Genomic DNA, 223,689 nt, shown 5'->3' on the forward strand with positions numbered 1-223,689 from the left:
GGCCTGCGCTATGGGCGGAAGTACTTCAGCCCCGGTCAGGTGTCGGCCGGCGCCGGAACCGATGCCCAGGACGGCAAGGCCTGGGTGCTGGGGCACGACGCCACGACGCTCGGGGGCAATTCGGGATCCTGCGTCATCCACTTCGGCGACCCGATGGCGGTGGTGGGGCTGCATTTCGCAGGCGACTGGATGCGGGCCAACCATGCGCACGCCATGGCCGTGCTGCGCGATGTGCTGGCCGGCGCCACCGGGCCCCGGTCTTCCTTCACCTGGGTCTGACCGCCTATGCCGGGCGCCGCTGCACAGCCGAAGCCCCTTGATCGCTCCGCGCACGCGGTGACCCGCGCGTCCCGGCCCGCAACATAGGGACGTCCGGAAAATCGCCAAGCTCCACAATGCCTGCGAAAACATGCTGAAAGGGAGGGTTCTGCAATGAGCGACGCCTTTTCCGTGAAACTTGATCACCAGCCCCGCCTCGCCGACGTCCAGCCGCTCGGCGGACAGCAAGCCTTACGGCTGATGGAAGCGGAGGCCACCCTGGAACGCGGTCCCCGCGTGACCAGGGCGCAGAGCTTCGAGGGGCGGCCGGGGTACAAGACGGACTTCCTCGGCAAGTTCGACGTTCCGCTGCCGGTGCCGCAGGGCGCACGGACACGGGACGTGCTGCCGGTGGAGGGGCGCAGCGACAACCGGTTGGAGTACCAGCACTTCTCCATCGTCATGTCGGCGTCGCGCCGCATGGCCATGTTCGTCGCGTGCAACATCGACGGCTCCACGTCGAAGAAGATCGACCGTGGCGACGACCAGTGGTCCTATGACGGCCGCATCCCGCTGGAGGCGCAGATCGGCGAGGAACTGTACGCCGGCAACGACCTCGACCGCGGGCACCTCGTGCGGCGCGAGGACCCGAACTGGGGAACCGAAAAGACGGCGGGGACCGCCAACGAGGACACCTTCCACTTCACCAACTGCTCACCGCAGATGGGCGCGTTCAACCAGCGGACCTGGCTGGGGCTGGAGAACTATATCCTGGAGAACACGCGGCGCTGGAATGACCGCGTGACGGTCTTTACCGGTCCGACCTTCCGCGATGACGACCCGACCTATCGCGGCGTGCGCATCCCGCTGTCCTACTGGAAGGTGGTGGCGTTCGTCCACGACGACGGTCGCCCGTCCGCCACCGCCTATGTGGTGGACCAGTCCAAGGAGCTGCGGACGCTGGAGGCGGCGTTCGGCCGCTACAAGACCTACCAGCGCAGCGTCCGCTCCATCGAGCAGGCGACCGGCCTGAGCTTCGGCACGCTCAGCCAATACGACGCCGTCTCCAACGAAGAGCGCGCCACCGGAACGCGCATCGAACTGGAAGTCCGGCAACTCGGCGCGATCCGCGTGTGACCACGCCCGAGGCCAGGTACCCCTTGAAGGAGGAAATCCCATGACCAACACGAATCATTGGTGCTTTGCCTGGATGCCCGAGCTGGCGACGTCGGGGAAGTCGAGGGGCGCGCTGCTGAAGGCGAACATGTGGAAACCGGGAGATGTCATCACTGTGTCGTTCCTTGATGGCGACCCGGACCTGCAGAAGCGGGTGCGCGACGTGGCGCGCGAATGGACGACCAGTAAGCGCGCCAACCTCACGCTCGATTTCCGGGAAGGCCCGGACATGATGATTCGCATTTCCTTCCGGTACCGCGGTTCCTGGTCCACGGTGGGGCGGGGATGCCTGCAGATCACCGACAAAACACAACCGACCATGAATTACGGATGGCTGAAGCCGGATTCGGACGACGTGGAGTTGCGGCGGGTCGTGCTTCACGAATTCGGCCACGCCCTGGGCATGATCCACGAGCATCAAAATCCGGACGGAGCCATCGACTGGGACCGGGAGGCGGTGCGAGCCGACCTCTCGGGGCCGCCCAACAACTGGGACGACGCGACCATCGAACGCAACATGTTCGAGGCTTTCAAGGAGGAAGAAGTCAACGCCACCAAGGTCGATCCGCATTCGATCATGATGTACGTCATCCCCACTCACTGGACCCGGAACGGCATTTCCGCCGGGCTCAACGACGATCTTTCCCCAATGGATGAGAAATTCATCCACGCTCAGTATCCCTTCTGACAGGGCGGTGCCATGACGGACACGGACTGGGCGCTGGTGGTCGGGCTCGGCAACTATCCCGCGCTGGGAGGATTGGATGGTCCCGAAAACGACGTGCAGGACTTCGCCGGCTGGCTGATCGACGGGGCGGGCGTCCCCGACTGCCGGATCCGGCGGGTGCTGTCGTCGCAGCACCCCCCCGCTCAATCCGCCGCCAACGCCAAGCCGGCCGAAGAGGAGATCATCCGGTTCTTCGACGAAATGGGCGACTTGGCCGAAGCCAACGAGGCAGCCGGCAAAGGCTTCAGAGTCGGCCGCCGGCTGTACCTGTACCTGAGCGGCCACGGCTTCGCCGCCGGCCTGGAGGATGCTGCGCTGCTGACCGCCAACGCGACCCAGTTCCGTGTGAACCATCACGTGCTGGGTCGCAGCTGGGCGGACTGGTTCTACAGGGCGGGAGTGTTCGATGAGGTGCTGCTGTTCATGGACTGCTGCCGGGAAGCCTATCGCAGGCCGCCGCTGAATCTGGCGACATTTCCGGAAATGAATGGGCCGGACGTGACCACGCGCGGGCGGCGCTTTTACGGGTTCGCCACCAAGTGGTCTCGCGCCGCCCGCGAGCGGATGATGCCGGATGGAAAGATCCATGGCGTCTTCACCACTGCGCTGCTCGAAGGGCTTAGGGGAGCCGCGGCGCACCCGCAGACGGGCGAAGTCACCGCGGCGACGCTGAAGAGCTACCTTTACAACAACATGCAGCATTTCCTGAGCGAGGGGGACCGGAAGGACCCCGATCTCGCCAAGGAACCCGATCTGTTCTTTTCGGGTTGCGATGATACGGCGTATGTGATCGTCAAGGTTCCGGTGCCCGACTTCCCGGTCCAGATCGCCGTGCGGGAGCCGTTGGTCGGGCAGCCGCTGCGGATCTTCGACAGCGCCTTGCAGGAGGTGGACAGCACCGCAGCGGCGGAAGCCCTCTGGAATGTCCGCCTCAAGCGCGGGAACTACATGATTCTCGGGCCGGGCGGCAGGGAAGCCATGTTCGAAGTGAGCGGCGTCACGCTAATGGCCGATGCGGGAGGACCCCATGTCCAAGTCTGACGGAACGGCCCTTCCTTCGTCCGAAGACGGCGGGCGGTGCGTGGAACTCCACGTGTCGGCCGAACCCGGGGCTGAGATCGTCGTGCTCGACGGCGCGCTGTTGCTGAGGGAGCACGCGGTGGGCGAGCTGCATACGAGCCTGCCACGCGGTATCTATAAGCTCAGGATCCTGACCGGCCGCACCGTCGAGGAGCAGTTCCTGGTTCTCGAAGACGAGCCGGTCGAGCGCTCCATCGCGCCCATGTCCATCGCGTCTCCGATACCCCTCCCGGAAACCCGACCGGAGGACGAGACGCACGCCCTGAAGGCCGCCCAGGAATGCCGCACGGTCCATGTCGCCGCCGGAACGGGGAGTTCGATCTTCCTGTTTGCCCGGGGCCGAAGCGAGGAGGAGGTGCGACGAGGAGCCACGACCCATCCGGCAGCGGGGCTCGAACTGCGCACAGTCGACGGCCACCCGGTCGCTGAGTTCGAGCAGCACGCCACGGTGGGTGACGAGGGGGGGCCGTGGGCAGCCTGCCGGGTCGAACTCGATCCTGGAATATTTCGGCTGAGGGTGAATTATCCCGATCATACGGCCATCGAGCAGGCCGTCGTCGCGCTTCGAGGATGGCAGACCCAGTTGTTCTTGCAGCAGCCCTGCCGCAGTGACGCGAACGATGCGTCGCACCTGTGCGACCCGTCGAAGGCTGCGGTCATCCTGGCGCGGGGCGGCGGCTTCGACCCGAGATCTCCGGTGCATCGCACCGTCGAGGTCGCCAGGGCGGCGCTTCGGGACCGGCGGCAGGTCTTGGGCGGCCAGCTTCGGAATATGCTGGAGGGCAAGTTCGAGGATCCCATGCTCGGCATCTTCGCCGGCCATCTGCTGCTGCGGGCAAGAGAGCGGGACGGAGAGTTGCTGAGAACTGTGGTGGGAAACCTGCGCGCCATCCTGGGGGAACCGCACCCCGACGTGGAGGCGCTGGCCCTGGCTATCGGGATGCCGAGCAAATACCGCTTCGACGCACCGCCGATGCTCGCCGCCAGTTGGGCGCTGGTCGTCCAGGCGTCGATCCGGAATCCGGACCTGGTGCCGTCCGACCGTCTGTCCGGCCGGATCGCGTCGCGCATCTTCGCCAGCTCCTTGTGGCTGCGGTGGGATGAAACGGATGAGGACGCCGAGGATCTGCTGAAGATCGCGCTGAGTTCCCTGATGCAGGGGGCTCGGCGGCAATGGCGCCACGCACAGGCGGAAGGCGTGCCGGCAGCGGCAGCCTTCCTGGGCGCGTCGGTCAACTTCCTGGGCATCACCGCATCCGCGGTGAAGGAAGCCGCTATCGAGAATTACGTGAAACGGCTCGGGATCCCTAGGGCACAGGTCGAGGCCCTGATCGAACAGGTGCGGAAGGAAATCCTGGATAGGAAAAAATGACCGGGCACCAACCGCTGTCTTTTGCGTTGTGTGGATGGGGGGACCGCACCCACGCGGCTCCCCCTGCGGTCGGTGGAGCGCCGTATGGCCACCTTTACTCCGAACGGAATTGTATGGTTTCATCGGCGTGCGTTCCAGGAGTCCGACCGGTGTTCGCTGAGGGTACTTGATGAGGGTCGCCATGACCGAGCATGACAACAACCTGCGGTCTTTTCTCGCCCTGCTTCCCAGGATTCTGGAGAGGCACCAGGGCGAGTTCGCCCTGATGCACGGCGGCGAAATCGTCGACTATTTCCGGGATGCTGGTACAGCCTATCAGCACGGCCTCCGCCTCTACGAGAGCGAGGGACGATTTTCGATTCAGAAGGTCATGAAGATGCCGGCCGACCTTGGGTACGCGTCCCATGTCTTGCTTGACCAGCACTTATAGCTCGTCCCAGCTGCCCAGCCTCTCCGTCGAAGTCGCCCGCCCACATCAGGCGCAGGGAGCGGCGTTTTTGGCGCTGATCGACACCGGTGCGAGCGTGACCTGCGTTTCGCCGCGCGTTGCCCGCATCCTTGGGCTGGTCAGTCAGGGGCACATGCAGGTCGTTCAGCTCGGCGCTCCCGCGACGGTGAACGCCTACATCGTAAATTTCTCAATTCTGTTTCCCGACGGCTTCCTCTTCAGCTGTCCCTTTCGGTACGTCCTCGAACTGGCGAGCCTGCATTCGCATGATGTGCTCATCGGGTGCGACGTGCTGTCCAGCGATCCCTCCATCCGCGTGACGTTCGACGGAAAGGGAAACTTCACGTTCTGCGTCTGATCCGGGCGTACGCAGGCCGGCACGGGCGAAGGAGGATCACGATGACCCACTGGATTCTCAAGGACGGGATCCTGCGTGCGGGCCGGTTCTCGGTGTCGTTCCGCAGGACGCTGCGGGTTCCGGACGACGGCCGCACTTACCCTTTGCCGCCCAATCTTGGCCCTTTGCCGCTATTCCCCATTGACCGACTGCGCGAAGGCGTTCCCGACGCTTGGCGGCAGGAGGGCGGCTTTCTGCTGCCGCTGCATCGGGCGGAAGCCATGTGGATCGCGCTTGGCGGCGCTTGGTGGAAGCCGAACGCTGTGAAGGTGGGGTTAGGCAGCATCGACGCGCTGACTGGGGAACCCTGGGACGCGCGACTCGGCCAAGCTCCGCAAAACTACTTGGTGGTGCCGGACCAGCCTTGGCTGGACGGCATCAATGTGGGTCAGGACCGCATCCGCCAGTTCATCGCCGTGCCGCTGGGCAGCGGCCTCTCCATCGAAGCGCAACTGGCGCCGGGCGATGAGCGGGGCGGGTTGCGGATCCTCGTCTACGAGCCGAAGCCACGGCTGTTTCCCGACCGACCGCCGACGGATGATCCGGGTGCACTCACCCAGGCGTCGCCGCAGGGCATGGCCGTGGGGGCCGGTGGATGGATACGCCAGCGCGTCTATCAGGACCGTTACGGCCTCCACTGTTGGGAGCCCGAGCCGGCAAGCCGGTTGAGCGTTCATCTTGTCGCCGCCGAACACTATGCAGCGTTGACGGGAGAGGTCGCCCTACCGATGCCCGTCTCGGCCAAAACCTATGCGGACCATGGACTGCCCTGGTTCGATCTTTATGACGAGGGTCGCGAGGGCGTAGCCGGCTCGGAGCAGCTGGCCTCCGTCGAAGGCGTCCGCAAACGGCAGCAAGAGCTGGACGGCGAACCGCCCGTCGACGAGGAGTCGCTGTCCTTAGCGCCCGGCACGATACGCCGCCTGCACCTTCACTGAGAAGCGCATCCGCTGTCGGCGTGCCAGCGTTGGTGCAGGAGCATCGTCAAGTTGTTGGGCGGGAGCCGAGGATTGGGCGAGCTTGACAGCGAACAGGACAGGTGCGGGCTATGCGGCTTGCTTGATGCCGCAGACGTCGTGCCACATCTCGACGGCGCGGGCCCACTCGGCACGGTAGTCGGTTGCGGGCCTCAGGTGGCGGGGCAGGAGGAAGAGGTTGTTGATCGGATCGTGAGTGGACAGGAAGCGCTGGGCGTGCCGGGCCGACTTGAACCGCTTCATCTGACGTTCCCATGACAGGAGTCTTACCATGCCAGAGCCATCCTCGCCTCACCAGAGTGTCTTGCCCGAGTCAATTAGAGCTTCTATTGCTGGCGCCGCTCTTATGGAGAAGGCAGCGGTCGACATTCTTTCCGGTGCCACTAGAAATGAGCGAGATCGGCTTCTAATGCTAAGTCTTTTGGGTCTCCTCATCGCAGCTGGGTATGATGGCGCGGCACCCAGCAAGATTACGCTTTTCGGGATCGATCTTTCTGTAAAAACTGGATGGATATTTCCATCTGGACTATGTTTTGTTATTGCTTATTTGGCAACAAGTTTTTCAATCATGCATTTTACTGATGGGCGCCGCTGGAAAGCGCTTCGATTGTTCCATGGTCAGCAATTATTAGAGGTAATATTTGCTATACGGCAAGCGTTTCTCGACAGCGAAGAGCGCACCTACGAATTAGCTGGACTTCTTGAGAAAATAAGGCCTGGTCCGAATGCTACATATGATGATGTGATGTCAACTCAAAAAGAGTGGAATGCCATATTTGAGAATCTAAAAGCCAATGATATCGAAAATGAGCGGCTGTCGCATCTTCTTAATAATGCCTGCGTACCAATATCATCTCTGGCAACAATTCAGAAGATTCAGTTGGCGGTCAATTTTGCCGCTCCCTTACTTTTGTCTGCTTTATCCGTAATTTCACTTGTAACATCTCTAATGATTCGGGGATAACTAGTGCTTGATACCTCTTTGATCCAGAAGCCGCTATTTTGAAAGAGATGAAATGCACCGTGACGACTGGGGTAACTGGGAACCTTGGCACCAGCTGAGCAGTCTTGATTGGACGCTGCCTGACCTGAAGTCTTCTGGGTCCTATATGATTGCCACGAACAGCCCGATCAGCAGGCTGAAGGGCAGCGATAAACACGGCATCCTCACCATCGGCAAAGCCAGCGTGTTGAAAACAAGGATCTGGACCTTTTGGTGCGGCATCATGAAGAATGCCGAGAGTTCGGCCATCATCGCGGGTCACATGGCCGGCGTGCGGTACCAGACCTATGGTTTGCGCGAGCAGTTCCCCCTCGCCATGCTGCACGTCAGTTGGATCGCCCTGCCCGACACCGATGCCGCGGCGGATGAGGAAGCGTCCCAAGTGGACGAATACATTCGACAGCATTTGGAACCGCCCCCGCTGAACTACTGCGTTCCGCGCGCCCGCAGCTTCCGCTAACGATCCAGAAAGCCCCCCTCCTCTTCGGAGCCCCACATGTCGCAGTCGCACACCAGGTTGCCCGCCGGCCGGCTCATCAAGGCCGAGTTTGAGTTCCGCCTTCCGGTGGACGCCACCCACGTGCAGATCGAGGAGTGGGTGCGCTTCGAGGCGCTGAAGGTCGGCACTTTGGCCGCCACGAACCCGCTCGTCCGTCACGAGCTGGAGGGCTTCACGGGGACCGTGCTGCTGACCGACACCGCGATGCAGGGCCGCGTCGAGGAGTTCGACCACAAGCCGGCGGAGGGTGGCGGGACCGAGTACAAGGTGCGCTACGTCCGCCCCCCCACCTGACTCTGAAATACGCCAGACCACCAGAAGCTTGACCATGCACGCGACTGACCTCGCCACCTCAGAGCTTCGCCCTGGCTCCGACGTCGCGCTGATCGAGAGCTTACCGATCGAGGATCTCACGCAGGCACGACGCGACAGCCAAGCCCTGTTTGCATTGCTTGGCCTTTGGACGGTGGATGCCTTCGGCCAAGTCAAGCGCATCGTCGGATTCCGCCGGCAGCGCGGGCGCAACGCCGGATGGGTTGTCGCCGTCGAGACCTCGAACCTTGCCGGCATGCTGGCCGTTGGTGATGTACGTTCCGCTGTTCTCGCGATGCTCACCGGCCGCGCCGATTGCGACATCGAGTGGTCCGAGTACGTGGTCTGGAAGATCGCGTATCGGCTGATGGAACAGGGGTTGGTGCTGTGCCAGCACCTCGCCGATGCCGTGTGCGTCGCCAGGGCACGGCGCTATTGGCACCATCCCTTCGAAATGTCGGGTTCGGGACCATTGTGGTGCCGCGCCGACCGGCAGGAGGCCCGGCTGCGACGTCTGATAACTCTCCGCCGCGCCATCCGTGCAGGCTTGCCCTCAAACGTCGTCGAGATGCTGCGGGAGTACCTGGAAGATCGTGCCCCGAGGCGTGGTGTCTGAGGGGGCGTAGGTGCTGTTCGGCGAGTTGAAGCCGCCGGTCTACTCCACTGCAATCGGCAGCGGGTCAGCGGTGTGAGGGTGGCACAGCTCGGTCAGGCTTTCCATGGTCATGTAGCGCCGGCACACCGCCCACTCGTCGTGTTGCTCCAGCAGCAAGGCGCCAACCAGCCTGCGAACCGCCCCCTCGCCAGGGAAGATACCAACGACGTTGGTGCGCCGCTTGATCTCGCCATTCAGGCGTTCCAGAGGGTTCGTGCTGTGCAGCTTGGTGCGCAGATCCTTCGGGTAGGCCATGTAGGCCAGCACGTCGAACTCCGCCTCGTCCATCAGCGCCGCCAGCTTGGAAAAGCGCGGCCGCAGGCTGTCGGCGACCCGGCGCCACTGCTCGTGCGCCGCCTCGGCGGTCTCCTGGGCAAAGGCGGTGCGGATGGTGGCGGCGACCATCGTCTGGTGCGCCTTGCCGACGCAGGCCAAGAGATTCCGCATGCAATGAACTCGACAGCGCTGGAGGGTCGCGCCCAGCACCTTGGAGGCGGCGGCCTTCAGCCCGAGATGCGCGTCGGCGATCATCAGCTTCACACCCCGCAGCCCCCGGCGGGTGAGCGAGCGCAGGAAGTCGCTCCAGAAGGTCTCCGCCTCCGACAGCCCAAGGCCGAGCCCCAGCACCTCGCGCCGGCCGTCGGTGTTGACGCCGATCGCCAGTATGGCGGCGAGCGAGACGATGCGGCCGTCCTGGCGCACCTTCACATACGTCGCGTCCAGCCACACGAACGGCCAGTCGCCCTCCAGCGGGCGGGTCAGGAAGGCGTGGACCCGCTCGTCGATCTTCTCGCACAGGCGGCTGACCTGGCTCTTGGAGATACCGGTCATGCCCATCGCCTTGACCAAGTCATCGACGTTGCGCGTGGAGATGCCCTGCACGTACGCCTCCTGGATCACGGCGATCAGCGCCTTCTCCGCTGTGCGCCGCGGCTCCAGGAAAGCCGGGAAGTAGGAGCCGCGTCGCAGCTTGGGGATGCGCAGATCGATGGCGCCGGCGCGGGTCTCCCAGGTTCGCTCGCGGTAGCCGTTGCGCTTGGTCAACCGCTCGTCCGAGCGCTCGCCGTAACCGGCGCCGGTCAACGCCTCGACCTCCAACTCCATCAGGCGCTGAGCGGCGAAGCCGACCATCTCGCGCAGGAAGTCGGCGTCGGCGCTCTTTCCAATCAGTTCGTGAAGAGCGATCCTGTCCCCGGTCATCGTGTCACTCCGTCTCGGTTGATGGCCGTCAAGCAACCTCAACTTAGCCGAAGAGCACGGTGGCCGCCCGCTCCCGGACGGCTGGCCCGCCTGCGCCAGCTATGGGGACCGCTCCGGCGGGCCAGCCTCACGTCTCAGACACCACTCGGCGGGACACGGCCGCATGTTGTTCCGCATGTTCTTGCGCCCCAGCCGGTCGCCGAAATGCCCAAACAGCACGCCGCCCAGAGGGCGGGCCAGGAAGCCGACTGCGAAGGAGCCGAACGAGAACAGCGTCCCGACCAGTTCATCGAAAACCGGAAAGAACAATTTGTTGAAGATGAGCGCCGAAGCGACCCCGTAGATGAGGAAATCGTAGAACTCGATCGCGGTGCCGATCGTGCTCGCCCAGATGGTTTTCCGTTGGCTCGACCCGTTGCCCAAGGAAGCCTCGCATGCGTTTGCCGTTGAATAGACGCCGGGTGGAGGGGCCATACGGCCGGCGGATGAACACGTCCGGTGCCTGCCGACCGTATCAGAGATGCCCGACCGCACGGATGACCGACGGCAACGCCGCGATGCGGTCGGCCCAGCCCAGCAGCCGGCCCAATCCGCCGGCCCCCTCGAGCAGCCCCCGGCGCATCCGCACAACCGGAAAGAGCGCCAGATCGGCGAGCGACAACTCGTCGGCCAGGAAGTCCCGGCCGGTGAGCCGCGTCTCGCATCCCCGCATGATGTTGAGCAGGCGCCCTTCCAGGAAGGCGGTGGTCGCAGGGGTGGCGTCCGGAACATCGCGTCCGACGTAGAGGAGGGCGGCGCTGGCCGGGTTGGCGTCGCTGACCGCCAGCATGAACCATTGCAGCGCCGCCAGCCGGCGGCGCGGATCCGGCGGGATCAGGCGCCCGGTCCGTTCCGCGACGTGCAGCATGATCGCTCCCGACTGAGACAGGACGATCGGCTCTCCGTCCGGTGGTCGATCATTACCGGCACCGCGCCCACCGGATTCAGGGCCAGGAATTCGGGGGTCCTGTGCTCGTTGCGCAGAAGGTCGAGCTTGTGCTTGCGGAAGGCCGATCCGCCTTCCTCAAGAGCGATCAAGGCTCGCAGGCTGTTGCCGGAATTGGCGGAATAGAGGTCGATCATGCGTCCTGCCCCACAAGTCCCAGGAAGGCGGCAGCCGGCGCCGGGGTCCCGGTACCGTCTCCGGGAGTGCCGCCGCGTTCGTCCATGATGCGGTCGAGACAGGCGTCGGCTTCCGCGAAGGCCTTGGACCGGCTCTTGGGCGATGGCAGGTAATGGTTGAAATAACGGGCGCCTTCGGTCAGCGGCCCCAGCACCCACAGGCGCGGCTGCGGCCGGCCGGCCCTGTCCAGGGGGTGGCTGTCGGGGTCGATGTCGATGCCGCTGGCAAGCCTGAGCTCACGACGCGGAAGACCTGGCGAGCCGGGGCCGTCAGTCACGCGACGGCGAGCATGTCCCGCGGGGCGGTCATCATCGACTTGATCAGGGGTGATCGACGCGATGATGGCGCTTCGCACGATGCTTGAGAAGAACACCCGTCGAGCGCCGTGCCGCCCTGGTCGAGGTGGTGCTCTCCAACGGTCGCGTGCTGCACATTGCCGAGGGCATCGCCCCCGCCACGTTGCGTCGGCTGGTCGGCGGGCACCGTCAACTTGTCGCAGATGGCGGTTCGGGAGGACGCGGATTGGCCACGGACGTCCTGGCTCGGGCGGTCACACGGCCAGCCGCGCGCTGGCGACCTCAGCCCAGATGGCAAAATAGCCTGGGTACGTGCACCACACTTGGTTGGGCTACTCAATGGCCAGATCACAAAGCATGTTCAGAGTTCAATCATTCACGCATTGAACATCATTAATCAGGCAGCATTACAGTGCGTATTAAGAATTTTAGCCGCAATCCCCGCCATAAATTGAGTGTAGTGCCATAACTCCTAATGAAGGGACGGATTAGTCAGTATGGAAGTCTTTCATCGACAATGCCCTTTGCATAATATGGGTATGTCTGGTCGCGTTCCGCGCATGATTATTACGTTAACATTCCCGTACGACCGCTTGCAATGACCGAGGCTCCTGGCGGCGTACCGGAGCCTCTCGAGACGTCCATCGCCTTGGGCGTGTTCGGCCTCGCCTCGGTTCCCATGGTTCCGGACGCGTTCGAAACGGTTGCCCTAATTCGCGGTGGTTAAGCGAACCCTCTGAAATCGAAAGTCATATCTTCATGAGACTGTGGGTACGCAAAATCGCAAGGAGAATGATCACGCTGCTCGCCGTGAGCGCTGTCGTTCTTCTTCTTGTGCGCGCCTATGACTCGCAACGTGGCCTGCCACTGGAGATTTGGCACACCTTCGTCCCGCAGGAACTGCACAGGAAGGATCTGGAGAGCAGCGGCTGGACCGAATACATGAAGACAGAGGCCGCCATCTTCGACAGTGTTCGGGCGGAAGTCACCCAGAAACTGCCCCCGGGAGAGCGTGTCCCGGTCAACCGGTATTTCGATGGAAGCCCGATCTACCCTGGGCAGTTCTCGCGGGACTGGAACCGTTCCTATGTGCTCGAACCCGACGGTCCGGTCAAAGGGGCGGTGCTGTTCCTTCACGGTCTGACCGATTCCCCTTACAGCCTTCGTCACATCGCCCGTCTTTATCAAGCGTACGGCTTCGTCGCCATCGCCATCCGGTTGCCCGGACACGGCACGGTTCCCGCGGGCCTGGCGGATATCGAGTGGGAGGATTGGTTGGCGGCCACCCGGTTGGCGGCGCGGGAAGCGCAGCGGCGCATCGCTCCGGACCAACCGTTTCACGTGGTCGGCTTCTCGAACGGTGGCGCGCTTGCGATGATGTACGCGCTCGACGCCCTCGACGACGCCCGGCTGAAGCGCCCCGACCGCATCGTTCTGATCTCGCCGATGGTCGGGATCACCGCATTCGCGCGCTTCGCCGGGCTGGCCGGCTTGCCCGCGATCTTCCCCCCATTCGCGAAAGCCGCCTGGCTCGGCGTGGTGCCGGAATTCAATCCCTTCAAGTACAACTCGTTTCCGGTCAATGGCGCGCGGCAGTCGCATCTGCTGACATCGGCTCTTCAGGGCCGGGTCGCGAACCTTGCGGGCCATGGCCGGCTGGACGGCCTTCCCCCGATCCTCACCTTCCAATCCGTGATGGATTTCACCGTCAGCACGCGCGCCATCCTGTCCGGGTTGTACGCCCACCTGCCGGCCAACGGCAGCGAACTCGTGCTGTTCGACGTGAACCGCAACACCAAGTTCGGTCCGCTCCTGAGTTCAGCGTCCGACACCATGCTGGCGCGTATCCTGCCCGATCCACCCCGCCGGTTCAGAACCACGATCATCACCAACGCCGATGCGGAGCGCCCCGATGTGGTCGCGCGCACGATGGAGGCCGGCACCGAGACGGAACAGGTGCAGGAATTGGGGCTGGTCTATCCCTTCGACGTCTATTCGCTCTCGCACGTCGCCCTTCCTTTTCCGACGACCGATTCCCTTTACGGCTTGCACCCCGATCCCACCGAGGATTTCGGCATCCATCTGGGCGCGGTGGCCGCACGGGGAGAGCGTGGAGCGCTGATCGTCAGCATGGATGCCCTGCTCCGCATGTCGTCCAACCCCTTCTTCCCCTACCTGCTGGGGCGGATCGAGGAAACCCTGGCCCATGAAGCGTCCGGGGAAACGTCCGGACACCCCTTGCCCAACGACCGGTCCCCCTGAACACCCTGGAAGGCGGTGAAGACATGGCCACCAAGAAGGTCGCGATCGCTTGCCAGGGCGGAGGAACGCACGCCGCGTTCACCTGGGGCGTCCTGAAAACCATCCTGACGACGAAGCAGCGCTGGGACGAGACCCCGCGGGACGGCGACACCTTCGACATCGTCGCGATCAGCGGCACATCGGCGGGTGCGCTGTGTGCGTTGGCGGCTTGGTACGGCCTCGCCCCGAACACCGCAGACACGGCGTGCGGCACCATCCCCAAGGCCGTCGAGCGCCTGGACTTCCTGTGGACGACCTTCGCCGCGACCACCCCGGCCGAGACCGCCCACAACCATCTGGTCGCCACCCTTCTGGGGTGGAAATCGCAGGGGCTGCCGCTGCCGGCGTCCAACCCCTATTCCGCCATCGGTCAACTTGGACTTGCCGGCCTCAACATGATGGGAGCCCGCTGGCAGTATCTTGGATTCCCGGAGTTGCTGAAGGACCTGTGTCCGCATTTCGACGCGATCGATTGGCCACGGGTGGCCGAAGCCGACATCCGGATTCTCGCCGGCGCCATCGAGGTGCTCAGCGGCAACTTCGAGGTGTTCGATTCCAACAAGACCCTCGAACAGATGGGCCTGCGGCCGGACGGCCGGGAGATCAACCAGTACGACATCACCCGCTGGCGCATGCGCCGGGCGATCTCGCTCGACGGCGTGGCGGCGTCGGGAACGCTTCCGGAGGTCATGCCCGCGCAGGTCATCCCCGGCATGGTGTTTCCGACCTGCGTGCCGGGCCGGACCGTTACCCGCAACGGCTATTATTGGGATGGCCTGTATTCGCGCAATCCGCCGGTGCGCGACCTTCTCGACGCCCGGGTGAAGGACGAGAAGCCGGACGAGGTCTGGATCGTGCGCATCAACCCCCAGGAGTTCCATCCCGCCTCCCCGAACATCGGCCTCGAGGACATCCGGGACCGGGAGAACGATCTGGCCGGCAACCTGTCGCTCAACCAGGAACTGGACGCCATCATGACGATCAACCAGTGGATCGAGCGGTACGGGAACGAGCGTCCGCCGCTGGACACCCACAAGATCGTCGCGGTCCGGACCATCAAGATGACCCGCGACACCGCCTGGGGCCTCAAGCACACCTCGAAGTTCAACCGCTGCCCGGACTACTTCGCGACGCTTCGCGAGGAAGGGCGAACCGTCACCGAAGGGTGGCTGGCGGACTGGCGAAGGCTCGGCAAGGACTTTCCCCGCTATCCCTACGACGCGCGCTACCCCGAGCCGGTCCCGCCGCCTTCGCACGGAGCCCCCTAAGCAGGCCCCCACGGAGCCACCGACATGATCGATCTCGCCTTCGTCCTCGTCGCGCTCGCGCTGCTCATCTTCCTGGCCTATCGCGGCATGACCCTGCTGATCGCGGCTCCCGCGGCCGCTCTGCTCGCCGCCCTGCTGACCGGCGGCCTGCCGATCCTCGGCGCCTACACCCAGATCTTCATGACCAACGCCGGCTCCTTCATCATCGCCTTCTTTCCCCTGTTCATGCTTGGGGCGATCTTCGGCAAGCTGATGGACGACACCGGGTCGGCGCGATCCCTCGCCCGGCTGGTCAGCGGCCGGCTGGGGCCGGACCGCGCGGTCGTGTCGGTGGTGCTGTGTTGCGCCGTCCTGACCTACGGCGGCGTTTCGGCCTTCGTCGTCGCCTTCGCGATCTACCCGGTGGCCGCCGCCCTGTTCCGCGACGCCGACATTCCGAAGCGGCTGATACCGGGCGCCCTGGCGCTGGGCGCCTTCACCTTCACCATGTCCGCCCTGCCGGGAACGCCGGCAATCCAGAACGCGATCCCGATGCCCTTCCTGGGCACCACGGCCTTCGCCGCGCCGGGTCTCGGGATCGTAACAGGGATCGTGATGTTCGTTTTGGGTGTCCTGTGGCTGGACCGCCGGGCCGCCACCGCGAAAGCCTCCGGCGAGGGGTACGGCGACCATGTCGACAGCACTCCGGTGCTGGACCGCGCGGCGCGCGAACGCGCGCAGTGCGAAGGGTTCGACATCGCCGAACTCTCCGCCGAACCCGCCCCGCAGGGACGCGCCGACACGGAGGGTTTGCCCCCCGCCGCGCTGGCCGTGCTGCCGATCGTCGTGGTCATCGCCAGCAACTTTCTGTTCGTCCAGGTCGTCGCCCCACGGATGGACACCACCTTCCTCGCCGAGCCGCGGTTCGGGGCAACGACCATCGAGGCCGTGCGCGGCGTGTGGGCGGTCATCGTGGCGCTGTTCCTCGCCATCCTTCTTCTCATCGCCGGCAACTGGAACCGCCTGGACGATCTGGGCACGAGCCTGGACAGGGGCGCCGACGCTTCGGTCCTGCCGATCTTCAGCACGGCGAGCCTCGTCGGTTTCGGCGCGGTGATCGCCGCCCTTCCGGTCTTCGGGACGATCAGCCAGGCCGTTCTGGCCATCGGCGGCGGCAACCCCCTGGTGTCTGTCGCGGCGTCGGTGGCGGTTCTGTCCGCGATGACCGGCTCGGCGTCCGGCGGCATGAGCATCGCGCTCGACGCGCTTGGGCCGACCTTCGTGGATATGGCGCAGGCGTCCGGCTTTTCGCTCGACGTGATGCACCGGGTGACGGCGGTCGCCTCGGGTGCACTCGACGCGCTGCCACACAACGGCGCCGTCATCACGCTGCTCACCGTCTGTAGGCTCAACCATCGCGACTCCTATGGCGACGTCTTCGTCGTCGCAGCCGCCATACCGATGCTCGCTCTGGTCGTCCTGATCGCCCTGGCCAGCCTGCTCAAACGCCTCGGATTCTAGGACACGCATCACATCGGGATTGCCGGACGCCGCAAGAATGGGGGAATCCGTGAACCACAATCGAGCCGAACGCACACGCTGCCGATGGGCTCTGCTCGCCGTCGCACCGTCGATCCTGCTCGCGGCATGCGGTTCCGGCGAGGAATCCGTCGTGGACCCGGTGCGCCCCGTGCGGGTGGTGACGGTCACCAAGCACGAGGGCGGCGAGACCCTGTCGTTGTCCGGCCAGATCCAGGCGCAGGACGAGGTCAGCCTCGCGTTCCGCATCGACGGGCGGATGATCGAGCGTCTGGTGAATGTCGGCGATCAGGTCGAAGCGGGGCAAGCCATCGCGCGCCTGGACCCCGAACCGGCACGCAACGCCCTGAGAATGGCGCAGGCGAACCTGAGCGCCGCCATGGGGCAGCAGACGCTGGCACGCAACGACTACGAACGGCAGGAAACCCTCCTGGGCCAGGGTTGGACCACCCGCGCCCGCTACGACACCGCGGCGCAGGCGCTGAAGGCCGCGGCGGCGCAGGTCGATTCGGCGCAGGCGCAGTTCGACACCGCGCAGGATCACCTGAGCTACACGGAGCTGGTGGCCGACGGTCCCGGCACGGTCACCGCCCGCGGCGCCGAACCCGGCGAGGTGGTGGCGGCCGGTCGCATGATCGTGCATCTGGCCCGCCGGGACGGGCGCGACGCCGTTTTCGACGTTCCGGCACCGGTGTTCCGGATTGCCCCCGCCAACACGGTCGTCACGGTGGCTCTGGCCTCCGACCCCGCGGTGCAGACCATGGGGCGCGTGCGCGAGGTGGCACCGCAGGCCGACCCGGTGACCCGCACCTTCACGGTCCGGGTCGGCCTTCAGGACCCTCCCGACACGATGCGCCTCGGCTCGACGGTCAACGGCTCGATCCAGACCGGCGGCGTGGGCGGTTTCGAGATTCCCGCAACGGCCCTGACGCAGGCGAACCGGCAGCCGGCGGTCTGGATCGTCGATCAGGCGACAAGCACCGTCGCGTTGCGCAACATCGACCTCGAACGCTACGACCTCGCCCGCGTCATCGTCGCGCGCGGCCTCGAAGCCGACGAGGTCGTGGTCACCGCAGGCGTGCAGGCGTTGCGCCCGGGGCAGAAGGTCCGCATGCTCGGGGCCGGGCCATGAGCGGCTTCAATCTCTCCGCCTGGGCGATCCGGAACCGCTCCCTGGTCCTCTTCCTGATGATCGGGGTCGTCCTGGCTGGAACCCTCGCGTTCCTGAAGCTCGGCCGGGCGGAGGACCCGGCCTTCACCATCCGCACCATGGTGGTGCAGGCGCAGTGGCCGGGCGCCACCTTGGACGAGACACTCCAGCAGGTGACCGAGCGGATCGAACGGACGCTGCAGGAGGTGCCGAACCTCGACACGCTGCGCAGCTACACGGTTCCCGGAACGACCGTGATCTTCGTCGATCTGGTCGGCAGCACCCAGGGCCGCGCGGTGAGCGACACCTGGTACGAGGTGCGCAAGAGGGTCGGCGACATGCGCCACACCCTTCCGCAGGGCGTCCTCGGCCCCGGCTTCAACGATGACTTCGGCGACACCTTCGGCATCATCTACGGCTTCACCGCCGACGGGTTCACGCACCGCGAACTGCGCGACGCCGTCGAAGACGTCCGTTCACGCCTGCTGCTGATCCCGGACGTCTCGAAGATCGAGCTTCTGGGCGAGCAGGACGAGCGCGTCTACGTGGATTTCTCGCTGGAGACGCTGGCCGGGCTGGGGGTCGAGCCCGGCGCCCTGATCGCCGCGCTGCAGGCGCAGAACGCGGTGCGCCCGGCCGGCGTGCTGCGCACCGGCAAGGAAGCGCTGTCCCTGCAGGTCTCGGGCGCCTTCGCGTCGGAGCAGGACATCCTCGACGTCAATTTCGTGGCCGGGGGGCGCATGCTGCGCCTGCGCGATCTGGCCGAGGTGCGACGCGATCTGGCCGATCCGCCCCAGCCGCTGTTCCGGGTGAACGGCGAGCCGGCGATCGGGCTCGCCATCGCGATGCGTCCGGGCGGCGACATCCTCGCCCTGGGCCGGAACGTCTCGGCGGCGATGGCGCGCATCGGCGCCGGCCTGCCGATGGGGATCGAAGCGCATCTGGTGGCCGATCAGGCGCGCACGGTCGACGAGGCGATCTCCGACTTCATCACGTCGCTGTGGCAGGCCGTCGTCATCGTGCTGATCGTCAGCTTCGTCGCACTCGGCCTGCGCGCGGGCGCCATCGTCGCGATCACGATTCCCTTGACGCTGGCCATCGTCTTCGCCGCGATGGATCTGCTCGGCATCGACCTCCAGCGCATCTCGCTGGGCGCGCTGATCATCGCGCTCGCCCTGCTGGTGGACGACGCCATGACCACCATCGACGCGATGACCCGGCGGCTTGCCGCCGGCGACCGGATGGAGGTCGCCGCCGTGTATCCCTACAAGGCCCTGGCCGTCGCGATGCTGTCCGGCACGCTGGTGACCATCGCGGGTTTCGTGCCGATCGGATTCGCGCAGAGTTCCGCCGGCGAATACACCTTCTCCATCTTCGCCGTCGTGGGCGTCGCGCTGATCGCGTCGTGGCTCGTCGCGACCGTCTTCGCGCCCGTCCTGGGCATGATGCTGCTGCGGCCGCCCAAGCCGGGGCGGGGCGGAGAGCCCGGCGTCGTGCTGCGGCTGTACCGCCGCGTTCTGGGCGCGGCGATCCAATTCCGCGGGCTGACGATCGCGACGACGCTCGGCCTGTTCGTCGCCGCGATCCTGGCGCTCGGTCTCGTTCCGCGGCAGTTCTTTCCACCGTCGGACCGGGTCGAGCTTCTGATCGATCTCCGCCTGCCGCAGAACGCCTCGATCCACGCCACGCGCGAGGCGGTCGAGCGGTTCGACGCGCTGCTGGCCAAGGAGACGGGGGTCGCGCGCTGGAGCAGCTATGCCGGACGCGGCGCGATCCGCTTCTACCTGCCGCTGAACGTCCAACTCGCCAACCCCTTCGTCGGCCAGACGGTGGTCGTGACCACGGACATCGCGGCACGCGAACGGCTGCAATCCCGCCTGGAATCCCTGCTGGCCGAAGAATTCCCGGACGCCGTCGCCCGCGTATACCCGCTGGAACTCGGGCCGCCCGTGGGGTGGCCGCTGCAGTACCGCGTCGTGGGGCCGGACCCGAGCGAGGTGCGCGAGATCGCGATGAAGCTCGCGCAGGTCGTCGCGACCTTTCCCGAGACGCGACGGATCAACTTCGACTGGATGGAAACCGCCCGCAAATTGCAGGTGCGGATCGACCAGGACGAAGCACGGCGCCTGGGCCTGAGTTCGGCCGCCGTCGCCACCATGCTGAACGCCGCCGTCTCGGGAAGCCCCGTCACGCCGATCCGCGACGGGATCTATCTGATCGACGTTCTGGCGCGGGATGCCCGCGGGCAGACCCTGTCGGTGGAAACGCTGCGCAGCCTGCCGGTGTCCCTGCCGAGCGGGCGGAGCGTTCCGCTGAACCAGCTGGCGTCCTTCGGCTACGCCCAGGATCTTCCGCTCGTCTGGCGGCGCGGGCGCCAGCCGACGCTGACGCTGCAGGCGGACGTGGCGCCCGGCGTCCCACCGGAATCGGCCATTGACGCCTTGGCGCCCCGGATCGCCGACCTGTCGGCCACCCTGCTGCCGGAATACCGCATCGAGGTCGGCGGAATCGCGGAGGAAAGCGCCAAAAGCCGCGCGTCGGTCTTCGCCGTCATCCCATTGATGCTGCTGCTCGTACTGACCGTTCTGATGGTCCAGCTCCGGAGCTTCCAGCGTCTGGCGATTGTGCTGAGCGTGGTGCCGCTCGGTCTGATCGGCGTCGTCCTGGCGCTGCTGGCCTCCGGTCAGCCGCTCGGCTTCGTCGCCATATTGGGGGTCCTCGCGCTCGTCGGCATGATCGCGAAGAACGCGGTGATCCTGATCGAGCAGATCGAGGCGGAGCGGGCCGCCGGACGAGCCGTCCCGGACGCCGTGGTCGAAGCCTGCGGTTCCCGGTTCCGCCCGATCATGCTGACCGCCGCCTCCACCGTGCTCGGCCTCATCCCCATTGCCTTCACCGTGTTCTGGGGTGCGATGGCCTTCGCGATCATGGGCGGCCTTCTCGTCGCGTCGCTGCTGACGCTCGTCTTCCTTCCGACGCTCTATGTGGCGTGGTTCAGCCGCCGCGAGACGGTGCGCAAGCCAGCTTCGGCTCGTCCATCGGCGGTGTGACCGCCCTGGGACATTCGGTCTTGAACGTGGGAGATGAGGATGCCGGTGGAGACGAAGAACGACGTCATCGACATCAGGCTCTGCCACCTGTCGCAATTGTTCGACAGCGTCGATCCGTCGCCGTTCCGCGAAGGCACTCTGACGTCGGGCGCCGAGGAGTATTTCCTGAGACGGGTGAAGGAACTGCCCGTCAATCAGCCGGTTCGCATCGTGATCCGTCTTCCGGCCGAGGAGATGACGCGGTGTCCGCCGTTCGATGTCGCCGCCGCGCTGACCGGCCATTTCGCGGCCTGTGCTGCCGGCGAGGCGAAAAGGAATCGCGAGTCGATCCGAACGTGGCGCCAAGCAGCCTTGATCGGCTTTGTCGTGCTGTCCATCTGCCTTTTTCTTGCTTGGCAGATCTCCAACAATTTTCCGGCTCGCCCGATGACCCGTATTTTACAAGAAAGTTTTGTTATCCTCGGCTGGGTATCGGTCTGGAAGCCCATCGAGACCTTTCTTTACGAGTTGCTGCCGCCGGGAAAGCGCCGTCGCCAGCACCTGTTGCTTCGTCTTTCGTCCGCCGAAGTCGTTGTAAGCTGGTCTCCGTTTCCCGGACAGAATTGCAGCTGAAGTAGGCCTGGTTCCGGTTCCTGTTATGCCGCGACACTGATCTGGTCCGATGTGCCCTGGTGGGTTTTGCCGAGGTTCTGGCGCTGGACGCCGGGGCGGGCGGTTGCCTTGATCGATCTGAGCCGCGCCGGATTTCTTGGAGGCCATTCGGCTTTAGTCACGCTGCCAAGGCGACGTCTCCGGTTTGAGCATAGCAGCGGGCTTCGGCCCCGGCGTGAGGAATGTTGCCGATGGGTTCGAGCAGGCGCTGGTGGTTGAACCAGTCCACCCATTCCAGGGTTGGCGAACTCGACGGCCTCCAGGGTGCGCCACGGCCGGCGGCGCCGGATCACCTCGGTCTTGCAGAGGCCGTTGATGGTCTCGGCCAAGGCGTTGTCGTAGGAATCGCCGACGCTGCCGACGGAGGGTTCTGTGTTGCGCCGAGCTGTCCGACGTCTTCGCGCCGCGGAAGTCACCGCCCCCTCAGCGTTCCGTCGCGGGGTCGGCGGCGAATTCCGCTGTGAACAGCGCGACCAGATGCTCGATCACCGCCCGGACCCGCGGTACGTCGCGCAGGTCCGGGTGCAGCACCAGCCACCCCTCGCGCTCCAGCGGTGGGGCGTCGCAGGGCACCGGCACCAGATCCGGCTCCCCCGCCGTCAGCCAGAAGGGCAGCAGCGCCACTCCGAACCCCGCCTTGGCCGCCGCGAGCTGGGTCTGCAGGCTGTTGGAGCGGAAGGCGATGCGGCGCCCGGCCATGTGGCGGGCCAGCCAGACCGCCTCCGGCAACTCGGCCAGCGCCTCGTCGTAGCCGATCACCGTGTCGGGCGCCCCGGCGGCGGCGAACAGGCCGTAGCCCATGGTGGCGAGCCGCCGCGCGATCAGGTCGCCACGCTGCGGCCGGGCAAGCCGGATGGCGATGTCGGCCTCCCGCCGCGCGAGGCTGAGCGAGCGGTTGTCCACCGTCACCTCCAGATCGATTCCCGGATGGCGGGCGCGGAACGGTCCCAGCCGCGGCATCAGGAAGCGGTCGGCCAGCGCCTGTGTGGTGGTCAGCCGGACGGTGCCGGTCAGCCCGGCCTCCCGCCCGCCCTGGCTCGACACCTGGCGCAGGATGGCCAGCGCCCGCTCGTCCATCCCGTCGGCCAGCGCGAAGACCGCCTCGCCGTCGGCGGCCAGGCTGTAACCGTCGGCCCGCCGATCCACGAGACTGCGGCCCAGCCCCTCCTCCAGCGCGGCGACCCGGCGCCCGACCGTCGCGTGGCTGATGCGCAGCGCGCGCGCCGCCGCCGACAGGCTGCCGGTGCGGGCCAGCTCCAGGAAGATGCGCAGATCGTCCCAATTCAGGGTGCCCATCTGCTTCGGGGTGCCTGTCTGTTTATGAACAGTCATTGCGCAAACCTATCGAATGTCGGGCCAAAAGCACACAGGGTACACTGCATCCCGACCCATCCCTTTTCCGGAGCCGCAACCGTCATGAGCGCCACGCCGAAGACCCTGCTTGCCCTCGCCGGAGCCCCCGCCACGCCGAGCCCCCTCGACTCCGCGGCGCTGGTGCTGATCGACGCCCAGCGCGAATACACCGAGGGCGCCCTTCCCCTGGTCGGGGTGGAGGCCGCGGTGGCCGAGGCCGCGCGCCTGCTGGAGCGGGCGCGCAAGGCCGGGACCCCGGTCTTCCACATCGTCCACCACGGCAAGCCCGGCGGTGCCCTGTTCAACCCGGAAGGCCCGCTGTCCGGCATCGTCGCCCCGCTGATCCCGCTGGACGGCGAGACGGTGGTGGTGAAGCACCTGCCCAACGCCTTCGCCGGGACGGAGCTGGATGCCCTGATCCGCGCCACCGGGCGCAAGGAGCTGATCGTCGCCGGTTTCCAGACCCACATGTGCGTCAGCAGCACGGTGCGCGCCGCCCTCGATCTCGGCTGGCGGACCACGGTCGTGGACGCGGCCAGCGCCACCCGAGACCTCCCCGACGGGGCCGGCGTCGTGATCCCGGCCGAGGCGCTGCACCGTGCCAACCTCGCCGCCCTGGCCGACCGCTTCGCCGTGGTCGTCAAGGACAGCCGCGCCTGGGGGTGAGGGCAGCGGGCGCGGGTCATGGCGGGTCCTGCCTCTGGGGCTCCTGCCACACGGCCCCCACCGCCGCCCGCAGGGCCTGAAGCGCCGGCTCCCCCTCCTTGTCCAGCGGCAGGATCAGATGGAGGTGGCTGCGCAGGGCCTCGCCGGGCCACAGCGCCACCTCCCCCGCCGCTGCCGCCGCCAGCGCCTGCTCCTCGCGCAGCAGGGCGAGGCCCAGCCCTTCGGTCACCAGCCCCTTCAGGGCGCTTTCCTGGTCGACCTTGATGATCGTGCCGGGGGCGACGCCGTTCCGGGCGAAGGCCCGCGCGGCGATCAGGTGGAAGCTGCAGCGCGGCGGCGTGCCGACCCAGGGCAGAGCGGCCAGATCGCCCCAGTCCGCCCCGGCCAGCCGGTCCCGCCAAGCCGCCGGCCCGACGACACGCAGCCGCACCGGCGCCACCGGCGCCACCGGCAGATGGCGCAGCGCCCGGTCGGGCCGCTCCTCCGGAACGAAGCCGGCGTCCAAGCGCCCGTCCTGCACCCGGTCCACCACGTCGGCGGACAGGTGGTGCGACACCCGCAGGCGCAGACGCGGATGGGACGCCAGCAGAGTGGACAGCAGCGTCCCCAGCCGCAACGCCGCCGGATCGCTGGCGATGCCCAGGGCGAGCGGCCCGGCGGCGTCGCCCTGCAGGCCGCGGGCGCGGTTGACCAGCGTCTTGGCGGCGTCGAGCGTGCGCTCCGCCTCCTCCAGCAGGATCAGCCCCGCGCGGGTCAACTGCATGCCCTTGGCCGTGCGCTCGAACAGCATGGTGCCAAGCTCCTCCTCCAGCAGCTTGATGTGGCCGCTGACCGCCGGCTGGCTGAGCAGCAGGATCTGCGCGCTTCGGGTCAGGCTGCCCTCGCGCGCCACGGTCGCGAAGGTCTTCAGATGGTGCAGGTCCATGAGCGCTCCGCCGTCCGGCTTGCCCTCTCCCGGCACGGCCGTCGGGACGCGCATTATACGACACTGTAAGTTCCATTGCACAAGATTCAGTCATTTCGCCGCGTTAATAATATTTTACATTTACCAGCAACAATCAATAAACCAAGCATACCAAGTATTTATGCAAACTTCTGGCATCGATTCATTTCCGTCATTGCTTGACAATGCATTCGTATGGATCGGCCAATCCATCAATTTCGGCGATATTGAGGCTCGGAATTATTTATTGGACAGGGATCGGGGCTTCGACTGAATTCTCCATCATATCACCGCGTAAATATATTCAAACAACATGCAGGATCGGCGCTTCACACGGACGCCTTCCCAGCGGAGGCCGCCACCACGAGCGAGTTCCCAATGTCAGACCCTGCCGGCCAACGCCCGCCAACCCAAAAATCCGCCGCCCGGACCGCCTCCGGGCCCCCGGCCATCCCGGAAACCCCGCTCGCCGACGCCCTGCTGGCGGCGGCCGGGACCACCCGGGCCTCGTTCCACGCGCTGCCGGTCAGCCGGCGCGGCTCCATCCGCGATTCGGCCCTCTCCGGCACTTACGACGCGCTGTTCGGGCGCGGCCTGTTCAGCGAGGCGACGATCACCGCCCCGCCTCTGGACAGCTTCTTCTTCCCGCACCGCTCGCTGGCCCGCGCGGAGGAGCTGGCGGCCCGCGCCTTCGGGGCGACGGGCACGCTGTTCGTCACCGCCGGGACGACGACCGCCAACCTGATCGCGCTGGAGGCCCTGATCGCTCGCCCCGACATCCGGGTGCTGGCCGACAAAGGCACCCACCAGTCGATCCATTTCGCCCTGTCCGATAAGCACGCGGCGGTGGACTACATCGAGCCGCGCGTCTTCTGCGAGCATTCCGAACGCGCCGCCCTGTCCCTGCCCGCGCTTCTGGAGCAGGCCGCGGCGGCGGAGCGCGCGGGCGCGCCCTACGAGCTTCTGGTGCTGAACGGCGAGTCCTACGACGGCGTCGTCTACGACATCCGGGCCATCCTCACCGCCCTGGCGGAGGCCAGTCCGTCGCTGACCACCGTCTTCGTGGACGAGGCGTGGGGCGCCTGGAGCTATTTCCACGAGACGACGCGCGACCGCACCGCGCTGCACGCCCGCGCCGCCGACCCGGCGCTGGAGCGCTTCACGGTCGTCGCCACCCACTCCGCCCACAAGTCGCTGAGCGCGCTGCGCCAGGGGTCGCTGATCCATTTCAGCGGCGATCCGGATCTGGCGGAACGGCTGCGGCTCGGCCGCTACCGCCATCACACCACCTCCCCCAGCTACCCGATCCTCGCCTCGCTCGACCTCGCCGGCGCCCAGATGGAACTGGAGGGGCGGGATCTGGTCGAACGTTCCCTGCGGCTTGCCCGGCGGGTGAGCGAGACGGTGGCCGGCGATCCGGCGCTGAGCGCCTTCTCGGTCAACGCCCCGGCGGTGCCGGACGCCTTCGCCGGCCACGCCGCGATCGACCCGGCCAAGCTGTCCCTGAGGGTTTCCGGCCTGCCCATCGACGCGCCGGAACTGCGGGAGCGGCTGTACAGCCGGCACGGCCTCTACGTGAACCGCTGCACCCGGACCTCGCTGCTGCTGAATCTGCACATCAGCATCGACGAGGAGGAGGTGGCGGCCCTGCTCGACGCCCTGCGCGCGATCCAGCGCGAGCTTTCCCCCGCCGGGGAGAAGCCCGAGGAGAAGCGGGTGTCGACCTCCTTCATCATCCCCTACCCGCCGGGCGTGCCGATCATCGTCCCCGGCGAGGAGATCGGCGGCGACACGCTGCGCCGGATCGAAGCGATCCGGTCCGCCGGCGCCCGCATCTACACCATTGAACACCGCCCACGCTGAGAGACGACCATGATTCCCCTGTCCCGAATCGAGGAAATCGCCGCATCGCGCGCCGATCTGGCGGCCATCGTCGCCGGCTCCGAAACCCTGAGCTGGCGGCAGTACGCCGACGCCGTGCGCGACGCGGCGGAAGGGCTGGCCGGCGCCGTCGCGCTGGACGAGCTGCGCACCGTCGCCTTCCTGTCGCACAACTGCGCGGAGCTGGTGGTCGCGGCCGCCGCCGCCACGCTGAAGACGACGCTGTGCGGGCTCGACTACTCCCTGCCGCAGTCCGCCCTGGCGGAACTGCTGGAGCGCATCGAGGCCGACCTGCTGATCGTCTCCTCCGGCTTCCTGGCCGACCGCGGCATCAACGTCCGCACACTGGCGGCGGGACGCGCCGTGGTCGATCTCGACAACCGGCTGCCCGGCGCCACGCCCTACGCCGCCTTCGCCGGGTTGGCCGCCGGGCGGCGCGCGCCGAACGCCCCGGCCCGGCCCTTCCGCGCCATCTCCTTCACCTCCGGCACCTCCGGCACGCCGAAGCCGGTGATCCGAACCGCCTCCTTCGACGCGCGGCGCTTCGCCTACTTCACGGCGCGCTACGGCTTCTCCTCGGCCGACCGGCACCTCGCCACCATCCCGCTCTACCACGCGGCGGGCGGCGGCTGGGCGCGGCTGTTCCTCCAGCTCGGCGCGACGCTGGTGCTGGCCCCGCCCGACGATCCTGTGGAAACCGCCGAGCTGATCCGCCGGGAATGGATCACCTCCAGCACCATGACCCCGCCCATCCTGTCGGGGGTGCTGCGCGAGGTCGCCCGCGGCCGGGCGCGCGTCACGCCCAACCAGCTCCGTTTCGTCCTGGTCGGCGGCAAGCATTTCCCCGCCCCGGCCAAGCAGGAGGCGCTGCAGGTGCTGGGGCCGGTGGTCTACGAGTATTACGGCACCACCGAGACCGGCGTGAACACCATCGCCGAGCCGGCGGACCTGCTGACCCACCCGGCCAGCGTCGGGCGCGTCTATGACGGCAACCGCATCCTGATCCTCGACCCGGAGCGCAAGCCGGTGCCGGCGGGCATCGTCGGGTCGGTCGCCATCGCCAGCTACATGAACATGGACACCTATCTCGGCGCCCCGGCCAACCGGGTGCAGATCGACGGGGAGCGCTACCTGATCACGTCGGAGGCCGGCTATCTCGACGAGGACGGGCGGCTCTACCTGCTCAACCGTTCACAGGGGGCGGACAGCGTGAACCTCTACGCGCTGGAGAACGCCATCCGCCACATCCGCGGGGTGGAGGACGTGGCGCTGCTGCGCCGGTCCGGGGCCGGGCCGGTGGCGGTGGACTGCGCGGTGGTGCTGAAGGCGTCCGCCGGGGCAACGGCGGCCGAAGAGGTGCGGACCCGCGCCGCCGAAGTCCTGCGGCGCGAGCGGATCGCCCTGGCGCGTTTCGAGCCGCTCGACCAGATTCCCTACAGCCCGTCCGGCAAGGTCCGCGCGGCGGCGCTGGAGGAGGCCATCGGCCGTGCCGGGGAGGAGGCCGCCAAGCCGGTGGCCGGCAAGCCCGCGGCGAAGGCGCGAACCGGCGGCACGGTGGACGGCGTGCTGCTGGGCATCGCGCTGCTGGCGCTGACCGCCATCTCATGGGGCGGCATGTTCCCGGTGGCCAAGGCGGCGTTGGCGAGCATCGACGGCTTCTACCTGACTCTGCTGCGCTACGGCTTCGCCTCGCTGATCCTGATCGGCATCCTGGTCCGGGTGGAGGGCTGGCGGGCGCTGGCGACGGAGGGCCACGGCGGCAAGCTGTTCTTCTACGGCTCCATGGGCTTCGCCGGTTTCAGCATCCTGGCCTTCGTCGGGCTGGCCCATTCCAAGGCGGAGCATGGTGCGATCATCATGGCGCTGATGCCGCTGATCACGGCGCTGCTGACCTGGGCCATCAAGGGGGTGCGCCCGAACCGGGTGACCTTCCTGTGCATCGCGGCGGCGCTGGCCGGGGTGGCGCTGGTGGTGACGCAGGGCAGCCTGTCGGCGCTGGACGGCGGCGCGCTGCTGTCCGATCTGCTGATCCTCGGCGGAGCGGCGAGCTGGGTCGTCTACACGCTGGGCGCGGCCTCCGTTCCGGGCTGGTCGCCGCTGCGCTACACGACGGTCAGCGCGGCGCTCGGAACCGTCACCATCGCTGCCGTGACAGCGCTGGCCACCGCGGCGAGGGTCGTCGCCGTGCCATCTCTGGAGACGGTTTGGTCGGTGCGGGCGGAGATCGCCTATCTGGTGCTGATCGCGGCGGTTCTGGCGGTCTTCTCCTGGAACATCGGCATCAAACTGCTGGGGCCGGTGAACGGGGTGCTGTTCATCAACCTCGTGCCGATCACCGCCTTCTCCATCGGGCTGGCCCAGGGGCGGGCGTTCGGGGACGTCGAGCTGGCCGGCGCCGGCCTGACCATCGGCGCGCTGATCGTCAACAACCTGAACAGCCGCGGTCTCTTCCGCTTCCGCCGGGCGGAACGGGCGGGTGGCAGCGGTGGCGCGCTGACGCCGGTTCCGGTCGGTGCGGGGAGTCGGTAGGTTCTTGCCCCCTCCCTGACCCTCCCCCGCTGACGCAGGGGAGGGGATTAATTTCCCTCTCCTGCGAAGCGGGGAGGGAAGGGCCCGCGGCGCAGTCGTGGGAAGGGTGGGGGCAACCACTCCACCCTTTTCGAACCGCTCACCCCGCCAGCAGACAGGCCACCCGATGCCCCTCCCCCACCCCACGCAACGCCGGCACCTCACGCTTGCAGTCCGGCCGAGCCGCCGGACAGCGCGGGTGGAAGGGGCAGCCGGCGGGCCGCTGCGCCAGGGACGGCGCCTCGCCGCGCACCGGCGCCACGCCATCCGGCAGGGCACGGCGGGAATCGGCCAGCAGGGCCTGGGTGTAGGGGTGGCACGGGCGCTCGAACAGGGCGTCCACCGGCCCCTCCTCGACCACGCGGCCGAGATACATGACGACCACCCGGTCGCAGATGTGGCCGACCACCGACAGGTCGTGGCTGATGAACAGGATCGCCAGACCGTCTTGGTCGCGCAGATCGAGAAACAGGTTGAGGATGCCGGCGCGCACCGACACGTCGAGCGCGGTCACCGGCTCGTCGCAGACCAGCAGGTCGGGCCCCACGGCGAGCGCGCGGGCGATGCCGATGCGCTGGCGCTGCCCGCCGCTGAAGCGGTGGGGATGGTGGTGGCGCAGCGCCGGGTCGAGGCCGACGCGCAGAAGCTGCGCCGCCACATGCTCGGCCAGCGCGGCGCGCGGCACCAGCCGGTGGTAGCGCACCGCCTCGCCGACGATCTCCTCGACGGTGAAGCGCGGGTTCAGGCTGGCGTGGGGGTTCTGGAAGACCATCTGCACGCGCAGCCTGGCGGCCCGCGCCTCGGCGGCGGGCCGTTCGGCGACGTCCTGCCCGTCGATCAGCACGCGGCCGGCGCTGGGCGGCAGGAGCCCGGCGGCGATCCGCGCCACCGTCGATTTCCCGCAGCCCGACTCCCCGACCAGCCCGACGAGTTCCCCCGCCGCACCGCCAGATCCACCCCGTCCACGGCGCGCAGGACGGCGCCCCGCCGCCCTGGAATGGGAAACAGCCGCGAGACGCCGCGCAGCTCGGCCAAGGGCGCGTTCATCGCGACCCCTCCGGACCGGGTTTCAGGCAACGCACACCGCCCAACCCGCCCGCCCGCCCCTGCCAGGGCGGGTCGGCGGCGCAGGCCGGCATGGCGGCGGCGCAGCGCGGTCGGAAGGCGCAGCCCGCCGGGCGTCCGGACAGCGTCGGCGGCAGGCCGGGGATCGGCGTCAGCCGGTTGCCCCGCGGCCCCCGCGGCAGGCTGGCGAGCAGCCCGGCGGTGTAGGGGTGCGCCGGGCGGGACAGCAGGTGCGCCGCCGGGGCCTGCTCGACGATGCGGCCCGCGTACATCACGGCGATTTCGTCCGAAAGCTGCTCGGCCACCGACAGGTCGTGGGTGATCCACAGCACCGCCGTCCGCCCTCCTTCCACAAGCCCACGGATCTCCCGCAGGATCTGCGCCTGGATGGTGGCGTCGAGCGCGGTGGTCGGCTCGTCGGCGAAGATCAGGTCCGGCTCGTGCAGCAGCGCGATGGCGATCGCCACCCGCTGGCGCAGCCCGCCGGACAGCTCGTGCGGGTGGGCGTCCAGCCGCTCCTCCGGCCCCGGCACGCCGACCCGGCCCAGCGCGTCGCGCCCCCGCCGCCGCGCCTCGGCCCGGCCGACGCGGGCATGGGCCAGCACGGTCTCGACGATCTGGGCGCCGATGGTCAGCACGGGATTCAGCGTCATCATCGGGTCCTGGAAGATCATGGCGATGCGGTTGCCGCGCAGGCGGCGCAGCTCCCGCTCCGGCAGGCCGGCCAGCTCCCGCCCGGCGAAGCGGATCGAGCCACCCGCCACCCGCGCCGGCGGGTCGAGCAGCCCCATGATGGAGAAGGCGGTGGCCGACTTGCCCGACCCGGACTCGCCGACCAGCCCCAGGATGCGCCCGCGGCCGAGGGAGAAACTCACCCCGTCCAGCACGTTCAGGGGCAAGTTCAGCGCGCCCGGACGCGCGGGAAGCTCGGTGCGCAGGCCGCGCACCTCCAGCAGCGGAAGGGTGGCGGTCATTGGCCGAGCCTTGGATTGAGGGCGTCGCGGAAGCGGTCGCCGGCGAGGTTGATCGCCGCCATCAGCAGCAGGAGCGCCACGCCGGGGTAGAGGCTGATCCAGGTCTCCCCGGACAGCACATACTGCCGCCCGTTGGCGATCAGCAGGCCGAGCGACGGCTCGGTCACCGGCACGCCGAGGCCGAGGAAGCTCAGTGTCGCCTCCAGCGCGATGGCGCGGGCGACCTGGGTCGTGGCGATCACCACCAGCGACGGCAGGCAGTTCGGCAGGACGTGGCGCAGCAGAATCCACCAGGAGGGCAGGACGAGTCCGCGCGCCGCCTCCACATACTCCGCCTTCAGCTCCACCAGCGCCGCCGACCGGGCGGCGCGGGCGTAATAGGCCCATTCGACCAGCACCAACGCCAGCAGCACGTTGCCGGTGCCGCGCCCGAGGAAGGCGATCACCATCAGCGCGATCAGGATGGAGGGGCAGGACAGTTGCAGATCGGCCAGCCGCATCAGCGCCGCGTCGACACGCCCGTTCGCCTGGGCGTTGGACTGGGCGGCGGCCAGCCCGACCAGCGTGCCGAGCGCGCCGGCAACCACCGCCGACCCGATGCCGACCAGCAGGCTCAGACGAAGCCCGAACAGGATGGCCGACAGCATGTCGCGCCCCTGGTCGTCGGTGCCCAGCCAGTAGGTGCCGACCAGCGCCCCCTCCGCCCCCGACGGCAGGCGCCCGTCGAGCAGGTCGAGCTGGGTCAGGTCGAAGGGATTCTGCGGCGCGATCCAGGGCGCCAGAACGGCGGCGGCCACCAGCAGCAGAACGACGGCGAGGCTGCCCAGCGCCACCCGCGAGGCGGCGAAGTCCCGCCACAGGACGCGCATGGGTGATAAGGACGGCGACGGGGAGGGTTCGGACACGGCAAGCGCCGAGGCGGGCGGCGGCCCATCTTCGGCGAGGCTGCTCATGCCGCACCTCCCGCCCCGGCGATGCCGACACGCGGGTCGAGCAGCCGGTAGAGGATGTCGGCCAGCAGGTTCACCGCGACGAACAGCAGGACCACCGCGACCAGATAGGCGACGATCACCGGGCGGTCGAGGACATGGATGCTCTCCACCATCATCCGTCACATGCCGGGCCAAGCGAAGATGCTCTGCGTCACCATGGAGAAGGCGACGGTGGAGCAGAATTCCAGCCCGATCACCGTGACGATGGGAATCAGGATGGAGCGCAGGATGTGCACCCCGACCACCCGCGACGGGGCCAGCCCGCGCGCGCGGGCGAAGCGGACGTAATTGAGATGCACCACCTCCCGCACCCCGGCGCGGGTCAGCCGCAGGATCAGCGCCAGCTTGAACAAGGCGAGGTTGGCGGCGGGCAGGATCAGATGGGCCAGCCCGTCGGCGGTCAGGAAGGACCAGCCCACCCCCAGCACCGCCACCGTCTCCCCCGCCCCGAGCTGGGCAGCCAGCCGAGCCGCACCGAGAAGCCGATCACCAGCATCAGCCCGACCCAGAAGCCGGGCAGGCTCAGCCCGACCACGCTGCCGCCATGATCAGCCGCGCCGCCGCCGCGCGCGGGCGCAGCCCGGCGTAGAGGCCGAGACCGATCCCCAGCCCCGCGGCCAGGATCAGGGCGGCCAGCGACAGCTCCAGCGTCGCCGGCAGCCGCTCGACGACCAGCGCCAGGGCCGGCTGGTTGTAGATGAAGCTGCGCCCCAGATCGCCCTGGAGCGCACGGCCCACGAACAGCAGATACTGCCGCCATAACGGCTGGTCCAAGCCGAAGGACGCGGCGATGCGCGCCCGCTCCGCCGCGTCGGCCTCGGGCGGGACCAGGATGTCCACCGGGTTGCCCGCGACATGAAGGCCGACGAAGACGAGCACCGTCATCGCCAGCACCACCAGGGCGGCCTGCGCCGACCGCCGCACCAGCCACCCCACCATCGTTCCGGTCACCAGATGCCTACACCGGAAGCGGCGGGTACAGGCCGGCCCAGGGCCGGGCGCGCTCGATCTGTGCGGCGAGCTGGAGCACCCGCCCGTCCTCGCCCAGCGGGGCGGCGATCTGCACGCCGACCGGAAGCCCTTCCGCGAGCGCGAAGGGCACGCTGGCCGCCGGGATGCCGGCGCTGTTGTAGACGGAGGTGAAGGCGCTGTAGCGGCGCAGCGTCTCGTAATAGCCGTCGAGGTCCGTGCTCTGCATGTCCACGGTTCCGATGGGCAGCGGCGGCGCGGCGAAGGTCGGGGTCAGCAACACGTCGTAACTCTGGAAGAAGCGCCCGAACAGGCGTGACAGGCCATGGATCGTCCAGATGGACCGCGCGAGGTCGGCGCCGCTGTAGCGGGCGGACTCCCCGGCCCACGGGCGGGTGATCGGTTCCAGCTCGTCCGGCTCGACGGGCCGCCCCAGCGCCTCTTCGCGGGCGCGCAGGACGTTGGCGATGTTGGAGGCGACGATGATGCGCGTCGCCCGCTTCAGAGCGGCGCCGTCCACGCCGGGGCTGGCCTCCTCCACCCGGTGTCCGAGCGATTCGAGCAGCGCCGCCGCGTCGGTGACCGCCTTGGCGGCGGCGGGATCGACGGCGCGCCCTTCATGGTCCACGGTTTGGAAAGCGATGCGCAGCGGCGCGGGATCGCGCTCCACGAGGTCGAGGTAGCGCCCGTCGAAGCGCGGCGCGGCGTAGGGATCGCCCGGCTCCGGCCCGTGGGTGGCGTCGAGCAGGGCGGCGCTGTCGCGCACCGAGCGGGTGATCGCGTGGTGCACCGACAGGCCGTTCCAGCCTTCCCCCAGGTCGGGGCCGAAGGGGTTGCGCCCGCGCGTCGGCTTCAGCCCGAAGGTGCCGGTGTTGGAGGACGGAATGCGGATGGAGCCGCCACCGTCGGTGGCGTGGGCCGCCGGGACGATGCCCGCCGCCACCGCCGCCGCCGCGCCGCCGGAGGAGCCGCCGACGCTGCGCTCCCGGTTCCACGGGTTGCGGGTGGGGCCGAACAAGGCCGGCGCCGTTTCGCAGGCCAGACCCAGCTCCGCCGTGTTGGTGAAGCCGAACAGCACCAGCCCGGCGGCGCGGTAGCGCGCGGTGACGGTGGAATCCTTGACCGCCCGGTGGTCGCGCCACAGGCGGCTGCCGTTGCTGGTGCGCCGCCCGAGCACCTGGATGTTCAGATCCTTCAGCAGGAAGGGGACGCCGGCCAGCGGCTCCTCCCCCGTCAGGCTCCGGGCCTGGGCGAAGGCTTCATCGGCGAACTGCTCGACGACGGCGTTGATGAGCGGGTTGACCGCCTCCAGCCGGGCCAGGGCGGACTCCAGCAACTCGACCGGGGACACCGCGCGGCGCCGGACGAGGGCGGCGAGGCCCACCGCGTCGTGGGCCTGATAGTCGGAAAACAGGGACATGGCGGGATTCCTCAGACCGGCTCGGCGAAGACGGCGTTGGTGTGGCCGAAGGCGTTGCCGGGAACGAAGCGCACGTAACCCTTGCGCCCCGCCCAGTTGAAGCGCGGGTAGAAGACCGGGATGACCCCCACGTCCTCCTCCAGCGCGGCCAGCGCGTCGCAGATGCGGGCGACCCGCCGTTCGGCGTCGAAGTCGCCGAGTGCCACCAGCAGCGGCGCGTCCAGCTTGGGGTTCGAATAGCGCTGGCGGTTGAAGGGACCGGCCCCGGTGTCCTGGTCCTTGGTCAGCACCACCTGCCGCAGCAGCTCCGCGCTGTTGGTGGTGGCGTAGGTGGTCAGGAACAGGGCGAACTCCCGGTTGGTGGCGCGGGAGAAGAAGGTGGCGATCGGCAGCGTCTCCACCTTGGTCTCCACACCGATGCGCGAGAAGCCCTGGGCGACGGCCTGAAGCACCGCGACGTCCCCGGTGAAGAAGCCGCTCGGCCCGTGGATGGTCAGCCCGAAGCCGTCGGGATAGCCGGCCTCCGCCAGCAGACGCTTGGCGCGGGCGACGTCCACGGCGATGGGCGCCCGGTTGGGCAGCCGGTCCGGAGCGGGCGGCGGGGCGAACTGGTCGGCGGGCGTGCCCTGGCCGAGCAGAAGCCGCTCCACGATGCCCTTGCGGTCGATGGCCAGCGACAGCGCCTGGCGCACCCGCACGTCCTTCAACGGGTTGCGGTCGAGCGGACGGCCGGCGCGGTCGGTGACGAAGGGCGCTTGGTCGCGGCTGGTGTCGGGGAACAGATAGGCGCTGGTGGCGCTGGCGACGCTGAAGATCTCCACCGCCTTGTCGGCGCTCAGATGGGCGACGTCCTGCACCGGCACGCCGTCGATCAGGTCGAGGTCGCCCGACAGCAGCCCGGCGACGCGCGCCCCGGCGTCGGGGATGAAGCGGGTGCGGATGCGGCTCCAGCCCGGCGTCCGGCCCCAATAGGCGGGGTTGGGTTCCAGCTCGATCTGCTGGCCGACGGTGAAGCCGGCGTAGCGGAAGGCCCCGGTGCCGACGGCCAGCTTGCCCGACGTGAAATCCGCTGTCTCGGCGCCCGCGTGGATCTTGCGCGACAGGATGTAGAGGTTCGTGAAGTCGCGGTCGAGGAAGGGGTTCGGCGTCTTGCTGCGGATGCGGAAAGTGCGGTCGTTGACCACCTCCACCGCCGCGACGTTTCGCACATAAGGCACGAAGGAGCCGGGGCTGTTCGGAACGTTGGGCACCCGCTCGATGGTGAAGGCGATGTCGTCCGGGGTCAGCGGCGTGCCGTCGTGGAAGCGGATTCCCGGACGCAGCTTGAACTCCCAGCTGGTCTCGTTCAACGCCCGCCAGGATTCGGCCAGCAGGGGGCGCAGCGTTCCCGTCGCGTCCTCCGTTACCAGCGGGTCGAAGATCTGCCGCAGCGTCTGGTTGTTGGTCGGCGACTGGTAGAAATGGGGGTCCAGCGAGTTCGGGGCCGAGATCGCCCCGATGGAGAGCGGGCAGGAGCCGGAGGAGGCCGCGGGGTTGCTCTGGCCGAAGGCGGCGGTACGGGTGAAGGCGGCGGCGGGCACCAGCCCGGCCATCGCACCCAGGAAGGTACGGCGATCCATGAGTCTCTCCACGGCAGGGGTGACGGGACCGCCGGCGGCGCCCAATCACCAATTTATTTCGCTAAATTATTTTTATTCATCCTATTCGCTTGTTGAGTTTGCGCAATCGTCCAAAATTGAACAGCGTTTGCGCTCCGATGAACATGCGCATGCAGGCGTCGGAGGCAGGAATCGCGGCGCGCCGGACAGGGCGGGCAGGCCCCGTTCCGACGCGCAACGTCCTTTCGCCGTCTCGCTCCCTGCCCGTCCTCACACCGGAACGATGTCGGCCCCGCTTTCGGTGAAGGCCAGCCGGTAGCCGCTCTTCGCGAGAATACCGGCGCCGAACAGGTCCCAGGTCGTGACGCCTCCGGCGCGGAACCGGCTGCGGAACTCTTCCTCCTTCGCCTCCTTCTCGCGCGAGACGCGGGCCACCTCGTCGAGATCGGCCAGCGGGATCACCACCACGCCGTCGTCGTCGCCGATGATCAGGTCGCCGGGCTCGACCCGGATTCCCCCCACCTCGACGGCCTGGGCGAGCGGGCCGAGCCGCGCCTTGTCGCCGCGCGACCGCAGGCTGACTCCGCGCGCGAACACCGCAAGGCCCAGCTTGCGCAGTTCCGCGGCGTCGCGGACGGCACCGTCGATCACCACGCCGCCCAGGCCGCGGGCGAGCGCCGCCGTGGCCATATTGTCGCCGAAGGACGCGCCGTCGATGAAGCCGCCGGCGGAATAGACGATCACGTCGCCGGGACGGGCGAAGGAGATGGCCGCATGGGCGGTCAGGTTGTCGCCCGGCTGCCCTTGCGCGGGAAAGGCCGGCCCCAGGATGCGGAAGCCGGGCCGCAGCGGCTTGATGACGGAATCGAGCGCGCCGCGCCGGCCCTGCGCCTCGTGCGCGGTGGCGGCGGTCACCCCCTGGAAGGCCGCGATCTGGGCCGGGGTGGGGCGGGGAAAGTCGAAGTCGGGTCGCTTGGTATCGGGTCGGTTGCTCATGCTCGGTCGGTCCCTCTCAATCACGGGCTTCGGTCGCGGTATCGCCGAAGGGGTCCAGTTGGAAAAAGGCGGGGTCCGGACGCGCCGCCCCGCTCTCGATGCGGCGCACGGCGTCGCGCACCCGCCGGTTGGCCCAGGCGTCGACGCCGGTTTCCTCAGCGCGGGCGAGGACCGGACCGTAGATCTCCTCCACCTCGGTCCGCCGGCCCTTGAGGATGTCCTGCCCCATGGAGGGGCGCTGCCCGGCGGCCTTGCCGGAGACGGCGGAGGCCGTCAGCGCGCTCTCCACCTCGGCCAGCGCCGCGCGGTCGCCTTCCGCCGCGCGGGCGAACAGGGCGGCGGGCGTGCCGCCGATCCCTTCGAGCCGCAAGCCCACCCGCTCGCCGATCAGCACCGCCTCCCCGGCGAGCCGGATGCCGAAGCGGCGCAGCAGCGGGTCGCGGTCCATCGCGTCGATCGACAAACCGGTTGCCGCGGACAGGCCGTTGCGCATGGCGTTGGCGGCCAGCTTCGACCAGCGCTCGCCGGTCAGGTTGCCGGTCACCGTCACGGAGTCCACCGTGGCAATGAGGTCGCGCAGCGCCTCGATCCGCGACGTCGTCCGCCCGTTGGGCTCGCCGATCCGGAAGACGGGAATGCCCGGACTGCCGCGGGACACCCGCCGCAGGATGCGCCCGGCGCCGTCGAGTTCGACCCCGATGCGCGCCGCGATCAGCCCGACGACGCGGTCCCCGCCGACGACCTCCGCAATCACCGGCTCGTTCAGGCCGTTCTGGGCCGAGACGACGAAGCCGCCGGGGGCCAGCCGGGGGCGGAGCAGCTCCGCCACCCGCCGGGTATCCCAGGATTTGACGGCGACGATGGCGACGTCGATGGGGCCGAGATCGGCCAGCCGGTCCTCCGGCAGGATCGGGACGCGCACGCTATCGTCCTCCTCCGGCCGCGCGCCGGTGATGGCGAGGCCGGAGCGGGCGACCGCCGCCACATGCTCCGCCCAGCCGTCGACCAGAGTCACGTCCTCCCCTTCGGCGAACAGGCGGGCGCCGATGTAGCCGCCGACCGCGCCGGCCCCCAGCACGGCGATGCGCGGGCGGAGCGGAGCGGTGGCCCCCGATCCTGCCGGACGGTCGGTCACGCCCCGCCCTCCAGCCAGAGGTTCTTCAGCGAGGAGAAGGCGGCGTCGGGCCGGTCCTCCAGCCCCCTGACCCGGCGGTTGTGCAGAGTGACGCGCTCCAGCTCGAACAGCGGGATGTTCGGCAGGTCGGTCATGGCGATGCGCTGCCAGGCGTGGAACGCCTCCGTCCGCTTGGCCGGATCGGATTCGCGCAGCGCCGTCTCGATCACCGCGTCCAGCTCGGGGTTGGAATACTGGGCGCCATTGGTGTTCGGCACGCCCGGCGCGATGGAGCTGGTGGCATAGAGCCGGTAGAGCCCCAGCGACGGGTCGATCATCGCCGAGAACTGCCCGGAGCGGGTGTCGTAGTCGTAGTTGGTGTAGACGCGCTTGTAATAGGTCGGCAGGTCGGCGGCCCGCAGCTTCAGGTCGATGCCGACCGCCTTCAGGTTCTGGCGCAGGAACTCCGCCGTGTTCTGCTGGGACTCGGTGTCGTTGGAATAGTCGTGCCACAGCGCGAAGCGGACGCCGTCGGCGCCGCGCCGGTAGCCCGCCTCGTCGAGCAGCCGCTCCGCCGCCACGGGGTCGAAGGGATAGCCGGCCACGTCCTTGGTGTAGGATTTCTGGTAATGCGGGATCGGGCCGGTCGCCGGGGTGCCGAAGCCGTACCACGCGGCCTCGATCAGCCCCTTGCGGTCGACGGCGTGGGCGATGGCGCGGCGGACCCGCACATCGCCGGCGATCTTGGATTTGACGTTGAACTCGAAGGTGAAGAAGGGCGACAGCCATTGATAGCCGGCGGTGGTCAGCGCCAGCTCCGGGTTGGCGCGCAGGCGGGCCGCGTCGGCCAGCGGGATCGGGTCGAAGGGGCCGTAGACCACCTCCCCGGTCTCGAAGGCCGCGGCGCGCGACGCCGCGTCGGGGATGATGCGGAAGATCAAGCGGTCCACATGGGGCTTGCCGGCGTCCCAGTAGGTGGGATTGCGCTCGAAGGCGATGTACTCGCCGCGCTTCCACTCCACGAAGCGGAAGGGACCGGTGCCGACCGGGTTGATGTTGCGCGGGTTGGTCCGGGGGTCGGTGTTCTCGTAGAGGTGGGCGGGAAGCACCTGCGATTCCGCGGCGGACAGCGCGTTCAGGATGATCGCCGACGGGCGGGACAGGCGCAGGACCGCCGTCGCGGCGTCCGGCGTCTCCACCGCCGTCACGTCGCCGAAGGTGGTGCGGCCGCGCGGGTGGTGCTTCTTCCACAGCTCCAGCACGCTGTAGGCCACGTCCCGGGAGGTGAAGGGCGTGCCGTCGTGCCAGGTGACGCCCTTGCGCAGGTGGAAGGTGATCGACAGCTTGTCGGGCGACACCTCGAACCGCTCCGCCAGGGCGGGGATCGGGTTCATCTGCGAATCGTAGCTCAGCAGCCCGTCGTAGATGTTGGGCGACACCACGTTGACGCTGAAGTGGTTGTTGACGGTGTTGGTGAGGATCGGGGGTTCCGGGTTGATGACCGCGATCAGCGTCCCCCCTTCACCGGCCCCGCCGCGGCCAAGGCGCGCCCCGCCCCGACGGCAAGGACGGAGGCCCCAAGGGTCAGGGCAAGGAAGGAACGGCGTTCGATGGGGATCACGGAAGTCTCCTCAGGGGACGAAGGGTGTTGGCTTCGGTCGGATTCGTTTCGGCCGGATTCGTTTCGGCCAATGGCGTCGGGGCCAGATGACAGGCGGGGGGGGCGGTGGGGGGCGTCGCGGGGGGGGGGCGCCGCGCGCCGGCGGCGCGGGAGGGGGGGGGGGCGGCGGGGGGGGAGGGCGCGGCCCGGGGGCGGGGGGAGGGGGCTGGGCGTTTCGCCCGCCAGGACGGTCCTGGTCGCGGCGCGTCCCGCGTCCGGATGGGCGGCGGGGGCCGCGGCCATCAGCGCGCGGGTGTAGGGATGGGCGGGCTCGTCCACCACGTCGGACCAGTCGCCGATCTCCACCACCCGGCCGAGATACATCACGGCCACCCGGTCGGCCATGTGGCGGACGACGCCGATGTCGTGGCCGATGAAGAGGTAGGCCAGCCCGTGCCGCTCCTGGAGATCGACCAGCAGGTTCAGCACCTGGGCCTGCAAGGACACGTCGAGCGCCGAGACCGGCTCGTCGAGGACGACGACATCGGGCCGGGGGGCGATGGCGCGGGCGATGGCCACGCGCTGCCTCTGCCCGCCCGAGAGCTGGTGCGGGAAGCGGTCGGCCAGCGCGCGGGCCAGCCCGACGTCGTCCATCAGCGCCGCCACCCGCCGCGCCCGCTCCGCCGCGTCGCGGACGGTGGAAAGCAGCGGTTCGGCGATGGCCCGCGCCACGGTGTAGCGGGGATCGAGCGAGGCGGCGGGGTCCTGGAAGACCATCTGGACCCTGGCGGTGAAGGGCGTCGCCGCCCTCCCCGTCAGCCGAGTCACGTCGGTCCCGTCGAGGAGGATGCGGCCCGACGCCGGGGCGGTCAGGCGCATCACCGCCCGCGCCAGCGTGGATTTCCCGCAGCCGGACTCCCCGACCAGCCCCAGCGTCTCGCCGCGCCGCAGGGTGAGGTCCACCCCGTCCACCGCGTGGACGGTACCGTTCCGCGTCCGGTGGGTGACTTGGAGCTTTTCGATGGTCAGCACGCGCCGCCTCCTTCCCCGCCGATCAGGCAAGGGGCCGAGGTGTCGGCGAGGCGCGGCCTGGGTTCCCCGCGCGTCCGGCGCCCCGGCCGCGCGGCCAGCAGGGCGCGGCCATAGGGGTGGCGGGGACCATCGAAGAAGTCGCGGACGCCACGGTCCTCCAGCAGGCGTCCGTCGCGCATCAGCAGGACGCGGTCCGCCGCTTCGGCCACCACGCCCAGGTCGTGGGTGATAAGCAGAAGCGCCATGCCAAGTTCGTCCTTCAGGCGGATGAGAAGCTGGAGGATCTGCGCCTGAATGGTGACGTCGAGCGCCGTCGTCGGCTCGTCGGCGACCAGCGCGACCGGCGACGCGGCGAGCGCCAGGGCGATCACCACCCGCTGGCGCATCCCGCCCGACAGGCGGTGCGGGTACTCGGAGAAGCGGCGCCCCGGTTCGGGGATGCGCACCAGATCGAGCAGCTCCAGCGCGCGGGCGGCGGCGGCGCGGGCGCCGGTCCGCCCGTCGGCGCGCACGGCCTCGACGATCTGGTCGCCGATGGCCAGGACGGGGTTGAGCGCCGCCTGCGGGTCCTGGAAGACCATCGACACCGCGGGATGCCCGGCCAGGCGCCGCTCGCGGGGCGTCCGGCCGAGGATGTCCGCGCCGGCCAGGGTCACGCGGCCGGTGATCCGCGCCTCCGGCGGGGCCAGCCCGGCGATGGTCAGGCCGGTCACCGTCTTGCCGCTGCCGCTCTCCCCGACCAGCGCGGTCACCTCGCCCGCCGTCACGGTGAAGGAAAGGCCGTCCACCGCCGCGGTGCCTGCGAAGGCGATCGACAGGTCGCGCACCGCGATCAGCGGTTCGCCCGCCAACGGTTCGATAACCGTCATCGCGCCGCCCCCCGCGGGTCGAGCCGCTCCGACAGGCCGTTGCCCAGCAGGGTGAAGGCCATCACCGTGGCGAAGATGGCGAGGCCGGGCAGCGCCATCAGGTACCACAGCGTGCGCAGCAGGGGCCGCGCGTTGCCGATCATCGCCCCCCAGGACACGAGGTTCGGGTCGCCGAGGCCGAGGAAGGCCAGCGCCGCCTCCACCAGCACGGCGTGGGCGACCACCGCGGCGATCATCGCCACCACCGGGGCGATGCCGTTGGGCAGCACATGGTTCAGCAGGATGTGGCCGTGGCCCAGCCCCATCGTCCGCGCCGCCAGCACCCAGTCGGCGTTCCGTATCCGCAGCACCTCCGCCCGCGTCAGCCGGGCGATCTCCGGCCAGGAGGTCAGGCCGATGGCGAGCATCACGCTGCCGATGGATGGCGCCAGCACGGCGACCAGCACCATCGACAGCAGGAAGGACGGCAGCGTCTGGACATAGTCGCACAGCCGCGACAGCAAATGGTCCGCCACCCCGCCGAAATAGCCCGCCACGGCGCCCAGCCCGACGCCGATCAGCGTCGCCACCGCGGCGGCCCCGACGCCGACCGCCAGCGACACCCGCGCCCCGAACAGGAGCTGCGCCGCCACATCCCGCCCGAGCTGGTCGGTGCCGAGCGGGAAGGCGCCGTCGGTCAGCGGCCACAGGCCGCGCGGCCCGACCATTGCCATGGGGTCGCCCGGCCGCAGCAGGCCGGCCGCAAGCGCCAGCAGGGCGAGCGAGGCCACGCAGAGCACCCCCAGCCGCAGCGTGGACGGTGTGGAAAAGGAGAAGCGTGCGCTCACGCCGTCACCTCGATGCGCGGGTCGAGGGCGGCGTAGGAGACGTCGACGAGGATGCCCATGACGATCACCAGAAGCGAATTGCAGAGGAAGAGGCTGAGCAGCAGGTTCACGTCGCGGTCGGCCACCGCCTCGAAGGCGAGGCGGCCCAGGCCGGGCCAGGAGAACACCGTCTCCACCACCACCGCCCCGCCCAGCATCGAGCCGAGCGTCAGGCCGCTCAGAGTCACCACGGGGAGCAGCGCGTTGCGCAGGATGTGCCGCAGGGTCACCCGTGTTTCGGAAATTCCCTTGGCCCGCGCGGTGCGCACGAAGTCCAGCCGGCTCGTCTCGATCACCGCGGCCCGCGTGACCCGCGCGTAGAGCGCGGCGTAGCCCAGCCCCAACGTGGCGGCGGGAAGCACGAGGTGGGCCGCGACGTCCACCGCGTGCGGCCAGCCGACGCCCGGCGCGCCCACCGTGGCGTAACCGCCGATGGGCAGCCAGCGCAGCTGGACGGCAAACAGCACGATCCCGACGAGCCCGATCCAGAAGGACGGCACCGCGAAGATCAGGGAAGACAGGACGGACACCGCCCGGTCGAAGCGGCCCCCCGGACGGCGCCCGGCCAGGACCCCCGCCGCCACGCCGACGGCCACCGCCGCCAGAACCGCCACGGTGACGAGCAGCGCCGTCGCCGGCAACCGCTCCAGCACGAGGTCGGCGATGGGCCGGTTGTAACGGAAGGAGAAGCCCAGATCGAACCGCAGGAGCTGGGACAGATAGGCCTGGAACTGGTCGAGGGCCGAGCGGTCCAGCCCGAACCGCGCGCGCAGGTCGGCCATCTGCTCCGCCGTGGCGATCCCGCTTTCACCGGCCATCACATCGACCAGATCGCCGGGGACCGCCTTCAGCAGCAGGAAGTTCACGACGATCATGACGATGACCATCGGCGCGGTCGCGAGCGTCCGCCGCACGGTGAAAGCGAATAACGTCATGGTTGCAGCTCTGGGGTGCTTTTGCACATTTTCATGATTGGAAAATCGGATGAACCGATCGTCTCTTGATTTGTAATTTACCTCTTGATTCCTACTATGTCTATAGGCAATAACCTCCTTCGGATGCAGGGCGGGCTTGTTGTTTCCTCGCCCGGAGAAAAACCACCGCCTTTTCAGAAAAAGTCCGACAGCGCCCGCTGGCGGTCGAAGTCACCTCATTGACTGCGCGTGGCCGTTCCTTCGACGGCGGCGCTTCATATCCTGGGAGTTCTCATGAAGATCGCGAGGGTTGAGAGCTTTTTCTTTAATCCTGGCCGCGCCAAGAATCTTCTTTTCGTTCGCATCGAAACGGAGAGCGGAATTTACGGCTGGGGCGAGGGGTATGTCACCGCGGGCAAGGAAAAGGTCGTCGCCGCCTATGTGGACGCCATCGCGCCGCATCTGATCGGGCGCGAAATCTGGAACATCCGCCAGCTCGCCCAGACCCTGCTCGACGATTTCTCGATCCGCCGGACCTCCGTCGATTTCCTGTGCGCGCTGAGCGCGGTCGAGATCGCGTCGTGGGACATCGTCGGCAAGCGCGCCGGCCTGCCGGTGCATAAGCTGCTGGGTGGCGCCGTCCGCGAGAAGATCCGGGTCTACGCCAACGGCTGGTGGTTCGGCGCGTCCTCCATCGACGACACCGCGAACCGCGCCGCGGCGGTGGTGGCGCAGGGCTACGACGCGCTCAAATGGGACCCGATCCCCGGCCCATGGCGCAACTACGTCGATCCAAAGGACCTCGACCACGCCGTGGAGAACGTCCGCGCGGTGCGCGAGGCGGTCGGCCCGAACGTGGAGCTGCTCATCGACGGCCACCGCCGCCTGTCGCCGAACAACGCGATCCGCCTGATCGAGCGACTGCGGGAATTCGACATCGCCTGGTACGAGGAGCCCTGCCCGCCGGAAAACCTCGACCTGACGGCGGAGGTGCGGCGCACGACCAACGTCCCCATCGTGTCGGGCGAGGCGCTCTACACCAAGGAGCAGTATCTGCCGCTGTTCGAGAAGCGCGCCGCCGACATCATCAACCCGGACATCAGCGCGGTCGGCGGCATCCTCGCCATGCTCGACATCGCCGCACTGGCGCAGCCGCACTCCATCGCGGTCAGCCCGCACAATTTCAACAGCCCCATCGTCGGTCTGGCCGCGACGGTCCACCTGTCGGCGCTGGTCACCAACTTTACCATCGCCGAGCTGTTCGTGAACCTCGTCGAGCCGACGTGGGAGCTGGCCCTGCAGGGGCTGACCATCGCCGACGGCTATGTCGACATCCCCGACACGCCGGGCCTGGGCGTGGACCTCGACGTCGAGGTGCTGCGCCGGCACCCCTATCAACCGCTGTCGGGCAAAGGGCTGCGCGACCACCGCGACGAGTTCCCCCGCCGCGGTCCCCCCTCCACCTTCAAAATCGCCGCGACCGCGTGACGCGGGCTTGGGAGCCATTCCGACATGACCAGCATCCGCACCGATTTTCCCCGCTCCACCCCCGAACAGGTCGCGGCCTTCGCGACGATCGGCGCCGCCACCGTCCATGAGGCGCTGGGCCGCCGCGGCGCCGTCGATTCGGCGATCAAGCCGATCTGGCCGGGCTTGCGCATCGTCGGGGCCGCCTTCCCGCTGAAGACCCAGCCGGGCGACAACCTGACCCTCCACGCCGCGATGAAGCTGGCCCGTCCGGGCGACGTGCTCGTGGTGGACGCCGGCGACTACCCCGAGCAGGGCTCGTTCGGCGACGTGATGGCGACCTCCGCCCAGTCGCTGGGGCTCGCCGGTCTGGTGACCAACGGCGGCGTCCGCGACGCCGCGGCGATCCGCGACATCGGCTTCCCGATCTTCTCTCGCGCCATCTCCATCAAGGGAACGGTGAAGGCGACGCTGGGGCCGATCGCCCAGCCTATCGTCGTGGGCGGCGTCACGGTCCATCCAGGCGACCTGATCGTCGGCGACGACGACGGGCTCGTCGTCGTTCCGCTGGCCGAGGTCGAGGCCGTCCTGGCGGCGTCGCGCGCCCGGCTGGAGAAGGAGGAGCGGCTGCGCGCCGAACTCCAGAGCGGCAAGACCACCTGGGACATCGGCAATTACGACGCGCTCCTGGCCCAGACCGGCCAGAGCCTGCAAGCGTGAACGGGAGGATCCGAGCGATGCCTGTAAAGAAGACGACGGCTGCCGCTCCCGCCGCCGAGAGCGTGTCCTGGCTGCGCCTGCCCGCGCCGCCGCAGGACGACCGCACCGACGCCCTGTTCGAGCATTCGGTGTCCGTCCGCGGCTACATCCGCAACACCCAGTCGGTGCTGGCGCACATTCCGGCGCTGGTCCTGGCGCAGGAAGCGCTCAGCCGGTCGGTGACCGTCGATTTCACGGACGGGCTGACGGGCCGCGAGCGCGAACTGATCGCGCTCGCCGTCAGCGTGCAGAACCGCTGCGAGCCCTGCGTCTGGGGGCACGCCGCCAAGCTGCGCGAGATCACCGGCCACCCCCGCTTCGTCGGGCTGGTCGAGGTGAACTACCGCCGCGCCGACCTGACGCCGCGCGAACGGGCCATCGTCGATTACGCAGTGCTGATCACCGAGCGGCCCTGGACCATCGAGCCGGCGGACCTCGGCGGTCTGCGCGCGGCGGGCCTGTCGGAGCGCGAGATTTTGGAGGCCGCGGCCATCGCCGCCTACTTCAACTTCTCCAACCGGGTGAACAGCGCGCTGGGCGTCCATCCCAATCCCGAACCGTTCGACGCCAACCGCTGACGAAAGACGAAGGACCGTCATGGCCCGCCCTCCGCTCTCCACACTCGACCGGCGCTCCTTCCTGACCGCCGCCCTGACCGCGACGGCTGCGGCCACCCTGGCCGGGGTCGCCGCCCCGGAGGCACGGGCCGCGGCGCCCGCCTCCTGGCCGACGCAGCCGGTGCGGCTGGTCGTTCCCTTCCCGCCCGGCGGCGGCACCGACCTGCTGGCCCGCGCGCTGGCCGACCGGCTGTCGAAGCTTCATCCGCAGCCCTTCGTGGTCGAGAACCGGCCCGGCGCCGGGGCGGCGGTCGGCACCGACTACGTCGCCAAGTCCACCGACGGCCACACCTTCCTGTTCGCCTCGTCGAACCATGTGACGGTGCCGGCGCTGTCCACGGCGGTGCGCTACGACATCTTCAAGGACTTCAAATCGGTGGTCCTGGTCGCCGATCAGGCCAGCGTGCTCGCCGTCGATCCGGAACTGCCCGGCAAGGATGCCGCGGAGGTCCTCGCCCACATCAAGGCCAACCCCGGCACGTACAATTACGGCACGGCGGGCATCGGGTCGGGCCAGCATCTCAGCACCGCCTTCCTCCAGCAGCTCACCGGAATCGACATCGTCCATGTGCCGCTGAAGGGCCAGGGGGAAATCATCTCGGAACTGCTGGGCAAGCGCATCCAGGCGGGATTCCTGGTGCTGTCCACGGCCCTGCCCTACTTCCGGTCCGGCCAGATCCGGCCCCTGGCCGTGGCGCTGCCGGAGCGCAGCCCCTTCGCGCCGGAGATCCCGACCTTCGGCGAAGCCGGGTTGAAGGACTTCGCCGCCCGCTCCTGGCTCGGCCTGCTGGCGCCGGCGGCGACGCCGACGGCGGTCGTGGACCGGCTGCACGCCGACATCGTGGGCTTCGCCAAGGACAAGGACTACGTCGCCATCACCGAAAAGGCGGGGATGGCCCTGGTCAACGAGGGCCCCGCAGCCTTCGACGCGGAGATCGCCGCCGGCTACGCGCAGTGGAAGCAGGTGATCCAGACCGCCGGCATCAAGCCGAGCTGAGGGGAACGATGACCGATCCGAAAATCGCCGGGGAGCTGGCCGCCTATTCCGACCGGCTGCTCGGCCTACTCGACCCCGCCATCGTCCGCCGCGTCGAGATCGACCGGCCCGACGCCGCGATCATCGAGCGCTATCTCGCCCTGCCCGACCTGACCTCCCAGGTCGCCGACATACTCGACGGGCTGGGCTACGACAGCGCGGTTCCCCGGCGGCGCCTGCCGCCGCTGGAGGGTGGGCGGCGCGTGGCGGGCCCCGCCGTCACGGCGAGGCAGATTCCGGCGGCGCGCGCGCCGGGCTTCGCCATCGCCTCCGGCCACCGGCCGAAGGGCGGCGGCATCGACCAGATCACCCTGACCCGGCGCGGCGACGTCTTCGTCATCGACGCCGGCGGGGTGGCCGAGGCGTCGAGCTTCGGCGGCATCCTGGCCACAGCGTCGGTCGTCGCCGGTCTGGCCGGCATCGTCGTCGACGGGGCGGTGCGCGACAGCGCCAGCATCAGGGCCGGCGGCCTCGCCGTCTGGTCGGCGGGCGTCACGCCGCGCACCGGCAAGCACCGGCTGGAGCTGGCGGAGTTCAACGGGCCGGTCACCATCGCCGGCATCCAGGTGCATCCCGGCGATCTGGTGCTGGGCGACGACGACGGGCTGATCTTCGTGCCCGCCGCGCTGATCCTGGAGGTCATCGAACGGGCGGAGGCGGCGGCCGGCCGGGAAAGCGCGCTGCTCGGCGCCTTGTCCTCCGGCGGATCGGCGCGCGACGCCGCGGCAATCCTGCACCCCAGCAAATGGTGAACGGCATGGCCAATCCCATCCCCCGCATCGGGATCATCGGCTTCGGCGAGGTCGGATCGAGCTTCGCACGGGGCCTGATCGCTGCCGGGGCGGGCGACATCATCGCCTACGACGCGCCGCCCGGCCCGACCGAGCGCCGCCTCGCCCTGCGCCGGGCCGACGAATTGAGGCTCGCCCTCGCCGTCGATCCGGCGGCTCTCGCCGACCGGGAGATTCTCATTTCCAGCGTGACGCAGGACGCGGCGGACAACGCCGCCGCCACCGTGGCGCCGCACGTCGCGGCGGACGCGATCTACGCCGACGTGAACTCATTGTCGCCGGAGGTGAAGGCCGCGGTCGGCGGGCGGCTGGACGCCGTTCCCGGACGCTTCGTCGACGTCGCGATCATGGGCGCGCCGGCGTCCGATCTGCACCGCGTGCCCCTGCTGGCCGCGGGGAGGCGGGCGGTGGAGCTTGCCGCGCGGCTGGCCCCCTTCGGGACCGGCATCCGCGTCGTCGGGCCGGAGCCGGGCCGGGCGGCGGCGGTGAAGATCCTGCGCAGCATCCTCACCAAGGGGTTGGAGACCCTGCTGGTCGAGGCGCTGACCGCCGCGCGGCGCCACGGGGTGGAGGCGGAGGTTCTGGGCGGCTTCCTGGAGCTGTTCGAGCGGCGTCCCGCGCTGGACTTCGTCGAATTCCTGGTGCGCTCCGACACCGTCCATTCCGGACGCCGCGCCCTGGAGGCCGCGCAGTCCGCCGACACCGTCGCCGCGGTCGGGCTGGAGCCGGCGATGAGCCGCGCGGTGGCGGCCCGCCTGTCGCAGCTCGCCGGGCTCGGCCTCAAGGAACGCCTGGGCGGGGTGCCACCCGCGACCCTGTCCGACGCGGTGACCCTGTTCGACGAGGCGCTCGGGCGCCGGCCTTCCACGGAGCGGTCGCATGGCATCGAACATCCGCAGAACTGAGGAACTGGCGTCCGGCCTCGCGCTGGCCGCCCTGGGCGCGGCGGCCGGCGCCTTCATCGTCGCCAGCTACCCGCTGGGCACGGCGCGCCAGCTCGGCCCGGGGGCGATGCCCGCCCTGGTGGCGCTGATCCTCGTCCTGCTGGGCGGCGTCATCGCCGTCCGGGGCCTGTGGGAGCGGAGCAACGGCGCGGGGATCGACCTGCGCGCCGCGTTGCGGCCCGCCGGGCTGATCCTGGGGGCCATCCTGCTGTTCGGCGGGCTTGTGGACGGGCTGGGCGTGGTTCCGGCCAGCGCCGTCGCGGTGATCGGCTCGGCTCTGGCCAGCCGCCGGACGCGCAAGCGGGAGATCGCCGCGCTGGCGGCGGTTCTCGCCGTCGCCGTGCCGGCCCTGTTCGTCGGGATTCTTGGCATGCCGCTGAAGATCTGGCCGACACTGTAAGAAAGAGGATCAACCGGCGTCATGATGGATTCGCTCGGGGGGATCGCGCACGGGCTGTCGATCGCGGCCTCTCCCGCCAACCTGCTGTACTGCTTCGCCGGGGCGCTGCTCGGCACCTTCGTCGGCGTCCTGCCGGGGGTGGGGCCGCTGCTGACCATCGCGCTCCTGCTGCCCTTCACCTTCTCGCTGGAGCCGACCGGCGCGCTGATCATGCTGGCCGGCATCTATTACGGCGCCCAGTATGGCGGCTCGACCACCTCGATCCTGCTCAACATGCCGGGAGAGACCTCGTCGGTGGTGACCTGCATCGACGGGCACGCCATGGCGCGCCAGGGGCGCGGCGGGCCGGCCCTGGCGGTGGCCGCCATCGGCTCCTTCGTCGCGGGCACGCTGTCGACCGGGATCGTCGCCTTCTTCGCGCCGGTCCTGGCCGGTGTCGCCATCCGCTTCGGTCCGGCCGACTATTTCTCGCTGATGGTCCTCGGGCTGGTCGGCGCCATCGTTCTGGCGCAGGGGTCCTTCGTCAAGGCGCTGGCGATGATCGTCCTCGGGCTGCTCTTCGGCCTCGTCGGAACCGACGTCAACAGCGGGGAGCAGCGCCTGACCTTCGGCATCCAGGCCCTGGCGGACGGCATCGGTTTCGTCCCGGTGGCGCTGGGCGTCTTCGGCATCGGCGAGATCATCCGCATCCTGATCGGGCAGGAGCGCGACGGCGGACGGGTCATCCCGCACGGCTCCCTGATGCCGAGCCGGCAGGACCTGTGCTCCTCCTCCGGCGCCATCGCGCGGGGATCGGTGATCGGGTCGGCGCTGGGGCTGCTGCCCGGCGGTGGCGCGGCGCTGGCCGCCTTCGCCTCCTACACCGTGGAAAAGAAGCTGGCGCGCGACCCCTCGCGCTTCGGGCGCGGCGCCATCGAAGGGGTGGCGGGTCCGGAATCGGCCAACAACGCGGCGGCGCAGACCTCCTTCATTCCCTTGCTCACCCTCGGGCTTCCGTCGAACGCGGTCATGGCGCTGATGATCGGCGCGCTGATGCTGCACGGCATCACTCCCGGCCCCCGCATCATGCAGGCCGAGCCGGACCTGTTCTGGGGCGTGGTCGCCAGCATGTGGATCGGCAACGCCATGCTGATCGTGCTGAACCTGCCGCTGGTCGGGCTGTGGGTGCGCCTGCTGCGCGTGCCCTACCGCTTCCTCTACCCCACCATCGTGCTAGTCAGCTGCATTGGCGTCTACGGCGTGTCGAACAGCGCCTTCGACCTCGTGACGACGGCCGCCTTCGGGCTCCTCGGCTGGGTCCTGCAGGCCCTGCGCTTCGAGCCGGCGCCGCTGCTCCTGGGCTTCGTGCTGGGACCGATGATGGAGGAGAATCTGCGGCGCGCCATGATCCTGTCGCGCGGCGATCCGACCGTTTTCCTGCGCGAGCCGATCAGCCTCGCGCTGCTGGTCCTGACCGGCGTTCTGCTGGCCGCCATCATCCTCCCCACCGTCCGCCGGAACCGCGAGCGCGTGTTCGCGGAATGACCGGCGGTCGGTGCGGGCGCAGCCCTGACGTCAGGGCTGCGGTGCCGAGCCGATGAAGGCCGAGGCGCGCTCGCCCCACCGCTCATGCGGGTAGTAGTCCCAGACGGCGTGGTGCTGGGTGGCCCAGTTGTCCCAGAAGACCAGGGAGTTGGGGCGCCAGTGGATGCGCGTCTGGAAGGCCAGGTTCTTTTCGATGTGGCGGAACAGCAGGCCCAGGATGGCGTCGCTCTCGCTGCGGGTGAGCTGGACGATGTGGCTGGTGAAGGCCTCGTTGACGAACAGGTACTTGCGCCCGGTCAGATGATGGCGCGCCACCACCGGGTGCTCGGTGGACGGGAAGGCCTGGCCCGGCTGCGGCGTGGCGCCGTAACCCGCCGTCCAGGCCTTGCCCCCGTCATGGACGGCGGTCAGGCCGTCGAGCAGCGCCTTGACCTTCTCCGACAGCGATTCGTAGGCCAGATACATGTTGGCGAAGGCGGTGTCGCCGCCGATCTCCGGCTGCCGGGTGACGCGCAGGAAGGAGCCCCAGATGGGTTCGGGATCGCAGGTCACGTCGGAATGCCACGCGTCGCCGGCGGTGTAGCGGGCTTCGGGTCCGGTGCGCCAGGCCAGGATCTCCGGATCGTGGTCGTTCGACGACAATTGCCGCGCGCCCCCCAGCACATGGCGGTGCAGCGTGCCGAAGTGGCGGGCGAAGCGCTTGTGGTCCTCCGCGGTGATCTTCTGGTCGCGGAACACCAGCACCAGATGGTCGGCGATGGCCTTGCGGATGTCGGCCAACTGCGCGTCGCTCAGCGGCCTGGACAGGTCCACGCCCTCGACCTCGGCCCCCAGGATGGGCGACAGCGGGCGCACCGCGATGCTGCCGTAGCTTGGGCGCTCGCGGCGGCTCCAGTCGGCGATGGCGGTCTTGTCGTGGAAATCGCGGTAGAAGCTCATGATGGTTCCCTCAAATTTCATAGGCGAACGGAAGCTCCGCCGCGGTGAAGAACTCGCGGTGGATTTCCTTGCGCAAAGCGATGAAGTCGGGGCTCGACCGGTCGCGCGGGCGCGGCAGCCGGACCGGGAGTCTCTTGCGGATGGTGCCGGGTCGCGACGACATGACCACCACCTCGTCGCCGAGGTAGACGGCCTCGTCGATGTCGTGGGTGACGAGGATCATGGTCGTGCGCTGCGCCTCCCAGATGCGCAGGATCTCCTGCTGCATCTGGATCCGGGTCAGGGCGTCCAGCGCGCCGAACGGCTCGTCCAGCAGCAGCACCCGCGGCTGGTTGACGAGCGCACGGGCGATGGCAACGCGCTGGGCCATGCCGCCGGAGAGTTGGTGCGGGTGGGCCTTGGCGAAGCCCTCCAGCCCGACCAGTTCCAGATGCTCCCGCACCCGCCGGGCGACCTCCTCCTTGGGCAGGTTCTTCAGCCCGAAGGCGATGTTCTGCTCGACCGTCAGCCAGGGCAGCAGGCGGTGCTCCTGGAAGATCACCCCACGGTCGAGGCCGGGACCGCCGATGGGCCGCCCGTCGATCGTGACGGACCCGTCATAGCTGGTCTCCAGACCGGCGATGATGCGCAGAAGCGTGCTCTTGCCGCAGCCGGAACTGCCGACGATGCTGACGAAGCTCCCGCCCGGAACGTCGAGCCGGATGTCGCTGAGCGCCTGGACCGTTTCGGTCCTGAGCGGGCCGGTCTTCAGCGTGAAGGTTTTGGACAGCGGGCCGATGCGCAGGCTGGCGGCGCGGTCGGCGGCCCGTTCAGCGGTCCGGTCGGCGCCCGCCATGCGGGCAGCGGTGGCAACCATGGCGGTCAGCTCCCCGAGAAAGTGGTTTTCCAGGTGATCAGGCGGCGTTCGGCGGCGCGCAGCACGACGTCGAGCAGCTTGCCCATGGCGCCGATGGTGATCATGCCCACCAGAACCTGATCGGTCTGGCTCATCTGCCGGGCGTCCATGATGAGGTAGCCGAGGCCCGACGAGGCGGCGATCAGTTCGGCGGCGACCACGCAGATCCAGGCCACCATCAGCCCGACGCGCAGGCCGGTCATGATGTTCGGCAGCGCGCCCGGCAGGACGACCTGGAGGATGAAGCGGCGGCGCGTCACCTCCAGCACGCGCGCCAGCTCGACATGGCGGTGGTCGGTCTGGCGGATGCCGTCGATGGTGTTGACGAGAACGGGAAAGATGGCGCCGAGGAAGATGATGTAGACCTTCCCCGCCTCGCCGATGCCGAACCACAGGATGGCCAGCGGAATCCAGGCGATGGGCGGGATCGGCTTGGTCAGCTGGATGATCAGGTCGGTCAGCCGGTCCAGCGTCCGCGACAGTCCGATCCCGATGCCCAGCGGCAGGCCGACCAGCGCGGCGATGGCGAACCCCTCCAGAACGCGCAGCAGGCTGATGCCCAGGTGGCGGAACAGGTCGCCGCTGGCCGCCAGATCGACGAAGGCCTTGCCCACCCTGGTCGGCGGCGGCAGCAGGATGGGGCGGATGTAGCCCAGCGCGAACGCCGCCTGCCACGCCGCCAGCAGCGCCACGGGAAGCGCCACATACAGCGCCGCCCGCCCCAGGACGCCCGGCAGGACGCCGGCCAGGGCGCCCAGGCGGGAGCGCGCGGCCCCCGCCGTCAGCCCGGCCCGCTGCGCGGAACGCGCATCGGAAGCCAGTCCGGCGCTCATTTCAGCCCCGCCTCGTCCGCCGGCTTGCGGTTGAAGAAGGCGTCCACGTCCACCGCGGTCTTGATCAGGCCGTGGGCGCGCATGAATTGTTCGGTCTTCTTGACCTCGGCCACGTCGTCGTCGTGGATGGCCGGGTCGTAGTTCATCCGCTGCAGAACCTGGACCAGCAGGTCGGGCGCCAGATTGACGTCGCTGCTGATGAGTTCGGCGGCCTCCTTGGGATTGGCGGTGATGAACTCAGAGGCGCGCTTGTACGCCGTCAACAGTGCCTTCGCCTCCTCGGGCCGGTTCTTGAGGAAGCCGTTGTCGGCGACGATCAGCAGCAGGCCCTTCTTGATGCCGGTGCCGTCGGCCAGGACGCGGACCGCCTTCTGCGATTCGAAGCGGGTCAGGATCGGCTCCCACACCGCTCCGGCGTCGATGGTGCCGGCGATGATGGCCGGCGGGATCTCCGCCACCGGCAGGTTGATCAGCTCGACGTCGTTGAGCGTCAGGCCGCCCTGCTCCAGCACCAGCGCCAGCAGATGGTGGGCGTAGGACCCCTTGGTCACCGCCACCTTCCTGCCCTTCAGCTCCTTGGGCGAGGCGATGGGGGAGTCGCCGCCGACGATGACCGCCAAGCTCTTCGGACCGTCCGAGGTCAGGGCGATGGCGCTGGTGTCCAGCCCCGCCGCCTTGCCGACCAACGCCGGGGTGTCGCCGACGAAGCCCACATCCTGCTGGCCGGCGGCGAAGGATTCGTTGATCGGCGGACCGGCGGGGAAGAGCGACCATTTGACGGCCGCGTTCGGCGCCACCTTGGCCAACTCCTCGTCCAGCCACTTCTTCTGCTTGGCGACGAACAGGGGCGCATAGAGGGGAAAGGGCTGCGCGGCGATGCGCAGATCGTCGGCAGCGGCGGAGGTGGTGGCGGTTCCGGCCAGCCCGAGGCCGATGGCGGCCGCGACGGCCAAGGCGACAAATCTGGAAACGGCCATGGTCGATACCTCGCTTCATGCTGGGATTTTTGAGATCGGAGGTATGGGATTCAGGGGCACTGGCTTGGCTGTGCGTTGCCGGTTCCCGGATCGGCCCATTTCCCTATTATGAATGTGGATGTTCGTATTTCATTTAACACCTTCGAATGTCAATACGCCCTCGCGTTATGGGGGATTGCAAAGTGTGATTTTTTACAAAAACGCGAAATCAGCGTCGACGATTGATCCAAATCAACGAACACGGCCTGATTTGCCTAGCTGATAAGTAGCCTTATTCGAGCGGGCACTCCGCTCCGCTGCCTTGGCCGAAGGACGATCCGATGACGACGAAGACCCCTCATGCCGACGGCTTCCGCCGCTTCACGCTGACGCCCTACAACCCCTTCATCGGCGCCGTGGTTGACGGGATCGACCTGGGGGAGACCACCGGCGAGGAGGTCCGTGCCGACCTGCGCCGGGCGCTGGCCGAGTATGGCGTGCTGTTCTTCCGCGGCCAGACGCTGAGCCCGGAGCAGCAGGTCGATGTGGCCCGGATCTTCGGCGATCCCGACAAGGCCAAGGCCTATTTCAAGCGCCACGACTCGAACCGGCTCGTCGAACTGATCGAGTTCACGCCGGGGCAGCCGGGGTACGGCACCGATCAATGGCACGCCGATATTACATTTTCCGCCAACCCGCCCACCGGCACGGTCCTGCACGCGCGCGACGTGCCGTCCGTCGGCGGCGACACCGCCTGGGCCAGCGGAACCTACGTCTACGACCGCCTCGACCCGGCCTTGCGCGCCTATCTGGAAACGCTGGAGGCGGTGCACAGCATCGAGCACAGCGGCTGGCCCGAGTGGTTCCGCACCCAGCCCAACGGGGAGGAGTTGTACCGTCAGGCCCGCGCCGAGCATCTGCCGGTGGTGCACAAGGTCGTCCAGACCCATCCGGTCACGGGCCGCAAGCTGGTCTATGTCAGCCCGAACTTCACCCTGCGCATCCGCGGCCTGTCGCGCCAGCAGAGCGACGCGCTGCTGACCTTCCTGTTCGGGCTGTTCGAGAAGCCCGAAGCCCAGGCGCGCTGGCGCTGGCGGAACGGCGACGTGGCGATCTGGGACAACCGCGCCACCGTCCATTACGCGGTGACCGACTACACCGAGTACCGTCTGCTCCACCGGGTCACCTTCGGCGAGGACAAGGCATTCTGAGCGTCGGTTCTGACGTCCCGGCAGGGAATCGGGGATTCTCTCCATCCCGGCCATATTTAACATTTTTTGTATGCTGTATATGGTAAAATAATACACATATGCTCGCTTGGGCTGTTGCTTATTTCCCTTCTTAATATGTAGAGTTTATTCACCGGCGGACGACCGCGCCGCCGGGTGAAGACGGGGGAGATAAGCCACCATGAAGCAGTTCCTGCCTTCCATCGCCCTGCTCGCGCTGGCCACCCTGGCGCCGGTCTCCGCCGAGGCCGCCGGCAAGGTCGTCGTGGCCTACCAGACCGACGCGCTGCCGTCGTCGGTGGCCATCGCGAACGGGGACTTCGCCAAGGCGACCGGCAGCGAGATCGATTTCCGCAAATTCAATTCGGGCGCCGACATTTTCGCCGCCATCGCGTCGGGCGACGTCCAGGTCGGTTATGTCGGCTCAAGCCCCTTCGCCGCCGCGGTCAGCCGCGGCCTGGATGTGAAGGCCTTCTATCTCGCCAGCGCCTCCGGCACCGATGAGGCGCTGGTGGTCCGCAACGGCTCCGGAATCGAGACGCCCGCCGACCTGAAGGGCAAGAAGCTGGCCGCCGCTCCGGTCTCGACCGACCATTACCAGCTCCTCGCCGTGCTGAAGCAGGAGAAGCTGAGCGAGCGCGACGCCCAGGTCTTCGCCATTCCGCAGCCCGACATCGTCGCGGCCTGGAACCGCGGCGACCTGGACGCCGCCTTCGTCTGGGACCCCGCGCTGACCGAACTGAAGAAGACCGGCAAGGTTCTGCTGACCTCCCGGCAGGTGGCCGACCGCGGCGCCCCGACCTTCACCGCCTGGGTCGCCACCGCCGCCTTCGCCAAGGAGAACCCGGCCTTCCTGAAGAGCTTCGCCGGGGTGGTGGAGCGCTACAGCGTCTCCTTCCGCGACGACAAGACCGCCTGGGGGCCGGAATCGCAGAACGCCAAAACGCTGGCCGGTCTTCTCGGCGGCACGCCGTCCGATCAGGCGGCGGCACTGAACAACCTGTCGCTAATCCCGGCGAAGCAGCAGGCCACCAAGGACTGGCTGGACGGCGGCGAGAGCAGCGGCACCGCCCGAATCCTGAAGGAAACAGCCGAATTCCTGAAGGAGCAGAAAAAGGTCTCCACCGTGCTGCCCAGCTACGGCGGCTTCGTCACGGCGGATTACGTCAAGGCGCTGCCCTGAAGCGCGGCCGGACGGGAGGCGCGCCATGCTCCGGGTGCAGAACGCCAGTGTGTTCTTTCCAGGCCGTGACGGCGGGACGATCCATGCGCTGGACCGCGCGTCGCTGGACATCGACGCCAACAGCATCGTCGTCGCGCTGGGCGCGTCGGGCTGCGGCAAGTCCACGCTGCTGAACGCCATCGCCGGCTTCCTTCCCCTGTCGGACGGCAGCATCACGCTGGACGGGCAGCCGGTGGAGCGCCCCGGCGCCGACCGCGGCGTGGTGTTCCAGAAGGACACGCTGCTGCCCTGGAAGAGCGTGCTGGACAATGTGGCGCTCGGCCTGGATTTCGCCGGCCTCCTCCTGCGGGAGCGGCGGGACCGTGCCGCGGAGCTGTTGCGCCTCGTCGGGCTGGAGGGCTTCGCCAAGGCCGCCCCGCACGAGCTGTCCGGCGGCATGCGCCAGCGCGTCGGCATCGCCCGCGCGCTGGCCACCGACCCGAAGATCCTGCTGATGGACGAGCCGTTCGGCGCGCTCGACAGCCTGACGCGGGAGCAGATGCAGGAGCTGCTGGTCGACGTCTGGGCGCGCACCGGCAAGCGCATCTTCTTCATCACCCACTCCATCGAGGAGGCGCTGTTCCTCGGCACGACGGTGGTGGTGATGTCGCCGCGCCCCGGCCGGATCGTCGCCCGCTTCGACCTTGATTTCGTCCGGCGCTTCGCCGCCGAGCGGGACGTGCGCGCCATCCTGTCCGACCCGGAGTTCGGGGATCTGCACAACCGCATCCGCGATCTCGTCCACCGTCCGCATCACGCGACGGTCCACCGCGGGGAGACGCTGCAATGACCGACGCCGCCCGCACCACCACGACTCCTCTGGCCGAGCCCGCCGCCCGGCCCAGGACCGTCGCCCTGCGGCCCTTCGGGCTGGACGGCGCGCGGACCGGTCCGATCAGCGCGGTCACCGGGTTTCTGCTCATCGCCCTGTGGTTCCTGGTGTCGCACCACCGGCTGGTGACGCCGCTGTTCCTGCCCGCGCCGGGGGAGGTGGCCGCCCAGTTCCTCGCCATCCTGGAGGACGGTTACGCCGGCGCCACGCTGGGGGAGCACGTGTCGGCCAGCCTGCTGCGCATTCTCGCCGCGGCGCTGATCGCGGCGTCGCTGGGCATCCCTCTGGGGCTGGCGATGGGGCTGAACCGCTGGGCCAAGGGCGTTCTCGACACGCCCATCGAGTTCTACTGGCCGCTGCCGCCGCTGGCCTATCTGCCGCTGATGATCATCTGGCTGGGCATCGGGGAGGTGTCGAAGATCGCCCTGCTCACCCTGGCGATGTTCGCCCCGATCTGCCTGTCGGCGCAGGCCGGCGTGCGGTCGCTGCCCATCGAGCGGGTGAACGCCGCGCTGTCGCTGGGGGCCACGCGCTGGCAGCTCTTCCGCGCCATCGTGCTGCCCAGCGCCCTGCCGGAGATCCTGACCGGCCTGCGCATCGCCATCGGCGTCGGCTGGAGCACGCTGGTCGCCGCGGAGCTGATCGCGGCGACGCGCGGCATCGGCTTCATGATCATGTCCGCCTCGCATTTCCTGGCCACCGACGTGGTGTTCGTCGGCATCGGCATCATCGCCGCCTGGGCCTTCGCCTTCTCCTACGGGATGCGCCTGCTGGAATCCTGGCTGGTGCCCTGGAAGGGCAAGACCTGACGCTTTCCCGAACCGGAGTGCTTTCGCCGTGTCGCGGCCCCCCAACATCCTGTTCATCATGGCCGACCAGATGGCGGCCCCCGCCCTGCCCTTCCACGGTCATCCGGTGGTCAAGACGCCGAACCTGTCGCGGCTGGCCGCGGACGGCGTGGTGTTCGACAACGCCTACTGCAACTACCCGCTCTGCGCGCCGTCGCGCTTCGCGCTGCTGTCGGGGCGGCTGCCCTCGGCCATCGGCGCCTTCGACAACGCGGCGGAGTTCGCCTCCTCCGTGCCGACCTTCGTGCATTACGCCCGCGCCGCCGGCTACCGCACCTGCCTGTCGGGCAAGATGCATTTCGTCGGCGTCGACCAGCTCCACGGCTTCGAGGAGCGGCTGACCACCGACATCTATCCCGCCGATTTCGGCTGGACGCCGGATTGGGGCAACGGGGCGCTGGCCTACGACTGGTCGCATCACATGGCGAGCGTGGTCGAGGCCGGCCCCTGCCACCGCAGCCTGCAGATCGACTTCGACGAGGAGACCGCCCATCAGGCGGTGCAGAAGATCTACGATTACGGCCGCACCGCAGACGAGGCGCCCTTCCTCCTGGCGGTGTCCTTCACGCACCCGCACGACCCCTTCAACTGCCTGCCGGAGCATTGGGATCTCTACGACCACGCGGCGATCGACCTGCCCTCGGTGCCGACCATCCCGCCAGAGCGGCTCGATCCGCACAGCCGGCGGCTCCACTACATGGACGGGCTGCACCGCTACGACCTGACGGAGGAGCGGGTGCGCACCGCCCGCCACGCCTATTACGGCTCCATCAGCTATGTGGACGAGCTGGTCGGACGCCTGCTGACCGCGCTGGAGCGGGCCGGACTGGCCGAAGACACCATCATCGTCTTCACCGGCGACCATGGCGAGATGCTGGGCGAGCGGGGCATGTGGTACAAGATGACCTTCTTCGAATGGTCGTCCCGCGTGCCGCTGCTGGTGCACGCTCCGGGACGCTGGGCGGCGCGCCGGGTGTCGGCCCCGGTGTCGCACGTCGATCTTTTCCCCACCATCCTCGACCTGCTCGACGGCCGAGCGCCGCTGCCGGTCGACCCGTTCGACGGCGAAAGCCTGCTGCCCCTGCTGGCCGGTTCGGCGCGCGGCGCCGGCCGCACCATCTTCGCGGAGTATCTGGGGGAAGGGACGCTGAACCCCGCCTTCATGGTGCGGCGCGGCCGCTACAAATACATCGCCTGCGACGGCGACCCGCCGCAGCTCTACGATCTGGAGGCCGACCCGAAGGAGCTGGTCAACCGCGCCGGCGCGCGCGATCTCGCCGCCATCGAGGCCGATCTGTCCGCATCGGTCACCCGGCGCTGGAACGCGCCGGCCCTGCGCCGGGCGGTGATCGAGAGCCAGAACCGGCGGCTGTTCGTCCACAAGGTGCTGCTGACCGGGCGGCCCACGCCCTGGGATTTCCAGCCCCACCGCAACGCCGCCACCTCCTACGTCCGCAATTTCGGGGTCGCCGAGGACACGCTGAAGGCGCTGGCTCGCCTGCCGGCGGTGGAGCCGGTGCCGCCCGACGCCTGATTCCTCCTCTCCCATCTTTGCCATCCGGGGAACCGCCATGCCCGACATGTCTCTGCCCAGCCTGTCCATCACCCCCGTCAGCCCGGCCATCGGCGCGCGGGTGGAGGGGTTGGACCTCACCCATCCGCTGAGCGACGCGGAGGCCGCCGCGCTGGAGCGCGCGCTGGTCACCCATCAGGTGCTGTTCTTCGAGAATCAACCCCTGACGCCCGCGGCCCAGCGCGCCTTCGCCGCCCGCTTCGGCAGCCTGCATGTCCATCCCGTCTATCCCAACGTGCCCGAGCAGCCGGAGATCATGGTGCTCGACACCGGGCCGCACAACGTGACGGACAACGATGTCTGGCACACCGACGTGACCTGCATCGAGACGCCGCCGGCCATCGTGGCGCTGGCGGGCAAGCGGATCCCGCCCAACGGCGGCGACACCGTGTGGGCCAGCAACATCGCCGCCTACAACGGCCTGTCGGAACCGCTGCGCCGCCTGCTCGACCCGCTGACCGCGCTGCACGACTTCACCAAATCCTTCCCCGAATGGCGGCACAACGCCGATCCGGAGACGCACGCCCGCTGGCGCGCGGCCCGCGACCGCCACCCGCCGGTGACCCACCCGGTGGTCCGCGTCCATCCGGTGAGCGGTACCAAGGCGCTGTTCGTGAACGAGAACTTCACCGCGCGCATCGTCGGGCTGAGCGACCGCGAGAGCGCGGCCATCCTCGACCTGCTGTTCGACCACATCAGCCGCCCGGAATTCACCGTGCGCTGGCGGTGGAAGGCCGACGACCTCGTGCTGTGGGACAACCGCTCCACCCAGCATTACGCGGTGAACGACTATCTGCCGCACAGCCGCCTGATGCACCGCGCCACCGTGCTGGGCGACCGGCCCGTCGGACCCTGAGCAAACCTCTCATAACAACATCAAATCCCTAGGGAGAATTCGACCGTGACGAGCCTGTTCCCGCGCCGCGCCGTGCTCGGCGCCCTGTTCGCCGCCGCCCTGTCCAGCCATCTGCCGGGCGCTGCCCGCGCCGCCGACAGGGTGACGGAGATCCGCCTCGACTACGCCTACTACAACCCGGTCAGCCTCGTGCTGAAGGAAAAGGGCTGGCTGGAGGAAGATCTGAAGAAGGACGGGATCGCCGTGCGCTGGGTGCTCAGCCTCGGTTCCAACAAGGCGTTGGAATTCCTGAACGCCGGCAGCCTGGATTTCGGCTCGACCGCCGGGGCGGCGGCGCTGATCGCGCGGATCAACGGCAATCCCATCAAATCGGTCTACGTCTATTCAAAGCCGGAATGGACCGCCCTGGTCACCGGCCCGAACAGCGCCATCACGAAGGTCGAGGACCTGAAGGGCAAGCGCGTCGCCGTCACCCGCGGCACCGACCCGCACATCTTCCTGGTCCGCACGCTCGCCCGGCACAAGCTGACCGACAAGGACATCAAGCTGGTCCTGCTGCAGCACCAGGACGGCCGCTTGGCGCTGGAGAAGGGCGATGTGGACGCCTGGGCGGGGCTCGACCCGCTGATGGCCCAGGCGGAGATCGACAACGGCGCCACGCTGTTCTACCGCAACGCCGCCGCCAACAGCTGGGGCGTGCTGAACGTGCGGGAGGAGTTCGCCACACAGCAGCCGGAGTTGGTCGCCCGCGTCCTGCGCGCCTATGAGAAGGCCCGCGCCCACGCGCTCGCCAACCCGGCGGAGTTGAAGACGACCATCGCCACCGCGGCGAAACTGTCGGAGCCGGTGGCCGCCCGCCAGTTGGAACGCACCGAGCTCAGCCACAGCGCCATCGGCGCGGAGCAGGCCGACACCATCCTCCAGGCCGGCCTCGCCCTTCAGGAGAGCGGCGTGCTGGGCGCCGACGTGGACGTGAAGGGGGCGGTCGCGGCGCTGATCGACCCGTCCTTCTCCAAGGCGCTGACCCAGTAAGGGGGCGGTTCCGTGGCCGTCATCGAACCGGCGCTGGACCGGCAAGAATCCGGCGCCGTTTCCCTTCCGGAGGCATCCGGTCCAGCGCCCCGCCGCCGCTGGCTGGACTGGCTGGCCGGCCTGATCGTCCCGCTGGCCCTGGCGCTCGGCTGGGAGGTCGCGGTGACGCAGGGCTGGGGCAACGGGCGCCTGCTGCCGCCGCCCAGCCGCATCCTGTCCACCCTGTGGGGCCTGTGGCGGTCCGGCGACCTGATCACCCATGTTCTGGCGACGCTGGGCCGGGTGGGGCTGGGCTTCCTGTTCGGGGTGCTGGCGGGGACGGTGCTGGGGGCGCTCACCGGCTATCTGAGTTGGGCGCGCCGCCTGCTCGACCCCACCCTGCAGGCGCTGCGCTCCATCCCGTCGATCGCCTGGGTGCCGCTGTTCATCCTGTGGTTCGGCATCTTCGAGACCTCGAAGGTCATCCTGATCGCGGTCGGGGTCTTCTTTCCCATCTATCTGGCGCTGTCCGGCGCCATCCTGGACGTGGACCGCAAGCTGGTGGAGGTCGGGCGCATCTTCCGCCTGTCGGGGCCGGCGCTGGTGTGGCGCATCCTGTTGCCGGCGACGCTGCCCGCCTATGTGCTGGCACTGCGCGCCGGGCTGGGGCTCGGCTGGATGTTCGTAGTGGCGGCGGAGTTCATGGGAGCCAGCGAGGGGCTGGGCTTCCTGCTGACCGACGGGCAGATGACCGGCCAGCCGGCGACCATCCTCGCCTCCATCGTCGCCTTCGCTGTGCTGGGCAAGCTGACCGACGGTCTGCTGGCCGCCCTGTCCCGCCCGCTCCTGCGCTGGCAGGATTCCTTCAAGCCGGAGGGTTGAACCGATGCTGCGCATCGACGGGTTGAGCAAGCGCTACCCCAACGGCCATCTGGCGCTGGAGGGAATCGGGCTGGAGGTGGCGCCGGGGGAAATCCTCGGCGTCGTCGGCGGCTCCGGCTGCGGCAAGAGCACGCTGCTGCGGCTGGTCGCCGGGCTGGAAGCGCCGACCGCCGGGGAGGTCGTGCTGAACGGCCAGCCGGTGCGCGGCCCGCGCGACGAGATCGGTTTCGTCTTCCAGGAACCGCGGCTGATGCCCTGGCTGCGCATCCGCGACAACGTGGCCTTCGGCATCCGCCACTTGCCGAAGGCGGAGCGGGAGGCCCGTACGGCTGAGGCGCTGGCGCGCGTCGGCCTCGCCGACTTTGCCGGGGCATGGCCGCGTGAGCTGTCCGGCGGCATGGCCCAGCGCGCGGCGCTGGCGCGCGCGTTGGTCGGGCGGCCTTCGGTCCTGCTGCTCGACGAGCCCTTCTCGGCGCTGGACGCGCTGACCCGCTACGATCTGCAGGACCACCTGCTGAGCCTGTGGGCCTACGATCGCCCGACGCTGATCCTGGTCACCCACGACATCGAGGAGGCTCTCGTCCTGGCCGACCGCGTCGTGGTGATGCAACCCCGTCCGGGTCGCGTCCTGACCGTCGCGGCGCCGCCCCTGCCGCGCCCGCGCGATCGCGCCGACCCGTTGTTCGAGGTTTGGAAGCACCGGCTGCTCGCCGACCTCAGCCGGGCGTTCCGCCATCGCATCAGCGGCGAGGAGGCGTTCCCCGCCGCCGCCATCTGACCGCATTTCCGTATCAACCGATCAACGCGCCCACGTCAGCCTCCGCCCCTCGCCGGCGTCGAACAGATGGGTGGAGGCCGCCGGCAGGCGCAGCGGCCGGACGTCGCCGGGCCGCGCGGCCACGCGCTCGCGGAAGACGCCAACGAAGGGTCGCCCGGCGAGCCGCCCCACGACCTGCGTTTCGGAGCCGGTCGGCTCGACCACCGCGACGTGAAGCGGGACGCCCTCCTCCGGGTCGATGAGGAGATGCCGATCAGGCGGTTGGAATCGGAGGTGCCGAAGCCGGCCAGACACTGCAGGAAATGGCCGACCAGCAGCGTGCGCTCGCCGGTCACCGGATGCACGGACACCAGCGGATGCTCCGTCTCGTAGACGGTCGAGGTGAAGACCTCGTTGAAGCGCTTCAGCCCGTCTTCACGGCTGTTTCCGCGGTCGCCCACGTAATCACACTGGTTGGTGTGGATCGCCCGCAGCTTGTCGGCCAAGTCACGCAGCGGCTCGGGCGGTTCGGCATAGGTCGCACCCGGGCACACAAAGCGGCCCTTGCTGACCTCACCGACCTTGAGCGCAAAGCCGCGCAGGATGCGGCGGATGGAGAACTCGACATCACGCAGCTTGGCTTACAGCAGCTTGCGCCCGACCAGCCGGGCGCGGATCTCCTGGGCTCGGTGGACTTGCGGTGCACCGGCCGGAACCAGCCCACGCGCAGCAGTCAGGCGATGCCGAGGGCGTCCTTGCGGTCGGTCTTCACCACCAACCATGCCGCCACCGTCTCCGCGTGGCGGTCGGGCAGCAGGTCGATGGGACGGTTGCGTTCCAGATCGACGATGATCGTGCCGTAGCGCTGACCGCGCCGCCAGGACCAGTCGTCGATGCCGATGACGCGCGGCGTCGGCAGCGCCGGCAGAGGAGCCGCCCGGATCAGGCGCAACAACGTGTCACCGCTGACCGGCATGGCCAGGCAAGCCGCCAAGCGGGCACCGGCCTCGCCGCCGGCGCTGAGGGCGATGCGCCCTTGCGCCTCCGACAGCCGGACGGTCCGCCGAACCTTCGGCAAGGCGACGGCCGGCAGACGTTCGGCGAAGATGCGGCGCGGGCACTCGACAGCGGCGCGACGGAACCGGCGAACCTGAAGGTCGAGTTGGCCGACCCGGCCCTGCCACGGCAGGTCGCCGAGGCGGCGACTGTAACAACTGTGAACGCGGCGCGAAGGACGCCGACACACCGAGCAGGCCGCCGAAGCGGCGCGAGCGCGCACGGTTGGCTTTCAGGAACTCGGTGCTGATTACCTGGATCGCCGACACAAGCATCGAATAGCTCGGCGCCTCATCCGGCGTCTGGGTGCTCTTGGTTACACCGTCATGCTCCAACGCAGTCCAGCGGCCTGACTATGCCTCGGTTGCAGGATCCCCGCAGCCCACCGAAGCAGACTTTTCGGGCCAACCCCGCCAATCCCCCATACACGCACCACGCTGGCATGGCAGCAGACGTTCCCAGCCCCCTCAACGTCTGGACAGCGATCGCGCCCGTCCCCTGCACCATGCGCTGAATGAACGCAATACAAACAATTCGGCTGGTTGACAAATGCCACTCCCGTGCTCAGTCTTGTCTGGACACGCTCATACCGCGGTCTGACCACGTAGGGAGCACAGACGTGCAGGATACTCCGCTCTTCAAGAAGGTTTTCGGATCCGTAGCCGCCTCCAACATCGGCTCGGCTATCGGCGCGGCGGTGGAATGGGTCAGCGTTCCCGGCGGCGGCTGGAAGGCCGTCGAGGAGCATTTCGGCTGGGTGGAGGATCTGCTCCCCTGGGTCCAGAAGGAGCGTGAGGTCCGCTACTGGAACAACAGCCCGCCACTGCTCTACCGCCATATGGACATGGCCCCGGGCATGACCGAGGACGGCGCCGAGATCCGTTATCTGCTGGCGCTGGCGATGATCGAGAAGGGCGGGCGCATCACCGTCGATGATCTGGCGGCCATATGGCGCCGCGAAATCAAGCGTGAGCACATCGGCCGCCTGGTCAATCCACACATTGTGATCCACTACGACCGGCTGTCCGCCGGCGACGAGAACACGCGCATCAACCCGCGTCTGATCGGCGGGATGACGCCGTGGCCGGGGTTGGTCGACGCCGCCCACATGATCGGCCCGGTTGGCATCATCAACGCCGGCAACCCGCGTCAGGCCGCGCAGGACACCGAGGAGATCTGCCTGCTCATGCAGCCGGCGGGCAGCGGCGGCATCGAGGGCTCGAAGGTGATCGCTGCGGCGACGGCCGAAGCGTTTCGCCCCGGCGCCACGGTGGATTCGGTGATCGAGGCGGCGCGCGCCAATGTCTCGCTGCACACCCGCCAGATCCTCGACCAAGCACTGGAGATCGCCGCCAAGCACCCGGACATTCGCGAACTCCGTGAGCCCATCCGCCAGCACTTCATGCCGACCTACCCCTATGCCGACGCGGTGGAGACGGCGGCGGAGGTCCTGGCGCTGTTCTGGATCACCAAGGGCGACGTGCGCCAAGGCATGATCGGCGCCACCAACCTGGGCCGCGACACCGACTGCATCGGCGGCATGCTGGGTTCCATCTGCGGCGCCTTCAAGGGCATCGACGGCGTTCCGGCGGAATGGGTGCAGACGGTGCAGAGCGCCATCGACGGCAACGCCTACACCATGCAGAAGCTCTCCATGCGCGAGACCGCCGAGGGTTTGATGCGCGCCCTGCTCGCCAGCGCCACCGAGTTGCGCCGGCAGGTCGACGAGCTGGAACAGCTCGGCGGCACCACGGCGCCCGGCACCGCGCGTGCCGCCGAGTAGCCGATAACCGAACGCAACCAATCCCTGGGGAGGGAACGCCATGACGAAGTCCACCAACCGCCTGCGCCGCGCGTTGCTCGGCGCCGCCTTCGGCCTGATCGCCGCCGCCGGCATGGGCGCTGCGCCGGCGCAGGCGCAGTCCACCATCCGCATCCCGCACTGCTGCGCCGCCGGCAGCCACTTCGATATCGGCGCCAAGCGCTTCGCCGAGCTGCTGGCCGAGAAGACCGGCGGCAAGCTGAAGGGCGAGGTCTTTCCGGGCGGTCAGCTCGGCCAGGAGACCGAGGTCATTCAGAACGTCCAGACGGGCACCATCGAGGCGACGATGATCGGCCACGACCCGTTGGCGCAGTTTGCGCCGGAAACCACCATCCTCAGCATGCCCTACCTGTTCCAAAGCCACGATCAGGCGCTGAAGCTGCTCGACGGCAAGCTGGGCGAGGAACTGGCGGCTGCGCTCAAGAAGAAGGGCCTGAAGGTGCTGGCCTGGGGCAACAACGGTGCGCGCGTCTATACCAACAGCAAGCGGGCGATCGAGAAACCGGAGGATCTCAAGGGCCTGAAGATCCGCAGCCCGCAAAGCCCGGTGAACCTCGCGGTGACCAACGCCTTCGGCGGCATCCCCGTCGCCATGCCCTACGGCGAGGTCTACACGGCGCTCCAGCAGGGCACCATCGACGGGCAGGAGAACGCCGTCATCAACATCTACCCGGCGCGCCTCTACGAGGTGCAAAAGCACATGTCGATGACCGACCACCTGCTGTCCTTCACCGTGCTGGTGATGAACGACCGCCTGTTCAACTCCCTCCCGGCCGAGCAGCAGAAGGCCGTGCAGTCGGCGGCGACCGAGGCGATGGCCTTCCAGCGCGATCACGCCGCCAAGCTGTCCGACGAACTGACCCGGAAAATGGCGGACCAGGGCGTCACGGTGACCCGGCCCGACCTCGCCCTCTTCCGCAAGGAGGCGAAGGTTATCCACGAGACCTATGTCGGGAAGGCCTTCAGCCGCGAGCTGTACGACCTTGTGCAGAACGCCGCGAAGTGAAGGACCGGCCCTTTCCCCGACCTGGGGAAAGGGCCCCGCCCGCCGGGCAGGGAGGAGTCATGTTCAGCAAGCTCTACTCCGTCGTCGCCAGGAGCGTCGAACACGCCACATGGCTGCTCACCGCGGTCCTGGTAACGCTCGTCACCGCCAACGTCTTCGCCCGCTATGCGCTGGAGGTCGGCCTGCTGTGGGCGGAGGAGGTGAGCCGGCTGCTGTTCGTGTGGGTGGTCTTCCTGGGTTCCTGGGTGGCGCTCCGGCGCAAGGCGCACATGGCCATCGATGTGGTCGCCGAGCGCTTGCCGGCGGCGAGCCGGGCCGCGGTCGTGCTGCTCGGCCAGCTCTGCGTCCTCGTCTTTCTGTGCGTGGTCGCCTGGGCCGGCTACCGCTTGGTGATGACGACGCTCGACTTCGGGCGGGCCACGCCGATCCTCGGCATCTCGGCCGCCTGGGGCTACCTCGCCGTGCCCGTCGCCGCCGCGCTGATGGCCTTGGAGGTGCTCCGCGAGTTGATCGCGTCGGTGGCTGCCTCCGCCAGAACCGGCGCGGCGGCGCAAGGGCCGCTGCCCCACCACAAGCCCGTTTCGGAAGGGGAATAGTCCGATGTCCATGGCCGTGTTCTTCGCCGCGTTCGGGCTGTTCCTGGCGGGACGGGTGCAGATCGCCTTCGCGCTCGGCCTTGCCTCGCTGGTCTATTTGCTGCTGTTCCTGCCGCTGGTGCCGCTCGACGCCATCCCGCAGCAGATGTACGCGGGCGCGGATTCCTTTGCGCTGACCGCCATCCCCTTCTTCGTGCTGGTGGGCGAGCTGATGAACGCCGGCGGCATCTCGCGCCGGCTGGTCGGCTTCGCCCGCGCGCTGGTCGGCCATTTCGCCGGCGGCATGGGCATCGTGTCTCTGTTCGCCAGCATGATCTTCGCCAGCTTCTCGGGTTCGGCGGTGGCGAACGCCGTCGGCACGGGCGCCATCACCATCCCGGCGATGAAGCGCACGGGCTATCCGCCGGGAGTGGCGGCGGCGGTTGAGACCGCATCGTCCAGCCTGGGTGCCATTGTACCGCCCAGCATTCCCTTCATTGTCTACGGCAGCATCGCCGGCGTGTCGGTCGGCGGCCTGTTCGTCGCCGGCTACGTCCCCGGTGTCCTGCTCGGCCTCGGCCTCGCCGTCGTGATCAGCCTGATCGCCCGGCGCCGCGGCTTTCCGCTCGACGCGCGGGCGACGCTGCCACAGGTCCTGGCAGCGGCCAAGGACGCCGTGCCGGCGCTGCTGACCCCGATCCTGATCATGGGCGGCATCCTCGGCGGCATCATGACGCCGACGGAATCGGGGGCGGTCGGCGCCGCCTACGCACTGCTGGTGTCGAAGTTCGTCTACCGCGAGATCGGCCTGCGCGACCTGCCCGACATCCTGCTGAGCACGGCTGCGGTCACTGGCGTCGTCATGCTGGTGATGACCGCCGCCTCGGTCTTCAGTTGGATCATGGCTTTCGAGCGGGTGCCCACGACCATCGCCGAGACCCTGCTGGCCGGAATCAGCAGCCCATGGGTGCTGATGGTCGGTGTCGTGCTGCTTCTGCTGTTCATCGGCACCTTCGTCGACGCCATCTCGGCGCTGATCATCCTGACGCCGGTGCTGGCGCCCATGGCCGCCGCGCTGGGCATCGACCCGCTGTTCTTCGGAGTGATCGTCTGCGTCACGCTGACGCTCGGCGTCTGCACGCCACCGGTCGGCGTCGCCCTGTTCGTCACCTCCAGCATCGCCAAGACCACCGTCGAGGACACCTCGCGTGCCATCCTGCCGTTCCTTGCGGTTCTGATCGGTGGCACACTTCTGCTGGCACTGCTACCCGAAATGGTCCTCTGGCTGCCGCGCCTGGCCGGCTACTGACTGCGCGGGGGACGGGCGCCATGGCAAGGGAAAGGCAGGGAGTCATCATGGAGCGCAAGGGACGCATCACGACACAGGCGTCGATCGTCGCGCCCAGCGAGGCGCAGGTATTCGAGGAAATCTTCCAGTTTTTCAAGCGCCAGCTCGCCAATGGGGAGCTGAAGCCGTCTGACCGCCTGCTGTCGGAGCGCGAGCTGTCGCAGCGCCTGGGCGTCAGCCGCGCCAGCCTGCGCGAGGCGATGCGCGCCATGGCGCTGCTGGGGGTTATCGAGATCCGGCCGGGCCAGGGCACCTTCGTCCGCTCTCCCGACTTGCGCATCCTGCAGGATTTCTTTGGGGTGGTGCTGGCGATGCAGCCGACGGTCTACGACCACGTGCTCGAAGCCCGCGTCGCCATCGAGTGCCACGCCGTCCGTCTCGCCTGTCTGCGCGCCGAGGCCGAGGATCTGCGGCGCGTCCAAGCGGCGCTGCAGCGCGTCCTCGACACGGTGGACGATCTGGAGACCGGCGCCGAGGCGGACTTCAGGTTTCACGAGGCGATCCTGCGCGCCAGCCACAACGAGGTGCTGGTGTTTATCCACGAAGCGATCGGCACGTTGCTGCGCCGCAGCCACGTTGAGCGCCGCGCCGCGGTGATCGGGCAGGCAGACTACAGCGCCAAGCTGAGCCAGGCACACCGGCGGATCGTCGAGGCCATAGTTCAGCGCGATCCCGATCGCGCCGAGGCGGAAATGCGCGAGCATTTCCTGCTCGCCCAGGAACAGGCCGTCCGGCAGGTGCTGGGCGGTTCGCCGATCGCGGCCGCCGGCCAATAGCGGACCCACAAACGGAGAGAGACCACCATGCCAGCCTCTGCCCCCATGCGCATCGTCATCGGCTCCGACCACGCGGGCTTCCCGCTCAAGGGCCGCGTGACCGCCCTTCTGGAGAAGCTCGGCTGCACGGTCACCGACGTCGGCAGCTACGACGAGCGGCCGGTCGATTTTCCCGACATCACCGGGCAGGTGTGCCGCCAGGTGGCGGACGGGCGCGCCGACCGCGGCATGCTGGTTTGCGGCACCGGCGTCGGCGCCTCCATCGCCGCCAACAAGGTCGCCGGCATCCGCGCGGCGGTGTGCCACGACGTGCACTCGGCCCACCAGAGCGTCGAGCACGACGACGTCAACGTCATGTGCATCGGCGCCCAGATCGTCGGCCCCTGGTTGGCAGAGGACTTGGTCAATGCCTTCATCGCCGCGCGCTTCGACGCCACGGACGACCATGTGCGGCGCGTCGCCAAGCTGCACGACATGGACAAGGCCCGCGCCGCCGGCGTCTGACGCCGCGGCCACACGCTGCCGGGGAGGCCATCGTGATCGTTGTGTTCGGGTCCCTCAACATGGACCTCGTCATGACCGTGCCGGCGCTGCCGCGGCCGGGCGAGACGGTGCTGTGCCCGTCCTACCTCGTGCAGCCGGGCGGCAAGGGCAACAACCAGGCCGTCGCCGCCGCGCGCGCTGGGGGAACGGTGCGCCTGTTCGGACGCGTCGGGGCGGACAGCTTCGGGCAGGCACTGCGGGCCAATCTCGCGGCCAATGGCATTCCCGACGACGGGGTCGGGAATGCCGAGGCACCGACCGGCTGCGCCATGATCGCCGTCGACCCGGCGGGAGAGAATGCCATCGCGGTCGCCAGCGGCGCCAATCTCGAGGTCTGCGCCACCGACGTGCCCAACTCCGCACTCGCGCAGGGCGGCCTGCTGGTGACGCAGATGGAGGTGCCGGCCGAGGAGACCTGGGCGATGCTGCGGCGGGCCCGAGCCGCCGGCATGCGCACGGTGCTCAACCTGGCCCCTGCTCCGGCGCCGACGCCCGAACTGGTCGCGGCGGTGCGCGAGACGGTCGACATCCTCGTGGTCAACGAGCTGGAGGCGGCGGCCCTCGCGTCCAGCGTGGACGGAGGCGCGGTGGCGGACGCTGCCATGCTGTGCCGCCGCCTGGCGGGCGCGCTGCACGTCGTTTGCATCCTGACCCTCGGCGGACGCGGCGTGCTGGCGTGCGACAACGGGCGAACGTGGGCGGTTGGCGCACTGCCGGTCATGGTGGTCGACACCACCGGCGCCGGCGACACCTTCGCGGGTGCGCTGACCGCCGCGCTCGATGCGGGCGTACCGTTGCCCCAGGCCCTCCGCTGGGCCGCGGCGGCGGCCGCCCTGGCGTGCTGCGGCCGCGGCGCCCAGGACAGCATGCCGCATGCCGACCTGATCCGGAGGGCGCTGGCGAACATGCCTCCGGTCGTGGAACCGCCGATCGAACCGGGCGGCGCGAAGTGACGCCGTGAGCCAAGCCAGCGTGGTACGTGGATGGGGAATTGGCGGCGGCTTACGGATCGGCGTAGAAGCCGGAACCCGTTGATCCTGCGCCTACAGTCGACCGATGCCGTTCAAACACCACGCGTCCCACCGCCACCAGTTCCCCCGCGCCAAGTACCGCACGACCAATGGGCGGCCTATGAGGCCAGTCTGCGCCAGCATGGCAGCCTGAGGTTCAGCGAGGAGGCCGTTCAGGCATGGCGTACCGCCCCGCGGACCACGTGCGGCGGACAGCCGCGCTACTCGGGCCTGGCGATCGAGACGGCGTTGACGCTGCGGGCGCTCTTCCACTTGGCGTTCCGCCAGACCGAAGGGCTGATCGGCTCGCTGATACAGCTGTTGCGGTTGGACCTGCCGGTGCCCGATCACACAACCCTGAGCCGCCGGGTCCAGACTCTGGCCATCATGCCACGTCCGCTGACCGCTGGCCCGCTGCACCTGCTGGTCGACCGCAGCGGTCGCAAGCTCAGCAGACCCGACGAGTGGCTGGTCGAAAAACATGGCTCCACAAGCCCCTACTGCAGCATGCAGTAGTTCAGCGCGTGGAGGAACCGCTCCTCCCCGATCCAGCGTTTCTCGTCCACCAGGATGCGGTGCATCACCGCGATCTGCCCCGCCGGCCCGCCGAAGCTGAGCGCCGCGATCCGCGCCCACACCCGCGTGGCCTCGCCGAGGCTCACCCCATGCCCGCCGTTCTTCTGCACGGATACGGCTGTATCCACGATGGCCTGTTCGCTCATCGAGCGTCTTCTCGATCGCGCGTTTTGCGGAAGTGTTCGTAAAGATCCTCGAACAGGGCGCCACCGCGCTCCAGGCGGCGTTCGTCGTCGTCGGTCGCCGCGGCGATGCCGGAGAGCAGCGTCCGAATCCCGGCCGCCTCCTCGCGCTGGAACTTGCCGTCCTTCAGGTCGATGTCGTGGACGATCTCGGCGATCGCCTGGAGCGCGCGGTCCGGCGGCACGAGCTTCGCCAGCAGCACCTCGAAGGTGCACTGGTCGCCCTCGTGCGTGTACTCGGCCTCGAACATGTCGAAGCGCAACTCGCCAAGCTCCGGCGCGTAGCCCTTGTCCGGCACGAACTTGAAGCGGGCTTGCGGGTCGATGGAGCGCCGGATCAGCCACGCCGAGGCGATGCGGTCCACCTGCACGCCCCAGCGGGTCACCCAGGTCCGCCTCTTCAGGTTCCCAACGTCCTTGGTGGCCATGGTCGTGTCCTCCTGGTCCGGGTCGCGTTCGGCCACGGCGAGCCGGGTCTCGATCCCGGCGAGCAGCCCCTCCGCCGATTCCCGCCCGCCCGCGCCGAAGAAGTCGATGGCGACGATCTCCGCCAGCCGGCGCCGCAGGCGGGTCGCTTGAGTCCGGACGTCGCCCTTGCGCGCGCTCCACGAGTCCGGGTCGGCGGCGAGCCCCTCGGCCAGTTCGCGGGCGTCGGCGGCGAGCGCCTCGTAGTCGGCGTCGCGGGCCTTGTCGAACAGCGCCCGCACCTCCGGATCGGTAAGGCCATCGACGAAACGCGCCTCGAACACCGCCGCCTCACCGCCGCCCTCGGTGATCTCGCGCAGCAGCCACTGGAAGTCCTCTCGGGCCTGCTCACCGGCCGGCAGCGCGTAGAGCGAGTTCTTGATGGCCACCGCACCGAGCCCCTGGAGGCGGCGCCAGACCTTCACACGGAAATAGGCGGGCTTCGGCGGCAGCTGGTGGGCCATCAGCAACCAAGCGTACCGGGCGTCCGAGGTGGTGGTCGCATCGTTCATCGGCTACCTGTATCTCGGAGATATGAACTATGCAACACTTGTATCATAATCTGACGCCGGAGTACGGTTCGCGTGGCGCCGGATGCTCCGGCGCATGCACAGGAGATGTGCCATGCCCTACGAGGCCGCACCGCTGCCGTTCAAGCCACCGCGGCTGAACGGCCTGTCCGAACGCCTGCTCGCCAGCCACTACGAGAACAACTACGGCGGGGCCGTCCGCCGCCTGAACGCCATCGAGAACGACCTCGCCCGGCTCGACTGGGCCACGGCGCCGGCCTTTGTGATCAACGGTCTGAAACGCGAGGAACTGATCGCCGCGAACTCGATGATCCTGCATGAGGCGTACTTCGACAGCCTCGGTGGGGCCGGCGATGCCACAAGCGATCTCGCCACCGCGTTTGAGCGGGACTTTGGGTCGGTGGAACGGAGGCGGCGGGAGTTCGCCGCAACGGGCAAGGCGCTCGCCGGCGGGTCAGGCCGGGTGCTGCTGACGCTGTCGGAGCGGGACGGTCGGCTGCGGAACATCTGGGCGGCCGACCACACCCACACGCTCGCCGACGGCCGCGTGGTGCTGGCGCTCGATCTGTACGAGCATGCCTACCACCTCGACTTCGGCGCCAAGGTCGCCGCCTACGTCGACGCCTTCATGAGCAACATCGCCTGGGAGCGCGTCGAGGGACGCTACCGCCGCGCCGTGGAGGGACTCCGCCTGGCGTTGCCGTCCACCACCGAGGTTCCGTCGATGAGCGTTGGAGAAGCCCGGCGGGCCATCGAGGGCGGTGAAATCCTCGTGCTGGACGTCTGCTGGGACGAGGACTTGGCGCGTTCCCCGGATATGCTCCCGATGGCGGTTCATCACGACGCCCGCCGCATCGCGGAGTGGGCCGATGGGGTGCCCAAGGATCGCGAGGTGCTGGTCTACTGCGTGTACGGCTTCCAGGTGAGCCAGGATGCGGTCGCCGACCTTCGGCGCCGTGGTGTGCCTGCCCGCACCCTCGCCGGGGGCATCGCGGCTTGGCGCGCCATGGGGGCGCCGACGATGCCCAAATCCTGACCCGTCGCACAAGGATGTTCGTGGCGGCCCGTGCCGGATGGCTGGGGTCGGATGCCGCCATCCTGGTGCTCCGCCCGGAGACCCAGCCTGGGGAGAGGAGCCGATGACGACGACTGTCGCCATGCTGTGGCGGGGCGATCCCGCCACAGCACCAGCCCGCCACCCGCGCCTTGAACCGATCTCGGACGCCCTGGCCGCGCGCGGGATCGCCGTCGTCGAGGTTCCGTGGTCGGAAGAGGCGGTCGAGCAAACGCGGGCTCGCCTTCTCCGCTGTGATGGCGTGCTCGTCTGGATGGATCCCCTGACCAACGGGCAGGACCGGGTGCTGCTGGATTCGGTGTTGAGGGAGGTCTCCGAACAGGGCGTCTGGGTAAGCGCCCATCCCGACGTCATCCTGAAGATGGGCGTGAAGGAGGTCCTGGTCCGGACCCGGAGCCTCGGGTGGGGGACCGACACCCAGTGCTACGAGACCGCCGAGGCTTTCCGGAGCCTGTTCCCGGCGCGGCTGGCGGGCGACGGCGTCCGGGTGCTGAAGCAGAACCGCGGCAACGGCAGCCAGGGTGTTTGGAAGGTCGCGCTGTCCGACCCTCGGGCGGCGATCGGCCCGCGGGCGCTCGTGACCGTGCTCGAGGCGCGCAGCGACACACCCGAGACTGCCCTGCGTCTCGGCGACTTCATGGGTCGTTGCGAGGCTTATCTCGACGGAGCCGGGCGCATCATCGACCAAGCATTCCAGCCCCGGGTCGGAGAAGGGTTGGTGCGCTGCTACATGTGCCGGGACAGGGTGGTCGGCTTCTCGGAACAGTTTCCCAGGAGCCGATCCGTCGAGCCGGCCATGGCGCCGACCTTCGGCATGGCGCGTGAGAAGACCATGCACCGGGAGACGGCGCCGCAGTTCCGGGCGTTGCGGCGGCGCATGGAAGAGGACTGGACGCCGGGCCTGCAAGGGCTGCTCGGCATCGTCACGGAGGACCTGCCGGTCCTGTGGGACGCCGATTTCCTCTATGGCCCGAAAACGCCGGACGGAGAGGACAGCTATGTGCTGTGCGAGATCAACGTCAGCTGCGTCGTCCCATTCCCCCTGACCGCGGTCCCGGTGATCGCCAAGGTCGTCGACGAGAGTATCGCCCTATTTCGAACGCAACGGCGCGTCCAGAGGGTCTGACAGTTTCCGGCGGCGACGATCAGCCTGTGCTCGCGCTTCGTCCAGCCGGCCTTGCCCTGCTCCCGGATGGTGCGTAGGGCAAGGCGGGTTTATGAGGCAGAGCTTACCGACCAGAACCTCCTACAGCTGACGTGGCAGTGACAGGGAGGCGGGCCGCCAACGGACGATGCTGCGCACGGCGTACAGAGCACTCTGATTGTCCTCGATGGAAAAGTAGCGGCGCAGTTCCGAAACGGCCACCCATTCGCCGCCTTCCTCATAGGCCCGGCAGATTGCCGCGCGCTCGTCCTCGCTCACCGTGAACATGCCGCATCCTCCGCTTCATCGCCGGCGTCGGTCGGGATGGCTTCCGCATCCACCCCGGCCTCGGCAAAGGCGCGGCGGAGGGTTCCGTCAGGTCTCGCGCCAAGCCAGCGAGTAGGCGCAGCGGAGCCGTCCACCAGCACGGCTTTTGTTAGGCGACGGCGAGCATATCGCGCAGCGCGGCGACCCTCTGGACATGGATCGCCCGTCGGTGCGCCACCGGGACGTGCTGCTTGCGCTTGGTCGCCGGCCGCAGGAAGTTGCGCACTTCATCATGAGCGCGGCAGAAGCGGTGGGCGCTGTTCGGCTGCTGGAAGCCGCGCATCGACCGTGTGCGCCCTTGTATGACAGGCCCAGTCCATATTTAACCCTGGACGGCTGGTGACAACCTGTCGTCCGGGTTGACCGACCCCGTCGCGCCCGAGGCTCCGAAGCCGAGTGAAAGCTTGAAGGCGGCCAACCATCTTTGCAAGTCCGAACGGTTGCTTGAGCACGAGTTCGCATCACAAGGAAAGGATGGCCGTGTCCCGCCGAGTGGTGTCTGATACCGATGGCGCATGAAGGCTTCCATTGCTTGGAATTCATGCGAATTGCGGCCACCAGTGGAACCATGTGGCGGCGCGGATACGGTCGGGATCATCGGCGAGACCGCAGCAGCGATCGGCGAGTGCTTGATCGAGGGCATCGAGATCCTCGAAGTAGGTGTTGGCGATCGTCTCGTTGGTCAGTGGCCAGAGATGCTCGGCGGGCTGCAATTCGGGGGAATACGGGGGTAAGAACTCCAGCGTGATGCCCTCCGGGATGTCCAGCGAGCCGGCGACATGCCAGCCCGCGCCATCGAGGACGATGAGCACCTGCTTGGTGGGCCCGGCCCCGACCTCGCGGGCAAAGGCGTCCAGGATAGCACCGAACATGGGCGCATCGAGGCCATCGACGAGAAACCAGATCACCTGTCCGGTGCTCGGCCGTACGAAGCCCGCGAGATACATCCACTCGAAGCGCTGGTGGCCGCGCGCCACCGGCCGGCGGCCGCGCGGCGCCCACACTCGGCGGAGCACCGGCTTCAGCCCGACGCGATGCTCATCCATCGCCCACACCTCCAAGGGTGTGTCCGGGTCTTCCTGCTGGAGGGCCTGCACACGGCGGCGGAACCGGGCCTTGAAGACCTCCTGGGCCAAGGGATCGGCTTCGGCATGGCGGGGGCGCGGTATTTGGCGGGTGAAGCCGAGCCGGCCCAGATAATCGGTGCCGCGCCGGGGTGAGACGAGCCGGCCAAGCATGCCGGCGATCCACTGGGCGACCGAGTGGCCCGTCCACAAACCGCGGCCGGGCGGCGGATCGGCCAGGCTAGTCCTCAGGCTTTGTCGCTGGTTTTCGTCGAGCAGCGGTCTGGCGCCGGGGTTGAACTGGCGCTGGTCACCCAGCCCCGCAACCCCGGCCTCGTTATAGCGTCCCACGATGACGCTGACCCAGCGCGGCGTGTACCCCGTCACCTCGGCCACGAACTGGGCCGAGCGCCCACTGGTCAGCAGCCAGATGATTTGCAGATGCGTCCGCTCCGTCGCATCCGTCGCGGCCTTGTACAGCCGATGCAGCTCATCGGCGTCAAGGTGATGAACCAGGTGAACCTTGCTGCCCATGCCAAATCAGGTGGATCGGGCTCGCCTCAAAGGAAGCCTTCACACGCCGTCGGTATGAGGGGGCGTAGGTGCTGTTCGGCGAGTTGAAGCCGCCGGTCTACTCCACTGCAATCGGCAGCGGGTCAGCGGTGTGAGGGTGGCACAGCTCGGTCAGGCTTTCCATGGTCATGTAGCGCCGGCACACCGCCCACTCGTCGTGTTGCTCCAGCAGCAAGGCGCCAACCAGCCTGCGAACCGCCCCCTCGCCAGGGAAGATACCAACGACGTTGGTGCGCCGCTTGATCTCGCCATTCAGGCGTTCCAGAGGGTTCGTGCTGTGCAGCTTGGTGCGCAGATCCTTCGGGTAGGCCATGTAGGCCAGCACGTCGAACTCCGCCTCGTCCATCAGCGCCGCCAGCTTGGAAAAGCGCGGCCGCAGGCTGTCGGCGACCCGGCGCCACTGCTCGTGCGCCGCCTCGGCGGTCTCCTGGGCAAAGGCGGTGCGGATGGTGGCGGCGACCATCGTCTGGTGTGCCTTGCCGACGCAGGCCAAGAGATTCCGCATGCAATGAACTCGACAGCGCTGGAGGGTCGCGCCCAGCACCTTGGAGGCGGCGGCCTTCAGCCCGAGATGCGCGTCGGCGATCATCAGCTTCACACCCCGCAGCCCCCGGCGGGTGGAGGTGTGGGCGATGGATGAGCATCGCGTCGGGCTGAAGCCGGTGCTCCGCCGAGTGTGGGCGCCGCGCGGCCGCCGGCCGGTGGCGCGCGGCCACCAGCGCTTCGAGTGGATGTATCTCGCGGGCTTCGTACGGCCGAGCACCGGACAGGTGATCTGGTTTCTCGTCGATGGCCTCGATGCGCCCATGTTCGGTGCTATCCTGGACGCCTTTGCCCGCGAGGTCGGGGCCGGGCCCACCAAGCAGGTGCTCATCGTCCTCGATGGCGCGGGCTGGCATGTCGCCGGCTCGCTGGACATCCCGGAGGGCATCACGCTGGAGTTCTTACCCCCGTATTCCCCCGAATTGCAGCCCGCCGAGCATCTCTGGCCACTGACCAACGAGACGATCGCCAACACCTACTTCGAGGATCTCGATGCCCTCGATCAAGCACTCGCCGATCGCTGCTGCGGTCTCGCCGATGATCCCGACCGTATCCGCGCCGCCACATGGTTCCACTGGTGGCCGCAATTCGCATGAATTCCAAGCAATGGAAGCCTTCATGCGCCATCGGTATCAGACACCACTCGGCGGGACACGATCGTAGCTGATGCCGTACCGGCAGTACCAGCGTACCGCCCAGAGCACAATCTCACCCTCAAAGTGGCGTCCCTTGAAGTCCGACACGGCTTGGCTCCCTCCAACGTCCAGCCATTCCGCCGCCTGCCGGCCAACTTTGCAACAGAGTCGCCGGGACCGCCGTCGCGGACCAAAGCGGAATGCAATCCGCTTTGGGGAGGGGCATAGAAACCCTCAGCGCAATCCCGCCTCCAGCTGTTCCGCGATCCGCGCCAGCGCCGTGTCCATCGCCGCCGGCGGACCGCTCTCCAGACTGTCCAGAACGATCAGTCGGGCGCCGCCGTCCGCCACAGCCTGGGCGATCTCCGGGGCCGGCTGGCGGTGGTGCAGCACCACGGGAATCGCCTCGGCCTTCAGGGTGGCGGTCAGTTCGACCAGACGTTCCGGCGTCCAGTCGCGGTCGTCGCGGGTCCAGACCTGGCGCAGATCCAGCCCGAGATCGGCGGCCAGGGTGGCGAAGCGGTCGGACAGGGCTGCCGCCGACGGCTCCGGCAGCGCGGCGAACACCTGCGCCGACCGGGACGACACCATCAGCAGCCCGCGCTTCAGGGCGGCGAGATTCGCGTCGATGGCGGCGGCGGAACCGGGATAGAGGCGCCGCAGGTCGGCGGCCAGGATGTCGGCCATCCGTCCGGCGTTGGCGATGCCCAGCCAGGGGAAGGCCACACCGCCGCTGACCGCGATCCCCGGCAAGGAGCCGTCCACCGGCCGGGCGGCGTCGATCTCGACGAGGCGGATGTTGGCGCGCCGCGCCAGCGGGTAGAGCGGATCCTCGCCCCAGGCGGAGCGCAGGGTCAGCACCGCGTCGGCCTTGCGGGCGGCCTCCGCCAGCTTGGCCTCGCCGCGTCCGCTCAGGAAGGCGTGCTGGCGCCCCATGGGGATGGCCGGCGGAACCACCGCCTCCACCGCCACCGGCGTGCCTTTCGTCAGAGCCTGGGCCAGCCCGGCGGTGATCGGGTGACCGGCCAGCACCGTCTCGGCGGACGCGCCCGCCACCGTGGACAGCAGCAGGAGCGCCGCAAGCGTGACGCGCTTCATCCCTCTTCCCCTTTCATGAACAAGCGCGCCAGCAGCGCCCCCAGAAACAGCAGCCCCGCCGCCAGGATGATGGCACCGCCCGACGGCACCGGCAGGGCCAGTTGCACGGGCAGCAGGATTCCGGCCACCGCCGCCACGCTGGCGAAGGCAACCGACAGCAGGAAGAAGCCGCGCAGCGACGAGGCGACGACCCGCGCCGCGGCGGCCGGAATGACCAGCAGCGCCCCCACCAGGATGGCCCCGATGATCTTCACCGACGCGACGGTGACCACGGTCACCAGCACGATGAACAGATAGTCCAGCCCCTTCACCGGCACGCCGCGCACCCGCGCCAGCGCCGGGTTGAAGCTCGCCAGCAGCAGCCGGTTGAACAGCGGCAGCATCAGCGCCGTGACCCCGGCGGCCACCGCCAGCAGCACGGTCAGGTCACGGTCGTCCACCGTCAGGACTGAGCCGAACAGCACGTTCTCAAGGATATGGATGTTGACCCGGCTCGCCAGGATCAGCAGCAGGCTGGCGCCCAGCGCCAGCGACACCGACAGGAAGACGCCGATCAGCGTGTCGGAGGTCAGGTTGCTGCGGTTGCGCGTGTAGTTGACCAGCAGAGCGAACAGCAGGCAGTAGCCGAATAGGCTGGCGTAGGGGCCGGTGTAGGGCTCCCCCGCCAGGATGCCGATGGCGACGCCGGTCAGCGCGGCGTGGCCGACCGCCTCGGAGAAGAAGGCCAGCCGCTTGGTCACCACCAGCGTGCCGAGCCCGCCGAGCACCGGCCCGATGACCAGCCCGGACAGCAGCGCGTTGACGAGAAAGCCGTGGGTCAGTCCGGCGGGCAGCAGCCCGGCCCCGGCCCAGCCCTGGACCAGGGCGCGCAACGCCTCGAAGCTCATGACGCGATCCTCTCGGCTCCGGTGCGGCGCGGAACGGCGGAGAACAGGTCGAACACCCGCTCCGGCGACAGCATCTCCAGCGGGGCGCCGTCGAACAGCACGCGCCGGTTCAGGCCGGTCACCCGCGTCGCCAGCCGGCGCACCTGGGCCAGATCGTGCTCGACCCACAGGACGGTGGTCCCGGCGGCGGAAAGCTCGGCCAGCAGCGTTTCGAAAATGGCGATCCCCGCCTCATCGAGCGCGGTCATCGGCTCGTCCAGGACGATCAGGTCCGGCGCCGGGATCAGCGCCTGGGCGAGCAGGACGCGCTGCCGCTCGCCCCCCGACAGCGCGCCGAAGCGGCGGCGGGCCTTGCCGGCCATGCCGACGCGGTCCAGCGCCGCACCGTAATTGATACGGCGGTCCGGCCCGAGGAAGGCGGGGCGGCGCTGGCACAGCACGGCCAGGAAATCCTCCACCGTCAGCGGCAGGCCGCGGTCGAATTCGACCGATTGCGGCACGTAGGCGACCGTGCCCGGCCCGTCGCCCGGCCAGTCGAGCCGGATCGTCCCGCGGTGCGGCGCCTGACCGAGCAGGGCGCGGATCAGCGACGACTTGCCGCCGCCGTTGGGGCCGACCAGCGCGTGGACGGTGCCCGCCGCGACACGCAGGGACACGTTGTCGAGGATCTCCGTGCGCCCCAGCGTCAGGCCCACCGCGTCGAACAGGATGGCGGGACCCGTCACGGCGCCGCCTCGGCCATCGCCAGCACCAGCGTGTCGAGGTTCCGGGCCATCTCCCGCTCGAACAGGTCCGGCGCGTAGTCGCCGTGCGAGATGTGGGAGAAGGCGTAGAGCCGGATGCCGGTCTCGCGCCGGATCGTCTCGACATAGGCGCTGGGGAAGTTCAGCTCCGAGAAGATCACCTGCACGTCGAGCTTGCGCATCGTCGCGATGGTCTCGGCGAGCTGGGCCGGGCTCGGCTCGATGCCGTGGGCGGGCTCGACGACGGCGGAGACCTCCAGCCCGAACTCCCGCAGCAGGTAATCGTAGGCGCCGTGGATGGTGGCGACGCGCAGGCTGGCGGTGCCGGCCGTCGCCAGCTTCGCCAGCGCGTCGGCCCGCAGCTGGCGCAGGCGGCGGGAATAGGCGCGGGCGTTGGCGGCGTAGGCGGCCGCGTGGTCCGGGTCGAGCCGCCCCAGCGCGCGCGCGATGGTCGAGACCTGGAGGACCGAGTTGGTGATCGACAGGAAGCTGTGCGGGTTGACCACCTTCCCGGCCGCCCGCGCCGCCATTCCCGCCGCGGGCAGCAGCGGCACGTCGGCGTTGGATTCCACCACCGGCAGCGACGGCTTCGCCGAAGCGGCGATCATCCGCCCGGCGAAATCGTCGTGCCCGATGCCGTTCAGCACGATGGCGTCCAGCCCGCCGATGCGCTGGATGTCCTCCGGGCGCGGCTCGTAGGCGTGCGGGTTGAAGCCGGCGGGGATGATCGGCACCACCTCGGCCGCGTCGCCGACGATGTTGGCGACGTAGGAATAGTAGGGGTGCAGCGTGACGCCGAAGCGGCGCCTCCCGGCGGGAGCCGCGAAGACGCGTGCAGGCATGGCCGCGGCGGTCGCGGCGCCCAGGGCGCCGGCCAGGATCAGGCGGCGGTCGGGGCGGCGGTCGGAAAAGAGGCTCATCGGGTCACCCCGGCGGTGAAGGTGGAGACGATCCGCTTCCAGCCGGCGGCGGTCAGGGCCGCGTCCTCCGGCGGAGCGGGCGGGGCTTCGGCGGCGCGCTTCAGCCAGATCTCGGCGCCATGGCCGTCCAGCCGCAGGACCAGGGACCCGGCCAGTTCCGGCGCGGCGGAGACGCCGGCATAGGCGATGCCATTGCTGGTCCCGGCGAGCATCCAGGCGTGCCCGCCGCGCGCCACGGCGCTGGGGTCGGCGGCGAAGGGCGGCAGGGCCTCGGCAGCCAGTTCCTCCGGCGTCGGTGCCCGGCCCTCCGCCTCGCGCAAGGCGGCAATCTCCTCGCCCGCCGCCTTCAGGTCGGCGTAGAGGCCCTGCTCGGCGGCGGTCAGGCCGGTGCGGGAATCGATGAGGTGGGCGGCCAGCGGGGCTTCCGCGTCCGGAGCGGCGCGCAGCCCGACCGCCAGGGTGGCGGACGCGAGAATGGCGCCGGCGGCCAGCAGGACCCACAGGGTCTCGCGCTCGGCCCCGGCGCGGCGGACGATCTGATGATGCATGGTTCCGGCTTCGCTGAGAGCGCTACTTGATCGCCGTGTGCTCGATCTCGACCGTGTGGCCGGGCCCGGCGTCGAACAGGACGTAGAAGTCCTGCGCGGGGCGCTGGAAGGAGAGCGTGGAATCCGGCCCCAGCTTGCCCTTGACCAGCACCTGCTCGTCGTAGGCGATGACGTCCAGCACCACGCCGGGCGCCTTCGAGCCATCGGAGAAGCCGCCAGTGCACTGCACCGTGTCGCCCTCCGCCATCCGGCATTCGCAGATGGGGTAATGGGCCTCCGCCGCACCGGCGGCGCACAGGGCGAACAGCCCCGCCAGGGCGAACAGGCGGTGGGTCTTCATCGCTTTCCTCCGAAAATCTCGCCCAGCGGCAGGGATGCCTGATGCACCCCGCCGCTCCAATCCTCCATGGTCACCCACAGCTCCTCCGTGCCGGCCGGTTCGTCCGGAACGGTCACGTCGGCCTCCCGCTCATAGGGGTTGCCGAAGGCAAGCGCGCCCGCGGTGCGCAGGCTGCGCGGCTTGCCGACGCGCAGGAAGACGCCGCGCACATGGTCGATGTCGGCGGGACGGATGTGGATGCGGTACTCCTTCATCCGCTCGCCCGTCGGCATGCGGGCGGGCGCCTCGTCGTAGGTCGCCAGCGTGACCGGAAAGGGCCCGACGGCGATGTCCCGGCGGATCTCGGGCGGCACGAAGATCGGTTTCGGGCTGAAATAGTCGGGGAGGAAGGGCAGCGGCACCAGCATCATCAGCGCGCTGAGATGGAACTTGCCGCGCCGCCAATAACCGCGCATTGAGTCATTACGCATTGGACGAGCCCTCCGCCAACCGGGACCCGCGCCGGACGTCGCGCACCGCCTCGACCGTGGCGCGGGCGGTCCGCTTCATCCAGATCAGCATGCCGCTGAAGACCAGCGTGGTCATCAGCAGGCCGAAGGCGAACCACACCAGCTTGACCGGCAGGCCGCCGAAATCGCCGGTATGCAGGGCGCGCATGATGGTGCGGGTCAGTTCGATGCCGGACGCCGCTTCCATCCCGCCTTCGATGAGGATCACCTCGGCGGTGAAGGGATTCACCCGGACATAGTCGGGCAGCAGCGGCACCTGCCCGCTGGACCCCGCCACCGTCGCCGGGTCGTAGGCGGTGCCGGGCAGCCACAGGTAGCGCAGCCGCATGTCCGGCAGGGCCGCCTTGGCGCTGGCCATGATGGCGTCGACGTCCGGCCTCGGCGCGGTTGCGCTCACCGGGATCTGGTCGCGGGCCAGCAGCACCGGCGCCTTCCCGCCGCCCAGCCCCATCCCGAGATGGAACAGCATCATGTAGATCAGGAACCACAGGCTGGTGACCGCGATGACCGCAATGAACCAGATCGACCATGTGCCGGCGACGCGGTGCAGGTCGCCCCACATCACGCGCGGCGCCTGCCGCCAGCGGATGCGCGGCTGGTAGAAGGATTTCCAGAACCGCTTGTAGACCACCAGCCCGGTGACCAGCGACCCGACGAGCGGAATGGCCAGCAAGGTCACGAGGTACCAGCCCACCGGGAAGGTCATGAGCCAGCCGTGCAGCGCACGGAAGAAGCTCTGGAACGAGTTGCCGGTGGACACCCCCTGCACCGCCCCGCTGACCGGATTCACCCAGGCGGTCGTGGAGGTTCCGTCGGGCATCGCCATGCGGGCGCCGATCGCCATGTGCGAGCCGCCCCAACTCAGCGAACTCACCCGTCCGCCCGGCGCCGCGGCCTCGGCGGCGGCGATCAGCGCGCTGGCCGGCAGCGGCTCCCCGGCACCCGACGCCCGCATGGCCGGGTTGACCAGCCACATGATCTCGGTGCTGACCACGGCGATGGTCCCGGTCAGGCTGACAAAGAACAGGAATGCCCAGAGGGGCATCGCCAACCAGGAGTGCCACAGGAACCACAGCCGCGTGCGCGACTTGCCAACGCTCATCTCGTCCTCTCCGAAGGAACCACCGGTCCTTCTGCTCAGACGAACGGGCACACCCCCCGCCTCACCCCCAAATGCGAAGAATTCTCATTATCGTTTTCAGGCCGGTGATGCAGCGGCCGCCTCACCCGTCCCAGCGGTGGGACAGCACGAAGCTGTAGCGCTCCGGACGCACATGGAAGACGGCGTGGTCGGCGCAGGCGCCGTCCGCGAAGAAGGATCGCCGGATCATCACCAGCACCGGCATCCCCGCCGTCCCGCCAAGCGGTTCGGCGACCGCCGCGCCCGCGGCCTCGGCCTTGACCTCGACATCGGCGCCGACCACCGGCTGTCCGGTGACCTCCCTCAGGATGGCGTAGACCGGCTTCTCTCCCGCCGCTGCCCAATCGACGCCGGCCAGTTCCGCCGACAGCAGGCTGCGCCCCAGCGCCACCGGCTCCCCGTCCACCAGATGCAGGCGGCGCACCTCCAGGCAGTTGGGGCCGAACTGGCCCATCAGGTCCGGCGGCGTGGCGGTCATCCCGGCCGACAGGTGGCGCATGCTGGCGTTCAGCCCCTGGAGCCGCAGGGATTCGTGGAAGCTGCGCAGCCGGTCCAGCGGGTGACGGACGCGCTTGCCCGCCGTGAAGGTGCCCTTGCCCTTGCGCCGCTCGATCAACCCTTCCGCCTCCAGCCGGTCGAGCGCCAAGCGGACCGTCACCCGGCTGACCGCGAAGCGGATGCCGATCTCGCTTTCGCTCGGCAGGCGACCCGACGGCTCGAACCGGCCCGCGGCGATCTCCTCGCGCAGGCGGTCGGCGATCTGCCGGTAGAGGGCCGTCGCGTTCTCCCGCACCAAACTGTCCCGCTTCGGGGCCACCGTCCCCTCCCCGCCCGTGGTGATCGTGTCCGCGCCTTGATGCCACCGGAGTCCGGCCGGCTCAAGCGCGCCGATCCTCCCCGAGCACGCCGTCATCCGGTGGCGCACCATACATGTCTTATATTGTATCATCAAACTTGTTATGCAATGTATTAGCCGTTGCGGCGCGCCGCCCCCTTGCCCGAGGTCCCGTCCCATGAGCGATCCCGTCCCCACCGGCCACATCGCCCCCGCCGGCCTTTACGAGCGGAACAAGGCCCGTCCCTTCCTCGGCGCCACCGCCTGCTCCCACCGGACGTTGGTGGCCGGCGAATGGACCGAAGTGACGCTGACTTACGAGGTCGGCGGGTCGGGTCTCGCCGACGGGGCGGGGATCAAGCTGGCGATGAAGTTCTATTCGGACTGGGCGCTGTTCCAGACCAGCGACCCCACGGCGGCCAACTTCGTCTCCGCCGAGTACGAGGCCGGACCACTGGTGCCGGGGCAGAGCCCGGCGACCGTGCAGGCGCTGAAGGTGCGCTTCGACCAGAAGGGGCACGAGCGGCCCTACCAGAAGGCCATCGTCATCGACGTGATCGACGGCTACCTGAACCCCGGCGACCGCATCGTGATCCGGCTGGGCGACCGGCGCCAGGGCGGGCCGGGCACGCGGGTGCAGACCTTCGTCGAGCAGGGTTTCCGCTTCCGCGTCTTCATCGACCCGCTGGGCAGCCAGAAATACGCGGAGGTGCCGGGCGACTGCGTGATCGACATCGTGCCGGGCGTTCCCGCCGCCCTGCGGCTGGTCGCGCCGCGTCTGATCGCCCCCGGTCCGGCGTCGCTGCTTCTGCGCGCCGACGACGCCTGGGGCAACTGCTGCCTCGACACCACGCTGGACGCCACCTTGACCGTTACCGGGCCGGAGGGTGAAAGCGCACGGACGGTCGCGCTGGCCCCCGATCCCCAGGCGAACGGCTGGCTGGTCCGGCGCGAGGCGCTCGACCTCGGCGCCGGGGAATGGCGGATCGCCGCGACGGCACCGGGCCTCGCCCCCGCCGAAGCCTTTATCACCGCCGAAGTCGGGGCACCGCGCGCCGTCTATGCCGACCTGCACGTCCATTCCAACGACACGGTGGGCACCAACGACACCGCCTACAACCTGTCCTACGGGCGCGACGTCGCCGGTCTGGACGTGCTGGGCTACACCGCCAACGACTTCAACGTGACGGAGCGCGCCTGGACCGAGGCGGTGGGCCTGATCGACCGCTACAACGAGCCGGACCGCTTCGTCTGCTACCCCGGCACGGAGTGGTGCGGCAACTCCGCGGCGGGCGGCGACCACAACGTGATCTTCCTGCGCGACGGTCCGCCGCGCTTCCCGGCGGACGGGCGGGGCCAGCCGGTGCGCTCCTTCGAATGGAACGAGTCGACCCGCGGCGCGCTGCGCCCCGGCGCTTGGCCGCTCGACGACCTCTACGCCGCCTACCGGGACGATCCGGAGGGCCATTTGCTGATCCCCCATGTCGGCGGTCGGCGCTGCAACCTCGATTGGCACCACCCGGAGTTGGAGCGGCTGATCGAGATCGGGTCCGCCTGGGGCCAGTTCCACTGGGTCTATGCCGAGGCTCTGGCCCGCGGCTACCGGCTCGGCGCCTCGGCGAGCAGCGACGAGCATCAGGGGCGCTGCGGCGGCGGGGCGCCGGCGACCGCGGTGTTCGGGGCGCGCGGCGGGCTGACCGGCGTCTTCGCCGACCGGCTGGACCGCGCGTCGGTGGGCCGGGCGCTGCGGGCGCGGCGGACCTTCGCGACCACCGGGGAGCGCAGCTTCGCCAGCCTGCGTCTGGGCGACCGCTGGATGGGCGAGGTCGTGCAGGCCGGCGCGGAGGACGCGCTGGACTACCGCCTGCTCGGCGACCGGGGGTGGGAGAGTCTGCGCCTGTTCAACGGCGACCGGCTGGTCTGGGAGCGCGACCTGCACCGCGAACTGGGCCTGTCGGAGACGAAGATCCGCCTGCGGCTGGGCGGCGCCCGCATCAAGGACCGCTACCGCGGCGCCTATTGGGACGGCGGGATCACCGTCACCGGCGCCGCCGTGCAGCGGGTCGAGCCCTTCGGCTTCGACCATCCGGAACAGGGCTGCTGGCGCCGCGACGCGACGACCGTCGCCATCCGCGCCGTCACCCACGGCGACAGCGACGGGGTGGAACTGGCGCTGTCGCGGCTTGCCGGTGCGCGCATCCAGGTGCGGCTCGCCATCGGCACCTACGTGAAGGTCGGCAACCCGCTGACTCCGCCGCCCAACCCGCACGCCCCGGAAGCGGTGCTGGACATCGACGGCGACGCGCTGCTGGCCGGCGCGGACGCCGGACGGGTCACCCGCGTGCTGCCCGGCACCGAGTTGGAGGTGACGGTGGAACGGGTCACCGAGGCGCCCTTGCCCCGCGACCTCGCCGGGCGCATCCCGCTCGCCGACCTCGCCCTCGCCCCGGGCCGCGAGCACCCGCTGTTCCTGACCGCGCGCCAGCGCGACCAGTCGCGGATCTGGACCTCGGCCCTGTTCCTGACGCCGTGAGCGCAGGCCGCCGCCCCATTCATCGAGCCCTCCGCCAAGTCCGCAGTGGCGGGACGGAGGACGTCCGGGTATAGGGTCGCCCTGACGATGCTCCGCCGCGTGTCGGACGGCGGCGCAAAGCCAGGGGAAGACCGGTGACCAGGGAGCGCAGGCGGGCGACGGCGGTGGAGGTGGCCAAGCTGGCCGGGGTGTCGCAGTCGGCGGTCTCGCGCTGCTTCACCGACGGGGCCAGCGTCTCGCCGCAGATGCGCGCCCGCGTCCTGGAAGCGGCGGAGCGTCTGGCCTACCGCCCGAACGCCATCGCGCGCAGCCTGACGACCCAGCGCACCAACCTCGTCGGCGTCGTGATGGGCGATCTGGACGGGCCGTTCCAGCCCTATCTGTTCGAAGCGCTGACGCGCGGGCTGGCGACGCTTGGCAAGCAGCCGCTGCTGCTGCGCGGCGACCCGGCGGACGGGCTGGGCGGCGCCTCGATGGCGGCGCTGGACTATCAGGTCGACGCCGTCATCGTCACGGCGGGAAGCGTGTCGCCCGCCACCGTCCGGGCGGTGATGGAGCTGGGTGCGCCGCTGCTCCTCTACGGACGCGCCGTGGAGCAGGACGGGGTGGACAGCATCTGCTGCGACAACCGGCTGGGCGCCGCGCTGGTCGCTGAGGCGCTGGTCGCCTCCGGGCACCGCCGGATCGCCTATCTGGCGGGCCGCCCCACCGCCTTTTCCGAGCAGGAGCGCAACGCCGCTTTCCGCGCGGCCCTGGACGGGCTGGGCGTGCCGCTGGCCGGGCTGGGGCAGGGAGATTACGGCTACGACAGCGGATACCGCGAAGCGCTGCGGCTGCTCGGTGGCGACCCGAGGCCGGACGCCATCTTCTGCGGCAACGACGTCATGGCCTTCGGCGCGCTGGACGCGGCGCGCACCGCGCTCGGCCTGCGGGTGCCTGAGGAGGTATCGATCATCGGCTTCGACGACGTGCCGATGGCCGCCTGGCCGAGCTTCGCCCTGACGACCGTCCACAACCCGGTGGACGGCATCGTGACGACGCTGATGGGCATGCTGGAACGCCGCCTCACCGAGCCGGAGGCCGGGCCGGTCCTGCACCGCCCGGCCCCCCGGCTGGTGCTCCGGGGCTCGGCCCGGCTGTAGTCGCCGGCGACGGACTGGGCGCTCAGCGGGGCGGCCTCACCGCCTTGTCCAGCGCCTCGGCCAGGGCCGCGTCATCGTAGGGCTTCGGCAGGTGGACGCCGCCGGCGGGCGCCCGGTCGGCCCCCGATGCGAACACGACCGGCAGGGCCGGGTGACGTTTGCGCAACGCGGCGGCCAACTGCTCCCCCGACATCCCCGGCAGGCTGATGTCGGTCAGCAGCGCGTCGACGGGCTGGGTCTCGGCAATCGACAATGCTTCCTCGGCGTTGCCCGCTTCGACGACCGAATGGCCGAGGCCGGTCAGCATCTCCACCGTGACGAGGCGAATCAGCGCATCGTCCTCCACCACAAGCACGCGCAGGCCCTGACAGCCGTCCGCCGTCGCCGGCGCGGGTTCAGCGGACGGCTTCGCGGTCGCTTCCCTTTTTCCGGCCTGCCCCATGGATTGCTGCTGCTGGTTGCGCAGGACATGCCGGACCTTACGGGACAGCGCCTCGCGGGTGTAGGGCTTGCTCAACAGTTCGACGCCGAGATCGAGGCGCCCGCCATGCACGATCGCGTTCTCGGTGTAGCCCGAGGTGAACAGGACCGCGATCCCCGGCAGACGCTCCTTCGCGCGGCGCGCCAGGTCCGGGCTGCGCAGCGGGCCCGGCATGACGACGTCGGTGAACAGCAGGTCGATCGGCACGCCGCTTTCCACGATGGCCAGCGCGCTCTGCGCATCCCGCGCCTTGAGCACGCGATAGCCGAGGTCGGCCATCATCTCGACCACGGTCGCCCGAACGTCGTCGTCGTCCTCGACCACCAGCACGGTTTCCGATCCGCCCGCCTCCGGCCCGTTGTCGATCACCGTCACGACGTCTTCCGCCTGATGCGCGCGCGGCAGATAGACGCGGACCGTGGTCCCCTGGCCGGGTTCGCTGTAGATCTTGACGTGCCCGCCCGACTGCTTGACGAAGCCGTAGACCATGCTGAGTCCGAGGCCGGTGCCCTGCCCTTCCGGCTTGGTCGTGAAGAACGGCTCGAAGACGTGATCCAGCACGTCCGGCGGAATGCCGCAGCCGGTGTCGGTCACCGCCAGCATGACGTATTGGCCCGGCTCCACCTCGGCGTGCCGGGCGGCGTAGGGATCGTCGAGGAAGGCGTTGCCGGCCTCGATGGTCAGCCGGCCGTGCCCGTTCATGGCATCGCGGGCGTTGATCGCCAGATTGAGCAGCGCGTTCTCGACCTGACTCTCGTCGGCGAAGGTGTTCCACAGCCCGCCCGTGATCATGGTCTCGATCTCGACGCCCTCGCCGAGCACGCGGCGCAGCATCTCGTCGAGCCCGCGGACGAGCCGGCCCAGATTGACCACGCGGGGGGCGAGAGGCTGGCGGCGGCCGAAGGCGAGGAGCTGGGAAACCAGCTTCGACCCCCGGCTGACGCCGCTCAGCGCGTTCTGCAGCCGCTGCTCGGCCCGGTCGTTCCCCGCGACGTCCTTTGTCAGAAGCTGGAGGTTGCCGGAAATCACCTGGAGAAGGTTGTTGAAGTCGTGCGCCACTCCACCGGTCAGCTTGCCGACCGCGTCCATCTTCTGGGCTTGGCGAAGCTGCGCCTCGGCCCGCTCCCGCTCGGCGATCGCCGAGGCGATGCGCTGCTCCAGCAGGTCGTTGAGCCGCCGTTGGGCGTCCTCGACCTCCTTGCGCTCGGAAATATCGATCACCGAACCGATGTAGCCGAGGAATCCACCCTCCGCGCCGAAGCGCGGGGCGGCGGCGTCGATCGCCCAACGGTAGACCCCGTCGGTCCGCCGCAGCCGGTATTCCAGCCGGAACGCCTCCTGCTTCGCGTTGGCCGCCAGAAACACGTCCGCCGCCGCCTGCCGGTCGTCGGGATGGATGGCGTCCAGCCAGCCGTAGCCCAACCCCGTTTCGGGAGTCTGGCCGGTGAACTCGTACCAGGATTTGTTGAGATAGCTGCAGGAGGCGTCGAGTTCGGTGACCCAGACCATCACCGGGGCGTGGTCGGCGAGATTGCGGAAGCGCGCCTCGCTCTCGCGCAGCGCGTTGTCCGCCTCGCGGCGCAGGCGCACCATGGCCAGGGCTGTGTCGACGCGGGCAATCAACTCGCGCGCCGAGAACGGCTTGACCAGATAATCGTCGGCGCCGGCCGACAGCCCCTCGACGCTCGCCTCCTCGCCGGCGCGGGCCGACAGCAGGATGACCGGCAGGTCGCGCAGGTCGGCATCCTCGCGGATCGCGCGCAGCAGGCCGAAGCCGTCCAGCACGGGCATCATGATGTCGGTCAGAACGAGGTCCGGACGGTTCGCGCGGATCGCCACCAGGGCCGCCTGACCGTCGGGCACAGCCTCGACCACGTAGCGGCCATGGAGAAGGCGGCTCACATAGTCGCGCATGTCGGCGTTGTCGTCGGCCAGCAGGAGGCGTGGACACTCGCCCGTCGCCAGCGCCATCACCGTCTCCGCGGCGCCGATCAACGCGACCGGCGCTCCGCCATCGGCGGCGACCGAGCCGGGCAGCCAACGCAGCGCCTCCTCCACGTAGGTCTGGGTGCGCAGGCCGGCCGCGGCGCCGGTCGGCTCCGACAGGACGCGCTCCTGCGGCAGATGGGCGGTGCCGAACGGCACGGTGATGATGAAGACCGAACCGTGGTCCATCTCGCTCTCGACCCGGATCGTGCCACCGTGCAGTTTGACGAGTTCCTGGACCAGGGCGAGGCCGATGCCGGTGCCTTCGTGGCTGCGCCCCCGCGCGCCCTCGACCCGATGAAAGCGCTCGAACAGGCGCGGCAGTTCGGAATCGAGGATGCCCGTACCGGAATCGCTCACCCGGAGTTCGGCGCCCTCGCCGACCGGCCTCAGCGACACCGCGATCGCGCCCTGGAAGGTGAACTTGAAGGCGTTCGACAGCAGGTTGAGGACGACCGTCTCCCACATGCCGCGGTCGACATGAACCGGACCGGGAAGCGGCGGGCAGTCGACGACGAGGCTCAGCCCGGCCCGCTCGCAGGCAGAGCGGAAACCGCTCGCCAGTTCCGCCGTGTAGGACGCGAGGTCGGTCGGCTCGTAGCGCGCCTGGGTCCGCCCGGCCTCGATGCGTGAGAAGTCCAGGAGCGCGTTGACGAGCTTGAGCAGGCGCTGCCCGTTGCGATGGACCACCTTCAGGTCCTCGCGATGGTCCGGCATCCGCTCCGGCTCGGCCTGCAGCACCTCCTCCAGCGGCCCCAGCATCAGGGTCAGCGGCGTGCGGAACTCGTGGCTGATGTTCGAGAAGAACACCGTCTTGGCGCGGTCGATCTCTGCCAGCATCTCGGCCCGCCGCCGCTCGGCCTCGTAGGTCTGGACGTTGGTGATGGCCGCGGCGATCTGCCCCGCCACCAGCCCCAGGAAGCGCCGGTAACCGTCGTCGAACAGGCGGAACGGATTCAGGCCGACGACGAGAAGGCCGGCCCGGCCCGCCTCGCCGCTGGCCGGGATCGGGATCGCCGCGGCCTGGGCCGGCGGGCGGCGCCAGACGCCCGCCGGCAGGTCGGCACCGAACTTCGCCGCCAGATCGCCGACCAGCACCGGGTCATGGAGCGTCGGGGTGAAGGGCCACACCGACGTGCCGTCCACCGCCAGCGTTTCCGGAGCCGCAGGATGGCCGCGCCCGATGCCGCAGGACCCGGCGAGGGCGGCGCTGTCCCCATCGGGCTCGGCCACATAGAGCAGCGCGAAGGGCATGTCCCGCGGGTTGGTGGCGAGCGCCTGGGCGCTGCGCTCGCACACCTCCGGCAGGGTCCGGGCGTCGGCAGTGCCGGCGGCCAGATCGCGCAGCAGGGTGAGCTGCCGTTCGCCGATGATCCGTTGCGTGTCGTCGGAGTTGGCGCAGATGATGCCGCCGGGGCTGCCGTCGTCGTCGGGAACCGGGCTGTAGGAGAAGGTGTAGTAGGTCTCCTCCGGATAGCCGTTGCGCTCCATGACAAGGAGCTGCCCCTCGACGTAGGTCCCCTCGTCCCCCGTCATGGCGGTTGCCAGCATCGGGCCGATGTCGCCCCAGATCTCCCGCCACACGACCGAGGTCGGCCGCCCAAGCGCCCAGGGGTGCTTGCCGCCGATGATTGATTTGTAAGCATCGTTGTAGAGATAGATCAGGTCCTGGCCCCAGCCGATCCAGATCGGCTGGCGGGAGGTCAGCATGATCCGCACCGCCGTCTTCAGGCTGCGCGGCCAGTCCTCGGGCGGACCGAGCACCGTCGATGCCCAGTCGAACGCGCGCATCTGGGCGCCCATCTCGCCGCCGCTGGCGAGGAAATCGGGGGCGGTGGAGACGTCGGTCTCGTTGGACATGCGCAGGCGTCCCGTCCTTTGTTCCAAACCCCCCTTACAATAGGGGCGCGGCCATTGCCGCACAGCGGGACGCCACTTTAAGCTGATCCATGGGGCGGCGGCGAGAAACGATTTGTTAGCCCAATAGCCATAGGCCGAGACTTAAAACCCGAAAGAAGTGGCGGCGGGATCGCTTTTCACGCGAAGCGCTTCGCTCCGCCGACGCACAGCACGATCAGCCCGGTCACGGCGATCATGCTCCAGGCCACCGGCTCGTTCAGCAGAAGACCCGCCAGCGACAGCCCGAAGAAGGGTTGAAGCAGCTGCAACTGCCCGACCCCGGCGATGCCGCCGAGCGCGAGCCCGCGGTACCAGAAGACGAAGCCGATCAGCATGCTGAAGACGGAAACATAGGCGAGGCCGATCCAGGCCGGGGTTTCGATGCCCGTCCAGGCGTCCGGCATGGTCGCGAGCGCCAGCCCGGCCATCACCGGCATCGTCAGCACGAGCGCCCAGGAAATCACCTGCCAGCCGCCGAGACGGCGCGACAGCACCGCGCCCTCGGCGTAGCCCAGCCCACAGAGCAGGATGGCCGCCACCATCAGGCCGGCCCCGGTCAGCGACGCGCCGCCGCCCTGCGCCAGGGCGAAGCCGACGACTGCGAGGCTGCCCAGACCCGAGAACAGCCAGAAGACCGGCTTCGGCCGCTCCCGACCACGCAGAACACCGAACAGTGCCGTGGACAGCGGCAGGAGACCGATGAAGACCATGGAGTGCGCGGAGGTGATGTGCCGAAGCGCCAGCGCGGTGAGCAGCGGAAAACCGACGACCACGCCGAGCGCCACCACCGTGAGCGGCGCGAGGTCGCGGCGCAGCGGGCGGGCCTGCCGCAGCACGGCCAGCAGAACAGCCGCCAGCACAGCGGCGATCAGCGCCCGTGCCGAGGTCAGGAACAGAGGCGTGAAGCTGCCCACCGCGACGCGCGTCGCCGGCAGCGATCCGCTGAAGATGAGCATGCCCAGCAACCCGCTGCCCCAGCCCGCCGTCACCCACCGCATCCCGTCATCCTTTCCAATCCCGTGCCCGTTGTGACGCGAGCCTAGCCCGACGGAGGCAGGCGGAGACAGCGACGGTCCCACACAATCCCACCGAACTGTACTGATACCGGGAGCATTACAGACGCCGGAGGGACATGACGGAAAGCGGGATGGGCACGCGGCCCCGATCAAACCGACGACGTCGGATTCCAGGCGTGGCCATGTTCACGAAAGCTTGGACATCGGCGTCCGACTCATGGCGCCTCCGATGACCTTCAACGGATGCAACCTTCATTGGATGCCCAACAGCCGAAGGCATCAGGCCTTCCAGGAGCCGAGCAGCACCTCCAGAAAGCGCGCCGCCATCGGCGACAGAATGGCGCCGTGACGCCGAACGACACCGATGGTTCGGGAAATCTTCGGATGGCTCAGCGGGATGGTCCGGATGATGGGATGGCCCGAGGCCGGGGTGGCGAGCTTGGGCAGCACCGCGACACCGAGCCCGGCCTCCACCAGCCCGAGCGAACTGGCGAGGTGCGTGATCTCGTAGGACCAGTTGAGCTTCAGGCCGTGCTGCGCCAGGGCGTTGTCGATCAGCGCCCGGTTGCCGCTGGTGCGTCCCACGGTGATGACCCGGTGCGCCGCCAACTCGTCCCAGCCGACCTCCCGCTGGGAGGCCAGCGGATGATCGTGCCGGCAGGCGACGACGAACGGGTCCTCGGCCAGCGGTGTGAACTCGATGTCCGGGTGTGACGTGCCGATGAAGTTGATGCCGAAATCGGCCTCGCCGCGGGCCACCGCCTCCAGCCCCTCGTTGGCGCCGAGGTCCAGGATGCGGATGCGGATGCGCGGGAACGCGACGCTGAAGCGGCTGATCGCGTTCGGCAGGAAGTAGAACACCGCCGTCGGGACGGAGGCGATGGTGATCTGCCCGCCGCTCCGCGCCCCCAGGTCGCTGATGCCCAGCAGCGATGACTCGAACTCGTCCAGGAAGCGCCGGACCTTGGGCATGAAGTCGCGTCCGACCATGGTCAGGGCGACATGGCGGGTCGAGCGCTCGAACAGGGCGACGCCCAGCGTGTCCTCCAGCTTCTGGATGCGGCGGCTGAGCGCCGGCTGCGAGAGGTTCAGCAGCTCGGCGGCGCGGTTGAAGCTGCCCAGTTCGGCCACCGCCACGAAGGCTTTCAGATCGACCAGTTCGAAATTCATGCTCCCCTCCCCGCGGCGGCACCCATTGATGCGTGAAATGCAATAATATCCCGAATCATTGCATTTAACAAATACGGTTCCGGCGCTGAATATCGGTCCATCGGCTTTCTTCGCCGCGACGGCGAGACCAAGAGACAGCAAGCGCCATGAACCACCTGACGAGCCGCCAGATCGGCATTCCCTGTGTGATGATGCGCGGCGGAACCTCCCGCGGGCCCTTCTTCCTGGCATCCGACCTTCCAGCATCCCCGGCGGAGCGCGACGCCCTTCTGCTCTCCGTCATGGGGGCGGGGAACGACCTGGGGATCGACGGAATCGGCGGCGGCAATCCCTTGACCAGCAAGGTCGCCATCGTCGGTCCCGCCACCCTGGCCGGCGCGGACGTGGACTATCTGTTCGCCCAGGTGCGGGTGCAGGAAGGGATCGTCGACACCTCGCCCAACTGCGGCAACATGCTCGCCGCGGTCGCCCCCTTCGCCATCGAGGCCGGGCTGGTCCCGGCGACGGACGGCGTGACGGTGGTGCGCATCCACAACGTCAACACCGGCAAGCTGATCGAGGCGCGCGTCCAGACCCCGGACGGTCGGGTGACCTACGAGGGCGGGGCCGTCATCGACGGCGTGCCCGGCACCGCGGCGCCCATCCATCTTGCCTTCCTCGACGCGGCGGGCGCCAACACCGGCCGGCTGCTGCCCACCGGGGCGCCGGTCGACCGCATCGGCGGGATCGACGGGATCGAGGTGTCCTGCATCGACGCCGCCATCCCGGTGATGCTGGTCCGCGCCGCCGATCTCGGCAAGACGGGGCACGAGCCGATGGACAGCTACCGGCTCGACCGGGGCTTCATGGCCCGGCTGGAGGCGCTGCGCGTCGAGGCCGGCCGCCGCATGGGCTTCCCCAACGCCGCCGGCATGGTGATCCCCAAGCCCGTCCTGCTGGCGCCGCCGACGCGCGGCGGCACGCTGGCCGTCCGCTATTTCATGCCCCACGACTGCCACCGGGCGATGGCCATCACCGGGGCCGTCGCCACCGCGACCGCCTGCACGATCCCGGGAACCATCGCCTCCGCGCTGGCCGGACGGATGGCCCTGCCCGGCGACGTCACCTTCGAGCACCCGGCCGGCCGGCTGACCGTCCGCCTCGATCCGGGTGCCGGTCAATCCGCCCCCACCGCCAGCATCCTGCGCACATCACGACGCCTGTTCGAGGGAACCGTGTTCGCACGGCCGTCGGACCCGCCGCGGGCCGCCATGGCCGCCTGACCCAACAGCACACAGAGGAGGAAACGCCATGCGCCTACAAACGGGAGAACAAACCCCGGCGCCGACCAAGTCCAAGGCCTTTTACAAGGCTCTCTATTTCCAGGTCGTCGTCGGCCTGACCCTGGGCATCCTGACCGGTCATTTCTGGCCGGACCTCGGCGCCTCGCTGAAGCCGCTCGGCGACGGGTTCGTCAAGCTGGTCAAGATGATGATCGCGCCGGTGGTCTTCTGCACCATCGTCAGCGGCATCACCAGCCTCAACGACACCCGCGAGATCGGCAAGACGCTGGTCAAGTCGATGGCGCTGTTCTACGCGCTGACGGTGGCGGCGCTGCTCATCGGGCTGGCCGCGGTGATGATCATCGAGCCCGGCGTCGGCATGCACGTGTCGGCGGCGTCGCTCGACCCCACGGTGGCGGCGCGCTACGCCAAGCAGGCGGCTCCGGTCGGCTTCACCGACTTCGTGCTGCACATCATTCCGCATTCCTTCTTCGGCGCCTTCGCCGAGGGCGAGGTGCTGCCGGTGCTGCTCATCTCCGTCCTCGTCGGCTTCGGGCTGACGCGGGTCGGCAAGGCCGGCGAGCCGGTGGTCCAGGGCATCGAATCCTTCTCCCATGTGCTGTTCGCCGCCTTCGGCTTCATCATGAAGCTCGCCCCGATCGGCGCCTTCGGCGCGATGGCCTTCACCGTCGGCAAGTACGGCATCGACTCCATCGGCTCGCTCGGCCTGCTGATCCTCACCTTCTACGTTGCCTGTGGCTTCTTCCTGGTGGTCGTCATCGGCGCGCTGGCGCGGCTGCACGGCTTCAGCCTATGGAAGGTGCTGCGCTACTTCCGCGAGGAGCTGCTGATTGTGCTCGGCACCTCCTCCTCCGAACCGGTCCTGCCGCGCGTGCTGCAGAAGCTGGAGGCGCTGGGCTGCAAGAAGGGCGTCTCCGGCCTCGTGCTGCCCATGGGCTATTCCTTCAACCTGGACGGCACGGCGATCTACCTAACCCTGGCTTCGCTGTTCATCGCCCAGGCCTGCGACATCCACCTGTCGGGCGGCCAGATCTTCGCCATGCTCGGCGTCATGCTGCTGACCTCGAAGGGAGCGGCCGGCGTCACCGGCAGCGGCTTCGTCGCCCTGGTCGCCACGCTGACGGTGATGCCGGACCTTCCCGTGGCGGGCGTCGCTCTGCTCGTCGGCATCGACCGCTTCATGTCCGAGGCCCGCGCCCTGACCAGCATCATCAGCAACTGTGTCGCCAGCATCGTCGTCTCGATCTGGGAGAACGCCTGCGACCGCGAGGTCCTGCAGCGGGAGCTGAACCAGAGCTACGCCAGCACCGAGCGGTGCCTGGAGGAGAAGGGCGACATCGCCGTCCTGCCGCTGACCGCCCCCGCCCAGCCGTCACACTGATCCGCCGACGCCCGCCCCCACGCATCGAGGACGCCTCTATGACCGCTTCCGCCATGACCGTTTCCGCCATGACCGTTTCCGCCATGACCGTTTCCGCCACAAGCGCGAAGGACTGGATCGGCCGGAGCGAGACCGTGTCCGACACCGTTACCCCGACCCCCTACGCCGCTCTGTCGGCCACGCTGGACCGGCCCGCCGAGCGCCTCGCCGCCGGCACCCCGCTCCCGCCGCTGTGGCACTGGCTGTACTTCCTGCCGCTGCACCGCCAATCGGAGATCGGGCCGGACGGGCATGCCCGGCGCGGCGGTTTCCTGCCCCTGGTGCCGCTGCCCCGCCGGATGTGGGCCGGCAGCCAGTTCGAGTTCCACAGCCCCCTGCGCGTCGGCGACGCCCTGACCCGGACCTCGACCATCCACGGCGTGACCGAGAAATCCGGGCGCAGCGGTCCGCTGGTCTTCGTCACGGTCCGCCACGAGATCCGCCGCGCCGGCGAGACCGAGGTGGCGCTGACCGAGTTCCACGACATCGTCTACCGCGAGGCGGCCAATCCGGGCGATGCGCCGCCCGAGCCCCGGCCGGCCCCGGCGGACGCGGCTTGGGAGACGCGCTGGGTTCCCGACGACGTGCTGCTGTTCCGCTACTCGGCGCTGACCTTCAACGGCCATCGCATCCACTACGACCGGCGCTACGTGACGGAGGTGGAGGGCTATCCAGGGCTGATCGTGCACGGCCCGCTGATCGCCACCCTGCTGCTCGACCTGCTGCGCCACCGGCTGCCAGAGGCCGAGGTCGCCTCCTTCCGCTTCAAGGCGGTGCGGCCGACCTTCGACATCAACCCCTTCTCGGTGTGCGGCACGCCGCTCGCCGACGGCAAGACGGTCCACCTGTGGGCCAAGGACCACGAAGGCTGGCTGACCATGGACGCCACCGCGGTCCTGAAGTGAGGACGCCCCTATGAAACCGCTGTCTGGAATCACCGTCGTCACCCTGGAACACGCCATTGCCGCCCCCTTCGCGACGCGCCAGCTCGCCGACCTCGGCGCCCGCGTCATCAAGGTGGAGCGCCCCGGCGTCGGCGACTTCGCCCGCGGCTACGACGAGCGGGTGCGCGGCGTCGCCTCGCACTTCGTGTGGACCAACCGCTCGAAGGAAAGCCTGACGCTCGACGTCAAGAATCCGGAGGCGCAGGCGATCCTCAAGCGCCTGATCCGCGAACAGGCCGACGTGGTGGTGCAGAACCTCGCGCCCGGCGCGGCCGCCCGCCTTGGCCTGTCCTACGAGGCGCTGTCCGCCGGGAAGCCGGAAATCATCGTCTGCGACATTTCCGGCTACGGCGGCGACGGTCCCTACCGGGACAAGAAGGCCTACGACCTGCTGATCCAGGGCGAGTCCGGCTTCCTGTCGGTGACCGGCACGCCGGAGACGCCCGCCAAGGCCGGCCCGTCCATCGCCGACATCTCCGCCGGCATGTACGCCTACAGCAACATCCTGGCCGCACTCCTGCAACGCCAGCAGACGGGGCGCGGCTGCCGCATCGACGTCTCCATGCTGGAATCGCTGGTGGAGTGGATGAGCTACCCGCTCTACTACGCCTTCGACGGCGCGCCGCCACCCGCCCGCACCGGCGCCAGCCACGCCACCATCTACCCCTACGGCCCTTTTCCGTCCGGCGACGGCAAGACGGTCCTGCTCGGCCTGCAGAACGAGCGCGAATGGGTGGCCTTCTGCGAGACGGTTCTGCAACGCCCCGAGCTGGCGCGGGAGGAGCGCTTCTCCAGCAACTCCCGCCGCAACGCGGCGCGCGACGAACTGCGCGGGATCATCGTGGCGGCCTTCGCCGGCCTGACCGCCGAGCAGGTGGTCGCCCGGCTGGAGCAGGCCGCCATCGCCAACGCCCAGGCCAACGCCATGCAGGATGTCTGGAACCACCCGCAACTGGCGGCCCGCGACCGCTGGCGCACGGTGGAGACCCAGAACGGGCCGGTGCCGGCCCTGCTGCCGCCGGGCATGGCGAGCAACGGGGATGCGCGCATGGACCCGGTGCCGGCGCTTGGCCAGCACACCGACCGCATCCTTGCCGAGCTGGGCTACGCGCCCGGCGACATCGCCCGGCTGCACGACGCGAAGGCGATCTGAGCCGCGCCGCGAACGGAACGCCATTTTCAGGGAGGACCAGCACCATGCCGTCCACGATCATCGACTCCGCCATCTTCGGCGACATCTTCAGCACCCCGGCCATGCGCGCCGTCTGGTCGGACGAGAACCGAACCCGCAAGTACCTGGACATCGAGGCCGCACTCGCCCGCGTCCAGGGCCGCCTGGGCATCATCCCGCAGGAGGCGGCCGACGAGATCGTCGCCAACTGCTCGCTCGACAAGATCGACATGGCAACGCTGAAGGCGCAGACGGAGCGCATCGGCTATCCGGTGCTGGGCGTCGTCTCGCAGCTCAACGCGCTGTGCCGCGACCGGCTCGGCGAATACTGCCACTGGGGCGCCACCACGCAGGACATCACCGACACCGCCACGGTCCTGCAGATGCGCGAGGCGCTGGACCTCGTGGACGAGGATCTGGCCGGCCTGTCGGCGGCCCTGGCGAGCCTCGCCAAGCGCCACCGGGACACGCCGATGATCGGCCGCAGCAACCTGCAGCAGGCGGTGCCGGTGACCTTCGGCTACAAGATGGCCGGGCTGCTGTCGGCGGTGGAGCGCCATCGCGAGCGGCTGGCGCAGCTCCGCCCGCGCGTGCTGATGGGCGAGTTCGCCGGAGCGTCCGGCACGCTGGCCTCCCTGGAGCATGGCGCCATGGAGACCCAGGCCGGGCTGATGGAGGAGCTGGGCCTCGCCCAGCCGGTGATCGCCTGGCACACCATCCGCGATACCATCGCCGAGGTGGGCTGCTTCCTGGGCTTGGTCGGCGGCACGCTCGGCAAGCTGTCGATGGACGTGAAGCTGATGATGCAAACGGAGGTCGGCGAGGTCTACGAGCCCTTCGCGCATGGCCGCGGATCGAGCAGCACCATGCCGCAGAAGCGCAACCCGATCTCCAGCTGCTACATCCACGCGTCGATCTCCGTGCTGCGCCAGCACACGGCGGCCCTGCTCGACGCCATGGTGGCCGACCACGAGCGGTCGACCGGCCCGTGGGAGATCGAGTGGATCGTCCTGCCGGAGGCCTTCTGCCTGCTGGCCGGCGCCCTGAAACAGGCGCGGTTCGTGGTGAGCGGGCTGGAGGTCGATGCCGAACGGATGCGCGCGAACCTGGAGATGACCAACGGGCTGGTGGCGTCCGAGGCGGTGATGATGGGGCTCGGCCGCCACATCGGGCGCGAGTACGCCCACGACCTCGTCTACGACCTCTGCCGCGAGGCGGTGCGCCAGAACCGGCCGCTGTTCGACCTCCTGGCCGAGACACCGGAGATCAGCGCCTGCCTCAGCCGCGCCGAACTGGCCAAGCTCTGCGATCCGGCCAATTACCTGGGCCAGTCCGGGGTGATGGTCGATCGTGTGCTGGACCGTGTCAAAAAGCCCGTGGGCGGCTGAGACTTGCCACGGAAGACTGAACACCGGTCGTCGGATCGGTTGTTCCGCTTCGGGAACGGCGCCGTGGGCGGCATACAGGGCGCCCACGGTGCGCTTCTTCTCCGTTTGTGCCGGCGCTCCGATCACGCCGGTGTTGTTCTCGGGATGCCCGCGGCCCGGCGCAAGCCGCAGCTGCGCGTCCAGGCGCCGAAGATTGTTTGCATCGCCGCTGGATGATCCCCACCCGCCGGCTCCACACCGCGCCATGGCTCACAGCAATGCCGCGAAGCGCCGACGATGTCCATGATGAGCGCCGCGTCCGTCAGCGCCCTGGTCTCATCACGGAAGCCAGCGGAAGGCTCTCGTCGGCCGCCTGTTCGGGCGTGATGACGGACTTGTGGTCCAACAGCTTGCGGCCGGCCATATGGTCCGCCGGACGGTTGATGGAATCGATGGCGACCAGAGCGTCCCGGCGGAAGTAGAAGGCGGAGAAGCGGCGATCCTGCGGCGAGCCGCGCAGCACCATTCGGTCATGATCGGTGGACAGGCCGACGATCTGCAGCTTCACGTCATACTGATCGGACCAGAACCAGGGCGCCGCCGTGAAGGGACGCTCCCGCCCCAGCAGCGCGGCGGCGGCCGACTTGCCCTGCTCGACGGCGTTCTGCACCGACTCCAGCCGCAGCAAGGTCCCCGTGCCGGTGCGACGGGCCGTGCAGTCGCCGACCGCGACGATGGCCGGATCGTCGGTGCGGGCGCCGTCGTCCACCAAGATGCCGCCGTCGCACGCCAGCCCGCAGCCTTCGGCCAGCGCCGTGTTAGGGACGATCCCGACGCCGATGACCACCAGATCCGCCGGATGCGAGCGTCCGTCGGCGGTGCGCACGGCGGTGACGCGGCCCCCCTGCCCATCCATCCCGACGACCTTGGCCTCCAGTTCGACCATCGCGCCCTCCGAGCGGTGCAAATCGGCGTAGAAAGCCGCCAGGAACGGCGTCGCCGAGCGGGCGAGCAGCCGGCCCGCCGCCTCCAGGATGGTCACCTCCAGGCCGCGCTTGCGCGCCGCCGCCGCGACCTCCAGCCCGATGTAGCCGCCACCGATCACCACCACCCGCGCCGCCCGGTCGAGCGCCGCGCGTATTCGCCGCGAGTCGTCCAGCGACCGCAGGCCGAGCACACCGTCCAAGTCATCACCGGCGACCGGCAGACGGCGCACCCGCGCACCGGTGGCGAGAGCGAGCCCGCGATACTCCAGGCGGCGCCCGTCCTCCAGGTGCACGTGGCGGGCGGAGCGGTCGATGGCGACGACGCGCGTGCCGGTCAGCAGGGCGATGCCCTGCCGCTCGAAGAACTCGGCGCCGCGGATGGCGAGCTGCGCCTCCTCCATCGTGCCGGCGAGAATCGCCTTGGACAGCGGCGGCCGGTGATAGGGGGCCGCAACCTCCTCCCCGATCAGCGTGATGGGACCGTCATAGCCCTCGGCGCGCAGGGATTCGGCGACCTGCAAGCCGCCCTGCCCCGCCCCGACGATGACCATTCCCGCGTCCGCTTGCGCCGGGCCGCCCATCAGCTCTGGGCCTCCGGCAGGCGGACCACGATGCCGTCCAGCGCGTCGCTCACCCGGATCTGGCAGGACAGGCGGCTGTTGCTCCGCCGCTCCGACGCCGTGCAGTCGAGCATCTCCTCCTCCGTCTCGCTGGGCGGCGGCAGGGAGTCGACGAGCGCCTCGTCCACGTAGCAGTGGCAGGTCGCGCAGGCGCAGGAGCCGCCGCACTCGCCCTCGATGCCGGCGACGCCGCTTTGCACCGCGCCCTGCATCAGGGTCCAGCCTGTCGGGATGTCCACGACCTGCTCCAGGCCGTCGTGCTCGATAAAGGTGACCTTCGCCATGACCGAAACTTCCTTTGGAAAACCGTGTTCTGCGAAAACCGTGCTCTGCATCTTGGCGCGGCCGGAGCCTTTCCCCCGGCCGCGCCGTCGTCCCCGCGATCAGCCGACCGCCAGTTCGAGGCGGGTCGGGCTGCGGAAGGTGGTGGAGGGCATCCAGGGCAGCTGGTCCTGCACCCGGACGAACTCCGGCACGCGCTTCAGGAACTCTTCGATAGCGACGCGGGCGGCCAGACGGGCAAAGGCCGTGCCGAGGCAGGCGTGGACGCCGCCGCCGAATCCCAGATGCCCCTTCGGCTTGCGGTCGATGTCGTAGAGATGGGCGTTGGCGAAGCGCCGCTCGTCGCGGTTCCCCGACCCGTAGGCGAGGCAGACGAAATCGCCGGCGCGCATCGTCTGGCCGTGCAGCGCGACGTCCTTCTGCAGGCAGCGGCGGAAGCGCTGGGCCGAGGTGTTGAAGCGCAGCGATTCCTCGATGGCGTCGGGGATCAGCGCCGGGTTGGCGGCGAGCCGGCGGCGCGCGTCGGCGTGGTCGGCGAGGTTCAGGGCGAACATCGCGAGGAAGCCCGACAGGGATTCGATGCCGGCCATGATCAGTGTGGTGATGGTCATCTGCACCTCGCGGTCGGCCAGCGTCTCGCCGGCGACCTCGGCCTGGATCAGGGCGGTGATCAGGTCGTCGCCGGGTTCGCGCTTTCGCAGCTCCACCAGCTCCTTGGCGTATTCGCTCATCCACTGGAAGGCGGCCAAGTGCTCCGGCCCCTTCTGGCGGGTGCGGGGATCGGACTGCACCATCAGCACGGCCTTGTCGCGCACCATCCGCTCGTTCTCGCGCGGCAGGTTGAACAGGCCGAACAGCACATCCACCGTGACCTTGCTGGAGACGTCGCCGACGAAGTCGAAGGTCTTCTCCCCCTGCACGGCGTCCAGCGCCCGGTTGGCCGAGGCGCGAACCGGCTCGGTCAGCCCCTCCACCGCCTTCTTGGTGAAGGCGAACTGGACGATGCTGCGCAGGCGGTCGTGGCGGGGCGGATCGGTGGTGCCCAGCGTGTTGCCGGCGCGGTTGGGCATCTCGTCCATCAGGTTGCCCTTGGCCGAAGAATAGGTTTCCCAGTCGTTCAACGCGGTGACGATGTCGTCGTAGCGCGACAGCACCCACATGTTGGCTTCCTCGCTCCAGAAGCAGGGATGCTCGTCGCGCAAGGTCTTGTAGAAAGGAAACGGGTCGGCATCGACGGCCGGGGAGTAAGGATCAAAACGGAACATCGGGCGCAGTCCTCCGACACCCGCGGCGGCGGGCGGCCAATTGGCGGTTTTTGGTTTGGATCGACGCGAACCGTTCAGGTCGCGAACAATTGCATCCTAGACGGATTCGCCTTTGCGGCGGAATGGACGAAGCGGAAGGAAAATTGTACTTTTCCGACAAACGAAGGCGCGGGGAAGGACGGCATGGAGCAGCCCGCGGAGGGGATGGCGCAGACACGGTCCAGCGCGGTGCCGCTCTTCGCGCTCTATGGCGAGGAGGCCCGGCTCACCGACGCCGAATTCATCCACATCGAGGACATCGAAAGCCGCAGCCGCCTTTATGACTGGGGCATCGGGTCCCACACCCACCGCGGGCTTTTCCAACTGGTGGCGGTGCTCGACGGCGGGGCGCGCGTGCAGATCGACGACCGGATGGCCGAGGTCGCGGCCCCCTGCGTGATCGTCGTTCCTCCGGCGGTGGTGCATTCCTTCCAGTTCCGGCCGGGCAGCCACGGCTATGTGCTGACGGTGGCCGAAGTGATGCTGTTCGACGGGGCCAGCGCACAGAGCCGGCCGCTGTTCGAGGCGCTGTTCCTGCGTCCCTGCCTGATCGATTTCACCGACGCCCCGCCGGCGGCGGAGCGCATCTCCGCGCTGCTCGATCAACTGATGACGGAGTTCCGCTGGCCGCAGCTCGGCCGGTCGGCGATGTGCGAGTGGCTGCTGCGCGGCGTCCTGCTGCTGCTGGAGCGCCAGCGCGCGGCGGCGGCCGGCGCCGACCCGGCGGAGCGCGTGCGCACCGAGCTGTTCGCCCGCTTCCGCGCGCTGGTCGAGGACCATTTCACCGAGCATTGGACGATCCCGCGCTACGCGGACGCGCTGGGGATCACGGAATCGCGGCTGAACCGCCTGTGCCGGCATCTCGCCGGCCGCTCCGCCTTCGAGGTGGTGCAGGACCGCCTGCTGCTCGAAGCGAAGCGCCGTCTGGTCTACATCGCCGCACCGGTGTCGATGATCGCCTACGAGCTGGGCTTCCAGGATCCCGGTTACTTCAACCGCGTCTTCAAGAGGCTGACCGGGAAGACGCCGGCCGCCTTCCGGCGTGAGGCGCGCTCCGAATAGCGCGGACCCTTTCTCACCGCTCGGCCGTGTCGAGCCGCGCCAGAATGGCGTCGGCGAGCGCCCGGTAATCGCCCTCCCCGATGGCGCGGGCGTCCAGTTTGAGGTCGCCGACGCGCTGCTGCCAGTCGACAGCGGCGCGGGCCATGCCGCCGGCCAAACCCAGTTCGTCGACGGTGCGCGCGACCTCGCGCATCTCGGCGGCGCGGCGGACGCCGTGGGTCATGACGCGCTCCTGCATGTAGGCGGCGCGCTCCTTGAAGCCGAAACCGGGATAGGTGACGTCCAGGGACTCCAGCACCACCTCGTCCACCCCGGCCTTGCGCCCGGCCAGCACGCATTCGAGGAACAGCGCCTCCAGCCCCTTCATCATGACGCTGCGGATCATCTTGATCGAGGAGGCGGTGCCGACCGGTCCCGCCGCCTCCCCGGCGCTCATCTCCAGGGCCGACAGGGCGGCCAGGGCCGCGGCGGCGTGCGGGCCGGCGACCAGAAGCGGCGTTTTATGAAGCTTTGGATGAACCGGCGCCATCACCGCCAGATCGACGTAGCGCCCGCCCGCCGCCTCGACCGCCTGCGCCGACTCCCGCTTGGTGCCGGGCGCGCAGGAGTTGCCGTCGAAGAACAGCGCGCCGGGCGCGAGATGGATAGCGGCGTTGCGGGCGGCGGCCTGCGCCTGATCGGCGGTGACCAGCGAAAAGACCAGCGCGGCTCCGGCCAGGGCGTCCTCCACCCGCTCGGCGCCGGTCACTCCGGCCGTCACGTAGTCGGCCCATTTGCGGGCGCGCACCACCCCGTCGGCGGACCCGGTCTTGACGTCGAAGGCGGCGACCGTGTCCGCCAGCCCGGCGCCCCGCCAGCCGGACCGGAAGGCCGACGCCGCCTCCCCGAAACCGATGAAGGCCACCTTCGCCGTCCGCCGATCCTGCACCGTCATCGCCGCCTCCGCCCGTCCGTGCGCTGGGAGTCCATCTCCCCTCCAATGGGCATGGCTAGCACGCGGACCCGCCGCCGATGTCATTCAATGACGGACCACTCTATCCAATTTTTGAATAGCGCCCCCTCGGTGTTTTGAATGGCCGCTCATGGGCGGGGGACCGGCGAGACGGCCTGCTTCCCGGCCTCGCGCAGCAGATCGAGGAAGTGCGCCTGCGTCGCGGTCGGGCGCCATCCCCGGCGCACGGTGAGGCCGATGGTGCGCTCGGTGTTGGCCAGCTCCACGGGCAGGATGACCAGCAGGCCCAGCTCATGCTCGTGCCGGATCTGGTGCGCCGAGATCAGGGTCAAACGGTCGCTGCCCAGCAGCAGGCCGCGCACCAGGATCTGGGAGCTGGTCTCGACCAGCCCACGCGGTGGTGCTGCAGCGAACAGCGTCTCGAACCGGTCGCGCGTCGGCGTGCCGCGGCGCGGGACCACCCATTGGCACCCCGCCAATTCCTCCAGCGTCAGCGTCGGCCGGCGGGACAGCGGGTGGAAGGCGCGCGCGACCACGACCAGCGGGTCCTCGAACAAGGGTTCCTGCACGATGTCGTCGATGGGCAGCGGGTCGCGCAGCGCGCCGATCAGTACATCAATCTCGCCGTGGCGCAGCCCGTGCAACAGGTCGTCGTAGGGGCCATCGAGAACGTCGAACTGGACGTCCGGACGCTCGCGCACCAGCGCGTTGACGGCGGTCGGCAGGATGAAGGGGCGTGACAACGGCATGCTGCCGACAACGATGCGGGCGGTGTCGCCGCCCAGCCCTTCGCCGACCTCCGCGAAGCCCTGCTCCAGCTCCGTGATCGCCAGTTTCACATGCTGGACCAGCGCCTTGGCGGCGGGGGTCAACGCGATGCCCGCGGCGGTCCGCGTGAACAGCGGCATGCCGGACAGCCGCTCCAGGTCACGGGCTGCGCGGTGCAGGGTGGGTTGCGAGATGCCGACGGTGCGTGCCGCGAGGCTGAAATTTCCGGCGTCGGCGACCGCGGCCAGCGCCCGGATCTGCGCCGCGGTCAGAAGCTGGTCGAAATCCGCCACACCGCGCAGGCCGCCCTTGCGCCCGCCGATGCGGACGGCCTCGCGCGTGCCGGTGCGCAGGCGGTCCAAGGCACGCTCCACGCGGTCGAGGAAAAGCACGCCCATGGCGGACACCGCCATGCCGTCCGGCCGCCGCTCGAACAGGGGAGTGCCGACCTCCTCCTCCAGCTTGGCGATGGCCTGGGTGATGGCGGGCTGGGACAGATGCACATGCTCCGCCGCCTGACTGATGCTGCCGCGCCGCGCCACCTCGCGGAAGGCCCGCAAATGCCGGATGTTGGGAATGCCGTTCATTCGGACTTTCCTGCTCCACAGCATCGCTGCCGGAGTGGCCATAGCAAAATTCAATGGCTCCAGCTTATCGTCGGGACGCCGTCCGGTAAAGGGGCCGGGCCGTGGAGAGCGTTACACCGCCGCCGCGCGCTTGACCGCCTCCATCATGCCGACAAATCCCTGGGCCGAGCGGTATAGCCCCTGCGGATCGCCCGCCTCGGCGAAACAGGCGCGGAGCCGGTCCCAGTCGGGCGCCGGGCATATCTCCTCGAACCAGGGGCCATGCTTCCGCCACGGGGCGAGCGCCGCCGCGACGTCGGCCGGCAAAACGCGTCCGCCGTCGCGTTCCTGCTCCAGGAAGGCCAGGGCCGACCGGCAGCCGCCGACCATGTTCTCGGCGAAGACACCGAGGCTGTCCGGGTGCAGGCGGGGGCGCCCATCCGGGTCGATGTAGAGGATGGGCAAGACCGGAGCCAACCGCGGGAACAGGGTGTTCGCCCAGATGGTCCCGCCCCAGTAGACCTGGGCGATCCGGGCGAAGTGGGCCACTTCGACGACCGGTTCGAGCCCGCTCGCCTCCAGGGGCAGGATCTCGACCTTGGGCTTGGTGACGGTCACGGTGTCGTTGGCCGCGTCGACGTAGAGGGCGCCGATCTGCATGGCGTTCTGGAAATAGCTGCCGCGCAGCGCCCCCCAGATCGGCGACAGGCGGCCGCCCTCCCGGACGAAGGCCGCCAGGGCCTGCGTGATTGGCGTGTCCGGCACAGCGATCCGCCGTCGCAGCCGCTCGAAGACGGCATCGCTGATCTCGCGGCAGAAACCCTTCGGATAAGCGTAGCGGCGCTTCGGGAAGGTCAGCCGGCCCTCGTCCCGATCCCGATCGACGCCATGACGCAGGTCCAGCATCAGCGCTTCCAGAGCGGCAAGGTGAGGGCCGAGCCACCGCTCCGTCAGGGCGCGCATCCCCTCGTCGGGCGGAACCAGGCGGCGGTGGCCCTGCCAGAGCCGCAACTGGCGGTCCAACGGAGTTTCGGTGCCCGTCGGCGGACGGAAGGGATCGGTGTGAGTCACGGGCGGGCGGTCTCCGGGAAAGCGGCAACCGTCCATTCGGTCCGCAAAGCCAACCCGGGCGGAGCGGCGCGCGGCATCCCCGATCTGGTCCTCGCCCAGGCTGATCCCGGACAGGTAACGCCATCGCCAGGCCGGAGGTCAATCTTGCCGAGGCGCCGACCTGTTTCAGCTGGCGGCCCTGGCGGGACCGATGGCCCCGGTGACCGTCCGCGAGCTGCCGACTGGCGTCATCACCACGGCGCCTCCGAGCCCTATGGGCTGACCTTCCCGCGGGAGAATGCTCAATCCCCGCCGTCTCCCATGATCCCGAGCTGACCGCGCAACGCCGCCAGGATCTCCACCGACAGCTCGGGATCGGCCTGCGCGGTGGCGCGGGCCAGCGCCATGCCGCCGATCAGGGCAGACACGATGGCGATGGCGCGATCACGGCGACCGGCATCACCCTCCCCGTCCCGCTCCGGCAGGCGTGCCTCCACCGCCTCGAAGAAGCGCTCGACACCGGTCCCGAAGCGCTCCTGCACCGCCGGGTCCTGCCGCGCCACCTCCCCGGCGAAGGCGGCCATCGGGCAGCCGGCGTCTGGTCGGTCGCGGTGCCGTTCGCTCAGGTATCGCGTCAGGAAGGCGTTGAGCGCCCCCTCCGGCGACGCCTCGTCGGCGGGCAGCCGGTCGAGGCTCTCCGCGAAGGCGGCCTCGCACGCCTCGGCGGCCAGCGCGTCCTTCGAGGCGAAATGGCCGTAGAAGCCGCCGTGGGTCAGCCCGGCGGCCTTGGTGATCTCCGCCACCCCGACCTTGTCGAATCCGCGCTCGCGGAACAGACGTCCCGCCGCCTTGACGATGGCGGCCCGGTTCTCCGCCGCCTTTTCCTTGGAAACCTTCACGTCGTCACCCTGTGCATGGCTGCCACGCCTCCAATGTGGGGGATCGCGGCAATATTCATGATGGACGTCATGAATAACTCCATTCATGATGACCATCATCATAACCCAGCGAGCATGGAGAGGACAATGACGGATATGAGCGGCGGCGTGGCCCTGGTCACCGGCGGCACCTCGGGCATCGGGCGGGCGACCGCGCTGGCCTTCGCCAAGGCGGGCGCCACGGCCATCGTCACCGGGCGGCGCGAGGCGGAGGGGCTGGAGACGGTGGACCTCGTCCGGCAAGCCGGCGGGCGCGCCGTCTTCGTCCAGGTCGACGTCGCCGACGCCGAGGAGGTCGCCGCCCTGTTCGCCCGGATCGAGCGGGACCACGGCCGGCTCGACTACGCCTTCAACAACGCCGGCATCCATTTCGGCCGCTCGGTGGCCGACACGACGGAGGCCGACTTCGACCGCATGGTCGCCGTCAACATCAAGGGCGTCTGGCTGTGCCTGAAGCACGAGCTGCCGATCATGCTGCGGCAGGGCAAGGGCGCCATCGTGTCCACCGGGTCGGTGCTGGGCCAGATCGGGCTGGCCGGCAACAGCGTCTATTCCGCGAGCAAGGCGGCGGTCGAGGGCATGACCCGCAGCGCCGCCATCGAGGTCGCCAAGTCCGGCGTGCGCGTCAACGCCGTCTGCCCGGCGATCATCCAGACGCCGATGAGCGCCGGCTCCTTCGGCGGGGAGGAGGCGGTGAACGCGGCGCTCGGCCCGCTGCACCCGGTCGGGCGCGTCGGCCAGCCGCGCGAGGTCGCCGACACCGTGGTCTGGCTGTGCTCCGACGCCGCGTCCTTCATCACCGGCCAGTCGATCAACGTCGACGGCGGCCTGACGGTGCAGTGATCCCCACCCCATCCAGGAGTTCGCGATCATGGATACCCTCGACCCCGCCGCCGACCCCGTCGTCATCGTGTCCGCCGCGCGCACGCCGCTCGGCCGTTTCCAGGGCGAGCTGTCGGCCCTGCCCGCCCACGCGTTGGGCGCCCACGCGGTCCGCGCCGCCCTGAGCCGCGCCGGGCTGGCGCCGGAGCGCGTGGACGAGGTGCTGCTCGGCTGTGTGCTCCCCGCCGGCCAGGGGCAGGCGCCGGCCCGGCAGGCGGCGCGCGGCGCCGGTCTGCCCGACGCCACCGGCGCCACCACCGTCAACAAGGTCTGCGGCTCCGGCATGAAGGCGACGATGCTCGCCCACGACCTGATCCGCGCCGGCTCCGCCGACCTCGTGGTCGCCGGCGGCATGGAGTCGATGTCCAACGCGCCCTATCTGCTGGCCAAGGCGCGCGGCGGCTACCGCATCGGGCACGACCGCATCCTCGACCACCTGATGCTCGACGGGCTGGAGGATGCCTATGAGGGCGGACGCCCGATGGGCGATTTCGGCGAGGCGACCGCCGACCTCTACGGCGTCTCCCGTGCCGAGCAGGACGCCTACGCCGTCGAGACGCTGACCCGCGCCCGCGCCGCCATCGCGAGCGGCGCCTTCACCGCCGAGATCGCGCCCGTCACCCTCGCCGTCAAAGGGGGCGAGCGGACCGTCGTCGACGACGAGAACCCGCTGAAGGTCGCGCCGGAGAAAATCCCCGGCCTGAAGCCGGCCTTCCGCCGCGATGGCACGATCACCGCGGCCAGTTCCTCGGCCAACGCCGACGGGGCGGCGGCGCTGCTCCTCACCCGCCGCTCGCTGGCCGAGCGCGAGGGGTTGCCCGTGCTGGCGACCATCCTCGGCCACGCCACCCACAGCCAGGACCCGGCTTGGTTCACCACCGCACCCATTCCAGCGATCCGCAAACTGCTCGACCGCGTCGGCTGGGGTGTCGGCGACGTCGACCTGTTCGAGATCAACGAGGCCTTCGCGGTCGTCGCCATGGCGGCGCAGCGGGACCTCGGCATTCCGCGCGACGCGCTGAACGTCAACGGCGGGGCCTGCGCGCTCGGCCATCCCATCGGCGCCACCGGTGCGCGGCTGATCGTGACACTGCTGCACGCGCTGGCCGCGCGGGGGCTGCGCCGCGGCGTCGCGTCCCTGTGCATCGGCGGCGGCGAGGCCACCGCCATCGCGGTCGAACGGCCCGCCTAAAGCGAATTTTTGTTCGCTTTAGGCTCATATCGCCTCATTCGCCGGCGGGCTCCGGTCGCATGTGCGACCGGGACCGCCGTCGCGGTCCAAAGCGGATCGCAGTCCGCTTTAAACCCCATCCGCCCAACCGGAAGCGCACCCATGCTCTCCTCCCCCGTCGCCGCCGCGCTGGCGCGGCGCAACGTCCATTACGGCTGGGCCGTCGTCGGCGTCACCTTCCTGACCATGCTGGTGTCCGCCGGTGCGGTCGGCGCCCCCGGCGTCCTGCTGCTGCCCCTGCAGCGCGAGTTCGGCTGGTCCACCGCCGACATCTCCATTGCACTGGCCATCCGCCTGCTGCTGTTCGGTCTGATGGGGCCGTTCGCCGCCGCGCTCATCAACCGCTACGGCGTCAAGCGGATGGTGCTGTCCTCGCTGACGCTGGTCAGCGGCGGGCTGCTGCTGTCGCTCGCCATGCGCGAGGTCTGGCAGCTGATCCTGCTCTGGGGATTCGTCGTCGGCTTTGGCACCGGCCTGACCGCCATGGTGCTGGGCGCCACCGTGGCGACGCGCTGGTTCAGCCGGCGGCGCGGGCTGGTCGTCGGCCTGCTGACCGCCAGTTCGGCCACCGGGCAGCTCGTCTTCATGCCGCTGCTGTCGATGCTGACTGAACAGATGGGCTGGCGCACCGCGCTGGCTCTGCTGTGCGGGCTGCTGTGGGTGGCGGCGCTGGCCGTGCTCGCCCTGATGCGCGACCGTCCGTCCGACCTCGGGCTGGCCGCCTATGGCGAGGAGGGTGCGGCGACCGCCCCGCCGCCGCCCGCCGGATCGGTGGTGGCCGCCGCCATGGGCGCCTTGCGCGACGCGTCGCGGACGCGCGTCTTCTGGGTGCTGTTCGCCACCTTCTTCATCTGCGGGGCGAGCACCAATGGGCTGATCCAGACCCACCTGATCCCGCTCTGCGTCGATTTCGGCGTGCCGGAGGTGCGGGCGGCCAGCCTGCTGGCGCTGATGGGAATCTTCGATTTCGTCGGCACGGTCGCCTCGGGCTGGCTGTCCGACCGCTACGACAACCGCTGGCTCCTCTTCTGGTATTACGGGCTGCGCGGGCTGTCGCTGCTGTTCCTGCCCTATTCCGACTTCACGCTCTATGGCCTGTCGCTGTTCGCGGTGTTCTACGGGTTGGACTGGATCGCCACCGTGCCGCCGACCGTCCGGCTGACGGCGGAACGCTTCGGGCGGGAGCGCGCCAACCTCGTCTTCGGCTGGGTCTTCGCCGGTCACCAGATCGGTGCGGCCTGCGCCGCCTTCGGGGCCGGCTACGCCCGCAGCACGCTGGACAGCTACCTGCCGGCCTTCTTCATCGCCGGACTGCTCTGCCTGGGGGCCGCGCTGCTGGTCCCGACGCTGGGCCGCGCCCCGGCCGCCAAGCCGGCGCCAGCCACCTGAGGGAGCCAGTTCAAGGCGGCTGTCCTGGCGCTTCTAACCCTCTCCCCTCTGGGGAGAGGGTGGCCCGGAGGGCCGGTGAGGGGGTCCCGCCGTTGCGATACGTCCGGCAAAAGCGCAACCCCCTCACCCTAACCCTCTCCCCAGAGGGGAGAGGGGACAACCAAAGCCCCATCGACTTCGCGCCGGGCTGTGCTTAGATAGGCGCAACCCGGCCCGCTCCTTGTGTGCGGGCTGTCCCCACTGCGTCGATGGACCGACCATGGACAAACTGCACGCGATGCGCGTCTTCGTCCGCGTCGTCGAGGTCAACAGCTTCACCAAGGCCGCCGACACGCTGGGCCTGCCGCGCGCCTCGGTGACGACGACCATCCAGAATCTGGAGGCGGCGCTCGGCGTGCGCCTGCTCCAGCGGACGACCCGCAAGCTGAGCCTGACGCTCGACGGCGCCGCCTATCTGGAGGGTGCCACCCGCATCCTGTCCGACCTGGAGGAGATCGAGACCTCCTTCACGAGCGCCCGCAAGACGCCGCGCGGACGGCTGCGGGTGGACATGCCGGGCTCGGTCGGGCGGCTCATCATCATCCCGACCATCCACGAGTTCCACGCCCGCTACCCCGACATCGAGATCATGATCGGGATGAGCGACCGTCCCATCGACCTGATCCAGGAGGGGGTAGACTGCGTGCTGCGCGTCGGCGATCTGGTGGATTCCAGCCTGATCGCCCGCCGGGTCGGCGCCTTCCGCCCGGTGACCGTCGCCAGCCCGGCCTATCTCGCCCGCCACGGCACGCCCAAGACCATCGAGGAGTTGGAAGGCCACAGCGCCGTCAACTACTTCACGCGCACCGGCAAGATGCACGAGATGAGTTTCGAGCGCGACGGCGTCATCCACGAGGTGAAGCTGAACGGCCCCGTCTCGGTCAACGACGCCGACGCCTACGTCACCTGCGCGCTGGAGGGGCTGGGCATCGGGCAGACCGCCCGCTTCATGGCGCTGCCCCACCTGCGGAGCGGCGCCCTGGTGGAGATCCTCAAGGAGTGGCGCCCGGCCCTGATGCCCATCTCCGCGCTCTACCCGCACAACCGCCACCTGTCGCCCAAGGTCCGCGCCTTCGTCGACTGGGTCGCCGAGCTGTTCGAGGGCTGCCCGCTGATGCAGGGCGAGGAGATTGACGGCTACGAGTGTCCGGACCGGGAGAAGCCAAAGCCGGCTCCCGCCACCACGGAACCGGAGGGCGCCCGTCTCTGCGTGGTGTGAGCCAAGCCTCATGTGGATCGGATTGTTCATCCGATCCGAATTGTGTTGCCGTTGACCGCGTATTTATTCCGTCCCGCCTGACGTCCACACTCCCTCCTGTTGCAATGCGGGAGGGGTGCTGGGGCACCGTCGGATCATGGGCCGCTCGTCGGATCAGTCGAACACACGCAGTACCGGAACGGCGCCCTGCCGGATCGCGGTCGATGACCGGACCATCGCCGGCCACGCCCAGGACATCCGGCTGCGGCTCTACCGGCCGCTGATCGGGCTGACCGTCCCGGCCCTGCTGTACCTGCACGGCGGCGGCTTCACCTCCGGTTCGCTGGAGGAGGCCGAGACCGCCGCCGCCGCCATCGCGGAGAGCGTGCCGGCGCTGGTCGTCTCGGTCGGCTATTCGCTGGCCCCGGCCCACTGCTTCCCCACCGCCGCCCACGACGCCCATCAGGCGGCGCTGTGGACCTTGACCGAAGCCCGCGACCTGAACATCGCCAAGGGCGGGCTGGGCGTCGCCGGGCACGATGCCGGCGGCCATGTCGCCGCCTCGCTGACCTTCCTCGCCCGCGACCAGGGCGCGGTGGACATCCGCGCGCAGGCCCTGCTCGGCCCGATGCTGGACCCCAGCCTGACCCGCGCCGGCGACGCCCAGGCGATGCAGTGCGACGTTCCGGCGACCGCCTACGCGCGCTGCTACCGCGCCTATCTGCCGGACGCGGCGCAGCGTGTGCACCCGTACGCCGCACCATTGGATTCCCGCCGGCTGGCCGGACTGCCGCCGACGCTGATCGTCACCGCGCAGAAGGACGTCCTGCGCATCGAGGCGGAACAGTACGCCGCCAACCTGATTGGAGCCGGCGTGCCCACCGAGGTCACCCGCTTCCCCGCCCTTTCGCACGCCGCCCTGCCGGGCCACCGCCCGGCGCTGCTGGCGGTCGCCGACTTCTTCCGCCGCCGCCTGTCCCCCGCGGACGGCCGCGGCGCCTTCGTTTGACTCCCCAGGAGAGTGGTCCCATGTCGTTGTCTCCTTCAAAGCTTGCCCTCCTTCTCGCCGTCGGCGCCGCGACCGCCGGTGTCGCCGGTGTCGTCGCCACCCAGGGCCACGCCGACGCCCCCGCGGCGGCCACCGCCGCCCCGCCGCCGCCCGAGGTGGACGTGGCACCGGTCGTCGCCCGCAAGATCACCGACTGGCAGTCCTACTCGGGCCGCCTGGAGGCGGTCGACCGGGTGGAGGTGCGCCCGCAGGTGTCGGGCGCCATCACCGCCGTGCATTTCCGCAACGGCGCCCTGGTGAAGAAGGGCGATCCCCTCTTCACCATCGACCCGCGCCCCCACGTCGCCGAGGTCGCCCGGGCCGAGGCCCAGGTCGCCGCCGCGCAGGCCGCGGTGCGCTTCACAACCGCCGACCTCGACCGCGCGCAACGGCTGGTCCAGAACGCCACCGTCTCGCGCCAGACCCTGGACGAGAAGGAGAACGCCGCTCGCGAGGCGGTCGCCAACCTGAAGGCGGCGCAGGCGGCGCTCGACCTCGCCCGCATCGATCTGGAGCACACCCAGGTGACCGCCCCGATCTCCGGCCGGGTCTCGCGCGCCGAGGCGACGGTCGGCAATGTCGTGGCGTCCGGCGCCTCCGCCGCCCCGCTGACGACCCTGGTCTCGGTCTCGCCGATCTACGCCTCCTTCGACGTCGACGAGCAGACCTACCTGCGCCACATCGCCAGCGTGAAGGACGCCGCCGACGTGCCGGTCCAGCTCGGCCTCGCCAACGAGAACGGCTATTCGCGCGGCGGCACGGTGGAGCATGTGGACAACCGGCTCGATTCCGTGTCCGGCACCATCCGCGTGCGCGCCAAGTTCGACAATCCCGACGGCATGCTGGTCCCCGGCCTCTACGCCCGCGTCAAGGTCGGCGGCAGCACCCCGCACGACGCGCTGATGGTCGAGGACCGCGCCATCAACACCGACCAGGACAAGAAATTCGTCCTGGTGGTCGGCGGCGACGACACCGTGCAGTACCGCGAGATCATCCCGGGTGCTGCGCAGAACGGGCTGCGGGTGGTCAAGAGCGGCCTCGCCGCCGGTGAGCGCATCGTCGTCAACGGCATCCAGCACGCCCGCCCCGGCGCCCGCATCAGCCCGAAGACCGTGGCGATGGGCAAGCCGGCCGACGCCATCGAAACCGCGTCCAACAACCCGTGATCCCGCCCTCATGAGTGGGACCTCGCTGGGAAAGCCATTATGAACATCTCGAAATTCTTCATCGACCGCCCGATCTTCGCGGGCGTGCTGTCGGTGGCGCTGTTCCTGGCGGGAGCGATCTCGCTGTTCCAGTTGCCCATCTCCGAATACCCGGAGGTCGTCCCGCCGTCGGTCGTCGTGCGCGCCCAGTTCCCGGGCGCCAATCCCAAGGTCATCGCCGAAACGGTCGCCTCCCCGCTGGAGGAGCAGATCAACGGCGTCGAGAACATGCTGTACATGCAGTCGCAGGCCAACAGCGACGGCAACATGGCGCTGACCGTGACCTTCCGGCTGGGCACCGACCCGGACAAGGCGCAGCAGCTCGTGCAGAACCGGGTGGCGCAGGCGTTGCCACGCCTGCCGTCCGACGTGCAGCGGCTGGGCGTGACGACGGTCAAAAGCTCGCCCACCCTGACCATGGTCGTGCATCTGCTGTCGCCCAACGACCGCTACGACATGACCTACCTGCGGAACTACGCCATCCTCAACGTCAAGGACCGGCTGAGCCGGATCTCCGGCGTCGGCGAGGTGCAGGTGTGGGGGGCCGGCGACTATTCCATGCGCGTCTGGCTCGACCCCAACAAGGTCGCCCAGCGCGGCCTGACCGCGTCCGACGTGGTGGCGGCGATCCGCGAGCAGAACGTCCAGGTCGCGGCGGGCGTCATCGGCGCCTCGCCCGCGCTGCCCGACACGCCCCTCCAGCTTTCGATCAACGCGCAAGGCCGCCTGACGACGCCGGAGGAGTTCGGCGCGATCATCCTGAAGACCGGCGAGCAGGGCGGCGTCACCCTGCTGCGCGACGTCGCCCGCGTCGAGATGGCGGCGGCGCAGTACGGCCTGCGCTCGCTGCTCGACAACAAGCCGGCGGTGGCGCTGGGCATCAACCAGTCGCCGGGCGCCAACGCGCTGGCCATCTCCGACGCCATCCGGGCGACCATGGCCGACCTCAAGGCCGACATGCCGGACGGTGTCGACTACAGCATCGTCTACGACCCGACGCAGTTCGTCCGCTCCAGCATCGACGCGGTGATCCACACGCTGCTGGAAGCCGTCGCCCTGGTCGTGCTGGTGGTCATCGTCTTCCTGCAGACGTGGCGCGCCTCGATCATCCCGCTGCTGGCGGTCCCGGTGTCCATCGTCGGCACCTTCTCGCTGATGCTGGGGCTCGGCTATTCGATCAACGCGCTGTCGCTGTTCGGCATGGTGCTGGCCATCGGCATCGTCGTGGACGACGCCATCGTCGTCGTGGAGAACGTCGAGCGCAACATCGAGAACGGCCTGTCGGCCAAGGAAGCCACCTACCGCGCCATGCAGGAGGTCAGCGGCCCGATCATCGCCATCGCGCTGACCCTGGTCGCCGTCTTCGTCCCGCTGGCGGCCATGAGCGGCCTGACCGGCGAGTTCTACAAGCAGTTCGCGATGACCATCGCGATCTCCACCGTCATCTCCGCCTTCAACTCGCTGACCCTGTCGCCGGCCCTGGCGGCGGTCCTGCTGCGCGGACACGACCAGCCGCAGGACTGGCTGACCCGCGCGATGAACAAGGTCTTCGGCGGCTTCTTCCGGCTGTTCAACCGGGTCTTCCACCGCGCCTCGACCGGCTACGGCCGCGGCGTCGGCGGGGTGGTGCGGCACAAGGGGCTGATGATGCTGGTCTATGTCGGGCTGCTCGGCGTCACCGTGCTGCTCGGCCGCACCGTGCCGATGGGCTTCGTCCCGGCGCAGGACAAGGAATACCTCATCAGCTTCGCCCAGCTTCCCAACGGCGCCTCGCTCGACCGCACGGAAGCGGTGATCCGCGAGATGACCGACATCGCGCTCGCCCGCCCCGGCGTGCAGAGCGCCGTCGCCTTCCCCGGCCTGTCGGTCAACGGCTTCACCAACAGCTCCAGCGCCGGCATCGTCTTCGTCACGCTGAAGCCCTTCGCCGAGCGCAAGGACCCGTCGCTCTCCGCCGCCGCCATCGCCGGTGATCTGCAGAAGCGCTACGCCGGCCTGAAGGAAGCCTTCGTCGCCATCTTCCCGCCTCCCCCGGTGATGGGCCTCGGCACGCTGGGCGGCTTCAAGATGCAGATCGAGGACCGCGGCGCGCTGGGCTACGAGGCGTTGAACGCGGCGGTCGGCTCCTTCCTGAAGAAGGCGATGGAAACGCCGGAGCTGGGGCCGGCCTTCTCCAGCTACCAGATCAATGTGCCGCAGCTCGACGTCGATCTCGACCGCGTGAAGGCCAAGCAGCAGGGCGTGCCCATCGGCGAGGTGTTCGACACCATGCAGATCTATCTGGGCTCGCTCTATGTGAACGACTTCAACAGCTTCGGCCGGGTCTACCAAGTGCGGGTCCAGGCCGACGCGCCCTTCCGCGCCGAATCCGCCGACATCGGCCTGCTGAAGACGCGCAACGCCCAGGGCGACATGGTGCCGCTCTCCTCGCTGGTCACCGTGAAGCAGAGCTACGGGCCGGAGATGGTCGTGCGCTACAACGGCTACACCGCCGCCGACATCAACGGCGGCCCGGCCCCCGGCTATTCCTCCGGTCAGGCGCAGGCGGCGGCGGAGCGCATCGCCCAGGAGACCCTGCCGCGCGGCGTGCGGTTCGAATGGACCGACCTGACCTATCAGGAGATCCTGGCCGGCAACGCGGCGCTGTGGATCTTCCCCATCAGCATCCTGCTCGTCTTCCTGGTGCTGGCCGCCCAGTACGAGAGCCTGACCCTGCCGCTGGCCATCCTGCTGATCGTGCCGATGAGCCTGATGTCGGCGCTGGCCGGGGTGTGGCTGACGGGGGGCGACAACAACGTCTTCACGCAGATCGGCTTCATGGTGCTGGTCGGCCTGTCGGCGAAGAACGCCATCCTGATCGTCGAGTTCGCCCGCGAGCTGGAGCATCAGGGGCGCAGCGTGGTGCAGGCCGCCATCGAGGCCAGCCGGCTGCGGCTGCGGCCCATCCTGATGACCTCCATCGCCTTCATCATGGGCGTGGTGCCGCTGGTGACCTCGACCGGCGCCGGCGCCGAGATGCGCCACGCGATGGGCGTGGCGGTGTTCGCCGGGATGATCGGCGTCACCCTGTTCGGCCTGATGCTGACGCCGGTCTTCTACGTCCTGCTGCGCACGATGGTCGGGGCCGGCAAGCCGGCCGCGGTGCCGACCGGTCCGGCGCTCGCCCACGGGCATGGGGACGACTGAGCGTTCCTGAGGGAACCGTCGCCTTAACCGTGGCGGGGAGCCAGGGCCGAGCGCCCGCTCCCCGCCACGCCGTTTCTTCCCTGACCTTCCCCCTGCTTGCTCTGGCACAACGATCGGCAACGCTCCAGCCGGCACTCTCACCGTCACGCACCGCCCATCCGCTGGCGGCCCCGGTTGGAGACCTCGTCATGTCCAGTGCAGCCATCAGCACCACCCTGTACCGCCATCACCACGCCACCGTCGGGCAGCTCGTCGACCGGATCGACTCCCTGCTGGCGGCGCCGTCCCCGGTGGCGAACGCTGCCGCTCTGGCCACGGCGGTCCGCGATCTGTTCGGCGTGTTCACCGTCCACCTGTCGCTGGAGGACAGCGCGCTCTACCCGCGCCTGCTGGCCCACCCGACCCCGGCGCTGCGCGCCACGGCGGCGCGCTTCCAGGCCGAAATGGGCAGCCTGCGCGCACGCTTCGACCGCTATCGGGCGAGCTGGCCCGGCCCGCTGGCGGTGTCCAAGGACCCGGAGACCTTCGTCCGCGAGACGCGGGAGGTCGTGACCGCCCTGAAGCATCGCATCGCCCGCGAGGATCTGGAGCTGTACGACGTCATCGACCGCGCCGGCCTCGCCGACAAGACGGCGAACCGCTGAGGGCGATCCGATGATCCGTCCGAACCGCCGCGCCGCGCTGGCGGGGCTCGCCGCCCTGCTGGCCGTTCCCGCCCTCCGCCGCCCCGCCGCCGCCACGGCCCCCTTGCCGCTGCTGACCCTGTGGGGACCGCCGGCGGGGCCGTCGATCACGCTGGTTCACGCCATCGCCTCCGGCCTGCTCCGCCCGGTCGCCGACAAGGTGGTGTTCAAGGCGTGGCGCACCCCCGACGAACTGCGCGCCGGCCTGACCTCCGGCACCATGCAGACCTTCGTGCTGCCGACCCAGTCCGCCGCCAACCTGTTCAACAAGGGGCTCGGCGTCCGGCTGGTCAACGTGATGACCAACGGGCTGCTCTATCTGCTGTCCGCCGATCCGTCGCTGACTTCGGTGGCCGCGCTGAAAGGCCGGGGCGTCGCGATCCCCTTCCGCAACGACACGCCGGAATATGTGTTCCGGCGCCTCCTGGCGGCGGAGCGGCTGACCGCGGACGGCGATGTCGCCCTTCAATTCACGGGCACGCCGATGGAGGCGATCCAGCTTCTCGTCACCGGGCGGGCCGACGCCGCCCTGCTGCCCGAGCCGGCGGCCTCCGCCGCCATCCTGCGCGCCGGGATGGCCGGCAAGACGGTGACGCGGGTTCTCGACATCCAGCACGCCTGGGGCGCCGCCACCGGACTGGCAACGGCCCTCCCGCAGGCCGGGCTCGGCGTCTCCGCCACCTTCCAGGCGGAGCATCCCGCCAGCGTCGAGGCGCTGCACGACGCGCTGGCCAAGGCGACCGCCTCGGTCAACGCCGACCCGGCGCGGGCCGCCAACGACGCTGCGGCGCCGCTCGGCCTGCCCTGGCCGGTCATCGAGCAGGCAATCCCCCATTCCAATCTGGTCGCCCAGCGCGCCAGCGCCGTCCGCGAACCGATGGAAGCCGTCTTCCGCGCCCTGGCGGAGTTCGACCCCAAGATCATTGGCGGCGCGCTGCCGGCGGCGGACTTTTATCTGTGAGGTGCGGCATGACGACGGCGCGCGCCGACGCGGTTTTCGACCGGCTGGGCCGGGTCGGGCAATTCCTGTGGTCGGGCTGGGCCGGGCTGGCCGGGCTGGCCCTGTTCGCCGCACTCTGGCAGGCGGGGCATGAGCGCTACGGCGACTTCATCCTGCCGGCCCCGCTGGCGACCCTGACCGCCGGACTGACCATCGCCGCCGATCCCGCCGCCTGGGAACTGGCCGGTCAGACCACGCTGCGCGCGGTCGAGGGCTTCGCGCTGGCCGCCCTTGCCGGCGCCGCGGGCGGGCTGGCCGCCGGCTATTCGCCGGCGACGATGCGGCTGGCCCGCCCGATCCTGACCGTCCTGCTGGGGGTCCCGCCCATCGCCTGGATCGTGCTGGCGATGATCTGGTTCGGCTCCACCGACGGAACGATCATCACGACGGTGCTGGTCGCCGCGACCCCGGTGGTCTTCGTCGGCGTGGCCGAGGGCGCTGTCACCCGCGACCGCGGGCTGGACGACATGGCCCGCGCCTTCGGCGCCGGCCCGCTCGCCCGGCTGACCACGCTCGGGCTGCGCCACGTCGCCGCCTTCCTGTTCCCGGCGCTGACCGTGGCGCTCGGCTCGGCCTTCAAGGTGGCGGTGATGGCCGAGCTTCTCGCCAACACCGGCGGCATCGGCGGCGCGCTGGCCGCCGCCCGCGCCAATCTCGACGTGGCCGAGGCGCTGGCCTGGGTGCTGATCGCGGTGACCGGGCTGATCGTCGTCGAATACACGCTGGTCCACCCCATCCGGTCCGAGTTCGAACGCTGGCGCAACGCCGCGCGCCCCTGGGGCGTCAAGCGCTGACCGCCAAGGCCGGCGCCAGCGGGGAAAAAATCGACCGTGCACGCTGCTTTTCCGCCTCGAACTTGACCGCGGACAAACAGCCCACCCGAAAGGCCGATAAAATGCGAACGACAATCATTTGCATTTAAGTCCGAGACATCGGCTTTTCCGGGGAAACGAGCACCATGACGACACGGGGACAGGCCGGCCAAGCGGCGTTCCGAACCGCGCGAGCGGACACCGCCACCCGCGCCCCCATCCTTCTGGCCGGGTTGGCCATGGCCTCTCTGGGCGCCGCGGCTTCGCCGCCGGCCCACGCGCAGTCGGCGGCACCGGGGGCCGCCGTCTTCCTCTCCCCGGTCATGGTCGAGGGACAGACCGACAGTGCCGAGGCGACCGCCCGCCGCCGTCTGGAAGCGATCCCCGGCGGCACCGCCCTGGTGGCGGAGGAGGATCTGACCGGCAAAGCGAACGTCACGGTGTCCGACGCGCTGTCCGGAGTACCCGGCGTGGTGGTGCAGAACTTCTTCGGCGGCAACGACCAGCCGCGCATCCAGATCCGCGGCTCCGGGCTCCAGCAGAATCCGGTGGAGCGCGGCATCCTGGCCCTGCAGAACGGCCTGCCGCTGAATCGGGCCGACGGCTCCTATATCGTCGGGCTGGCCAACCCGCGCCAAGCGGAGTTCACCGAGATCTACCGCGGTTACACCGCCAACCGGCTGGGCGCCAGCATGCTGGGCGGGGCGATCAATTTCATCTCCCCCACCGGCTCCTCCGCGCCGGGCTACCGGCTGGGCGTCGAGGGCGGCAGCTTCGGCCAATTCAACACCAGCCTGCAGGCCGGCGGCAGCGCCGGAAAGCTCGATGGGCTGGTCCAGGTCCAGCGCAGCCAGCGCGACGGCTACCGCGACTACAACAGCTCCGAACGCACCGGCTTCGACGCCAACGCGGGCGCCGTGCTGTCCGACACCGTCACCACCCGCTTCTTTGCCGGCTACACCGACCTGTCCTTCGACGTCGCCGGCCCGCTGACCCGCCAGCTTCTGGAATCGAACCCCAAGGCGGTCTACACCGGCCCCCGCGTGGTCAACGGCGTCGCCACCAATCCGGGACCGAACGTCGTCCGCGACCGGCCCGAGCGCGAAGCCAGGCAGTTCCGCGTCGGCAACCGGACGACGGCGACCTTCGGGGCGCATCTGCTGGACGTCGCGCTGGGCTACACCCACACCGACGACACCTTCCGCTTCCCGATCTCCTCGGGCGTCCGCAAGACCGAGGGCGGCGACGTCACCGCCGTCGCGCGCTACGCCTACAGCCCCGACGCGAGCCAGCCCCTGCCGCTGTTCGAGACGACCCTGCGCTACGTCGTCGGATCGGCGGACCGCGAGGACTATCTGAACAACGCCGGCAGCCAGGGCGCCCTGTTCGGACGCAGCACGATGGACGCCTCCACCCTGGCGCTCCACGGCGGCCTGAACCTGCCGCTGGGCAACGCGGTCACCCTGTCCCCGGCACTCACCGTCACCCACGCCACGCGCGAGAACGACGACACCTTCGGCGCGGCGCGGCGGCCGACCATCGCCTTCAACCCGGCCAACCCGCGGGTGGCGCTGCCCGCCGGCTCGATCCCCGCCGGCGACACCAGCTACGACCGCAGCTACACCGGATTCAGCCCCAGCCTCGGCCTGACCTGGAAACCGCTGGAGGACCACACCCTTTACGCCGCCGTCAGCCGCAGCTTCGAGCCGCCCACCCACGACGACCTGATCGCCACCGTCAACGGCACGCCGAACAGCAGCGCCGGGCGCCCGAACCCGGCCCAGCCCGGCCTCGTCTCCACCGCCTACCGCACGCCGGACCTCAAGGCGCAGACGGCGACCACCGTCGAAGCGGGCTGGCGCGGCCGTTTCGGGGTCGTCGCGGTCGATGCCGGGACCTACTACTCCTGGGTCAAGAACGAGCTGCTGAGCCTGCGCGACGCCACCGGGGCCTCGCTCGGCGCGGTGAACGCCGACCGGACGCGGCATTTCGGCGTCGATATGGGGCTGTCGGCCTTCCTCACCGAGCGGCTGAGCGGCCGGATCGCCTACACCTTCCAGGATTTCCGCTTCCAGGACGATCCGGTGCGCGGCGACAACCGGCTGGCCGGCGCGCCGCGCCACGTCATCAACGCCTCGGCGCGCTACGACATCACCACGGCGCTGTCGGTGGGAGCGGAGGTGGACTGGTATCCCGGCAAGACCCCCGTCGACAACATGAACAGTGTCTACACGGACGGCTACGCCACCGTCGATCTGCGCAGCACCTACGCCATCAACGAGCGTGTCAGCGTCTATGGCGAGGCGCGCAACATCTTCGACGCGACCTACGCCTCCTCGACGCTGATCGTCGATCAGGCGTCGCCCACCCAGGCGGTCTACCTGCCGGGCGACGGGCGGGCCTTCTACGCCGGCCTGAAGGTCAGCTTCTAAAATCGGAAAGGCACCCTGCCATGACCCGGGAAACGATGGGCACCGCCCCCTCCCTGACGCTGTCCGGCATCGGCCACGCCTATCTCGGCCGCACGGTGCTCGACGCCGTGGACCTGTCGCTGGCGGCGGGCGAAGTGGCGGCGCTCGTCGGCCCCTCGGGCTGCGGCAAGAGCACGCTGGCGCACATCTCCGCCGGGGTGGTCGAGCCGTCGCGGGGCCGCGTCGCGCGTCGCTACCGCCGCCACGGCATGGTGTTCCAGGACCCGCGCCTGCTGCCCTGGGCGACGGCGCGGGCCAACATCGCCTACCCGCTGCGCCTGCTCGGCCTGCCCCGCCGCGAACGGCGGGAGCGGGCGGAAGAGGCCGCAAGGCGGGTGGCACTCGACCGCGCCGACCTCGACAAGTTCCCCGTCGAGCTGTCGGGCGGCATGCGCCAACGCGCCGCCATCGCGCGGGCGCTGGCGATCGACCCCGACTTCGTCTATTTCGACGAGCCCTTCACCGCGCTCGACGTCGCCCTGAAGCGCCGCATGCAGGATCTGGTGATCGAGGCGGCGCGCGGGGCGCGCTTCGGCGCCCTGTTCATCACCCACGACCTGATGGAGGCGGTGCGCATCGCCCACCGGGTCGTGGTCATGGACGCCCAGGGGCGCGGCATCGCCGGGACGCGCGCCGTTCCCGGCGAACCGGGCGGGCGCGACGACGGCACCGTCTACCGGCTGGTCGCCGGATTTCTGTCCGACGACCCGCTGTTCCGCCACATCCACGACATCGACGAAAGGCGGACCCCGTGACGGACACGATCCGAACCGCCCGCGCGCCGACCCTCGCCGGCATCCTCGGCGACGAGGGGCTGCGGCTGTTCTTCCCGCTGTCGGCCCTGCATGCTGCTCTGTGGCCGGTGCTGTGGGCGGTGGTCAACGGCTTCGCCCTGCCCTTCGACGGCGCGATCCCGCCGGGGCTGTGGCACGCGCACGAGATGCTGTTCGGCTCCTTCGGCGCGGCGGTGATCGGCTTCATCACCACGGCGATCCCGGAATGGACCGACAGCCGGCGGCTTCAGGGGCGCGCCCTCTTCGCGCTGGCGGCACTGTGGGGGATCGGGCGGGTCGCCGGGCTGACCGGTGCCGACGGGTCGGCCGTTGTCGCCACGGTCGCCGACACGGCGTGGCTCGCCGCCCTGCCCCTCTACGTCGCGACGGTGTCCTGGCGCAAGCGCACCAGCCGGTTGCTCGGCGTTCTCCTCTGGCTGAGCGCGCTCGCGGTTTCGGGTGCCGTGGTCCACGCCGCTTTTGTCATCGGTGACGTTGAGTGGGCGCAGGCCGGACTGCACGCCGCCGGTCTGGTGCTGCTCGGGCTTCTGGGTCTCGTTCTGGCGCGCATTTCGGTGCCCGTCACGAATCTCGTCCTCGACCCCAGCCAGAGCAGTTCGCCCTACCGGCCCCATCCGGGACGCCTCAATCTGGCGCCCGGTCTGGTCGCCATCGCCCTGGCCGGGGAGATCGCCGGGCTATCGCCCATGGTGAGCGCCTATCTGTTCGTCGCCGCCGGAGCCGCCTTTCTCGACCGGGTTGCCGAATCCTTCATCGGCCGCGCCGTCTTTCGCGCGGAGATCCTGGCCTTGGCCGGATCGAGCCTGATGGCGGGCGCCGGCCTGCTGTTGATCGGAGCCTCCCGGCTGGGGGCTGACTTTCCCGAAACGCCGGCGCTGCATCTGGCGCTGATGGGCGGGCTGGGCCTCGGCGTGCTGGCGGTCTTCGCCATCGCCGGGCTGTTCCACACCGGCCGGACCTTTCCCCTTCCGGCGAGGGCGCGGCTGGCGTTTCCGCTGCTGGCGGGGGCGGTGGCCCTGCGGGTCCTGCCGGAACTGGGCATTGTGCCTGTGCCACCTGGACCGCCGCACGCGCTGGCGGCCCTGCTCTGGGCGGCGGCCTTCCTGCTCTGGCTGAAAATCTACTGGCCGTTCCTGTCCAAGCCCCGTGTGGACGAAGCCGCGGTGTGTTGACCCTTTAACGTAAAAGGCCCCCGATGAAGCCCATCACCCTCTTCAGCGCCGGCTTCCGTCCCTTCTTCCTGTTCGGGGCGCTCTATGCCGCCGCACTGATCGCCGTCTGGGTTCCATGGTTCCTCGGCCTCGTCAGCCCGGAGATGGATTTTTCCCCCGTCTCCTGGCACGCCCACGAGCTGCTGTTCGGTTTCGTCCCGGCCATCGTTGCCGGCTTCCTGCTGACGGCGATACCGAACTGGACCGGGCGTCCGCCCGTGGCCGGCTGGCCGCTGGCGGCGCTGTTCGCCGTCTGGATCGTGGGACGGCTGGGCGTGGCCGGATCGGCGGCTCTGGGACCGTTGGCGATCGCGTTGCTCGCGCTGTTGTTTCCGGTGGCCCTCGCCGCTGTGGCCGGGCGGGAGATCGCCGCGGCGAGGAACTGGCGCAATCTGAAGGTCGTCGCCGTCCTTGCCATCCTGATCGGCGCGCAGGGCCTGTTCCATTGGGAGCTGTGGCGCTTCGGGCAGAGCGTCCACGGCACGCGACTCGCGGTGGCGGCGATTGTCACCTTGATCATGCTGATCGGCGGGCGGATCATCCCGAGCTTCACCGGGAATTGGCTGAGGGCGCGCGGCGGCGCGCGGCTGCCGGCACCCTTCTCCCGCTTCGACAGTACGGCGATGGGGCTCGGCCTGTTGGCTCTGATCGCCTGGGTTTTGCGGGACGGCGCGGTGCTGAACGAGCGCCTGACCGGCGCCCTGCTGCTGGTCGCCGGCTTGGCGCAGGCGGTGCGGCTCACGCGGTGGCAAGCGCAGCGCACGCTGTCCGAGCCGCTCGTGCTCGTCCTGCACGTCGCCTACGCTTTCATCCCGGTCGGGTTCCTGCTGGCGGCCTGGGCCTCGCTGAACGGCAGTGCCGCTCATGGAAGCGCGGCGCTCCACGCCTGGACCGCGGGCGCCATCGGCGGCATGACACTGGCGATGATGACCCGCGTCACCCTGGGCCACACCGGGCGGGCGCTCACCGCTTCCTGGGCGACGGTGGCGATTTACGTCGCCGTGACGCTGGCAGCGGGCGCGCGGATCGCCGCCGCCCTCGACCCGCAGCGCACCATGCTGCTGTTGCCGCTGGCGGGTGTCCTGTGGGTTGCCGCCTTCCTGATGTTCGCCATGGTCTACGGACGGATGCTGCTGACCCGTCGGCGATGAAGGGCCGGCGGCAAGGAACGTCAACCGTTAGCCGCGATGGCCCGCGCGAACTCGTCGAGCAGAGCGTCGGTGTCGAGGCCATAGTCGTCCGCCACCTCGGCGACGGTCTGGAAACGCGCCATCGGGCAGCCGGGACAGGCCATCCGGTGCTTGAGGAACACGGAAATGGTCGAAGGCCAGCGCTCCAGCACATCCTCGACGAGGTCGGAGGACGAGGGCAAGGCCGCGGTGGCGCAAGGTGATGGCGGAGCGATCATCCCGGCACCCTAGCGCCCCGGCGGGCGCGTTTCTTTGCGCCCGCGCAAACGGAACGAAGGTTCGGCCCCGCCTACTTCTCCGGTTTCGGGGTCACTTCCGGCTTCTCCGGCTTGGGCAGATCCTCAGCGATGACAACCAGGGCATGCGGCTGGCGGATCGTCACCTGCTGGCGTCCGCCCTCGACGATCCCTTGTCCCTCCCAACCGCTGAGGATGCGGCTCACCGTGTGCAGCGTGGTTCCGGTCATTTCCGCGATGTCCTGACGGGACAGCGGAAAGTCGATCTCGATGCCGTTCCCGACCCGGCGGCCCGCCTGACGGGCCAGCCGCAGGAGCGCGTGGGCGACGCGACGCTCGACCCGCTCGGTGGACAACTCGCGCAGGCGGGTCTGCACCTCCTGAAGGCGGCGGCCGACGATGTCCAGGGCGTTCAGCGCGATGCGGGGGTAGCGCTCCATCAGTTCGCCCATCGTCGCGGCGGTCCAGTGCACGCCGACGCAATCGACCATGGCGAGCGCGTCGGCGGGGTAGATGCCGCCCGAGAAGACCGCCGCCGTGCCGAACATCTCCCCCGCACCGATGTAGCGGACCACCAGTTGCTGACCGTCGGCCCCGGTCTGGACGATCTTGACCCGCCCGTCGATCAGCGCGTGGCAGAGGGCCGCCCGGTCGCCCTGGGAAAAAATGGTGGTTCCCTTCTCGATCCGCCGGGTATGGGCGGACCGGACGATCTCGGCCAGGGCCGCCGCGTCCAGACCGGAGAACAGCCGCAGGCCACGCAGACTGGCGGGATCGGGGGCAAGCGGCGTCATCAGACCATCCTCAAAAGGTCGTGCCCGACCACCCCTGCGGGCAGCCGTCACGGAAAAGTTGCCTTCCAAGATGACCGCCCGCGCGCCGCGCCGCAACCCGCCTGCGCTCGGATTGAAACTCAAAGCCGGAACCAAGGTCTCAATTTGTCCTGGAACAAAGAGCCGATAGGACCAGTCCTTTAGGCTTGTCGCCACATCGCAACCCTTCGGACCTCCCCCATGCAGATCGCCGAACAGTCCACCGCGGCCGAGCCGGTCATCGACGTCCAGTCCATTCCGCCCCACCAGCGCCACCCGCTGATCCTCCAGGCTACGCAGGAATTGGCGCCGGGCCGCGGCTTCGTGCTGGTCAACGACCATGACCCGCGCCCGCTCTCTCTCCAGATCCAGGCGCTGTTCGGCGATGCGGTGAGCTGGACCTATCTGGAGCGCGGGCCGGAGCGCTGGCGGGTGCGCATCGGGCGGCCCGAGTCCGGCACCGCCCCGGCGACCTCCCTGCGGGTGCGCATCGGGCGCGGCGGACAGGCGAGCGCGGTCGCCGCCGAGACGCCGCTCGGCGTGGCGGACGGCGGGCTGGTCTGCGAGATCACCGACTGCCCGCCGGGCACCAGCGCGGAGCAGGTGCTCGACCTGATGCAAGGGGTCATCCCGCCCGCCGGGCAACTGCACTTGTCCTACGAGCGTCTGGTCGCCCGGCGTTCCGGCTCCTGCTGCGGGGGCATGTGCGGCTGATCGCCCCAGGCGGCCGTTCGGGACCTTGGGCTTGACCGTCATCAAGGATGGTATGACCACCGGGCTGTATTGCCGAAGCCCGGCGGGCTCCGCCCGCCACACGACCATTCCGAAGGGAAGGAGACAGGCGTATGCGCGATCCCGGCTTTATGGCTCAGGATAAGGCCCAGGAGATGGCCCCGGACACCCGTGCCCGCGACGTCGAAGTCCAACTGACGCGGGCCGGGCTGGGGTTCGCGCGGCGGCTCGGCGACCGGGCCGGCGGCCTGCTGTTCGATCGGCTGCTGCGGATTCTGGAGGCGCGCCACCCGCGCGCCTTCACCGCCCTCGGCGAGCTGCCCGACGCCCGCCTGCTCATCGATCCCGTGGACGCGCCCGCCGCCCTGCTGCTCCGCGTCGGCCCCGGCCTCGCCCTGCGGGTCTGCGACCGCACCGCCGAGGCGGAGGCCACGGTGCGCGGCCCCTGCGCGCGGCTCCTCGACCTGCTGGAAGGGCGCATCGACGGCGACGCGCTGTTCTTCCGCCGCGAACTCTCCATCGAGGGCGACACCGCCCTGATCCTGGCGCTCCGCAACACGCTGGACGGCGAGGAGATGGACCTGTTCGGCGACGTCGCTGCCGCGGCCGGTCCGCTGCGGCACGCCCTGCCCGTGGCGCGGCGCAACGCCGGGCGGGCGCTCGACCTGCTCGCCACGGCGCGCCGTTTCGCCCCGCCGCCGGTGCGCTGGGGCATGACCATGCTGGAGCGGCGGCTCACCAGCCCGCGGCAGGGAGCGTAACGGCATGGGTTCCTTCGAACTGATCTGCCCGGCGGGCAACCCCGCCGCGCTGCGCGCCGCCGTGGACGCGGGCGCCGACGCCGTCTATCTGGGCTTCCGCGACGAGACCAACGCGCGCAACTTCCCCGGCCTGAACTTCTCGCGGCCGGAACTGGCCGAGGCCATCGCCTACGCCCACGCGCGGTCGGTCCAGGTCTTCGTCGCCATCAACACTTACCCCCAGGCTGGCAATCTCGCCCCCTGGCAGCGCGCGGTGGACGACGCCGCGCGGCTGAAGGCGGATGCGGTGATCCTCGCCGACCTCGGTTTGCTCGACTACGCGGCAAAGCGCCATCCCGACCTGCGGCTTCACCTGTCCGTTCAGGCCTCCGCCGCCAACGCCGAGGCGATCCGGCTCTACCGCGAGGCCTTCGGCGTGCGGCGGGTCGTGCTGCCCCGCGTGCTGACGGTGCCGGAGATCGCCCGGCTGAACGCCGAGGTCGATGTGGAGACCGAGGTCTTCGTCTTCGGCGGCCTCTGCCCGATGGCGGAGGGGCGCTGCTCGCTGTCCTCCTACGCGACCGGGCTGTCGCCCAACAAGCAGGGCGTCTGCTCCCCGGCCAGCCATGTGCGTTACGAGCCGCGCGGCGAGGCGCTGGCGTCGCGCCTCGGCGGCTTCACCATCAACGTCTTCGGCGCCGGGGAGCCGGCGGGCTATCCGACGCTGTGCAAGGGCCGCTTCGTGCCCGGCGGCGGCACCTCCAGCGATCCGGCCTACCTGTTCGAGGAGCCGACCAGCCTCAACGCGCTGGCCCTGCTGCCGGAGCTGAAGGCCGCCAAGGTGTGCGCCCTGAAGATTGAAGGCCGCCAGCGCGGCAAGGCCTACATCGCCGCCGTGGTCGGCGCCTACCGCCGGGCGCTGGACGCGTTCGAACGCGGGCTGCCCGTGCCGGCGCTCGACCTGGAGGCCATGGTCGAGGGCGGGGCCCAGACCACCGGCGCCTACACCCGCGCGTGGCGCTGAGGAGTTGCGTTCATGAAACCCACCCTGACCCTTGGTCCCGTCCTGTTCAACTGGCCGGCGGAGCGTTGGCGGGATTTTTACGCCCGCATCGCCGACGAGGCGCCGGTCGACGCCGTCGTCGTCGGCGAGATCGTCTGTTCCAAGCGCGCGCCCTTCCTCGCCCCGGTCATGGACGAGGTGATCGCCCGTCTGGCTGCCGCCGGGAAGGAGGTCTGGCTCGCCAGCCCGATCCTGGTCGGCAGCGATCGCGACCGCGCGGCGATGCGCGACCTCGTGGAGAGCGACCTGCTGCCGGTCGAGGCCAACGACATGGGCGCGCTGGCCCTGCTGGAGGGGCGCCGCCACGCCGTCGGCCCCTTCATCAACAGCTACAACGAGGCGACCCTGGCGTGGCTGGCCGGGCGCGGCGCCGTCGCGGTGTCGCTGCCGGCGGAGCTTCCCGCCGCCGCCGTCGCCGTGATGGCGAAGACGGGGGCGGCGCTCGGCCTGTCCATGGAGGTGCAGGTGTTCGGGCGCGCCCCGCTCGCCATTTCCGCCCGCTGCTACCACGCGCGGGCGCACGCGCTGCACAAGGACGGCTGCCAGTTCGTCTGCGCCAACGACCCGGACGGCATGCCGGTCAGCACCGTCGACGGCCAGCCCTTCCTGTCGGTCAACGGCACGCAGACGCTGTCGCACGGCTATCTGGCGCTGGCGGCGGAGATCGACCAACTGCGGACAATGGGCATCCAGCGCTTCCGCCTGTCGCCGCAGGACCTCGACATGGTCGCCGTCGCCAAGGCCTTCCGCGCCGTTCTGGACGGCGCGCGCAGCGGACAGGACGTGATGGCGGATCTGCGCGGCATGACCGCCGTCCCGCTGGAGAACGGCTTCTTCCACAACATGGCGGGTGCGGCTTACGCCGACGCTGCGGCGCCGGTCGCCTGACGCGCCCGCCATCCGATGTCCGTCGGACCGTCGCTTCCCGCGCGGCCCGGCTGACTTTTGAGTCCGTTGAACGAGGAAACCCCTATGAAGCGCATGTTTGCCCTGCTCGCCTTCGGGCTGGTCGCGTCGTCCCCCGGCCTTGCCGCCGCGCAGGACGCCGCCGCCGGCGAGAAGGTGTTCAACCAGTGCAAGGCCTGCCACACCATTGAGGCCGGCGGCCCGAACCGCGTCGGCCCGAACCTGCATGGCGTCGTCGGCCGCAAGGCCGGCTCCGTCGAAGCCTACAAGTATTCCGACGCCATGAAGAACGCCGGGGCCTGGGACGAGGCGGCGCTCGACGCCTATCTGGCGGACCCGAAGGGCGCCGTCCCCGGCAACAAGATGGCCTTCGCCGGCGTGAAGAACGAGCAGGCCCGCAAGGACTTGATCGCCTTCCTGAAAAAGAACAGCTGACGAAATCAGCACGTTTCCTTGGCGGCTTGACCGCCGTCAAGGATGGGAGGGCAATCAGCCGCTATGATAACCGCACAATCGTTGATCGATTGCGTCCCCGCTGGACGAGTACCCTCCCGTTTTTCTGCCCCCTTCAAGCCCATCGGTTCTTCGCCGGTGGGCTTTTTTCCGCTCAAGGGCGGCCGCGGACGAGAAGATGGCCGAAGGCGGCCAGGAACAGGATCGCCGCCGCGCTCCAGGCGCCGGCCGCGGCCAACAGCCACAGCGGGCCATCATCTCCCGCCGCCGCGGCAACCGCCCGCAAGGCAACGGCGAGCGCGGTGAGCACGTAGCAGCCCGTCACCACCACCGACCGCCCGAAGGCGTTGCCGGCGTGCTTGCGGATCATGCTCGACATCACCGCGAAGCCCATCAGCCCGAGCGCTCCGACCGTCCAGAGATGAATCGTCATGCCGGCCGACGCCGCCACGGAGGCGAAGCCGAGTGGGATGCAGGCATAAGCCGCGTGCACGGCGAGGACCGATGGCCGGTCGAGCGTCCGCCAGCCCCGCCATTGGACCATCCGGGCCGTCTGCGCCAGCGCGGCGAGAAGGCTTGCAGCGGCCGTCGTTCCAGAACCTGGTTCGGCCAGCCAGACGGCCAGCGCGCAGGTCGCGGACAAGGCGGCGGCACGCTCAAACCAAGGGCGCTCGGTGAACAGCGCCGCCTTGCTGGGCAGGCCCAGATGGGTGGCGGTCAGGCTCGGCGCGATGCGGCCGCCCAGCACCATGGCCAGCCCGAGCGACAGCGCCAAGGCGGACGGGACGGCGTCGCACAGCGCGGCCCCGGCCAGCGCTCCGGCCAGGGCCGCGACAACGGCGTTGCGCCGGTCCCGCGCGGCGGCGACCTGCAGGGTCACGAGAAGGGCCAGCGCGGCAAGGAACGGCGCGTGCGCGGTGATCACCCAGGGCGACAGCGCCCGTCCCGCCAGCCAGAGAGGCACCAAAAGCGGCCAGAGGCGCGCGCTGACCAGCGGTTGCCCGGTCCAGCGCGGCAGGGCGGTGCGCAGGAATCCCGCCATCATCGCCGGCAACGTCCCGAACAGCAGCGCCCGCCCGTGCCACCCCGTCGGGTCGGCGATCACGTTGGACACGTCCCACCCCAGAAGGACCGGCACCCACAGCCCCACCGCGAGCAGCGCGTCCAGGGCGGTCAGCAGAAAAAAGGGACGGAACGGCACCGTCAGGCCCCGCTCCGCCTTAGCTGGATCATGAGGTGTGATGACCGTTGGGATGGCCGACGTTGCAGTGCCGCCGAAGCTGTTCGACCGACCGCACCCGGACGGTGTTGCCCGTGACGTGGAGTTGGTGGGGGCTCAGCTTGGTGAAGGTGCGGGACAGCTGTTCCGGCGTCATGCCGAGGCGGCTGGCCAGCACGCGCTTGCTGACCGGCAACTCGACCGTCGCGCCGTCCTCCGTCTCGTCCCGAGGCGACGGATCGACCTGCGACAGGATGAAGGCGGCGAGCCGCTGGGTCGTCGTGCGCAGCTTCAGATTCTTGACCTCGCGCACCAGCCCGCGGCACTGCCCGACCAGCGTGCTCATCACCCGCAGCGCCAGCGCGTGGTCGCGGGCGACCTGCGCGCGCAGGACGGGGGCAGCCAGCATCAGAATCCGCGACGATTCCAGCGTCCGCGCCGACATCAGGTATGGCGCGTCGGCCAGCACCGCCGCCGGCACGAAGCAATCGCCGGGGCGCACGATGTCGATCACCGTCTCCTGCCCTGCCTCGTCGCAGCCGGCCAGCATCGCCGTGCCCTCGACGAGGATGTGCAGGAAGTCGGGGATCTCGCCCTCCGCGAACAGCCGTGTCTCGCGGGGGAACCACTGGAGAAGCGCCCCGTAGGTCAACGCCTCCAAGGTCTCGTTGGCGACTCCCTCGAACAGCGGGAGGTCGCGCATCAGCGTCAGGGCGCCCTGTTTCATCGTCCCGGCTCTGGTGTCGCGGTCAGGCTTCGGAGGCGGGCTTGCGCGACGCCTCAACCAGGACGGGGGCAGCGTCGGACTCGTCGTCCTTCAGGCCGGCCTTGAAGGACTTCACGCCCTTGGCGAGGTCGCCCATGACCTTGGGCAGCTTGCCCGCGCCGAACAGCAGCAGGACGAGCAGCAGGACGATGGCCCAATGCATCAGGCTGAAACTTCCCATGACGATGGTCTCCTGGATGAAGGACGGTCAGGCGCGCAGCGCGAGGACGCTGCCGTCGCGGCGGGTGAGACGGGCGGCGGTGCCCGGAAAACGGTCGAGGAGAACGGCGGCCCGCGCTTCCGGCGCGACCGACAGGGCGGTGGACAGGGCGTCGGCGGTGGTGGCGTCGGGGGCGAGCACGGTGACCGCCAACCACTCCCGCGCGCAGCCGCCCGTCGCCGGGTCGAACAGGTGGGTGAAGCGCCCGGCGGGATCGAAGGGCGTGCCGTAGCCGCCCGACGTCGCCACCGCCCGGTCCGCGATCTCCAGCGTGTCGGCGTTGCGGCCTTCCGCGAGCGGATCGGCGAGGCCGACCGACCAGGGACGGCCCGAAGGATGATGGCCGAGCGCGCGGATTTCGCCCAGATCGACCAGCACGTCGGTCATGCCCTCCGCCCGCAGCCGCTCGGACACGCGGTCGGTGACGTAGCCCTGGGCGATGCCGTTCAGCGTCACCGCCATGCCGCGCCCGGCGAAGGCGACGCGGCCCGGTTCGACGCGGAGCTTGCGGTGATCGACCAGTTCCCTGGCCGCGCGGACGGCGGCCTCCGGCGGACCGGCGGGGGCGCGCCGGGGCGGGCGAAATGGCCGGCGTAGAGCTGCCACAGCGGCTGCACCGTCGGGTCGAAGGCGCCGTCGGTGCGGCGGCTGAAGGCCGCGGCCTCGGACAGCAGCCGGACCAGATCGGCGGGCGGCGCGTCCAGCGCGCCGTCGCGGTTCAGGCGGGCCAGAGCGGATCCGTCCGGTAGAGGCTGAAGACCCGCTCCAGCCGCGCGACCTCCTCCAGGCACAGGGCGATCAGCCGGTCGGCCTCGGCGGGGTCCGGGTGCGCCAGCTGGATCATGGAATCCGCGCCCAGCGCGACGCCGCGCCACGTCCGCGCCGGCACGCCCGCCGCCCGGAGGCCGCCCGGCAGCAGCGCCAGCCCGGCGGCCACCGCGGCGATGCCGAGAAAGCGGCGGCGGGTGGTCATGGCGTGCCTCCATGCCCGGCGCCGTGGCCGCCGCCATGCTTGCCGCCCTGCTCCGCCGGTTCATCGGCGGCGGTCTGCTCGGAGGGAAGCGTGGGGTGGAGAATCTCGTCCTCGGTCACCTCGGCGAAGCGCTTGATCGCGCCGCCGTTCTCGGCGGCGAAGCGGCGGGCGGCGGCCTCGTCGCCGAAGGGGAAGGGTTCGGCCTCGCCCATGCCGCCGCGCTGACGGCTGCCCACCACGTACCAGGCTTTGCGCGCCTCAATCCAGACGGTCAGGTCGGGCTTGCGCGGATCGGCCGCTTGGGCGACGTCGGTGACGTAGATGGCGCGGACGTCCTTCGCCTCTTCCGGCAGCATAGTGAAGGCGAAGGTGTCGCGGACGGAGGACAGCCAGACCGGGCGGTCCCGCCCGCCGACCAGGATCTGCCCCTTCGGACCGGCATGGTCGGCAAGGTTCATGCCGCAGTAATGGCCGATCGCGTCGGCGGTGATGGCGACGGGCGGCGGCGGGGCGGTCTCCGCCTTCTGCTGCTGACAGGCGGACAGCGGCAGCAGCAGGCAGGCCGCCAGCAGCGTGGCTCTCAGGGAGGTGTTCATCAGATCTGCCTTCTGGAAAAGAGGACGGCGGCCAGCGCCAGCGGTGCGGCGACCCAGCCGGCCAGCACGGCCAGCAGGACGGAGGCCGACACCTGCACCTGCGCGGCCAGCCCGGCGGTGCCGGCGAACTGGCTGACGCTCTTGAAGCCGGTCAGGTTGAAGAGGCGGAAGGCGTCCGCCGGGTTGGCGAGCAGCAGCCCATTCAGCAGGCCGGCGTTCACCGTCTTGCCCCCGTCGGCCACCAGCAGCCCCAGCAGCGCCATGTCGTAGAGCAGGACCAGCACCAGCCAGATCGCCACGGCGATGCCCGCCGCCGTGCCGCGGTCGCGGACCAGCGTGGAGGCGAGGTAGCCCATGGCCGTGAAGGCGGCGCCCAGCAGGACGCTCGATCCGATCATGGCGGCGAAGGCGCGCCAACTCTCCGGCCCGATCTCGGTCCCGCTCATCGCCAGCGCCACCCCGGCGGCGCCGTAGCCCAGCACGGTGGCGAAGGCGATGATCGCGGCGTGGCCAAGGAACTTGCCGATCAGCACCTGCCAGCGCGCCACCGGGTAGGACAGCAGCAGCGACATGGTGCCGCGGTCGATCTCGCCCACCACCGCGTCGAAGGACAGCAGCAGCGCGATCAGCGGCAGCAGGAAGATGGTCAGGCTGGACAGGCTGACGATGGTCACCTCCACCCGGCCGACGCCGACCGTGCCGGTCGGGGCGGCCCCCAGGAAGCTCAGCGTCAGCGCCAGCGCCGCCATCAGCAGCGTGGTGGCGACGACCCAGCGGTTGCGCAGGCCGTCGCGCACCTCCTTGGCGGCGATGGTCAGAAGCGTGTTCATTCCGCAGCCTCCCGGCGCAGGAAGTGGGCGTACATCTCGTCCAGGCTCGGCTGTACGACCTCGATGTCGGCGAGTTCCGGGCCTTCGCAGGCGATCTGGCGGAGCGTCGCCACCTTGTCGTCGTTGGCGCAGGCGGTCTCCACGACCTCGCCGGACGGCAGGGTCAGGCGGATGCGCACCGGCAGCTGGGCCAGCCCGCGCAGAGTGGCGAGCGAGCCGTCGGCGACCTTGCGCCCGCGGTTCATCACCACGACGCGGTCGGCCTGCCCCTCCAGTTCGGTCAGGGCGTGGCTGCACAGCAGGACGGTGGTGCCGGCGTCGCGCAGGTCCCGCACGATCTCGTAGAAGCTCTGGCGCAGCGCCGGGTCGAGGCCGGTCGTCGGTTCGTCGAGGAACAGCACCTTCGGCCCGCCGAGCAGCGCCTGAGCCAGTGCCAGCCGCTGCCGCATGCCCTTCGAATAGGTGCCGACGCGGCGCTTCACCGCGGCGGGTTCCAGCCCCACCCGCTCGAACAGCGCGTCGTTGCCGTCACGCGGAACCCGCTTCAGCCGGGCGTAGAAGTCCAGCGTCTCGCGCCCGGTCATGCTGGGGTGGAAGGCGACGCTTTCCGGCAGGAAGCCGACCTGCCGGCGGATGTGAGAGGCCGAGGCGCTCGCCGGGTCGCCGCCCAGCACGCGGACGCTGCCGGCGGTCGGCGTGGTCAGCCCGAGCATCAGCTTGATCAGCGAGCTCTTGCCGGCGCCGTTGTGGCCGACCATGGCCACGCATTCGCCGGGAGCAAGGTCCAGATCCACCTCGCGCACGGCGAAGGCGTCGCCGTAGCGCTTGGAGACTCCCTCCACACGGATGGTCGGTGTGTCGGTCATTGGGCGTTCCTTTCCGCCGTTTGGCGCAGCGCCGGAGACGGCGGCGGGCTCATCAGAGGGGCGCTGTCGATCACGCCGCCGGGGTGCAGCGCCGGGAACTGCTTTTGCGCCCAGCGGATCACCTGCACGCCGGGGCTGTTCATCAGCAGCTTCGCCGCCGGATAGGCCCACATCACGCGGTCGACGACGTCGTTGGGGCGGTAGGCCTCGTCGGCGACGCCGTCGCCGTTCAGGTCGAAGGCGGCGTTGTCGGACCAGTAGTTACCGCGCCCCTTCTCCGACCAGTCGAGGTGACGGGTCCCGACATACTTGACCTGGGTGCGGTTGCCGATGAAGGCGTTGCCGGTCAGCGTGTTGCGCTCCGACCCGGCGGTGAAGTGCACGCCGATCTCGCAGCCCTCGAACCGGTTGCCGGTGAAGCGATTCTTGTTGGCGTTGTAGATGAAGACGCATTTCCAGGTGCCGGTGCGCTGGCCCTCCACCGGGCCGTCGGTCGCCACCGGCATGTCCTTATCGGCCACCACCTCCACCGGCGCCGCCTGTTCGGGCGACAGAGGACCGGCGACCACGTTGCCCTCGATGAGCGCGCTGTTGGCGTAGTTCAGCAGCAGCCCATGCTCCCGGTCCCCCTGCGAGCGGTTGTTCCGGATCACGAGGTTGTTAGAATACATGATCGCGTAGCCGACATGGTTGCCGACCGACAGGTTGTCCGACACCTCGGAATCGTTCGTGTACATGTAATGGACGGCGAACCGCACCCGCTCGAACCGGTTGCGAGCGAACAGGTTCTTCTTCGACGTCGTGGTGAAGATGCCGTCGCGCCCGTCCTGGACGCGGTTGTCCACCACCTGCGTGCCCGGCGCGTTCCACAACTGGATGCCGTTGCCGCGCTCGGACAGGCGCAGGTCCGTGCGCCCGATGACGTCGTTGCGCTGGACCATCACATCGTGGGCGCCCCAGACATAGACGCCGATCAGGTTGTCGTGCAGCCGGTTGCCCTCGATCACGCCGCGGTGCGCCTCCTTGCCCAGGAAGATTCCGGTGTTCTGCTCGGACAGGCTGATGCCGGAATTGCGGACTTCGACATTCCGCACGGTCACGTCGGGGGCGAAGACCGTCACGGCGTTCCCCTCCCCTCCCCCGTCGATGACGGCGCCCGGCTCGCCGAGCAGCGTGACCGGCTTGCGGACCACGACGGGGCCGGGGTGCGTGCCGGGGGCGAGGACGAGCGTGTCGCCGGGCGCCGCCGCGGCGAGCGCACCGTCCAGCCCGCCCGGCGCCACCGTCACCGTGGCGGCGCAGGCCGTCCCGGCGGCGAAGGCGAGCGCCGCGGCGAGGAGGGGGAGTGGAGAGTGGTGGGGCATTGGCTTGCCTTGATTGTTTTGCGGCGTGTTGCCCCCACCCTCCCGCTTCGCGGGTCCTCCTCCCCCCCGCTGACGCAGGGGAGGGCCGAATTCCCCTCCCTGCGAAGCGGGGGAGGATCAGGGAGGGGGCAAACGGTGCCTCAGGTGGCGCGCGGCTCGACGATCATGCGGCCGCCCATCTCCATGTGCAGGGCGTGGCAGAACCACTGGCAATAGTACCAATGCACGCCCGGACGCTCGGCGATGAAGGTGACCGAGCTGGTCTGCTGCGGCCCGATCTCCATGGCGATGCCGTGGTTGGACAGGGTGAAGCCGTGGGTCAGATCGTCCACATCGTCCATGTTGGAGATGTAGAGCGTCACCTCGTCGCCCTGTTTGACCGTGAACTCCTCAAGCCCGTAGGCCGGAGCGCGCTGCCACATGTAGACGCGGACCTTGTTGCCCTCGCGGATCACCTTGGCGTCGTCGTCCAGGTTGACGCCGTCCTTCTTGGCCTGCTGGCGGGCCTCCTCCCACATCGGGTCGTCGCGGGTGAAGACGCTCTTCGGGTTCAGCTTGGACCGGTGGACGATCAGCGTGTCGTGCGGCTCGGCGTAGGTCGGGCCGTCGTGCACCAGCTTCATCTCGTCGCCCGAGATGTCGATGAGCTGGTCGTTCTCCGGCTTGCTCGGACCGACGTTGAGGAAGCGGTCCTTGGAGAACTTGTTCAGCACCATCAGCCACTTGCCGTCGGCGTCCTTGGTCTGGCCCATTGAGGAGTGGGTGTGACCCGGCTGGTAGTGCACGTCCAGCTTCTGGATGATCGGATCGACCTTCTCGCCCTTGTAGGCGCGCTTGGCCTTGTCGATGTTCCACTTCACGATCTGGCTGTCGAGGAACAGCGTGGTGTAGCCGTTGCCGCGCCCGTCATAGGCGGTGTGCAGAGGTCCGAGGCCCAGCTGCGGCTCTGCCACGATGACGTCCCGCGGCTTGATCTTGTCGTCGAACAGGTCGTCGAGCAGGCGGACGTCCATCACCGACACCGTCGGCGACAGCTTGCCGTTGATGGTGACGTGGATGCCGTCCGGCGCCGCGTTGATGCCGTGCGGGCTGTTGGGGATCGGCACGTAGCGGGTGAAGGGCGAACCGTGGCGGCCGTCCACGACCGGCACGCCGTGCATCACCTCGACCTTGCCGGCCTTCACCGCCTCTTCGATGCGCTTGATGTTGAAGATGACGATCCAGTCCTGCTCGTTCGCCGTCATCTCCGCGGTGGTCACGCCGCTTTCGGAGTTGTAGCAGGTCGAGAAGGCGTACTTGCCCTGGTAGTCCGCCTCGGTGTTGTCGAGGTTGCCGTCCACCCGGACCTGCCACGACACCTTCATGCTGTCGCCGTCGATGGCGGAGAAGTGCGTCCGGTAGTTCTTCGGATCGACGTTCTTGCCGTCGTTCGGCATCGGCACGAGTTGCTCGGCGTTCGCGAAGACGTAGCCGGTGCGCGGGTACTTCTGCAGACGCAGGCCATGGATCGCCGAGACGTTCGGAATGTCGATGATCTTGTCGACCTTCATGATGTCGCAGCGGATGCGGGCGACGCGGGTGTTCGCCTTGTCGTTCACAAAGATGTAGCGCCCGTCGTAGGTGCCATCGGTGAAGGACATGTGCGGGTGGTGCAGGTCGCCGTTCAGCCAAGTGCCGCCGTGGTTGGCCAGATACTTCCGGTTCTCCTCGGTCAGACCCTCGGTCAGGATCTTCCGGCTCTCGTTTGTCAGGCCCCAGCCCGAGGCGCTGCAACGGTTGAACACGGGGATGCGGTGCAGCTCGCGCATGCTGGGCAGGCCGAGGATGCGCAGCTCGCCCGACTGGCCGCCGGAATGGAAGACGTAGTACTCGTCGAGATCGCCCGGCTTGACCTCGTACTTCTGGTTGCCCGCCCCGGCGGCCGCGGCCGGCCCGGCGCCGAACAGCGCGCCTCCCGCCGTGCCGCCGGCCACCGCGCCGGCGATTCCGGCCAGCGCCGCCGCCTTGGCGGTGCCCCCGAGAAGATCGCGGCGGTTCACGCCCGTCCGCTCAACCTTGATGTTCGACGCCTTATTTTCCGACATGGGTGAACTCCTTCGATGTCCCCTTACGGGGCTCTTGTTTCGACTTGGTGGGTCAAAGTCCTTCCGGCCGGGCGGACAGGTGCCCGGTGGTGGGATCGGTGGTCAGCACGGCGGCCCGGGGCTTGGCCTCGGCAACCGTGCCGGTGGATTGGCCGGTGGATTGGGAAGCGTCGCGGCGCTCCCGCTTCAGGCGCTTCTGGATCATGACCGGGCATTTGCGGTCGTGGTGGTAGAGCACCTGGCAGTGGAGGCACTGGATGCATTCGTTGGGGTTGATCGAGCCGTCGGGGTGGATCGCCTGGACCGGGCACTCGTTGGCGCAGCGCCGGCACGGGTTGCCGCATTCCTTGTAGCGGCGCAGCCAGTCGAACATCCGCATCCGGCCGGGGATGGCGAGCGCCGCGCCCAGCGGGCACAGGTAGCGGCAGAAGAAGCGCTCGATGAACAGGCCGGCGGCGATCAGGGCCACGGCGAACAGGACGAACCACCAGTCGCGGACGAAATGGAGGATGATCGCGGTCTTGAACGGCTCGACCTCCGCCGCCTTCTCTGCCGTCGCCAGCGAGGTCAGCGACAGGCCGAACAGAAGCAGGAAGATCATGTACTTGATCGGCCACAGCCGCTGGTGCAGCCCGAAGGGCACCGCGATCTGGCGCACGCCCAGCGTCTTCGCCGCCTTGGAGGCCAGTTCCTGCAGCGCGCCGAACGGGCACAGCCAGCCGCAGAAGGCGCCCCGACCCCAGAACAACAGCGACGCGGCGACCGAGAACCACAGGATGAACACCAGCGGGTCCATCAGGAAATAGTCCCAGCGGAAGTCGGTGCGCAGCGCGTTGGCGAAGGTCAGCACGTTGACCACCGACAGCTGCGCCGTCGCGTACCAGCCGAGCCAGACCAGCGTGAAGACGAGGAACCCGGTGCGCACCCGCTCGTAAAGGGCCGGGCGCTTCACGAGCTGGTCCTGGAAGAAGAAGATGCCGGTCAGCAGCAGGATCGCGCTCGCCAGCACGGCGACGTCGAACAGCCGGTTCTCCCAGATGCGCCGCCAAAGCGGGATCTCGTCGGCCGCGTCCTGTTCCGCCAGGGCGGCGGCCATCGGAGCCACGGTGGCCGGCGTCACGGAGGCCGGCGCCGCGGCAGCGGCAGGAGCGGCCACCGGCTCGACCTTCAGGAACTTCTCCGGCGGCTGGTAGCCGAGGTCGAAGGTGACGAAGGCCTTGTCGAGCGCCGCGGTCGCGCGCTGGACCAGAAGCTGCAGGCGCCACGGATCGGCGGGGTTGAAGCCGACCTCTTCGGGGATGACGAACAGGCCGATCTCGGGGAAATTCGGCGCGCCCGCCGCGGCCAAGGAGCCCAGACGCTTGTGCAGGCGGTCGCGGAAGCGGATGGCGCCCTCATGCTGGACCAGCTCGAAACGGTCGAAGATGCCGCCGCGCACATAGCCCGAGCCCTTGAAGGAATAGCGCCCCTGCCCGGCCACGACGATGGCATGCTGGCCCGGCTTCAGCCGCTGCACCAGCGCCTCGTACTCCGCGTCGCCCAGCAGGGAGCGGCCGACGGCGGGAATGGTGGCGAGCGCGGCGTAAAGGTCGATGAAGCTGTCGTTCGGGTCGCCGGCCTCGGGACGTGCGGCGGCTTCGGCCTTGCCGGTGCGCTCGAAGGCGGCGTTGACCTCGCCCACCGTCAGCGTCAGGCGGCGCACGGAACCGTCGCCGACCAGCGTGGCCCAGTCTTCGATTCCCGTCTTGGACAGGTCGAGGCTGCGGGTCACGGTCGGCGCGGCCTCGGCCGCTCCCGGCGCGCCCAGCGCCTGCAAGACCTTCTTGCCGGAACGGATGATCGAATCGCCGATCACCATCACCGTCACGGTGGCACCGGACACGATGTCCACCGGCGGGCTGGACGCGTTCTGCGAGGCCAGGGTCAGCACGTTCTTGCCGACGTAGCCGTCGATGAAGGCGTTGACCTTGGCGGGCGGGATGCCGATCAGGACGATGGGCTCGTGATGGTCCACCAGCTTCGCCCCGGTCACCGTGCCGTCCGGCGCCAGCCCGACCATCACATGGATCGGACGGCCCGAATAGCCGGTCGTGTTCACGAAGTCGGAGGTCAGGAAGGCGTGGCCGACCAGCGTGTCGCCCTTGTAGACGGGAACCAGCGGCGCGTTCGGCAGGGGGGCGCCGAAGCGGTCCGCACCGGCGGCGAGATCGCCCGGCTGCACCGTGCCGAGATACCGCGCCAGCAGCGCTTCTGCCGCGTCCGCCGTGCCGAGACCGGCCAGCAGAATCAGCAGCCCAGCCACCAGTACGCGTGTCCTCCGCAAGAAGTCTGCAACCATTTCCCTTGCCCTGATGTCTTGATCTTGATCAAGAGGCCGCAGGCCCCTTTGACGCGGCCATGAGACCACAAGTTCGGAACCCTGTTCTTGACCGGCGTCAATTCGGAGAAAATGAGTCCGGACTATCCTCCTCCCGGCGTCCCGCTCATTATGACCGTGCGGGACACAAGATTGTATTTTAGGCAAACTGTATTTCGAAATTGAGGTGAAGCCATGCCGCTGCTGCGCCACGAGCCTCAGGGCGGGGTCCGCTCGCTGGACGATCTTCTGGGCATCGCCCTGGCGCTGGAGCAGGAGGCGGTGCGCCGCTACACCCAGTTGGCGGCTCTGATGGACCGCCGTGGCGAGACCGACACCGCCACCACCTTCCGCGCCCTGATTGCGGAAGAGCAGGACCATGTGCAGGCGGTGGACGGCTGGGCGCGCAGCCTCGGCCGCCCCACCCCCGACGCACCGGCCTTCCTCTGGCGCCTGCCGCCGGAGCTTGCCGCCTCCTGGGAAGAGCTGACCGAGCGCACGTGGCTGACGCCCTATCAGGCGCTGTCGCTGGCGGTGGTCAACGAGCAGCGCGCCTTCGCCTTCTACAGCTACATCGCCGCCAACGCCCCGGACGACGCCGTGCGCACCCATGCCGAGTCGCTTGCTCGCGAGGAGCTTCGCCACGCCGCCCTGCTCCGGCGCGAGCGCCGCAAGGCCTTCCGCCGCGAACGGGGCCGGGCGGAGCGCAAGCCGACCCGCGCGGACACGCCAGCGGAACTGGAGCGGCTGGCCGTCGCCCTGCTGTCCGCCACCGCCGCGGAGCACAACGCGCTGGCGGTGCGCCTGCTCGCCCTGGGCAACGGTGACGGTGCCGCGCTGCTGAGCCGAATTGCTGAAGAGGAACGGGCGTTGATTCCGGCCGGCTCCGACGCGGCGGCGTCCCAGGCCGCCGTTCCCGACACCGCGCCCGCCTGCCTGCGCGCGGCGGTCGCCGCCTCCGAACGGCTCGCCGAAGCCTTCGGCGACGTGGCGGCCCAGGCGACCGACGAGTTGGTCCTGACCGAATCCCTGCGCCTTCAGGAGGCCGTGGTGGGCCACCTCGCGCTGCTGGCAGAGCGGATCGAGGCGAGGGGGTAAGAAGCTACCCCACCACCTGCCGGTACAGCGCCGGCAGGGCTTTGGTCAGATGCGTGACCTGCGGGAAGATCGCGTAGCCGCCCCGACCGAACAGATAAGGGAAATAGTCGCGCGCCTCGGCGTCCACGGTGATGCCGAACAGGGCGATGCCCTGGCGGCGGGCCTCCTGAATCGCCACGCGGGTGTCTTCGATGCCGTAGCGCCCCTCGTAATGGTCCACGTCGTTGGGTTTGCCGTCCGACAGCAGGATCAGCAGGCGGTGCCGGTTGGGCCGCTCCGCCAGACGGGCGGCGGCGTGGCGCAGCGCCGCCCCCATGCGGGTGTAATGGCCGGGCTTCAGCGCCTGGACGCGGCGCTGCACCCGGGCGCTCAAGGGCTCGTCGAACTCCTTGACCGTCTGCACCCGCACCCAGTCGCGCTTCTTCGAGGTGAAGGCGAAGATGGCGTGCGGGTCGCCGCAGGCGTTCAGCCCGTTGGACAGCGCCAGCAGGGCTTCCTTCTCGACATCCAGCACGCGGTGCCCGTCCACCCAGCCGTCGGTGGACAGCGAGGTGTCGACAAGAACCGCCACCGCCAGATCGCGCGCCGCGTTGCGCGCCGCCTGATAGACGCGGTCGCTGCCCGCCCCGCCCGCGCGCTGGTCGGCGCAGCGGCGCACCAGCGCGGTGAGGTCGAGGTCGTCGCCGTCCGGCTGGCTGGTGAAGACCATGCGCTTCGGACGCAGCGCCTCGAACTGGCGGCGGACCTGCCGGATGCGGCGCAGGGCAGCCTCGTCGGGCGCCCAGTCCTCGCCGTCCTCCGGCGCCGGTTCGGCGACGACGCGGCAATGGGCGGGGTGGTAGGCGCGGCGGCGATGGTCCCATTCCGGGTAGGTCAGCACCGCCGTCAGCGGCGCCGCGTCCACGGCGGCGGGCGCCAGATCGAGATCGAGCTTCAGCCGGGTCGAGGGCTTGCGCTGATGCTGGGCGAGCGCGATCTCCTCCATGTCGTCGGCGGCTTGGCGGGCGGCGTCCTCGTCGTCGTCATCGACCGGGCGGGGGATGTTCAGCATCTCCGCCAAACCGAAGATCTTCTCGAAACGGTTCAGGATCAGCGGATCCTCGCGCTGCACCTGATCGCTGTCGCGCCGCGTCGCCTTCCGGCGCTGGCCGTCGCTTTCGGCGGAAGGGGTTGCGGCTTCGTCCTCCGTCGCATCGGACGCAGCCGAAGCACCGGACGGCGCGGGACCCGACACCTCGCCCCACAGCGGCACCGGCAGGAAAGGCTTGTAGCTGGCGGGAGCGGTGAAGCGGTCCAGGGGAATCGTCCCGTCCAGCGCCGCGCCGCCGTCACCGGCGCCCAGCAGAGCCAGCACCGCCGCCTCCACCATCGCCTCGTCCTTCGGCAGGGAGCGCTTGGGCCGGACGGCGACCAGCGCCGCGCACAGCTCGCCATGCAGGCGGGTCAAACCCGGCCAGCGCGCAAGAACCCGCGCGGTGGTCGCGTGGGCCTGCCGCAGCGCCCGCACATCGGCCCGCAGCGGGTCGGCGGGGGTCTCGCCATCGGCCTCGGCGTGCGCAAAGTACGCGGCCAGCCATTCGTAGAGGCGCTCGTTCAGCGCCGCGTCGGGAAACACGTCGAGCAGGGCGGGCAACTGCAACACATCGCCGTCCAGCGCCGGCCGCTCCAGCCGTTCGGTGCCGAGGCCGATGCGCTCCAGCACCGACAGCCGGTGGCCGGAGGACGCCCGCGCCGCGGCGGCCAACCGCACGCCCCGGTCACCGCCCAGCCCGCGGAAGAACACCGCCAGCCGGGGCCGGATCGCCTCCAGCGTCACCGCGGCGTCCGGATGGTGCGGCAGGCTCGACCGGCCGCCGACCAGGCGGTGCCAGTGGCGGCCGATGAATTCCTCGGGCTCAAGCAGCGACAGCATGTCCGTTTCCCTTACCCCAGTTGCCCTTAGCCCAGGGCGATGTCGGCGACGCGCAGCAGCGCCTGCCGCACGTCGGCGTCGTCGGTCAGCGGTTCGATCAGCGCGGTGCGGATGGCCCGCTCGGGCTTCACGCCGGAACGGATCAGCGTCGCGCAATAGACCAGCAGGCGGGTGGAGACGCCTTCCTCGAGATCCTGGCCCTTGAGGGCGCGCAGCGCGCCGGCCAGACGGACCAGCGGGGCGACGCGCGCCTCCGGCAGGCCGCTCTCGCGGGCGACGATGGCGGCCTCGTCCTCCGGCGCCGGGAAGTCGAATTCGATGGCGAGGAAACGCTGGCGGGTGCTGGGCTTCAGGGTCTTCAGGACGTTCTGGTAACCGGGGTTGTAGGAGACGACCAGCATGAAGTCGTCCGGCGCCTCCAGCAGTTCGCCGGTGCGGTCGAGCGGCAGCAGGCGGCGGTCGTCGGTCAGCGGGTGGAGCACGACGGTCACGTCCTTGCGCGCCTCCACCACCTCGTCGAGGTAGCAGACGGCCCCCTCGCGCACGGCGCGGGTCAGCGGGCCGTCCGCCCACACCGTGTCGCCGCCCTTGAGCAGGTAACGCCCGGTCAGGTCGGCGGCGGTCAGGTCGTCGTGGCAGGACACCGTGTAGAGGGGACGCCCCAGCCGGGCCGCCATGTGCGACACGAAGCGCGTCTTGCCGCAGCCCGTCGGCCCCTTCAGCAGCAGCGGCAGGCGGTGGCGGAAGGCGTGCTCGAACAGCTCGCACTCGTCGCCGACGGCCTTGTAATAGGGGATGTCGAGGTCGTCCGCGACGGCCTTCAGGGCGCTGCGGGTCATGGGTGTCTCCTCGAAAACGGAAGGCGGAAACGGAAGGCGGAAAAGAAACGCCCCCTCCCCCGGTGTGCGGAGGAGGGGGCGGCTCCGGTCACTCGGCGGGCTGAGCGGCAGCGCCGATCCCGGAGGCCTTCCGGGACGCGGGCACCGGCCCCAGCAGAGCGTAGAGGTAGAGGACGGCGCCGATGAACACCGCCGCGCCGGCGGCCAGACGCACCCAGTAGAAGGGGGCGATCTCCGCCTGGACGGTCATGTAGTCCATGCCCATCACGCGCTGCAGGTGGACCTGCACGACCCCGGCGAAGGTCAGGGCGAAGGTCATCACCGTCATGCCGCCGGTCATCAGCCAGAAGCTGGCCTTGTTGAGGGTCTGGTGGTAGGGCGCGACGCCGCGCAGATGCGGCATGGCGTAGCTGAAGATGGCGAGGTTGATCATCACATAGGCGCCGAAGAAGGCGAGATGCCCGTGCGCCGCCGTCACCTGCGTGCCGTGGGTGTAGTAGTTGACCCAGGACAGCGTGTGCAGGAAGCCCCAGACGCCGGCCCCGAAGAAGGCCGTCACCGCGCAACCGACCGACCACAGCAGGGCGGCCTTGTTCGGGTGATCGCGCCCGCCCTTCAGCACCATCTTCACCGCGAAGACGACCATGAAGAAGAAGGGGGCGACCTCAAGCGTCGAGAACAGCGAGCCGATCCACTGCCAGTAGCCCGGCGTGCCGATCCAGTAGTAATGGTGGCCGGTGCCCAGCAGGCCGGAGAAGAGGGCGAGGCCGACGATGGCGTAGAGCCACTTCTCAACGATCTCGCGGTCGACGCCGGTCATCTTGATCATCAGGAAGGCGAGAATGGAGGCCATCACCAGTTCCCACACACCCTCGACCCAGAGATGGACGACGTACCACCAGTACATCTTGTCCAGCGCGAGGTTGGTCGGGTTGTAGAAGGAGAACAGGAAGAACAGCGCGATGCCCCACAGCCCCATCACCAGGATGTTGGTGATGACCGTGCGCCGGCCCTTCAGCACCGTCATGGAGATGTTGTAGAGGAACATCAGTGCCACGACGACGATGGCGACCTTGATCCACGTCGGCTGTTCCAGGAACTCGCGCCCCTCGTGGATGCGGAAGACGTAGCCGACGACGGCGGCCAGCGCGCCGAACATGAACAGGCCGAACTGGATGTAGGCCAGCTTCGGGCTGTGCAGCTCGCGCTCCGCCTCTTCCGGAATCAGGTAGTAGGCGGCGCCAAAGAAGCCCATCAGCAGCCAGACGATCAGCGCGTTCGTGTGGATCATCCGCAGGATGTTGAAGGGAAGCAGTTCCGACAGGACGTTGGGCAGCACATAGACCGTGCCGGCCAGCAGGCCGACCAGGAGCTGAACGCCGAACAGGGCCAGCGCGCCGTAGAAGTAGGGCAGCGCGACCTTTTGGGATTCGTATTTCATGGCCTTTCGTCCTTCGTCAGCCGGAAATCTTGGGCGGCCAGTTCTGGGTGTTGATGCGGCTGGTCCATTCCAGGAAGGCGGCGAGGTCGTTGACCTCCTGCTCCGTCAGGTTGAACTGCGGCATCTGGCGGCGGCCCTCGATGCCGCTGGGCTGGGCGGCCATCCATCCGGCCAACGCGGCGCGCGCGCCCTCCGGGTCCTTGTCGCCGCCGTAGCGGATCCAGACATTGCCCAGCTCCGGCGCGAAATAAGCGCCCTCGCCCAGCAGCGTGTGGCAGTTGATGCAGGAGTTCTTCTCCCACACATGCTTGCCGCGGGCGACGCTGTCGGTCAGCCCCTTGCTGTCGGTGCCGGTGTTGACGACGTAGATGTGGCTTGCCGCCGTCAGCGAGACGAAGGCGGCGAAGAAGAAGAGCGATCCGCCGTAAAAAATGTTTCGGGCGGCCGCTTTGGTGAAGCGTTCCGTCATGCGTTCGTTTCTCCTGGGTCAGGCCTTCGTGGAACGGAGGGGCCTTGAGCAGCGTTGGCCGTGCGCCATGACGGAGAAAGTTGACCGATTTGGTGCGACTATCCTTGACGGCGGTCAAGTGGACGGCCGCGGCCCGGATTTGAGGGCTGTGTGAAAAAGCGGGCGCCGGGCCAACCCGGCGCTTCCCGCGGCCGGCGCGCTCAGGGAATGGTCGGCGCCGGGGTGCTCAGGCTCCACATGGCGTCGAACATGGACGCCTGGAAGGCCGCGAAATCGGCGCTGTCGAGGATCAGGCCGTAGCTCTCGCGGGCCGACGAGATGACCGAAACCTTGCTGCCGTGGATGAAGCAGGTCATCGCCAGGTTGTAGGTGGCGGGCGCGTAGCGCAGTTCGCGCCGCTCCTCCTGGCTCGACGGCCAGATCGGGGCGATGTCGCGCTCCTCCGAGCGGATCACCCGCAGCCAGATGCCGCGCCGCGCCCGCTCCTTCAGGTAACGCTCCATCTCCTCCAGCCCCGGCTCGACCATCAGCTCCCGCATGGAGAGGGTGGCGCGCAGGTCCTTCTCATCGCCGCTCAGCGTCTCCCACAGGACGGTGCGGATGCCTTCGGGACCGGGATGGAAGCGGACGTTCGGCTGGCCGTTCTCGTGATGGTACATCGACCGCAGCACCGGCATCACGTCCTCGAGCATCTGACGCCGGGCCTCGCTGCGCTCCAGCAGGATGCCCGGGTCCTGGGCGACCACGAAGCGGCGCTTGCCGTGATCGACGAAGCGGACGAGCCCTTCCGCCTCCAGCTTGGCGAGAGCGTCGTGCGCCGTGGTGCGGGCCATGCCGGCACCCGCCGCCACCTCCGTCACGGAGCCGCCGCCAAGACGGATCGTCGTCAGATAGAGCTTGTAGAGCGTCCCCGATATGCCGATCCGGGACAGCTTCTCCTCAAGATTCACCCACGTGCTCCCTTTTGAATCGCGTCGCAACATGCCCGATTCCGCGCCACCCGTCCATCGTCGGTTTTTGCCGATAAAATGCCGTCTCTTTGCGTCACTGCTTTAGCAAGATGACGATGAAATGGGCTTTTATCTCGCCGAATGCCTGTTAAAACGGCAAGTTTAGGCCTGGAGAGCGCCGTTCATTTGTATTTTTCGAATTGACGGATTTTTCCGACACTGTCATCGTTTTGTCGTCGCCCAAGGACGCTGACGTCCCACGAGGCGGCGCCGAACGGTGGAACGAGGGAAGGTGATGGAAGCGAACACGAAAGCGCATGCGGCGGCACCGCCCTTCATGCAGAGAGCGCCGCGCCGCGCCGTGACTCCCCGCATTCTGACGGACCGGTCCTTCCGCGCGGCGCTGGGCCTCACCGCCTTCTTCGCCGTCTGGCAGGCGCTGACCTCGCTCGGCGTCATCGACGCCTTCCTTCTGCCCTCGCCGGTCGCGGTGGCGGGGGCGCTCTGGGACATGGCGCTCGACGGCTCGCTGTGGGTCCATCTCGGCGCCAGCCTGCAGCGGGTGGCCGTCGGCTTCGCGCTCGCCTGCGTCGTCGGTATGGCGCTCGGGCTGATGTGCGGCTGGTGGCGCGGCGTCGCGGACTTCGTGCGGCCGGTGGTCGAGGCGCTTCGCCCCATTCCGCCGCTCGCCTGGATTCCGATCACCATCCTGTGGTTCGGGCTCGGCGACGCCGCGTCCTACTTCCTGGTCTTCCTCGGCGCCGTCTTCCCGGCCTTCGTCGCCACCTACACGGCGGTGCGCGGCCTCGACCGGAACCAGATGAACGCGGCGCTCTGCCTCGGCGCGACGCCCTGGCAGCTCTTCACCGACGTGCTGATCCCCGCCTCCCTGCCGATCATCCTGCCGGGGCTGCGGATCGCGCTGGGGGTGGGCTGGATGTGCGTGGTGACCGCCGAGCTGATCGCCGCGCAGACCGGCCTCGGCTACCTGATCCAGCAGTCGCGCATGCTGTTCCAGATCAACAACGTCGTCGCGGGCATGGTGGCCATCGGTCTCGTCGGCTTCGCCATGTCCGCCGTCCTCGAACGGATCGAGCGTCGGGTGAACGCCTGGGCGCCTTCCGAGCGCAATTGAGCAGGAGGCGAAGGAACATGGCCGCCAACACCGCACTCAAGACCCCCGCCCCGCCCCCCGGCGCGCCGCAGGCCCAGCCGGCCGACATCCAGATCGACATCCGGAATCTGGGCAAGGTCTATGGCGGGACCTCGTCCGACAACATGGTGGTCGCGCTCGACGGGGTCGATCTGCGCATCCGCCGCGGCGAGTTCATCTCGCTGCTCGGCCCCTCGGGCTGCGGAAAGTCGACCCTGCTCGGCATCGTCGCCGGCTTCCAGTCGGCGTCGAGCGGGACGCTCCTGCAGAACGGCCGCCCCATCGTCAAGCCGGACCCGTCGCGCACGGTCGTCTTCCAGGACTACGCGCTGTTCGGCTGGATGACCGTGCAGCAGAACGTGGAGTTCGGCCTGAAGGCCAAGGGCATGGCGAAGAAGGAGCGCGCGGAGATCGCCCGCTCGCTGATCGACATGGTCCGGCTGACCGGCTTCGAGGAGAAGTACCCGCACCAGATCTCCGGCGGCATGAAGCAGCGGGCGGCCATCGCCCGCGCGCTCGCCCCGGACCCCGACATCCTGCTGATGGACGAGCCGTTCGGCGCGCTGGACGCGCAGACCCGCGTGCTTCTGCAGGAGGAGATCGCCCGCATTTCGTCCGAGGCCGGCAAGACGGTGATCTTCGTCACCCACGGCATCGACGAGGCGGTGTTCCTGGCCGACCGCGTGGTGGTGATGAGCCCGCGGCCCGGCCGGGTGCGCGAAGAGGTCACCGTGCCGCTGCCGCGGCCCCGCACGGCCGAGATGCGCTCCGATCCCTGGTTCGTCTCCACGGTCAACGACCTGTGGGAGACCCTGAAACCCGAATGGCAAAAAGGGGAATGAACGTGACCTCGACACTCTCGCGCCGTCGTTTCGGCCAGCTCGCCGCCGGCATCGCCGCCGCCGCAACCCTCGCCAAGCCGGCGATCCTCCGCGCGCAGGGCGCGGACGTCGTCAAGATGGGCTGGTTCAACACCACCACCGTCTCGGCCCAGATCGCCCATGTGCTGATGCGCACCGACATCGCGGCCCGCAACGGCCTGCACATGAACATGATCCAGCTCAACGCCTCGCCGGCGGTGAACGAGGCGATCGTGTCGAACGCGGCCGACGTCGGCACGCTGTCCGACTTCGCCGCCGTCACCACCATGGCGGTCGGGGCGCCGGTCACCACCATCGCCTCGCAAGCGCGCTTCCGCTCGGCGGTGCTGGTGACCAAGAAGTCGGGGATCACCGACGTCGCTGGGCTGAAGGGCAAGCAGGTCTACGGCACCTTCGGCATCACCGCCTTCCAGAACGCCCAGGAGGCGATGACCAAGGCCGGCCTCGTCCCCGGCCGCGACATGACCTTCGTCAATGTCGGCCCGGCGGAGCTGGCCGACGCGGTGGGCGCGCAGCGGATCGACGCCTTCTTCACCTACGACCCGTTCGTGAGCTTCTTCGAGAACGCGGGCTTCGCCCAGGTCGTTTCGGAGAATCTGACCCCGGTCATCGTGCTGACCGCGAACAACCGCTTCTTCAAGGACCGGCCCGAGGTGGCGGAACGCTTCCTGCTCGCCAACTCCCAGGCGCTGTACTTCGCCAGCCAGAACCACGACCTCGTCAACGGCTGGTTCCGCTCGCTGGAGCCGGCGAAGAACATCCCGGAGGCTGTGCTGGAAAAGGCGTCGGGCTACGACCCCGCCTGGAACGCCAAGGCGCCCACCGACATCAAGGCGGCGCTCTCCGACGAGCAGATCAAAAAGCTGAACCAGCTCGCCGAATGGGGCGTCGAGGCGAAGCTTCTGCCGCGCCTGCCCGACGTCTCGAAGTTCGTCGACACGACCATCGCCGGCAAGGTGGACGCCGCCTTCGCCGCCCAGAACTTCGATCCGAAGACGGTCAAGATCGTCGGCTGATCGGCCGGCGATCCCGACGCATCGCGCAGGACGGGGCGGCGGCCGTGCCGGGCCGCGCCGAAGGAGACTTCATGACCCTACGACTTGACGACGCCCCCGCCCCTCCAACGCGCCATTTCGACTTCGCCACGCTGCCGGCACCCGACCGCTACCGCCTTCTGACCGCCGCGGTCCTGCCGCGGCCGATCGCCTGGGCGGTCACCCGCTCGGCCGAGGGACGGGTGAACGCGGCCCCCTACTCCTTCTTCAACGTCTTCGGCTCCGACCGGCCGGTGGTCTGTCTCGGCGTGCTCGCGCGCCCGGACCGGCCGAAGGACACGGCGGTCAACATCCGGGCGACGCGCGAGTTCGTCATCAACCTCGTCCCCTTCGCTCTCACCGAGGCGATGAACCTCACCTGCGTCGAGGCGCCGCCCGAGGTGGACGAGACCCGGCTCGCCGGGCTCGCCACCCTGCCGAGCGTCGCGGTCCGGCCGCCGCGCATCGCCGCATCGCCGGTCGCCTTCGAATGCCGTCTGATCCACGAGTTCGAAAGCGGTCCCGGACAGTGGCTGTTCGTGGGCGAGGTGCTGCACGCCCATGTCGCGACGCGCGTCCTGACCGGCAACCCCGACCGCCCCCGCATCGACCATGAGGCGCTCGACCTCGTCGCCCGCATGCATGGCCCCTCGGCCTATCTGCGCACCCGCGACGTCTTCGATCTGGTGAGGCCGGTCTGGGCCGACACCGCGCCTCAATCCACCGAAACACACTGCAAGGAACGACAAGAATGACCAAGGTTAAAGTGGCCGCGGTGCAGGCGGCGACGGTGCCGTTCGACGCCGCCGCGGCGACCGCCCGCACGGTCGACCTGATCGCCGAGGCGGCGTCCACCGGCGCGTCGCTCGCCGTCTTCCCGGAAGCCTTCATCGGCGGCTACCCGAAGGGGCTCGACTTCGGCTGCTCGATCGGCCGGCGCACGGCGGAGGGGCGCGCCGACTTCGCCCGCTACGTCCGCGGCGCGATCACGGTGCCGGGACCGGAGACCGAGACGCTGTCGGCGGCCTGCGCGCGGCACGGCATCCACGCGGTCGTCGGCGTCATCGAGCGTGACGGCGGAACGCTCTACTGCACAGTGCTCTACCTGTCGCCGGACGGCCGGATGGGCAAGCACCGCAAGGTGATGCCGACCGGGTCGGAGCGGCTGGTCTGGGGGTTCGGCGACGGCTCGACCCTCACCGTCATGGACACGCCGTTCGGCCGTGTCGGCGGCGCCATCTGCTGGGAGCATTACATGCCGCTGATGCGCGCGGCCTACTACGCCAAGGGCGTCCAGCTCTGGGCGGCCCCGACGGCGGACGACCGCGAAAGCTGGATCGCCACCATGCGCCACGTCGCCATGGAGGGGCGCTGCTTCGTGATCGGCGCCTGTCAGGTGATGCGCCGCTCGGACTTCCCGGAGGACTACGCCAGCCGCATCGACGCCGGGCCGGACGAGTGGATGATGCACGGCCGCTCCGTCATCGTCGGGCCGCTCGGCGAGATCCTGGCCGGCCCGCTGGTCGACGCGGAGGGCATCCTGACCGCCGAGGTGGACGTCGAGGATCTGGTCGGCGCCAAGCTCGATTTCGATCCGGTGGGCCATTACGCGCGGCCGGACCTGTTCAGCATGCGCGTCGACGAGACCCCGCGCGCGCCGGTCGCCACGGTGCGCGAGGCCGCCCTTCCGGAGCGCAACGAGAAGGTCGAAGAGGCGGCCTGACGGGCACGGTAATCGCCTTTAAAATCCCCTCTCCCCTCTGCTCACGCGCAAACACTTTGCGCTGACGCGACAGGCGGACCTTTGGTCCGCCGAAAGCGGGGAGAGGGTTAGGGGCTGTTAGCGCTTGAGGTCCGTGCCCATTTGGTTGGGATGGCAGTTGAGTACGGAAGCGAGGTTCTGACGGACGCGGAATGGAAGATTCTGCATCCGCTGATCGAAGCGTGCCGCCCGCGCGGCAAGACGCCACCCCAGCACCTGCGCCGCACGGTTACGGCGATCCTCTGGCGGCACACGAACGGAGCCAAGTGGCGCGCCATCCCGCCCGACTTGGGGCCGTGGTGGATGGCCGCGCAGACCTTCATCCGCTGGGCACGACTGGGCGTGTGGGAGCGCTTGCTCGATCTGGCCCAGCAGCGCGGCGTCGCGCTCGGCATGACGTTCCTGGATGGCCCCACGATCCGGGCGCACCCCAAGGCCGCGGGTGCGTCCAAAAAAGGGGATCTGGAGCACGGCGAGACGTGCGTGAGGGCCTTGGCCGGCCTCGTGGCGGCTATGGCACGAAGGCCTGCGTGATAGCCGACGGCGGCGGACGCGCTCTGGGCTTTACCCTGGCACCCGGGCAAGCCCACGAACTGCCGCTCGCTCCGGATCTGCTGGACATCCTCCCCGACGTGCCCGCGTGGATCGTGGCCGACCGCGGGTATGCGTCCGATGCCTTCCGGCAGCACGTGTGGGACCTCGGCGCCCGTCCCGCCGTCCCAGCCAAAAGCAACGAGGCGCCGGTCGCCTGTCCAGCCTGGATCTACAACAATCGCAACATCGTCGAGCGCCTGTGGGCCCGGCTGAAAGAATGGCGCGCTATCGCCACCCGCTATGAGAAGACCGCCGTCTCCTTCATGGGAGTGCTTTGCTTGGCCGCCGCTCTCGACTGGCTCAAGTCCTAACAGGCCATAGGGCGGCCAGTGCGATCAGTAGCCCCCAGCACACTGCCCGGACCGCCCAGCGGTTTACCGCCATCAGCCGATAGCGCAGCACGCCATAGGCCAGCACGGCGAGGTAAAGAGGAAGCACCAGCAACGGCCACGGGTAGGTGTCGATGCCTAGCACTGGAAACGCCAGTCCGCTGACCGACAGCAGGCCGAGGCCGGAAGACAGCAGCACCAGCCCCACCTGATGTCGGCGTACCCCGCTGGCCGTGCGCCACGCGCGCAGCAGCAGCAGGTGTCCGACGACCGCGAGGACGGCGGTGGTTGCACTCGCCGCCAACCCGGCCCCTTCGTATCGGAACAGCGTGCCAGTACCCGGCCACGGAACGAAGCTCCCGGTTCCGCCGACAATCGCGGCGAGCGCGGCGACCGCCCCCACCCCGTAGGCCCAGCGAACCACCGACCTACCCAATCCCGCCATGAGGGCGGAAAAATGGACGAACAGCGCACCGCCCAGCGGCGCCAGAGCCATCAGCACAGCGCCGAGCCGTCCAGGTATCAGCAGCCCAACCGACCAGCCACCAACCAATAGAAGGAAGGCTGCCAGCGGCCTCGTTCCTGCGATCCCGCCTCCATGACGCCAGAGGAGGATGGCCAAGCCGGCCCCTGCCAATGCGCAAAGGCCCATGGCCGCCATCAGTGCTGTCGATGCATCCACCGCAACCACCTCTGAACCCACACGCCGGTGTATCCAACGTTGACAGGCAACCTAACGCAAAGCGCAACCGCGGTTAACACCCGACGCCCATCCAGCCGCGGAAAACAAGGTCGTGCGGTGTGGCACGACCTTTGCCATTCCAGGTCCAGAGTCGAATGAACCTGGAGGTCAGTCATGTCGTTGAAAACACTGTTTTCAGTATGGGGGGTGGCGCTTTTCCTCGCCGTCGTGGCCTGCGCCGTGATTGTCCGTCCGCTTCTGACCGTGCTGACGGACCTCTGCGGGGGACGAGAGCGGGCGCAGTTCTGGACGGTCTACGCCTGTGCGCTGACCGTGGCGACGCCGTTGCTGGTGGTTTCGACCCCCGGTCTCCTCGATCATGCGGCGGTCGCTGAGGGAAGCGGTCCGGTCCTACAGCGGACCGTCTTCTATGCCCTGGCCGGCATCGTCGTTGCACTGCTGGTGATGGGACGGGCGGTGTGGCGTCCGATCGCCCGCATGTTGCAGGCCCCACCGGCCGGTCATCGCGGGGAGACGCACTCGTGACATCGGTCCTGATCATCGGCGGCCGCGGCTTCATCGGCCGGCATCTGGCTGCGGCGCTCACCACCGCCGGTCACCGCGTCACTGCCGTTGGCCGTGACGGCATCGATCTGATCCGCGACAACGAGGCCGACCTTGCCGCCAAGCTTGCCGGTCACGGCTTGGTGGTCAACGCCGCCGGGCTGGTGCGCAGCCGGGGCGCCAACAGCATGGCTGCGGTGCACGCCGAAGGGACGGAGCGGCTGATCCACGCATGCTGCACGGCCGCTGTGCCCAGGCTGATCCACCTGTCGGCCCTGGGGGCCGCGCCGGACGGACAGACCGCCTACCAGCGCACGAAGGGGCACGCCGAGACTGTGCTGGCCGCCAGCACCGGTCTGGACTGGTGCGTTCTGCGGCCCTCGGTGGTCATCGGCCTTAGCGGTGCCAGCACGGCTCTGTTCTCGGCTCTGGCGGCCTTGCCGCTTCCCATACGCATCGGCCCCGGCACTTGGACGGTCCAGCCCGTGCATGTGGACGACTTGGCCGCGCTGGTGGTGCGGCTGGTCTCATGGGTGGGACCGCTGCCCCGCCGCATCGACGTGGTCGGGACCGAACCGATGAGCACGGACACACTCACCACGGCCCTACGGGCGTGGCCGGACCTGCCGTCGCGGCGCTTTCTGGCGGTCCCCGCATCACTTCTCGGCGTCGTCTCCATCCTGGGTGAGCGGTTGAAGGGCGGGCCGGTCAATCGAGAAACCCTCGCCATGCTGAAGGCGGACAACACCGCCAGCTCTGCGCCGTTCGCCGACATTCTTGGGCGGGCACCGCAAGCCTTGCCGCAGGCTCTGGCCCGACATTCAGTGTCGGACGCGGATCGCCTGCACGCGCGCCTGTTCTTCGTGCAGCCGATCTTGCGCTGGAGCCTTGCACTGCTATGGATCGTCACGGGCCTGCTGTCGTTCGGTCTGTATCCGTTGGCCGACTCTTATCGTCTGCTGGGCTCAGTGGGGTTGGACGGCCCGTTGGCCACTCTGGCGCTGTTCGGTGGCGCCGGGCTTGACCTGATCCTCGGGTTTCTCCTGCTGGTCGGATGGCGTCCCGTGGCGGTGGGTGGCGCCATGCTCGCCAGCGTGGCAGCGTTCTCGCTACTCGCCGCCGGCCTGCCAGCGGAACACTGGACGCACCCCTTCGCTCCGCTTCTCAAGAACCTGCCCATCGCTGCGGCGACGCTGGCGATGATGGCCATGGAATCCTGACATGGACGCGACCGCGCTCAAATTCATCCACATCCTCTCGGCCATCCTTCTGTTCGGCACGGGCCTGGGGACGGCCTTCCAGGGCATGGCGAGCAACCTGTCGAAGGATGTGCGCGCCATTGCGGTCGCCAACCGCAACGTCGTGCTGGCCGACTGGCTGTTCACCACGCCCGCTGTGGTGATCCAGCCGATCAGCGGCCTATGGCTCGCGCTGGAGCAGGGATGGCCCCTCACCTCCGGTTGGATCGTGCTCACGCTGGTGCTCTACGCTGTCGCCGGCGCGTGCTGGCTGCCGGTGGTTTGGCTACAACTCCGCATGCGGCGCATGGCCGAGGACGCCGTGGCCGCCGGGACCGACCTGCCGCCGCTGTATCACCGCTTTTTCCGCATTTGGTTCGCGCTCGGCTGGCCCGCCTTCGCGGCGATGGTGGCAATCGTCGGGTTAATGGTTTTCAAGCCCGAATTCTGATCGGGTCGGTCGGCAAGCTCCCGGCCACAATGAAACGTCCACACTCCATGCCATCGCGTCATCCTTGTCGCCGTTCGAGCAACTTGCGGCCGTCCTCTCGCAGAGAGCCGTCGGGTCCGACATGACGGTAGAGCGTCTGCCGGGTGATGCCCAGTTCCCGGCACAGCTCGTTCACCTTCGTTTCCGGTTTGCCCATGGCCGCCATGGCGAGGCGCAGCTTCGCCGCGGTCATCTTGAACTTCCGCCCGCCCGTCCGGCCGCGGGCGCGGGCGGCGGCCAAGCCGGCGCGGGTCCGTTCGGCGATGAGTTCGCGTTCGAACTCGGCCAGGGCGGCAAAGATGCCGAACACCAGCTTGCCGGATGCCGTCGTCGTATCGATGGCGGCGCCGTGACCGGTCAGCACCATCAGCCCGATGCCGCGCACGGTCAGATCATGCACCGTGTTGACCAGATGGCGCAGGTCGCGGCCGAGGCGGTCGAGCTTCCACACCACCAGGGTATCACCGGCGCGCAACGCCTTGAGGCACGCCGCCAGTCCGGGACGGTCGTCGCGACGGCCCGAGTTCAGGTCCTCGTACAGGCATTGGGGATCGACGCCGGCGCCGAGCAAAGCATCGCGCTTCAGGTCGAAGACCTGCGACCCGTCCGCCTTGGACACCCGCATGTAGCCCAGGGGCATGCTCCCTCCCGTCACGCCAACGGCCGATTGCGTGACACCGGAAACCGGCGGCGTCATCCGGCGCCGAACAGTCACGCAATCGGTCTCGCAGACTATGACATGCAAACGGTCCGTGAATAGAATAAGTGACAGACTGGGTTGGCCGATGGCGCTCCCGGACCCGCGACCTTGGATTTTCCGCGATGCCCCTGATCCAGGACACCGCCTATCCGCGCTTGGCGGCGTCGCCTGGCATGGCGGAACTGGCCAGCTTCACGCCGACGGCGGCGGAGATGGTCTTCGTCGTTGGCCGCACCCGGCGGGCGGGGCCGCGGCTTGCCTTGCTCGTTCTGCTCAAAACCTATCAGCACCTGGGCTACTTCGTCGCCCTGGGGCAGGTGCCGCCCGCGATCCGCGACCATCTGGCCACCATCGCCGATCTCCGCGGCGCTCTCGACACGCTGCCCGATTACGACAGCTCCACCTACCGCGTCCGCCTCACGGCGGCGGTGCGGGATTTCGTCGGTGTTTCCAACGACGGCCCGACGATCCGCCGCACCGCCGTGCGGGCCAGTGTCGCCGTTGCCCGCGCCCGGGACGAGGCCGCCGACATCATCAACGCCGCCATCGAGGAGTTGGTGCGCCAGCGGCTCGAACTGCCGGCCTTCGACACCCTGCTGCGGATCGCCTTGGCCCGCCCGCGCCGCGATCAACCGTGGGTACCATCGGCAGGTTGCCGGCGCGTTGGGCGCCGACGTGCGTGACCGCCTGAACGGATTGCTGGTTCTGCCCCCCGGCCAGACGCGCACCGTCTGGGACCGCGTGAAGACCGAACCGAAGCGGCCGACCCCGCGCCACCTGCAGGATTTCCTGCGCCATCTCGATTGGCTGCGCGAGCAGGGCGCCGACACCGCGGTGTTCGCCGAGGTCCCGTACGCCAAGGTCCGCCACTTCGCCGCCGAGGCGCGCTGCCTCACCGCCAACGTGCTGTCCCGGATGGTCGAGCCCAAGCGGTTGTCTGTGATGGCGGCGCTGCTGCAAAGCCAGATCGCGCGAACGTTGGACGATCTGGCCGACATGTTCGTCCGGCAGATGCAGCGCATGCACGCCCGCGCGCAGGACGCCTTGCGGCTTCATCAGCTCGAACAGACCGAACAGGCCGGCGCACTCATCGCCCTGCTGCGCGAGACGGTGCTGGCCTGCCGCACCGAGCGCAGCGGCGAGGAACGGCTGGCCGCCATCGAGTCCTTGCTGCTGTCCGATGCCGACACGATCGTCGATCACTGCGAGGCCCACGCGGCTTCGGCCAGCGACAACCATCTACCGTTTCTACCCCGCTTCTATCGCGGGCTGCGCGGGGCGTTGCTGCGTTTTCTGGAGATCGTGCCCCTGACATCGACGTCGCAGGACCGCAGCGTCGAAGAGGCCATCGCGTTCGTGCTGAAGCAGCGGGCCCAGCGCGGCTCCCCCCTGCGCATCGCCGATGACGAAACGAACGTCGAAGGCCGAGAGCGTCGGCCAAGCCTCGATCTTTCCTTCGTGTCGCCGGCCTGGTGGCCACTGGTCACCAGGCAGAACGGCCGCGATCCGATGCCAACGACCGTGGATCGCCGGACCTTCGAATTGTGCCTGTTCACCCAGGTGATGAACGACCTCCGGTCGGGCGACCTGTGCATCCCAGGCAGTGACGCCTAAAGCGACTACCGCGCCCAACTCGTGCCGTGGGAGACCTACGAACGGGAGATCGCCGCCTACACGGAGCAGGCCGGCCTGCCGGCCACACCCCAGGGGATCGTCGCCGCGTTGCGCGAGCGGCTGGCGGCGATGGCGGAGTCCGTCGATGCCGCGTTCCCCGACAACGAGCACGTCGAGATCATGAACGGCGAGCCGGTCCTGAAACGCCTGCGCAACAAGCCCGAGCCCGCTGGCGCCGCCGACTTGGAGCGTCAGCTAAAGGAGCGGCTCGCTCCGGTCGATCTGGTGGACGCCTTGGCCGACACCGAGCACTGGCTGAACTGGGCCCGCCACTTCGGCCCGATTTCCGGCTTCGACGCCCGGATCGAGCGACCGCAGGAACGGTACCTCGCCACCGTCTTCTGCTACGGCTGCAAGCTGGGCCGATCCCAGGCCGCGCGCTCCATGAAGGACCTGGACCGGCGGCAGATCGCCTTCCTCAACCAGCGGCACATCACCGAAGACGCGCTGGACGCCGCGATCGCCACCGTGATCGACGCCTACGCCAGCTTCGATCTACCGCGGCACTGGGGGGCGGGGCGATCGGCCTCGGCTGATGGCACGCAGTGGGATCTCCATCCACAGAGCCTGATGTCCGAGTACCACATCCGCTACGGCGGCTATGGCGGCATCGGCTATTACTTGGTGTCGGACACCTACATCGCCCTGTTCTCCCGCTTCATCGCCTGCGGTGCCTGGGAGGGCAACCACATCCTGGACTTCGTCACCGAGAGCCGGTCGGCTCTCCAGCCCGACACCCTTCATGCCGATACCCAGGGGCAAAGCGCCCCGATCTTCGGTTTGGCTCACTTGCTCGGCATCCAGCTAATGCCGCGGATCCGCAACTGGCAGGACCTGCACTTCTACCGACCGGACAAGGCAAGCCTGTACGAGCACATCGACACGCTGTTCACCGCGACGGTGGACTGGGCGCTGATCGAGACGCTGCTGCCCGACATGCAGCGCGTGGCCCTATCGGTTCGCGCCGGGCGGATACGCCCCTCGGCCATTCTGCGCCGGCTCGGCACCTACAGCCGCAAGAACAAGCTGTACTTCGCCTTCCGGGAACTGGGCCGGGTGGTCCGAACGATCTTCCTGCTGAACTTCCTGTCCTCGCTCGAACTGCGCCACTTGATCCAAGCGGCGACCAACAAGAGCGAGCTGTTCAACAAGTATGCTCAATGGACCGCCTTCGGCGAGAGTGGGCTGGTGAGCGAGGGCGTGCGGGACGAGCTGAACCGCGCCGGGTTTCCCGGAGGCCATTCGGTTTGAGTCACGCCGCCAAGGCGACGCCCTCGGTTTGAGCATAGTAGCGCGCTTCGGCCTCGGCAGGAGGAATGTTGCCGATGGGTTCGAGCAGGCGGCGGTGGTTGAACCAGTCCACCCATTCCAGGGTGGCGAACTCGACGGCTTCCAAGGTGCGCCATGGCCCACGGCGCCGGATCACCTCGGTCTTGTAGAGGCCGTTGATGGTCTCGGCCAAGGCGTTGTCGTAGGAATCGCCGACGCTGCCCACGGAGGGCTCGATGCCGGCGTCGGTGAGACGCTCAGTGTACTTGATGGCCACGTATTGCGATCCGCGGTCCGAGTGGTGGATGAGGCCGCTGCCCTTGGCCGGCCGGCGCTCATGGAGCGCCTGCTCCAGGGCGTCCAGCACGAAGCCGGCGTGGGCGGTGCGCGACACCCGCCAGCCCACGATCCGGCGGGCAAACGTGTCGATGACGAAGGCTACGTAGACGAAGCCCTGCCATGTGGCGACATACGTAAAATCAGCCACCCACAGAGCATTCGGGCGTGGCGCCTGGAATTGGCGGTTTACCCGGTCAGCCGGGCATGGCGACGCGCGATCACTGATCGTGGTCCGCACCGCCTTGCCGCGGATCGCTCCCTTCAGGCCCATGCGCTTCATCAGCCGGGCCACCGTGCAGCGCGCCACGTCAAGGCCTTCCCGCCGCAGCTGCCGCCACACTTTGCGCACTCCATAGACCTGGAAGTTCTCGTCCCAGACCCGTCGGATAGCCAAACCCAGCTCCGCGTCTCTTTGCGAGCGGGCCGGCGCCTTGGCCGGATCGACCCGCCGGGCGGCGTGGGCGTGATAGGTGGACGGGGCGATCGGCAGCACCTTGCAGATCGGCTCGACCCCGTGGACGGCGCGATGCGCGTCGATGAAGGCGATCATTTCCGAAACGGGCGGTCGAGCTCCGCCTGGGCGAAATACGCCGATGCCTTGCGCAGGATTTCGTTCGCTTGGCGCAGTTCCCGGACCTCACGCTCCAGCGCCTTGATCCGCTCCAGTTCGTCCGTCGTCGGACCGGGCCGCTTGCGCTGGTCGCGTTCGGCCTGCCGGACCCAGCCGCGCAGTGTCTCGGGGTTGCAGCCAATCTTCGCCGCGATCGAGCTGATCGCCGCCCACTGCGAGGCGTGCTCGCCTTCGTGCTCGAAGACCATCCGAACCGCGCGTTCGCGGACTTCAGGAGCGTATTTGGGTGATGCCGGTTTCGTCATGATGACCCCAGTCTCTCAAGAAACGGAGCCTCCGGGAAACCTGGCGCGGTTCAAGCAACGCAAGCTGATCAAGTACAACCACTTGGTTTCCAACTTGCTGATCTTCCACACCATCGCGTCGATGACGCGGGCCTTGGACCAGATGGCCATCGAGGAGATCGCGGTGGACGCGGACGCCTTGGCCAACCTGAGCCCTTACCAGACTGAACACATCAACCGCTTCGGACACTACACACTGAACTTCGCGCGTGTTCCCGCTCCCTTGCCGTCGCAGATTGCGGTTCCCAGCTCCGCAATCAGAGGCGCCCTCCGTGGCCATTTCGGCTCAGGATGCCCCTCAGCTTGCCGATGTGTGAACTTTACGCAGCTTTGGTTACCGTCCCCCTGTAAGGGATCAGATGCGGAGGCCGATCAACCGGTACTGCATCAGAAAGGCCGGTGCGCCGTCCCTACCGTCTTCAATTCCGATGTTTGTGACGCATAACCGAGTCCAGGGCCAAGCATGCTTTTCTTGGACAAGGGTCCAGATTTCGTGGCGTCATGTATCACGGTATCAGGCTCTCTGCAGCGTGTTGCATCGAGGCGAGGGGGGCAAGGGATCGCCCCATTCCCACCATTGATCAGGCGACACGAACGGCCTCCGGGCGTCCAAGGTCGCGCATGCGATTGAGGACCTCGGCAGCGATGGCGACCTCAGTGACCTGCGCCTTGACGGTATGGAAACGCCGTCCATCACCGATGACCTGCGTCCAGCGCCCGATCTGGCCCTCCACGCGAGCCCTTCGGTTGTACGCGCTGTCCCGCTGCCAAGCCATGCGGCCCGTCACGGCGATCGCCTGAATGTGGCGGTCGCGCTGAATGGGCGCAGTTGCTGCCATGTCGCTGAGAACGGCGTCAGCCCGAGGCGCCGTTACGACCGCGGCTTGGGGATGCCGCTCGTGCACGGTCGCGTAGACCGCCGGTCGATCGTAAGCGCCGTCGCCAGTGAAGGAGGCCACCGGGTCCGTGATTTGGTCGAGCAAGGGCCCGACCTGGGCGGCGTCATCCACCTCGCGGCCGGTCAGCGTGGCCGCAACGATCCGACCACTCGCCGCGTCCATGCCGATGTGCAGTTTCCTCCAGGATCGCCGCCTCCTGGTCCCATGCTTTTCGATCAGCCACTCCCCCGGCCCACACAGCTTCACCCCGGTGCTGTCCACCAGCAGGTGAAGCGCTCCGCCGGTCGGACGCGCCTTGCTGGGCAGCGTCACCGTCCTGGCCCGCCGTGCCATGGTGGAATGATCCGGCACCGGCAGAGCGATCCCGAGCAGGTGCAGGATTGAGCCGATGAGACCTTCGGTCTGGCGTAGCGCCGGATGGAAAACGGCGCGCAGCTTCAGCGCCGTCAACCGAAGGGCTCGCGTGGAGGGCCAGATCGGGCGCTGGACGCAGGTCATCGGTGATGGACGGCGTTTCCATACCGTCAAGGCGCAGGTCACTGAGGTCGCCATCGCTGCCGAGGTCCTCAATCGCATGCGCGACCTTGGACGCCCGGAGGCCGTTCGTGTCGCCTGATCAATGGTGGGAATGGGGCGATCCCTTGCCCCCCTCGCCTCGATGCAACACGCTGGACTGTGGGCGAGCGCGAGGCTTCGGCGGAGGTGCCGACGGGTCAGCCGGTCGAAGGCCGCCCGGTTCCCTGCGGCCGTTTCGGCCATCAGCGTTTCGTCGTCATCCTCGTCGATCACCATCACGCGGCCATCCTCTACTCCTTCCTGCGTCCGAGGCCGTTCGGTTGGCTCCGGCGGGCCTAGTTGCCGGTGATACGTGGGCCGGACGGAACTCCTACGCCGCTTCCGCTGATTTTTTGCCCGACCGATTGTTTCGCCGCGGGATGCAAAAAATCCCGAGACCGCGCAGGAGTCCGGCAGGACGCCCCGTATCAACGCCGGGAACAATTTTCGGGCAAATGGGGGACGGGACATGTCGGACACGCTGGCCGGTGTCAACTCCATGGCGTCGGGTCTGACCGGCTCCATCAACAACGCCATCTCCGCGCTCCCGACGCTGAAGGACCAGGAGGCCGCTGCGGCGAATGTCCAGGAGTTCCAACAGCGGGTCAAGAAGTCTTCGTCCAACCTGAAAGGTCAGGTTCCGGGCATCGGCATCCTGGCGAGGAACGTCACCCGCCTGAACGACGCCATCACCAGCCTGTCCGCCATCTCCCACGGGCAGAGCGGCACGGACAGGTTGCTGGCCAGCCTCCGCCTGTTCGTCTGACGCACGTTTCACCGGTAACGACCATGACGGATCATCCTGACAGTGCGGCAGCGGACGGCTGGCGCGGCGGCCAACACTCGCCCTGGGACGCGGTTCTCTTCGACCCGGCGCGGGCGGAGGGCACCTTCCTGCTCGGGCTGGCGGCGGCTCGGCTGGGGCGTTCGGAGGCGGCGATGCGCTGGTTCCGCCGCACCGTCCGGCTGCAACCCGGCTGGACGGACGGCTGGGCCGCGCTGGCCGACGCCGGCCGCCGCGCCGGCCGCTGGCGGGAAGCCGCCGCGGCCAACGCGGCACTGCTCGTCCTTGCCCCCGCCCACGGCGCGGCCCTCGCCAACCTTGCGATGCTGGAGCGGGGCGCGGGACATCCGCGGGCGGCGGTTCGCCGGTTCATCCGCGCCCTGGCGCTCGACTCCGGACAGGCCGGGACCTGGAACAATCTGGGCAACGCGCTGCGCGACCTGGGAGCCACCGCACAGGCCGCGGCGGCGTGGAGGAGGGCGCTGGCGCTCGACCCGGGCCAGGCGGACGCTCTCGGCAACCTCGGCGGCGCGCTGCGCGACCAGGACCGTTACGCCGAGGCGCGGGTCCTGCTGCGCCGCGCGCTGACGCTGGCGCCGCAGCACGCGGCGCTTCACGGCGTGCTGGCCTATGCGCTGAGCGGTGAAGGGCGGCTGGTGGAAGCGGAGCGGGCCTGCCGCCGCGCGCTGGCGCTGACGCCCGCCCTTGCCGACCCGCTGTGCACGCTGGGTCTGGTGAAGCAGCGGCGGGGCGGCGGCGATGCCCTGCGCTGGTTCGATCGCGCCGTGGCGGCGACGCCGGGCCACCCGCTCGCCCGCTTCAACCGTGGTCTGGCGGAGCTGGAGAGCGGCGCGCTCGCCGACGGCTGGAGCAACTACGCCTGCCGCTTCGCCGCCGGCCGTGCCGGGCGGGAGCGGCGCTTCGCCATCCCCGAATGGCGGGGGGAGCCGCTGGCCGGCAAGCGGCTGTTCATCTGGCGGGAGCAGGGGGTGGGGGACGAGTTCCTGTTCGCCTCCTGCTACGCCGACGCCATCCGGCAGGCCGACCACGTGGTGATCGAATGCGAGCCGCGCCTGCTGCCGCTGTTCGCCCGCTCCTTCCCCAAGGCCATTGTCCGGGCCGAGCAGCCGCTGCGCGGGCGGGCGCTGGTGGAGATGGTGGACTGCGATGTGCACGTTCCCGCCGGCTCGCTGGCGCGTTACCTGCGCGGTGGGCTGGCGGACTTCCCGCCGCGGTCCTCCTGGCTCTTCCCCGACCCGGCGCGGGTGCTGGACCGGCGGCGGCAGTTGGACGGCATCGGCGGCGACCTGCGCGTGGGCATCGCGTGGCGCAGCCAACTGATGACCATGGAACGGAAATGGGCCTATCTGCCGCTGGACGACTGGGGGCCGGTGCTGGGCGTGCCGGGGGTGACCTTCGTGAACCTCCAGTACGACGACTGCGAGGCCGAGATCCTGCGGGCGGAGGCGCGCTTCTGCGTGCCCATCTACGAGTTGGAGCGGCTCGATCGGAAGAACGACTTCGAGGGAATGGCGGCGCTCACCGCCAACCTCGATCTGGTCATCGCGCCGGCCAATTCGGTGGCGGAGTTGGCCGGCGCTCTGGGCGTGCCGGTCTGGCGCTTCGGCGCGCGGGACTGGACCCATCTCGGCAGCGGCGTGCGTCCCTGGTACCCGTCCATGCGGGTCTTCCATCCCCGTGCGGGCGAGCCGCTGTCCGCGGCGCTGGGGCGCATCGCGGCGGATCTTCGCCGCGCCGCCGTCCTGGCGCGCCGGGCGGGTGCGGAGGCGCCGGGGCCGCGTCTTCCCGCCCGCCCGGCGCGTCGCGACCACCCCCAGGCCCCCTCGCTGCGGCGGCATTGAGCCGCCGCGCATCCTCGCTTTTTGAAGGGCAGGGATCAGACCGGACGATTCAGGCCCGGGAAGGGGACGGCGTCGGGTGTCAGGGCGTCGGAGGACGCCGTCCCGGCGCCGAAGGCACGTTCGAAGATGCGGTCGGCCAGATCGGCAGGGGGCGTGGCCTCACCGTCCGTTTCCGCCAGGGCAAGGTCGATGGCCACCATTTCGTCCAGCATGGACTGGGCCGCAACGGACTGGGCGAGAAGGCGGCGCGCCTCCCGCAGCGTCGCGCGGGGCCAGCGCTCCAGATCGCCGCCGTGGCGGTCCAGCAGCTCGCGAAACTCGTCTTCGGTCATCGCGTCATCCGTCTTCGAACGAATCCCTGGCGGCCTGCGCGCTGGCGCGCAACAGCGTGCGAAGCTGCTGGCGGGCGCGTTTCAGCAGCGATTCCACAGCAGTTACGCTGATTTGCATAATGGTCGCAACTTCGGCGCCGCTCAAGCCCTCGTTATAATAAAGGGCGAGGGCGGCGCGCTGCTGCGCCGGCAGCCGGTCCTGGGCGTCGCGCAGGCGGGCGGCCACCTGCCGGCGCTGGATGCGGGTGATGGCGTCGGGGGCGTGGTCCGGCGGCTCGGGAACCGAGTCCAGATCCTCCCCCGCCGGGCGGCGCCGGTGGTCGATGCAGCGGTTCACCACCACGCGGTAGAGCCATGTGGTGAACTTGGCCCCCTCGTCGGTCCAGTGGTCGCGCCGCTGCCAGACCTGGAGGAAGGTGTCCTGGGCGATGTCCTCCGCCTCGGCGTCGCTGCCGCACATGCGGCGGGCGAGCGTGTAGGCGCGCTTCAGGTGGCGGTGGACGAGCGTGCGGTAGGCCGCCTGGTCCCCGGCACGGATGCGCGCCATCAGAACCTCGTCAGTCTCCGCCGCCAAGCCGGCGACGCTCCTGCCGGACACGGAATTGGAAAGGGTGCCGGACGGACGCGTGCCGTCCTCAGCCAAACAGGCCGCCGCGCGCATGATCCATGGATCTCCCGATCACGGATGCGTGCGACCCTTTGGCCGAAGCACCGGTTGGACTGGGGACCACACCGCGTTCTGCGGCGATGGTCTGCCACGCCTTCGTCATGAAGGACAGCTGGCGGATGATGGCCTCGGTCGCGGCCACGGGGTCCCGGCGCGCGGCGGCCAGACCGGCCTGCCGGACCAGGGACCGGTAGAAGCGCCGCAGCGTTGCCGCGACATCCCCACCTTTATCCAATTTCAGAATGGAATCAAGCCCCAGGAGGATGGTGATGGCGCGGTCCATGGCCTGGAAATGGGCGTCGAACCGGCCGTCCCGCGCGGCGTCGCGCGCCTGGTGCAGATGCGCCGTCGCCGTCTCGTAGAGGCGGACGACGGCGACCACGGGCGGCAGCGCCGCGCTGTTGGCGGAAGCGTAGGCGGACAGGGCCTTGGTCAGGGTCGGGTTGCGCATGGCGCGGCTTCTCCGGATGGGGATGCGGGGACGTTGGCGGCGCGCGGCGCCGTCAGTCGTCGCTGCTTTCCTTGTATTTGAGCTGCTGGAGCAGGAGGTTCGCGGCCTCCGCCTTGGCCTCCAGCCGGGCGTAGTAGGCGGTCAGGCGGGTGCGGTAGTCCCCGGCCTTGGTCTTGATGTCGTCGGACCGCCGGGTCATCTCGGTGTTGTCGGCGTCGAGCTGCGAGACGATCCGGGCGATGTCGCCGCTGTCCTTTGCCGCGATGCCGTTCAGCGTGGTGTAGAGCCGGTCGGCCAGCCCTTGCGAGAAGTCGAGGTCCACCGATCCGGTCTGGCCGGTGTAGACCAGCACCAGCCCGGCGAAGGCGGTACCGTCGTTGCCGATGATGCGGTTGCCGCTGACCCGGAACAGCGTGTCGTCGCCGTCCACCGACGCGCCGGACAGGGTGCCGTCCTCGGCCACCGTGATGTCCAGCGTGACGTCGGTGCGGCCGAGGCTGCGGTCGTAGCGCAGCAGCTTCAAGTCGGTGGAGGAACTGGTCATCTCCAGCCCGAGCAGCGTGCGCACCCCGTCGATGTCGCCGGTCAGGGCGGCGTTCAGCGCCGTCTCGTCCACTTTCAGCGTGTTGTCGCTGGCGAAGGTGATGCCCAGGCTGGCCAGCGACAGGGTGTCGCCGTCGTCCGTCGTCACCTTTGCGTTCAGGGCGTCGTAGACCGTCTTGGTGACCTGCCGCAGCAGGCTGTCCGCGAACAGGGTGGCGTCGCTGTCGGCGGTGCCGCTGCTGCCGACGGTCTGATGGCTCTGGGCGAAGGCGCGGAAGGCGTTGTAGGCGTCCACGAAGCCGGTGATCGCGCCCTTGATCGACGACAGGTCGGTGCCGATCTCCACTCCGATCGTCTGGCCGGGCAGCGCGGCGTAGAGGTCGAAGGTCAGCCCGTCGACGGCGTCGGCGATGGTGTTGCTGCTGCGCTCCACCCGCACCCCGTCCACGGTAATGACGGCGCTCTGCGCGGCCACCAGCTCGTTGGCGTAGCCGCCGTCCGCGTCGGTCAGGCCGAGGTCGGTCAGAACGCCGCTGCCGCCGTCATCGAGTGTGATCGCCTTGCCGGTGTCGTTGGCGGTGAGGATCAGCTGGTACTGGCTGTCCGTGACCTTCACGATGCTGGCGGTCACACCGCTGGTGGATTTCCGCGCGTTGATGGCGTCGCGGATGTCGGTCAGAGAATCCCCGGCCTCCACGTCGATGGACACGGCGGTGCCGCCCGCGACGCCCAGCGTGAGGGTGCCGGACTGGCCGAGCGCGGCGCCCTGGCTGGCGGTGGTCGCGGCACCAATCTTGTGGCGGGTGGCGAGCTGCTCCACGACGATGGAATAGGTGCCGGTCTCCGCCCCGTCCGCCGCGGTCACCGACAGCACATCGCCCGCCGCGGTGGAGCCGCCGCCCGACAGATAGGCGGTGCGTTCCTCGAACAGGTTGCTGCCGGCGCCGGTCGAGACGCTGCGGTTGCGCAGCCCGTCCAGCGACGTGTTCACCGCCAGCAGCAGCGACTGCATGTCCTCGTAGGCGGCGATCCTGGCCTCGTTGGCGGTGATCGTCGTGTCGATGCGGTCGGCGCGGGACAGGCGCTTCTGCACCGACGCCTCGATCAACGCCGAATAGTCGATGCCCGTGCCCGACCCGCTGGCGATCAGCGACGAACTGCCGGTCGATGCGGCGGTCGAGGATGAGGTTGAGGACACCGTCGTCATGCGGGTCTCCGGGGACGGGAAGCCCTCTCCCCGGAGGGGAGAGGGAAGGAGTGGGTAAACAGCCTTACCGCAGCAGCTGCAGCAGGTTCTGCGGCATCTCGTTGGCCTGGGACAGCACGGCGATGGCCGCCTGGGTCAGCACCTTGGTCGAGGCCAGCTCCGCCTGCTCCGCGGCGACGTCCACGTCCATGATCGCCGACTGCGCCGCCTCGGTGTTCTCGATGGAGGTGTCGAGCACCTGGCCGCGGAACTCGAAGCGGGAGATCAGGGCGCCCACGTCGGCCCGCGCGCTCGACAGGGTTTCCACCGCCGTGTCCAGCGCGGTCAGCGCGGCGCTCGCCGTGGCGGAGGTGCCGACGTCCAGCGTGCCGATGGACAGGCCGGTGGTGTTCACGTTGGCGATTGTGACGGTGATCTTGTCCGTGCTTTCCGTGCCGACGCGGAAATCCACGCCGTTGGCCCAGGCGCCGTTGCCGTCCAGCAGAGGGTCGTCGTTGAAGCGGGTGCCCGACGCGATGCCGTCGATCTCCTCGATGAGTTGCTGGAACTCGGCGTCCAGATAGCCGCGCTCGGTGTCGGTGACGGCGCCGGACAGCGACTGGGTGGCCAGCGAGCGCATGCGCTGCACGATGTCGGAGACGCGGGACATGCCGCCGTCCGCTGCCTGGAGGATCGAGGAGCCGTGCGAGGCGTTGGTCGCCGCTTGCTTCAGCACCGTGATGTCGGAGGTCAGCGAGGTGCCGACGGCCAGACCCGCCGCATCGTCCGACGCCTTGGTGATGCGCGAGCCGCTGGCGATCTTGGAGACCGAACTCGACTGGTTCTCGGAGTTGATGTTCAGGTAGCGCAGCGCGGAGTTCGCCGCCGTGTTGGTGGAGATGACGGGCATGATGTGCCTCCTGGTCGGAGCCTGATCGGATGGTGGGGCCGCCTGTGCATCAGCCCTCATTGCGTCTCACGTCCGGCGCCGCGAAAGCTGGCGCGGAATCTTTCGATCAGAGGAAATCGTTCAGGTTGGTCTGCTGGAGGATCTTCATCAGGCTCATGGTCGATTCCAGGTTGGCCTGAAGCTGCGACAGGCGCGTCGTCGCCTCCGCAAGGTCGATGTTGCGGATGTCCTCGACGTGGGTCTGGAGGACGAGCTGCTCCTCCAGGTGGCGGTCAATGGTCCGCTCCAAAGTGGCGGAGGCGGAGCCGAGCTTCGTCTGCACCACGGTCAGCCCGTCCGCCGCCGCGTCGGCGAGGTCGGACGCCTCGTCCACCAGGGCGGTGTCCACCGGGTTGGTCGGCATGTTGGCGATCAGGCTGATGGAGCGCAGCGCCTTCTCGATGGCCGGGTCGTCGGCGGTGACGCCGTACTGGACGATGAGGTCGTCGGCGGCCTGGAAGTAGGAAACGCTGCCGTCGCCCTTGTAATAGGTCGTGTCGGCGGCGGAGGGGCTGGTCGCCGCCGGCAGTCCGTCCAGCGACACCGGCGCGCGGTCGGTGCGGCCCCCGGCGAACAGGTAGCGGCCTTCCTGCCGGGTGTTCAGCAGCCCGGCGAACTCCGTCATCAGGGCCTGCGCCTCGCTTTTAATGCCATCCGCGGCGCCGCTGCCCGCCCCCTGGAGGCTGGCGACGAGGCTGCGCACCCGGTTGGCGAGGTCGATCATCCCGCCCACGGCGTCGTGCATGGTCTGGATGCGCCCGTTGACCACCTCCCCCTCGTCGACGTAGCGCTCGGAGCGGCGGTAGTGGCTCTCCAGGTTGACGAGGCGGCCGCTGTCGCCAGCGATGCCCTTGTAATCGACCGACGCCTCGCCGGTCGCTGCCTGGACCTGGGCGGTGGCCACCCGTGACTCCGCCGCCAGCATGTAGCGGACGAGCTGGTTCTGGTGGTTGAAGGTCGCGATCCGTTCCATGCCGGCCCCTTTTCATATGCCTCATGCGCCGGCTCTCGGCGGATGCCAGCGGCATCCGCCTGCCGCCAGCGGGAACACAGTTCCCGCGAGAGGCGGGCTCCGGCCGCATGCGCGGCCGGGACCGCAGTCGCGGTCCAAAGCGGATTGCAATCCGCTTTAGCGGACCAAATTCAACGCCGTGTCGAACATCTCCTGCACCGCCTTCATGACCGCGGCAGCGGCCTGATAGGCGGATTGCAGGTTGCTGATCGCGGCGGTTTCCTCGTTGACGTTCACGCCGCTCTGCGAGGCCATCGTGGACTCCAGCCCGCTGGCGTAGGAGTCCTGGTCCTCGTAGGCGGTGGCGGCACGCGAGGCGGCGGTCGCCGCCCCCTGGATGATGGCGCCCGCATACTGGGAGAAAGTCCCCGTCCGCCCGGACAGGCCACCCGCCGTGTCGAAGGACTGCGCCCCGGAGAAGGTCGTATTCAGCGCCTGCGCCACCGAGCCCTCGCCCGCGGCCAGCGCCGATCCGCCGGCGGCCAGCGTGGCGGAGGTGGAGAGCGCGCCGGTCGCCAGACGCCCGCTGTCCCGAGCGATCGCGTCGCACACCCTGAGGTCGGCGGCGCCGGTGCCGGTCAGCAGGTCGTTCAGCCCGAAGCGGGCGGAGAAGCCCTGGCCGTCCGCCCCCGCCGTGCCGTCGCCGCCCAGGGCCACGCCGTTCGCGGCGTTGTCGGCCTGGATGACCAGCCGCCCCTGGGCGTCGAGATGGGCCGAGAGCGAGTCCATGGCGTCGATGGCGTCCACCGCGTCCTGCACCGTGGCGTAGGCGGAGAGGTCGAGGTCCAGCACCTCCACCGCCGTGCCGTCCGCCGCCGTGACGGCGACGCGCAGCGTGCCGCTGCCGTTCAGGGCGTCGCTGCCCGCCACGCCGGCGCTGCCGGTCAGGACGTTGGGCGGCGGGACGGCGGTGCCCTGGTTGTGGAGGACGTTCAGCGTGTCCTTCAGCGTCAGGGCCAGCTCGTCCAGCCGGGCCTGCTGCGCCGGCAGGTCCCTGTCGTGGACCTGGATCAGCCCGCCCAGGGTGCCCGAGGAGACGGAGCCGGTGACGTCCTTGCCGTCGATGGTGATCGGGTTGAAGCTCGTCCCGGCGCCGACCGTGGTGGCGGGCGTGTAGGACAGCCGGTGCACCGCGGAGTCCAGCAGCGACGTGCCGGAGGATGTGGAGACCCGGACCATGCCGTTGGCGTCGGTCTGGTAGCGGATGTCGATGTCCCCGGCGAGGCTCTTCAGGGCGGTGTTGCGCTGGTCCTCCAGGTCGCCGGTGTCCTGGCCGAGCGCCTTGCCGGTCTGGATGCGGTCGTTCAGGTCCTTCAGCGTGTCGAGCGTGCCGTTGATGCGGGTCACCGTGTCGGCGATGGCGTGGTCGGCCTCGCCGCGCAGCTCCTGCACCGCCTTGGCGGTGGAGCGCAGCGTTTCCGCCACCGCGGTCAGGTCGTCCACCGCCGCCGCCTTGGCGCTGCCGCTCTCCGGAGAGGTCGCCAGCGTGGCCAGCGTCTCGCCCAGCGTATCGATGACCGAGCCCAGCGAGGACACGGAGGTGGTGGCGCCTAGTCGCTCCTGGAAGCGGTCCAGATAGTCGCTGACCGCCCGGCTGAGGCCCAGCCCGGATTGTGCCGCGACCAGCGACGTCATCAGGTAGCGGTCAACCGTGCTGCCGATGCCGGCAACCTCCACTCCGGTGAGGCCGACGGCGGTGTCGCTCGTCGTCGGCTTGGCGGTCTTGCGGGTGTAGCCCTCCGTACCCGCGTTGGCGACGTTGGCCGAGGCGACCGCCATGCCCACCTCGTTGGTGCGCAGCGCGGAGGTGGCGATGCTGCCGGCGACGCGCAGGGACATGATGACTCTCCTGTGCGGCGGGTCAGACGGTGACGGCGATGGTGCGCTTCGCGCCCGCCGCGCGACCGAGCGCCGCGTAGGAGCGCGCCGGGCCGGACACGGAGGAGGCGGCGCGCAGCGCGGCGCCGATGGCCGCTTGCCGGGCCTGCCGGGCCTTGGCCTGCGCCTCCAGCGCGCGCACCGACCGGCCGAGCGGGGCCAGCGCGCCGTCCAGCGCCTTGCGCACCGCCAGCCGGGTTTCCAGGGGGACGCGCTTGCTCTGCGCCGCGGCCAGCGCGTCGCGCAGCGTCCCGGCCTGGGCGTGCAGGAGCATCTGCATGGCGCCGGCCGCCCGCAGGGCGTCCACCGCGCGCCCCTCCCGCGCGGCGCTGGCGGCGCGTTGCGCGTGCCCTTCCAACTCCGCGACGAAGCGGGTGATGACCGCCACCGGGTCCGGGCGGGCGGTGGGCTTGGAAGATGGGAGCGGGTTGTGCGGGGTGGGGAGCATGGCGGTCTCCTTGATGTGTTCCCACTCCCTCTGGGGAGAGAGATCCGGTCAGCCGCGCAGGGCGCCGGTGCGGCGGTAGGCGGTGGCGGCGCGCTGGGCGCTGCCGGTCTGGCGGATCACCGCCTGCACCGCGGCCCGCGCCGCGGCGATGCGCGCCCGCAGGCCCAGCAGGTCGTCGATCAGCGCGAGGCGCTCCGCCGCGTCAGCGACCGGCCGGGACCGGTGACGGTCCACCCGCCGGGCGAGGCGGCGCAGTTCGGCGTCCAGGGTGGCCTCTCCGTCGAGAAGCGGTTGCGGCGGGTGCATGGCCGTCACTGCCGTCAGCGCTTCATGGCGATCAGCGTGTCCATCATGTCCTGCGAGGTCGTGATGACCTTGGAGGCGGCGGAATAAGCCTGCTGGGCGACGATCATGCGGCTGAACTCGTCGGTCAGCTCGACCGTCGAGCTTTCCAGTGCGCCCGCCGTCACCGTCCCGGCCTTGGCGTCGCCCGCCGTGCGGAGCTGGTATTGCCCGGCTCCCGCCGTCTGGGTGAAGGTGGTGCCGGTGACGCTTTCCAGCCCGTCGGCGTTGGCGAAGGTGGCGATGGGGATCTGGTAGATCGCCCGCGTCTCGCCGTTGTCGAAGACGGCGCGGACGACGCCGTCCTTGCCGATGGTCGTGCCGGTCAGGGAACCGGGCTTGTAGCCGTTCTGCGTCGTGGTCTCGACGCTGACCGAGGGCGTGCTGTCGCCCGACGCGTGCTGCGTCAGGCCGTTGTTGCTGTTGGCGGTGCCGAGGTTTAGCGCGACCGCGCTGCCGCCGGCCCCGGTGGTCCATCCGTCGACGGTGAAGGACAGGGCGGACAGGTCGGCGGCGGTCGTCGTGCCGTCCGCCGCCACCGTGGCGGCCGAGGCCAGTGTGCCGTCGGTGTTGAAGGAAAGCTGGATGGGGAAGCCGGCGATGGTCCCGGTGGTCCGGGTGGCGTCGGAGGACAGCACGGGGTCGGAGGCGTCCAGCTCCCACGTGTTCTCGCCGGTCTTGGTCCAGCTCAAGGTGATGGAGTGGCTGACGCCGAGGCTGTCGAACATCTCCATGTCGGTGGTGAAGCTGTCGCCGGTCTCCGCGTCCGAGGGCAGGTTGGCGTCGATCCCCATGGTCGAGGTCGCGTTGGGCGTGCCCCTGATGTTGGCGACGTTGACCGGGACGAGGCTGTCCACCGAACCCTTGTTGCCGGCAGCGACGGTGCCGTTGGCGTTCAGCGCCCAGCCGTAGAGGTAATAGCCCTCGCTGTTCGACAGGTAGCCCTGGGCGTCGGTGGAGAAGGAGCCGTTGCGGGTGAAGGCGACGGTGCCGTCCGCCGTCTCCTCCGACACCACGAAGAAGCCCTCGCCGTTGATCGCCATGTTGGTGGAGACCGACGAGGACTGGATCTCGCCCTGCGCGCTGATGTTGCGGTAGGTGGTGGCGAGCACGCCGCCGGTCTGCTCGTCGATGGTCGCGGTCTTGTTGATGTAGGAGTTGAAGTTCGTCCCGGTGCTCCTGAAGCCGGTCGTGCTGGAGTTGGCGATGTTGCTGGAGATGGAGGCGAGCGCCTTGCTCTGCGCCATCAGGCCGGACGTGGCGCTGTACATCGCGCTGGTGATGCTCATCGTCGCACCTGTTGCAAGGAAGGGGAGAGGTCTGGGAGGAGGCCGGGAGGGGGCAGCTCAGCTCAGCGACAGCACGTCCTCGGCGGGCACGCTCACGCTGCCGATGCCCAGCGCCGCGCTGATGCCGGAGGTGTCCACGGAGGTGACCGTGCCCTTGATCCGCGTCTCGGCGGCGATGGCGGCCTTGCTGGAGTCCAGCGCGGTGACGGTCAGGCTGTAGGTTCCCGACGTGTGGACCGCGCCATCGCGCCCCGTGCCGTCCCAGGTGAAGGAATGGCTGCCCTGGCCGGTGGCGCCGCTGTCCTGGTAGACGATGGCCCCGTCCTCATCGCGCACCGTCAGGGTGACCGACGCGGCCTCGCTGTTCAGCGAGTATTCCCAATTGGCCGCGCCGTTCTGCAGGGCGGTCGTGTCGCCCTCCGCCGTCACCGTCCGCCCGAGATAGCCCAGCGCCGAACTGCCGGTTCCCAGCGCCTGCACCGCCGAGGTCAGCTCGTCCAGCTTGTCGCTCATGGACATCTGCTGCTCCAGCGAGGAGAGCTGCACGAGCTGGCTGGTGTACTGGGCGGTGTCCACCGGGTTGGTGGGGTCCTGCACCTCCAGCTGCTTCAGCAGCAGCGTCAGGAAGGACTGGTAGCTGCCGGCCAGCGAGGCCGAGGAGCTTTTGGCGGACGAGGTGGTCGTGACGGTCGAGGAGCTGAGCGAGTCAACCTGCATGGCGGCCTCCGGGATGCAGCCTCCCCGTCGCGGGAATCGGGGATTCCGCGTCCGTTTCGGCGTGATGATCCAGCGTGTGGTCCGGGAGGAGGCACCGCAGGGCGGAGCGTTGTCCCGTTCTGTGGCTATCCACGGAGGGGATCGGAAAAGCTGGCGGACTTTTTTCGGAGATGCTGGAGAGAGGTGGGAGAGGCCACACGGTGCTGTCAGGTTGGCGGGCGCGCCCTGTCGGTGGCAGGCTTCCGGTCATAAGCACGTCCATCAACCCGTACCGCGGCTTCCGCTTTCCGGCGGCGATCATCAACGAGGCCGTATGGCTGTACCATTGCTTCAGCCTGAGCCTGCGCGAGGTCGAGCTGATCCTGGCGGCGCGCGGTATCGAAGTCAGCTACGAGACCATCCGGGAATGGGGCCTCCGGTTCGGGCGTGATTTCGCCAACACCCTCAGGCGTCGCCGGCCGAAGCCAGGCGACAAGTGGTTTGTCGACGAGGTGTTCATCCGCATCCGCGGCAAGCAGCACTACCTGTGGCCTGCCATCGACCAGGATGGCGTGGTCCTCGACTTCTTGGTCCAGAGCCGCCGCAACACAAAGGCAGCCAAGCGCTTCTTCCGCAAGCTGCTGAAGGGGCTGCGCTATGCTCCACGTGTCCTGGTGACCGACAAGCTGAAATCCTACGCGGCAGCGAAGAAGGATTTGAAGCTGGGCAGCAGGCATCGGCAAAGCCCCTACCTGAACAACGCCTGCGAAGTGTCACATCAACCGACCCGACGGCGCGAGCGGCACATGAAGAGGTTCAAATCCGCCCGGCATGCCCGGAGGTTCCTCTCCACCCACAGCCCGATCCACAACCATTTCCAGCTGCGCCGCCATCTGATCTCCGCCACCGAGTACCGTGCCACCCGAGCGCGCGCCTTCACCATCTGGCGCGAGGTGACCGGCCTCGCCCTGACCGCCTGAATCATCCAGAACGCAGGTTGTTCAGACCCTCATCTCGTCAACCGACCTTGAAGTTGACAGTACCCACGCGTCTGCTGGAGCGGGCGCGCGAGGCCGGCACCCCGGTTTTCCACATCGTCCACCACGGCAAGCCCGGCGGCGCCCTGTTCAACCCGGAAGGCCCGCTGTCCGGCATCGTCGCCCCGCTGATCCCGCTGGACGGCGGGACGGTGGTGGTGAAGCACCTGCCCAACGCCTTCGCCGGGACCGAGCTGGACTCCCTGATCCGCGCCACCGGGCGCAAGGAGCTGATCGTCGCCGGTTTCCAGACCCACATGTGCGTCAGCAGCACGGTGCGCGCCGCCCTCGACCTCGGCTGGCGGACCACGGTCGTGGACGCGGCCAGCGCCACCCGCGACCTCCCCGACGGGGCCGGCGGCGTGATCCCGGCCGAGGCGCTGCACCGCGCCAACCTCGCCGCCCTGGCCGACCGTTTCGCCGTGGTCGTCAAGGACAGCCGGGCCTGGGCGTAAGGACGGCGCGAGGCAAGGCGGCGGGTCATGGCGCGTCCCGCCGCCTCGCCACCATCCCGCCGGACCACGCAGCGGGGAGGAAGCCGCCAGACCGGATGCCGGCAAGACCCTGGCGAAAGACCCTGGCGAAGGCGCGGACCGGCGCGGCGAAGACGGCGTTGGTGTGGCTGAAGGCGTTGCCCGGAACGAAGCGCACGTGGCCATTGCGCCCCGCCCAGTTGAAGCGCGGGCAGAAGACCGGGATGCCCCCACGTCCTTCTCCAGCGCGACCAGCAGCGGTGAATCCGTTTCAACACCTTCAGGAGGAAGGGCCGGGCAGCCGTTCGCCGCCTTTTAAAAAAGGCGGAAGGGCCGACCGCGCATCACCCGACCCCGGACAGTGCCCGGCACCGACGCTTCCGCGCGCCGAAAATTCGCACGCTCCGCAAAAAGAGGTTTGTTGGAGCACAAAACTCAAGTTATCATATTCCAGTTGATGCAATCGCATTGCGATTGAATAATGGATAGATCAAGGAGATCGCGCGTGGACGTGATCGCTGAACTGACGAGCCTGATCGGCGTCGACGCCGTCCTGACCGCCCCCTCCGATCTGGATGCCGTCACCGAGGACTGGCGCGGGCGTTATCGCGGACCGGCGCTCTGCCTCACGCGTCCCGCCAACGTCGGGCAGGTGGCCGACGTGGTGCGCTGCTGCGCCAAGCACGGCGTGCCGGTCCTGCCGCAGGGCGGGAACACCAGCCTGTGCGGCGGCGCCGTTCCGTCGGAGACGGGCCCCGCCCCGGTCATCCTCAGCCTGACCCGCATGCGCGCGGTCCGCGCCATCGATCCGGTGAACAACACGATGGAGGTCGAGGCTGGCTGCGTCCTCGCCACCGTGCAGGAGGCGGCGGCGGCGGACGGGCGACTCTACCCGGTCAGCCTGGGCGCCGAGGGCTCCTGCCAGATCGGCGGCACCATCGCCACCAACGCCGGCGGCACCTCGGTCCTGCGCTACGGCAACACGCGCGAGAACGTGCTGGGGCTGGAGGTCGTGCTGGCCGACGGCACCGTCTGGTCGGGCCTCTATGGCCTGCGCAAGAACAACACCGGCTACGATCTGAAGCATCTGTTCATCGGTTCGGAAGGCACGCTCGGCATCATCACCGCGGCGACGCTGAAGCTGCACCCGCTGCCGACGCGCCACGCGGTGGCGTGGGTCGGGATGGCGTCGCCGGAGGACGCGCTGACCCTGCTGACCCGCGTGCAGGGGCGCAGCGCGGCCCGGCTGTCGGCCTTCGAGATGATCAACCGCCTGCAGCTCGATCTGGTGTTCGGCCATGTCCCCGGCCGCCGCAGCCCGATCGAGAGCGAGGCCGACTGGCATGTGCTGATCGAACTGTCGGACAACGGCTCCGGCGAGGCGCTCGACGACGAACTGCAGGCGATCCTGGAGGACGCCTTCGCCGACGGCCTGCTGAGCGACGCGGCGCTGGCGTCCAGCGAGGCGCAGCGCCACGCCATGTGGGAGATCCGCCACAGCGTGTCGGAGGCCAACAAGAAGGCCGGCGTCGGCCTGACCACCGACTGCGCGGTGCCGCTGTCGGCGGTCCCCGCCTTCATCGCGGCGGCCACCGCGGCGGTGCGCGCGCTGGTGCCCGACCTGCCGGTGATCGTCGTCGCCCATCTCGGCGACGGCAACGTCCACTTCATCCCCTTCTTCAGCTTCGACGCCTGGGAGGCCGCCGCATCGGGTGACCGCGACGCGCTCGCCGCGGCGCTGCGCCACGCCGTCAACGACGAGGCCGCCCGGCTGAAGGGCACCTTCAGCGCCGAGCACGGGGTCGGCCGCGTCCAGCTCGCCGAGATGGCCCGCTACAAGCCGCCGGCGGAGCTGGCGCTGATGCGCGCCGTCAAGCGGGCGCTCGACCCGCAGAACATCCTCAATCCCGGACGGCTCCTGCCGCCCGGCTGATTGTCCCCGCCCTCCCCGCCCATCCGCCGTCCCGGCCCATCCTCGAGGAGTTCCGACATGAGCACACGTCAAACCGGCTGGTCCCGCCGCACCCTGCTGAAAGCCGGCGCCGCCGGCACCGCGGCGCTCGCCATGCCGGCGATCTGGAGCCCGGCCCGCGCGCAGAACAAGCGCATCGTCGTGCGCGACGACGGCGGCATCTACACCAAGGCCTATGGCGAGGTCTTCTACAAGCCCTTCACCGCGGCCACCGGCATCGAGGTCGTCGGCGTCCAGGCCAACGCCGAGCCGACCGCGCAGATCCGCTCGATGGTCGAGGCGAAGTCCTACACCTGGGACATGGCCAAGATCAGCGAGCCGGCCATCCTGATGCTGACCGCCGGCGACAAGCCGATGCTGGAGAAGCACGGGCTGGAGAACGATCCGGCGGTCGCCGCCATTCCCAAGCAGTACATGTCGGAATACGGCGTCGGCACCAACGTCTACACCACCGTGCTGGCCTACCGCACCGACGCCTTCAAGGGCCGGAAGGCGCCGGCCTCCTGGAAGGATTTCTACGACGTCGCTGGCGTCTCCGGCCGCCGCGCCCTGCGCAAGCATCCCTTCGACACCATCGAGCAGGCGCTGATGGCCGACGGCGTGCCCACCGGCGAGGTCTATCCCTGCGACTTCGACCGCGCCTTCAAGGCGCTGGACCGCATCAAGAAGGACATCCCGATCTTCTGGACCAGCGGCGCGCAGGTCGAGCAGATGCTGATCTCCGGCGAGGTCGATCTCGTCCCGACCTGGGTGTCCCGCCCGCAGGCGGCGATCGCCGCCGGCGCCCCGGTCGGCATCGTCTGGGACCAGAACATCTGGGGCCTCGACAACTGGGCCATCCTGGCCGGCACCCCGAACGCCGACGCCTGCCGCCAGTTCATCAAGTTCACCTGCGATCCGAAGCGGCAGGCGGAGCTGGTGAAGTACTTCCCAGCCGGCGTCACCATGCCCGACGCCTTCAAGCACATCGATCCGGCGATCGCCCCCAACTGCCCGACCTTCCCGGCGAACATCGAGAAGGGCGTCAAGATCAACGCGCAGTTCTGGCTGGACAACCAGCAGAAGGCGCTCGAGCGCTACAACGCCTGGCTGCTGAGCTGAGGCGCCGGGACGCTCCGTCCCGACTGAGGACCCGCGACCGGATCCGCCCGCAGGACGGGACCGGTCGCGGGACTCCCGCATTTTTCCCCACTTTCTTTTCGACGCGAGGAGACCTGCCATGTCGTCGTCCAGCCTAACCGTCCAGGGCCTCGCCAAGCGCTACGGTGATTTCGTGGCGCTCGCCCCCACGGATCTCGTGGTCGCCGACGGTGAATTCCTGACCCTGCTCGGCCCGTCGGGCTCGGGAAAGACGACGTTGCTCAGTCTGCTCGCCGGGCTGGTTCCGCCCGACGAAGGAATCGTGCGGATCGGCGCGCAGGACGTGACCTACGCCCCGCCCTACGAGCGCGACATCGGCGTGGTGTTCCAGAACTACGCCCTGTTCCCGCACATGACGATCGCCGAGAACATCGCCTTCCCGCTGAAGATGCGGAAGATCCCGGAGGCCGAAGCGAAGAAGCGCGCCCGCGAGGCGCTGGAGATGGTCCATCTGCCGCACATCGCCGGGCGCTACCCGCGCGAGCTGTCGGGCGGCCAGCAGCAGCGCGTCGCCCTGGCCCGCTGCATGGTCTACAAGCCGTCGATCATCCTGATGGACGAGCCGCTGGGCGCCCTCGACAAGAAGCTGCGCGAGCACATGCAGCTCGAGATCAAGCATCTGCACCGCGAGTTGGGCACCACGGTCGTCTACGTCACCCACGACCAGGAAGAGGCGATGACGATGTCCGATCGCATCTGCCTGATGAACGCCGGCCGCATCGAGCAGCTCGGCACGCCGGCCGATCTCTATTTCCGCCCGCGCACCCTGTTCGTCGCCGACTTCCTCGGCGAATCCAATCTGCTGCCGGCGGTGCTGGGTCCGCGGCTGGGCGACGAGGCGGAGATCCGGCTGGGCAGCGCCGGCATTCCAGGCCGCGCGCTCGCCAACGGCCAGGACCTGCCGCCGGGCACCCCGGTGCGGGTTATGGTGCGCCCGCAGAACCTGACCATTGCCCGTCCGTCGGACAACAGTGCTTCGGCCGTGATGGGCCGGGTGTCCGACGTGATGGTCACCGGCAGCCTGACCAAGGTCTACATGCAACCGCTCGACGACGCCCTGCCGCCGCTGGTCGCTGCCTTCGCCACCCGCAACGAGGCCGAGGCGATCCGCATCGACGACGTGCTGGCGCTGTCCTGGGACAGCCGCGACGCTGTGGTGATCGCGGACCGCGGCCCGGCGGCCATGCCCGCAACCACGGCCAAGGCGGCCTGACATGAGCGACCAGATCATGACCATGTCTCATGCCGCCCCACGGCGCGGCGCCCCACCGGCTTGGCGCAAGCCGGTGCTGATGGGCGCCCCCATCGTCCTGCTCCTCACCGTCTTCCTGGTCTTTCCGGTCGGCCAGCTCCTGGCGCTCAGCGTCTACAACGGGCAGGGCTTCACGCTGGCGCCCTACCAGCAGCTCTTCTCGTCCAGCCTCTACGTCACCGTGCTGTGGATCACGCTGAAGATCTCGCTGGCGACGACGCTGGTCGCGGTGGCCGGGGCCTACCCCATCGCCTACCTGATCTCCGTCACCAAGGGGCCGGCGAAGAGCCGCCTGATCTTCTGGGTGCTGCTGGCCTTCTGGACCAGCTTCCTGGTGCGCGCCTTCGCCTGGGTCATCATCCTCGGCCGCAACGGCGTCATCAACGGCACGCTGATGTCGCTGGGGATCATCGACCGGCCGATCGACCTGCTCTACGGCTTCGGCTCGGTCTTGGTCGGCATGGTGCACGCCATGCTGCCGCTGGCGGTGATGACCATGCTGGCGGTGATGGAGAACATCGACCGCACCCTGCCCCGCGCCGCCAGCACGCTCGGCGCGCGCCCCGGCACCGCCTTCTGGACCGTCTATTTCCCGCTGTCACTGCCCGGCGTCGCCGCCGCGGCGATCATGGTCTTCGTGTCGGCCATCGGCTTCTTCATCGTGCCGGCCCTGCTCGGCGGGCGGCGCGAGACGATGATCACCCAGCTCATCATCGACCAGATCCAGCAGACGCTGAATTGGGGCCTCGCCGGCGCCATCTCGGTGCTGCTGCTGACGGTGGTGCTGGCGGTGTTCGTGCTCTACGACCGCGTCTTCGGCTTCGCGACGCTGACCGGCGAGACCGCGGGGGCCGTGCACAACCGTGACACCGCCATGCGACGCCTGGGCGGCCGGGTGCTCGGGCTGCTGGGTGCCGCGAGCGACGCCCTGCTCGGCCTGTTCCCGCGCCGCCGCCCGCGTGGCACCGGCGAGATGCCGTCGGCCACCCTGCGGACGCTGGTGTGGACCATGCTGGTGCTCGTCAGTCTGCCGGCCTTCCTGATGATTCCGCTGTCCTTCGGCAAGGCCGGGCTGGCCTGGCCGCCCACCGGCTTCTCGCTGCAATGGTACGAGCAGCTCTTCCAGTCGCCGCTGTGGATGCAGGCGCTGACCCGCTCGCTGGTGGTGGCCTTCGGCACCGGCCTGCTATCGATGGCGATCGGCGTGCCGGCGGCCTTCCTGATGGTGCGCAGCCGGATGCGGGGCAAGGGCGCGATGCTGGCCTTCATCCTGTCGCCGGTGATCGTGCCCCGCATGATCATCGCCGTCGGCATGTTCTACCTGTTCGCCCAGATGGGGCTGGTCGGCACCATCCTGGGTCTGGTGATCGGCCACACGGTCGTCGCCGTCCCCTATGTGGTGATGACGATGACGGCGGTGCTGCGCAACTACGACACCCGGCTCGACCTCGCGGCGCAGAGCCTGGGCGCCCGTCCGCTGGCCGCGCTGCGCCACGTCACCTTCCCGATCCTGGGGGCCGGCATGCTGTCGTCCTTCCTGTTCGCCTTCGCGACCTCCTTCGACGAGCTGACCATCTCACTGTTCTCGTCGGGCGGTCTCAGCGCCACCCTGCCCAAACAGTTCTGGGACGAGGTGACGCTGCAGGTCTCCCCCGTCATTGCAGCGGTTTCGACCGGACTGCTCGTCTTCGTCGCAGTGCTGATCTACGCCGCGGACCGGCTGCGCCGGCGCAGCCTGGCCTCCTGATCCGCACCGGAACCGACGCTCCACCTCTTCGCACTTCCAAGGATATATTATGCTCGACGCCACCAAACTCCGCGGCATTCTGCCCGCCACCCCGACGCCGGTGACCGCCGACGGCACCATCGACGTCGCGGCCTCCAAGGCGCTGTTCTCCTGGCTGAACCGCCAGGGGATCGACGGGGTGGTTCCGCTGGGCGGAACCGGCGAGTACGGCGCGCTGGCGCGGGCCGAGCGCAACCGCTTCGCCGCGCTGACGGTCGAGGCGATGGCCGGCAGGAAGCCGGTCATCGCCGGCGTCCTCGACACCGGCTATCACGATGCCCTGGCCGCGGGCCGCGACTTCGCGGCGGCCGGCGTGGACGGCCTGCTGGTCCTGACGCCCTACTACACCAACCCGACCCAGGCCGGCATCCGCGACTACTTCCTGCGCTACGCCGACGAGTCGCCGGTGCCGATCCTGATCTACGAGATCCCCTACCGCACCCGCATCGCCGTCGATCCGGAGGTCCTGCACGAGCTGTCGCGCCACGAGCGGATCGTCGGCATGAAGGCCTGCAACACCGACATGTACCATTTCCTGCGCACGATGGCCGGGCTGGACCCGTCCTTCGCCATGCTGAGCGGCGAGGACACGCTGTTCCCGCTGCATGTGGCCGCGGGCGCCAAGGGCGGCATCGTGGTGACGGCGAACCTCCTGCCGCGCGCCTGGCGCCTGGTCTTCGACCTCGCCTCGTCCGGCAAGACCGCCGAGGCGCTGGAGGTCCACCGCACCCTCATCCCGATGATGAACCTCGCCTTCGCCGAGACCAACCCCGGCCCGATGAAGTCGGTGATGGACCTCATCGGCGTGAAGGCCCCGGCGATGCTGCCGCCGCTGCGCGAGCCGCGGGCGGAACTGCGCGAGGCGCTGAAAAGCGAACTGTCGCGCCTCCTGACCACCTATGAAGGGCTGCCGGCCGCCGCGGTGGCCTGACCGGTAGCAACGCTTGCGCGTGGCATCCGGCGCGCCGGATGCTATGCGTAGGCGAACCATGCCGACGACGCGAGGACGAGCACCGATGAAGGCCGGAAAGACCACCAGGACGGGCGGCATGGCGGACGGCATGGCGGGCGGCGACGCCCAGCAGGCCGATGCCACACCGACCGTGAAGCCGAAGGCCGACCCTCGCGAGTCGTCGCTGTTCGTCGGCTCGACCGAGAAGACCTTCCAGATCCTGCACGCCTTCGACGGCCCGCACCGGCAGATGCCGCTGTCCGAGATCGCCAAGGCGGCGGGGCTGGACCGCAGCGCCGCCCAGCGGCTGGTCTACACGCTGGAGACGCTGGGCTATCTGCGGCGCGTCCACGGCACGCGCAACTACGCGCTCAGCCCGAAGCTGCTCCAGTTCTCCTACAACTACCTGCGGGCGAACGAACTGATCGAGAAGGCGTCGCCCTACCTGCTGGAGATCAGCCGCAGCGTCGGCGAGACCGCCAATCTGCAGGAGCTGGACGGCCACGAGATCGTCTTCGTCGCCCGCTTCCCCGGCCGGCACCTGGTGAACATCGACATCATGGTCGGCAGCCGGCTGCCCGCCTACTTCACCGCGTCGGGCACCGCCATCCTGTCGCGCCTGTCGGAGGAGGAGCGGGAGGAGATCCTGGCCCGCACCGATCTTCGCCCGCTCACCCCCTTCACCGTGAACGACCCCGGCCGCCTGCGCGCCCGCGTCCAGGAGGCGGCGGAAAAAGGCTACGCCGTGGTGACCAACGAGACGGTGATGGGCGACATCTCGGTCGCCGCCGCCATCACCGACGAGCATGGGCACGCGGTCGCCGGCCTGAACATCTCCGTCCCGACCACCCGCTGGACGCCGGAGTCAGCCGAGCAGGAACTCGCCCGGCATGTGCAGGTGGCGGCGACCTCCATTTCCGTCAACAAATTCGCCGGCTATCCGCGGTAGCGGCGTCACCGGTGTCCCTGGTCGGTGTGGGCGCAGCCGCCGTGCTCCAGCTGCACCGTGGCGTGCCGGATGCCGAACCGCTCCTCAAGGATCCGGTTGACGTCGCGCAGCACCCGGTTCCGGTCGGCGCCGTCCTCGACGACCGCGTGCAGGGTCAGCAGGAGACGCTCCGTGTTGAGCGACCAGACATGGACATGGTGGACGTCCGACACCCCGGCGACCTCGCCCAGGGCGGCGCCGACGCTGGCCGCGTCGATGCCCGGCGGGGTGCCTTCGAGGAGGATGTGCCCGGCCTCCCTGGTGATCCTCCAGGCGCTGCGCAGGATGAGCAGGGCGACCACCACCGAGAGGATCGGGTCGATGGGCATCCAGCCGGTCCACAGGATGATCAGAGCGGCGGCGATGGCGCCGACCGAGCCGAGAAGATCGCCGAGAACATGGATGGCGGCCCCGCGGACGTTGAGGTTCCCGTCCCCGCCGCGGCTCAGGATCCAGAAGGCGAGGATGTTGACCAGCAGCCCCAGCGTGGCGATGACCAGCATCTGGGGTCCCATCACCTCGACCGGATCGAAGAGGCGTCCGACCGCCTCGACGACGATCCACAGCGCGATGGCGAACAGGCTGATCCCGTTGGTGTAGGCGGCCACCACCTGGAAGCGGTGGTATCCGTAGGAGCGCAGCGGATCGGCCGGGCGGCGGCCCAGGCGGAAGGCGAACCAGGCGAGCGCCAGCGCCGCGAAGTCGGTCAGCATGTGCCCGGCGTCGGCGAGCAGCGCCAGCGAGCCTGAAACGATGCCGCCCACCACCTCGGCCAGCATGAAGCCGCCGGTCAGCAGCATCACCCAGAAGACCTTGCGCTCGCTGCTTTCGGTCACCGTCGGCATGTCGTGGCTGTGGCCCGCTTCGCCATGCCCGTGGTCATGCGTGTGACCGTGCCCATGATCGTGACTGTGATGATGTGCCATGTGTTCAGTCCGATGCCGTGTGTCAGTCCGTGGAACCGTTGAAGCGGGCACTGCGCCGAGTCATCAGGACGGCGGCAGGAGCGGCCGCAAGGCGTTCAAGAACGCCTCGTAGCTCAGCACCCCCTTGTGCGTCTTGCCGTCGATCACGAAGGACGGGGTCGAATCGATCTGGTGCTTTTCCGCACCGTCAAGGCGCGACTGAAGGATGGCGTCGCTGAGAGCCTGATCGTCCAGGCAAGCCTGGTAGGTCTCCTTCGGCAATCCCGCCAACAGGCCGTAGCGGGTCAGGCTTTCGCGCGGGTCCTTGGCGTGGGACCAGTCGCCCTGCTTGGCGAACAGCACCGACAGGATGGCGAAGTACCGTCCGGGCGGCACGCAGCGGGCCAGGACGGCGGCATCGAGAGCGGCCCGGTCCAGCGGGAAATCCCGGTAGACGATGCGGATCTTGCCGGTGTCGATCAGCTCCTTCTTCACCTGGGGCAGCACCTCGTTGTGGAAGGTGGCGCAGTGGTGGCAGGTGAGAGAGGCGTATTCGACGACCTCGACGGGCGCGTCGGGGCTGCCCAGAACACGCGGGGTGGTCGCCGTCGTGGGGACTTCCGGAGCCGGTGCGGCGGCCGGGGATTGCGCCAGGGCCAGGGGGGCGCCGGCCAGCAGGCCGATGGCGCCGAGCAGCGTCACCGCCCGGCGTCGGTTGAACGGAAGGACGGTCATTGTCGTTTTCTCCTCGCTGTTTGCCGGTGAAGCTTGCGCTCAGGACTGCTTGTCGGTCTGTCGTGGCCACAGCCCGGAGACCAGCAGCAGCCCGACGCCGCCGGTGATCCCGATGTCGGCGACGTTGAAGGTCGGCCAGTGCCACCCGAAGGCATGAAGGTCGATGAAGTCGGTGACGGCGCCCTGGCGCAGGCGATCCACGACGTTGCCCACCGCACCGCCCGCGATGGCGCCGAAGCTCGCCGCCTCGGCGCGGCTGTCCGAGCGGGCCGCCCACACCACCAGAACCGCGACGACGAGCAGCGCGGCCCCGGAGAGCAGCCAGGGACCGTAGGCGCTGTCGTTCTCCAGAAGCCCGAAACTGACGCCGGTGTTGAAACCGAGCACCAGATTCAGGAAGGGCGCCACCTCGATCAGCCGCGGCGGTTCCAGGAGCTGCTCCAGTGCCGCCCATTTGGTGAGCTGGTCGAGGACCAGAACGATGGCGCCGGTGGCACCCGCCAGTCTCAGGCCGGCGGACGGAGCCGCCCATGTCGTCTTCATGATTCCTTCCTTCCAAAGGCCGGCTGCGACGCCGGGAGGTGTCGGCCCTTGCGGCGGAGCAGGCGCAGCGCGTTGAGCGTGACGATGATGGTGGCGCCGGTGTCCGCCAGGATGGCCAGCCACAGGTCGGTGATCCCGAACAGGGTCGTCACCAGGAAAACCGCCTTCAGGCCGAGGGCGAAGGCGACGTTCTGATGGATGTTTGTCAGGGTCGCCCGCGACAGGGTGACCAGCTCGGCCACCCCCTCGACCCGGTTGCCCAGCAGGGCGGCGTCGGCGGTTTCCAGCGCGACGTCGGTGCCGCCGCCCATGGCGATGCCGACGTCGGCGGCGGCCAGGGCCGGACCGTCGTTGATGCCGTCGCCGATCATCGCGACCGTCCCCTGCCCCTTCAAGCCGGCGATCGCGCGCAGCTTGTCCTCCGGCAGCAGTTCGGCCTCGACCGCCAAGCCAAGCGTCCGGGCGACCGCCTGACCAGTGCGGCGGTTGTCGCCGGTCAGCATGACGCTGCGCACGCCCAGCCCGCGCAGGGCGGCGATGCCCCGGGCGGCGTCGGGCCGCGGCTCGTCGCGCAGCGCCAGGAGACCGATGGGCCGTCCGTCCGCCACGACCACGGCGACCGTCTTGCCCTCCTCCTCGAAGACGGCGACGGTGTCGGCGGGCAAGGCTCCGGCGCCGCCCCGTTCGACGGCGTGACGGGGGGAGCCGACCTCGATCAGGCGCCCGCCGACCACGGCCTGCACCGCCCGCCCCGGAACGGCCTTGCGGTCGCGCGCCGGGCGCAGCGGCACGCCGTCGGCCGCCGCGCGCTCCAGGATGGCGCGGGCCAGCGGGTGGGCCGAGCCGTTCTCGACGGTGGCGGCGAGGCCGAGCAGCGTGCGCTCGCTACCGTCGAGCGGCACGATGTCGGTGACGCGCGGCTGCCCCAGGGTCAGCGTGCCGGTCTTGTCGAAGGCGATGGTCCGCACCTTTCCGATCGCCTCCAGCGCGGCACCGCCCTTGATGAGCAGACCGCGCCGGGCGCCCGCCGCGATGCCGGAGGCGATGGCCGCCGGGGTGGAGAGGACCAGCGCGCAGGGACAGCCGATCAGCAGCAGCGCCAGTCCGCGGTAGATCCAGCTGTGCCAGTCTCCGCCGAAGGCCAGCGGCGGCACCAGGACGGTCAGGACCGACACGGCGATGACGGCGGGTGTGTAGCGGGCGCTGAACCGCTCGATCCAGCGCGCGGTGGGGGACTTGGCGGCTTGCGCCTCCTCCACAAGCTGGACGATGCGGGCGATGGTGTTGTCCGACGCCTTGCGGGTGACGCGGACGCGCAGCACCCCGGTGGCGTTGATCCCGCCCGCGAAGACCGGGGAGCCCACGGCCTTGGCGACGGGCATGGACTCGCCGGTCACCGGGGATTCGTCGATGTCGGACTCGCCCTCCTCCACCACACCGTCGGCGGACACGCGGTCGCCGGGTCGGACGAGCACGAGCTGCCCGACCTCCAGCCGCTCCACCGGCACCGCGCGGGCGCTCTCCCCCTCGATCAGCAGCGCGGTTCGCGGGACCAGCGCCGACAGCGTCCGGATGCCCGACCGGGCGGTTCCGGCGGCGACACCCTCCAGCAACTCGCCGATGGCGAAGAGCAGGACGACCACCGCAGCCTCCTCCGCCTCGCCGATGGCGAGCGCGCCCAGGGTCGCCACCGACATCAGCATTTCGATGCTGAAGGGCGAACCGGAGCGGGCAAGCCGGACGGCGCGGCGCCCGAAGACGGCCAGCCCGAACAGGGCGGCGGGCAGCGGCGCGTGATCCGCCACGCCCGGCGCCAGCCAGGACAGCAGATAACCGCCCCCGACCAGCAGCGCGATCAGGATGGCGATGCGGCCCCGGCCGGTCTGCCACCAGCGGGGCTCCCGCCGGGCGACGGAATCGAACGCTTCGCCGCCGCCCTCGGCAATGTGGATCGCGTCGGCGGGCTCCACCCCGAAGCCGAGCCCGCGGATCGTCGCCTCGACCGTCGCGCGCGGCGTCGCCGCCTCGTCCAGCGTCAGCCGCAGAATTTGCGAATGGTGGTTGAGCCCGACGCCGGACGCCCCCGGCAGACGGCGCAACGCGGTTTCGATCTTGCCGACGCAGCTCGGGCAATCCATGCCCGCCACCTTGTAGCGCAAGGCCTGCCCGGTGACTGCCGGGGCGGCCTCCATCGTCTCGTCCTGCATGTTCCACTCCGACCGGCGATATGAGGGGCCGCGGTGGGGAAGGACGCGCGGCTGCCTGTCGTGCGCCATCCTGGACCCTGGAGTCACTACAGGGTCAAGAGAGTTTTTTCTTGGTGGGGACAGCGCCGGGATCGTCCGCATGTTGACGGAGGGAGTCTTCCTCCGCCGTCACGGCGCCATGACGTCGGACGCTACCGTGGCGGTGGTTGCGATCGCTTCCTGCGGTTCAGCTCCTCGCGGAAGACCGTCGCCAGATCCTCGATCCGGTAGGGCTTGGACAACACCGGCAGGCCCTCCAGCCCGGCTTGGTTCTCGCTGTAGCCGGTGGTCAGAACCACCGCCAGGTCGGGCAGCAGGGCGCGCGCCGCCCGTGCCAAGGCGATGCCGTCGACGTCGCCCGGCATCACCACGTCGCTGAACAGCAGATCCGTCTCCTCCCCCGCCTGCAAGCGGCGCAAGGCCTCCTCCCCGTTGGCGGCCCGCGTGACCCGGTAGCCCAGATTCTCCAGCGCGGCCGTGATGACCGGAGCCACAACGGGATCGTCCTCGACCAGCAGGACGCGGGCGCCGCCGCCGTCCACCACGGACCGCCGCGTGGTCCTATCCTCCGCCTGAACCGCCTCGGCGCGCGGCAGCAGCAGGGCCACCGTGGTGCCCTTTCCCACGGTGCTCTCCACCGTGGCGGTCCCGCCCGACTGCCGGCAGAAGCCATAGACCTGGGCCAGACCGAGCCCGGTGCCCTGGCCCACCGCCTTGGTCGTGAAGAAGGGCTCGAACACGCGCCCAAGCGACTCCGGCGCGATGCCATGGCCGCTGTCCTGGACCCACACCCGCACAAAGTCCCCATGCAGGCCATGCTCGCCCGAGAGCGGGAGGTTGCCGGCGCCGATCACCACCCGTCCGGCCGCCGGAATGGCGTCGCGCGAATTGGTCGCGAGGTTCAGCACCGCCAGCTCGAACTGCACCGGGTCGGCCATGGCCGGCCACAATCCATCCTCCAGGTCGAATTCCAGCTGGATGTCGGCGCGCAGCGCGCGGTCCAGGAAAACGCGCATGCCGAGCAGCCTATCGCGCACGTCGAAGGCTTCCGGCTGCAGGCTCTGACGGCGCGAGAAGGCCATCAGCTGGCGGATCAGGCTGGCTCCACGGTCGACCGCCTGCCGGCCGGCGTCGAGGATCTTCCGGACCCCGGCGACCTCGCCGGCGCGCCGATCGATCAGGTGGAGGCAGCCTGACATCGCCTGCAGCAGATTGTTGAAATCGTGCGCCATGCCGCCGGTCAATTGTCCGACCGCTTCCATTTTCTGTGACTGGTGAAGCTGCTCCTCGACACGGCGCTGTTCGGTCACGTCGCGTCCCGTCGCCGAAAAGCCACCCTCCAGCGCCGCCACCGACCAGTCGATCAGCCGCTCGGCGCCGTCGGCGGCGCGCATCCGCACCTCGACGTTCGTGACGGTCTCGCCGATGCCCATCGTCGCGTGCACGCGCTGGAACATGCCGTGGTCGTCGGGATGGACAAAGTCGGTGAGGGGGACACGGGCCGTCATGCCCTCGGGATGGCCGAAGGCCCGGTTCCAGGCCGGGTTGGACAGCGTGACGCATCCCGTTCGATCGGTGATCACGATGAGATCGCGGGAGCTGTGCCACAGCTGGTCGCGTTCGGCGATGGCGGCATCGATGCGCTGCTCCAGCGTGTCGTTCAGCCGCCGCAGCGCCTGGGCGGCCTCGGCCTTGCTCATCGCGGCCCAAGTGCGGTCCGTCACCCCGCGGACGAAGGCGATCTCCTCCTCGCTCCACACGCGCGGCGAATCGTGATGGAGGAAGAAGACGCCCGTCAGCCCGCCTTCCTCCATCAGCGGCACGTTCAGCAGGGCGCGGACGCCAAGCGCCAGAAAGGTGCCGCAATCACCGGCGGTGCGCGGGTCGACGGTGATGTCGGCGATGGCGACGACCTCTCCACGCTTCAGATCCTCGATGCAGGAGCCGTAATCGGCGAAGCGGTGGCGGCCGGCCGTGCTCACGACCTCCGGAGAGCGGCACCAGTCGCGCTCGACCGTGATCACGGAACGGGAGGGGTCGGTGGTCCCATAGCCGGTGCGCAGCAACTCCATCGTCCGGCCGGCGATTTCGGCGGCGGCGGCGGCGATGCCGGCCGACTCGTCGAGCAGGCGCAGGCGGTCGCCGAGTTGGAGAAGAGCGGCCTGATAACGCTCGTTGATCTTGCGCCTGTGGATGTTCAACAGGACTCCGGGAAAGCGCAGGGGGCGACCGGCGTCGTCCTGGGTGACGTGACCGTTGGCCTCGATCCATCGATAGGCGCCGTCGAACTGGCGCACGCGGTATTCCGCGCTGTACGGCCCTCCATCGCGCAGCGCCCGGGCGATCAGCGCCTGGACCTGGGGTTCGTCGTCGGGATGGATCGACCGAACGACGTCGGCGAGCCGCAGGCCGCGCTCCATCGCCGCCGGGTCGAGGGAGAAGGTGCGGGCGAAGCGGGCGTCGCCGGTGAAACGATCCTCCACCAGATCCCACACCCAGGTGCCGAGGACCGCGTCGGCGTCGAGAGCGAGCCGGATGCGCTCGTCCGCCCGCCGCCTCGCTTCCTCCGCCCGTTTGCGTTCAGTGATGTCCATGACCTGGACATAGATGCCGTCGACGGCGCCATCGGCGGTGCGCCGCGGCAGATAGTGGATGTGGCAGTCCCGCCGCTCCCCGTCCCGGTTCGGCAGAAAGCCCTCATACTCGACCACCTCGCCGCCGAATGCGCGCTCCATCTGGGCGAAGCGGGCTTGATAGGCGGCCTCGCCGATCAGATCGCGCGCGTGCATGCCGACCAGACGCTCACGCGGCACGCCGAACCACGCCTCGTAGAAGCGGTTGGCGAAGCGATAGCGGTGGTCGGGACCGACGATGGCAACCAGAAGGGGCAGGGCGTCGGCGAGCAGGCGCAATTCGGTGGCCGCCGCGCTGGCCGCATCCTCGGCCAACCGCTGGCCGGTGCGGTCACGGAACACCTTCACATAGCCGATGTGCTCGCCCCGGGTGTTGAGAAGGGGCGTCATCTCTCCCTGCGCGAAGAAGCGGCCGCCCTTGCGCGTGTGCCACCGCTCATCGGTGGCGTGGCCGTGGGTGCGCGCCAAGGTCATTTCGCGTTCGGGCTGCCCGGCGGCCCGGTCCTCGGCGGTGAAGAACAGCGTGCCGGCGTCCTGGCCGAGCGCCTCCTCCGCGCTCCAGCCCAGACTGTGGGCCGCACCGGGATTCCAACCGGTGATGCGGCCCTCCAGATCGGTCGTGACGATGGCATGCTCGCTGGCGCTCTGCACGACGGCGAGCGCCTGATCCGCTTCGAATGGCGCGGAAACGCCGGGGGACAGCCCCAGCCGCGCGCGCAGCATCGCGGCTTCGGCCTGCAAGCGCTCGATGTCCGCCTCGATGGCTCTCAGGGCTTCGATGCCCGCCGCCCGATCCGTCACGCACTCGCCCCTTATCATTCCATCGATGCACGGCACGGCTCCGGAGCATCCGGAACCGGCCGCGACGAGCCTGCCTCAACCAAACCAGCCAGAGAAAAAGTCGGCGCGGTTCATACCATGGAATCCCGGATGGGGAGAATGCCAGGCCTTGCTGGACACCGCAGCAGCGTCCATTTCGCAAGTGCGAGATGCTGAAGAACGCAAACAGCTAACGGGAGGGTGATGCTGATGTCTCGATCCGCGGTTTCCGGCCCAGAGCCGAGCGCCGTCAAGGCGCCGCCATCCCGCCGCCGCCAGGAAGGGCCCCGGATCGTGCTCGTCCTGGGCGGAGGCAACGCGCTCGGCGCCTATCACGCCGGAGCTTACGAACAGCTGCACAGCCGTGGCGTCCAGCCGGACTGGATCATCGGCGCCTCCATCGGCGCGATCACCGGAGCGATCCTGGCCGGGAATCCCCACGAGCGGCGCCTCGAACGCCTTCGCCAGTTCTGGCGGGAGGCGACCCTCCACACCTCCGGGCTGCTGCCCCACAGCCATGCGAAGGCCCGGCAGGTCTACAACGGCGCCCATGCCGTCATGGCCACGCTCTTCGGACGGCCGAGCATCTTCCGGCACCGCTTCCCCGGCTTGTGGTCGGTGCTGCCCTGGGTGCCCAACGACGTGGCGCTCTACGATCAGTCGCCGTTGCGGGACACCCTTGAGCGCCTGATCGACTTCGACCTGCTCAACCGCGCCGAGGTCCGCTTTTCCGCTGGCTGCATCGACATCGAAACCGGAGACGAGGTTTACTTCGACAGCAGCCGGGACGAGATCCGGCCCGAACACATCATGGCGAGCGCCGCCATCACCCCGGCCTTTCCGCCGGTGGAGATCGGCGGCCGCCTGTTCTGCGATCCCGGCTACACCAACAATCTGCCGCTCGACCTGCCCTTCACGGAACCGCTCGACCGGAACATCCTCTGCTTCGCGGTCGAGCTTTTCAGCTTGCGCAGCGCCCGGCCGGCCTCGCTGGACGCCGTTCTGGAGCGCACCAACGACCTGCTGTTCGCCAGCCACGCCCGCCGGAGCGTGCAGGCGCTGCAGAGGGAGTTCGCCTTGCGCGAGAGGATCGAGCCGGAGGGAGCGACCGCCACGCTGATCCACATGGCCTATCAGGCGGCGAGCCACGAGCTTGCGGCCAAGGGTTTCGACTTCTCACCATCGTCCATCGCGGACCGCTGGGCCGCTGGGCGGAGGGATATGGACAGTGGGTTGGCCCTGCTGGACGGCGCCAGGAAAGACACCCACCGCTTCCGGTACGCCGCTGTGGATTCAGAGGTGGCGCTCGCCGCTGCGGAAGGCGGTGCGGCGGAAGGCGGTGCGGCGCCCTGACGCCGGATCGAGACGGCACCGCGCCGCAAGAGGACGCTCACCCCCAGCCTTGATCGTTCCAACGCCACGCAGCGGCACAGACCACTCGCCCGTCGACAATTGGGCGGTTCGATTTCGCACGCGAATGACCTTGCTAATGCCTGATGCATCAGGCATTGTGCGCGTCATCAACCTTTTGGGTCCGGCACAGAACCGTGACCCTGAAAAATGCGGATCGGAGGAGCGCCCCTATGAACGTCGATAAACTGTCCATCGTCCTGACGGTCGCCGTGGTGGCGCTGTTCGCCGCCGTCCCGGCCAAGGCGCTGACCGCGGAGCGCACCATGCGCCTCTCGGCCGCCGTCGCCCAGGACCACCCCTTCGCCGCCGGGGTTTCGGCGCTGACCGCCTGCGCGGCTGAGAAGTCCGGCGGGAAAATGAAGATCCAGAGCTTCTGGAACGCCGCGCTGGGCAGCGACATGCAGGCCGTGCAGCTCGTGCGCGGCGGCTCGCTGGACATGGTGGTGGCCTCCACCTCGCCGCTCGCCTCGCTGGTGCCGGCCATGGGTGTCTTCGACCTGCCCTTCCTGTTCGAGAACGAGAAGGAGGCCGACCGCATCCTCGACGGCGCCGTCGGCCAGCAGCTGTCCGAAAAGCTCCAGGGCGTCGGGCTGGTCAATCTCGCCTATTGGGAGAACGGGTTCCGCAACCTCACCAACTCCCGCCGGCCCATCCAGAAATGGGAGGATCTGGGCGGCACCAAGATCCGCGTGATGCAGAATCCGGTGTTCATGGACACCTTCTCCACGCTGGGCGCCAACGCCGTCCCGATGGCCTTCAGCGAGCTGTTCACGGCGCTGGAGACCCGCGCGGTCGACGGGCAGGAGAACCCCTACGCCAACATCGAGACCGGCAAGTTCTACGAGGCGCAGAAGTACCTGTCGGTCACCAACCACGCCTACACGCCGGCGGTGATCCTCTACTCCAAGAAGATCTGGGACGGCCTGTCGTCGGCCGAGCGGGACGTGCTCCAGTCCTGCGCCGCGGTGGCCCGCACCGAGGAGCGCCGGGTGAACCGCGAGCAGTCGGAAAAGTCGCTGGCCCGCCTGAAGGACCTCGGAATGCAGGTGAACGAGCTGTCCGCCGAGGAGCGCAAGCGCATGCTCCAGAAGGTGGCGCCGGTCTACGAGAAGCACGCCGCGACCATCGGCGCCGACACGATGACCCTGCTGCAGTCCGAACTCGGCCAGCTGCGCAAGGCCAACCCGTAACGCACGTCCTGTGCTCCGCGGGCGGGCCGCGAGTCCGCCCGCCGGTCCGCGCGCCCGTCCGACGCCCGATCTCCCCGTGGGAACCCCGATGCTCATCAAAAAGATCGACACCTTCATCCTGAAGACTCCGCTGAACGCGAAGACCTTCTACTCCTCCCAGGCGGCGTTTCCGGAGCGCAACAGCCTGCTGGTCCGCATCACCACAGACGACGGTCTGGTCGGCTGGGGCGAGGGCGGGCAGTACGGCCCGGCGGAGCCGCCGGAAAGCTGCATCATCGACGTGCTGGCCCCCCGGCTGATCGGCCGAAGCGCCGACCAGCCGGTGCGGGTCTTCGAGGATCTCTATTCCTTCTGCCGCGACTTCGGCCAGAAGGGCACCTACATCGAGGCGCTGAGCGCCATCGACATCGCCCTGTGGGACCTGTGGGGCAAGTCGCTGAACCGGCCGGTGCACGCGCTGATGGGCGGCGCCTTCCGCGACAAGGTCGCGGCCTACGGCACCGGCTGCTACTACCCGGATTATTTCCGCGACACGCCGCGCATGATGGCGGCGCTGGCCGAGGAGGTGCAGCGCTACCGCGAGGCTGGGCTGCCGGCGATCAAGATCAAGATCGGCCTGCTGCCGATCGCCCAGGACATCGAGCGGGTGGCGCTGGTCCGCGACGTGCTGGGACCCGACACCCTGATCATGGTCGACGCCAACCACGCCTACAACACGGCGGGCGCCATCCGGATCGGGCGGGCGTTGGAACAATTCGACGTCCGCTGGTTCGAGGAGCCGGTGCCGCCGGAGGACCGCGAGGGCTACCGCCGCGTGCGCGATTCCATCGACGTGCCCATCGCGGGCGGCGAGTGCGAATACACCCGCTACGGCTTCCGCGAACTGCTGGCCGGGGGCTGCATCGACATCGCCCAGCCGGACCTCTGCTGCGCCGGCGGCTTCACCGAATGGCAGAAGATCCTGGCCCTGACCACCGCCCACGGCGTGATGACCGTCCCGCACATCTGGGGATCCGGCATCGCCCTGGCCGCGGCGCTCCAGGCGCTGGCGACGGCGCCGCTGGTTCCCTACACGGCGCTCGGCGTGCCGTTGCAGAACGAGCCGATGGTGGAATTCGACCGCACCCACAACCCGCTGCGCGACGACCTGCTGACCGACAACTTCACGCTGGCGGACGGGTGCCTCGCCGTGCCCGGCGGGCCGGGTTTGGGCGTGGAGGTCGATCCCGACCAGCTCGCCCGCTACACCGTGCGGTCGCGCAGCGCGTGACCGGGTTGGAGACGTCCCGCCGGAGATCCGTGATGTGGAACGGCACCCTCTTCTTCAGAGTTCTCGACGGCATCCTGGTGGTGTGCATCGCCGCGATGCTGGTCATGGTGTTCGGCAACGTCGTGCTGCGCGCCGTCTTCAACAGCGGCATCGACGTGTCGGAGGAGCTTCCCCGCTTCCTGTTCGTGTGGATGACCTTCATCGGCGCCGTGATCGGCTTCCGTGAGGGCGCGCATTTCGGCGTGGATGCCCTGGTCCGCCTGCTGCCGCGCGCCGGCAAGAGGGTCTGCTGGGCGATCAATCAGGTCATCATGCTGGTCTGCTGCGCGGTCATCGTCCAGGGCACGCTGCTCCAGCACGATCTGAACGCGACGAACCACGCCCCGGTGACCGGCCTGTCGATGATCTGGGTCTTCGGCGTCACCTACCTGACCGGCGGGGTGATCGGGCTGATGTGCATCGTGAACCTGGTCCGGCTGGCGCTCGGCAAGGTCGGCGACGACGAGCTGATCCAGGTCGAGGAGGAGGGCATGGGCGAGGTGGACCCGAACCGGCTCAAAGGACCCGGCACATTGCCCGGCACCCTGTCCGGCCCGCTCGCAAGCCCGAACACGCTGAAGGAAACGGCGCCGTGACCATCTTCATCTTCGTCGGCAGCCTGCTGGGCGCGATGGCGCTGGGGCTGCCCGTCGCCTTCGCGCTGATCGTCTCCGGCCTCGCTTTGATGGCCTTCATGGGAATGCTCGACCCCCAGATCGTCGTTCAGAACATGTGGGACGGCGCCAACAGCTTTCCGCTGCTGGCCGTGCCCTTCTTCATGCTGGCTGGCGAGTTCATGAACGCCGGCGGCATGTCCCGGCGCATCATCGCCATGGCCATGGCCTGGGTCGGCCATCTGCGCGGCGGGCTGGGCTTCGTCGCGGTGTTCGCGGCGATCCTGATGGCCTCGCTGTCCGGCTCCGCGGTGGCGGACACCGCGGCGCTCGCCTCCATCCTGCTGCCGATGATGCGGCAGGCGGGCTACGACATCCACCGCTCCGGCGGGCTGATCGCGGCGGGCGGCATCATCGCGCCGGTCATCCCGCCGTCGATCGGCATGATCCTGTACGGCGTCGCCGGACAGGTCTCCATCACCAAGCTGTTCCTGGCCGGCATCGTGCCGGGAATCATGATGGGGGTGGCGCTTCTGGTCACCTGGTGGTGGCTGGCCCGGCGCGAGATCCTGACCACGCCGCCCAAGGTGCCGCTGCGCGAGCGGCTGCGGCTGACCGCCGACGCCTTCTGGGCGATGCTGCTTCCGGTGGTCATCATCGGCGGGCTGAAGACCGGTGTCTTCACGCCGACCGAGGCGGCGGTGGTCGCCGCAGTCTACGCCATGTTCGTCGGGCTGGTCATCTACCGCGAGCTGAAAATCGCCGACCTGTACGGGCTGATGCTGTCGGCGGCCAAGACGACGGCGGTGGTGATGTTCCTGGTGGCGGCGGCGGGCATCTCCGCCTGGCTGATCACCGCGTCCAACATCCCGGCCCAGCTCGCCGATCTGCTGGCCCCGGTGATGGACAACCGGCTTCTGCTGATGGTCGCGCTGATGGTCATCGTGCTGATCGTCGGCACCGCGCTGGACTTCGCGCCGACCATCCTGCTGATGGTCCCGGTGCTGATGCCGATCATCAAGCAGGCCGGCATCGACCCGGTCTATTTCGGTGTCCTCTTCATCATAAATAATGCGATCGGCCTCATCACCCCGCCGGTCGGCACGGTGCTGAATGTGGTCTGCGGCGTCGGGCGCATGTCGATGTCGAACCTGATGAAGGGCGTCGGCCCCTTCCTTCTGGCGCAGACCGCCGTGCTGTTCCTGCTGGTGCTGTTCCCGGAGTTGGTGATGGCGCCGCTCGCCTGGTTCACGGCACGGTGACGGCCCCCGATGCCGCAGCGACGTGAAGGCGGGTTTGAAGGCGGGGGAGGCGCGGTGTTAAAATGTCGGACCTGACGCGGCGCCTCCGTCTGCGGCGATTCACTGAGGAACGGTCTTCCATGCTCGACGGCAGCGGTCCCCTCGACACGGCCTCCATCGGCGAGCAGGTCACCGAGCGGCTGAGGAGCGAGATCATCTCCGGCCGGCTGGCGCCGGGGTCGCGGCTGATGCTGGACCAGTACAAGGCGCTGTGGAACATCAGCATCACGCCGCTGCGCGACGCCGCCAAGCGGCTGGAGGCGGACGGGCTGGTCCACATCTACCCGCGACGCGGCATCTTCGTGGCGGAGATCGACCGCAACGCCCTGATGGAGGTGTTCCAGCTCCGCATCGCCCTGGAGCCGCTGGTGACGGAGCTGGCCACCCCCCACGCTCCGGAGGCGGAGGTGGAGGCGATGACCGAAGCCTACATCGCCGCCGGCCGGCCCGGCCCGGAGGAGGAGCGGCAGGCCCGCCTGCAGGAGGTGGACGAGGTCATCCACGACTTCGTGCTCGCCCACTGCCCGAACCAGCGGCTGGCCCGCATCATGGCGACGCTGCGGGATTCGGTGGCCTGGTGCCGGAACGCGGTGATCGAGAAGGTGCCGAACGCCTTCGACCCCTCGCTGGAGGAGCACATCGCCATCTGCAAGGCGCTGCGCGCCAAGGACGCCGAGGCGGCGGCGGCGGCGATGCGCGACCACCTGATCGCCACCCGCGACCGCACGTTGAAGGCCATGGAAGGTCGCTCATAGACGATAGCAGGGCCGCCGATCATTGCGAATGATACGCATTCTAACTATAATGCGCTGTCATGCACCGGCCATGGCGTGGCCAAGCCGGTTGTCTGTGGAGGAACGGGGCTGGCCATGCCCGATCAGCATCGCACGAAGGCACCGGTTCCTGGCTTGGTGGCGCATGGTTGACGCCGCCAAGCCGACGCTCGACGCCGTTTTCATCGGACACCGTGGGGCTCTTGTCCGGCTGTTGTCCCGCATGGTCGGCAGCGCCGCCACCGCTGAGGATCTGGCACAGGAGGCCTATCTCAAGGTGCGGGCGGCGGAACGCGACCGGCCGGTGGAGTATCCGGCGCCCTTCCTGTTCCAGACGGCGCGCAATCTGGCCCTCGACCATTTGCGGCGGGAGCGCCGGAACGCCGTCGTCGTGACTCAGGACATCACCGCCGAAGGCATGGAGGCGGTCGCCGCCCCCCTGCCCTCCCCGGAAACCGAGGCCGGCGACCGCCAGCGGCTGGCCCGCATGGAGACCGCGTTGGCGGCTTTGAGCGAGCGGCAGCGCCGCATCCTTCTGCTGAACCGGATGGAGGGTTTGTCCCACGCGCAGATCGCCGAACGGCTCGACGTCTCGGTCAGCACGGTGCAGAAGGACCTGAAGACCGCCCTGCTCGCGTGCCTGGAGGTTTTTGCCCGGCTTGATCGTGAAGGCCGGCCCGATCGTGAAGGGTTGCGGGTTTCCGCCGGCTCGAACGTCTTACAAGGTGAAAGACCGTGACGGCACCACACGCGGGTCCCATGCCTGACGACACCGACCCCTCCCTGCCGCTGGAGCAGGCGCTCGACTGGTTCATCCGTCTGCAGGCGGAGGACGCGGACGAGGAGTGCCGCCAAGCCTGCGCCGCCTGGTGCGCCGCCGACCCCCGCAACGCCCGCGCCTGGGACCTGGCGCAGGCCATGTGGGTCTCGCCCCTCCTGACCGACGCGCTGGCGTCAACCGCAACTCCGGACGTCGCGCCGGAACCCCACGCACCGGCGTCCAAACCGCCGGAAACGGTTCGGTGGCCCACCGCCGGAGCGCCAGCCCGCGACCGAACGCGATCGCGCGCCCGGCCCCGCCATCCGGTGCGACGTCGCACAATGGCGTGGGCGGCGGCGGTGATGGTGGCGGTCGGGCTGGGTTGGGCCGCCGACCTGCCGCTGCGCCTGCAGGCCGACCATCGCACCGCGACCGGCGTTCAGGAGCGTGTGATGCTGGCCGACGGATCGCAGGTGCTGATGGACACCGGGACGGCGCTGGCCACCGACATCGTGGGCAGCGAGCGGCAGACCCGGTTGCTGCGCGGGGCCGCCTTCTTCGAGGTGACGCCCGACCCCGCCCGTCCCTTCCGGGTCTCCGCCGGTTCCGCCGTCGTGACCGTGGTCGGCACCGCCTTCGCCGTCCGTTATCTGGACGACCGGGTGACGGTGACGGTGCGCCACGGCACCGTGGACGTGGCGCGTCCCGACGGTCTCCCCGTCCGCCTGCGCGCGGGCGAGGAGGTGGTGGTCACCGCGTCGGGCATCGGCGCGGGGCATCCCGCCGACCTGTCGGCGGCGCTCGGCTGGGTCGATGGCCGGCTGGTCTTCGAGGACCGGCCCCTGGGGGAGGTTCTGGAAGAGCTGGACCGCTATTATCCGGGCCTGATCGTGGTTCCCGACTCCCTCGCCGACCGGCGGATCACCGGGAATTACCGGCTGGACGATCCGGTGCGGACGGCGACGGCCCTGGCCGGGCTGGTGCGGGCCGAGACCCTGCGGCTGTCCGACGCCCTGCTGATCCTGCGCCCGCGCCCCTGATCCGCCGGTTTTCCCCTCCACCCGCGCCAAGCCCCGTAAAAAATTTCCGCTTTTCGCGATCCCCGAACGTCAGGTCGACACGGCTTTTAGGAATGCGTCGCATTTGCAATTGGCGGCGCCGGTCCGGCCGGTTGAGACGTCGCGATCATGGGGAAAGCGTTACGATGGGTGCGGGGATCATGGATAAGGGTGCACGGGGGCGTCGGGGGACGGCCCTGCTGCGGGCGGTGCTGCTGTCGTCGGCGATGGCCGCTGTGGGCACGGCGGGGGGCGGCGTCATGGCGGCGCCGGCCAAGACCGCCGAACAGGTGGCTCAGGCGGCGGGACAGACCGCCGGGCAGCGGTTCGACATCGCTCCGCAGGGGCTGGTCACGGCCCTCAACGCCTTCAGCACGGTCAGCGGCTGGGAGGTCGGCTTCCCGGCCGAGGTGGCGCGCGGCCTGTCCTCGCCCGGCGTGTCGGGCACCATGAGCGCCGACGAGGCGCTTCGCCGCCTGCTGTCCGGCACCGGCGTGTCGTACCAGATGACCGGCCCCGGCCGCGCCGTGCTGTCGCGGCCGCAAACCGGCGGGGTGGTGCTGGACCCGGTGACCGTCGAGGGCACGCGCGAGCGGGCGACCGGCCCGGTCATGGGCTACGCCGCCCGCCAGAGCGCCACCGCCACCAAGACCGACACGCCGATCCTGGAAACGCCGCAGTCGATCTCCGTCGTCACCCGCGACCAGATGGACGCCCAGGCGGTGCGGAGTCTGGCCGACGTCCTGAACTACACCTCCGGCGTCACCACCGCCCGCAACGGCGGCTCCTCCTCCTTCGGCGGCGACGGCATCTCGGTGCGCGGCTTCGGCGGCAACGGCACCACCGGTGTGTCCTTCAACGAATATCTCGACGGGCTGCGGTTGAAGGGCAGCGGCTTCCTGACCTCCGGCATCGACCCGTACCTGTTCGAGCGGGTCGAGGTGCTGAAGGGCCCGGCCTCGGTGCTGTTCGGCCAGACCAGCCCCGGCGGTCTGGTCAACATGGTGACCAAGCAGCCCTCCCCCGACGCCCGGCATGAAATCCTGCTGCAGGCGGGCAACCAGGGCCGCAAGCAGGCCGCGCTGGACATCGGCGGCGACGTGACCGGCGACGGAAGGCTCTCCTACCGGTTCGCCGGCGTCGCGCTGGACACCGACACCCAGACCGACATTGCGGAGCGCCGCCGGCTGGCCGCCGCCCCGACCGTGACCATCCGGCCGACCGACGACACCAGCCTGACCCTGATCGGCCTCTACCAGCGCGACAATTACGACGATTCGCCGCTGAACTACCTGCCAGCCCAGGGCACCGTGCTGCCCAACCCCAACGGCACGCTGCCGACCAGGCTCTTCACGGGCGATCCCAACTTCAACACCTGGGACCGCAAGACCATGAGCGTCGGCTATCGCTTCGAACACCGGTTCGACGAGCGCTGGACGGTGCGGCAGAACGCCCGCTACCTGCACAACGACCTCGACCTCAAGCAGGTCTACGCGTCCGGCCTGCTGCCCGACCTGCGCACCACGCGGCGCACCACCTTCTCGGCCCGCGAGCGCGCCCACGACCTGACTGTCGACAACCAGCTCCAGGTGTCCGTCGACACCGGCCCGCTGCGCCACACCGTGCTAGCCGGCGTCGACCACCAGCGGCTGCGGAGCGACACGCTGCGTGGGCAGGCGGCGGCGCCGAACCTCGACTTGTTCAACCCGGTCTACGGGCTGCCAATCGCCACCCCGCCGATCTACCAGAGCACCGCCACCCGCATCACCCAGACCGGCATCTACGCCCAGGACCAGATCAAGTGGGGCGGGCTCGCTGTCCTGCTGGGCGGGCGCAAGGACTGGGCCGAGACGCAGCAGCGCAACCGGCTGAACCAGGGGCGGACGTCGCAGCAGGACGACGCCTTCACCGGCCGCGTCGGCGCGCTCTACCTGTTCGACAATGGCTTGGCGCCCTACGCCAGCTATTCGGAATCCTTCGAGCCGACCTCTGGCAGCGATTTCCACGGCAACCCGTTCGAGCCGACCACCGGCCAGCAGTACGAGGCCGGGCTGAAATACGAGCCGCCGGGCTCCGGCAGCCTGTTCACCCTGTCGGCCTTCACCATCACCCAGCAGAACGTCACCACGCCCGATCCGCTGCACACCAACTACAACATCCAGACCGGCGAGGTCCGCTCCCGCGGCTTCGAGGCAGAGGCGCGCGTCAGCCTCGCCGCCGGGCTGAACGCGGTGGCCAGCTACACCTTCCTCGACGCCGAGGTGACGAAGAGCAACGGCGCCGACCGCGGCAAGCGGCCGGTCGCCGTGCCGACCCATTCGGCCTCGGCCTGGGGCGACTACACGGTGCAGGACGGCCCGCTGGCCGGTCTTGGCGGCGGCGTCGGCCTGCGCTACGTCGGCTTCACCTACGGCGATCCGGCCAACAGCTTCAAGGTGCCGTCCCACACGCTGGTCGACGCCGCCCTGCGCTACGACCTGTCCTATCTGAGCCCGCAACTCCAGGGCGTGCAGGCGGCGATCAACGCCAACAACCTCTTCGACAAGGAGTATGTCGCGGCCTGCTCGCGGGCGACCAACTGCTACTACGGCCTGCGCCGCACCGTCATCGGCTCGCTGAAGTATTCCTGGTGACGCGAAGCAGAGAGATCGCGCTGCGGGTCGTGACCGCCGTCGTCGGCGGCTACGCCCTGGCGGCGGGAACGGCGGCGGCGCTGTCCCTGGCGCTGCCGGCCGTGCAGGACCGGGCGGAGGCGGTGCTGACCGCCACCATGGCGGCGCTGCTGCCCTGCGTCCTGACCGTGGTGATGGTCTTCGCCGCGGCCAGCGCCCTGCGCGCCCTGGCCTGGACCGTCAGCCTGACGGCGGCGGTCTGGGCGGCGGTCTCACTGTTGAGAAGCATGACGGGAACCGGGGTATGAACGGCAGTTTTCGCCTGTCGATGACGTGGCTGCACAATTGGGGCGGGCTGGTGGTCGGCTGGCTGCTGTTCTGCGTCTTCCTGACCGGAACCACCGCCTACGCCCGCTTCGAGATCACCCGCTGGATGCAGCCCGAGCGGGTCGAGGCGACCAACAGCCCCGACGCCGCGGCGGCGGCGATCGCCAGCCTGTGGCGCGAGGCTCCGCAGGCCCGCCGCTGGCTGATCACGCTGCCCGACGAGCGGCGGACCGCGACCCAGGTCTACGTCTACAACCCGCCGGGGATACAGCCCGCCTTCCGCAAGCTGGCGCTGGAGCCGGCGGACGGGCGCCCCTTGCAGGCGCGGGCGACCTTCGGTGGCGATTTCCTCTATTACTTCCACTTCGACCTGCGCGTTCCCGGCTTGGTGGGACGCTATCTGATCGGCGCCGCCGGGGTGGCCCTGCTGGTGGCGCTGATCACCGGATTCGTCATCCACCGGCGGGTCTTCTGGGATTTCTTCGCCTTCCGCCCCGGACGGTCGCGCACGCGGCTGTGGATGGACGTCCACAACGCCCTGGGCATCATCGTGCTGCCCTACCACGCGCTGATCACCGTGACCGGGCTGGTGCCGCTGATGCTGCTCTACATGCCCTGGGGCCTGCAAGCGGCCTTCGGTGACCGGCCGGCCGCCTTCAACACCGCCGTTTACGCCGAGCCGCCGCCGGCGGCCGCCGCGGGGCGGGCCGCCCCCCTGACCGCCATCGCGCCGCTGCTGGCGGAGGCGGCGCAGCGCTGGGACGGCGGGCGGCCGGGATGGATCGTCATCGACAACCCGGGCGACGCCGCCGCCACCATTCTTCTCAAGCGCACCGACTCCGACCGGGTGGTGATCACGCCGGAAGCCATCCTGTTCGACGGCACGACCGGCGTGGTGCGCGAGGTCTGGGACGGGACGGGCGGAGCCGCCGCAACGCGGGCCGGCGCCTATGGCCTGCACATGATGCGCTTCGCCGACACGCCGCTGCGGCTGGCGATGATCCTGTGCGGGCTGGCCGGCACCGCGATGATCGGCACCGGGCAGGTCTACTGGATCATCAAGCGGCGCAAGCGGGAGGCGACCCCGTCCTTCGGGCTGCGTCTGGCCGACGGCGCCAATCTGGCGGTGATGGTCGGGCTGCCCATCGCCATCGCCGCCTATTTCTGGGCCAACCGGCTGCTGCCCGCCGGGCTGGCCGGGCGGGAGACCTTCGAGGCCCTCGCCTTCTTCGCCGCGTGGTTTCTCACGGCCCTGCACCCGGCGCTGCGCGGCGTCCAGCGCGCCTGGGGCGAGCAGTTGGCGGCGGCGGCTCTGCTGTGGGCCGCCCTGCCGCTGATGAACGCCCTGACCAGCAACGCCCATCTCGGGGTGACGCTGGCGCGCGGGCTGTGGGGCGTGGCCGGCATCGACCTGACCGCCCTGGCGACGGGCACCCTGTTCGCGCTGCTGGCCCGGCGCCGTTTCCGCGCGGCACCCCGGGGCGTCGACCGCCCACAGGGCGCGCTGGCACGGCGTGGTCTCTGAGCCTCACCTTGGGATGATGATCGCCGGACGGCGTGGCGATTGAGCGCGAGGGCGATCAGCTCAGACACGCCGGTGAGGGTGCCAAGCGTCAGGAAGGAAGGCAGCGGGGGTCAGGCGGAAGGCGACGCGACGCGGTAGCGCGCGGCGGGTTCGCTGCGGGACAGGTTGGGCAGCATCGCCTGACGGGCGGCCTCGTAGGCGTGCCACTGGGCGGCATCCGGCAGGGCCGGGATGGTCACCAGTTCGCCCGCGTCGAGCCCGGCGAGCGCCGCGTCGACCATGGCGGCGGCGGGCATGACGATCTCGCCCGGCAGATGCTCCACCGGCGTGCCGGCGGTTCCCCAGAAATCGGTGGCCGTGGCGCCGGGCAGAACCGCCTGGACCCGCAATCCCTTGGCGGCCAGCTCGTGGTGCAGCGATTGGGTCAGCGCCAGGACGAAGGCCTTGGCCCCGCCATAGACGCCGTTGAGGATTTCCGGCCCGATTGCGACGATGGAGGCGATGTTGACGATCGTGCCGCGTCCGCGCGCCACGAAGGCCGGCGCGGCCGCGTAGGTCAGCCGCATCAGCGCCGTCACGTCGAGGTCGATCATCCGCTCCATGGCATCGACGTCGGCCGAGAGCAGCGGGGCCGTCGCGCCGACTCCGGCGTTGTTGACCAGCATGGTGATGCTGGCGTCGGTCGCCAGCACCGTCTCCACCGCGCGCCGGTCGGCCTTGTCGCCCAGATCGGCGGCGACAACCTCGACGGAGCGGCCGGTACGGTCGGCGATCTGCGCCGCGAGGCCGGCGAGCTTGCCACGGTTGCGGGCCACCAGGATCAGATCGTGGCCGCGGTCGGCCAGACGGTTGGCGTAGATTGCGCCGATGCCGGAGGACGCGCCGGTGACGAGCGCGGTGCCGAGAGGGGAAAGGCTCATGGGTCTGTGTCCTGTCTGCGGGCCGCGTCGTTGCCGCCCGGCGTGAGGACATGTTTAAAACACTTGGCGCTTGGCCTGAATGTCGTATATCCCTCCTTTTCAGCCACGAGAAGATTCCGCCATGCGCATCGGCTTCGTCATCTACCCGGGCTTCCAGATGATGAGCTTGGCTGCGGGTTCGGTGTTCGAGTTCGCCAACATCTGTGCGGGCGATCAGATCTATGAGCTGGTCACCGTCTCGGAGCATGGAGGGGCGGTGCGCAGTTCCACCGGAATGGCGGTGGGCAGCGAGTCCTTTGCCGGGCAGGACTTCGACACGGTGCTGGTGGGCGGCGGTGTGGAGGTGCCCCGGCCGAGCGACGGGCTGCGCGCCTGGATCGCCGGCCGTTTGCCCGCCGTGCGGCGCCTGGGCGCGATCTGCACCGGCGCGTTCGTGCTCGCCGAATCCGGTGTGCTGAACGGGCGGCGCGCCACCACCCACTGGCTTCTGGCGCGCGAGTTGGGGACGCGGTTTCCAGCCATCCAGGTGGAGGAGGACCGCATCTTCATCATCGACGGGCCGGTCTGGAGTTCCGCCGGCATGACCGCGGGCGTCGATCTGGCTCTGGCGATGGTGGAGAAGGATCTCGGCAATGACATCGCACGGTCGGTCGCCCGCAAGCTGGTCATGTATCATCGCCGCGGCGGCGGCCAGACCCAGCATTCGGAACTGCTGGAGATGGCGGCGAAGTCCGACCGCATCGAGGCGGCGCTGACCTACGCGCGGCAGAACCTGAAGAATTCGCTGTCGGTGGAGGAGTTGGCGGGGGCCGCCGCCTTGAGCCCCCGTCAGTTCAGCCGCGCCTTCCGCGCCGAGACCGGGCAGTCCCCGGCCAAGGCGGTGGAGCAATTGCGACTGGAAAGCGCGCGTCTGATGCTGGAGCAGACGCGGCACCCGGTCGAGATCATCGCCCGCGAGAGCGGCTTTGCCGATCCGGAGCGCATGCGGCGCGCCTTTCTGCGCGCCTTCGGCCAGCCGCCCCAGGCGATGCGGCGGGCCGCAAGGCAGGACGTGCGATCCACCGAGGCACCCGCTTGACCGGCTGGGGCCCACATCGGTGGATCGGTGCAGACCCCGCGTCCCGAAGCGCGCCAAGCCCATCACAAGACGGTGGCCTCGTCCTGCTAACCCGCCAACCCGTTGACGACCGGCCCGTTGACGCCAGTCCCTTTGGCAACAGGACCTTTGGCGACAGGACTTGGCCCCGAGGTCACCGCCTCGCGGTCCCAGATTCCGTCGTTCGACAACGCGCGCAGCTTGTGACGCTCCACTTCGCGCTTCGTCACGGAGCGGGGGAAGCTCTCCACGAAGGCGATGAAGCGCGGGATCTTGAAGGCGGCCATGCGGCCCTCGCACCACGCGGCGATGGCGGCCGGCTCCACGCCGCTGCCCGGTTCGCGGATGACGAAGGCCTTCACGTCCTCCTCCCCCTTTTCCGACGGCGTGCCGACCACCACGACCTCACGCACGCCCGGACACTGGCTGAGCACGCTTTCCACCTCATAGGCCGAGACGTTCTCGCCGCGGCGGCGCAGCCAATGGGCCTGACGCCCCGTGAAGTGCAGATAGCCGTCCGCGTCCAGATGGCCGAGATCGCCGGTGTGCAGCCACAAGTTCGACAGGCATTCCAGCGTGCGTTCCGGCGCGTTGAAATAGCCCGACATGAAGATGTGCGGGTATCGGGGGCGCAAGGCGATCTGGCCGGTGACGCCCGGCGGCATCGGTTGGTCATCCTCGTCCAGGATGGTCACTTCCGCCCAGCCGTGGGTCAGGCCGTTGGCGCGTGGCTTGGGCGAGTCCATCCGGTTGTTGACGATCAGCACGCCGCCGGTCTCGGTCAGCGAATAGACGTTGACGAAGCCGATGCCGAAGCGCTCCACGAATCGGTCGGAAACGGCGGGCGGGATCTGCCCCGTCACCCCCAGCGAGACGCGCACCCGGTGGTCGCGGTCGGCCGGGCTCTCCGGCTGTTCGGTCAGCACGGTGATCATGGTGCCGATGAGATCGACGATGGTCGCCCCGGTCTCCCTTACCCGCGCCCAGAAGTTGCTGCCGCTGAAGCGGCGGTCGATCACCGTGGGGATGTCGGCGACCATCGGTCCCATCACCCCCAGCATCAGCCCGCCGACGTGGAACAGCGTCAGGATTGAGTAATGCACATCGTCCGGCCGCGTCTCGAACGCCTCGACGTAGCGCATTCCCGCCGCGATCCAGGCGAAATGCGGCAGCAGGGCACCTTTGGGCAGGCCGGTGGTGCCGCCGGTGTAGATGATGACCGCAGGATCGCCACCGGACACCGCCACCACCGGCAACGGATGCCCCGGCTCCAGAAGCTCGGCGAAGGGCGGGAAGCGACCGCCTCCCCTCTCCTCGCCGTCGTCCACCGCGTAGACGCGCATGCGGGGCAGCCGGTCCGCGACCGCCTCGACCCGCTCCGCCAGTTCCCCATCCACCACCAGGACGGCGGGCGTGGCGTTGGTCAGGGTGTGGACGAGATCCTCCCCCACCAGACCGGCGTTCAGCGGCACCCAGATCGCCCCCAGCTTGCCGGCGGCGACCCAAGTCAGCAGATGCTCCGGCGCGTTGCGCAGGAAGCAGGCGACCCGGTCGCCCCGGCGCACCCCCAGCCGGTGCAGGTTGGCGGCCACGCGGCTGGACTCCCCGTCCAGCTCCCGGTAGCTCATCGCCCGTCCGGCGACGGTCAGCCGGGGCGCGCCCCCGTGCTGCGCCGCGCGAGCGGCGACCAGCGCCGGCAGCGTTTCCCATTGCACCGGAACGCCGTGGATTTTGCGCGTGATGGTCATGCGGCGGGCCTCTCTCATTCCGGCAGGATGCGGCGCTTCTGGAGTTCCTGGAGGAGATCGACGAACATCTCCTCGCTGTCCACGCAGTCGTGGAAGCCCAGCTTGCGCGCCTTGATCGTGCTCATGTGGTGCGGGTTGGGGCGCTGGCCGTAGCCGAACAGGAAGTCGGCGAACTGCCAGGACGGCACCACCTCGGTGTATTTGTAGGGCTTGAGACCGTGCTTGGCGACGACGCGGTCCCAGATCGGCTCATTCTGCGGCATGATGCGGGCCAGCGAGAAGGGCTGCGCCGGCTCCAGCTCCATGCGGAACAGCTCCGCCACCTTGGGGAACACGTTCTCCCAGACATAGACGTCGCCGTTGGCGATGTTGAAGACCTGATTGGCGCATTGCGGACTGGTGCCGGCCCATTCGGCAGCCTTGGCGATCAGCCGGGCGTCGGTCGCCTCGCCGATGCGCGACGCGCCGCCGGGGAAGCGCAGCGGCAGGCCGTATTCCCGCGACACCGCGGCGAAGACACCGATGGCGGTGATGATGTTCAGCGGGCTGCCGACCGCGAGGCCGCAGACGATCTGCGGGCGCAGCACGCTCCAGCTCCATTCCTTGCCCTGCTGGCGTTCGCTGATCCAGTCCTGCTGGTCGTAGTAGAAGTTGGGGCGCATGTAGCGCTGGTCGCTCTCGCGCGCCGGCTGGCGGAAGGGACCGAGATGGCCGCCATAGGCCTTGGTGCCCTGCAGCAGCGTGATGTGGCGCAAGTTGGGCGACACCGCCTCGACATTCTCGACCACGTTCTTCAGCATGGCGAGGTTGGTCTCGACATGGTCCCATTCCGACCAGCCGCGCGTCACGTCGGGCTTCTCGTAGACGGCGGTGTAGCAGATGTTGGTGACGCCCTTGATCTCGCGCAGCTTGCGGCAATCGTCGGGGTCGCGCAGATCGACGGCGGCCCATTCGGCGGTGGTCTCGAAATCCGGGGTGCGGCGCGACACGCCGCAGACGTCCCATTCCGGGGAGGCTTCGAAATGCTCCAGCATCGGGCGGCCGACGGTCCCCAGCGCACCCACGATCAGCATCTTCTGACGGGCCATGAACACGATCCTTCTGTGCGGAATTCTTAGAAGAGAGTCATCAGGTATTGGCGGTCGCCCAGCGGCTCGGGCGGGCCCTCGTAAATCTTGCGGCCGGTGCGCAGCACGGTGACGCTCTGCGCGATGGGCAGGGCGTGGACAACGTTCTGCTCGACCATCAGCACGGCCATGCGCAGCGCCCGGTTGACCTCGGCGATGGCCTCCATGACGCGCTGGACGAGGTTGGGGGCGAGGCCGATGGACGGTTCGTCGAGGATCATCACGTCGGGCCGGTGCATCAGCGCCATGCCCATCGCCAGCATCTGCTGCTGGCCGCCCGACATGGTGCCGGCGATCTGGCCGGCGCGTTCGCGCAGGATCGGGAAGAGGTCCATCACCGCGTCGCGGTTCGCCCGGATCTCCGCCGGGTCCTGCGCGGTGTAGGCGCCGAGTTCCAGGTTCTCGCGCACGGTCAGGCTGCGGAAGATGCCGTGCCCCTGCGGGACCAGAGCGATCCCCGCCTTCACATTGTCGGCGCAGCGCCGCCGGGTGATGTCCTCCCCCCGGTAGCGCACGGTCCCGGCGGACGGCCGCAGCAGCCCGAAGACGGAGCGCACCAGCGTCGTCTTGCCGGCCCCGTTGTGGCCCAGCAGCACGCGGATCTCGCCGGCCCGCACCGTCAGGTCCACCTCGTGGACCACCGCCCGCTTGCCGTAGCCGGCGCTGAGGCCGCGCACCTCCAGGACGGGTTCGGCGATCGGCATGGTGTGAATCTCGGTCATCCGAAATACCTCTCGGCCAGTTCGCGGTCCCGCATCAGCGTGTCCGGCGGTCCCTTGGTCAGCACGCGGCCCTCGTCGATGAAGACGATCTCGTCGCAGACGCCGCGGATGACCTCCAGATTGTGCTCGATGATGCAGACGGCCTTGTTGGCGCGGGCGAGGTCGCGGATCACCCCGCAGATGCGCTCCACCGTCACGGTGTCGAGGCCGGACAGCGGCTCGTCAAGCAGCAGCACGTCGGCCCCGGTCGCCAGCAGCCGGGCGATGACCAGCAGCTTCTCCTCGGCGTAGGACAGGTTGGCGGCGGTCTCGTCGGCCTTGGCAAGCAGCCCGACGAAGGAGGCGATCTCAAGCGCGCGGGCGACGTTCTCGCGGTCGGCCCGGCGGACGAGGCCGGGGCGGAAATAGACGTCCAGCGGGCGGTCGCCCGGCTGTGCGGGCAGCGAGACCAGGATGTTCTCCACCACCGTCAACTTGGTGAAGAGCTTCAGGTCCTGGAAGGAGCGGGCCAGCCCGGCGGCCACCACCTCGTGCGGCTTCAGTTTCGTCACGTCGCGCCCGCGGTAGAGGATGGTGCCGCCGGTCGGGCGCAGGAAGCCGGACAGCAGGTTGAAGGCGGTCGTCTTCCCGGCGCCGTTGGGACCGATCAGCCCGACGATCTCGCCGCGCTTCAGGTCGATGGTCAGGTCCTTGACCGCCTGGATGCCGCCGAAATGCTTGGACAGCGAGGTCGCGGAGACCACCACCTCTCCCGGCGTGCCGCCTGCGCGCTCAAGCGCGCCCATGAGCGGGCCGTTGGCGGGAACGCTGGACCGCGCGGCCCCGGTCGGCGTGCGGAACACCGTCTCGGGGAACAGCCCCTCCGGGCGCAGCCGCAGGATGACGATCAGCACCACGCCGTAGATCACCTGCCGCACCATGTCGGCGATGTCGCCCGGCACATGGACGAACTTCAGCCCCTCCGGCAGAAGCACCAGGATCGCCGCTCCGGCCAGCGAGCCCCACAAATTGCCCATGCCGCCCAGGATCACCATGGCGAGGATGAGGATGGTCTCCTCGATGGTGAAGGATTCCGGGTTGACGAAGGCGATGTAGTGGGCGACCAGCGAACCGGCGACCGAGGCCAGCCCCGCCGACATCGCGAAGACCACCAGCTTCATGCGGACGAGGTTTTTGCCGACCGCCTGGGCCGCCGCCTCGTTCTCCCGCATGGCGCGCAGCGAGCGTCCGAAGGGCGAGGCGCCGAGCCTCCAGGCGACAGCGCAGCACAGCGCCGCCATCACTGCGGCCAACGGCAGGAAGGTCACCGGGCTGGTCAGCGCCGTGCCGAACAGCGACACCGGGGGAATGCCGGCGATGCCGTCCGGCCCGCCGGTCAGCGGCTTGCTGTTCATCAGCACGTCGATGGTGATGGCCTGCAACGCCAGCGTGATGACGACCAGATAGTGGCTGCCCACCCGCATGGCGGGAAAGGCGACCAGCAGGCCGATGCCGGCGGTGACCACCGTCCCGGCCAGCAGGGTGAGGGGAAAGCCGATGCCGAGCTTCGTCGCCAGGATGCCGGCGGCATAGGCCCCGCTGGCGTAGAAGGTGGCGTGCGCCAGCGCGAAGATGCCGCCGAAGCCGATCAGCAGGTTGAAGGAAGTCGCCAGGATGCCGTAGAGGCAGACCATGACGAGGATGTGGGCGAGATATTCCATGACTGTGCCTCTCCCCTAAGCCCGGCGGACGATGCCGGAGGGGCGGGCCAGCAGGAACCCGAACAGCACCACGAAGACGATGGTGTTCTGCCACTCGGTGGGGATCTGCCACATGCCCAGGCTCTGCACGAAGGCCAGCAGGAAGGCGGCGATGACCGCCCCGCGCAGCGACCCCACCCCGCCGACGATCACCGCGACGAAAGCGACGAACACCGCGCCGAAGCCCATGTTGGGGTTCAGCCCGTCGCGCAGCAGGACCAGCGCCCCGGCCACCGCCGACACGGCCGAGCCCAGCGCGAAGACCAGGATGGACAGCCGCGTGGTGTCGATGCCGATGACGGTGGCCATCTCGCGGTTGTCGGCCATGGCGCGGATGGCCTTGCCGTAGCGGCTGGCCCGCAGGAACAGCGCGATGCCGCAGCCGACCAGCAGCGCCGCCGCCACCTGCCCCAATTGAACCGTCGTGAAGAAGGCGTTGCCGACGAAATGCACGTCGTAGGCGACGCTGTCGACCGTCTTGACCCCGGTGCCGAAGACGATGCCGATCAGGTTCTTCATGACGATGAACAGGCCGAGCGAGGCGACCAGAACGACGAAGGGCGGGCTGCCGCTGATCTCGAACGGGCGGTAGATGAACAGGTAGCAGCCGACGCCCAGCGCCGCGGTGAAGGCGATCCCCAGCAGAACCGCCGCCCAGAAGGGCAGCCCGGCGAGCGCCGCCAGCGCCCAGATGGCGTAGGCGCCGACCGCGTAGACCGGCCCATAAGCGAAATGCACGACGCCGGTCGTCCCGAAGATCAACGCGAAGCCCATCGCCAGCAGGGCGAAATGCGCGCCGTTGAACAGACCGTTCAGGGTCAGTTGGATGAGCAAATCCATGGAATGGCGCTCCTGTCTCTTTCCCTTCTCCCCCCTGGGGAGAGGGTTGGGGTGAGGGGGTTGCGCATGGCGGGACGTCCGGCAAAAGCGCAACCCCCTCACCGGCCCTCCGGGCCACCCTCTCCCCGCTTTTGGCGGACCAAAGGTCCGCCTGTCGCGTCAGCGCAAACTTCGTTTGCGCGTGAGCGGAGGGGAGAGGGTTACTGCATTGAATCTGCGGCTATTCGCCCGAGGTGAACTTCACGAATGTCTGTTGGCCGTTCTCCAGGCGGAACACCGCGACCGGCTTCTGCGCCACGCCGTTCTTGCGGAAGGTCAGCGTCTTGCCGTAGACGCTGTCGAAGGTCGGGTTTTCCCACAGCGCCTGGACCAGACGCTCGCCGCTGTAATAGTCGCCGCCCTTGGCCTTCGCCCGCCGGATCAGTTCGGCGATGACGTAGACGCCCTCGTAGTAGTTGGCGGCGTAGAAGTCCGGCATCTCGCCGAACTTCGCCTTGTAGGCATCGGCGAAGCGCTTGGACCAGGGATTCTCGTCGGTGGCGGCGAAATAGTCGGTGACGACCTCCACCCCCTCGGCGTGCTTTCCGGCGACCTTGGTGTCCTCGGCGGTCCATTCCATGCAGTAGACCGGCTGCTTCATGCCCAACTCGCGCATCCGCTTCACCGCCAGCCCGGCCTGCGGCGTGGTCGGCCAGTTGGCAATGGCATCGGGCTGGGAGGCGCGCAGCTTGGCGACCTGGGTGTCGATGTTGGCGGCGTCGGCCTGGAACTGCTCGGCAGCGACCATCTTCAGCCCCATGCCCTCCCACGCCTTGGTGGTGGCGGCGATGGTGGCGTCGCCGAACTCCGATTTGATGGCGATCTGGGCGAGCTTCTTGGCCCCCTGCTCCGCCGCGCGGTGGGCGATGCCGGCGGCCAGATCGGACGCCATGGAGCGGATGTTGAACATGTAGGGGGAGGTGCCGACCGTCTGGGCGCTGACCCCGCCGCCGTTGATCATCATCACCTTCTTCTGGTCGCCGATGGGCATGGTGGCCAGCGTCACCGTGGAGAAGGAGGGGAGCACCGCCTTCACCCCCTCGACGTCGATCAGCCGGTTCATGCCGGCGACCGCCGCCTGGGCGCTGCCGCTCTTGTGGTCCTCGATGACCAGCTGCAGCTTGACGCCGTCGATGCCCCCCTGGGCGTTGATCTCGTCCACCGCAAGCTGCGCCCCGGCGCTCATCACCTTGCCGTAGTGGGGCGAAGCACCGGTCATCGCGAAGATGCCGCCGATCTTGTAGACCGCCGGGTCGGCGGCCAGCGCGGCGCCGCTGGTGAGCGCGCTGCTCAGCACGAGCGCGGCGAACAGGGTGCGTTTCGACATCGTTCCCTCCCAGGAATCCGTTGTTCGGGGGTGACGCGGTCCCGTTGGCGGGACTCGTTGCCGTTTCGAAAGAAATCAGCGGGCAAAAGACAGCCCGGACAGCAGCCGCCGGACGGACGGCGCCGCGTGGTTCTCGGCCAGCAGCGGGGCCAGCCGCGCGGTCTTCTCCGCCATCGACGTGCGGCTCTCCATCCGCAGGATGCGCCGGCCCGCCGCCAGCGCGTCCAGCCGGTCGCGGTAGTAGGCGATGCGCGACTCCGCCGTCTCGGCGAAGCCGTCGGCGGGCAGGATCTCCGTCAGGAAGCCGAAGCCATAGGCCTGCGCCGCGTCCATCATTCGGCCCCCCGCCAGGATCTGGAAGGCCAGCGCCGCCGGCAGCCGTTCCGTCAGGGCGGCGTGGACGAAGGCCGGGTAGAGGCCGAAGCGCATCTCCGGAAAGCCGAACTGCACATCGTCAGCGCCCAGAACGAGGTCGCTGAGGCACGCCACGATGCAGCCCGCCCCCAGCGTCCGGCCGTGCACCACGCTGATCACCGGCACCGCCGATCCGTGCAGCGCCTGCATCGCCGCCCGCAACGCCTCCTCCTGGGCAGCGAAGGCCTCGGCACCGCGGCTCATCTCGGCGACATCGCCGCCGGCGCAGAAGCCGCGCGGTCCTGCCCCGTCGATCGCCACCAGGGCCGCGCCGTCGGCGGGCGCGCCGTCCACGGCCTCGGCCAGTGCCCGCAAGGTCGCGGTGTCGAGCGCGTTGATCTTTGCGGGGCGGTTCAGGGTGATGCGCCGCAGGTCGCCGTCGTCGCGGACGAGAAGCGTTTCGGTCATGACGCCGTCCTCCCCGCCCCGTGCAGGATGCGGCCGGCGATCACCGTCTCCCCATGCTGGTTGTCGATCCAGACGTCGTAGCCGTCGCCGTCGGCGCGGCGCTGGCCGCCCGCGGTCACCACGTCGTCCTCGCGCACCGGGCGCAGGAAGCGGATGTCGAGCGTCGCGTCGGACACCGCCGCCTCGCCCAGGCTGCGGCGGACCGACTGCCAGAGCAGGTTCACCGACAGCAGGCCGTGGGCGATGATGCCCTTCATCGGCGTCTTCGCCGCGAAGTCGGGATCGACGTGGATCGGGTTGAAGTCGTCGGTCAGCTCGGCGTAGAGCCGGATCGCCGCGCGGTCGATCCGCTTGGTGACCGGGGTCAGGCGGTCGATGGTGGTCGTCCCGTCCGCCATGATCAGGCCGCCCACAGGATGGTCATGCGGCCGCGGAAGCAGGGGGTGCCGTCCTCCCCCACCGTCTCGGTGTCGAAATGGACCCAGCGGCGGTCGCGCTTCAGCTCCTTTCCGGCGCAGGCGATGCGGGTGGTCAGCCGCTCCCCGACGGCCGGGCGGCGCAGCATCTCGTAACGCTGGGACCCGTGGATGTTTCCCGGCGGGCGCGGCACGACGAGGCTGGAATAGGCCCGCATGGTGGCCACCGCGATCATCCCGGCGGGCATCCGCCCGTCCGGCGGGTCGTCGGGGTAGAGGCTGGTCCAGCGCTCCATCAGCGCGTCGGACAGGTGAAGCTCCTCGGCGCCGAAGGCGGCGCCCTCTTGGAGCGTGTCGAACAGATGCATGGATGGTCCCTCCCGAAGGGTTGGGTTCACTCCACCAGGGGCCGGACCTGCGGCAGCGCGCCGCCGCCGGCCAGCGGCTCGAAGAGGACGCGGACGCGCAGGCCGATGCGGGCGTCCGACGGCGGGCAGCCGCGCAGATTGACCATCAGGCGGAAGCCCTCGTCGAAATCGACCAGCGCCAGGACGTAGGGCGCGTCCGCCTTGAAGGCCGCGGTCGGCGCCCGGTGGACGATGGTGAAGCTGTGGATGGTGCCGAGCCCGGCGGACCGCTCCGTCTCCGGCCCTGGAGCCCGGCATTCGGTGCAGAAGGGCCGCGGCGGAAACTGGACGTGGCCGCAGGCGGCGCAGCGCTGAAAGGTCAGCGCCCCCTCCGCGCAGGCGTCCCAGAAGGCGCGGGTGTCGGCGGTGACCAGCGGAACGGGCTTTGCGGGTAACGGATCGGTCGCGGTCATCGTCAGGCCCTCCCCAGGATCAGCGAGCAGTGGGCGGACAGGATGCCGCCGTCGCCGTGAACGAAGGCGGTTTCCGCCCCCGCCACCTGCCGGGCCTTGGCCTCGCCGCGCAGTTGCCGCACCGCCTCGACGATGTGGAACATGCCGCCCGCCGCCCCCGAATGACCGTAGGACAGCAGCCCGCCGTGGGTGTTGCAGGGCAGGACCCCGTCCAGCTCCAGCGCGCCGTCGAGAATCGCCGGACCGGCCTCCCCCTTCGCGAAGAAGCCGATGGATTCCAGTTCGGCCAGCAGGGTGATGGTGAAGCTGTCGTAGATCTCGGCGACGTCGATGTCCGCCGGGGTCATCCCGGCCATGGCGAAGGCCTGCGCCGCCGATTGCCGGCAGCCGAAATCGGTCAGCGACGGCATGGCGAAGGCGTGCTCGTGCGTGTTCATCTGGCCGTAGCCGAGAATCGACACCGCGCGGTCCGTATGGTCGGCCGCCGCGTCGGCGGCGCTGATGACCAAAGCGGCGCCACCGTCCGAGACGAGGCAGCAGTCGTACAGCCGCAGCGGGTCGGCGATCATGCGGGCGGACAGCGCCTGCTCCATGGTCAGCGGGTCGCGGGCCTGGGCGTTGGGATGGCGGCGCGCGTGGCCGCGCTGGGTGACGGAGATGGCGGCGAGATGCTCCGCCGTGACGCCCCGTTCATACATGCAGCGCCGGGCGACCAGCGCGTAGGCCGCGGGGATCGACATGCCGTAGGGGCGTTCGAACTGCGGGTGCCCAACCTCAGCCAGCGCGGCGACGGCGCCGCTGCGCCCCAGCCCGGTCAGCCGGTTGTCGGCGCAGACCGCCAGCACGTTGCGGCAGATGCCCGCCCGCACCAGCGCCGCCGCCTGCATCACCAGCGCGCAGGCGGTCGCCCCGCCGGCCTGGACGGCGGCGCTGTAGGACGGCGCGATGCCGAAATACTCGTTGAAGACCGACGACAGCATCAGATGCGGCTCGGCCAGCGAATAGGCGCAGAGCACGCCGTCCACCTCGTCGGCCCGCAGGCCGGCGTCGGCCAGCGCCGCGGACGCCGCTTCGGCGTGAAGCGCCATGCAGCCGCTGCCGTCCAGCCGTCCGACGGCGGTGTCGGCGGCTCCGGAGATCACCGGGGTCATCGTGTGGTCTCCCGTGGGGAAAGGGGGGCGGCGGCCCGGCCCGGTCCGGCGAGCAGCCGCCCGATGCGCCGCGTGGTGTCGCGCAGGTCGCCGGCCATGGCCGCGGCCCGCTCGTCGGAGAACTGCGCGGTCAGCCCGACCGCGGACAGGGCCAGGAAGGGACGGCCCTCGGCGTCGAGGATCGGGCTGGACACCGTCGTCACGCCGCGCGTGAAGCCGTCGCGGTCCACCGCGTAGCCGGCGGTCCGCGCCTCCTCCACCTCGGCCAGGAATTGTTCGAAGGGCGGCGGGTTGTCCTGGCGGACGGCGGCGTACTGGCGGCGCATCTCCTCCACTGGCAGGCCGGCGTGCGCCGCCATGCAGCGGCCGAGCGCGCCGACCAGCAACGGCAGCCGATGGCCGATCCGCATGTGGATCTGGATGGCCGAGCTGGACACCGCCTGATCCACCAGCATGACGCGGTGGTCGCTGACCCGCAGCCACGCCGTCATCGGCGTCTGCCACGCGGCGGCCAGCCGTTCCAGCTCCGGATGGAGCAGCCGGGTGTAGCCGACCTGATCGAGCGCGCTGCCCGCCAGTTCCAGGAGCCCGGCGCCCAGCCGGTAGGCCTTGCCGACCTCCTCGAACTGGACCACCCGCTCCGCGGCCAGGGTCTTCAGGATGTTGAAGCAGGTGCTCGGGTTGAGGCCGAGCGCGCGGGCGACCTGCGCGCTCGACACCGCCCCGTCCTGCGCCGCCAGATGGCGCAGGATCGCGAAGGCGCTGACCACCGCGCCGACCGGCTTGCCGGCGTTGAACGTCGTCGAAAGGGTGAAGGACTCCCGGTCCTGGTCGTCGGTGAGCATGGCGCGCTCTCGGTTCTCTATTGAGAATTCT

217 protein-coding genes, 5 pseudogenes and 1 other annotated feature (1 of these 223 running past the window's edge) are annotated in these 223,689 nt (G+C 69.2%); of the genes and pseudogenes, 113 read left to right on the plus strand and 109 right to left on the minus strand.

Translation table 11 applies throughout. The annotated features are described in order from the left end of the window. The 8 genes from ACWPXE_RS22420 to ACWPXE_RS22455 all read left to right on the plus strand — a co-directional run. Positions 1-279: the 3' portion of a S8 family serine peptidase gene (locus tag ACWPXE_RS22420; protein ID WP_454019557.1), read on the plus strand. 2,487 nt of this gene lie to the left of the window's left edge; 279 of the gene's 2,766 nt are visible here — the last part of the coding sequence; its start codon lies off the left edge, out of view; its stop codon occupies positions 277-279. 153 nt (positions 280-432) lie between these two features. Then, positions 433-1,395, plus strand: coding sequence for a DNA/RNA non-specific endonuclease (locus ACWPXE_RS22425; protein WP_454019558.1), 963 nt, complete (start codon positions 433-435; stop codon positions 1,393-1,395). A gap of 40 nt (positions 1,396-1,435) precedes the next feature. Further along, positions 1,436-2,122, plus strand: a complete 687-nt coding sequence (locus ACWPXE_RS22430; protein WP_454019559.1) for a hypothetical protein — start codon at positions 1,436-1,438, stop codon at positions 2,120-2,122. A 12-nt stretch (positions 2,123-2,134) separates the two neighbouring features. Beyond that, on the plus strand, positions 2,135-3,202 hold the full coding sequence (locus ACWPXE_RS22435) for a hypothetical protein (protein ID WP_454019560.1): 1,068 nt from the start codon (positions 2,135-2,137) through the stop codon (positions 3,200-3,202). After that, positions 3,189-4,613 carry a hypothetical protein gene (locus ACWPXE_RS22440; protein ID WP_454019561.1) on the plus strand — a complete coding sequence of 475 codons (1,425 nt, stop codon included), beginning with the start codon at positions 3,189-3,191 and terminating at the stop codon, positions 4,611-4,613. Before ACWPXE_RS22435 ends, ACWPXE_RS22440 begins: the two co-directional genes overlap by 14 nt. Before the next feature lie 181 nt (positions 4,614-4,794). After that, positions 4,795-5,043, plus strand: a complete 249-nt coding sequence (locus tag ACWPXE_RS22445; RefSeq protein WP_454019562.1) for a hypothetical protein — start codon at positions 4,795-4,797, stop codon at positions 5,041-5,043. Positions 5,044-5,110: 67 nt separating this feature from the next. Continuing rightward, positions 5,111-5,419, plus strand: coding sequence for a retropepsin-like aspartic protease (locus tag ACWPXE_RS22450; RefSeq protein ID WP_454019563.1), 309 nt, complete (start codon positions 5,111-5,113; stop codon positions 5,417-5,419). 41 nt (positions 5,420-5,460) lie between these two features. Further along, positions 5,461-6,396, plus strand: coding sequence for a hypothetical protein (locus ACWPXE_RS22455; protein ID WP_454019564.1), 936 nt, complete (start codon positions 5,461-5,463; stop codon positions 6,394-6,396). A gap of 108 nt (positions 6,397-6,504) precedes the next feature. Here the strand turns inward: ACWPXE_RS22455 and ACWPXE_RS22460 are convergent, their stop codons facing one another. Continuing rightward, positions 6,505-6,678, minus strand: coding sequence for a hypothetical protein (locus ACWPXE_RS22460; protein ID WP_454019565.1), 174 nt, complete (start codon positions 6,676-6,678; stop codon positions 6,505-6,507). Positions 6,679-6,706: 28 nt separating this feature from the next. On the opposite strand from ACWPXE_RS22460, the gene ACWPXE_RS22465 reads away from it, so the two are divergent. The 4 genes from ACWPXE_RS22465 to ACWPXE_RS22480 are packed head-to-tail and all read left to right on the plus strand — an operon-like array spanning position 6,707 to position 8,865. Then, positions 6,707-7,399, plus strand: coding sequence for a hypothetical protein (locus ACWPXE_RS22465; RefSeq protein ID WP_454019566.1), 693 nt, complete (start codon positions 6,707-6,709; stop codon positions 7,397-7,399). A 52-nt stretch (positions 7,400-7,451) separates the two neighbouring features. Beyond that, positions 7,452-7,898 carry a hypothetical protein gene (locus ACWPXE_RS22470; RefSeq protein WP_454019567.1) on the plus strand — a complete coding sequence of 149 codons (447 nt, stop codon included), beginning with the start codon at positions 7,452-7,454 and terminating at the stop codon, positions 7,896-7,898. Between the two features lie 36 nt (positions 7,899-7,934). Then, positions 7,935-8,231: a hypothetical protein gene (locus tag ACWPXE_RS22475; protein WP_454019568.1), complete on the plus strand. Its 297-nt coding sequence runs from the start codon at positions 7,935-7,937 to the stop codon at positions 8,229-8,231. Positions 8,232-8,265: 34 nt separating this feature from the next. After that, on the plus strand, positions 8,266-8,865 hold the full coding sequence (locus ACWPXE_RS22480) for a hypothetical protein (RefSeq protein WP_454019569.1): 600 nt from the start codon (positions 8,266-8,268) through the stop codon (positions 8,863-8,865). A gap of 39 nt (positions 8,866-8,904) precedes the next feature. On the opposite strand, the gene ACWPXE_RS22485 is transcribed toward ACWPXE_RS22480, so the two are convergent. The 5 genes from ACWPXE_RS22485 to ACWPXE_RS22505 form a co-directional block, all read right to left on the minus strand. Then, positions 8,905-10,104 (minus strand): IS256 family transposase, encoded by a 1,200-nt coding sequence (locus ACWPXE_RS22485; RefSeq protein WP_454019570.1) that lies wholly within the window; start codon positions 10,102-10,104, stop codon positions 8,905-8,907. A 99-nt stretch (positions 10,105-10,203) separates the two neighbouring features. Beyond that, positions 10,204-10,527, minus strand: coding sequence for a hypothetical protein (locus ACWPXE_RS22490; RefSeq protein WP_454019571.1), 324 nt, complete (start codon positions 10,525-10,527; stop codon positions 10,204-10,206). A 91-nt stretch (positions 10,528-10,618) separates the two neighbouring features. Next, positions 10,619-11,011 (minus strand): glutathione S-transferase family protein, encoded by a 393-nt coding sequence (locus ACWPXE_RS22495; RefSeq protein WP_454019572.1) that lies wholly within the window; start codon positions 11,009-11,011, stop codon positions 10,619-10,621. Next, positions 10,978-11,226, minus strand: coding sequence for a hypothetical protein (locus ACWPXE_RS22500; protein WP_454019573.1), 249 nt, complete (start codon positions 11,224-11,226; stop codon positions 10,978-10,980). The genes ACWPXE_RS22495 and ACWPXE_RS22500 overlap by 34 nt, the downstream gene beginning before the upstream one ends. Then, complete coding sequence (locus ACWPXE_RS22505; protein WP_454019574.1) at positions 11,223-11,639, minus strand: hypothetical protein; 417 nt, start codon at positions 11,637-11,639, stop codon at positions 11,223-11,225. Before ACWPXE_RS22505 ends, ACWPXE_RS22500 begins: the two co-directional genes overlap by 4 nt. A gap of 715 nt (positions 11,640-12,354) precedes the next feature. Here ACWPXE_RS22505 and ACWPXE_RS22510 point away from each other — a divergent pair. From ACWPXE_RS22510 to ACWPXE_RS22535, 6 genes are read left to right on the plus strand one after another with little or no spacing between them, the layout of a single operon-like run. Continuing rightward, complete coding sequence (locus tag ACWPXE_RS22510) at positions 12,355-13,824, plus strand: alpha/beta hydrolase (RefSeq protein ID WP_454019575.1); 1,470 nt, start codon at positions 12,355-12,357, stop codon at positions 13,822-13,824. Between the two features lie 23 nt (positions 13,825-13,847). Continuing rightward, positions 13,848-15,131 (plus strand): patatin-like phospholipase family protein, encoded by a 1,284-nt coding sequence (locus ACWPXE_RS22515; protein ID WP_454019576.1) that lies wholly within the window; start codon positions 13,848-13,850, stop codon positions 15,129-15,131. Between the two features lie 24 nt (positions 15,132-15,155). Continuing rightward, on the plus strand, positions 15,156-16,631 hold the full coding sequence (locus ACWPXE_RS22520; RefSeq protein WP_454019577.1) for a GntP family permease: 1,476 nt from the start codon (positions 15,156-15,158) through the stop codon (positions 16,629-16,631). Between the two features lie 49 nt (positions 16,632-16,680). Next, on the plus strand, positions 16,681-17,781 hold the full coding sequence (locus tag ACWPXE_RS22525; RefSeq protein ID WP_454019578.1) for an efflux RND transporter periplasmic adaptor subunit: 1,101 nt from the start codon (positions 16,681-16,683) through the stop codon (positions 17,779-17,781). After that, positions 17,778-20,849 (plus strand): efflux RND transporter permease subunit, encoded by a 3,072-nt coding sequence (locus ACWPXE_RS22530; protein WP_454019579.1) that lies wholly within the window; start codon positions 17,778-17,780, stop codon positions 20,847-20,849. The genes ACWPXE_RS22525 and ACWPXE_RS22530 overlap by 4 nt, the downstream gene beginning before the upstream one ends. A gap of 39 nt (positions 20,850-20,888) precedes the next feature. Beyond that, positions 20,889-21,461, plus strand: coding sequence for a hypothetical protein (locus tag ACWPXE_RS22535; protein ID WP_454019580.1), 573 nt, complete (start codon positions 20,889-20,891; stop codon positions 21,459-21,461). 157 nt (positions 21,462-21,618) lie between these two features. Here ACWPXE_RS22535 and ACWPXE_RS22540 read toward each other — a convergent pair. Continuing rightward, positions 21,619-21,877 (minus strand): annotated as a pseudogene (locus ACWPXE_RS22540) (integrase core domain-containing protein); the annotation flags it as partial. Between the two features lie 46 nt (positions 21,878-21,923). Then, positions 21,924-22,796 (minus strand): LysR family transcriptional regulator, encoded by an 873-nt coding sequence (locus tag ACWPXE_RS22545; protein WP_454019581.1) that lies wholly within the window; start codon positions 22,794-22,796, stop codon positions 21,924-21,926. A gap of 120 nt (positions 22,797-22,916) precedes the next feature. Between ACWPXE_RS22545 and ACWPXE_RS22550 the strand changes: the two genes are divergently transcribed. Next, complete coding sequence (locus ACWPXE_RS22550) at positions 22,917-23,519, plus strand: cysteine hydrolase family protein (protein WP_454019582.1); 603 nt, start codon at positions 22,917-22,919, stop codon at positions 23,517-23,519. Between the two features lie 16 nt (positions 23,520-23,535). On the opposite strand, the gene ACWPXE_RS22555 is transcribed toward ACWPXE_RS22550, so the two are convergent. Then, positions 23,536-24,498, minus strand: a complete 963-nt coding sequence (locus tag ACWPXE_RS22555) for a LysR family transcriptional regulator (protein WP_454019583.1) — start codon at positions 24,496-24,498, stop codon at positions 23,536-23,538. Between the two features lie 342 nt (positions 24,499-24,840). On the opposite strand from ACWPXE_RS22555, the gene ACWPXE_RS22560 reads away from it, so the two are divergent. Next, on the plus strand, positions 24,841-26,325 hold the full coding sequence (locus ACWPXE_RS22560; RefSeq protein ID WP_454019584.1) for an aminotransferase class I/II-fold pyridoxal phosphate-dependent enzyme: 1,485 nt from the start codon (positions 24,841-24,843) through the stop codon (positions 26,323-26,325). A 9-nt stretch (positions 26,326-26,334) separates the two neighbouring features. Then, entirely contained in the window at positions 26,335-28,872 is a 2,538-nt protein-coding gene (locus ACWPXE_RS22565; protein ID WP_454019585.1) for an AMP-binding protein, read from the plus strand. Between the two features lie 139 nt (positions 28,873-29,011). Here the strand turns inward: ACWPXE_RS22565 and ACWPXE_RS22570 are convergent, their stop codons facing one another. The 15 genes from ACWPXE_RS22570 to ACWPXE_RS22640 form a co-directional block, all read right to left on the minus strand. Next, the gene (locus ACWPXE_RS22570; RefSeq protein ID WP_454019586.1) at positions 29,012-29,800 is read right to left on the minus strand and encodes an oligopeptide/dipeptide ABC transporter ATP-binding protein; all 789 of its coding nucleotides are present in this window, start codon (positions 29,798-29,800) and stop codon (positions 29,012-29,014) included. A 154-nt stretch (positions 29,801-29,954) separates the two neighbouring features. Further along, positions 29,955-30,950 (minus strand): ABC transporter ATP-binding protein, encoded by a 996-nt coding sequence (locus ACWPXE_RS22575; RefSeq protein WP_454019587.1) that lies wholly within the window; start codon positions 30,948-30,950, stop codon positions 29,955-29,957. After that, positions 30,947-31,903, minus strand: a complete 957-nt coding sequence (locus ACWPXE_RS22580; protein WP_454019588.1) for an ABC transporter permease — start codon at positions 31,901-31,903, stop codon at positions 30,947-30,949. Before ACWPXE_RS22580 ends, ACWPXE_RS22575 begins: the two co-directional genes overlap by 4 nt. Next, positions 31,900-32,058 carry a hypothetical protein gene (locus ACWPXE_RS22585; protein WP_454019589.1) on the minus strand — a complete coding sequence of 53 codons (159 nt, stop codon included), beginning with the start codon at positions 32,056-32,058 and terminating at the stop codon, positions 31,900-31,902. Before ACWPXE_RS22585 ends, ACWPXE_RS22580 begins: the two co-directional genes overlap by 4 nt. A gap of 3 nt (positions 32,059-32,061) precedes the next feature. After that, complete coding sequence (locus ACWPXE_RS22590) at positions 32,062-32,376, minus strand: ABC transporter permease subunit (RefSeq protein WP_454019590.1); 315 nt, start codon at positions 32,374-32,376, stop codon at positions 32,062-32,064. A gap of 88 nt (positions 32,377-32,464) precedes the next feature. Further along, positions 32,465-32,893 (minus strand): hypothetical protein, encoded by a 429-nt coding sequence (locus ACWPXE_RS22595; protein ID WP_454019591.1) that lies wholly within the window; start codon positions 32,891-32,893, stop codon positions 32,465-32,467. A 7-nt stretch (positions 32,894-32,900) separates the two neighbouring features. Then, the gene (locus ACWPXE_RS22600) at positions 32,901-34,331 is read right to left on the minus strand and encodes an amidase (RefSeq protein WP_454019592.1); all 1,431 of its coding nucleotides are present in this window, start codon (positions 34,329-34,331) and stop codon (positions 32,901-32,903) included. An 11-nt stretch (positions 34,332-34,342) separates the two neighbouring features. Next, a complete protein-coding gene (locus tag ACWPXE_RS22605) occupies positions 34,343-35,950 on the minus strand; it encodes an ABC transporter substrate-binding protein (RefSeq protein WP_454019593.1) in 1,608 nt (535 codons plus the stop codon). Positions 35,951-36,199: 249 nt separating this feature from the next. After that, positions 36,200-36,925 carry an RraA family protein gene (locus ACWPXE_RS22610; protein ID WP_454019594.1) on the minus strand — a complete coding sequence of 242 codons (726 nt, stop codon included), beginning with the start codon at positions 36,923-36,925 and terminating at the stop codon, positions 36,200-36,202. Between the two features lie 16 nt (positions 36,926-36,941). Next, entirely contained in the window at positions 36,942-38,060 is a 1,119-nt protein-coding gene (locus tag ACWPXE_RS22615; RefSeq protein ID WP_454019595.1) for a ketopantoate reductase family protein, read from the minus strand. Further along, a complete protein-coding gene (locus ACWPXE_RS22620) occupies positions 38,057-39,481 on the minus strand; it encodes an ABC transporter substrate-binding protein (protein ID WP_454019596.1) in 1,425 nt (474 codons plus the stop codon). Before ACWPXE_RS22620 ends, ACWPXE_RS22615 begins: the two co-directional genes overlap by 4 nt. Positions 39,482-39,546: 65 nt before the next feature. Continuing rightward, complete coding sequence (locus ACWPXE_RS22625) at positions 39,547-40,671, minus strand: ATP-binding cassette domain-containing protein (RefSeq protein WP_454019597.1); 1,125 nt, start codon at positions 40,669-40,671, stop codon at positions 39,547-39,549. Beyond that, on the minus strand, positions 40,665-41,540 hold the full coding sequence (locus ACWPXE_RS22630; protein WP_454019598.1) for an ABC transporter ATP-binding protein: 876 nt from the start codon (positions 41,538-41,540) through the stop codon (positions 40,665-40,667). Before ACWPXE_RS22630 ends, ACWPXE_RS22625 begins: the two co-directional genes overlap by 7 nt. Further along, a complete protein-coding gene (locus tag ACWPXE_RS22635; RefSeq protein WP_454019599.1) occupies positions 41,537-42,367 on the minus strand; it encodes an ABC transporter permease in 831 nt (276 codons plus the stop codon). Before ACWPXE_RS22635 ends, ACWPXE_RS22630 begins: the two co-directional genes overlap by 4 nt. Then, positions 42,364-43,341, minus strand: coding sequence for an ABC transporter permease (locus tag ACWPXE_RS22640; protein ID WP_454019600.1), 978 nt, complete (start codon positions 43,339-43,341; stop codon positions 42,364-42,366). Before ACWPXE_RS22640 ends, ACWPXE_RS22635 begins: the two co-directional genes overlap by 4 nt. A 273-nt stretch (positions 43,342-43,614) precedes the next feature. Between ACWPXE_RS22640 and ACWPXE_RS22645 the strand changes: the two genes are divergently transcribed. Genes ACWPXE_RS22645 through ACWPXE_RS22680 form a run of 8 tightly spaced genes read left to right on the plus strand, consistent with a single transcriptional unit; the run spans position 43,615 to position 50,858 of the window. Next, on the plus strand, positions 43,615-44,808 hold the full coding sequence (locus ACWPXE_RS22645) for a mandelate racemase/muconate lactonizing enzyme family protein (RefSeq protein ID WP_454019601.1): 1,194 nt from the start codon (positions 43,615-43,617) through the stop codon (positions 44,806-44,808). Between the two features lie 24 nt (positions 44,809-44,832). Beyond that, positions 44,833-45,507 carry a 4-carboxy-4-hydroxy-2-oxoadipate aldolase/oxaloacetate decarboxylase gene (locus ACWPXE_RS22650; RefSeq protein ID WP_454019602.1) on the plus strand — a complete coding sequence of 225 codons (675 nt, stop codon included), beginning with the start codon at positions 44,833-44,835 and terminating at the stop codon, positions 45,505-45,507. Between the two features lie 17 nt (positions 45,508-45,524). After that, the gene (locus ACWPXE_RS22655; protein WP_454019603.1) at positions 45,525-46,124 is read left to right on the plus strand and encodes a peroxidase-related enzyme; all 600 of its coding nucleotides are present in this window, start codon (positions 45,525-45,527) and stop codon (positions 46,122-46,124) included. Between the two features lie 19 nt (positions 46,125-46,143). Continuing rightward, positions 46,144-47,160 (plus strand): Bug family tripartite tricarboxylate transporter substrate binding protein, encoded by a 1,017-nt coding sequence (locus ACWPXE_RS22660; RefSeq protein WP_454019604.1) that lies wholly within the window; start codon positions 46,144-46,146, stop codon positions 47,158-47,160. An 8-nt stretch (positions 47,161-47,168) separates the two neighbouring features. Next, on the plus strand, positions 47,169-47,951 hold the full coding sequence (locus ACWPXE_RS22665) for an RraA family protein (RefSeq protein ID WP_454019605.1): 783 nt from the start codon (positions 47,169-47,171) through the stop codon (positions 47,949-47,951). A 5-nt stretch (positions 47,952-47,956) separates the two neighbouring features. Beyond that, the gene (locus tag ACWPXE_RS22670) at positions 47,957-48,895 is read left to right on the plus strand and encodes a DUF1932 domain-containing protein (protein ID WP_454019606.1); all 939 of its coding nucleotides are present in this window, start codon (positions 47,957-47,959) and stop codon (positions 48,893-48,895) included. After that, a complete protein-coding gene (locus tag ACWPXE_RS22675; protein ID WP_454019607.1) occupies positions 48,870-49,334 on the plus strand; it encodes a tripartite tricarboxylate transporter TctB family protein in 465 nt (154 codons plus the stop codon). Before ACWPXE_RS22670 ends, ACWPXE_RS22675 begins: the two co-directional genes overlap by 26 nt. Positions 49,335-49,355: 21 nt before the next feature. Beyond that, positions 49,356-50,858: a tripartite tricarboxylate transporter permease gene (locus tag ACWPXE_RS22680; RefSeq protein ID WP_454019608.1), complete on the plus strand. Its 1,503-nt coding sequence runs from the start codon at positions 49,356-49,358 to the stop codon at positions 50,856-50,858. A 30-nt stretch (positions 50,859-50,888) separates the two neighbouring features. Here the strand turns inward: ACWPXE_RS22680 and ACWPXE_RS22685 are convergent, their stop codons facing one another. From ACWPXE_RS22685 to ACWPXE_RS22700, 4 genes are read right to left on the minus strand one after another with little or no spacing between them, the layout of a single operon-like run. Continuing rightward, positions 50,889-51,797 carry a TauD/TfdA dioxygenase family protein gene (locus tag ACWPXE_RS22685; RefSeq protein ID WP_454019609.1) on the minus strand — a complete coding sequence of 303 codons (909 nt, stop codon included), beginning with the start codon at positions 51,795-51,797 and terminating at the stop codon, positions 50,889-50,891. A 10-nt stretch (positions 51,798-51,807) separates the two neighbouring features. Then, positions 51,808-52,653 (minus strand): ABC transporter ATP-binding protein, encoded by an 846-nt coding sequence (locus ACWPXE_RS22690; RefSeq protein ID WP_454019610.1) that lies wholly within the window; start codon positions 52,651-52,653, stop codon positions 51,808-51,810. Positions 52,654-52,658: 5 nt separating this feature from the next. Then, positions 52,659-53,525: an ABC transporter permease gene (locus tag ACWPXE_RS22695; RefSeq protein ID WP_454019611.1), complete on the minus strand. Its 867-nt coding sequence runs from the start codon at positions 53,523-53,525 to the stop codon at positions 52,659-52,661. Further along, a complete protein-coding gene (locus tag ACWPXE_RS22700; protein ID WP_454019612.1) occupies positions 53,522-54,502 on the minus strand; it encodes an aliphatic sulfonate ABC transporter substrate-binding protein in 981 nt (326 codons plus the stop codon). The genes ACWPXE_RS22695 and ACWPXE_RS22700 overlap by 4 nt, the downstream gene beginning before the upstream one ends. 320 nt (positions 54,503-54,822) lie before the next feature. On the opposite strand from ACWPXE_RS22700, the gene ACWPXE_RS22705 reads away from it, so the two are divergent. The 9 genes from ACWPXE_RS22705 (at position 54,823) to ACWPXE_RS22745 (ending at position 63,712) form a co-directional block, all read left to right on the plus strand. Continuing rightward, positions 54,823-55,692: a TauD/TfdA dioxygenase family protein gene (locus tag ACWPXE_RS22705; RefSeq protein ID WP_454019613.1), complete on the plus strand. Its 870-nt coding sequence runs from the start codon at positions 54,823-54,825 to the stop codon at positions 55,690-55,692. 199 nt (positions 55,693-55,891) lie between these two features. Beyond that, positions 55,892-56,893 (plus strand): taurine ABC transporter substrate-binding protein, encoded by a 1,002-nt coding sequence (gene tauA, locus ACWPXE_RS22710; RefSeq protein WP_454019614.1) that lies wholly within the window; start codon positions 55,892-55,894, stop codon positions 56,891-56,893. A gap of 25 nt (positions 56,894-56,918) precedes the next feature. After that, positions 56,919-57,722, plus strand: coding sequence for a taurine ABC transporter ATP-binding protein (locus ACWPXE_RS22715; RefSeq protein ID WP_454019615.1), 804 nt, complete (start codon positions 56,919-56,921; stop codon positions 57,720-57,722). Then, positions 57,719-58,573 (plus strand): ABC transporter permease subunit, encoded by an 855-nt coding sequence (locus tag ACWPXE_RS22720; protein WP_454019616.1) that lies wholly within the window; start codon positions 57,719-57,721, stop codon positions 58,571-58,573. Before ACWPXE_RS22715 ends, ACWPXE_RS22720 begins: the two co-directional genes overlap by 4 nt. Before the next feature lie 28 nt (positions 58,574-58,601). Next, the gene (gene betC / locus ACWPXE_RS22725; protein ID WP_454019617.1) at positions 58,602-60,146 is read left to right on the plus strand and encodes a choline-sulfatase; all 1,545 of its coding nucleotides are present in this window, start codon (positions 58,602-58,604) and stop codon (positions 60,144-60,146) included. A gap of 37 nt (positions 60,147-60,183) precedes the next feature. Beyond that, positions 60,184-61,041 carry a taurine dioxygenase gene (gene tauD, locus ACWPXE_RS22730; RefSeq protein WP_454019618.1) on the plus strand — a complete coding sequence of 286 codons (858 nt, stop codon included), beginning with the start codon at positions 60,184-60,186 and terminating at the stop codon, positions 61,039-61,041. A 45-nt stretch (positions 61,042-61,086) separates the two neighbouring features. Further along, on the plus strand, positions 61,087-62,073 hold the full coding sequence (locus tag ACWPXE_RS22735; RefSeq protein ID WP_454019619.1) for an aliphatic sulfonate ABC transporter substrate-binding protein: 987 nt from the start codon (positions 61,087-61,089) through the stop codon (positions 62,071-62,073). Between the two features lie 12 nt (positions 62,074-62,085). After that, positions 62,086-62,934 (plus strand): ABC transporter permease, encoded by an 849-nt coding sequence (locus ACWPXE_RS22740; RefSeq protein ID WP_454019620.1) that lies wholly within the window; start codon positions 62,086-62,088, stop codon positions 62,932-62,934. Between the two features lie 4 nt (positions 62,935-62,938). Further along, positions 62,939-63,712: an ABC transporter ATP-binding protein gene (locus tag ACWPXE_RS22745; RefSeq protein WP_454019621.1), complete on the plus strand. Its 774-nt coding sequence runs from the start codon at positions 62,939-62,941 to the stop codon at positions 63,710-63,712. A gap of 21 nt (positions 63,713-63,733) precedes the next feature. On the opposite strand, the gene ACWPXE_RS22750 is transcribed toward ACWPXE_RS22745, so the two are convergent. Together ACWPXE_RS22750 and ACWPXE_RS22755 are read right to left on the minus strand one after the other, a co-directional pair. Then, a complete protein-coding gene (locus ACWPXE_RS22750; RefSeq protein ID WP_454019622.1) occupies positions 63,734-64,006 on the minus strand; it encodes a TOBE domain-containing protein in 273 nt (90 codons plus the stop codon). 460 nt (positions 64,007-64,466) lie between these two features. Further along, positions 64,467-64,973: pseudogene (locus ACWPXE_RS22755) on the minus strand (transposase); the annotation flags it as partial. A gap of 393 nt (positions 64,974-65,366) precedes the next feature. On the opposite strand from ACWPXE_RS22755, the gene ACWPXE_RS22760 reads away from it, so the two are divergent. The 8 genes from ACWPXE_RS22760 (at position 65,367) to ACWPXE_RS22795 (ending at position 72,343) form a co-directional block, all read left to right on the plus strand. After that, complete coding sequence (locus ACWPXE_RS22760) at positions 65,367-66,530, plus strand: ADP-ribosylglycohydrolase family protein (RefSeq protein WP_454019623.1); 1,164 nt, start codon at positions 65,367-65,369, stop codon at positions 66,528-66,530. Between the two features lie 40 nt (positions 66,531-66,570). Next, the gene (locus tag ACWPXE_RS22765; RefSeq protein ID WP_454019624.1) at positions 66,571-67,575 is read left to right on the plus strand and encodes a TRAP transporter substrate-binding protein; all 1,005 of its coding nucleotides are present in this window, start codon (positions 66,571-66,573) and stop codon (positions 67,573-67,575) included. 59 nt (positions 67,576-67,634) lie between these two features. Beyond that, entirely contained in the window at positions 67,635-68,171 is a 537-nt protein-coding gene (locus ACWPXE_RS22770) for a TRAP transporter small permease (RefSeq protein ID WP_454019625.1), read from the plus strand. A 4-nt stretch (positions 68,172-68,175) separates the two neighbouring features. Then, a complete protein-coding gene (locus ACWPXE_RS22775) occupies positions 68,176-69,459 on the plus strand; it encodes a TRAP transporter large permease (RefSeq protein WP_454019626.1) in 1,284 nt (427 codons plus the stop codon). 20 nt (positions 69,460-69,479) lie between these two features. Continuing rightward, positions 69,480-70,274, plus strand: coding sequence for a FadR/GntR family transcriptional regulator (locus ACWPXE_RS22780; protein ID WP_454019627.1), 795 nt, complete (start codon positions 69,480-69,482; stop codon positions 70,272-70,274). A gap of 27 nt (positions 70,275-70,301) precedes the next feature. Continuing rightward, complete coding sequence (gene rpiB / locus ACWPXE_RS22785; protein ID WP_454019628.1) at positions 70,302-70,778, plus strand: ribose 5-phosphate isomerase B; 477 nt, start codon at positions 70,302-70,304, stop codon at positions 70,776-70,778. A 32-nt stretch (positions 70,779-70,810) separates the two neighbouring features. Next, positions 70,811-71,770 carry a ribokinase gene (locus ACWPXE_RS22790; RefSeq protein WP_454019629.1) on the plus strand — a complete coding sequence of 320 codons (960 nt, stop codon included), beginning with the start codon at positions 70,811-70,813 and terminating at the stop codon, positions 71,768-71,770. 78 nt (positions 71,771-71,848) lie between these two features. After that, positions 71,849-72,343, plus strand: a complete 495-nt coding sequence (locus ACWPXE_RS22795) for a transposase (RefSeq protein WP_454019630.1) — start codon at positions 71,849-71,851, stop codon at positions 72,341-72,343. Here the strand turns inward: ACWPXE_RS22795 and ACWPXE_RS22800 are convergent. Next, on the minus strand, positions 72,325-72,549 hold the full coding sequence (locus ACWPXE_RS22800) for a chromate transporter (protein WP_454019631.1): 225 nt from the start codon (positions 72,547-72,549) through the stop codon (positions 72,325-72,327). The two genes, ACWPXE_RS22795 and ACWPXE_RS22800, sit on opposite strands and share 19 nt — an antisense overlap. Then, complete coding sequence (locus tag ACWPXE_RS22805) at positions 72,546-73,562, minus strand: chromate resistance protein ChrB domain-containing protein (RefSeq protein ID WP_454019632.1); 1,017 nt, start codon at positions 73,560-73,562, stop codon at positions 72,546-72,548. The genes ACWPXE_RS22800 and ACWPXE_RS22805 overlap by 4 nt, the downstream gene beginning before the upstream one ends. 112 nt (positions 73,563-73,674) lie before the next feature. On the opposite strand from ACWPXE_RS22805, the gene ACWPXE_RS22810 reads away from it, so the two are divergent. Together ACWPXE_RS22810 and ACWPXE_RS22815 are read left to right on the plus strand one after the other, a co-directional pair. After that, positions 73,675-74,616 carry a Fe-Mn family superoxide dismutase gene (locus tag ACWPXE_RS22810; protein ID WP_454019633.1) on the plus strand — a complete coding sequence of 314 codons (942 nt, stop codon included), beginning with the start codon at positions 73,675-73,677 and terminating at the stop codon, positions 74,614-74,616. Between the two features lie 103 nt (positions 74,617-74,719). Further along, positions 74,720-75,781 carry a Cj0069 family protein gene (locus tag ACWPXE_RS22815; RefSeq protein ID WP_454019634.1) on the plus strand — a complete coding sequence of 354 codons (1,062 nt, stop codon included), beginning with the start codon at positions 74,720-74,722 and terminating at the stop codon, positions 75,779-75,781. 120 nt (positions 75,782-75,901) lie between these two features. Here ACWPXE_RS22815 and ACWPXE_RS22820 read toward each other — a convergent pair whose 3' ends face one another. From ACWPXE_RS22820 to ACWPXE_RS22835, 4 genes and pseudogenes are all read right to left on the minus strand, one after another. Next, positions 75,902-76,087 carry a hypothetical protein gene (locus tag ACWPXE_RS22820; RefSeq protein ID WP_454019635.1) on the minus strand — a complete coding sequence of 62 codons (186 nt, stop codon included), beginning with the start codon at positions 76,085-76,087 and terminating at the stop codon, positions 75,902-75,904. A 148-nt stretch (positions 76,088-76,235) separates the two neighbouring features. Next, the gene (locus tag ACWPXE_RS22825; protein WP_454019636.1) at positions 76,236-76,409 is read right to left on the minus strand and encodes a hypothetical protein; all 174 of its coding nucleotides are present in this window, start codon (positions 76,407-76,409) and stop codon (positions 76,236-76,238) included. A gap of 256 nt (positions 76,410-76,665) precedes the next feature. Next, positions 76,666-77,724: an IS630 family transposase gene (locus ACWPXE_RS22830; RefSeq protein ID WP_454018128.1), complete on the minus strand. Its 1,059-nt coding sequence runs from the start codon at positions 77,722-77,724 to the stop codon at positions 76,666-76,668. Positions 77,725-77,821: 97 nt separating this feature from the next. Continuing rightward, positions 77,822-78,379: pseudogene (locus ACWPXE_RS22835) on the minus strand (transposase); the annotation flags it as partial. Positions 78,380-78,395: 16 nt separating this feature from the next. Between ACWPXE_RS22835 and ACWPXE_RS22840 the strand changes: the two are divergent. Then, positions 78,396-78,902: an IS630 family transposase gene (locus ACWPXE_RS22840; protein WP_454019637.1), complete on the plus strand. Its 507-nt coding sequence runs from the start codon at positions 78,396-78,398 to the stop codon at positions 78,900-78,902. Positions 78,903-78,965: 63 nt separating this feature from the next. On the opposite strand, the pseudogene ACWPXE_RS22845 reads toward ACWPXE_RS22840, so the two are convergent. The 10 genes and pseudogenes from ACWPXE_RS22845 to ACWPXE_RS22890 all read right to left on the minus strand — a co-directional run. Further along, a pseudogene (locus ACWPXE_RS22845) lies at positions 78,966-79,049 on the minus strand (IS6 family transposase); the annotation flags it as partial. Between the two features lie 126 nt (positions 79,050-79,175). Further along, complete coding sequence (locus tag ACWPXE_RS22850; protein ID WP_454019638.1) at positions 79,176-80,039, minus strand: metal ABC transporter solute-binding protein, Zn/Mn family; 864 nt, start codon at positions 80,037-80,039, stop codon at positions 79,176-79,178. Then, complete coding sequence (locus ACWPXE_RS22855) at positions 80,036-80,926, minus strand: metal ABC transporter permease (RefSeq protein ID WP_454019639.1); 891 nt, start codon at positions 80,924-80,926, stop codon at positions 80,036-80,038. The genes ACWPXE_RS22850 and ACWPXE_RS22855 overlap by 4 nt, the downstream gene beginning before the upstream one ends. Then, positions 80,923-81,651 (minus strand): metal ABC transporter ATP-binding protein, encoded by a 729-nt coding sequence (locus ACWPXE_RS22860; protein WP_454019640.1) that lies wholly within the window; start codon positions 81,649-81,651, stop codon positions 80,923-80,925. Before ACWPXE_RS22860 ends, ACWPXE_RS22855 begins: the two co-directional genes overlap by 4 nt. Further along, on the minus strand, positions 81,648-82,589 hold the full coding sequence (locus tag ACWPXE_RS22865) for a metal ABC transporter solute-binding protein, Zn/Mn family (RefSeq protein ID WP_454019641.1): 942 nt from the start codon (positions 82,587-82,589) through the stop codon (positions 81,648-81,650). Before ACWPXE_RS22865 ends, ACWPXE_RS22860 begins: the two co-directional genes overlap by 4 nt. Continuing rightward, complete coding sequence (locus ACWPXE_RS22870) at positions 82,586-83,137, minus strand: DUF6162 family protein (protein WP_454019642.1); 552 nt, start codon at positions 83,135-83,137, stop codon at positions 82,586-82,588. The genes ACWPXE_RS22865 and ACWPXE_RS22870 overlap by 4 nt, the downstream gene beginning before the upstream one ends. A gap of 22 nt (positions 83,138-83,159) precedes the next feature. Beyond that, complete coding sequence (locus ACWPXE_RS22875) at positions 83,160-83,477, minus strand: hypothetical protein (protein ID WP_200486290.1); 318 nt, start codon at positions 83,475-83,477, stop codon at positions 83,160-83,162. After that, entirely contained in the window at positions 83,474-83,947 is a 474-nt protein-coding gene (locus ACWPXE_RS22880; protein ID WP_454019643.1) for a hypothetical protein, read from the minus strand. The genes ACWPXE_RS22875 and ACWPXE_RS22880 overlap by 4 nt, the downstream gene beginning before the upstream one ends. Next, positions 83,940-85,088, minus strand: a complete 1,149-nt coding sequence (locus ACWPXE_RS22885) for a PepSY-associated TM helix domain-containing protein (protein ID WP_454019644.1) — start codon at positions 85,086-85,088, stop codon at positions 83,940-83,942. The genes ACWPXE_RS22880 and ACWPXE_RS22885 overlap by 8 nt, the downstream gene beginning before the upstream one ends. A gap of 121 nt (positions 85,089-85,209) precedes the next feature. After that, positions 85,210-85,944, minus strand: coding sequence for a GntR family transcriptional regulator (locus ACWPXE_RS22890; protein ID WP_454019645.1), 735 nt, complete (start codon positions 85,942-85,944; stop codon positions 85,210-85,212). A gap of 196 nt (positions 85,945-86,140) precedes the next feature. Here ACWPXE_RS22890 and ACWPXE_RS22895 point away from each other — a divergent pair, with 196 nt between their 5' ends. Beyond that, positions 86,141-88,495: a hypothetical protein gene (locus tag ACWPXE_RS22895; RefSeq protein WP_454019646.1), complete on the plus strand. Its 2,355-nt coding sequence runs from the start codon at positions 86,141-86,143 to the stop codon at positions 88,493-88,495. 134 nt (positions 88,496-88,629) lie between these two features. After that, positions 88,630-89,637, plus strand: coding sequence for a LacI family DNA-binding transcriptional regulator (locus ACWPXE_RS22900; protein WP_454019647.1), 1,008 nt, complete (start codon positions 88,630-88,632; stop codon positions 89,635-89,637). 22 nt (positions 89,638-89,659) lie between these two features. Here the strand turns inward: ACWPXE_RS22900 and ACWPXE_RS22905 are convergent, their stop codons facing one another. From ACWPXE_RS22905 to ACWPXE_RS22915, 3 genes are all read right to left on the minus strand, one after another. Continuing rightward, positions 89,660-93,964 (minus strand): response regulator, encoded by a 4,305-nt coding sequence (locus ACWPXE_RS22905; RefSeq protein WP_454019648.1) that lies wholly within the window; start codon positions 93,962-93,964, stop codon positions 89,660-89,662. A gap of 176 nt (positions 93,965-94,140) precedes the next feature. Beyond that, positions 94,141-95,001 (minus strand): DMT family transporter, encoded by an 861-nt coding sequence (locus ACWPXE_RS22910; protein ID WP_454019649.1) that lies wholly within the window; start codon positions 94,999-95,001, stop codon positions 94,141-94,143. A 297-nt stretch (positions 95,002-95,298) separates the two neighbouring features. After that, entirely contained in the window at positions 95,299-96,189 is an 891-nt protein-coding gene (locus tag ACWPXE_RS22915) for a LysR family transcriptional regulator (protein WP_454019650.1), read from the minus strand. Between the two features lie 146 nt (positions 96,190-96,335). Here ACWPXE_RS22915 and ACWPXE_RS22920 point away from each other — a divergent pair, with 146 nt between their 5' ends. The 5 genes from ACWPXE_RS22920 to pcaB are packed head-to-tail and all read left to right on the plus strand — an operon-like array spanning position 96,336 to position 102,395. Beyond that, positions 96,336-97,451 carry a 4-oxalomesaconate tautomerase gene (locus tag ACWPXE_RS22920; protein WP_454019651.1) on the plus strand — a complete coding sequence of 372 codons (1,116 nt, stop codon included), beginning with the start codon at positions 96,336-96,338 and terminating at the stop codon, positions 97,449-97,451. Between the two features lie 28 nt (positions 97,452-97,479). Continuing rightward, entirely contained in the window at positions 97,480-98,853 is a 1,374-nt protein-coding gene (gene dctA, locus ACWPXE_RS22925; protein ID WP_454019652.1) for a C4-dicarboxylate transporter DctA, read from the plus strand. Between the two features lie 38 nt (positions 98,854-98,891). Further along, positions 98,892-99,797 carry an FAS1-like dehydratase domain-containing protein gene (locus ACWPXE_RS22930; RefSeq protein WP_454019653.1) on the plus strand — a complete coding sequence of 302 codons (906 nt, stop codon included), beginning with the start codon at positions 98,892-98,894 and terminating at the stop codon, positions 99,795-99,797. A 10-nt stretch (positions 99,798-99,807) separates the two neighbouring features. Then, positions 99,808-100,989 carry a CaiB/BaiF CoA transferase family protein gene (locus tag ACWPXE_RS22935; protein ID WP_454019654.1) on the plus strand — a complete coding sequence of 394 codons (1,182 nt, stop codon included), beginning with the start codon at positions 99,808-99,810 and terminating at the stop codon, positions 100,987-100,989. Positions 100,990-101,033: 44 nt separating this feature from the next. Next, the gene (pcaB, locus tag ACWPXE_RS22940; protein WP_454019655.1) at positions 101,034-102,395 is read left to right on the plus strand and encodes a 3-carboxy-cis,cis-muconate cycloisomerase; all 1,362 of its coding nucleotides are present in this window, start codon (positions 101,034-101,036) and stop codon (positions 102,393-102,395) included. A 301-nt stretch (positions 102,396-102,696) separates the two neighbouring features. Here the strand turns inward: pcaB and ACWPXE_RS22945 are convergent, their stop codons facing one another. The 3 genes from ACWPXE_RS22945 to ACWPXE_RS22955 all read right to left on the minus strand — a co-directional run bounded on the left by ACWPXE_RS22945 (position 102,697) and on the right by ACWPXE_RS22955 (position 105,527). Next, positions 102,697-103,941, minus strand: a complete 1,245-nt coding sequence (locus ACWPXE_RS22945) for an NAD(P)/FAD-dependent oxidoreductase (protein WP_454019656.1) — start codon at positions 103,939-103,941, stop codon at positions 102,697-102,699. After that, complete coding sequence (locus tag ACWPXE_RS22950; protein WP_035681311.1) at positions 103,941-104,264, minus strand: 2Fe-2S iron-sulfur cluster-binding protein; 324 nt, start codon at positions 104,262-104,264, stop codon at positions 103,941-103,943. Before ACWPXE_RS22950 ends, ACWPXE_RS22945 begins: the two co-directional genes overlap by 1 nt. Before the next feature lie 99 nt (positions 104,265-104,363). After that, positions 104,364-105,527 (minus strand): cytochrome P450, encoded by a 1,164-nt coding sequence (locus ACWPXE_RS22955; RefSeq protein WP_454019657.1) that lies wholly within the window; start codon positions 105,525-105,527, stop codon positions 104,364-104,366. Between the two features lie 183 nt (positions 105,528-105,710). On the opposite strand from ACWPXE_RS22955, the gene ACWPXE_RS22960 reads away from it, so the two are divergent. Then, positions 105,711-106,628: a helix-turn-helix domain-containing protein gene (locus tag ACWPXE_RS22960; RefSeq protein ID WP_454019658.1), complete on the plus strand. Its 918-nt coding sequence runs from the start codon at positions 105,711-105,713 to the stop codon at positions 106,626-106,628. A gap of 13 nt (positions 106,629-106,641) precedes the next feature. On the opposite strand, the gene ACWPXE_RS22965 is transcribed toward ACWPXE_RS22960, so the two are convergent. The 4 genes from ACWPXE_RS22965 to ACWPXE_RS22980 form a co-directional block, all read right to left on the minus strand. Next, positions 106,642-107,562, minus strand: coding sequence for a DUF1932 domain-containing protein (locus tag ACWPXE_RS22965; protein ID WP_454019659.1), 921 nt, complete (start codon positions 107,560-107,562; stop codon positions 106,642-106,644). Between the two features lie 146 nt (positions 107,563-107,708). Next, complete coding sequence (locus ACWPXE_RS22970; protein WP_454019660.1) at positions 107,709-108,935, minus strand: LysR family transcriptional regulator; 1,227 nt, start codon at positions 108,933-108,935, stop codon at positions 107,709-107,711. A gap of 111 nt (positions 108,936-109,046) precedes the next feature. Continuing rightward, entirely contained in the window at positions 109,047-109,985 is a 939-nt protein-coding gene (locus tag ACWPXE_RS22975) for a hypothetical protein (protein ID WP_454019661.1), read from the minus strand. A gap of 281 nt (positions 109,986-110,266) precedes the next feature. Continuing rightward, the gene (locus tag ACWPXE_RS22980) at positions 110,267-110,863 is read right to left on the minus strand and encodes a TetR/AcrR family transcriptional regulator (RefSeq protein ID WP_454019662.1); all 597 of its coding nucleotides are present in this window, start codon (positions 110,861-110,863) and stop codon (positions 110,267-110,269) included. Positions 110,864-110,989: 126 nt separating this feature from the next. Here ACWPXE_RS22980 and ACWPXE_RS22985 point away from each other — a divergent pair, with 126 nt between their 5' ends. From ACWPXE_RS22985 to ACWPXE_RS23050, 14 genes are all read left to right on the plus strand, one after another. Then, the gene (locus ACWPXE_RS22985) at positions 110,990-111,745 is read left to right on the plus strand and encodes an SDR family oxidoreductase (RefSeq protein WP_454019663.1); all 756 of its coding nucleotides are present in this window, start codon (positions 110,990-110,992) and stop codon (positions 111,743-111,745) included. Positions 111,746-111,773: 28 nt separating this feature from the next. Next, positions 111,774-112,976, plus strand: a complete 1,203-nt coding sequence (locus tag ACWPXE_RS22990; protein WP_454019664.1) for an acetyl-CoA C-acyltransferase — start codon at positions 111,774-111,776, stop codon at positions 112,974-112,976. Positions 112,977-113,117: 141 nt separating this feature from the next. Beyond that, positions 113,118-114,404, plus strand: coding sequence for an MFS transporter (locus tag ACWPXE_RS22995; RefSeq protein WP_454019665.1), 1,287 nt, complete (start codon positions 113,118-113,120; stop codon positions 114,402-114,404). 259 nt (positions 114,405-114,663) lie between these two features. Further along, complete coding sequence (locus ACWPXE_RS23000; protein WP_014199263.1) at positions 114,664-115,662, plus strand: LysR family transcriptional regulator; 999 nt, start codon at positions 114,664-114,666, stop codon at positions 115,660-115,662. Positions 115,663-115,798: 136 nt separating this feature from the next. Further along, positions 115,799-116,650 carry an alpha/beta hydrolase gene (locus ACWPXE_RS23005; protein ID WP_454019666.1) on the plus strand — a complete coding sequence of 284 codons (852 nt, stop codon included), beginning with the start codon at positions 115,799-115,801 and terminating at the stop codon, positions 116,648-116,650. 20 nt (positions 116,651-116,670) lie between these two features. Beyond that, positions 116,671-117,855, plus strand: a complete 1,185-nt coding sequence (locus ACWPXE_RS23010; protein WP_454019667.1) for an efflux RND transporter periplasmic adaptor subunit — start codon at positions 116,671-116,673, stop codon at positions 117,853-117,855. Positions 117,856-117,894: 39 nt separating this feature from the next. Beyond that, positions 117,895-121,080: an efflux RND transporter permease subunit gene (locus ACWPXE_RS23015; protein ID WP_454019668.1), complete on the plus strand. Its 3,186-nt coding sequence runs from the start codon at positions 117,895-117,897 to the stop codon at positions 121,078-121,080. A gap of 188 nt (positions 121,081-121,268) precedes the next feature. Continuing rightward, the gene (locus ACWPXE_RS23020) at positions 121,269-121,724 is read left to right on the plus strand and encodes a hemerythrin domain-containing protein (RefSeq protein ID WP_454019669.1); all 456 of its coding nucleotides are present in this window, start codon (positions 121,269-121,271) and stop codon (positions 121,722-121,724) included. 10 nt (positions 121,725-121,734) lie between these two features. Continuing rightward, positions 121,735-122,724, plus strand: a complete 990-nt coding sequence (locus ACWPXE_RS23025; RefSeq protein WP_454019670.1) for an ABC transporter substrate-binding protein — start codon at positions 121,735-121,737, stop codon at positions 122,722-122,724. 8 nt (positions 122,725-122,732) lie between these two features. Then, positions 122,733-123,557 carry an ABC transporter permease gene (locus tag ACWPXE_RS23030; protein WP_454019671.1) on the plus strand — a complete coding sequence of 275 codons (825 nt, stop codon included), beginning with the start codon at positions 122,733-122,735 and terminating at the stop codon, positions 123,555-123,557. 164 nt (positions 123,558-123,721) lie between these two features. After that, a complete protein-coding gene (locus ACWPXE_RS23035) occupies positions 123,722-126,007 on the plus strand; it encodes a TonB-dependent receptor family protein (RefSeq protein WP_454019672.1) in 2,286 nt (761 codons plus the stop codon). 20 nt (positions 126,008-126,027) lie between these two features. Continuing rightward, on the plus strand, positions 126,028-126,801 hold the full coding sequence (locus tag ACWPXE_RS23040; RefSeq protein WP_454019673.1) for an ATP-binding cassette domain-containing protein: 774 nt from the start codon (positions 126,028-126,030) through the stop codon (positions 126,799-126,801). Next, positions 126,798-128,012, plus strand: a complete 1,215-nt coding sequence (locus ACWPXE_RS23045; protein WP_454019674.1) for an NnrS family protein — start codon at positions 126,798-126,800, stop codon at positions 128,010-128,012. Before ACWPXE_RS23040 ends, ACWPXE_RS23045 begins: the two co-directional genes overlap by 4 nt. Before the next feature lie 23 nt (positions 128,013-128,035). Continuing rightward, positions 128,036-129,202: an NnrS family protein gene (locus ACWPXE_RS23050; RefSeq protein ID WP_454019675.1), complete on the plus strand. Its 1,167-nt coding sequence runs from the start codon at positions 128,036-128,038 to the stop codon at positions 129,200-129,202. A gap of 20 nt (positions 129,203-129,222) precedes the next feature. On the opposite strand, the gene ACWPXE_RS23055 is transcribed toward ACWPXE_RS23050, so the two are convergent. Together ACWPXE_RS23055 and ACWPXE_RS23060 are read right to left on the minus strand one after the other, a co-directional pair. Further along, positions 129,223-129,459 carry a DUF1858 domain-containing protein gene (locus ACWPXE_RS23055; protein WP_454019676.1) on the minus strand — a complete coding sequence of 79 codons (237 nt, stop codon included), beginning with the start codon at positions 129,457-129,459 and terminating at the stop codon, positions 129,223-129,225. A 71-nt stretch (positions 129,460-129,530) separates the two neighbouring features. Next, positions 129,531-130,271 (minus strand): Crp/Fnr family transcriptional regulator, encoded by a 741-nt coding sequence (locus ACWPXE_RS23060; RefSeq protein ID WP_454019677.1) that lies wholly within the window; start codon positions 130,269-130,271, stop codon positions 129,531-129,533. Positions 130,272-130,490: 219 nt separating this feature from the next. Here ACWPXE_RS23060 and ACWPXE_RS23065 point away from each other — a divergent pair, with 219 nt between their 5' ends. The 5 genes from ACWPXE_RS23065 to ACWPXE_RS23085 all read left to right on the plus strand — a co-directional run bounded on the left by ACWPXE_RS23065 (position 130,491) and on the right by ACWPXE_RS23085 (position 134,165). Next, complete coding sequence (locus ACWPXE_RS23065) at positions 130,491-131,003, plus strand: DUF2249 domain-containing protein (RefSeq protein ID WP_454019678.1); 513 nt, start codon at positions 130,491-130,493, stop codon at positions 131,001-131,003. A gap of 149 nt (positions 131,004-131,152) precedes the next feature. After that, positions 131,153-131,782: a ubiquinone anaerobic biosynthesis accessory factor UbiT gene (ubiT, locus tag ACWPXE_RS23070; RefSeq protein WP_454019679.1), complete on the plus strand. Its 630-nt coding sequence runs from the start codon at positions 131,153-131,155 to the stop codon at positions 131,780-131,782. A gap of 4 nt (positions 131,783-131,786) precedes the next feature. Then, positions 131,787-132,785, plus strand: a complete 999-nt coding sequence (gene ubiU / locus ACWPXE_RS23075) for a ubiquinone anaerobic biosynthesis protein UbiU (protein WP_237906710.1) — start codon at positions 131,787-131,789, stop codon at positions 132,783-132,785. 12 nt (positions 132,786-132,797) lie between these two features. Continuing rightward, the gene (gene ubiV, locus ACWPXE_RS23080) at positions 132,798-133,712 is read left to right on the plus strand and encodes a ubiquinone anaerobic biosynthesis protein UbiV (protein WP_454019680.1); all 915 of its coding nucleotides are present in this window, start codon (positions 132,798-132,800) and stop codon (positions 133,710-133,712) included. 84 nt (positions 133,713-133,796) lie between these two features. Continuing rightward, a complete protein-coding gene (locus ACWPXE_RS23085; RefSeq protein WP_454019681.1) occupies positions 133,797-134,165 on the plus strand; it encodes a c-type cytochrome in 369 nt (122 codons plus the stop codon). Between the two features lie 172 nt (positions 134,166-134,337). On the opposite strand, the gene ACWPXE_RS23090 is transcribed toward ACWPXE_RS23085, so the two are convergent. The 12 genes and pseudogenes from ACWPXE_RS23090 to ACWPXE_RS23145 all read right to left on the minus strand — a co-directional run bounded on the left by ACWPXE_RS23090 (position 134,338) and on the right by ACWPXE_RS23145 (position 145,403). Next, complete coding sequence (locus ACWPXE_RS23090; RefSeq protein ID WP_454019682.1) at positions 134,338-135,384, minus strand: NnrS family protein; 1,047 nt, start codon at positions 135,382-135,384, stop codon at positions 134,338-134,340. 28 nt (positions 135,385-135,412) lie between these two features. Next, positions 135,413-136,129 carry a cyclic nucleotide-binding domain-containing protein gene (locus ACWPXE_RS23095; protein WP_454019683.1) on the minus strand — a complete coding sequence of 239 codons (717 nt, stop codon included), beginning with the start codon at positions 136,127-136,129 and terminating at the stop codon, positions 135,413-135,415. Between the two features lie 22 nt (positions 136,130-136,151). Beyond that, positions 136,152-136,349, minus strand: a complete 198-nt coding sequence (locus tag ACWPXE_RS23100) for a twin-arginine translocase TatA/TatE family subunit (RefSeq protein WP_183182327.1) — start codon at positions 136,347-136,349, stop codon at positions 136,152-136,154. Positions 136,350-136,376: 27 nt separating this feature from the next. Then, a complete protein-coding gene (locus ACWPXE_RS23105; protein ID WP_454019684.1) occupies positions 136,377-136,994 on the minus strand; it encodes an FAD:protein FMN transferase in 618 nt (205 codons plus the stop codon). A gap of 26 nt (positions 136,995-137,020) precedes the next feature. Then, positions 137,021-137,179 (minus strand): annotated as a pseudogene (locus ACWPXE_RS23110) (hypothetical protein); the annotation flags it as partial. Then, positions 137,107-137,361, minus strand: coding sequence for a hypothetical protein (locus ACWPXE_RS23115; RefSeq protein ID WP_454019685.1), 255 nt, complete (start codon positions 137,359-137,361; stop codon positions 137,107-137,109). The pseudogene ACWPXE_RS23110 and the gene ACWPXE_RS23115, both read right to left, overlap by 73 nt. Continuing rightward, positions 137,358-137,957 carry a nitrous oxide reductase accessory protein NosL gene (locus ACWPXE_RS23120; protein ID WP_454019686.1) on the minus strand — a complete coding sequence of 200 codons (600 nt, stop codon included), beginning with the start codon at positions 137,955-137,957 and terminating at the stop codon, positions 137,358-137,360. Before ACWPXE_RS23120 ends, ACWPXE_RS23115 begins: the two co-directional genes overlap by 4 nt. Further along, entirely contained in the window at positions 137,957-138,787 is an 831-nt protein-coding gene (locus ACWPXE_RS23125; RefSeq protein WP_454019687.1) for an ABC transporter permease, read from the minus strand. The genes ACWPXE_RS23120 and ACWPXE_RS23125 overlap by 1 nt, the downstream gene beginning before the upstream one ends. Beyond that, positions 138,784-139,653: an ABC transporter ATP-binding protein gene (locus ACWPXE_RS23130; RefSeq protein WP_454019688.1), complete on the minus strand. Its 870-nt coding sequence runs from the start codon at positions 139,651-139,653 to the stop codon at positions 138,784-138,786. The genes ACWPXE_RS23125 and ACWPXE_RS23130 overlap by 4 nt, the downstream gene beginning before the upstream one ends. After that, positions 139,650-141,017 (minus strand): nitrous oxide reductase family maturation protein NosD, encoded by a 1,368-nt coding sequence (locus ACWPXE_RS23135; protein ID WP_454019689.1) that lies wholly within the window; start codon positions 141,015-141,017, stop codon positions 139,650-139,652. Before ACWPXE_RS23135 ends, ACWPXE_RS23130 begins: the two co-directional genes overlap by 4 nt. A 140-nt stretch (positions 141,018-141,157) precedes the next feature. Continuing rightward, positions 141,158-143,101 (minus strand): TAT-dependent nitrous-oxide reductase, encoded by a 1,944-nt coding sequence (gene nosZ, locus ACWPXE_RS23140; protein ID WP_454019690.1) that lies wholly within the window; start codon positions 143,099-143,101, stop codon positions 141,158-141,160. 52 nt (positions 143,102-143,153) lie between these two features. After that, positions 143,154-145,403, minus strand: a complete 2,250-nt coding sequence (locus ACWPXE_RS23145; RefSeq protein WP_454019691.1) for a 4Fe-4S binding protein — start codon at positions 145,401-145,403, stop codon at positions 143,154-143,156. A 249-nt stretch (positions 145,404-145,652) separates the two neighbouring features. Between ACWPXE_RS23145 and ACWPXE_RS23150 the strand changes: the two genes are divergently transcribed. Then, on the plus strand, positions 145,653-146,555 hold the full coding sequence (locus tag ACWPXE_RS23150; protein WP_454019692.1) for a ferritin family protein: 903 nt from the start codon (positions 145,653-145,655) through the stop codon (positions 146,553-146,555). Positions 146,556-146,559: 4 nt separating this feature from the next. On the opposite strand, the gene ACWPXE_RS23155 is transcribed toward ACWPXE_RS23150, so the two are convergent. The 5 genes from ACWPXE_RS23155 to ACWPXE_RS23175 all read right to left on the minus strand — a co-directional run bounded on the left by ACWPXE_RS23155 (position 146,560) and on the right by ACWPXE_RS23175 (position 152,166). Next, a complete protein-coding gene (locus ACWPXE_RS23155) occupies positions 146,560-148,467 on the minus strand; it encodes a VWA domain-containing protein (RefSeq protein ID WP_454019693.1) in 1,908 nt (635 codons plus the stop codon). Between the two features lie 26 nt (positions 148,468-148,493). Continuing rightward, positions 148,494-149,306 carry a CbbQ/NirQ/NorQ/GpvN family protein gene (locus tag ACWPXE_RS23160; protein WP_145675542.1) on the minus strand — a complete coding sequence of 271 codons (813 nt, stop codon included), beginning with the start codon at positions 149,304-149,306 and terminating at the stop codon, positions 148,494-148,496. 88 nt (positions 149,307-149,394) lie between these two features. Continuing rightward, a complete protein-coding gene (locus ACWPXE_RS23165; RefSeq protein WP_454019694.1) occupies positions 149,395-150,747 on the minus strand; it encodes a cbb3-type cytochrome c oxidase subunit I in 1,353 nt (450 codons plus the stop codon). Positions 150,748-150,763: 16 nt separating this feature from the next. Further along, on the minus strand, positions 150,764-151,216 hold the full coding sequence (locus ACWPXE_RS23170; protein ID WP_454019695.1) for a c-type cytochrome: 453 nt from the start codon (positions 151,214-151,216) through the stop codon (positions 150,764-150,766). A gap of 200 nt (positions 151,217-151,416) precedes the next feature. After that, the gene (locus ACWPXE_RS23175) at positions 151,417-152,166 is read right to left on the minus strand and encodes a TrmB family transcriptional regulator (RefSeq protein ID WP_200486611.1); all 750 of its coding nucleotides are present in this window, start codon (positions 152,164-152,166) and stop codon (positions 151,417-151,419) included. Between the two features lie 295 nt (positions 152,167-152,461). Here ACWPXE_RS23175 and ACWPXE_RS23180 point away from each other — a divergent pair, with 295 nt between their 5' ends. The 6 genes from ACWPXE_RS23180 to ACWPXE_RS23205 all read left to right on the plus strand — a co-directional run bounded on the left by ACWPXE_RS23180 (position 152,462) and on the right by ACWPXE_RS23205 (position 157,901). Beyond that, positions 152,462-153,301 carry an ABC transporter permease gene (locus ACWPXE_RS23180; protein ID WP_454019696.1) on the plus strand — a complete coding sequence of 280 codons (840 nt, stop codon included), beginning with the start codon at positions 152,462-152,464 and terminating at the stop codon, positions 153,299-153,301. 17 nt (positions 153,302-153,318) lie between these two features. Continuing rightward, on the plus strand, positions 153,319-154,161 hold the full coding sequence (locus ACWPXE_RS23185; protein WP_454019697.1) for an ABC transporter ATP-binding protein: 843 nt from the start codon (positions 153,319-153,321) through the stop codon (positions 154,159-154,161). Next, positions 154,158-155,216: an ABC transporter substrate-binding protein gene (locus ACWPXE_RS23190; protein ID WP_454019698.1), complete on the plus strand. Its 1,059-nt coding sequence runs from the start codon at positions 154,158-154,160 to the stop codon at positions 155,214-155,216. Before ACWPXE_RS23185 ends, ACWPXE_RS23190 begins: the two co-directional genes overlap by 4 nt. A gap of 71 nt (positions 155,217-155,287) precedes the next feature. Further along, the gene (locus ACWPXE_RS23195) at positions 155,288-155,989 is read left to right on the plus strand and encodes a flavin reductase family protein (protein WP_454019699.1); all 702 of its coding nucleotides are present in this window, start codon (positions 155,288-155,290) and stop codon (positions 155,987-155,989) included. After that, the gene (locus ACWPXE_RS23200) at positions 155,986-156,957 is read left to right on the plus strand and encodes a carbon-nitrogen hydrolase family protein (protein ID WP_454019700.1); all 972 of its coding nucleotides are present in this window, start codon (positions 155,986-155,988) and stop codon (positions 156,955-156,957) included. The genes ACWPXE_RS23195 and ACWPXE_RS23200 overlap by 4 nt, the downstream gene beginning before the upstream one ends. A gap of 150 nt (positions 156,958-157,107) precedes the next feature. Next, positions 157,108-157,901 (plus strand): IS5 family transposase gene (locus tag ACWPXE_RS23205; RefSeq protein ID WP_454019701.1). Its coding sequence is split into 2 segments (ribosomal slippage): positions 157,108-157,453 and positions 157,453-157,901, totalling 795 coding nucleotides; the frame shifts between segments, so codons are not numbered across the junction. Here the strand turns inward: ACWPXE_RS23205 and ACWPXE_RS23210 are convergent. Further along, positions 157,891-158,541 carry a hypothetical protein gene (locus ACWPXE_RS23210; RefSeq protein WP_454019702.1) on the minus strand — a complete coding sequence of 217 codons (651 nt, stop codon included), beginning with the start codon at positions 158,539-158,541 and terminating at the stop codon, positions 157,891-157,893. The two genes, ACWPXE_RS23205 and ACWPXE_RS23210, sit on opposite strands and share 11 nt — an antisense overlap. 234 nt (positions 158,542-158,775) lie before the next feature. Between ACWPXE_RS23210 and ACWPXE_RS23215 the strand changes: the two genes are divergently transcribed. Genes ACWPXE_RS23215 through ACWPXE_RS23225 form a run of 3 tightly spaced genes read left to right on the plus strand, consistent with a single transcriptional unit; the run spans position 158,776 to position 160,854 of the window. Next, on the plus strand, positions 158,776-159,147 hold the full coding sequence (locus ACWPXE_RS23215) for a hypothetical protein (RefSeq protein WP_454019703.1): 372 nt from the start codon (positions 158,776-158,778) through the stop codon (positions 159,145-159,147). Then, entirely contained in the window at positions 159,144-160,385 is a 1,242-nt protein-coding gene (locus ACWPXE_RS23220; protein ID WP_454019704.1) for an SDR family oxidoreductase, read from the plus strand. The genes ACWPXE_RS23215 and ACWPXE_RS23220 overlap by 4 nt, the downstream gene beginning before the upstream one ends. Before the next feature lies 1 nt (position 160,386). After that, positions 160,387-160,854, plus strand: coding sequence for a DUF2269 family protein (locus ACWPXE_RS23225; protein WP_454019705.1), 468 nt, complete (start codon positions 160,387-160,389; stop codon positions 160,852-160,854). A 58-nt stretch (positions 160,855-160,912) separates the two neighbouring features. Here the strand turns inward: ACWPXE_RS23225 and ACWPXE_RS23230 are convergent, their stop codons facing one another. Continuing rightward, entirely contained in the window at positions 160,913-161,533 is a 621-nt protein-coding gene (locus ACWPXE_RS23230) for a recombinase family protein (protein WP_454019706.1), read from the minus strand. A 182-nt stretch (positions 161,534-161,715) separates the two neighbouring features. Between ACWPXE_RS23230 and ACWPXE_RS23235 the strand changes: the two genes are divergently transcribed. The 3 genes from ACWPXE_RS23235 to ACWPXE_RS23245 are packed head-to-tail and all read left to right on the plus strand — an operon-like array spanning position 161,716 to position 164,518. After that, complete coding sequence (locus tag ACWPXE_RS23235) at positions 161,716-162,276, plus strand: DUF4158 domain-containing protein (RefSeq protein ID WP_454019707.1); 561 nt, start codon at positions 161,716-161,718, stop codon at positions 162,274-162,276. After that, entirely contained in the window at positions 162,257-163,207 is a 951-nt protein-coding gene (locus ACWPXE_RS23240) for a hypothetical protein (protein ID WP_454019708.1), read from the plus strand. The genes ACWPXE_RS23235 and ACWPXE_RS23240 overlap by 20 nt, the downstream gene beginning before the upstream one ends. Positions 163,208-163,228: 21 nt before the next feature. Further along, positions 163,229-164,518, plus strand: coding sequence for a transposase (locus ACWPXE_RS23245; RefSeq protein WP_454019709.1), 1,290 nt, complete (start codon positions 163,229-163,231; stop codon positions 164,516-164,518). Between the two features lies 1 nt (position 164,519). Here the strand turns inward: ACWPXE_RS23245 and ACWPXE_RS23250 are convergent. Next, positions 164,520-165,751, minus strand: a protein-coding gene (locus ACWPXE_RS23250) for an IS3 family transposase (RefSeq protein WP_454018120.1) whose coding sequence is annotated in 2 segments (ribosomal slippage) — positions 164,520-165,457 and positions 165,457-165,751 — 1,233 coding nt in all. Because the reading frame shifts where the segments join, the coding sequence is not laid out codon by codon here. Continuing rightward, positions 165,351-165,467, minus strand: a sequence feature (AL1L pseudoknot). (Overlaps the previous gene by 117 nt.) 1 nt (position 165,752) lies before the next feature. Between ACWPXE_RS23250 and ACWPXE_RS23255 the strand changes: the two genes are divergently transcribed. Then, positions 165,753-166,235: a Tn3 family transposase gene (locus ACWPXE_RS23255; protein ID WP_454020051.1), complete on the plus strand. Its 483-nt coding sequence runs from the start codon at positions 165,753-165,755 to the stop codon at positions 166,233-166,235. 136 nt (positions 166,236-166,371) lie between these two features. Here ACWPXE_RS23255 and ACWPXE_RS23260 read toward each other — a convergent pair whose 3' ends face one another. After that, the gene (locus tag ACWPXE_RS23260; protein WP_454019710.1) at positions 166,372-167,139 is read right to left on the minus strand and encodes an IS5 family transposase; all 768 of its coding nucleotides are present in this window, start codon (positions 167,137-167,139) and stop codon (positions 166,372-166,374) included. A 13-nt stretch (positions 167,140-167,152) separates the two neighbouring features. Between ACWPXE_RS23260 and ACWPXE_RS23265 the strand changes: the two genes are divergently transcribed. From ACWPXE_RS23265 to ACWPXE_RS23275, 3 genes are all read left to right on the plus strand, one after another. Continuing rightward, the gene (locus ACWPXE_RS23265; protein ID WP_454019711.1) at positions 167,153-167,305 is read left to right on the plus strand and encodes a hypothetical protein; all 153 of its coding nucleotides are present in this window, start codon (positions 167,153-167,155) and stop codon (positions 167,303-167,305) included. 408 nt (positions 167,306-167,713) lie between these two features. Further along, entirely contained in the window at positions 167,714-168,010 is a 297-nt protein-coding gene (locus tag ACWPXE_RS23270; protein WP_454019712.1) for a hypothetical protein, read from the plus strand. Positions 168,011-168,033: 23 nt separating this feature from the next. Further along, the gene (locus tag ACWPXE_RS23275; RefSeq protein ID WP_454019713.1) at positions 168,034-169,890 is read left to right on the plus strand and encodes a tetratricopeptide repeat protein; all 1,857 of its coding nucleotides are present in this window, start codon (positions 168,034-168,036) and stop codon (positions 169,888-169,890) included. A gap of 35 nt (positions 169,891-169,925) precedes the next feature. On the opposite strand, the gene ACWPXE_RS23280 is transcribed toward ACWPXE_RS23275, so the two are convergent. From ACWPXE_RS23280 to ACWPXE_RS23330, 11 genes are all read right to left on the minus strand, one after another. Further along, positions 169,926-170,222 (minus strand): hypothetical protein, encoded by a 297-nt coding sequence (locus tag ACWPXE_RS23280; protein WP_454019714.1) that lies wholly within the window; start codon positions 170,220-170,222, stop codon positions 169,926-169,928. 4 nt (positions 170,223-170,226) lie between these two features. Next, on the minus strand, positions 170,227-170,796 hold the full coding sequence (locus ACWPXE_RS23285; protein WP_454019715.1) for an RNA polymerase sigma factor: 570 nt from the start codon (positions 170,794-170,796) through the stop codon (positions 170,227-170,229). 61 nt (positions 170,797-170,857) lie between these two features. Beyond that, positions 170,858-171,340, minus strand: coding sequence for a flagellar export chaperone FliS (locus ACWPXE_RS23290; RefSeq protein WP_454019716.1), 483 nt, complete (start codon positions 171,338-171,340; stop codon positions 170,858-170,860). A 52-nt stretch (positions 171,341-171,392) separates the two neighbouring features. Further along, positions 171,393-173,090 (minus strand): flagellar filament capping protein FliD, encoded by a 1,698-nt coding sequence (fliD, locus tag ACWPXE_RS23295; RefSeq protein ID WP_454019717.1) that lies wholly within the window; start codon positions 173,088-173,090, stop codon positions 171,393-171,395. A 64-nt stretch (positions 173,091-173,154) separates the two neighbouring features. After that, the gene (locus ACWPXE_RS23300; RefSeq protein ID WP_038529252.1) at positions 173,155-173,979 is read right to left on the minus strand and encodes a flagellin; all 825 of its coding nucleotides are present in this window, start codon (positions 173,977-173,979) and stop codon (positions 173,155-173,157) included. 106 nt (positions 173,980-174,085) lie between these two features. Next, on the minus strand, positions 174,086-174,991 hold the full coding sequence (locus tag ACWPXE_RS23305; RefSeq protein ID WP_454019718.1) for a flagellin: 906 nt from the start codon (positions 174,989-174,991) through the stop codon (positions 174,086-174,088). A gap of 156 nt (positions 174,992-175,147) precedes the next feature. Further along, on the minus strand, positions 175,148-176,869 hold the full coding sequence (gene flgK / locus ACWPXE_RS23310; protein ID WP_454019719.1) for a flagellar hook-associated protein FlgK: 1,722 nt from the start codon (positions 176,867-176,869) through the stop codon (positions 175,148-175,150). Positions 176,870-176,891: 22 nt separating this feature from the next. Beyond that, positions 176,892-177,356: a hypothetical protein gene (locus tag ACWPXE_RS23315; RefSeq protein WP_454019720.1), complete on the minus strand. Its 465-nt coding sequence runs from the start codon at positions 177,354-177,356 to the stop codon at positions 176,892-176,894. A gap of 48 nt (positions 177,357-177,404) precedes the next feature. Then, positions 177,405-177,662, minus strand: a complete 258-nt coding sequence (locus ACWPXE_RS23320; RefSeq protein ID WP_454019721.1) for a hypothetical protein — start codon at positions 177,660-177,662, stop codon at positions 177,405-177,407. Between the two features lie 14 nt (positions 177,663-177,676). After that, positions 177,677-178,987 carry a flagellar hook protein FlgE gene (gene flgE, locus ACWPXE_RS23325; RefSeq protein WP_454019722.1) on the minus strand — a complete coding sequence of 437 codons (1,311 nt, stop codon included), beginning with the start codon at positions 178,985-178,987 and terminating at the stop codon, positions 177,677-177,679. 57 nt (positions 178,988-179,044) lie between these two features. Beyond that, positions 179,045-179,704 (minus strand): flagellar hook assembly protein FlgD, encoded by a 660-nt coding sequence (locus ACWPXE_RS23330; RefSeq protein ID WP_454019723.1) that lies wholly within the window; start codon positions 179,702-179,704, stop codon positions 179,045-179,047. A 248-nt stretch (positions 179,705-179,952) separates the two neighbouring features. Between ACWPXE_RS23330 and ACWPXE_RS23335 the strand changes: the two genes are divergently transcribed. Beyond that, entirely contained in the window at positions 179,953-180,663 is a 711-nt protein-coding gene (locus tag ACWPXE_RS23335; protein WP_454020052.1) for an IS6 family transposase, read from the plus strand. Positions 180,664-180,716: 53 nt separating this feature from the next. Next, on the plus strand, positions 180,717-181,175 hold the full coding sequence (locus ACWPXE_RS23340) for an isochorismatase family protein (protein ID WP_454019724.1): 459 nt from the start codon (positions 180,717-180,719) through the stop codon (positions 181,173-181,175). A 25-nt stretch (positions 181,176-181,200) separates the two neighbouring features. On the opposite strand, the gene ACWPXE_RS23345 is transcribed toward ACWPXE_RS23340, so the two are convergent. Beyond that, positions 181,201-181,371 (minus strand): hypothetical protein, encoded by a 171-nt coding sequence (locus ACWPXE_RS23345; protein ID WP_454019725.1) that lies wholly within the window; start codon positions 181,369-181,371, stop codon positions 181,201-181,203. Between the two features lie 327 nt (positions 181,372-181,698). Between ACWPXE_RS23345 and ACWPXE_RS23350 the strand changes: the two genes are divergently transcribed. From ACWPXE_RS23350 to ACWPXE_RS23375, 6 genes are all read left to right on the plus strand, one after another. After that, positions 181,699-183,126 (plus strand): FAD-binding oxidoreductase, encoded by a 1,428-nt coding sequence (locus ACWPXE_RS23350; protein WP_454019726.1) that lies wholly within the window; start codon positions 181,699-181,701, stop codon positions 183,124-183,126. A 57-nt stretch (positions 183,127-183,183) separates the two neighbouring features. After that, entirely contained in the window at positions 183,184-184,266 is a 1,083-nt protein-coding gene (locus ACWPXE_RS23355; RefSeq protein WP_454019727.1) for an ABC transporter substrate-binding protein, read from the plus strand. A 118-nt stretch (positions 184,267-184,384) separates the two neighbouring features. Beyond that, complete coding sequence (locus ACWPXE_RS23360) at positions 184,385-185,518, plus strand: ABC transporter ATP-binding protein (protein WP_454019728.1); 1,134 nt, start codon at positions 184,385-184,387, stop codon at positions 185,516-185,518. Between the two features lies 1 nt (position 185,519). Continuing rightward, positions 185,520-187,304 (plus strand): ABC transporter permease subunit, encoded by a 1,785-nt coding sequence (locus ACWPXE_RS23365; RefSeq protein WP_454019729.1) that lies wholly within the window; start codon positions 185,520-185,522, stop codon positions 187,302-187,304. A gap of 49 nt (positions 187,305-187,353) precedes the next feature. Further along, entirely contained in the window at positions 187,354-188,274 is a 921-nt protein-coding gene (gene dapA, locus ACWPXE_RS23370; RefSeq protein WP_454019730.1) for a 4-hydroxy-tetrahydrodipicolinate synthase, read from the plus strand. An 85-nt stretch (positions 188,275-188,359) separates the two neighbouring features. Then, positions 188,360-189,244, plus strand: a complete 885-nt coding sequence (locus tag ACWPXE_RS23375) for an IclR family transcriptional regulator (protein ID WP_454019731.1) — start codon at positions 188,360-188,362, stop codon at positions 189,242-189,244. 5 nt (positions 189,245-189,249) lie between these two features. On the opposite strand, the gene ACWPXE_RS23380 is transcribed toward ACWPXE_RS23375, so the two are convergent. The 5 genes from ACWPXE_RS23380 to ACWPXE_RS23400 all read right to left on the minus strand — a co-directional run bounded on the left by ACWPXE_RS23380 (position 189,250) and on the right by ACWPXE_RS23400 (position 197,146). After that, the gene (locus ACWPXE_RS23380) at positions 189,250-190,209 is read right to left on the minus strand and encodes a cation diffusion facilitator family transporter (RefSeq protein WP_454019732.1); all 960 of its coding nucleotides are present in this window, start codon (positions 190,207-190,209) and stop codon (positions 189,250-189,252) included. 63 nt (positions 190,210-190,272) lie between these two features. After that, the gene (locus ACWPXE_RS23385) at positions 190,273-190,923 is read right to left on the minus strand and encodes a DsbA family protein (protein WP_454019733.1); all 651 of its coding nucleotides are present in this window, start codon (positions 190,921-190,923) and stop codon (positions 190,273-190,275) included. A 39-nt stretch (positions 190,924-190,962) separates the two neighbouring features. Beyond that, entirely contained in the window at positions 190,963-191,466 is a 504-nt protein-coding gene (gene lspA / locus ACWPXE_RS23390; protein ID WP_454019734.1) for a signal peptidase II, read from the minus strand. After that, positions 191,463-193,673: a heavy metal translocating P-type ATPase gene (locus ACWPXE_RS23395; protein ID WP_454019735.1), complete on the minus strand. Its 2,211-nt coding sequence runs from the start codon at positions 193,671-193,673 to the stop codon at positions 191,463-191,465. The genes lspA and ACWPXE_RS23395 overlap by 4 nt, the downstream gene beginning before the upstream one ends. Before the next feature lie 191 nt (positions 193,674-193,864). Next, on the minus strand, positions 193,865-197,146 hold the full coding sequence (locus ACWPXE_RS23400) for a PAS domain S-box protein (protein ID WP_454019736.1): 3,282 nt from the start codon (positions 197,144-197,146) through the stop codon (positions 193,865-193,867). Between the two features lie 228 nt (positions 197,147-197,374). On the opposite strand from ACWPXE_RS23400, the gene ACWPXE_RS23405 reads away from it, so the two are divergent. From ACWPXE_RS23405 to ACWPXE_RS23455, 11 genes are all read left to right on the plus strand, one after another. Further along, on the plus strand, positions 197,375-198,517 hold the full coding sequence (locus ACWPXE_RS23405) for a patatin-like phospholipase family protein (RefSeq protein WP_454019737.1): 1,143 nt from the start codon (positions 197,375-197,377) through the stop codon (positions 198,515-198,517). A 230-nt stretch (positions 198,518-198,747) separates the two neighbouring features. After that, complete coding sequence (locus tag ACWPXE_RS23410; protein WP_454019738.1) at positions 198,748-199,767, plus strand: TRAP transporter substrate-binding protein; 1,020 nt, start codon at positions 198,748-198,750, stop codon at positions 199,765-199,767. An 88-nt stretch (positions 199,768-199,855) separates the two neighbouring features. Next, positions 199,856-201,037 (plus strand): mandelate racemase/muconate lactonizing enzyme family protein, encoded by a 1,182-nt coding sequence (locus tag ACWPXE_RS23415; RefSeq protein WP_454019739.1) that lies wholly within the window; start codon positions 199,856-199,858, stop codon positions 201,035-201,037. Positions 201,038-201,069: 32 nt separating this feature from the next. Further along, a complete protein-coding gene (locus tag ACWPXE_RS23420) occupies positions 201,070-201,672 on the plus strand; it encodes a TRAP transporter small permease (protein WP_454019740.1) in 603 nt (200 codons plus the stop codon). Further along, positions 201,669-202,952, plus strand: a complete 1,284-nt coding sequence (locus tag ACWPXE_RS23425; RefSeq protein WP_454019741.1) for a TRAP transporter large permease — start codon at positions 201,669-201,671, stop codon at positions 202,950-202,952. The genes ACWPXE_RS23420 and ACWPXE_RS23425 overlap by 4 nt, the downstream gene beginning before the upstream one ends. A 119-nt stretch (positions 202,953-203,071) precedes the next feature. After that, entirely contained in the window at positions 203,072-203,746 is a 675-nt protein-coding gene (locus tag ACWPXE_RS23430) for a GntR family transcriptional regulator (protein WP_454019742.1), read from the plus strand. A 163-nt stretch (positions 203,747-203,909) separates the two neighbouring features. After that, positions 203,910-204,503: an RNA polymerase sigma factor gene (locus ACWPXE_RS23435; protein ID WP_454019743.1), complete on the plus strand. Its 594-nt coding sequence runs from the start codon at positions 203,910-203,912 to the stop codon at positions 204,501-204,503. A 20-nt stretch (positions 204,504-204,523) separates the two neighbouring features. Next, positions 204,524-205,564 carry a FecR family protein gene (locus tag ACWPXE_RS23440; RefSeq protein ID WP_454019744.1) on the plus strand — a complete coding sequence of 347 codons (1,041 nt, stop codon included), beginning with the start codon at positions 204,524-204,526 and terminating at the stop codon, positions 205,562-205,564. 179 nt (positions 205,565-205,743) lie between these two features. After that, positions 205,744-208,215 carry a TonB-dependent siderophore receptor gene (locus ACWPXE_RS23445; protein ID WP_454019745.1) on the plus strand — a complete coding sequence of 824 codons (2,472 nt, stop codon included), beginning with the start codon at positions 205,744-205,746 and terminating at the stop codon, positions 208,213-208,215. Continuing rightward, positions 208,212-208,502, plus strand: a complete 291-nt coding sequence (locus tag ACWPXE_RS23450; protein WP_454019746.1) for a hypothetical protein — start codon at positions 208,212-208,214, stop codon at positions 208,500-208,502. Before ACWPXE_RS23445 ends, ACWPXE_RS23450 begins: the two co-directional genes overlap by 4 nt. Next, positions 208,499-210,046 carry a PepSY-associated TM helix domain-containing protein gene (locus tag ACWPXE_RS23455; protein ID WP_454019747.1) on the plus strand — a complete coding sequence of 516 codons (1,548 nt, stop codon included), beginning with the start codon at positions 208,499-208,501 and terminating at the stop codon, positions 210,044-210,046. Before ACWPXE_RS23450 ends, ACWPXE_RS23455 begins: the two co-directional genes overlap by 4 nt. Before the next feature lie 110 nt (positions 210,047-210,156). On the opposite strand, the gene ACWPXE_RS23460 is transcribed toward ACWPXE_RS23455, so the two are convergent. Further along, on the minus strand, positions 210,157-210,966 hold the full coding sequence (locus ACWPXE_RS23460; RefSeq protein ID WP_454019748.1) for an SDR family NAD(P)-dependent oxidoreductase: 810 nt from the start codon (positions 210,964-210,966) through the stop codon (positions 210,157-210,159). 121 nt (positions 210,967-211,087) lie between these two features. Between ACWPXE_RS23460 and ACWPXE_RS23465 the strand changes: the two genes are divergently transcribed. Further along, the gene (locus tag ACWPXE_RS23465) at positions 211,088-212,044 is read left to right on the plus strand and encodes a GlxA family transcriptional regulator (protein WP_454019749.1); all 957 of its coding nucleotides are present in this window, start codon (positions 211,088-211,090) and stop codon (positions 212,042-212,044) included. 86 nt (positions 212,045-212,130) lie between these two features. On the opposite strand, the gene ACWPXE_RS23470 is transcribed toward ACWPXE_RS23465, so the two are convergent. From ACWPXE_RS23470 to ACWPXE_RS23525, 12 genes are all read right to left on the minus strand, one after another. Then, positions 212,131-213,810, minus strand: a complete 1,680-nt coding sequence (locus ACWPXE_RS23470; protein WP_454019750.1) for an AMP-binding protein — start codon at positions 213,808-213,810, stop codon at positions 212,131-212,133. 14 nt (positions 213,811-213,824) lie between these two features. Continuing rightward, entirely contained in the window at positions 213,825-214,898 is a 1,074-nt protein-coding gene (locus tag ACWPXE_RS23475) for an SDR family oxidoreductase (RefSeq protein WP_137118482.1), read from the minus strand. A 26-nt stretch (positions 214,899-214,924) separates the two neighbouring features. Further along, positions 214,925-215,659: an ABC transporter ATP-binding protein gene (locus tag ACWPXE_RS23480; protein ID WP_051658670.1), complete on the minus strand. Its 735-nt coding sequence runs from the start codon at positions 215,657-215,659 to the stop codon at positions 214,925-214,927. Continuing rightward, complete coding sequence (locus tag ACWPXE_RS23485) at positions 215,656-217,359, minus strand: branched-chain amino acid ABC transporter ATP-binding protein/permease (protein WP_454019751.1); 1,704 nt, start codon at positions 217,357-217,359, stop codon at positions 215,656-215,658. Before ACWPXE_RS23485 ends, ACWPXE_RS23480 begins: the two co-directional genes overlap by 4 nt. A 15-nt stretch (positions 217,360-217,374) precedes the next feature. Then, positions 217,375-218,238 carry a branched-chain amino acid ABC transporter permease gene (locus tag ACWPXE_RS23490; protein WP_454019752.1) on the minus strand — a complete coding sequence of 288 codons (864 nt, stop codon included), beginning with the start codon at positions 218,236-218,238 and terminating at the stop codon, positions 217,375-217,377. A gap of 220 nt (positions 218,239-218,458) precedes the next feature. Further along, positions 218,459-219,604 carry an ABC transporter substrate-binding protein gene (locus tag ACWPXE_RS23495; protein WP_454019753.1) on the minus strand — a complete coding sequence of 382 codons (1,146 nt, stop codon included), beginning with the start codon at positions 219,602-219,604 and terminating at the stop codon, positions 218,459-218,461. 75 nt (positions 219,605-219,679) lie between these two features. Continuing rightward, positions 219,680-220,426, minus strand: a complete 747-nt coding sequence (locus tag ACWPXE_RS23500) for an enoyl-CoA hydratase/isomerase family protein (RefSeq protein WP_454019754.1) — start codon at positions 220,424-220,426, stop codon at positions 219,680-219,682. Then, the gene (locus ACWPXE_RS23505; protein ID WP_454019755.1) at positions 220,423-220,824 is read right to left on the minus strand and encodes a MaoC family dehydratase; all 402 of its coding nucleotides are present in this window, start codon (positions 220,822-220,824) and stop codon (positions 220,423-220,425) included. The genes ACWPXE_RS23500 and ACWPXE_RS23505 overlap by 4 nt, the downstream gene beginning before the upstream one ends. Before the next feature lie 2 nt (positions 220,825-220,826). Continuing rightward, positions 220,827-221,210 (minus strand): MaoC family dehydratase, encoded by a 384-nt coding sequence (locus ACWPXE_RS23510; protein ID WP_114857313.1) that lies wholly within the window; start codon positions 221,208-221,210, stop codon positions 220,827-220,829. A 26-nt stretch (positions 221,211-221,236) separates the two neighbouring features. Next, positions 221,237-221,662, minus strand: a complete 426-nt coding sequence (locus tag ACWPXE_RS23515; protein WP_454019756.1) for a Zn-ribbon domain-containing OB-fold protein — start codon at positions 221,660-221,662, stop codon at positions 221,237-221,239. A gap of 2 nt (positions 221,663-221,664) precedes the next feature. Next, positions 221,665-222,813, minus strand: a complete 1,149-nt coding sequence (locus tag ACWPXE_RS23520) for a thiolase family protein (protein WP_454019757.1) — start codon at positions 222,811-222,813, stop codon at positions 221,665-221,667. Next, positions 222,810-223,658: an IclR family transcriptional regulator gene (locus ACWPXE_RS23525; protein ID WP_454019758.1), complete on the minus strand. Its 849-nt coding sequence runs from the start codon at positions 223,656-223,658 to the stop codon at positions 222,810-222,812. The genes ACWPXE_RS23520 and ACWPXE_RS23525 overlap by 4 nt, the downstream gene beginning before the upstream one ends. Positions 223,659-223,689 lie beyond the last annotated feature (31 nt).

The sequence above is a fragment of the Azospirillum sp. Marseille-Q6669 genome (genome assembly GCF_965111635.1).

What these genes read in the sequence shown, in the direction of transcription:
- ACWPXE_RS22425 (WP_454019558.1), top strand. Translation starts at nt 433, where the DNA reads ATGAGCGACGCCTTTTCCGTGAAACTTGATCACCAGCCCCGCCTCGCC.
- ACWPXE_RS22430 (WP_454019559.1), top strand. Translation starts at nt 1,436, where the DNA reads ATGACCAACACGAATCATTGGTGCTTTGCCTGGATGCCCGAGCTGGCG.
- ACWPXE_RS22435 (WP_454019560.1), top strand. Translation starts at nt 2,135, where the DNA reads ATGACGGACACGGACTGGGCGCTGGTGGTCGGGCTCGGCAACTATCCC.
- ACWPXE_RS22440 (WP_454019561.1), top strand. Translation starts at nt 3,189, where the DNA reads ATGTCCAAGTCTGACGGAACGGCCCTTCCTTCGTCCGAAGACGGCGGG.
- ACWPXE_RS22445 (WP_454019562.1), top strand. Translation starts at nt 4,795, where the DNA reads ATGACCGAGCATGACAACAACCTGCGGTCTTTTCTCGCCCTGCTTCCC.
- ACWPXE_RS22455 (WP_454019564.1), top strand. Translation starts at nt 5,461, where the DNA reads ATGACCCACTGGATTCTCAAGGACGGGATCCTGCGTGCGGGCCGGTTC.
- ACWPXE_RS22460 (WP_454019565.1), bottom strand. Translation starts at nt 6,678, where the DNA reads ATGAAGCGGTTCAAGTCGGCCCGGCACGCCCAGCGCTTCCTGTCCACT.
- ACWPXE_RS22465 (WP_454019566.1), top strand. Translation starts at nt 6,707, where the DNA reads ATGCCAGAGCCATCCTCGCCTCACCAGAGTGTCTTGCCCGAGTCAATT.
- ACWPXE_RS22470 (WP_454019567.1), top strand. Translation starts at nt 7,452, where the DNA reads ATGCACCGTGACGACTGGGGTAACTGGGAACCTTGGCACCAGCTGAGC.
- ACWPXE_RS22475 (WP_454019568.1), top strand. Translation starts at nt 7,935, where the DNA reads ATGTCGCAGTCGCACACCAGGTTGCCCGCCGGCCGGCTCATCAAGGCC.
- ACWPXE_RS22480 (WP_454019569.1), top strand. Translation starts at nt 8,266, where the DNA reads ATGCACGCGACTGACCTCGCCACCTCAGAGCTTCGCCCTGGCTCCGAC.
- ACWPXE_RS22485 (WP_454019570.1), bottom strand. Translation starts at nt 10,104, where the DNA reads ATGACCGGGGACAGGATCGCTCTTCACGAACTGATTGGAAAGAGCGCC.
- ACWPXE_RS22495 (WP_454019572.1), bottom strand. Translation starts at nt 11,011, where the DNA reads ATGCTGCACGTCGCGGAACGGACCGGGCGCCTGATCCCGCCGGATCCG.
- ACWPXE_RS22500 (WP_454019573.1), bottom strand. Translation starts at nt 11,226, where the DNA reads ATGATCGACCTCTATTCCGCCAATTCCGGCAACAGCCTGCGAGCCTTG.
- ACWPXE_RS22510 (WP_454019575.1), top strand. Translation starts at nt 12,355, where the DNA reads ATGATCACGCTGCTCGCCGTGAGCGCTGTCGTTCTTCTTCTTGTGCGC.
- ACWPXE_RS22515 (WP_454019576.1), top strand. Translation starts at nt 13,848, where the DNA reads ATGGCCACCAAGAAGGTCGCGATCGCTTGCCAGGGCGGAGGAACGCAC.
- ACWPXE_RS22520 (WP_454019577.1), top strand. Translation starts at nt 15,156, where the DNA reads ATGATCGATCTCGCCTTCGTCCTCGTCGCGCTCGCGCTGCTCATCTTC.
- ACWPXE_RS22530 (WP_454019579.1), top strand. Translation starts at nt 17,778, where the DNA reads ATGAGCGGCTTCAATCTCTCCGCCTGGGCGATCCGGAACCGCTCCCTG.
- ACWPXE_RS22535 (WP_454019580.1), top strand. Translation starts at nt 20,889, where the DNA reads ATGCCGGTGGAGACGAAGAACGACGTCATCGACATCAGGCTCTGCCAC.
- ACWPXE_RS22545 (WP_454019581.1), bottom strand. Translation starts at nt 22,796, where the DNA reads ATGGGCACCCTGAATTGGGACGATCTGCGCATCTTCCTGGAGCTGGCC.
- ACWPXE_RS22550 (WP_454019582.1), top strand. Translation starts at nt 22,917, where the DNA reads ATGAGCGCCACGCCGAAGACCCTGCTTGCCCTCGCCGGAGCCCCCGCC.
- ACWPXE_RS22555 (WP_454019583.1), bottom strand. Translation starts at nt 24,498, where the DNA reads ATGCGCGTCCCGACGGCCGTGCCGGGAGAGGGCAAGCCGGACGGCGGA.
- ACWPXE_RS22560 (WP_454019584.1), top strand. Translation starts at nt 24,841, where the DNA reads ATGTCAGACCCTGCCGGCCAACGCCCGCCAACCCAAAAATCCGCCGCC.
- ACWPXE_RS22565 (WP_454019585.1), top strand. Translation starts at nt 26,335, where the DNA reads ATGATTCCCCTGTCCCGAATCGAGGAAATCGCCGCATCGCGCGCCGAT.
- ACWPXE_RS22575 (WP_454019587.1), bottom strand. Translation starts at nt 30,950, where the DNA reads ATGACCGCCACCCTTCCGCTGCTGGAGGTGCGCGGCCTGCGCACCGAG.
- ACWPXE_RS22580 (WP_454019588.1), bottom strand. Translation starts at nt 31,903, where the DNA reads ATGAGCAGCCTCGCCGAAGATGGGCCGCCGCCCGCCTCGGCGCTTGCC.
- ACWPXE_RS22585 (WP_454019589.1), bottom strand. Translation starts at nt 32,058, where the DNA reads ATGATGGTGGAGAGCATCCATGTCCTCGACCGCCCGGTGATCGTCGCC.
- ACWPXE_RS22600 (WP_454019592.1), bottom strand. Translation starts at nt 34,331, where the DNA reads ATGTCCCTGTTTTCCGACTATCAGGCCCACGACGCGGTGGGCCTCGCC.
- ACWPXE_RS22605 (WP_454019593.1), bottom strand. Translation starts at nt 35,950, where the DNA reads ATGGATCGCCGTACCTTCCTGGGTGCGATGGCCGGGCTGGTGCCCGCC.
- ACWPXE_RS22610 (WP_454019594.1), bottom strand. Translation starts at nt 36,925, where the DNA reads ATGAGCAACCGACCCGATACCAAGCGACCCGACTTCGACTTTCCCCGC.
- ACWPXE_RS22630 (WP_454019598.1), bottom strand. Translation starts at nt 41,540, where the DNA reads ATGACGGTTATCGAACCGTTGGCGGGCGAACCGCTGATCGCGGTGCGC.
- ACWPXE_RS22640 (WP_454019600.1), bottom strand. Translation starts at nt 43,341, where the DNA reads ATGACGTTATTCGCTTTCACCGTGCGGCGGACGCTCGCGACCGCGCCG.
- ACWPXE_RS22645 (WP_454019601.1), top strand. Translation starts at nt 43,615, where the DNA reads ATGAAGATCGCGAGGGTTGAGAGCTTTTTCTTTAATCCTGGCCGCGCC.
- ACWPXE_RS22650 (WP_454019602.1), top strand. Translation starts at nt 44,833, where the DNA reads ATGACCAGCATCCGCACCGATTTTCCCCGCTCCACCCCCGAACAGGTC.
- ACWPXE_RS22655 (WP_454019603.1), top strand. Translation starts at nt 45,525, where the DNA reads ATGCCTGTAAAGAAGACGACGGCTGCCGCTCCCGCCGCCGAGAGCGTG.
- ACWPXE_RS22660 (WP_454019604.1), top strand. Translation starts at nt 46,144, where the DNA reads ATGGCCCGCCCTCCGCTCTCCACACTCGACCGGCGCTCCTTCCTGACC.
- ACWPXE_RS22665 (WP_454019605.1), top strand. Translation starts at nt 47,169, where the DNA reads ATGACCGATCCGAAAATCGCCGGGGAGCTGGCCGCCTATTCCGACCGG.
- ACWPXE_RS22670 (WP_454019606.1), top strand. Translation starts at nt 47,957, where the DNA reads ATGGCCAATCCCATCCCCCGCATCGGGATCATCGGCTTCGGCGAGGTC.
- ACWPXE_RS22675 (WP_454019607.1), top strand. Translation starts at nt 48,870, where the DNA reads ATGGCATCGAACATCCGCAGAACTGAGGAACTGGCGTCCGGCCTCGCG.
- ACWPXE_RS22680 (WP_454019608.1), top strand. Translation starts at nt 49,356, where the DNA reads ATGATGGATTCGCTCGGGGGGATCGCGCACGGGCTGTCGATCGCGGCC.
- ACWPXE_RS22685 (WP_454019609.1), bottom strand. Translation starts at nt 51,797, where the DNA reads ATGAGCTTCTACCGCGATTTCCACGACAAGACCGCCATCGCCGACTGG.
- ACWPXE_RS22690 (WP_454019610.1), bottom strand. Translation starts at nt 52,653, where the DNA reads ATGGTTGCCACCGCTGCCCGCATGGCGGGCGCCGACCGGACCGCTGAA.
- ACWPXE_RS22695 (WP_454019611.1), bottom strand. Translation starts at nt 53,525, where the DNA reads ATGAGCGCCGGACTGGCTTCCGATGCGCGTTCCGCGCAGCGGGCCGGG.
- ACWPXE_RS22700 (WP_454019612.1), bottom strand. Translation starts at nt 54,502, where the DNA reads ATGGCCGTTTCCAGATTTGTCGCCTTGGCCGTCGCGGCCGCCATCGGC.
- ACWPXE_RS22705 (WP_454019613.1), top strand. Translation starts at nt 54,823, where the DNA reads ATGACGACGAAGACCCCTCATGCCGACGGCTTCCGCCGCTTCACGCTG.
- tauA (WP_454019614.1), top strand. Translation starts at nt 55,892, where the DNA reads ATGAAGCAGTTCCTGCCTTCCATCGCCCTGCTCGCGCTGGCCACCCTG.
- ACWPXE_RS22715 (WP_454019615.1), top strand. Translation starts at nt 56,919, where the DNA reads ATGCTCCGGGTGCAGAACGCCAGTGTGTTCTTTCCAGGCCGTGACGGC.
- ACWPXE_RS22720 (WP_454019616.1), top strand. Translation starts at nt 57,719, where the DNA reads ATGACCGACGCCGCCCGCACCACCACGACTCCTCTGGCCGAGCCCGCC.
- tauD (WP_454019618.1), top strand. Translation starts at nt 60,184, where the DNA reads ATGCCCGACATGTCTCTGCCCAGCCTGTCCATCACCCCCGTCAGCCCG.
- ACWPXE_RS22745 (WP_454019621.1), top strand. Translation starts at nt 62,939, where the DNA reads ATGCTGCGCATCGACGGGTTGAGCAAGCGCTACCCCAACGGCCATCTG.
- ACWPXE_RS22765 (WP_454019624.1), top strand. Translation starts at nt 66,571, where the DNA reads ATGACGAAGTCCACCAACCGCCTGCGCCGCGCGTTGCTCGGCGCCGCC.
- ACWPXE_RS22770 (WP_454019625.1), top strand. Translation starts at nt 67,635, where the DNA reads ATGTTCAGCAAGCTCTACTCCGTCGTCGCCAGGAGCGTCGAACACGCC.
- ACWPXE_RS22775 (WP_454019626.1), top strand. Translation starts at nt 68,176, where the DNA reads ATGTCCATGGCCGTGTTCTTCGCCGCGTTCGGGCTGTTCCTGGCGGGA.
- ACWPXE_RS22780 (WP_454019627.1), top strand. Translation starts at nt 69,480, where the DNA reads ATGGCAAGGGAAAGGCAGGGAGTCATCATGGAGCGCAAGGGACGCATC.
- rpiB (WP_454019628.1), top strand. Translation starts at nt 70,302, where the DNA reads ATGCCAGCCTCTGCCCCCATGCGCATCGTCATCGGCTCCGACCACGCG.
- ACWPXE_RS22800 (WP_454019631.1), bottom strand. Translation starts at nt 72,549, where the DNA reads ATGAGCGAACAGGCCATCGTGGATACAGCCGTATCCGTGCAGAAGAAC.
- ACWPXE_RS22805 (WP_454019632.1), bottom strand. Translation starts at nt 73,562, where the DNA reads ATGAACGATGCGACCACCACCTCGGACGCCCGGTACGCTTGGTTGCTG.
- ACWPXE_RS22810 (WP_454019633.1), top strand. Translation starts at nt 73,675, where the DNA reads ATGCCCTACGAGGCCGCACCGCTGCCGTTCAAGCCACCGCGGCTGAAC.
- ACWPXE_RS22815 (WP_454019634.1), top strand. Translation starts at nt 74,720, where the DNA reads ATGACGACGACTGTCGCCATGCTGTGGCGGGGCGATCCCGCCACAGCA.
- ACWPXE_RS22820 (WP_454019635.1), bottom strand. Translation starts at nt 76,087, where the DNA reads ATGTTCACGGTGAGCGAGGACGAGCGCGCGGCAATCTGCCGGGCCTAT.
- ACWPXE_RS22825 (WP_454019636.1), bottom strand. Translation starts at nt 76,409, where the DNA reads ATGCGCGGCTTCCAGCAGCCGAACAGCGCCCACCGCTTCTGCCGCGCT.
- ACWPXE_RS22830 (WP_454018128.1), bottom strand. Translation starts at nt 77,724, where the DNA reads ATGGGCAGCAAGGTTCACCTGGTTCATCACCTTGACGCCGATGAGCTG.
- ACWPXE_RS22840 (WP_454019637.1), top strand. Translation starts at nt 78,396, where the DNA reads ATGGATGAGCATCGCGTCGGGCTGAAGCCGGTGCTCCGCCGAGTGTGG.
- ACWPXE_RS22850 (WP_454019638.1), bottom strand. Translation starts at nt 80,039, where the DNA reads ATGAAGCGCGTCACGCTTGCGGCGCTCCTGCTGCTGTCCACGGTGGCG.
- ACWPXE_RS22855 (WP_454019639.1), bottom strand. Translation starts at nt 80,926, where the DNA reads ATGAGCTTCGAGGCGTTGCGCGCCCTGGTCCAGGGCTGGGCCGGGGCC.
- ACWPXE_RS22865 (WP_454019641.1), bottom strand. Translation starts at nt 82,589, where the DNA reads ATGAGCCTCTTTTCCGACCGCCGCCCCGACCGCCGCCTGATCCTGGCC.
- ACWPXE_RS22870 (WP_454019642.1), bottom strand. Translation starts at nt 83,137, where the DNA reads ATGCATCATCAGATCGTCCGCCGCGCCGGGGCCGAGCGCGAGACCCTG.
- ACWPXE_RS22875 (WP_200486290.1), bottom strand. Translation starts at nt 83,477, where the DNA reads ATGAAGACCCACCGCCTGTTCGCCCTGGCGGGGCTGTTCGCCCTGTGC.
- ACWPXE_RS22880 (WP_454019643.1), bottom strand. Translation starts at nt 83,947, where the DNA reads ATGCGTAATGACTCAATGCGCGGTTATTGGCGGCGCGGCAAGTTCCAT.
- ACWPXE_RS22885 (WP_454019644.1), bottom strand. Translation starts at nt 85,088, where the DNA reads ATGAGCGTTGGCAAGTCGCGCACGCGGCTGTGGTTCCTGTGGCACTCC.
- ACWPXE_RS22895 (WP_454019646.1), top strand. Translation starts at nt 86,141, where the DNA reads ATGAGCGATCCCGTCCCCACCGGCCACATCGCCCCCGCCGGCCTTTAC.
- ACWPXE_RS22905 (WP_454019648.1), bottom strand. Translation starts at nt 93,964, where the DNA reads ATGTCCAACGAGACCGACGTCTCCACCGCCCCCGATTTCCTCGCCAGC.
- ACWPXE_RS22910 (WP_454019649.1), bottom strand. Translation starts at nt 95,001, where the DNA reads ATGCGGTGGGTGACGGCGGGCTGGGGCAGCGGGTTGCTGGGCATGCTC.
- ACWPXE_RS22915 (WP_454019650.1), bottom strand. Translation starts at nt 96,189, where the DNA reads ATGAATTTCGAACTGGTCGATCTGAAAGCCTTCGTGGCGGTGGCCGAA.
- ACWPXE_RS22920 (WP_454019651.1), top strand. Translation starts at nt 96,336, where the DNA reads ATGAACCACCTGACGAGCCGCCAGATCGGCATTCCCTGTGTGATGATG.
- dctA (WP_454019652.1), top strand. Translation starts at nt 97,480, where the DNA reads ATGCGCCTACAAACGGGAGAACAAACCCCGGCGCCGACCAAGTCCAAG.
- ACWPXE_RS22930 (WP_454019653.1), top strand. Translation starts at nt 98,892, where the DNA reads ATGACCGCTTCCGCCATGACCGTTTCCGCCATGACCGTTTCCGCCATG.
- ACWPXE_RS22935 (WP_454019654.1), top strand. Translation starts at nt 99,808, where the DNA reads ATGAAACCGCTGTCTGGAATCACCGTCGTCACCCTGGAACACGCCATT.
- pcaB (WP_454019655.1), top strand. Translation starts at nt 101,034, where the DNA reads ATGCCGTCCACGATCATCGACTCCGCCATCTTCGGCGACATCTTCAGC.
- ACWPXE_RS22945 (WP_454019656.1), bottom strand. Translation starts at nt 103,941, where the DNA reads ATGGGCGGCCCGGCGCAAGCGGACGCGGGAATGGTCATCGTCGGGGCG.
- ACWPXE_RS22950 (WP_035681311.1), bottom strand. Translation starts at nt 104,264, where the DNA reads ATGGCGAAGGTCACCTTTATCGAGCACGACGGCCTGGAGCAGGTCGTG.
- ACWPXE_RS22955 (WP_454019657.1), bottom strand. Translation starts at nt 105,527, where the DNA reads ATGTTCCGTTTTGATCCTTACTCCCCGGCCGTCGATGCCGACCCGTTT.
- ACWPXE_RS22960 (WP_454019658.1), top strand. Translation starts at nt 105,711, where the DNA reads ATGGAGCAGCCCGCGGAGGGGATGGCGCAGACACGGTCCAGCGCGGTG.
- ACWPXE_RS22965 (WP_454019659.1), bottom strand. Translation starts at nt 107,562, where the DNA reads ATGACGGTGCAGGATCGGCGGACGGCGAAGGTGGCCTTCATCGGTTTC.
- ACWPXE_RS22970 (WP_454019660.1), bottom strand. Translation starts at nt 108,935, where the DNA reads ATGAACGGCATTCCCAACATCCGGCATTTGCGGGCCTTCCGCGAGGTG.
- ACWPXE_RS22985 (WP_454019663.1), top strand. Translation starts at nt 110,990, where the DNA reads ATGACGGATATGAGCGGCGGCGTGGCCCTGGTCACCGGCGGCACCTCG.
- ACWPXE_RS22990 (WP_454019664.1), top strand. Translation starts at nt 111,774, where the DNA reads ATGGATACCCTCGACCCCGCCGCCGACCCCGTCGTCATCGTGTCCGCC.
- ACWPXE_RS22995 (WP_454019665.1), top strand. Translation starts at nt 113,118, where the DNA reads ATGCTCTCCTCCCCCGTCGCCGCCGCGCTGGCGCGGCGCAACGTCCAT.
- ACWPXE_RS23000 (WP_014199263.1), top strand. Translation starts at nt 114,664, where the DNA reads ATGGACAAACTGCACGCGATGCGCGTCTTCGTCCGCGTCGTCGAGGTC.
- ACWPXE_RS23005 (WP_454019666.1), top strand. Translation starts at nt 115,799, where the DNA reads ATGGGCCGCTCGTCGGATCAGTCGAACACACGCAGTACCGGAACGGCG.
- ACWPXE_RS23010 (WP_454019667.1), top strand. Translation starts at nt 116,671, where the DNA reads ATGTCGTTGTCTCCTTCAAAGCTTGCCCTCCTTCTCGCCGTCGGCGCC.
- ACWPXE_RS23015 (WP_454019668.1), top strand. Translation starts at nt 117,895, where the DNA reads ATGAACATCTCGAAATTCTTCATCGACCGCCCGATCTTCGCGGGCGTG.
- ACWPXE_RS23020 (WP_454019669.1), top strand. Translation starts at nt 121,269, where the DNA reads ATGTCCAGTGCAGCCATCAGCACCACCCTGTACCGCCATCACCACGCC.
- ACWPXE_RS23025 (WP_454019670.1), top strand. Translation starts at nt 121,735, where the DNA reads ATGATCCGTCCGAACCGCCGCGCCGCGCTGGCGGGGCTCGCCGCCCTG.
- ACWPXE_RS23030 (WP_454019671.1), top strand. Translation starts at nt 122,733, where the DNA reads ATGACGACGGCGCGCGCCGACGCGGTTTTCGACCGGCTGGGCCGGGTC.
- ACWPXE_RS23035 (WP_454019672.1), top strand. Translation starts at nt 123,722, where the DNA reads ATGACGACACGGGGACAGGCCGGCCAAGCGGCGTTCCGAACCGCGCGA.
- ACWPXE_RS23040 (WP_454019673.1), top strand. Translation starts at nt 126,028, where the DNA reads ATGACCCGGGAAACGATGGGCACCGCCCCCTCCCTGACGCTGTCCGGC.
- ACWPXE_RS23050 (WP_454019675.1), top strand. Translation starts at nt 128,036, where the DNA reads ATGAAGCCCATCACCCTCTTCAGCGCCGGCTTCCGTCCCTTCTTCCTG.
- ACWPXE_RS23055 (WP_454019676.1), bottom strand. Translation starts at nt 129,459, where the DNA reads ATGATCGCTCCGCCATCACCTTGCGCCACCGCGGCCTTGCCCTCGTCC.
- ACWPXE_RS23060 (WP_454019677.1), bottom strand. Translation starts at nt 130,271, where the DNA reads ATGACGCCGCTTGCCCCCGATCCCGCCAGTCTGCGTGGCCTGCGGCTG.
- ACWPXE_RS23065 (WP_454019678.1), top strand. Translation starts at nt 130,491, where the DNA reads ATGCAGATCGCCGAACAGTCCACCGCGGCCGAGCCGGTCATCGACGTC.
- ubiT (WP_454019679.1), top strand. Translation starts at nt 131,153, where the DNA reads ATGGCTCAGGATAAGGCCCAGGAGATGGCCCCGGACACCCGTGCCCGC.
- ubiU (WP_237906710.1), top strand. Translation starts at nt 131,787, where the DNA reads ATGGGTTCCTTCGAACTGATCTGCCCGGCGGGCAACCCCGCCGCGCTG.
- ubiV (WP_454019680.1), top strand. Translation starts at nt 132,798, where the DNA reads ATGAAACCCACCCTGACCCTTGGTCCCGTCCTGTTCAACTGGCCGGCG.
- ACWPXE_RS23085 (WP_454019681.1), top strand. Translation starts at nt 133,797, where the DNA reads ATGAAGCGCATGTTTGCCCTGCTCGCCTTCGGGCTGGTCGCGTCGTCC.
- ACWPXE_RS23095 (WP_454019683.1), bottom strand. Translation starts at nt 136,129, where the DNA reads ATGAAACAGGGCGCCCTGACGCTGATGCGCGACCTCCCGCTGTTCGAG.
- ACWPXE_RS23100 (WP_183182327.1), bottom strand. Translation starts at nt 136,349, where the DNA reads ATGGGAAGTTTCAGCCTGATGCATTGGGCCATCGTCCTGCTGCTCGTC.
- ACWPXE_RS23115 (WP_454019685.1), bottom strand. Translation starts at nt 137,361, where the DNA reads ATGACCACCCGCCGCCGCTTTCTCGGCATCGCCGCGGTGGCCGCCGGG.
- ACWPXE_RS23120 (WP_454019686.1), bottom strand. Translation starts at nt 137,957, where the DNA reads ATGAACACCTCCCTGAGAGCCACGCTGCTGGCGGCCTGCCTGCTGCTG.
- ACWPXE_RS23125 (WP_454019687.1), bottom strand. Translation starts at nt 138,787, where the DNA reads ATGAACACGCTTCTGACCATCGCCGCCAAGGAGGTGCGCGACGGCCTG.
- ACWPXE_RS23130 (WP_454019688.1), bottom strand. Translation starts at nt 139,653, where the DNA reads ATGACCGACACACCGACCATCCGTGTGGAGGGAGTCTCCAAGCGCTAC.
- ACWPXE_RS23135 (WP_454019689.1), bottom strand. Translation starts at nt 141,017, where the DNA reads ATGCCCCACCACTCTCCACTCCCCCTCCTCGCCGCGGCGCTCGCCTTC.
- nosZ (WP_454019690.1), bottom strand. Translation starts at nt 143,101, where the DNA reads ATGTCGGAAAATAAGGCGTCGAACATCAAGGTTGAGCGGACGGGCGTG.
- ACWPXE_RS23150 (WP_454019692.1), top strand. Translation starts at nt 145,653, where the DNA reads ATGCCGCTGCTGCGCCACGAGCCTCAGGGCGGGGTCCGCTCGCTGGAC.
- ACWPXE_RS23155 (WP_454019693.1), bottom strand. Translation starts at nt 148,467, where the DNA reads ATGCTGTCGCTGCTTGAGCCCGAGGAATTCATCGGCCGCCACTGGCAC.
- ACWPXE_RS23160 (WP_145675542.1), bottom strand. Translation starts at nt 149,306, where the DNA reads ATGACCCGCAGCGCCCTGAAGGCCGTCGCGGACGACCTCGACATCCCC.
- ACWPXE_RS23165 (WP_454019694.1), bottom strand. Translation starts at nt 150,747, where the DNA reads ATGAAATACGAATCCCAAAAGGTCGCGCTGCCCTACTTCTACGGCGCG.
- ACWPXE_RS23170 (WP_454019695.1), bottom strand. Translation starts at nt 151,216, where the DNA reads ATGACGGAACGCTTCACCAAAGCGGCCGCCCGAAACATTTTTTACGGC.
- ACWPXE_RS23180 (WP_454019696.1), top strand. Translation starts at nt 152,462, where the DNA reads ATGGAAGCGAACACGAAAGCGCATGCGGCGGCACCGCCCTTCATGCAG.
- ACWPXE_RS23185 (WP_454019697.1), top strand. Translation starts at nt 153,319, where the DNA reads ATGGCCGCCAACACCGCACTCAAGACCCCCGCCCCGCCCCCCGGCGCG.
- ACWPXE_RS23190 (WP_454019698.1), top strand. Translation starts at nt 154,158, where the DNA reads ATGAACGTGACCTCGACACTCTCGCGCCGTCGTTTCGGCCAGCTCGCC.
- ACWPXE_RS23195 (WP_454019699.1), top strand. Translation starts at nt 155,288, where the DNA reads ATGACCCTACGACTTGACGACGCCCCCGCCCCTCCAACGCGCCATTTC.
- ACWPXE_RS23200 (WP_454019700.1), top strand. Translation starts at nt 155,986, where the DNA reads ATGACCAAGGTTAAAGTGGCCGCGGTGCAGGCGGCGACGGTGCCGTTC.
- ACWPXE_RS23215 (WP_454019703.1), top strand. Translation starts at nt 158,776, where the DNA reads ATGTCGTTGAAAACACTGTTTTCAGTATGGGGGGTGGCGCTTTTCCTC.
- ACWPXE_RS23225 (WP_454019705.1), top strand. Translation starts at nt 160,387, where the DNA reads ATGGACGCGACCGCGCTCAAATTCATCCACATCCTCTCGGCCATCCTT.
- ACWPXE_RS23230 (WP_454019706.1), bottom strand. Translation starts at nt 161,533, where the DNA reads ATGCCCCTGGGCTACATGCGGGTGTCCAAGGCGGACGGGTCGCAGGTC.
- ACWPXE_RS23235 (WP_454019707.1), top strand. Translation starts at nt 161,716, where the DNA reads ATGCCCCTGATCCAGGACACCGCCTATCCGCGCTTGGCGGCGTCGCCT.
- ACWPXE_RS23255 (WP_454020051.1), top strand. Translation starts at nt 165,753, where the DNA reads ATGACCCCAGTCTCTCAAGAAACGGAGCCTCCGGGAAACCTGGCGCGG.
- ACWPXE_RS23270 (WP_454019712.1), top strand. Translation starts at nt 167,714, where the DNA reads ATGTCGGACACGCTGGCCGGTGTCAACTCCATGGCGTCGGGTCTGACC.
- ACWPXE_RS23275 (WP_454019713.1), top strand. Translation starts at nt 168,034, where the DNA reads ATGACGGATCATCCTGACAGTGCGGCAGCGGACGGCTGGCGCGGCGGC.
- ACWPXE_RS23280 (WP_454019714.1), bottom strand. Translation starts at nt 170,222, where the DNA reads ATGACCGAAGACGAGTTTCGCGAGCTGCTGGACCGCCACGGCGGCGAT.
- ACWPXE_RS23290 (WP_454019716.1), bottom strand. Translation starts at nt 171,340, where the DNA reads ATGCGCAACCCGACCCTGACCAAGGCCCTGTCCGCCTACGCTTCCGCC.
- fliD (WP_454019717.1), bottom strand. Translation starts at nt 173,090, where the DNA reads ATGACGACGGTGTCCTCAACCTCATCCTCGACCGCCGCATCGACCGGC.
- ACWPXE_RS23300 (WP_038529252.1), bottom strand. Translation starts at nt 173,979, where the DNA reads ATGCCCGTCATCTCCACCAACACGGCGGCGAACTCCGCGCTGCGCTAC.
- ACWPXE_RS23305 (WP_454019718.1), bottom strand. Translation starts at nt 174,991, where the DNA reads ATGGAACGGATCGCGACCTTCAACCACCAGAACCAGCTCGTCCGCTAC.
- flgK (WP_454019719.1), bottom strand. Translation starts at nt 176,869, where the DNA reads ATGTCCCTGCGCGTCGCCGGCAGCATCGCCACCTCCGCGCTGCGCACC.
- ACWPXE_RS23315 (WP_454019720.1), bottom strand. Translation starts at nt 177,356, where the DNA reads ATGCTCCCCACCCCGCACAACCCGCTCCCATCTTCCAAGCCCACCGCC.
- ACWPXE_RS23320 (WP_454019721.1), bottom strand. Translation starts at nt 177,662, where the DNA reads ATGCACCCGCCGCAACCGCTTCTCGACGGAGAGGCCACCCTGGACGCC.
- flgE (WP_454019722.1), bottom strand. Translation starts at nt 178,987, where the DNA reads ATGAGCATCACCAGCGCGATGTACAGCGCCACGTCCGGCCTGATGGCG.
- ACWPXE_RS23330 (WP_454019723.1), bottom strand. Translation starts at nt 179,704, where the DNA reads ATGCAGGTTGACTCGCTCAGCTCCTCGACCGTCACGACCACCTCGTCC.
- ACWPXE_RS23355 (WP_454019727.1), top strand. Translation starts at nt 183,184, where the DNA reads ATGAGCACACGTCAAACCGGCTGGTCCCGCCGCACCCTGCTGAAAGCC.
- ACWPXE_RS23360 (WP_454019728.1), top strand. Translation starts at nt 184,385, where the DNA reads ATGTCGTCGTCCAGCCTAACCGTCCAGGGCCTCGCCAAGCGCTACGGT.
- ACWPXE_RS23365 (WP_454019729.1), top strand. Translation starts at nt 185,520, where the DNA reads ATGAGCGACCAGATCATGACCATGTCTCATGCCGCCCCACGGCGCGGC.
- dapA (WP_454019730.1), top strand. Translation starts at nt 187,354, where the DNA reads ATGCTCGACGCCACCAAACTCCGCGGCATTCTGCCCGCCACCCCGACG.
- ACWPXE_RS23375 (WP_454019731.1), top strand. Translation starts at nt 188,360, where the DNA reads ATGAAGGCCGGAAAGACCACCAGGACGGGCGGCATGGCGGACGGCATG.
- ACWPXE_RS23380 (WP_454019732.1), bottom strand. Translation starts at nt 190,209, where the DNA reads ATGGCACATCATCACAGTCACGATCATGGGCACGGTCACACGCATGAC.
- ACWPXE_RS23385 (WP_454019733.1), bottom strand. Translation starts at nt 190,923, where the DNA reads ATGACCGTCCTTCCGTTCAACCGACGCCGGGCGGTGACGCTGCTCGGC.
- lspA (WP_454019734.1), bottom strand. Translation starts at nt 191,466, where the DNA reads ATGAAGACGACATGGGCGGCTCCGTCCGCCGGCCTGAGACTGGCGGGT.
- ACWPXE_RS23395 (WP_454019735.1), bottom strand. Translation starts at nt 193,673, where the DNA reads ATGCAGGACGAGACGATGGAGGCCGCCCCGGCAGTCACCGGGCAGGCC.
- ACWPXE_RS23405 (WP_454019737.1), top strand. Translation starts at nt 197,375, where the DNA reads ATGTCTCGATCCGCGGTTTCCGGCCCAGAGCCGAGCGCCGTCAAGGCG.
- ACWPXE_RS23410 (WP_454019738.1), top strand. Translation starts at nt 198,748, where the DNA reads ATGAACGTCGATAAACTGTCCATCGTCCTGACGGTCGCCGTGGTGGCG.
- ACWPXE_RS23415 (WP_454019739.1), top strand. Translation starts at nt 199,856, where the DNA reads ATGCTCATCAAAAAGATCGACACCTTCATCCTGAAGACTCCGCTGAAC.
- ACWPXE_RS23420 (WP_454019740.1), top strand. Translation starts at nt 201,070, where the DNA reads ATGTGGAACGGCACCCTCTTCTTCAGAGTTCTCGACGGCATCCTGGTG.
- ACWPXE_RS23430 (WP_454019742.1), top strand. Translation starts at nt 203,072, where the DNA reads ATGCTCGACGGCAGCGGTCCCCTCGACACGGCCTCCATCGGCGAGCAG.
- ACWPXE_RS23435 (WP_454019743.1), top strand. Translation starts at nt 203,910, where the DNA reads ATGGTTGACGCCGCCAAGCCGACGCTCGACGCCGTTTTCATCGGACAC.
- ACWPXE_RS23440 (WP_454019744.1), top strand. Translation starts at nt 204,524, where the DNA reads ATGCCTGACGACACCGACCCCTCCCTGCCGCTGGAGCAGGCGCTCGAC.
- ACWPXE_RS23445 (WP_454019745.1), top strand. Translation starts at nt 205,744, where the DNA reads ATGGATAAGGGTGCACGGGGGCGTCGGGGGACGGCCCTGCTGCGGGCG.
- ACWPXE_RS23455 (WP_454019747.1), top strand. Translation starts at nt 208,499, where the DNA reads ATGAACGGCAGTTTTCGCCTGTCGATGACGTGGCTGCACAATTGGGGC.
- ACWPXE_RS23460 (WP_454019748.1), bottom strand. Translation starts at nt 210,966, where the DNA reads ATGAGCCTTTCCCCTCTCGGCACCGCGCTCGTCACCGGCGCGTCCTCC.
- ACWPXE_RS23465 (WP_454019749.1), top strand. Translation starts at nt 211,088, where the DNA reads ATGCGCATCGGCTTCGTCATCTACCCGGGCTTCCAGATGATGAGCTTG.
- ACWPXE_RS23470 (WP_454019750.1), bottom strand. Translation starts at nt 213,810, where the DNA reads ATGACCATCACGCGCAAAATCCACGGCGTTCCGGTGCAATGGGAAACG.
- ACWPXE_RS23475 (WP_137118482.1), bottom strand. Translation starts at nt 214,898, where the DNA reads ATGGCCCGTCAGAAGATGCTGATCGTGGGTGCGCTGGGGACCGTCGGC.
- ACWPXE_RS23480 (WP_051658670.1), bottom strand. Translation starts at nt 215,659, where the DNA reads ATGACCGAGATTCACACCATGCCGATCGCCGAACCCGTCCTGGAGGTG.
- ACWPXE_RS23485 (WP_454019751.1), bottom strand. Translation starts at nt 217,359, where the DNA reads ATGGAATATCTCGCCCACATCCTCGTCATGGTCTGCCTCTACGGCATC.
- ACWPXE_RS23490 (WP_454019752.1), bottom strand. Translation starts at nt 218,238, where the DNA reads ATGGATTTGCTCATCCAACTGACCCTGAACGGTCTGTTCAACGGCGCG.
- ACWPXE_RS23495 (WP_454019753.1), bottom strand. Translation starts at nt 219,604, where the DNA reads ATGTCGAAACGCACCCTGTTCGCCGCGCTCGTGCTGAGCAGCGCGCTC.
- ACWPXE_RS23500 (WP_454019754.1), bottom strand. Translation starts at nt 220,426, where the DNA reads ATGACCGAAACGCTTCTCGTCCGCGACGACGGCGACCTGCGGCGCATC.
- ACWPXE_RS23505 (WP_454019755.1), bottom strand. Translation starts at nt 220,824, where the DNA reads ATGGCGGACGGGACGACCACCATCGACCGCCTGACCCCGGTCACCAAG.
- ACWPXE_RS23510 (WP_114857313.1), bottom strand. Translation starts at nt 221,210, where the DNA reads ATGCATCTGTTCGACACGCTCCAAGAGGGCGCCGCCTTCGGCGCCGAG.
- ACWPXE_RS23515 (WP_454019756.1), bottom strand. Translation starts at nt 221,662, where the DNA reads ATGACCGCGACCGATCCGTTACCCGCAAAGCCCGTTCCGCTGGTCACC.
- ACWPXE_RS23520 (WP_454019757.1), bottom strand. Translation starts at nt 222,813, where the DNA reads ATGACCCCGGTGATCTCCGGAGCCGCCGACACCGCCGTCGGACGGCTG.
- ACWPXE_RS23525 (WP_454019758.1), bottom strand. Translation starts at nt 223,658, where the DNA reads ATGCTCACCGACGACCAGGACCGGGAGTCCTTCACCCTTTCGACGACG.